At 71.7% G+C, this 210,460-nt stretch carries 181 protein-coding genes, 1 tRNA gene, 1 other RNA gene and 3 pseudogenes (1 of these 186 only partly in view); 71 read left to right on the forward strand and 115 right to left on the reverse strand.

Features of this window, described 5'->3' with window-relative positions; all coding sequences use genetic code 11:
- On the reverse strand, window positions 1–3,110 hold the 5' portion of the coding sequence (locus ABD785_RS20125) for an alpha-amylase family glycosyl hydrolase (protein WP_344830451.1). It extends 232 nt beyond the left edge of the window; the window shows 3,110 of its 3,342 coding nt (coding positions 1–3,110); it begins with the start codon at window positions 3,108–3,110; the stop codon falls past the left edge of the window.
- Between the two features lie 310 nt (window positions 3,111–3,420).
- Here ABD785_RS20125 and ABD785_RS20130 point away from each other — a divergent pair, with 310 nt between their 5' ends.
- The 5 genes and pseudogenes from ABD785_RS20130 to ABD785_RS20150 form a co-directional block, all read left to right on the forward strand.
- Window positions 3,421–4,722 carry an ABC transporter substrate-binding protein gene (locus tag ABD785_RS20130; protein ID WP_344830453.1) on the forward strand — a complete coding sequence of 434 codons (1,302 nt, stop codon included), beginning with the start codon at window positions 3,421–3,423 and terminating at the stop codon, window positions 4,720–4,722.
- A gap of 85 nt (window positions 4,723–4,807) precedes the next feature.
- Window positions 4,808–5,773: a carbohydrate ABC transporter permease gene (locus ABD785_RS20135; RefSeq protein WP_344830454.1), complete on the forward strand. Its 966-nt coding sequence runs from the start codon at window positions 4,808–4,810 to the stop codon at window positions 5,771–5,773.
- Window positions 5,770–6,627, forward strand: a complete 858-nt coding sequence (locus ABD785_RS20140; protein ID WP_344830457.1) for a carbohydrate ABC transporter permease — start codon at window positions 5,770–5,772, stop codon at window positions 6,625–6,627. The genes ABD785_RS20135 and ABD785_RS20140 overlap by 4 nt, the downstream gene beginning before the upstream one ends.
- A gap of 31 nt (window positions 6,628–6,658) precedes the next feature.
- The gene (locus ABD785_RS20145) at window positions 6,659–8,272 is read left to right on the forward strand and encodes a glycoside hydrolase family 13 protein (protein ID WP_344830460.1); all 1,614 of its coding nucleotides are present in this window, start codon (window positions 6,659–6,661) and stop codon (window positions 8,270–8,272) included.
- A gap of 10 nt (window positions 8,273–8,282) precedes the next feature.
- Window positions 8,283–9,280, forward strand: a pseudogene (locus ABD785_RS20150) (LacI family DNA-binding transcriptional regulator); the annotation flags it as partial.
- 8 nt (window positions 9,281–9,288) lie between these two features.
- Here ABD785_RS20150 and ABD785_RS20155 read toward each other — a convergent pair.
- Genes ABD785_RS20155 through ABD785_RS20165 form a run of 3 tightly spaced genes read right to left on the reverse strand, consistent with a single transcriptional unit; the run spans window position 9,289 to window position 11,552 of the window.
- Window positions 9,289–10,053: a dioxygenase family protein gene (locus ABD785_RS20155; RefSeq protein ID WP_344830464.1), complete on the reverse strand. Its 765-nt coding sequence runs from the start codon at window positions 10,051–10,053 to the stop codon at window positions 9,289–9,291.
- 57 nt (window positions 10,054–10,110) lie between these two features.
- Window positions 10,111–10,914 (reverse strand): nucleotidyltransferase domain-containing protein, encoded by an 804-nt coding sequence (locus tag ABD785_RS20160; RefSeq protein WP_344830466.1) that lies wholly within the window; start codon window positions 10,912–10,914, stop codon window positions 10,111–10,113.
- The gene (locus tag ABD785_RS20165; RefSeq protein ID WP_344830469.1) at window positions 10,911–11,552 is read right to left on the reverse strand and encodes a nucleotidyltransferase domain-containing protein; all 642 of its coding nucleotides are present in this window, start codon (window positions 11,550–11,552) and stop codon (window positions 10,911–10,913) included. The genes ABD785_RS20160 and ABD785_RS20165 overlap by 4 nt, the downstream gene beginning before the upstream one ends.
- A gap of 140 nt (window positions 11,553–11,692) precedes the next feature.
- On the opposite strand from ABD785_RS20165, the gene ABD785_RS20170 reads away from it, so the two are divergent.
- Window positions 11,693–12,280 carry a phosphatase PAP2 family protein gene (locus ABD785_RS20170; protein ID WP_344830472.1) on the forward strand — a complete coding sequence of 196 codons (588 nt, stop codon included), beginning with the start codon at window positions 11,693–11,695 and terminating at the stop codon, window positions 12,278–12,280.
- Between the two features lie 208 nt (window positions 12,281–12,488).
- On the opposite strand, the pseudogene ABD785_RS20175 reads toward ABD785_RS20170, so the two are convergent.
- Window positions 12,489–13,019 (reverse strand): annotated as a pseudogene (locus ABD785_RS20175) (CDP-alcohol phosphatidyltransferase family protein); the annotation flags it as partial.
- A complete protein-coding gene (locus ABD785_RS20180; RefSeq protein WP_344830474.1) occupies window positions 12,994–13,635 on the reverse strand; it encodes a phosphatidylserine decarboxylase in 642 nt (213 codons plus the stop codon). The pseudogene ABD785_RS20175 and the gene ABD785_RS20180, both read right to left, overlap by 26 nt.
- 216 nt (window positions 13,636–13,851) lie before the next feature.
- Between ABD785_RS20180 and ABD785_RS20185 the strand changes: the two genes are divergently transcribed.
- Together ABD785_RS20185 and ABD785_RS20190 are read left to right on the forward strand one after the other, a co-directional pair.
- Complete coding sequence (locus ABD785_RS20185) at window positions 13,852–14,700, forward strand: phosphotransferase family protein (protein ID WP_344830477.1); 849 nt, start codon at window positions 13,852–13,854, stop codon at window positions 14,698–14,700.
- Between the two features lie 67 nt (window positions 14,701–14,767).
- Window positions 14,768–15,040 (forward strand): TFIIB-type zinc ribbon-containing protein, encoded by a 273-nt coding sequence (locus tag ABD785_RS20190; protein WP_344830927.1) that lies wholly within the window; start codon window positions 14,768–14,770, stop codon window positions 15,038–15,040.
- Window positions 15,041–15,105: 65 nt separating this feature from the next.
- On the opposite strand, the gene ABD785_RS20195 is transcribed toward ABD785_RS20190, so the two are convergent.
- On the reverse strand, window positions 15,106–17,634 hold the full coding sequence (locus tag ABD785_RS20195) for a polynucleotide kinase-phosphatase (RefSeq protein ID WP_344830481.1): 2,529 nt from the start codon (window positions 17,632–17,634) through the stop codon (window positions 15,106–15,108).
- On the reverse strand, window positions 17,631–19,025 hold the full coding sequence (locus ABD785_RS20200) for a 3' terminal RNA ribose 2'-O-methyltransferase Hen1 (protein ID WP_344830929.1): 1,395 nt from the start codon (window positions 19,023–19,025) through the stop codon (window positions 17,631–17,633). The genes ABD785_RS20195 and ABD785_RS20200 overlap by 4 nt, the downstream gene beginning before the upstream one ends.
- 78 nt (window positions 19,026–19,103) lie before the next feature.
- On the opposite strand from ABD785_RS20200, the gene ABD785_RS20205 reads away from it, so the two are divergent.
- Together ABD785_RS20205 and ABD785_RS20210 are read left to right on the forward strand one after the other, a co-directional pair.
- On the forward strand, window positions 19,104–19,919 hold the full coding sequence (locus ABD785_RS20205) for a TIGR02452 family protein (RefSeq protein ID WP_344830483.1): 816 nt from the start codon (window positions 19,104–19,106) through the stop codon (window positions 19,917–19,919).
- Window positions 19,920–19,951: 32 nt separating this feature from the next.
- Window positions 19,952–20,422, forward strand: a complete 471-nt coding sequence (locus ABD785_RS20210) for a lamin tail domain-containing protein (protein WP_344830485.1) — start codon at window positions 19,952–19,954, stop codon at window positions 20,420–20,422.
- Between the two features lie 4 nt (window positions 20,423–20,426).
- On the opposite strand, the gene ABD785_RS20215 is transcribed toward ABD785_RS20210, so the two are convergent.
- The gene (locus ABD785_RS20215) at window positions 20,427–21,146 is read right to left on the reverse strand and encodes a TetR/AcrR family transcriptional regulator (RefSeq protein ID WP_344830488.1); all 720 of its coding nucleotides are present in this window, start codon (window positions 21,144–21,146) and stop codon (window positions 20,427–20,429) included.
- Between the two features lie 201 nt (window positions 21,147–21,347).
- Between ABD785_RS20215 and ABD785_RS20220 the strand changes: the two genes are divergently transcribed.
- Complete coding sequence (locus tag ABD785_RS20220; RefSeq protein WP_344830491.1) at window positions 21,348–22,793, forward strand: MFS transporter; 1,446 nt, start codon at window positions 21,348–21,350, stop codon at window positions 22,791–22,793.
- Window positions 22,794–22,871: 78 nt separating this feature from the next.
- Here the strand turns inward: ABD785_RS20220 and ABD785_RS20225 are convergent, their stop codons facing one another.
- From ABD785_RS20225 to ABD785_RS20270, 10 genes are all read right to left on the reverse strand, one after another.
- Window positions 22,872–23,912, reverse strand: a complete 1,041-nt coding sequence (locus ABD785_RS20225) for an aldose epimerase family protein (RefSeq protein WP_344830494.1) — start codon at window positions 23,910–23,912, stop codon at window positions 22,872–22,874.
- Between the two features lie 64 nt (window positions 23,913–23,976).
- Window positions 23,977–26,217, reverse strand: a complete 2,241-nt coding sequence (locus ABD785_RS20230; RefSeq protein ID WP_344830497.1) for a pectinesterase family protein — start codon at window positions 26,215–26,217, stop codon at window positions 23,977–23,979.
- A gap of 37 nt (window positions 26,218–26,254) precedes the next feature.
- The gene (locus ABD785_RS20235) at window positions 26,255–27,562 is read right to left on the reverse strand and encodes an ABC transporter substrate-binding protein (protein WP_344830500.1); all 1,308 of its coding nucleotides are present in this window, start codon (window positions 27,560–27,562) and stop codon (window positions 26,255–26,257) included.
- A gap of 6 nt (window positions 27,563–27,568) precedes the next feature.
- Window positions 27,569–28,351, reverse strand: a complete 783-nt coding sequence (locus ABD785_RS20240) for a DUF6807 domain-containing protein (RefSeq protein WP_344830504.1) — start codon at window positions 28,349–28,351, stop codon at window positions 27,569–27,571.
- Window positions 28,348–29,418: a Gfo/Idh/MocA family protein gene (locus tag ABD785_RS20245; protein WP_344830507.1), complete on the reverse strand. Its 1,071-nt coding sequence runs from the start codon at window positions 29,416–29,418 to the stop codon at window positions 28,348–28,350. The genes ABD785_RS20240 and ABD785_RS20245 overlap by 4 nt, the downstream gene beginning before the upstream one ends.
- Window positions 29,415–30,440, reverse strand: coding sequence for a mandelate racemase/muconate lactonizing enzyme family protein (locus ABD785_RS20250; protein ID WP_344830510.1), 1,026 nt, complete (start codon window positions 30,438–30,440; stop codon window positions 29,415–29,417). The genes ABD785_RS20245 and ABD785_RS20250 overlap by 4 nt, the downstream gene beginning before the upstream one ends.
- Entirely contained in the window at window positions 30,437–31,336 is a 900-nt protein-coding gene (locus ABD785_RS20255; RefSeq protein ID WP_344830514.1) for a 5-dehydro-4-deoxyglucarate dehydratase, read from the reverse strand. The genes ABD785_RS20250 and ABD785_RS20255 overlap by 4 nt, the downstream gene beginning before the upstream one ends.
- 1 nt (window position 31,337) lies before the next feature.
- Window positions 31,338–32,204 (reverse strand): NAD-dependent epimerase/dehydratase family protein, encoded by an 867-nt coding sequence (locus ABD785_RS20260; RefSeq protein WP_344830517.1) that lies wholly within the window; start codon window positions 32,202–32,204, stop codon window positions 31,338–31,340.
- Window positions 32,201–33,070 (reverse strand): carbohydrate ABC transporter permease, encoded by an 870-nt coding sequence (locus ABD785_RS20265; RefSeq protein WP_344830521.1) that lies wholly within the window; start codon window positions 33,068–33,070, stop codon window positions 32,201–32,203. The genes ABD785_RS20260 and ABD785_RS20265 overlap by 4 nt, the downstream gene beginning before the upstream one ends.
- A complete protein-coding gene (locus tag ABD785_RS20270; RefSeq protein ID WP_344830524.1) occupies window positions 33,067–33,951 on the reverse strand; it encodes a carbohydrate ABC transporter permease in 885 nt (294 codons plus the stop codon). The genes ABD785_RS20265 and ABD785_RS20270 overlap by 4 nt, the downstream gene beginning before the upstream one ends.
- A 200-nt stretch (window positions 33,952–34,151) precedes the next feature.
- Here ABD785_RS20270 and ABD785_RS20275 point away from each other — a divergent pair, with 200 nt between their 5' ends.
- Window positions 34,152–35,156 carry a LacI family DNA-binding transcriptional regulator gene (locus ABD785_RS20275; RefSeq protein WP_344830528.1) on the forward strand — a complete coding sequence of 335 codons (1,005 nt, stop codon included), beginning with the start codon at window positions 34,152–34,154 and terminating at the stop codon, window positions 35,154–35,156.
- A 10-nt stretch (window positions 35,157–35,166) separates the two neighbouring features.
- Here the strand turns inward: ABD785_RS20275 and ABD785_RS20280 are convergent, their stop codons facing one another.
- The 13 genes from ABD785_RS20280 to ABD785_RS20340 all read right to left on the reverse strand — a co-directional run bounded on the left by ABD785_RS20280 (window position 35,167) and on the right by ABD785_RS20340 (window position 51,445).
- On the reverse strand, window positions 35,167–35,967 hold the full coding sequence (locus tag ABD785_RS20280; protein ID WP_344830530.1) for a maleylpyruvate isomerase family mycothiol-dependent enzyme: 801 nt from the start codon (window positions 35,965–35,967) through the stop codon (window positions 35,167–35,169).
- Window positions 35,968–36,079: 112 nt separating this feature from the next.
- Window positions 36,080–39,055: a glycoside hydrolase family 3 protein gene (locus tag ABD785_RS20285; protein ID WP_344830532.1), complete on the reverse strand. Its 2,976-nt coding sequence runs from the start codon at window positions 39,053–39,055 to the stop codon at window positions 36,080–36,082.
- 120 nt (window positions 39,056–39,175) lie between these two features.
- Window positions 39,176–40,168 (reverse strand): LacI family DNA-binding transcriptional regulator, encoded by a 993-nt coding sequence (locus ABD785_RS20290; RefSeq protein WP_344830535.1) that lies wholly within the window; start codon window positions 40,166–40,168, stop codon window positions 39,176–39,178.
- A 46-nt stretch (window positions 40,169–40,214) separates the two neighbouring features.
- On the reverse strand, window positions 40,215–41,456 hold the full coding sequence (locus ABD785_RS20295; RefSeq protein WP_344830539.1) for a GH1 family beta-glucosidase: 1,242 nt from the start codon (window positions 41,454–41,456) through the stop codon (window positions 40,215–40,217).
- A complete protein-coding gene (gene yicI, locus ABD785_RS20300; protein WP_344830541.1) occupies window positions 41,453–43,459 on the reverse strand; it encodes an alpha-xylosidase in 2,007 nt (668 codons plus the stop codon). The genes ABD785_RS20295 and yicI overlap by 4 nt, the downstream gene beginning before the upstream one ends.
- Window positions 43,456–44,277, reverse strand: a complete 822-nt coding sequence (locus ABD785_RS20305) for a carbohydrate ABC transporter permease (protein ID WP_344830544.1) — start codon at window positions 44,275–44,277, stop codon at window positions 43,456–43,458. The genes yicI and ABD785_RS20305 overlap by 4 nt, the downstream gene beginning before the upstream one ends.
- Complete coding sequence (locus ABD785_RS20310; protein WP_344830547.1) at window positions 44,274–45,215, reverse strand: carbohydrate ABC transporter permease; 942 nt, start codon at window positions 45,213–45,215, stop codon at window positions 44,274–44,276. Before ABD785_RS20310 ends, ABD785_RS20305 begins: the two co-directional genes overlap by 4 nt.
- A complete protein-coding gene (locus ABD785_RS20315) occupies window positions 45,205–46,524 on the reverse strand; it encodes an ABC transporter substrate-binding protein (RefSeq protein WP_344830551.1) in 1,320 nt (439 codons plus the stop codon). Before ABD785_RS20315 ends, ABD785_RS20310 begins: the two co-directional genes overlap by 11 nt.
- A 214-nt stretch (window positions 46,525–46,738) precedes the next feature.
- Window positions 46,739–47,833 carry an LPXTG cell wall anchor domain-containing protein gene (locus ABD785_RS20320; protein WP_344830554.1) on the reverse strand — a complete coding sequence of 365 codons (1,095 nt, stop codon included), beginning with the start codon at window positions 47,831–47,833 and terminating at the stop codon, window positions 46,739–46,741.
- 106 nt (window positions 47,834–47,939) lie between these two features.
- Window positions 47,940–48,509 (reverse strand): GTP-binding protein, encoded by a 570-nt coding sequence (locus ABD785_RS20325; RefSeq protein ID WP_344830558.1) that lies wholly within the window; start codon window positions 48,507–48,509, stop codon window positions 47,940–47,942.
- Window positions 48,490–48,819, reverse strand: a complete 330-nt coding sequence (locus ABD785_RS20330; protein WP_344830561.1) for a DUF742 domain-containing protein — start codon at window positions 48,817–48,819, stop codon at window positions 48,490–48,492. Before ABD785_RS20330 ends, ABD785_RS20325 begins: the two co-directional genes overlap by 20 nt.
- A 35-nt stretch (window positions 48,820–48,854) precedes the next feature.
- Window positions 48,855–49,253: a roadblock/LC7 domain-containing protein gene (locus ABD785_RS20335; RefSeq protein ID WP_344830563.1), complete on the reverse strand. Its 399-nt coding sequence runs from the start codon at window positions 49,251–49,253 to the stop codon at window positions 48,855–48,857.
- Entirely contained in the window at window positions 49,250–51,445 is a 2,196-nt protein-coding gene (locus ABD785_RS20340) for a sensor histidine kinase (protein ID WP_344830566.1), read from the reverse strand. Before ABD785_RS20340 ends, ABD785_RS20335 begins: the two co-directional genes overlap by 4 nt.
- 89 nt (window positions 51,446–51,534) lie before the next feature.
- On the opposite strand from ABD785_RS20340, the gene ABD785_RS20345 reads away from it, so the two are divergent.
- Window positions 51,535–52,326, forward strand: coding sequence for a sirohydrochlorin chelatase (locus ABD785_RS20345; protein ID WP_344830568.1), 792 nt, complete (start codon window positions 51,535–51,537; stop codon window positions 52,324–52,326).
- 79 nt (window positions 52,327–52,405) lie between these two features.
- On the opposite strand, the gene ABD785_RS20350 is transcribed toward ABD785_RS20345, so the two are convergent.
- Together ABD785_RS20350 and ABD785_RS20355 are read right to left on the reverse strand one after the other, a co-directional pair.
- Window positions 52,406–53,062: a potassium channel family protein gene (locus ABD785_RS20350; RefSeq protein WP_344830570.1), complete on the reverse strand. Its 657-nt coding sequence runs from the start codon at window positions 53,060–53,062 to the stop codon at window positions 52,406–52,408.
- Between the two features lies 1 nt (window position 53,063).
- Window positions 53,064–53,729, reverse strand: a complete 666-nt coding sequence (locus ABD785_RS20355; protein ID WP_344830573.1) for a potassium channel family protein — start codon at window positions 53,727–53,729, stop codon at window positions 53,064–53,066.
- A 166-nt stretch (window positions 53,730–53,895) separates the two neighbouring features.
- On the opposite strand from ABD785_RS20355, the gene ABD785_RS20360 reads away from it, so the two are divergent.
- Both ABD785_RS20360 and ABD785_RS20365 read left to right on the forward strand, forming a co-directional pair.
- A complete protein-coding gene (locus ABD785_RS20360) occupies window positions 53,896–55,926 on the forward strand; it encodes an APC family permease (RefSeq protein WP_344830576.1) in 2,031 nt (676 codons plus the stop codon).
- On the forward strand, window positions 55,919–57,361 hold the full coding sequence (locus ABD785_RS20365; protein WP_344830577.1) for a class I SAM-dependent RNA methyltransferase: 1,443 nt from the start codon (window positions 55,919–55,921) through the stop codon (window positions 57,359–57,361). The genes ABD785_RS20360 and ABD785_RS20365 overlap by 8 nt, the downstream gene beginning before the upstream one ends.
- Window positions 57,362–57,401: 40 nt before the next feature.
- On the opposite strand, the gene ABD785_RS20370 is transcribed toward ABD785_RS20365, so the two are convergent.
- From ABD785_RS20370 to ABD785_RS20380, 3 genes are read right to left on the reverse strand one after another with little or no spacing between them, the layout of a single operon-like run.
- Window positions 57,402–58,094: a DUF3159 domain-containing protein gene (locus tag ABD785_RS20370; protein WP_344830579.1), complete on the reverse strand. Its 693-nt coding sequence runs from the start codon at window positions 58,092–58,094 to the stop codon at window positions 57,402–57,404.
- Window positions 58,091–58,474, reverse strand: a complete 384-nt coding sequence (locus tag ABD785_RS20375) for an OB-fold nucleic acid binding domain-containing protein (RefSeq protein ID WP_344830581.1) — start codon at window positions 58,472–58,474, stop codon at window positions 58,091–58,093. The genes ABD785_RS20370 and ABD785_RS20375 overlap by 4 nt, the downstream gene beginning before the upstream one ends.
- A 34-nt stretch (window positions 58,475–58,508) precedes the next feature.
- Window positions 58,509–59,696 carry an MFS transporter gene (locus ABD785_RS20380; protein ID WP_344830583.1) on the reverse strand — a complete coding sequence of 396 codons (1,188 nt, stop codon included), beginning with the start codon at window positions 59,694–59,696 and terminating at the stop codon, window positions 58,509–58,511.
- Window positions 59,697–59,798: 102 nt separating this feature from the next.
- Here ABD785_RS20380 and ABD785_RS20385 point away from each other — a divergent pair, with 102 nt between their 5' ends.
- Complete coding sequence (locus ABD785_RS20385; protein ID WP_344830586.1) at window positions 59,799–60,779, forward strand: LacI family DNA-binding transcriptional regulator; 981 nt, start codon at window positions 59,799–59,801, stop codon at window positions 60,777–60,779.
- Here the strand turns inward: ABD785_RS20385 and ABD785_RS20390 are convergent.
- The 8 genes from ABD785_RS20390 to dut all read right to left on the reverse strand — a co-directional run bounded on the left by ABD785_RS20390 (window position 60,776) and on the right by dut (window position 70,031).
- A complete protein-coding gene (locus ABD785_RS20390; protein WP_344830587.1) occupies window positions 60,776–61,450 on the reverse strand; it encodes a response regulator in 675 nt (224 codons plus the stop codon). The two genes, ABD785_RS20385 and ABD785_RS20390, sit on opposite strands and share 4 nt — an antisense overlap.
- Window positions 61,447–63,981, reverse strand: coding sequence for a sensor histidine kinase (locus tag ABD785_RS20395; protein ID WP_344830589.1), 2,535 nt, complete (start codon window positions 63,979–63,981; stop codon window positions 61,447–61,449). The genes ABD785_RS20390 and ABD785_RS20395 overlap by 4 nt, the downstream gene beginning before the upstream one ends.
- 4 nt (window positions 63,982–63,985) lie before the next feature.
- Complete coding sequence (locus ABD785_RS20400) at window positions 63,986–64,807, reverse strand: potassium-transporting ATPase subunit C (RefSeq protein ID WP_344830592.1); 822 nt, start codon at window positions 64,805–64,807, stop codon at window positions 63,986–63,988.
- On the reverse strand, window positions 64,807–66,891 hold the full coding sequence (kdpB, locus tag ABD785_RS20405) for a potassium-transporting ATPase subunit KdpB (protein ID WP_344830593.1): 2,085 nt from the start codon (window positions 66,889–66,891) through the stop codon (window positions 64,807–64,809). Before kdpB ends, ABD785_RS20400 begins: the two co-directional genes overlap by 1 nt.
- The gene (kdpA, locus tag ABD785_RS20410) at window positions 66,891–68,525 is read right to left on the reverse strand and encodes a potassium-transporting ATPase subunit KdpA (RefSeq protein WP_344830596.1); all 1,635 of its coding nucleotides are present in this window, start codon (window positions 68,523–68,525) and stop codon (window positions 66,891–66,893) included. The genes kdpB and kdpA overlap by 1 nt, the downstream gene beginning before the upstream one ends.
- Window positions 68,526–68,615, reverse strand: a complete 90-nt coding sequence (kdpF, locus tag ABD785_RS20415; protein ID WP_344830597.1) for a K(+)-transporting ATPase subunit F — start codon at window positions 68,613–68,615, stop codon at window positions 68,526–68,528.
- Between the two features lie 144 nt (window positions 68,616–68,759).
- Complete coding sequence (locus ABD785_RS20420; protein WP_344830600.1) at window positions 68,760–69,551, reverse strand: DUF3710 domain-containing protein; 792 nt, start codon at window positions 69,549–69,551, stop codon at window positions 68,760–68,762.
- A 15-nt stretch (window positions 69,552–69,566) separates the two neighbouring features.
- A complete protein-coding gene (dut, locus tag ABD785_RS20425) occupies window positions 69,567–70,031 on the reverse strand; it encodes a dUTP diphosphatase (protein ID WP_344830602.1) in 465 nt (154 codons plus the stop codon).
- A gap of 89 nt (window positions 70,032–70,120) precedes the next feature.
- On the opposite strand from dut, the gene ABD785_RS20430 reads away from it, so the two are divergent.
- The 3 genes from ABD785_RS20430 to ABD785_RS20440 are packed head-to-tail and all read left to right on the forward strand — an operon-like array spanning window position 70,121 to window position 71,540.
- Window positions 70,121–70,465, forward strand: a complete 345-nt coding sequence (locus ABD785_RS20430; RefSeq protein WP_344830604.1) for a DUF6412 domain-containing protein — start codon at window positions 70,121–70,123, stop codon at window positions 70,463–70,465.
- Window positions 70,411–71,070 (forward strand): YidC/Oxa1 family membrane protein insertase, encoded by a 660-nt coding sequence (locus ABD785_RS20435; RefSeq protein WP_344830606.1) that lies wholly within the window; start codon window positions 70,411–70,413, stop codon window positions 71,068–71,070. The genes ABD785_RS20430 and ABD785_RS20435 overlap by 55 nt, the downstream gene beginning before the upstream one ends.
- A complete protein-coding gene (locus ABD785_RS20440; RefSeq protein WP_344830609.1) occupies window positions 71,067–71,540 on the forward strand; it encodes a nucleoside 2-deoxyribosyltransferase domain-containing protein in 474 nt (157 codons plus the stop codon). Before ABD785_RS20435 ends, ABD785_RS20440 begins: the two co-directional genes overlap by 4 nt.
- Here ABD785_RS20440 and ABD785_RS20445 read toward each other — a convergent pair.
- Window positions 71,509–72,204 carry a PIG-L deacetylase family protein gene (locus ABD785_RS20445; RefSeq protein ID WP_344830611.1) on the reverse strand — a complete coding sequence of 232 codons (696 nt, stop codon included), beginning with the start codon at window positions 72,202–72,204 and terminating at the stop codon, window positions 71,509–71,511. The genes ABD785_RS20440 and ABD785_RS20445 overlap by 32 nt on opposite strands.
- Window positions 72,205–72,234: 30 nt before the next feature.
- Between ABD785_RS20445 and ABD785_RS20450 the strand changes: the two genes are divergently transcribed.
- A complete protein-coding gene (locus ABD785_RS20450; RefSeq protein WP_425547798.1) occupies window positions 72,235–73,173 on the forward strand; it encodes a hypothetical protein in 939 nt (312 codons plus the stop codon).
- A 3-nt stretch (window positions 73,174–73,176) separates the two neighbouring features.
- Here ABD785_RS20450 and ABD785_RS20455 read toward each other — a convergent pair whose 3' ends face one another.
- The 3 genes from ABD785_RS20455 to ABD785_RS20465 form a co-directional block, all read right to left on the reverse strand.
- The gene (locus tag ABD785_RS20455) at window positions 73,177–74,031 is read right to left on the reverse strand and encodes an aldo/keto reductase (RefSeq protein WP_344830615.1); all 855 of its coding nucleotides are present in this window, start codon (window positions 74,029–74,031) and stop codon (window positions 73,177–73,179) included.
- A 90-nt stretch (window positions 74,032–74,121) separates the two neighbouring features.
- Window positions 74,122–76,407: an FtsX-like permease family protein gene (locus tag ABD785_RS20460; protein ID WP_344830618.1), complete on the reverse strand. Its 2,286-nt coding sequence runs from the start codon at window positions 76,405–76,407 to the stop codon at window positions 74,122–74,124.
- Window positions 76,404–77,078, reverse strand: a complete 675-nt coding sequence (locus ABD785_RS20465; protein WP_344830620.1) for an ABC transporter ATP-binding protein — start codon at window positions 77,076–77,078, stop codon at window positions 76,404–76,406. Before ABD785_RS20465 ends, ABD785_RS20460 begins: the two co-directional genes overlap by 4 nt.
- 137 nt (window positions 77,079–77,215) lie before the next feature.
- Here ABD785_RS20465 and ABD785_RS20470 point away from each other — a divergent pair, with 137 nt between their 5' ends.
- From ABD785_RS20470 to ABD785_RS20490, 5 genes are all read left to right on the forward strand, one after another.
- Window positions 77,216–77,989: a sensor histidine kinase gene (locus ABD785_RS20470; RefSeq protein WP_344830623.1), complete on the forward strand. Its 774-nt coding sequence runs from the start codon at window positions 77,216–77,218 to the stop codon at window positions 77,987–77,989.
- Window positions 77,986–78,630 (forward strand): response regulator, encoded by a 645-nt coding sequence (locus ABD785_RS20475; protein WP_344830626.1) that lies wholly within the window; start codon window positions 77,986–77,988, stop codon window positions 78,628–78,630. The genes ABD785_RS20470 and ABD785_RS20475 overlap by 4 nt, the downstream gene beginning before the upstream one ends.
- Window positions 78,631–78,699: 69 nt before the next feature.
- Window positions 78,700–79,974, forward strand: a complete 1,275-nt coding sequence (locus ABD785_RS20480; protein ID WP_344830631.1) for a cytochrome P450 — start codon at window positions 78,700–78,702, stop codon at window positions 79,972–79,974.
- A gap of 19 nt (window positions 79,975–79,993) precedes the next feature.
- Window positions 79,994–80,350 (forward strand): tetratricopeptide repeat protein, encoded by a 357-nt coding sequence (locus tag ABD785_RS20485; protein ID WP_344830634.1) that lies wholly within the window; start codon window positions 79,994–79,996, stop codon window positions 80,348–80,350.
- Window positions 80,351–80,370: 20 nt separating this feature from the next.
- Entirely contained in the window at window positions 80,371–80,811 is a 441-nt protein-coding gene (locus ABD785_RS20490) for a DUF3224 domain-containing protein (RefSeq protein ID WP_344830639.1), read from the forward strand.
- On the opposite strand, the gene ABD785_RS20495 is transcribed toward ABD785_RS20490, so the two are convergent.
- Complete coding sequence (locus ABD785_RS20495; protein WP_344830642.1) at window positions 80,775–81,098, reverse strand: DUF2087 domain-containing protein; 324 nt, start codon at window positions 81,096–81,098, stop codon at window positions 80,775–80,777. The genes ABD785_RS20490 and ABD785_RS20495 overlap by 37 nt on opposite strands.
- Window positions 81,099–81,174: 76 nt before the next feature.
- Entirely contained in the window at window positions 81,175–83,694 is a 2,520-nt protein-coding gene (gene valS, locus ABD785_RS20500; RefSeq protein WP_344830644.1) for a valine--tRNA ligase, read from the reverse strand.
- A gap of 113 nt (window positions 83,695–83,807) precedes the next feature.
- Between valS and ABD785_RS20505 the strand changes: the two genes are divergently transcribed.
- Window positions 83,808–84,101, forward strand: a complete 294-nt coding sequence (locus tag ABD785_RS20505; protein WP_344830647.1) for a DUF4235 domain-containing protein — start codon at window positions 83,808–83,810, stop codon at window positions 84,099–84,101.
- A 126-nt stretch (window positions 84,102–84,227) separates the two neighbouring features.
- Here ABD785_RS20505 and ABD785_RS20510 read toward each other — a convergent pair whose 3' ends face one another.
- Together ABD785_RS20510 and ABD785_RS20515 are read right to left on the reverse strand one after the other, a co-directional pair.
- Complete coding sequence (locus ABD785_RS20510) at window positions 84,228–85,073, reverse strand: hypothetical protein (RefSeq protein WP_344830650.1); 846 nt, start codon at window positions 85,071–85,073, stop codon at window positions 84,228–84,230.
- Window positions 85,074–85,076: 3 nt separating this feature from the next.
- Complete coding sequence (locus ABD785_RS20515; RefSeq protein ID WP_344830652.1) at window positions 85,077–85,373, reverse strand: DUF4193 domain-containing protein; 297 nt, start codon at window positions 85,371–85,373, stop codon at window positions 85,077–85,079.
- A gap of 635 nt (window positions 85,374–86,008) precedes the next feature.
- Here ABD785_RS20515 and ABD785_RS20520 point away from each other — a divergent pair.
- Together ABD785_RS20520 and ABD785_RS20525 are read left to right on the forward strand one after the other, a co-directional pair.
- Window positions 86,009–87,883: a serine/threonine protein kinase gene (locus tag ABD785_RS20520; RefSeq protein WP_344830656.1), complete on the forward strand. Its 1,875-nt coding sequence runs from the start codon at window positions 86,009–86,011 to the stop codon at window positions 87,881–87,883.
- Between the two features lie 15 nt (window positions 87,884–87,898).
- A complete protein-coding gene (locus ABD785_RS20525) occupies window positions 87,899–88,531 on the forward strand; it encodes a hypothetical protein (RefSeq protein ID WP_344830659.1) in 633 nt (210 codons plus the stop codon).
- Window positions 88,532–88,543: 12 nt separating this feature from the next.
- Here ABD785_RS20525 and ABD785_RS20530 read toward each other — a convergent pair whose 3' ends face one another.
- On the reverse strand, window positions 88,544–89,644 hold the full coding sequence (locus tag ABD785_RS20530; protein ID WP_344830662.1) for a sensor histidine kinase: 1,101 nt from the start codon (window positions 89,642–89,644) through the stop codon (window positions 88,544–88,546).
- Between the two features lie 59 nt (window positions 89,645–89,703).
- Complete coding sequence (locus tag ABD785_RS20535) at window positions 89,704–90,357, reverse strand: response regulator transcription factor (protein WP_344830665.1); 654 nt, start codon at window positions 90,355–90,357, stop codon at window positions 89,704–89,706.
- Between the two features lie 144 nt (window positions 90,358–90,501).
- On the opposite strand from ABD785_RS20535, the gene ABD785_RS20540 reads away from it, so the two are divergent.
- The gene (locus ABD785_RS20540; RefSeq protein ID WP_344830668.1) at window positions 90,502–90,681 is read left to right on the forward strand and encodes a hypothetical protein; all 180 of its coding nucleotides are present in this window, start codon (window positions 90,502–90,504) and stop codon (window positions 90,679–90,681) included.
- Between the two features lie 56 nt (window positions 90,682–90,737).
- Here ABD785_RS20540 and ABD785_RS20545 read toward each other — a convergent pair whose 3' ends face one another.
- The 3 genes from ABD785_RS20545 to ABD785_RS20555 are packed head-to-tail and all read right to left on the reverse strand — an operon-like array spanning window position 90,738 to window position 93,577.
- Window positions 90,738–91,547 carry an inositol monophosphatase family protein gene (locus ABD785_RS20545; RefSeq protein ID WP_344830671.1) on the reverse strand — a complete coding sequence of 270 codons (810 nt, stop codon included), beginning with the start codon at window positions 91,545–91,547 and terminating at the stop codon, window positions 90,738–90,740.
- Window positions 91,547–92,434: a ferrochelatase gene (hemH, locus tag ABD785_RS20550; RefSeq protein ID WP_425547799.1), complete on the reverse strand. Its 888-nt coding sequence runs from the start codon at window positions 92,432–92,434 to the stop codon at window positions 91,547–91,549. The genes ABD785_RS20545 and hemH overlap by 1 nt, the downstream gene beginning before the upstream one ends.
- 45 nt (window positions 92,435–92,479) lie before the next feature.
- Window positions 92,480–93,577, reverse strand: coding sequence for a lytic transglycosylase domain-containing protein (locus ABD785_RS20555; protein WP_344830678.1), 1,098 nt, complete (start codon window positions 93,575–93,577; stop codon window positions 92,480–92,482).
- Between the two features lie 64 nt (window positions 93,578–93,641).
- On the opposite strand from ABD785_RS20555, the gene ABD785_RS20560 reads away from it, so the two are divergent.
- Both ABD785_RS20560 and ABD785_RS20565 read left to right on the forward strand, forming a co-directional pair.
- Window positions 93,642–94,847: an MFS transporter gene (locus tag ABD785_RS20560; protein ID WP_344830680.1), complete on the forward strand. Its 1,206-nt coding sequence runs from the start codon at window positions 93,642–93,644 to the stop codon at window positions 94,845–94,847.
- Between the two features lie 23 nt (window positions 94,848–94,870).
- Window positions 94,871–96,172, forward strand: coding sequence for a D-arabinono-1,4-lactone oxidase (locus ABD785_RS20565; protein WP_344830684.1), 1,302 nt, complete (start codon window positions 94,871–94,873; stop codon window positions 96,170–96,172).
- 14 nt (window positions 96,173–96,186) lie between these two features.
- On the opposite strand, the gene ABD785_RS20570 is transcribed toward ABD785_RS20565, so the two are convergent.
- The gene (locus ABD785_RS20570; RefSeq protein WP_344830687.1) at window positions 96,187–96,972 is read right to left on the reverse strand and encodes a hypothetical protein; all 786 of its coding nucleotides are present in this window, start codon (window positions 96,970–96,972) and stop codon (window positions 96,187–96,189) included.
- Window positions 96,973–97,404: 432 nt separating this feature from the next.
- Here ABD785_RS20570 and sepH point away from each other — a divergent pair, with 432 nt between their 5' ends.
- The gene (gene sepH / locus ABD785_RS20575; RefSeq protein ID WP_344830690.1) at window positions 97,405–98,976 is read left to right on the forward strand and encodes a septation protein SepH; all 1,572 of its coding nucleotides are present in this window, start codon (window positions 97,405–97,407) and stop codon (window positions 98,974–98,976) included.
- Window positions 98,977–99,105: 129 nt separating this feature from the next.
- Here sepH and ABD785_RS20580 read toward each other — a convergent pair whose 3' ends face one another.
- The 3 genes from ABD785_RS20580 to ABD785_RS20590 form a co-directional block, all read right to left on the reverse strand.
- Window positions 99,106–99,441 (reverse strand): DUF1330 domain-containing protein, encoded by a 336-nt coding sequence (locus ABD785_RS20580; RefSeq protein WP_344830693.1) that lies wholly within the window; start codon window positions 99,439–99,441, stop codon window positions 99,106–99,108.
- Between the two features lie 105 nt (window positions 99,442–99,546).
- The gene (locus tag ABD785_RS20585) at window positions 99,547–100,362 is read right to left on the reverse strand and encodes an ABC transporter permease (RefSeq protein ID WP_344830696.1); all 816 of its coding nucleotides are present in this window, start codon (window positions 100,360–100,362) and stop codon (window positions 99,547–99,549) included.
- Window positions 100,359–101,333: an ATP-binding cassette domain-containing protein gene (locus ABD785_RS20590; protein ID WP_344830699.1), complete on the reverse strand. Its 975-nt coding sequence runs from the start codon at window positions 101,331–101,333 to the stop codon at window positions 100,359–100,361. Before ABD785_RS20590 ends, ABD785_RS20585 begins: the two co-directional genes overlap by 4 nt.
- Window positions 101,334–101,506: 173 nt before the next feature.
- Here ABD785_RS20590 and ABD785_RS20595 point away from each other — a divergent pair, with 173 nt between their 5' ends.
- Both ABD785_RS20595 and ABD785_RS20600 read left to right on the forward strand, forming a co-directional pair.
- Entirely contained in the window at window positions 101,507–101,992 is a 486-nt protein-coding gene (locus tag ABD785_RS20595) for a PH domain-containing protein (RefSeq protein ID WP_344830931.1), read from the forward strand.
- Entirely contained in the window at window positions 101,992–103,434 is a 1,443-nt protein-coding gene (locus ABD785_RS20600) for a PH domain-containing protein (RefSeq protein WP_344830702.1), read from the forward strand. The genes ABD785_RS20595 and ABD785_RS20600 overlap by 1 nt, the downstream gene beginning before the upstream one ends.
- On the opposite strand, the gene ABD785_RS20605 is transcribed toward ABD785_RS20600, so the two are convergent.
- The 4 genes from ABD785_RS20605 to ABD785_RS20620 all read right to left on the reverse strand — a co-directional run bounded on the left by ABD785_RS20605 (window position 103,397) and on the right by ABD785_RS20620 (window position 111,358).
- The gene (locus ABD785_RS20605) at window positions 103,397–106,564 is read right to left on the reverse strand and encodes an ATP-binding protein (RefSeq protein WP_344830705.1); all 3,168 of its coding nucleotides are present in this window, start codon (window positions 106,562–106,564) and stop codon (window positions 103,397–103,399) included. The genes ABD785_RS20600 and ABD785_RS20605 overlap by 38 nt on opposite strands.
- 16 nt (window positions 106,565–106,580) lie before the next feature.
- On the reverse strand, window positions 106,581–108,842 hold the full coding sequence (locus ABD785_RS20610) for a SulP family inorganic anion transporter (RefSeq protein ID WP_344830707.1): 2,262 nt from the start codon (window positions 108,840–108,842) through the stop codon (window positions 106,581–106,583).
- Between the two features lie 42 nt (window positions 108,843–108,884).
- On the reverse strand, window positions 108,885–110,663 hold the full coding sequence (locus ABD785_RS20615; RefSeq protein WP_344830708.1) for a hypothetical protein: 1,779 nt from the start codon (window positions 110,661–110,663) through the stop codon (window positions 108,885–108,887).
- A 116-nt stretch (window positions 110,664–110,779) separates the two neighbouring features.
- A complete protein-coding gene (locus ABD785_RS20620; protein ID WP_344830711.1) occupies window positions 110,780–111,358 on the reverse strand; it encodes a YbhB/YbcL family Raf kinase inhibitor-like protein in 579 nt (192 codons plus the stop codon).
- A gap of 251 nt (window positions 111,359–111,609) precedes the next feature.
- Between ABD785_RS20620 and ABD785_RS20625 the strand changes: the two genes are divergently transcribed.
- Window positions 111,610–112,989: an NAD(P)/FAD-dependent oxidoreductase gene (locus ABD785_RS20625; RefSeq protein ID WP_344830713.1), complete on the forward strand. Its 1,380-nt coding sequence runs from the start codon at window positions 111,610–111,612 to the stop codon at window positions 112,987–112,989.
- Window positions 112,990–113,080: 91 nt separating this feature from the next.
- Window positions 113,081–113,460: RNase P RNA component class A (gene rnpB, locus ABD785_RS20630), an RNA gene on the forward strand.
- Window positions 113,461–113,524: 64 nt separating this feature from the next.
- Here the strand turns inward: rnpB and ABD785_RS20635 are convergent.
- The 3 genes from ABD785_RS20635 to ABD785_RS20645 are packed head-to-tail and all read right to left on the reverse strand — an operon-like array spanning window position 113,525 to window position 116,174.
- The gene (locus tag ABD785_RS20635) at window positions 113,525–114,634 is read right to left on the reverse strand and encodes a bifunctional RNase H/acid phosphatase (RefSeq protein WP_344830715.1); all 1,110 of its coding nucleotides are present in this window, start codon (window positions 114,632–114,634) and stop codon (window positions 113,525–113,527) included.
- The gene (locus ABD785_RS20640; RefSeq protein ID WP_344830717.1) at window positions 114,631–115,374 is read right to left on the reverse strand and encodes a zinc ribbon domain-containing protein; all 744 of its coding nucleotides are present in this window, start codon (window positions 115,372–115,374) and stop codon (window positions 114,631–114,633) included. Before ABD785_RS20640 ends, ABD785_RS20635 begins: the two co-directional genes overlap by 4 nt.
- Window positions 115,371–116,174, reverse strand: a complete 804-nt coding sequence (locus ABD785_RS20645) for a Nif3-like dinuclear metal center hexameric protein (protein ID WP_344830720.1) — start codon at window positions 116,172–116,174, stop codon at window positions 115,371–115,373. Before ABD785_RS20645 ends, ABD785_RS20640 begins: the two co-directional genes overlap by 4 nt.
- Before the next feature lie 122 nt (window positions 116,175–116,296).
- Here ABD785_RS20645 and ABD785_RS20650 point away from each other — a divergent pair, with 122 nt between their 5' ends.
- Both ABD785_RS20650 and ABD785_RS20655 read left to right on the forward strand, forming a co-directional pair.
- Complete coding sequence (locus ABD785_RS20650) at window positions 116,297–116,704, forward strand: DUF6191 domain-containing protein (protein WP_344830723.1); 408 nt, start codon at window positions 116,297–116,299, stop codon at window positions 116,702–116,704.
- 66 nt (window positions 116,705–116,770) lie between these two features.
- Entirely contained in the window at window positions 116,771–118,822 is a 2,052-nt protein-coding gene (locus ABD785_RS20655; RefSeq protein ID WP_344830725.1) for a hypothetical protein, read from the forward strand.
- A 13-nt stretch (window positions 118,823–118,835) separates the two neighbouring features.
- On the opposite strand, the gene ABD785_RS20660 is transcribed toward ABD785_RS20655, so the two are convergent.
- On the reverse strand, window positions 118,836–119,876 hold the full coding sequence (locus ABD785_RS20660) for an alpha/beta fold hydrolase (RefSeq protein ID WP_344830726.1): 1,041 nt from the start codon (window positions 119,874–119,876) through the stop codon (window positions 118,836–118,838).
- A gap of 224 nt (window positions 119,877–120,100) precedes the next feature.
- Here ABD785_RS20660 and ABD785_RS20665 point away from each other — a divergent pair, with 224 nt between their 5' ends.
- Window positions 120,101–121,873 carry a RelA/SpoT family protein gene (locus ABD785_RS20665; RefSeq protein WP_344830728.1) on the forward strand — a complete coding sequence of 591 codons (1,773 nt, stop codon included), beginning with the start codon at window positions 120,101–120,103 and terminating at the stop codon, window positions 121,871–121,873.
- Between the two features lie 36 nt (window positions 121,874–121,909).
- Here ABD785_RS20665 and ABD785_RS20670 read toward each other — a convergent pair whose 3' ends face one another.
- The 6 genes from ABD785_RS20670 to hrpA all read right to left on the reverse strand — a co-directional run bounded on the left by ABD785_RS20670 (window position 121,910) and on the right by hrpA (window position 136,123).
- On the reverse strand, window positions 121,910–124,030 hold the full coding sequence (locus tag ABD785_RS20670) for an MMPL family transporter (RefSeq protein WP_344830732.1): 2,121 nt from the start codon (window positions 124,028–124,030) through the stop codon (window positions 121,910–121,912).
- Window positions 124,031–124,138: 108 nt separating this feature from the next.
- Window positions 124,139–126,535 (reverse strand): GMC oxidoreductase, encoded by a 2,397-nt coding sequence (locus tag ABD785_RS20675; protein WP_344830735.1) that lies wholly within the window; start codon window positions 126,533–126,535, stop codon window positions 124,139–124,141.
- Window positions 126,535–127,614 (reverse strand): alpha/beta fold hydrolase, encoded by a 1,080-nt coding sequence (locus tag ABD785_RS20680; RefSeq protein ID WP_344830737.1) that lies wholly within the window; start codon window positions 127,612–127,614, stop codon window positions 126,535–126,537. The genes ABD785_RS20675 and ABD785_RS20680 overlap by 1 nt, the downstream gene beginning before the upstream one ends.
- A 139-nt stretch (window positions 127,615–127,753) precedes the next feature.
- Window positions 127,754–130,561, reverse strand: coding sequence for a helix-turn-helix transcriptional regulator (locus ABD785_RS20685; RefSeq protein WP_344830739.1), 2,808 nt, complete (start codon window positions 130,559–130,561; stop codon window positions 127,754–127,756).
- 110 nt (window positions 130,562–130,671) lie between these two features.
- Window positions 130,672–132,255, reverse strand: a complete 1,584-nt coding sequence (locus tag ABD785_RS20690; protein WP_344830741.1) for an ankyrin repeat domain-containing protein — start codon at window positions 132,253–132,255, stop codon at window positions 130,672–130,674.
- A 7-nt stretch (window positions 132,256–132,262) separates the two neighbouring features.
- Window positions 132,263–136,123, reverse strand: coding sequence for an ATP-dependent RNA helicase HrpA (gene hrpA, locus ABD785_RS20695; RefSeq protein WP_344830742.1), 3,861 nt, complete (start codon window positions 136,121–136,123; stop codon window positions 132,263–132,265).
- Window positions 136,124–136,209: 86 nt separating this feature from the next.
- Here hrpA and ABD785_RS20700 point away from each other — a divergent pair, with 86 nt between their 5' ends.
- The 3 genes from ABD785_RS20700 to ABD785_RS20710 are packed head-to-tail and all read left to right on the forward strand — an operon-like array spanning window position 136,210 to window position 139,059.
- Window positions 136,210–136,914 (forward strand): CAP domain-containing protein, encoded by a 705-nt coding sequence (locus tag ABD785_RS20700; protein WP_344830745.1) that lies wholly within the window; start codon window positions 136,210–136,212, stop codon window positions 136,912–136,914.
- Between the two features lie 10 nt (window positions 136,915–136,924).
- Window positions 136,925–138,412: a sensor histidine kinase gene (locus ABD785_RS20705; protein WP_344830748.1), complete on the forward strand. Its 1,488-nt coding sequence runs from the start codon at window positions 136,925–136,927 to the stop codon at window positions 138,410–138,412.
- Window positions 138,412–139,059, forward strand: coding sequence for a response regulator (locus ABD785_RS20710; RefSeq protein WP_344830751.1), 648 nt, complete (start codon window positions 138,412–138,414; stop codon window positions 139,057–139,059). Before ABD785_RS20705 ends, ABD785_RS20710 begins: the two co-directional genes overlap by 1 nt.
- 641 nt (window positions 139,060–139,700) lie before the next feature.
- Here ABD785_RS20710 and ABD785_RS20715 read toward each other — a convergent pair.
- Both ABD785_RS20715 and ABD785_RS20720 read right to left on the reverse strand, forming a co-directional pair.
- The gene (locus ABD785_RS20715; protein WP_344830755.1) at window positions 139,701–140,381 is read right to left on the reverse strand and encodes a DedA family protein; all 681 of its coding nucleotides are present in this window, start codon (window positions 140,379–140,381) and stop codon (window positions 139,701–139,703) included.
- On the reverse strand, window positions 140,381–141,271 hold the full coding sequence (locus tag ABD785_RS20720) for an ATP-binding cassette domain-containing protein (RefSeq protein WP_344830758.1): 891 nt from the start codon (window positions 141,269–141,271) through the stop codon (window positions 140,381–140,383). The genes ABD785_RS20715 and ABD785_RS20720 overlap by 1 nt, the downstream gene beginning before the upstream one ends.
- 150 nt (window positions 141,272–141,421) lie before the next feature.
- On the opposite strand from ABD785_RS20720, the gene ABD785_RS20725 reads away from it, so the two are divergent.
- Complete coding sequence (locus ABD785_RS20725; protein ID WP_344830761.1) at window positions 141,422–143,746, forward strand: helix-turn-helix transcriptional regulator; 2,325 nt, start codon at window positions 141,422–141,424, stop codon at window positions 143,744–143,746.
- A 167-nt stretch (window positions 143,747–143,913) separates the two neighbouring features.
- Complete coding sequence (locus ABD785_RS20730) at window positions 143,914–144,306, forward strand: VOC family protein (RefSeq protein WP_344830764.1); 393 nt, start codon at window positions 143,914–143,916, stop codon at window positions 144,304–144,306.
- 5 nt (window positions 144,307–144,311) lie between these two features.
- Here the strand turns inward: ABD785_RS20730 and ABD785_RS20735 are convergent, their stop codons facing one another.
- The 10 genes from ABD785_RS20735 to glgA form a co-directional block, all read right to left on the reverse strand.
- Window positions 144,312–146,483 (reverse strand): glycoside hydrolase family 9 protein, encoded by a 2,172-nt coding sequence (locus tag ABD785_RS20735; RefSeq protein WP_344830767.1) that lies wholly within the window; start codon window positions 146,481–146,483, stop codon window positions 144,312–144,314.
- Between the two features lie 121 nt (window positions 146,484–146,604).
- Window positions 146,605–146,820: a hypothetical protein gene (locus tag ABD785_RS20740; RefSeq protein WP_344830770.1), complete on the reverse strand. Its 216-nt coding sequence runs from the start codon at window positions 146,818–146,820 to the stop codon at window positions 146,605–146,607.
- Between the two features lie 123 nt (window positions 146,821–146,943).
- Complete coding sequence (locus ABD785_RS20745; RefSeq protein ID WP_344830773.1) at window positions 146,944–150,180, reverse strand: error-prone DNA polymerase; 3,237 nt, start codon at window positions 150,178–150,180, stop codon at window positions 146,944–146,946.
- A 15-nt stretch (window positions 150,181–150,195) separates the two neighbouring features.
- Entirely contained in the window at window positions 150,196–151,776 is a 1,581-nt protein-coding gene (locus ABD785_RS20750) for a Y-family DNA polymerase (protein WP_344830776.1), read from the reverse strand.
- Window positions 151,773–152,423, reverse strand: a complete 651-nt coding sequence (locus ABD785_RS20755; protein WP_344830779.1) for a hypothetical protein — start codon at window positions 152,421–152,423, stop codon at window positions 151,773–151,775. Before ABD785_RS20755 ends, ABD785_RS20750 begins: the two co-directional genes overlap by 4 nt.
- A gap of 40 nt (window positions 152,424–152,463) precedes the next feature.
- On the reverse strand, window positions 152,464–153,207 hold the full coding sequence (locus tag ABD785_RS20760) for a rhomboid-like protein (RefSeq protein ID WP_344830781.1): 744 nt from the start codon (window positions 153,205–153,207) through the stop codon (window positions 152,464–152,466).
- 19 nt (window positions 153,208–153,226) lie between these two features.
- Window positions 153,227–154,183, reverse strand: coding sequence for a DUF2637 domain-containing protein (locus ABD785_RS20765; protein ID WP_344830784.1), 957 nt, complete (start codon window positions 154,181–154,183; stop codon window positions 153,227–153,229).
- 242 nt (window positions 154,184–154,425) lie between these two features.
- Entirely contained in the window at window positions 154,426–154,899 is a 474-nt protein-coding gene (locus ABD785_RS20770; RefSeq protein WP_344830787.1) for a hypothetical protein, read from the reverse strand.
- A 112-nt stretch (window positions 154,900–155,011) separates the two neighbouring features.
- Window positions 155,012–155,083 (reverse strand) — tRNA-Val (locus tag ABD785_RS20775).
- Window positions 155,084–155,140: 57 nt separating this feature from the next.
- Complete coding sequence (gene glgA, locus ABD785_RS20780) at window positions 155,141–156,337, reverse strand: glycogen synthase (protein ID WP_344830790.1); 1,197 nt, start codon at window positions 156,335–156,337, stop codon at window positions 155,141–155,143.
- Window positions 156,338–156,408: 71 nt separating this feature from the next.
- Between glgA and glgC the strand changes: the two genes are divergently transcribed.
- Window positions 156,409–157,638: a glucose-1-phosphate adenylyltransferase gene (gene glgC / locus ABD785_RS20785; protein WP_344830793.1), complete on the forward strand. Its 1,230-nt coding sequence runs from the start codon at window positions 156,409–156,411 to the stop codon at window positions 157,636–157,638.
- An 18-nt stretch (window positions 157,639–157,656) separates the two neighbouring features.
- Here the strand turns inward: glgC and ABD785_RS20790 are convergent, their stop codons facing one another.
- The 7 genes from ABD785_RS20790 to ABD785_RS20820 all read right to left on the reverse strand — a co-directional run bounded on the left by ABD785_RS20790 (window position 157,657) and on the right by ABD785_RS20820 (window position 164,332).
- Window positions 157,657–158,460: an SHOCT domain-containing protein gene (locus tag ABD785_RS20790; RefSeq protein ID WP_344830796.1), complete on the reverse strand. Its 804-nt coding sequence runs from the start codon at window positions 158,458–158,460 to the stop codon at window positions 157,657–157,659.
- Between the two features lie 81 nt (window positions 158,461–158,541).
- Window positions 158,542–160,140: a SpoIIE family protein phosphatase gene (locus ABD785_RS20795; RefSeq protein WP_344830799.1), complete on the reverse strand. Its 1,599-nt coding sequence runs from the start codon at window positions 160,138–160,140 to the stop codon at window positions 158,542–158,544.
- Entirely contained in the window at window positions 160,137–161,756 is a 1,620-nt protein-coding gene (locus ABD785_RS20800) for an ATP-binding protein (RefSeq protein ID WP_344830801.1), read from the reverse strand. Before ABD785_RS20800 ends, ABD785_RS20795 begins: the two co-directional genes overlap by 4 nt.
- Window positions 161,756–162,772: an ATP-binding protein gene (locus tag ABD785_RS20805; protein WP_344830803.1), complete on the reverse strand. Its 1,017-nt coding sequence runs from the start codon at window positions 162,770–162,772 to the stop codon at window positions 161,756–161,758. Before ABD785_RS20805 ends, ABD785_RS20800 begins: the two co-directional genes overlap by 1 nt.
- Window positions 162,760–163,155 (reverse strand): ATP-binding protein, encoded by a 396-nt coding sequence (locus ABD785_RS20810; protein ID WP_344830806.1) that lies wholly within the window; start codon window positions 163,153–163,155, stop codon window positions 162,760–162,762. The genes ABD785_RS20805 and ABD785_RS20810 overlap by 13 nt, the downstream gene beginning before the upstream one ends.
- Complete coding sequence (locus ABD785_RS20815) at window positions 163,152–163,523, reverse strand: STAS domain-containing protein (RefSeq protein ID WP_344830810.1); 372 nt, start codon at window positions 163,521–163,523, stop codon at window positions 163,152–163,154. The genes ABD785_RS20810 and ABD785_RS20815 overlap by 4 nt, the downstream gene beginning before the upstream one ends.
- The gene (locus ABD785_RS20820; RefSeq protein WP_344830813.1) at window positions 163,523–164,332 is read right to left on the reverse strand and encodes an STAS domain-containing protein; all 810 of its coding nucleotides are present in this window, start codon (window positions 164,330–164,332) and stop codon (window positions 163,523–163,525) included. The genes ABD785_RS20815 and ABD785_RS20820 overlap by 1 nt, the downstream gene beginning before the upstream one ends.
- A 54-nt stretch (window positions 164,333–164,386) precedes the next feature.
- Here ABD785_RS20820 and ABD785_RS20825 point away from each other — a divergent pair, with 54 nt between their 5' ends.
- The 4 genes from ABD785_RS20825 to ABD785_RS20840 are packed head-to-tail and all read left to right on the forward strand — an operon-like array spanning window position 164,387 to window position 167,300.
- Window positions 164,387–164,779, forward strand: coding sequence for an STAS domain-containing protein (locus ABD785_RS20825; RefSeq protein WP_344830816.1), 393 nt, complete (start codon window positions 164,387–164,389; stop codon window positions 164,777–164,779).
- Window positions 164,780–164,783: 4 nt separating this feature from the next.
- Entirely contained in the window at window positions 164,784–165,635 is an 852-nt protein-coding gene (locus ABD785_RS20830) for an MEDS domain-containing protein (RefSeq protein WP_344830819.1), read from the forward strand.
- The gene (locus ABD785_RS20835) at window positions 165,625–166,398 is read left to right on the forward strand and encodes an anti-sigma factor antagonist (protein WP_344830822.1); all 774 of its coding nucleotides are present in this window, start codon (window positions 165,625–165,627) and stop codon (window positions 166,396–166,398) included. Before ABD785_RS20830 ends, ABD785_RS20835 begins: the two co-directional genes overlap by 11 nt.
- A complete protein-coding gene (locus ABD785_RS20840; RefSeq protein ID WP_344830825.1) occupies window positions 166,395–167,300 on the forward strand; it encodes an anti-sigma factor RsbA family regulatory protein in 906 nt (301 codons plus the stop codon). The genes ABD785_RS20835 and ABD785_RS20840 overlap by 4 nt, the downstream gene beginning before the upstream one ends.
- Window positions 167,301–167,322: 22 nt before the next feature.
- Here the strand turns inward: ABD785_RS20840 and ABD785_RS20845 are convergent, their stop codons facing one another.
- The 3 genes from ABD785_RS20845 to ABD785_RS20855 all read right to left on the reverse strand — a co-directional run bounded on the left by ABD785_RS20845 (window position 167,323) and on the right by ABD785_RS20855 (window position 169,716).
- Complete coding sequence (locus tag ABD785_RS20845; protein ID WP_344830827.1) at window positions 167,323–167,667, reverse strand: STAS domain-containing protein; 345 nt, start codon at window positions 167,665–167,667, stop codon at window positions 167,323–167,325.
- 96 nt (window positions 167,668–167,763) lie between these two features.
- Window positions 167,764–168,663: a proteasome assembly chaperone family protein gene (locus tag ABD785_RS20850; protein ID WP_344830830.1), complete on the reverse strand. Its 900-nt coding sequence runs from the start codon at window positions 168,661–168,663 to the stop codon at window positions 167,764–167,766.
- A 105-nt stretch (window positions 168,664–168,768) separates the two neighbouring features.
- Window positions 168,769–169,716: a phosphoribulokinase gene (locus tag ABD785_RS20855; protein ID WP_344830832.1), complete on the reverse strand. Its 948-nt coding sequence runs from the start codon at window positions 169,714–169,716 to the stop codon at window positions 168,769–168,771.
- Between the two features lie 156 nt (window positions 169,717–169,872).
- On the opposite strand from ABD785_RS20855, the gene ABD785_RS20860 reads away from it, so the two are divergent.
- Both ABD785_RS20860 and ABD785_RS20865 read left to right on the forward strand, forming a co-directional pair.
- Window positions 169,873–170,529, forward strand: coding sequence for a response regulator (locus ABD785_RS20860; RefSeq protein ID WP_344830835.1), 657 nt, complete (start codon window positions 169,873–169,875; stop codon window positions 170,527–170,529).
- A gap of 7 nt (window positions 170,530–170,536) precedes the next feature.
- Window positions 170,537–171,649 carry a GAF domain-containing sensor histidine kinase gene (locus tag ABD785_RS20865; protein ID WP_344830837.1) on the forward strand — a complete coding sequence of 371 codons (1,113 nt, stop codon included), beginning with the start codon at window positions 170,537–170,539 and terminating at the stop codon, window positions 171,647–171,649.
- A 46-nt stretch (window positions 171,650–171,695) separates the two neighbouring features.
- Here the strand turns inward: ABD785_RS20865 and ABD785_RS20870 are convergent, their stop codons facing one another.
- A complete protein-coding gene (locus ABD785_RS20870) occupies window positions 171,696–172,550 on the reverse strand; it encodes a LysR family transcriptional regulator (RefSeq protein ID WP_344830839.1) in 855 nt (284 codons plus the stop codon).
- A gap of 103 nt (window positions 172,551–172,653) precedes the next feature.
- Here ABD785_RS20870 and ABD785_RS20875 point away from each other — a divergent pair, with 103 nt between their 5' ends.
- The 5 genes from ABD785_RS20875 to ABD785_RS20895 all read left to right on the forward strand — a co-directional run bounded on the left by ABD785_RS20875 (window position 172,654) and on the right by ABD785_RS20895 (window position 177,052).
- Window positions 172,654–174,081 (forward strand): form I ribulose bisphosphate carboxylase large subunit, encoded by a 1,428-nt coding sequence (locus ABD785_RS20875; protein WP_344830842.1) that lies wholly within the window; start codon window positions 172,654–172,656, stop codon window positions 174,079–174,081.
- A gap of 8 nt (window positions 174,082–174,089) precedes the next feature.
- The gene (locus ABD785_RS20880) at window positions 174,090–174,476 is read left to right on the forward strand and encodes a ribulose bisphosphate carboxylase small subunit (RefSeq protein ID WP_344830843.1); all 387 of its coding nucleotides are present in this window, start codon (window positions 174,090–174,092) and stop codon (window positions 174,474–174,476) included.
- 86 nt (window positions 174,477–174,562) lie between these two features.
- Entirely contained in the window at window positions 174,563–175,501 is a 939-nt protein-coding gene (locus ABD785_RS20885; RefSeq protein ID WP_344830846.1) for an AAA family ATPase, read from the forward strand.
- A gap of 135 nt (window positions 175,502–175,636) precedes the next feature.
- A complete protein-coding gene (locus ABD785_RS20890; protein ID WP_344830848.1) occupies window positions 175,637–176,299 on the forward strand; it encodes an HAD family acid phosphatase in 663 nt (220 codons plus the stop codon).
- 123 nt (window positions 176,300–176,422) lie between these two features.
- Window positions 176,423–177,052: a Uma2 family endonuclease gene (locus ABD785_RS20895; RefSeq protein WP_344830850.1), complete on the forward strand. Its 630-nt coding sequence runs from the start codon at window positions 176,423–176,425 to the stop codon at window positions 177,050–177,052.
- A 26-nt stretch (window positions 177,053–177,078) separates the two neighbouring features.
- Here ABD785_RS20895 and ABD785_RS20900 read toward each other — a convergent pair whose 3' ends face one another.
- Genes ABD785_RS20900 through ABD785_RS20915 form a run of 4 tightly spaced genes read right to left on the reverse strand, consistent with a single transcriptional unit; the run spans window position 177,079 to window position 183,555 of the window.
- Window positions 177,079–178,698, reverse strand: coding sequence for an allophanate hydrolase (locus tag ABD785_RS20900; RefSeq protein WP_344830853.1), 1,620 nt, complete (start codon window positions 178,696–178,698; stop codon window positions 177,079–177,081).
- A complete protein-coding gene (locus tag ABD785_RS20905) occupies window positions 178,695–182,174 on the reverse strand; it encodes a 5-oxoprolinase/urea amidolyase family protein (protein ID WP_344830855.1) in 3,480 nt (1,159 codons plus the stop codon). The genes ABD785_RS20900 and ABD785_RS20905 overlap by 4 nt, the downstream gene beginning before the upstream one ends.
- Window positions 182,171–182,761 carry an urea amidolyase associated protein UAAP2 gene (locus tag ABD785_RS20910; protein WP_344830857.1) on the reverse strand — a complete coding sequence of 197 codons (591 nt, stop codon included), beginning with the start codon at window positions 182,759–182,761 and terminating at the stop codon, window positions 182,171–182,173. Before ABD785_RS20910 ends, ABD785_RS20905 begins: the two co-directional genes overlap by 4 nt.
- Complete coding sequence (locus tag ABD785_RS20915; protein ID WP_344830858.1) at window positions 182,758–183,555, reverse strand: urea amidolyase associated protein UAAP1; 798 nt, start codon at window positions 183,553–183,555, stop codon at window positions 182,758–182,760. Before ABD785_RS20915 ends, ABD785_RS20910 begins: the two co-directional genes overlap by 4 nt.
- 128 nt (window positions 183,556–183,683) lie before the next feature.
- Here ABD785_RS20915 and ABD785_RS20920 point away from each other — a divergent pair, with 128 nt between their 5' ends.
- Window positions 183,684–184,349: a TetR/AcrR family transcriptional regulator gene (locus ABD785_RS20920; protein WP_344830860.1), complete on the forward strand. Its 666-nt coding sequence runs from the start codon at window positions 183,684–183,686 to the stop codon at window positions 184,347–184,349.
- On the opposite strand, the gene ABD785_RS20925 is transcribed toward ABD785_RS20920, so the two are convergent.
- The 7 genes from ABD785_RS20925 to ABD785_RS20955 all read right to left on the reverse strand — a co-directional run bounded on the left by ABD785_RS20925 (window position 184,272) and on the right by ABD785_RS20955 (window position 191,883).
- The gene (locus ABD785_RS20925; RefSeq protein ID WP_344830862.1) at window positions 184,272–185,846 is read right to left on the reverse strand and encodes an APC family permease; all 1,575 of its coding nucleotides are present in this window, start codon (window positions 185,844–185,846) and stop codon (window positions 184,272–184,274) included. The genes ABD785_RS20920 and ABD785_RS20925 overlap by 78 nt on opposite strands.
- A gap of 177 nt (window positions 185,847–186,023) precedes the next feature.
- Complete coding sequence (locus tag ABD785_RS20930; protein ID WP_344830865.1) at window positions 186,024–186,941, reverse strand: D-alanyl-D-alanine carboxypeptidase family protein; 918 nt, start codon at window positions 186,939–186,941, stop codon at window positions 186,024–186,026.
- Window positions 186,942–187,067: 126 nt separating this feature from the next.
- Window positions 187,068–188,333: a beta-ketoacyl-[acyl-carrier-protein] synthase family protein gene (locus tag ABD785_RS20935; protein WP_344830868.1), complete on the reverse strand. Its 1,266-nt coding sequence runs from the start codon at window positions 188,331–188,333 to the stop codon at window positions 187,068–187,070.
- A 75-nt stretch (window positions 188,334–188,408) separates the two neighbouring features.
- Complete coding sequence (locus tag ABD785_RS20940) at window positions 188,409–188,666, reverse strand: acyl carrier protein (protein WP_344830871.1); 258 nt, start codon at window positions 188,664–188,666, stop codon at window positions 188,409–188,411.
- Between the two features lie 50 nt (window positions 188,667–188,716).
- Window positions 188,717–189,682 carry a beta-ketoacyl-ACP synthase III gene (locus tag ABD785_RS20945; RefSeq protein ID WP_344830874.1) on the reverse strand — a complete coding sequence of 322 codons (966 nt, stop codon included), beginning with the start codon at window positions 189,680–189,682 and terminating at the stop codon, window positions 188,717–188,719.
- Entirely contained in the window at window positions 189,679–190,584 is a 906-nt protein-coding gene (locus ABD785_RS20950; RefSeq protein WP_344830877.1) for an ACP S-malonyltransferase, read from the reverse strand. Before ABD785_RS20950 ends, ABD785_RS20945 begins: the two co-directional genes overlap by 4 nt.
- Before the next feature lie 111 nt (window positions 190,585–190,695).
- The gene (locus ABD785_RS20955; RefSeq protein WP_344830879.1) at window positions 190,696–191,883 is read right to left on the reverse strand and encodes a PucR family transcriptional regulator; all 1,188 of its coding nucleotides are present in this window, start codon (window positions 191,881–191,883) and stop codon (window positions 190,696–190,698) included.
- Window positions 191,884–192,022: 139 nt separating this feature from the next.
- On the opposite strand from ABD785_RS20955, the gene ABD785_RS20960 reads away from it, so the two are divergent.
- On the forward strand, window positions 192,023–193,018 hold the full coding sequence (locus ABD785_RS20960) for a sulfotransferase family protein (protein WP_344830881.1): 996 nt from the start codon (window positions 192,023–192,025) through the stop codon (window positions 193,016–193,018).
- 67 nt (window positions 193,019–193,085) lie between these two features.
- Here the strand turns inward: ABD785_RS20960 and aceE are convergent, their stop codons facing one another.
- Complete coding sequence (gene aceE / locus ABD785_RS20965) at window positions 193,086–195,857, reverse strand: pyruvate dehydrogenase (acetyl-transferring), homodimeric type (protein WP_344830884.1); 2,772 nt, start codon at window positions 195,855–195,857, stop codon at window positions 193,086–193,088.
- Between the two features lie 260 nt (window positions 195,858–196,117).
- Here aceE and ABD785_RS20970 point away from each other — a divergent pair, with 260 nt between their 5' ends.
- The 7 genes from ABD785_RS20970 to ABD785_RS21000 all read left to right on the forward strand — a co-directional run bounded on the left by ABD785_RS20970 (window position 196,118) and on the right by ABD785_RS21000 (window position 201,499).
- Window positions 196,118–196,525 (forward strand): secondary thiamine-phosphate synthase enzyme YjbQ, encoded by a 408-nt coding sequence (locus tag ABD785_RS20970; protein WP_344830886.1) that lies wholly within the window; start codon window positions 196,118–196,120, stop codon window positions 196,523–196,525.
- Window positions 196,526–196,667: 142 nt separating this feature from the next.
- On the forward strand, window positions 196,668–197,096 hold the full coding sequence (locus ABD785_RS20975) for a DUF3052 domain-containing protein (protein WP_344830889.1): 429 nt from the start codon (window positions 196,668–196,670) through the stop codon (window positions 197,094–197,096).
- A gap of 60 nt (window positions 197,097–197,156) precedes the next feature.
- On the forward strand, window positions 197,157–197,615 hold the full coding sequence (locus tag ABD785_RS20980) for a peroxiredoxin (RefSeq protein WP_344830891.1): 459 nt from the start codon (window positions 197,157–197,159) through the stop codon (window positions 197,613–197,615).
- A 136-nt stretch (window positions 197,616–197,751) separates the two neighbouring features.
- Window positions 197,752–197,988: a hypothetical protein gene (locus ABD785_RS20985; protein WP_344830894.1), complete on the forward strand. Its 237-nt coding sequence runs from the start codon at window positions 197,752–197,754 to the stop codon at window positions 197,986–197,988.
- Window positions 197,989–198,050: 62 nt separating this feature from the next.
- Window positions 198,051–199,601 carry a substrate-binding domain-containing protein gene (locus ABD785_RS20990; RefSeq protein WP_344830897.1) on the forward strand — a complete coding sequence of 517 codons (1,551 nt, stop codon included), beginning with the start codon at window positions 198,051–198,053 and terminating at the stop codon, window positions 199,599–199,601.
- A 9-nt stretch (window positions 199,602–199,610) separates the two neighbouring features.
- Window positions 199,611–200,666 (forward strand): potassium channel family protein, encoded by a 1,056-nt coding sequence (locus tag ABD785_RS20995; protein ID WP_344830900.1) that lies wholly within the window; start codon window positions 199,611–199,613, stop codon window positions 200,664–200,666.
- Between the two features lie 44 nt (window positions 200,667–200,710).
- Window positions 200,711–201,499, forward strand: coding sequence for a glycosyltransferase 87 family protein (locus ABD785_RS21000; RefSeq protein ID WP_344830903.1), 789 nt, complete (start codon window positions 200,711–200,713; stop codon window positions 201,497–201,499).
- Between the two features lie 37 nt (window positions 201,500–201,536).
- Here the strand turns inward: ABD785_RS21000 and asnB are convergent, their stop codons facing one another.
- Window positions 201,537–203,381: an asparagine synthase (glutamine-hydrolyzing) gene (gene asnB / locus ABD785_RS21005; RefSeq protein ID WP_344830906.1), complete on the reverse strand. Its 1,845-nt coding sequence runs from the start codon at window positions 203,379–203,381 to the stop codon at window positions 201,537–201,539.
- Between the two features lie 125 nt (window positions 203,382–203,506).
- Between asnB and ABD785_RS21010 the strand changes: the two genes are divergently transcribed.
- The gene (locus tag ABD785_RS21010) at window positions 203,507–204,439 is read left to right on the forward strand and encodes an NAD-dependent epimerase/dehydratase family protein (protein ID WP_344830909.1); all 933 of its coding nucleotides are present in this window, start codon (window positions 203,507–203,509) and stop codon (window positions 204,437–204,439) included.
- 28 nt (window positions 204,440–204,467) lie between these two features.
- Here the strand turns inward: ABD785_RS21010 and ABD785_RS21015 are convergent, their stop codons facing one another.
- The 3 genes from ABD785_RS21015 to ABD785_RS21025 form a co-directional block, all read right to left on the reverse strand.
- Entirely contained in the window at window positions 204,468–204,962 is a 495-nt protein-coding gene (locus tag ABD785_RS21015) for a DUF3145 domain-containing protein (RefSeq protein WP_344830911.1), read from the reverse strand.
- Between the two features lie 287 nt (window positions 204,963–205,249).
- The gene (locus ABD785_RS21020) at window positions 205,250–206,260 is read right to left on the reverse strand and encodes an adenosine deaminase (RefSeq protein WP_344830913.1); all 1,011 of its coding nucleotides are present in this window, start codon (window positions 206,258–206,260) and stop codon (window positions 205,250–205,252) included.
- A 31-nt stretch (window positions 206,261–206,291) separates the two neighbouring features.
- The gene (locus ABD785_RS21025; protein ID WP_344830915.1) at window positions 206,292–206,828 is read right to left on the reverse strand and encodes a TetR/AcrR family transcriptional regulator; all 537 of its coding nucleotides are present in this window, start codon (window positions 206,826–206,828) and stop codon (window positions 206,292–206,294) included.
- Window positions 206,829–206,902: 74 nt separating this feature from the next.
- On the opposite strand from ABD785_RS21025, the gene ABD785_RS21030 reads away from it, so the two are divergent.
- The 5 genes and pseudogenes from ABD785_RS21030 to ABD785_RS21050 form a co-directional block, all read left to right on the forward strand.
- Window positions 206,903–207,319: an organic hydroperoxide resistance protein gene (locus tag ABD785_RS21030; protein WP_344830917.1), complete on the forward strand. Its 417-nt coding sequence runs from the start codon at window positions 206,903–206,905 to the stop codon at window positions 207,317–207,319.
- A gap of 36 nt (window positions 207,320–207,355) precedes the next feature.
- The gene (locus tag ABD785_RS21035) at window positions 207,356–208,441 is read left to right on the forward strand and encodes a S8 family peptidase (RefSeq protein ID WP_344830919.1); all 1,086 of its coding nucleotides are present in this window, start codon (window positions 207,356–207,358) and stop codon (window positions 208,439–208,441) included.
- A gap of 106 nt (window positions 208,442–208,547) precedes the next feature.
- On the forward strand, window positions 208,548–209,075 hold the full coding sequence (locus ABD785_RS21040) for an RNA polymerase sigma factor (RefSeq protein WP_344830922.1): 528 nt from the start codon (window positions 208,548–208,550) through the stop codon (window positions 209,073–209,075).
- A complete protein-coding gene (locus ABD785_RS21045; RefSeq protein ID WP_344830925.1) occupies window positions 209,068–209,499 on the forward strand; it encodes a hypothetical protein in 432 nt (143 codons plus the stop codon). Before ABD785_RS21040 ends, ABD785_RS21045 begins: the two co-directional genes overlap by 8 nt.
- A pseudogene (locus ABD785_RS21050) lies at window positions 209,496–210,460 on the forward strand (hypothetical protein); the annotation flags it as partial. The gene ABD785_RS21045 and the pseudogene ABD785_RS21050, both read left to right, overlap by 4 nt.

The raw sequence follows: 210,460 nt of genomic DNA on the forward strand, positions 1-210,460 counted from the left end.
CCCGCCGTCGGGCCGGTCTTCCAGGCGACCGTGGAGCCGGTCAGGACGGCCTCGGCCTTCGACAGGTCGGCGTCGAGCCCGGCGCCGCCGAGCTGCGGCAGCAGGTAGCCGGGGGCCGCGGCCAGGGACCAGACCTCGTTGCCGTAGGTCGCCAGGTCGAGGGACTGGTCGTCGGGGAGGTCCTTCTCGCCGTCCTTGTGCAGGATGTAGCTGAGCGTGGTCGCGCCCGGGGCGAGCGGGACCTCGTAGATCGCCCCGTAGGCGTCGGTTCCGGAGGGCCGGATCCCCTTGTCCCACTCGGTGGGGGCCGCCGCCCCGGTCCAGGTGTGCAGCGTCCAGCCGTCGTAGTCGCCCGCGGGCCGCCGGTAGTGCAGGACCGCGACGCCACGGGCCGCCGCCGACGTCCGGTACTGGGCGGCGTCGCCGGAGACCACGAACGCCCGCGGCTGGGCGGCCGGGGTCAGGCTCAGGTCCCCGGTGTCCTTCTGGTCGCCCTTGTGGACGATGTAGTTCAGCGGGGAGTCCCCGGACTTCAGCGGGATCCTCCAGTAGGCGCCGAAGGAGTCGGTGCCGTCGGGCGGCCGGGGGGCGGACCAGTCGGTCGGGACGCCGTCCGCGAGGGCGTCGCCCCACAGGTGCAGGCCCCAGCCGGTGTAGTCCCCGTCGGCCCGCCGGTAGTGGACCGTCGCGTAGGGGACCGAGGTGGAGACCGTGCCGGAGCCCTCTTTCAGCCAGATCTCGCCGCTGCGCAGCACGTTGACGGTGTGCTCGGTGCCGTCGGCGTCCTCGCCGTCGTGGACGAGGACCTTGACCTCCTTCGCGCCGGGCTTGAGCTTCACCCAGGCGAACCGGCCGTAGTCGTCCTCGCCGGCGAACGGGGCCTCCACGGCCTCCTCGACGTCGCCGGAGAAGCGGGCCGTCCAGCCGTCGTAGCCGCCCTGACGCTGGTAGTGGACCAGCAGCCGGTCGCGGGAGAGCGCTCCGGTGCCGGGTTCCGCCGGGACCTCCCCCACCGTGCCGGACGCCTCGGCGGAGCTCGTCCGGCCCACGCTGTCGATCACGGTCGCCCGGTAGGTGATCCGCGTTCCCGGGGCGGTGCCCGCCGCGGAGTGGAAGACCCGGAAGGAGCGGTTGTCGTCGGCGCCCAGCGGCTGCCACGCCCCGTCGCCGATCTTCGCCTGGAAGGCGACCCGGTCGAAGCCGTCGCCGGGCACGGACGCGGTGATCTCGGCGCGTCCCAGGAGGGTCGCGGGGACCGCCAGGGTCACCGAGGGGGCGGCGGCCGGAACGGCCAGCGGCGCCTGCGCCCGGTAGACGACCGCCTGCTGCGGCGGCACGGGCACGGTGATCGTCTTGTCGGCGGCGCTCGTGACGGCCGGCCCGGAGGCCCCGTAGAGCGGCGCGAACGCCGTCCCGGCCGAGAAGGTAGGGATCTTCACCTCGCGGGCGGCGGTGCCGCTGTTGACCGCGACCACGTACTCGGTGTTCTGCGGCGCGGAGATCCGGGAGAAGGCGTAGACGCCGCCGTCGGCGAGGCGCTCGATCTGGGCGCCGTCGCGCAGCGCCGGATGGGCGGTGGTCAGCTCGGCGAGGGCCTTGATGCCCTGGTAGAGCGGGTGGGCGGGGACGTAGTTGTCCTGCGCGGCCGTGGCCGTGGTGCCGATCTGGTCGTCGTCCAGGTAGGAGGGGACCTTCGAGGCGAACAGCGAGGTGCGGGCGTCGGTGTCGCCGCCGTCGCCGGTGTAGCCCTGCTCGTCGCCGTAGTAGATCACCGGCTGGCCGCGCGTCAGGTACATGAGCTGGTGGGCGAACTGGTCGCGCCTGAGCAGCTCGGCGTCGGAGGCGCCGGGGTTGTCCCTGGCGATGAAACCGCCGATGCGGCCCATGTCGTGGTTGCCGAGGAAGGTCGGCAGTGAGTAGGCCGAGGAGTCGGCGTCGGTGTACAGGTCGTCCTGGGCGTAGAGGGCCCGCAGCCGGTCGGCGGGCGCCCCGGACGCGAACGCGCGGGCGGCCTCCTGGAAGGGAAAGTCCAGCACCGAAGGGAGCTTTCCTTCGGTGACATACCGAGAAGTGATCTTCGGGTCGCCGCTGTAGACCTCACCGAACTGGAAGAAGTCCGGGTTCCCCCGGCCGGCGGCGTAGGCCTGGATCGCGGGGGCGAACCGCTGCCAGAACTCGATGTTGACGTGCTTGGCGGTGTCGATGCGGAAGCCGTCGACCTCGGCGTCCTTGATCCAGTGCTCGTAGATGTCGGTCATGCCCTTGACGACCCTGGGGTTCTCGGTCATCAGGTCGTCGAGGCCGTAGAAGTCGCCGTACTCGGCGTTCTCCCCGGCGAAGGTCGAGTCGCCCCGGTTGTGGTAGAGCGTCGTGTCGTTCAGCCAGGCCGGGACCTTGGCGGGCAGGCCCTGCGGCACGACCGGGGTGTAGGGGAAGGAGTTCTCGTCGATCCTGGGGAAGGGCTTCGTGCCGTCGGCGTACTCCGCCTCGTCGAACGGGTGCCCCTTGGTGTCGAGCAGCGGGTAGGACGCCTTCGAGCGGTAGGAGTACCGGTTCTCGGCTGTGGAGATCACATCGGCGGTGTGGTTGGTGATGATGTCGAAGAAGACCTTCATCCCCCGCTTGTGCGCCTCCTTCACGAGCTGCTTCATCTGGGCGTTCGTGCCGAGGTGGGGGTCGATCCGCGTGAAGTCGGTGATCCAGTAGCCGTGGTAGCCCGCGCCCGCGTTCGCTCCGGTCCCCTGGACGGGACGGTTCTGGAACGAGGGGGTCAGCCAGATCGCGGTCGTGCCCATCCCCTGGATGTAGTCCAGCTTCTGGAGGATCCCGGCGAGATCGCCTCCCTGGTAGAAGCCCTTGGAGGCGGGGTCGAGCCCGGTGGTGAGCCGGTCGCCGGTCAGCCCGCCGCTGTCGTTGGCCGTCTCGCCGTTGGCGAACCGGTCGGCCATCGCGAAGTAGAAGCGCTCCTTGCTCAGGGTCGGCCGGAACAGGCCGCCGGGATCGTCGGGGGCCGCCGCGGCGGCCGCGGGGACGACCGGGACCAGGGCCGCGCCCAGGACGAGGGCGGCGACGGCCCTCAGCGAGCGTGATCGGGGAGTGTTCGGGGCCAAGACGGGCCTCCAGGCTCAGGGGGGGTGGCCGGTTCGGGGGTGTGCCCGGCAGCCGGAAGCTACTCAATTCCTTGCAAGTTTTGCAAGACTTCCGCAAGAACTTTCCGCACCGCTGCGCCGCCGCGAACGCCCAGAGCACGCCACGGGCGTACGTAAACTCGGGCAACTCCCCGAGGCGGCGACGTGTTACAAGCCGGTAACAAAGCTTGCGTCCTCTTGCTGCAAACCATTTACAGATTTGCAACGCGTTGCTAGCGTCCCCGGCACATCCCCTCGAATCCCCTGAAACCTCATCAAGGAGGAACGCACAATGCGGCTCACCCCTCTGGTCGGCGCTGTCGCCGGCCTGGCGCTTGTGCTCACCGCGTGCGGCGGCGGCAGCGACGACGAGAAGAAGCCCGCCGAGACGAAGGCCGTCGCCCTCGAAGGACGCGGCCCGATCACCTTCGTCACCGGCAAGGACACCTCCGGCAACCTGCAGAAGCAGATCGACGCCTGGAACGCCGGCCACCCGAACGAGACCGCCAAGGTCATCGAGCTCTCGGACAAGGCCGACGAGCAGCGCAACTCCATGATCCAGAACGCCCAGGCCAAGTCGGACGCCTACACCGTCCTCAACCTGGACGTCGTCTGGACGGCCGAGTTCGCCGCCAACCGCTGGATCGCCGAGCTCCCCGAGGCCGACCTGGGCGTCGACAAGCTGCTCAAGCCGACCGTCGAGACCGGCAAGTACTTCAACAAGCTCTACGCCCTCCCGGCCGACTCCGACGCGGGCCTGCTCTACTACCGCAAGGACCTCCTCACCAAGGCCGGCATCACCGAGGCCCCCAAGACGTGGAAGGACCTGTTCGCGGCCTGCGACACCATCAAGGCCAAGGTCGCCGAGGCCAAGGACGCCGGCTGCTACGGCGGCCAGTTCGACAAGTACGAGGGCCTCACCGTGAACGCCTCCGAGGCGATCAACGCGGGCGGCGGCCAGGTCGTCGACGGCGCCACCGGCAAGCCGAACGTCAACACCCCCGAGGCCAAGGCCGGCCTGGACGTCCTGGTCAACGCCTTCAAGGACGGCCACATCACCAAGAAGGCCATCACCTACACCGAGGAGCTCGGCCGCGCCGACTTCCAGGCCGGGAACCTGCTCTTCCACCGCCAGTGGCCGTACCAGTACGCGCTGGCCCAGGACAAGAAGTCCTCCAAGGTCGTCGGCAAGTTCGACGTCGCCCCGCTGCCCGGCGTGAACGGCCTCGGCGTCTCCACCCTCGGCGGCCACAACTTCGCGATCTCCGAGTTCGCCAAGAACAAGGCCACCGCGGTCGACTTCCTCAAGTACATGACCAGCCCCGAGGTCGAGAAGGCCAACGCCCTCGTCATCGGCAAGGCCCCGTCCGTCGCGGCCCTGTACGACGACCCCGAGGTCGTCGCCAAGTTCCCGTACATGCCGGCGCTGAAGACCGCCATCGAGAACGCCCAGGGCCGTCCGAAGGCCGTCAAGTACGGCGACGTCACCACGGCGATCCAGGAGGCCGCCTACGGTGCCCTCACCGGCAAGACGACCACCGACCAGGCCCTCAGCGACCTGCAGAACAAGCTCGTCACCCTCACCGCGCAGTAGACCCTGAGTGAGCCGAGGCGGCGGGGCCTCTCCTACCGGCCCCGCCGCCTCGGTCCTCCCATCTCCGTCGCTCAGGAGAGGACCCATGGCGACCACCCTCCGGAAACCACCGGCCGCCGTCCGCGCCGGGTCGGGGAAACCCGCCGCGGACGGCTCGCGCCGGTTCGCGCTCCTTCTGCTCTCCCCCACCTTCCTGGTGCTGGCGCTCGTCGTCGGCTACCCGGTGCTGGCGGGGTTCCGCGAGTCCCTCTACGCCAAGGCCGAGGGGCTCACCCCCGACGGCTTCGTCAAGGAGGGCTCGGAGTTCGTCGGGCTGGAGAACTACACGGCGCTGTTCAGCGGCGACCGCGGCGACGCGTTCCTGAACGCGTTCTGGAACACGACCTTCTTCACGATCGCGACCGTGGTGCTGGAAACCGTGATCGGCATCGGCCTCGCGCTGATCATGCACCAGGCGCTGCGCGGCCGGGCCGTCATCCGGGCCGGCGTGCTGGTGCCGTGGGCCGTGCCGACCGCGATGTCCGGACTGCTGTGGCGCTGGATCTTCCAGCCCGACGGCATCGCCAACGCGATCCTCGGCCGGCAGATCCTGTGGACCGCCGACGGCTTCCAGTCGAAGGTCGCGGTGATCATCGCCGAGGTGTGGAAGACGTCCCCGTTCATCGGGCTGCTCGTCCTCGCCGGGCTCCAGGTGATCCCCCGCGAGGTCTACGAGGCCGCCTCCGTGGACGGCGCCTCGGCCCTGCAGAAGTTCTGGCGGATCACGCTGCCGCTGGTGAAGCCCGCACTGATCGTCGCGGTGCTGTTCCGGCTGATGGACTCCCTGCGCATGTTCGACCTGCCCTACGTCCTCATCGGCGGGCACAAGGAGTCGGTCGAGACCCTCTCGATGCTGGCCTGGAACGAGGCCGGGAACCTGCGCTACGGGGTCGGCACCGCCTACGCCACCGTCCTCTTCCTTTACATCGCCGTCATCGCCTATGTCTTCGTGAAGGTGCTCGGCGCTGATGTGATCGGTACCGCCCGCGAGAACAGGAAGGCAGGGAAATGACGACAGCGCACGGCGCCGCCCTGGCGCGCACTCCGCTGCACCGGCGGGTCCTGCCCTACGTGGGCGTGGTCTTCGTCCTGGTCTTCTGCCTCGCGCCGTTCTACTGGATGGTCGTGTCGGCGTTCCGCCGGCCCTCCGACCAGTTCGACTCCAGCCTGCTGCCCGCGCCCTGGTCCACCGAGAACATCCGGGCCGTGTTCGACCCGGACAACTCCTTCGGCCGGTCGCTGCTCAACAGCCTGGTCGTGGCCGGGACGACCACGGTGCTCACGCTCGTCATCGGCATCTTCACCGCCTACACCCTGGCCAGGCTCGACTTCCGCGGCAAGAACGCCGTCCTCGGGATCATCATCGCGACGTCGATGTTCCCCGGGATCTCCCAGGTCCTGCCGCTGCTCAAGCTGTTCACCGACTGGGGCTGGATCAACACCTACCAGTCGATGGTCGTGCCCAGCCTCGGTTTCGCGCTGCCGCTGGCGGTGTGGAACCTGACGGTCTTCTTCAAGCAGCTCCCGTTCGAGCTCGAACAGGCCGCCATGATCGACGGCTGCTCGCGCGGCCAGGCGTTCCGCAAGGTCATCATCCCGCTGGCCGCGCCGGGCGTCTTCACCACCGCGATCCTCGTCTTCATGATGGCCTGGAACGAGTTCATCATCGCGCTGTCCATGGTCAACAAGAAGGAGATGCAGACGGCGACCGTCACGATCTCCAAGTTCACCGGGATGCGCGGATTCGACCAGCCGTTCGGCACCCAGATGGCCGCCGCGGTCGTCGTCACGGTGCCGCTGGTCGTGATGGTCCTGATCTTCCAGCGCCGGATCGTCGCGGGCCTCACGGCCGGCGGCGTCAAGTAAGCCACCACATCTCTCGGGGGATCCGTTTTCCATGACCGCACTCGTGAACACCACCGCCACCCGCTGGTGGCGTGACGCGGTGATCTACCAGGTCTACGTGCGCAGCTTCGCCGACGGCGACGGCGACGGCGTCGGCGACCTGCCCGGCATCCGCGCCAAGCTGCCCTACCTGGCGGACCTCGGCGTGGACGCCCTCTGGCTGACCCCGTTCTACGCCTCCCCCATGGCCGACTTCGGGTACGACGTCGCCGACTACCGCCGGGTCGACCCGCTGTTCGGCACCCTCGACGACGCCAAGGCGCTGATCGACGACGCGCACGCCCACGGCCTGCGGCTGATCGTCGACATCGTCCCGAACCACACCTCCGACCGGCACGCCTGGTTCCAGCAGGCCCTGACCGGCGACCCGGCGGCGCGGGCGCGCTACATCTTCCGCGACGGCCGCGGCGAGCAGGGCGAGCTGCCGCCCAACGACTGGGAGTCGGTGTTCGGCGGCCCCGCCTGGACCCGTCTCCCCGACGGCCAGTGGTACCTGCACCTGTTCGCCAAGGAGCAGCCCGACCTGGACTGGGAGAACCCCGAGGTCGCGGCCGAGTTCGACGACATCCTGCGGTTCTGGCTCGACCTCGGCGTCGACGGCTTCCGCATCGACGTCGCCCACGGCATGGTCAAGGCCGCGGGCCTGCCCGACGTGGGCTACGCCGACCAGATCAAGATGCTCGGCACGAACGTCCTGCCCTACTTCGACCAGGACGGCGTCCACGAGATCCACCGCGCCTGGCGCCGGCTCCTGGACTCCTACGGCGGCGAGCGCGCGGCCGTCGCGGAGGCCTGGGCGCCCACCGCCGAGGGCCTGGCCAGGTACGTCCGCCCGGACGAGCTCCACCAGGCGTTCAACTTCGCCTACCTGGCCGCCGCCTGGGAGGCCCCGGTGCTGCGCGCCGTCATCGACGAGTCGCTGGCCGCCTCGGACGCCGTCGGCGCCCCCTCCACCTGGGTGCTGTCCAACCACGACGTCCGCCGGCACGTCACCCGCTACGGCGACGGCGAGGTCGGCCTGCGCCGGGCCCGCGCCGCGGCGCTGCTGATGCTGGCCCTGCCCGGCTCCGCCTACGTCTACCAGGGCGAGGAGCTCGGCCTGCCCGAGGTCCTCGACCTGCCGGCGGAGTACCTCACCGACCCGCAGCGCGGGCGCGGCGAGGAGGCCGGCCGCGACGGCTGCCGGGTGCCGCTCCCCTGGGACGGCGAGGTTCCGCCGTTCGGCTTCTCCACCGAGACGAGCTGGCTGCCCATCCCCTCCCGCTGGCGCGGGCTGACCGTCGCCGCCCAGAGCGCCGACATCACCTCGACCCTCTCGCTGTACCGGGAGGCGCTGCGGCTGCGCCGCGACCTCCCGGCGCTGGGCGACGGCCGCCTCACCTGGGAGGACGGCCCCGAGGGGACCCTCGTGTTCGTCCGCGACGGCGGCGACGGCACCCGCTTCCACTGCGCCATCAACCTCGGCGGGCACGCGTCCGCGATCCCCCTCGACGGTGAGATCGTCATCGCCAGCGCTCCGGTCCAGCGGATCGGTCGCCGGCTCCATCTCCCCACCGACACCGCCGTGTGGTGGATCTCTGCGGACGGCACCCCCGATGCCCGGTAAATTGAGGGCCATGACGACACGTCTGGCCGACATCGCGGCCCAAGCCGGGGTCAGCGAGGCGACCGTGAGCCGGGTGCTCAACGGGAAGCCCGGCGTGTCCGCGTCGACCCGGCAGGCCGTCCTGACGGCGCTCGACGTCCTGGGATACGAGCGACCCGCCCGGCTCAAGCAGCAGCGGGCCGGGCTCATCGGCCTGATCGTCCCCGAGCTGACCAACCCGATCTTCCCGGTGTTCGCGCAGATCATCGAGACGGCGCTGGCGATGTCGGGGTACACGGCCGTGCTGTGCACCCAGACCGCCGGCGGCATCCGCGAGGACGACTACACCGAGCTGCTCCTGGAACGCGGCGTTTCGGGGATCATCGTGGTCAGCGGGATGCACGCCGACTCGACCTCCGACCGCGCCCGCTACACCCGCCTGATCGACCGCGGCCTCCCGCTGGTCCTCATCAACGGCTACCGCGCCGACATCGAGGCGCCGTTCATCTCCAACGACCACGTGGCGTCGATGGAGATGGCCGTGGAGCACCTGACCTCGCTCGGCCACTCCCGGATCGGCCTCGCGGTCGGCCAGGAGCGGTTCGTCCCGGCCATAAGGATGACCCAGGGCTTCCGGCGCAGCATGGCTGCGCGCACCAAGGAGAAGGACCTCGACGACCTGGTCGTCACGTCGCTGTTTTCACGGTCGAGGGCGGCCAGTCGGCGGCCGTCCAGCTTCTCGACCGCGGCTGCACCGCGATCTGCTGCGGCAGCGACATCATGGCGATCGGCGCGATCCGCGCCGCCCGCCAGCGCGGGCTGCGCGTGCCCGAGGACGTTTCGGTGGTCGGGTTCGACGACTCCCCGCTGGTCCCCTACCTCGACCCGCCGCTGACGACGATCCGCCAGCCCGTCCGCGAGATGAGCCTGGCCGCGGTCAACAACCTGCTGGAGGAGATCGGCGGCAACCGGGTCCCGCGCACCGAGCTGCTCTACCACCCCGAGCTGGTGGTGCGGCGCTCGACGGGACCGCTGCGTCAGCCGATCTGAAGGGACCGCTTGGACAGCCCCATCCAGAAGCCGTCGACGGTCGTGCGCTGGGTGGCGAGGTCGTCCTCGCCCGCGCCGAGCGTCACGAACAGGGGCGCGAAGTGCTCCGTGCGCGGGTGGGCCATCCGCCCCGACGGGGCCTTGTGCAGGAAGTCGAGGAGGCCGTCCACGTCGTGGGCGTCCAGGGCCTCCTTGCCCCAGGCGTCGAACTCCCGCGACCAGCCGGGCGCGTCGTCCGGACCCGCGGACGGGTTCAGCCCGCGCAGGTTGTGGGTGAAGAACCCGCTGCCGGCGATCAGCACGCCCTCGTCGCGGAGCGGCGCGAGCTTACGGCCGATCTCGTAGAGGGCGGCGGGGTCGAGCGTGGGCAGCGAGATCTGCAGCACCGGCACGTCGGCGCCGGGGTACATCTCGACCATCGGCACATAGGCGCCGTGGTCGAGCCCCCGGTCGGGGACGTCCTGCGCCCCCGGGATCAGCGCCCGCACCCGGGCGGCCAGCCCGGGAGCCCCCGGAGCGGCGTACTTCACCTGGTAGTAGTGCTCGGGGAAGCCCCAGAAGTCATAGACCAGCGGGACGGTCTCGGTCGCGCCGATGGCCAGCGGGGCGTCCTCCCAGTGCGCCGAGACCATCAGCACGGCCTCCGGCCTCGGCAGCCCGGCGCTCCACTCCTTCAGCTCCCCCGGCCAGATCGGGTCGTCCGCGAGGGGCGGAGCCCCGTGGCTCAGGTAGATCGCCGGCATCCTGCCCATGGTCGTTCCTCACTTCTCGGAGCACTGTCACCCATAGAAACTTGATTGCTCAAGTTTCTATTTCCCCGCGAGACGGGTTTCCACGACCAGGGCGTGGAGATCGTCGAGTCCCGGCGGCGTCTCCGGCAGGTGGGAGCGGTCGCGCTCGCGCTCCAGCAGGGCGGTCAGCGCCAGCATGTCGGCCTCGAACTCCACCGGCGGCGCCGGGGCGTGCTCGGCCTCCCGCTTGAGCGCGATCAGCTCCGGGACGTAGGCGGGCGCCTCCGCCAGGACGTTCAGGTCGCAGACGACCTCACCGGTCCGCAGGAGATGGACGCCCGTCAGCAGCACCCGGAAGGTGTACAGCAGGGGCTTCAGCTCGCCCGTCTTCTCATACAGCCGCCACTGGTTGCGGGCGAACCCCAGGTAGTGGTGGGCGTGGTGCCGGGTGAGCAGCGAAGGGGCCAGCCCGGTCAGCGCCGCGTGCAGCTCCGTCGTCTCCACGACCAGGGGCGACAGGAGCTGCTCGAGGACGTAGCCGTTCCGGGAGCCCAGCAGCCGGGCGAACTTCAGCAGATCATGGGTGACCAGATCGACCTCGGCGTCCTCGGACATCCAGGTGATCGTCTCCTCGCCGGTCGTCAGGCCCACGACCTCCGCCAGCGGAAGCAGATGGACGCCGCGCAGGTCGAGATCGGAGTCCGCCGAGGCGAAGCCGTACAGGTGGGCGCCGCTGACCGTCACGAAGGCCCGCGGATAGGGGCAGGCCTCCTCGGCCGTCCGCAGCACCTCGGGCTCGATGACCACGGCGCCGAGGTCGAGCCGGTGAAGGTCGCGCCGGTGAAGGTCGCGCCCATGAGGGTCAAGGGGATCAGAGTTCACAGTGCGTTCCTCCTCGTGGCGACCAGGAACCGCTCGACGGTCGCGTGGTCGGGGTGTTCTGGGAGCGGGCTGGCGGCCAGGGCGTCGTCGAGGCCGCCGGAGAGCTCGGCACGCCAGGCGGCGACCTCCGCCCAGGCGACCTCCCCGCGCCGGACGGACAGGAGACGCTCGCGATGGGCGCTGACATCGACCAGGGGCACACCGGTCTCGACCAGGTGGCGGCCGCTGATCAGCAGCCGGAGCAGGTGCATGACGTGCTTCCACTTGATCTCGCCACCGGGCCTGGCCCGCTGGAACTGCCGGTCGGCGTAGCGCAGGAACGTGCGGTGGGCCTGCCGGGACAGGAAGGCCGGGGCCAGGGCCCGCAGTTCCTCCCCGGTGGCGTCGATCCACTCGACCAGCGGGGACCACAGGCACTCCAGGACGGTCGGATTGGCGTCCAGGGCGAGCCCGCAGAAGCGTTCCAGCTCCCAGGAGAACTCCTCCTCGCGGGGACCGTCGAGGTGGGCGGGCGGCTTGGTGAACCGCCAGAAGGCCTCGGTGGGTGCGACGAAGACACCGCGCCGGTCGACGTCGCTGGCGTCGGTCGCGAGGCCGTAGGCCGTGGAACCCACGACGACGGTCAGAATCCGGGTCATCTCCTGCACGGACAGCAAGGGTGCCCTACCGGCGGCGCGGTGGCCAAACGAGATTCGAGCCGGGAACGAGATTCGAACCGGGGAGGAATGGACGCCCGTGACCCAGGGTGTTCAACTGGTGACCGGAACAGGAGGTGTCCATGGTGACGACGGTGCTGGTGACCGCGGTGGCGCTGCTCTGGACGGCCTACGGAAGGCTCAACCGGGGCCCGCACCGATGGCATCTGGCCACGGACTGGGACGCCCGGATCCCCCTGGTCAAGGTCTTCGTGATCCCCTACGTCTCGGCGGCCGTCCTCGCCCCCGTGACGGTGGCGGTGCTGCTGTGGTGGGATCCGGCCCTCGCGGCGAGCACGCTGCTGTCGGCGGCGATCACGCTCTGGGTCTCGTGCCTGTTCTACCGCTTCGCACAGACGCATGTGCCCCGGCCAGAGGTACCGGGGCACGATGTGTTCTCACGGATGCTGCGGAAGGTCTACCAGGCCGATCAGCCCTACAACTGCTTCCCGAGCCTGCACAACGCGTTCGCTGTGATCATCTCGGTGTCGTGGCTGAAGTTCCTGCCCTGGATGGGCGTGGTGATGACCGGCTGGTGCGGCCTGATCATCGCCTCGACGCTACTCGTTCGGCAGCACTACGTCGCCGACCTGCTCGGCGGGGTCGGGGTAGCGTGCGCCGCCTGCTTTGCGGCACAGCACATGCTGCCCGCATCTCTCGGCGGAGCTTGATCATGATCGCCGGGATGAAGGCCGCGGCGAACAGCTCGGAACCGGCGACCAGCCGCATCCAGCCCTCGCCGCCGGGGACCTTCGCGGCCCAGGCCACGATGATCACCGAGGACAGCACGGCCCACAGGACCATGATGCCCGCCAGCTTGCGGCTGCTCGGCTTGGGGAAGGGCAGCCGGCTCACGGCCAGCACCGCCACGCAGACGACCCCGCCGAGGGCCACCGGGAGCGGCGGCGACAGCACGATGATCGACACGACCGTGAAGGCGCAGAGCGGGGCGGGCATGCCCCGGAAGATGCCGGGCTCACTGGGGGCCGTGACGTACCGGGCGAGCCGGACCACGATCGCCAGGAAGAAGGCCGCCGCCGCGACGAGCGCGGGCAGGGCCCGCTGCTGGTCGTCGAAGCCGGCCCAGGCCAGCACCATCGCCGCCGGGACGAGCCCGAAGGTGATGACGTCGGCGAGGTTGTCGAGGTGCGGACCGTAGGGGGTGCTGCGCCAGCGCCGAGCCATCCGCCCGTCGAACAGGTCGCAGACCGCGCCGATCAGCATCAGCAGCACCGAACCGGCGAAGAACCGGCTGTCGGTGCCCCGGAAGTCGCCCTGGACCATGATGCTGCGCAGGGCGGCGATGCCGCACAGCGCGTTGCCCAGGGTCAGGAAGTCCGCCGGGGAGAGGCGCTCGGTGCCGGGCGCCTGGGTTTCGACGGTGTCAAGAGAGGACAATGTGCGTCTCACCGGCCCTGGTCTTCTGCCCGACGGTCACCGCGGGGCGGATTCCGGCGGGAAGGTAGACATCGAAGCGGGAGCCGAAGCGGATCAGCCCGAGCCGTTCGCCCTGGGCCACCGTCGCCCCTTCCGCCAGGTAGGGAACGATGCGACGGGCCACGGTGCCGGCGATCTGCACGCACTCGAGCTCACCGATCGCGGTGTCGAAGCGCCAGACGACGCGCTCGTTGCGCTCGCTCTCCTTGTTGAAGGCGGGCACGTGGCCGCCCTTGATGTGCTCGACGGAGAGGACCTTGCCGGCGATCGGGGCCCGGTTGACGTGGACGTCGAGCGGGCTCATGAACACCGCGACCCTGGTACGGCCGTCCGGCCACGGGTCGATGCTCTGGACCACTCCGTCCGCACCGGAGATCAGGAGTCCCTCGCCCTGGCGGGGCGGGTCACGGAAGAACCAGGCCATACCTCCGGCGACACCGGCGGCGGCGAGGCCGACCGGGATGCGGAAGCGAGACCGTCTGGCCAGGAACGCGGCTGCCGCACTTCCCACCAGGCCGGGGACCAGCCAAGGGGCGGCACCGCGGGCGAAAGTCCTACTCTCGCCATCCGGCTCGGAACGACCGGGCACTGTGTCTCCAACTCCTCAAGATCGACGACGGGGCACTGCGTTCGGGTGAGCTTACCCACAGTCGCGGGCATCCGCCCAAAGCGATCTACGCACTGTAGTGAGCCCATTTCCGCAGGTAACGGTATGGCACGATCGGCCCCAGTGTGTCATGAGAAGTTGGCCTGCCTTCTACTTTCAACAGGTTTCTCACAGACCGATCGTGGTTGACTGGTTGGGATGAAGGAGCTGCTCACCGTAGTCGCCAGGGCGGCAGGCGGTCTAGGCGAACCCGCCGTGGTTTACGAGCACCGGGACGTTCTGGTGATCAAGGTGGGCGAGGTGATCGTCAAATCCCACCATCCCGCCACCCGGGATCTGGAGGCACGGCTGGCCGTGGCCGCCGCCCATCCCGGGATCCTGCTGAGGCCGCTCGGCCCCCTTCAGACGATAAACGGTCATCGGGTGAGTTCGTGGCCTCTGGGCGAACCAGTTGATCCGGGCGATCCCGCGCGGGCCCCGTGGGAGGAGGGCGGCCGGCTGCTCGCCGCCCTGCACTCCGTCCCCCCGCCGCCCGGACTCCCCCGCCAGGGCGCCCCGGACAAGGTCCGCGAGATCGTGCTGACCCGGCTGGAGACCGGTCATCCGGCGGCGAAGACCGTCCGCAGGGCCTTCGACGCGCTGCCCGCGGTCCTCGAGGTCCCGGGGAGGAACCGGGTGGTGCACGGCGACTGGCATCTCGGGCAGCTCGTCCGGCACGCCGGCGGCTGGCGGCTGATCGACCTGGACGATCTCGGCGTCGGCGATCCCGTCTGGGACCTGGCCAGGCCCGCCGCGCTGTTCGCCGCGGGGATCCTGCCACCGGAGGTCTGGTCCCGGTTCCTGCACTCCTACCAGGAGGCCGGAGGCGTCGCGCTGCCTCCCGGAACCGACCCCTGGGAACTGCTCGATCTTCCGGCGAAGGCTCTCGCGATCCAAACGGCCGCGCGGTGCGTCTCACATGCTGTAGAGGAAGACCGGAGCCTCGACGCCTACGAAACGGCACTTATCGATACGTGTGACCGAATCGGCGGGCTTCCAGCAGCTTGATGGCGTAAGGTGCCATCAAAAAACGTCTGTCGTGACCCCCCGGGTCATGATGGAAAGGGTGGCGGAAATGCTTCAGTGCCCGAAGTGCCGGGGCACGATGCGGACCTTCGACCGTAACGGGGTCCACATCGAGCAGTGCGAGATGTGTCGGGGGATCTTCCTCGACTATGGCGAGCTGGAGACGCTCGCCCGCGTCGAGAGCCAGTGGCGGCAGGCTCCCCCGCCGCCGCCGGTGGCCCAGCCGGGCTGGGGTGCGGGGCACCATGCGCCCGTCGTGCACCACCACCACGGCCGTCACGGTCACCACGGCTCCCTCTTCGGGATGCTGTTCAGCACGTGATCACCTGATCCCGGGTGACGTGAGCCGGTCGGAGGCCGCGAGGTCTCCGGCCGGCTCTCGTGTTCTCAGAGGCGGGGGTCGACGGGCTCGGACTCCAGGGCGAGGACCGCGAAGACCGCCTGGTGGACGCGCCAGAGGGGCTCACCGGCCGCGAGGCGGTCCAGGGCCTCGACGCCCAGGGAGTACTCGCGCATCGCCAGGGAGCGCTTGCGGCCGAGGAAGCGGTCGCGCAGCCGCTCCAGGTTGTGCGGCTCGGTGTAGTCGGGACCGTAGATGATCCGCAGGTACTCCCGGCCCCTGACCTTGAGGCCGGGCTGGACCGGGTCGCGGCGCTCGCCGGTGCCGGGCTCGGCGTCCAGCGGCTTCACGACCATCCCCTCGCCGCCCGCGTCCGTCATCTCCAGCCACCAGCGCGTCGCGGCCTCCTCGCTCGCCGGGTCGGCGAGGTCGACGACCCGGGCGCGGGTCTCCCTCAGGGTTCCGGTCGGGTCGGCCGCCGCCAGGCGGCGGGCGACGTCCAGGTGCCAGAGGTGGTCGCGGGCCGCGTGGCAGGCGCCCCGCGAGGCCAGGAGCTGGAACGGCGCCAGCCTGACCCCGGCCAGCCCCTCGACCGGCCAGCAGTAGCGGGCGTAGGCGTCGCGGAACAGGGCGGCGTTCTCGTCCCTGCGCACGGCCTTGCCGAGGAGGTCGCCGACGGGCAGCCCGCGGGCGGCGGCCTTCTCCAGCAGCTCCCTGGCCAGCGGCAGCGAGGTGCGCGCCGCGGCGCCGGTCGCCGCGTACTGGCCGCGGACCAGCTCACGGGCCTTGGCCGACCAGGGCAGCAGCTCGCAGTCCAGCATGATCCAGTCGCTTTCGAGCTCCTCCCACAGGCCCGCCTCGGTGGCGGCGTTCGTGATCCGGCCGAGCAGCTCGGCCGTGAGGGCGGGGTCGCCGAAGAACGGCCGCCCGGTCCTGGTGTGGATCTCGCCGGGGCCGTCGATGCCGAACGGGCCGAGCCCGCCGTCGCGGCAGACCACCGCGACGGCCCGCGAACCCATGTGCTTCTCCTCGCACACGACCCGGCCCGCGCCCTGCGCCCGGTAGGCGGCGAACGCCTCCGCCGGGTGCTCCAGGAAGCCGTCCAGCCGCGACGTGGCCACGGGCGCCATGGTCGGCGGCAGATAGCGCAGCCAGCGCGGGTCGGCGGAGAAGCGGCTCATCACCTCCAGAGCGGCGAGGGAGTTCTCCTCGCGGACGGAGACGCGGCCCATCAGCCGGGTCTCGACCCCGCCCACCTCCAGGACGTCCCGGATGGTGAGGGTGTCGGGCGCCCGGCCGGGACCGGTCTCGGCCTCGAGCGGCTTGACCGGCTCGTACCAGACCTTCTCCGCCGGGACGGAGACGAGCTCCCGCTCGGGGTAGCGCAGCGCGGTCAGCCGCCCGCCGAACACCACGCCGGTGTCGACGCAGAGCGTGTTGTTGACCCACTCGGCCGCGGGGACGGGCGTGTGACCGTAGACGACCATGGCCCGGCCCCGGTAGTCCTCGGCCCACGGGTAGCGGACGGGCAGCCCGTACGCGTCGGTCTCCCCCGTCGTCTCGCCGTACAGGGCGAAGGACCTGACCCGGCCGGAGGCCCTGCCGTGGAAGTCCTCCTTGAGCCCGGCGTGCGCGGCGACCAGCCGTCCCTCGTCGAGGACGAGATGGCTGACGAGGCCGTCCATGAACCGTTTCGCCGCGTCCACGAACTCCGGCGGCTCGGCGGCGAGCTGCTCCAGGGACTCGGCGAGACCGTGCGAGACGGTCACCTTGCGGCCGTTGAGGGCGCGCAGGAGCTTGTTCTCGTGGTTGCCGGGGACGCAGAGGGCGTCGCCCGCGGCGACCATGCCCATGGCCAGGCGGAGCACGCCCGGTGTGTCGGGGCCGCGGTCGACGAGGTCGCCGAGGAACACCGCCCGCCGCGACGGGTGGCGGGCGCCCACGGCCCGGCCGAGGTCGTCGCGCTCCAGTGTGTAGCCGAGCTCGGTGAGCAGCGCCTCCAGCTCGGCCCGGCAGCCGTGGACGTCGCCGATGAGGTCGAAGGGGCCCCGCTCTTCGCGCTTGTCGGTCCACGACCGCTCGTAGGTGATCGTCACCTCGTCCTCCGGCTTGAGGAGGTAGACGCGCTTGAGCTCGCGGTGCAGCCCGCGCATCCCCCGCTTGAGCTCGCGGAGCTGGCGCGGGATGACATGGTCGGGGAGCTGCCGCTCGGGGCGTCCGGCGTTGCGCTCCCTGGCCAGGGACTCGGGGACGTCCAGGACGACCCCGACGGCCAGGACGTCGTGGTCCCTGGCGACCCGCAGGAGCGCCTGGCGGGCCTTCGGCTGGACGTTCGTGGCGTCCACGACGGTCAGCAGGCCGCGGCGCAGCCGCTTGGCGACGATGTAGTGGAGCAGGTCGAAGGCGTCGCCGGTCGCCGACTGGTCGTTCTCGTCGTCGGAGACGACGGCCCGGCAGTGGTCGGAGGAGACGACCTGCGAAGCCTTGAAGTGGTGGCGCGCGAAGTGCGACTTGCCCGAGCCGGACACGCCGATCAGCAGCACGAGGCCCATCGCGGGCAGCTTGAGCTCGGTCATCGGGTGAAGACCCCCATCTGGGTGGGCGGGCCGACCTCGGGGTCGTCCTCGCCCACGGGAACGTGACGGACCGCGTAGCCGAAGGACCGCTCGATCTCCTCCGCCCAGGCGCGGAACTGCGCGCGGGTCCACTCGAAGCGGTGGTCGGGGTGGCGCAGGCCGGTCAGGCCCTCGTAGCGGACGTTGTGCTCGGAGTTCGGCGTCGTGACGATCACGGTCTTCGGCCTGGCACGGCCGAAGACGACCTCGGCGACGCTGCCCAGCCGGGACGGGTCGACGTGCTCGATGACCTCCATCAGGACCGCGGCGTCGTATCCGGCGAACCGGTCGTCGGCGTAGGTCAGCGCGCCCTGGAAGAGGGTGATCCGCTCGGCCCGGGCGCGTGGCAGCCGGTCGATCCCGAGCCTGCGGTGGGCCGTGCGGACCGCGCCGAACGCGACGTCCGTCCCGGCGATCCGGGTGAACGAGGGCTCCTCGGCCAGCCGGGCGAGCAGAGCGCCGGGGCCGCAGCCCAGGTCGATGACGCTCCGGGCGTCCTCCTGCCGCAGCGCGGCCAGCACGGCCTCGGCCCTGAGCTCGTTCAGCGGGACCTTCTTCTCGTGCTCCTGTTCGGCCGGCTCGGTGAACGGGGTCGCGAGGGCGTCCTCGGGAGCGTCGTCGACCTCGGCGAGCCTGGCCAGGGCGCTCTGCACGAGGGTGCGGCGGTTGCCGAGGTAGCGGCGGGTGATCCGGCCGCGTTCGGGGTGGGCGGCGAGCCAGCCGTCACCGGAGCGGATCAGCTTGTCGACCTCGTCGGGGGCGACCCAGTAGTGCTTGGCGTCGTCCAGGACGGGCAGCAGCACGTAGAGCTGGTTCAGCGCGTCGGCGAGGCGGACGGTGCCGCGCAGGGTGAGGGTCACGTAGCGGGAGTCGCCCCATTCGGGGAACCGCTCGTCCAGCGGGACGGGGACGGCCTCGACCGCCCAGCCGAGCGGCTCGAACAGCCGGCGGGCGAAGTCGGGGCCGCCGCGGCAGGGCAGGGCGGGCAGCGACAGCTCCAGCGGGATCGCCGAGGCCGCCAGCTCCTCCCGCGACGCGCAGCGGCCGCGCATGGCGGTGCGGAAGACCGCGTTCATCGCCGAGGTCAGCAGTGACGAGGCCGCGTAGGGCCGGTCGTTGACGTACTGGCCCAGGGAGAAGTCGGGACTGTTCCTGGCACGGGTGCGGGAGAGGGTGATCGGATCGACCTCGAGCATGAGGGCGGCGGTGCAGCGCTCCGCACCGGCCTCGGGGTAGAAGACGTGGGCCGTTCCGTAGGACTGGGAGAACTCCTGGACCCGGCCTGGGTGCTTGTGCAGAAGGAATCCCAGCTCCGTCGCGGGCGTCATGGTCGTCGAGATCGTCAGAAGCACGGGCACCAGTCAATCGCACGGGCACAACCGGATTTCCGGTTGCGCGGGGCGGTGCCGTGGAGGAAAGTTGTTCTCATCATGAGTAGAAACCCACGCAAGTCCATCGCCAAGGAGACCGTCGCGATCATGGAGGCCGGCCACTACACGGCCGGCGGGCGGACGGTCGAGATCGCCGCGGCCCTCGCCGAGTGCGTCAAGGGCACCCGGCTCTACCGGCCGGGCGACTTCCCCGAGCCCTCCTCCGCCGACCGCCACGCCACGGTGATCACGGTGACCGACGAGACCACGACCCAGGCGACCGAGCGGCTGCGCGGGGACGTCCTCGCCCTGAACTTCGCCTCGGCGAAGAACCCCGGCGGCGGCTTCCTGCGCGGCGCCCACGCCCAGGAGGAGAGCCTGGCCCGCTCGTCCGGCCTGTACGCCAGCCTGCGCTCGGTGCCCGAGTTCTACGCCTTCCACCGCGAGCAGGGCGACCTGCTCTACAGCGACCACATGATCTACTCCCCCGGCGTCCCGGTCTTCCGGGACGACTCCGGAGCGCTGCTGCCGGAGGCCTATCCGGTGTCCTTCGTGACCTCGGCCGCCCCCAACCGGGGCGCGCTGCGCGACACCCGCACGACGATCAGGGACGGCTCACCGGTCGCCGCCGCCCTCGAACAGCGGGCGGAGAAGGTCCTGGCGCTCGCCCTGGCCGAGGGGCATCGCCGGCTGGTGCTCGGCGCCTGGGGCTGCGGGGTGTTCATGAACGACCCGCGTGAGGTCGCGCTGATCTTCGCCGACCTGCTCGGCGGCGCCTACCGGGGCCGGTTCGCCGACGTCGTGTTCGCCGTCCCCGACTCCCCGGGGCGATTCGACTGGCACGCGGCCTTCCGCGATGTTCTGGCAGGTCGGTAGTCTGCTGGCTCCCCCGAAGATCGGAGAGTTCCTTGCGCAGGTTCCGAGCCCTCCCCCTGGCGGCCGCCGCCGCGGCGGCGACCTTCGCCGTTCCGCTGGCCGCCGTGCCCGCCGAGGCCGCTGCGTCCACGATCCGGTTCAGCTACGTCCGGTACGACGCGAAGGGCAAGGACACCCGCAAGAACGTCAACGGCGAGTTCCTGGTCGTCAAGAACTACGGGAAGAAGAAGGTCAACCTCTCGGGGTGGACCATCGGCTACCGGGCGGCCCTGAAGAACTCGCCGCTCACGCTGTACTTCTACCGGAAGAACGTGATCGTCCTGCCGGGCCGGCAGTTCGTGGTCAGGATGGGACGCGGCAAGAACACCAAGACCACGCTCTACCAGCAGTTCGCCAAGCACACCTGGCCGAACGTCAAGGGCGGCGCCCATCTGTTCACCCCGGCCGACAAACTCGCCGACTCCTGCACCTGGAACAGCCGCAGGGGCTACAAGAAGTGCTGATCGCTCAGGGCGTCTCGCGGTAGGTCGACAGCCCCCGGAGCAGCAGGTCGAGGCCGAACTCGAAGCGCTCGTCGTCGGCTCCGGAGAACATGTCCTCCAGCCGGTCGAGCAGGTGCGGGAAGCGCTGCGGCGGGAGGGAGCCGAAGTAGGACTTGATCCCGCCGAAGTAGTCCGCGACGAACCGCTCGGCGTCCTGGCCCTCGGGGATCATCGAGTGCCACTGCGAGCCCTCGTAGGCGTCGCCGTTGATGTAGAGGAAGACCCGGTCGACGAACCATGAGGCCTGCTGCCCCGGGATCCCGCCCGCCTTCATGATCGCCAGCATGCCCTCGGTGATCGAGACGGCGGTCTCGGTCGTGGGGACGCCCGCCATCGCCGCCTTGGCCAGGTCGGCGTGGGCGACGAGGTTGGCCCTGATCTGACGGGCGATCTCCTTCATCTGGTCCATCCAGCGGTCCGGGTCGGGCTCGGGGACGACCACCCCGCCCGCGGCCCGCTCGACCAGGAGCTCCAGGAGCTCGCCCTTGTTCTCGACATGGGCGTAGAGCGAGGCGGGGCCGGTGTCCAGCTCCTGGGCGACCCGCCGCATGCTCACGGCGTCCAGGCCCTCGGCGTCGAGGATCCGCATGGCCACGTCCACGATCATCTCCTGGGTCAGCGGCTGCCGTGCCTTGGCGGGCTTGCGCTGCTTCTTCCACGGCGGTACCGGCATCTCCAGGTCCATGCGGACTCCCAACGATACTTACCGATATATCTTGACATCTCTTCGACGCGATATATCGTTTCCTCAGCGGCCAGTTGCGAACATCGTACTTGCGGCGAACGCCGTTCGGTTCAACGAACACCGTTTGACACGATCATCGTTCGAGGCGTAGAACAGTGTTCGCCGAACAAACAGCGTTCCTTAATCTCCCCGGAGCACCCCATGACAGAGACCGCCCCCTACAAATGGCGCTGGATCGCCCTGTTCGTGATCCTCGCGGCGGAGGTCATGGACCTCCTCGACTCCCTCGTCACCAACATCGCCGCCCCCGCGATCCAGGCCGATCTGGGCGGCGGCGAGACCACGATCCAGTGGCTCGGCGCCGCCTACACCCTGGCCATGGCGATCGGCCTGATCACCGGCGGACGCCTCGGCGACATCTTCGGCCGCAAGAACATCTACCTGATCGGCGCCGTCGGCTTCACCCTCTCCTCGATCGCCTGCGGCATCGCCCAGTCCCCCGGGCAGCTCGTCGCCGCACGGGTCGCCCAGGGCCTGCTCGGCGCGATCATGCTGCCGCAGGGCCTCGGGATGCTGAAGGAGATGTTCGACGAGAAGGAGCAGGGCCAGGCGTTCGGCCTGTTCGGTCCCGTCATGGGCCTGAGCAGCGTCGGCGGCCCGATCCTCGCCGGTTTCCTCATCGACGCCGACCTGTGGGGCACCGGCTGGCGGATGATCTTCCTGATCAACATCCCGCTGGGCCTGTTCGCGATCATCGGCGGCCTCGTCTACCTCCCGGCCTGGCGCACCGCCAAGACCGTCCGGCTCGACCTGGTCGGCGCGGTGCTCGCCGCCGCCGGTTCGGCTCTGATCATCTTCCCGCTGGTCCAGGGCCGCGAGCACGGCTGGCCGGCCTGGGCGTTCGCCCTCATGGCGCTGGCCGTCGCGGTGTTCGGCTTCTTCGGCTGGTTCGAGGCGCGCAAGGCCCGCACCGGCGGCGACCCGCTGGTCGAGCCGAGCCTGTTCCGCAAGCGCGGCTTCTCCGGCGGCATGATCCTCGGCCTGGTCTTCTTCTCCGCCATGACCGGCTTCTGGCTGACGTTCAGCCTGTACACCCAGATCGGCCTGCACTACTCGCCCTTCAAGGCGGGCATGGCCGGCATCCCGTCCTCGATCGGCATGGTCGCCGCGTTCATCATCGCCCAGGCGCTCATCGGCAGGTTCGGCCGCAAGGTCATGCACGCCGGGCTGATCGTGATGGCGCTGGGCGTCACCGGGGTCATCCTCACCCTCCAGTGGAAGGGCGTCGAGGTCACCCCGTGGCAGCTCGCCCCCGCCCTCGCGGTGACCGGCCTCGGCATGGGCTTCGTGATGGCCCCGTTCTTCGACAGCGTCCTGGCCTCGGTGGAGCCGCACGAGACGGGCTCCGCCTCCGGCACGCTCACCTCGGTCCAGCAGCTCGGCGCGGCCCTCGGCACCGCCGTCCTCGGAACGGTCTTCTTCGAGCGCATCAAGCACTCCGGCTTCGTGGAGGCCGAGCAGTTCACCCTCTACGTGGAGCTGGGAATGCTCGTCCTCGTCTTCGCCGCCGTCTTCCTCCTCCCCAAGCACGCCCGCCCCCAGGAGGAGGCCACCGATCCGGCCCCCGGAGAACTCGCCAAGGTCTGATCCTCCACACCGCACCGCACCGTCCGGCCCCGGCTTCCCGCCGGGGCCTTCGCCGTGCGGCTCGGCTTCCGCAGACGCCTACGCGTCCGTCCGGGCCGCGGCCGTGGTGAAGCGGTAGACGGTCGTCGAGCGGTGTTCGGCGCCGGGGCGCAGGACCGTGGAGGGGAAGTCGGGGCGGTTGGGCGAGTCGGGGAAGTGCTGGGTCTCCAGGCAGAGGCCGGCGCCCTGGCGGTAGGTGCGGCCGGAGGTGCCGGGGATGCGGCCGTCGAGGAAGTTGGCGGTGTAGAGCTGGACGCCCGGCTCGGTCGTGGTGACCTCCATGATCCGTCCCGAGGCGGGGTGTTCCACCCGGATCGGGGCGCCGTCGAGGACGTAGCAGTGGTCGTAGCCGCAGCAGCGCAGGATCTGCGGATGGGGTTCGCGGATGCGGGAGCCGAGGGTCCTCGGGGTGCGGAAGTCGAAGGGGGTCCCCTCGACGGGCGCCGGTCCCCCCTCGGGGATCAGGGCGGCGTCGACCGGGAGATAGGACGCCGCGGGCAGGTGGAGGACATGGTCGTAGACGTCAGGGGCGTCCTCGCCCGCCAGGTTGAAGTAGGAGTGATTGGTCAGGTTGACGACCGTGGGGGCGTCGGTGGTGGCGTGGTAGTCGACTTGCAGGGCGTCGTCCTCGGTGACCGTGTAGGTGACCCGTGTTTGGAGCGTTCCCGGATACCCCTCCTCGCCGTCCGGGCTGGTGTACTCCAGCGTGATCGAGGAGGAGGTGGCGGCGGTGACCTCCCAGACCTTCTTGTCGAAGCCGGCCAGCCCGCCGTGCAGGCTCACCGTCCCCTGGTTCGCCGGCAGTTCGTGGACGGTGCCGTCCAGGGTGAAGCGGGCGCCGCCGATCCGGTTGCCGTAGCGGCCGACGACCGCGCCGAAGAAGCGGCTCCTCTCCCGGTAGCCGTCCAGGGTGGCGCAGCCCAGGACGATGTTGGCGGGCTCCCCGTCGCGGCCGGGGACCTCCAGGGTCTGGACGACGCAGCCGTAGGTGAGGACGCGGGCGCGCAGGCCCTTCCCGTTCTTCAGGGTGTGGCGCAGGACGCGCTCTCCCGACGGCAGGACCCCGAACTCCTCGATCATCAGTGTTCCTCTCAGGGTGGGGAGGAGCGCCCCGCGGCGCCCCTCCCCCGGGTGGTGAGACGGCCTAGACGGGCGGGGTCCAGTCGCCGAGGTAGTCGGCGATCTCGTGGCCGGCGGCCTGGGCGTCGGTGAGCTGCGGGCGGCCGGGGTTCAGGGCGAAGCCGGGGCCGTGGTTCCGGTACTCGGCGAAACGGGCGTCCCGCCAGGAGAACCCGGACATGTCGGTCCACGGCTGGTCCCTGCTGATCGCGGACGGCAGCCGGGTCTCACGGACCACGACGGACGGCACGGTCGGGACGCCGTCGGCGTCGAGCCCGGGATGCCAGGGGCGGCCCAGATGGTAGGAGCCCGCGGGCGCGGTGCTCCTGATCGCGCTGTCGATGATCAGGAATCCGTACGGCTGAGTGCCCACGGTGCTGGCGGCCGTCACATACCCGGCCGGGGTGCCGTTCCTGGCCAGGGCCATGATCTCCACCCGGTCGAGCACGGCCGCGGCCCGTCCGAAGATGAAGTCGACATCGCCCTCGACGTAGGAGCGGCGCACGTACACCCGGGCGGTCACGCCCTTGGCGGCCGAGTCGAGGTAGAGGGTGTCCTGGTTGCCGAGGAAGCGGACGCCGTCGAAGGCGACGCGGTCTCCGGTCGTCTTCACCGCGACGGCCTGCCGGGCCGTGATCTCCGGATGGGCGGCCTCGTCGAAGGCGTTCTCGAAGGTCAGCCCGGTCGCGGTGAAGTCGGAGGCGGCGATCGTGACGGTCGCGCTCCCGGTCGTCCCGTAGGTGCCGCCGCCCGGTCTCGGGGTGCCGCTGGCGTTGTCGTAGGTGATGACGGTGTCCTCCGGGCGGCGGGTGCCGCCCTCGAGCCGCAGGTTCGGCTTGTCCGCGGGAACGGTGACGACCTCCCGGTACCTCCCCTTCGGCACGACGATCGTCACAGGACGGGCGGAGGCGGCCGGGGCGGCGTCCACCGCGGCCTGGACGGTCGGCGCGTCCGTCCCCACCGTGATCCTCTCGTCGATCCCGGCCCTGCCCGCTCCCGCGCCGGCCGCGACGACCCGCCGGACGTCGCGGGCGCGGTGCACGGTCCTGCGCAGGACGGGCGTCCAGCCCACGTCGGCGGTCAGGTCGGGATCGTAGGCGGCGTTGTAGGCCGCCAGGAGATCGGCGGGCTCACCGTTGACGAGGTTGCCGCCCTCCCTGATCGCGGTGCCCTTCCAGTAGTGGATGATCTTCCCGAGCGGCACCCCGGCCGGGACGGCGAAGGAGTTCAGCTCGGCGACGATCCCGGAGTTCTTGCCGACGCCCCAGGAGTACTCGTAGGGCCCCGACGGGATCACGTAGGAGTTGTTGTAGACGTCGACCCGGCCGAACCTGACGCGCGGCGCCCGCTGGATCGAGCCGTCCCACAGGTTGTGGTGGAAGGTGATGCGGAGCCTGCCCGCGTCGGTGGCGTCGGCGCTGTCGCTGCTGCCGATGAGGTCGGTCTTGTCGTGTTCGGTGAAGACGTTCCAGGAGGCGGTCACCTGGTCCGTCCCCTTGATCATGTCGAGTTCGCCGTCGTGCACCTGGTAGGGGCGGCCGAACAGCAGCGGCTGCGCGCTGTCGGGGTTGGCGCCGTCGGTGAAGGTGTTGTGGTCCACCCAGACGTGGGTGGCGCCGGTCAGGGTCAGGTTGTCGTACTCGGAGTTCCAGTTGCCGGTCGCCCCGTCCGTGGGGTCCCAGGCGGGGAAGCAGTCGGCGGCGTCCTCGAAGGTCAGATTGCGGATGATCACGTTGTCGACGTTCCTGACCATGAGGTTCAGGTGCCGGAGCGCCGCCCGGGAGCCGAGGCCGACGATGGTCGTGTTCGCCGGGACCTCCAGGACGACCCGTTCGGCCTGCTTCTTCTGCGAGGCGGCGCGGGCGTCCTCCATCGGCCCCGAGGGATCGGCGGTTCCCCAGGTCTCGGGGGCGTAGGCGGCGAGGTAGCCGTCGAGGGTGTAGCCGCCGGTGGCGTAGTCGGCGCAGGTCAGGCGCGCTCCGCCGGGGGCGGTGTTCCCCTCGATCGCGCCGTCCACATAGATGATCTTCGGGGTGTCGCCGGTGGCGAGGGCGGCGGCGAGCTGGGCCCGGTCGCGGACGGTGAAACGCCGGCCGGCGGCTGCGGAGGCGCCTCCGGTGACTCCGGTGGTGTCCGACCCCCAGCCGTCGCCGGCGGCGAGGACCTGACGGCCGAGGTCGGGATGGGGGACGGCGGCGGCGGGCGCGGCGGGCACCGCGAGCGCCGCCGCGGCGAGCGCGGGCAGCACGAAGAGAGCTCTTCGCATGAGAAGTCTCCTGAAAGGGGGGTGGGCCGGGGGCGGGTCAGCCGCCGTTGCGCTGCTTGTACTTGGCCTGGGCGTCGTTGAGCTTCGTGGCGATCTGGTCGAGGAAGTCCTTGGCGGGCAGCGAGCCGAGCAGGACCTTCTGGAACAGCGGCTCGGCCTCGGTCTTGGTGACCGCGGAGAACTCGGGCAGGTAGTACGGAAGCTGGACGACCTTGGTCGACGGGTCGGCCATGACCTTGACCGCGTTGGCGAGGGTCGGGTTCTCACTCACCCAGGGCGCGGCGGCGGAGTCGGTGTTGGCCGGGATCTGGCCGGTGCTGGAGTTGAAGTGGGAGGAGTTGTCCGCGCCGGAGGCGAACTCGGCGAACTTCCAGGCGGCGTCCTGGTGCTTGCCGGACTTGAAGACCCCGACGCCCGTCACCGGGTTGGAGACGATCACGTGCCCGCCGCCGGGCGCCGCGGGAACGGTGGTGCCGAGGACCTTGTCGGGGCCGCCGAGCGCCTTCTTGTGGTCGCCGGACGAGCCGAGGTTGTGCTGCATCACGCCGATGGTGCCGCCGTCGAACTGGGCGACCATCTTGGTGTAGTCGTTGTTGACGTCGGCGGCGGGCGTGGCCTTCTTGTAGAGGGACACGAGCCGCTCCAGCGCCGCGACGTTCCGCGGGTCGTTGACGGTCGTCTTCCCCGAGGCGTCGAAGAACTCCGCGACGCCCGACTGGCCGTAGACCATCTCGAGCATCTGGGCGATGGAGCCCGCGCCGCCGCGGATGGTGAAACCGAACCTGTTGTTCTTGGCGTCGGTGAGCTTGCCCGCGGCGGAGTAGAAGTCGTCCCAGGTGTCGAGCTTGAGGTTCTTGTCCTTGAACCAGTCGGTCCGGTACCACAGCGTGCCGACGTTGCCGCTGAGCGGGAGCTCGTACAGCTTGCCGTCGGCGGTGGCGCCCTTGACGAGCGTGAGGAACGGCGCGGACAGCTTGCCGTTGAGCGGGCTTCCGGCCAGCCGCTCGTCGAGGGGGGCCAGGGCCTTCTGGGCGGTCAGGTTGCCCAGGAACGCGGTCGTGACGGCGCCGACGTCGGGCAGGGCGTTGGAGGCGATGGCGGTGTCGTACTTCTGGGAGACCTGGGCGGTGGGGATGCCGACGTAGTCGACCTTGATGTCGGGGTTGGCGGCCTCGAAGTCGGTGATGGTCTTCTGCCAGATCGGGGTGACGGTCGGGCTGGCGTTGTTGTCCCAGAACGTCAGATGGGTCTTGCCGTCGCCCTTGTCGTCGCCGCCGCAGGCGGTGAGGGCGAGCGCCGCCGCGAGCACGACGGCGGAGAGGCGACCGGGGTGGGGTCCTGACATGGGGGGTCACTGCCTTTCGGTGAGGTGCGCCGCGATCGCCTCCGGGGAGAGGCGGCCGTCGGCGACGAGGGTGGTGATGGTGCGTCGAAGCGTTCCGCCGGGTCGCAGGACGACCGGGCGGGACCAGGCGAGTGCGGAGCCGACGCCGGGGAACTCCGCGGCGCGGACGAACCAGGGATCGCCCTGGCCGCCGGCGAACGCGAGCGTCCAGGCGTCGGTCTGGAGGGCCACCCAGGGGGCGTGCGAACCGTGCGCGCGCTCCTCGGGAACGGGCAGGACGTCGGGGCGGGAGCCGGGCGCCCGCCAGAAGAAGCCGCCGTAGCCCGCGCCGGGACGGCCGTTGGTGGCGGAACTGCCGAGCTCGACGGGCCCGCCGGTGATGTTGGTGAGGGCGAAGGAGAGGTCGATCAGGTAGTCCTCGCCCGCCGGGCGGACGGCCAGGGTGCGGCGTTCGTGCAGGAGGTCGGTGCCGTCGCGGCCCGTCCAGGCCAGCCGCTCGGTGAAGCCGTCCGCGTCGCGGGAGGTCCAGCCGAGGTGCCGCTGGCGGCCGTGGTTGTCCAGCAGACGCGGCCCCTCGCCGCGCACATAGGTCGAGCCGCCCCAGAAGTTGTGCTTGGCCTCCGGGGTCGCCACATGCGCGATCGCGATGCCGGCGCCCAGGTGGTGGGGGTGGTCGGCGGGGCGGAGCGCGGTGACCTCGACGCCGCGGCGGGTGTGGACCGGATGCAGGTAGGGCCGGGGCGCGAGATGGCCGGGAAGGTTCGGTTCGGTGACGTAGAGGTAGGTCATGCCGCCCACTCCTCGCCGAGCTCGGAGAACAGGGCGAGCCCCATCGCGCTGCGGGCGACGAGCTCCTCGACGCCGGGCACCGTGCGGCCCGCGGCGTCGGCGGCGACGAACGCCTCGGGGATCGGGCGGGGGTCCGGCGCGGTCCGCACGGCTTCCAGCACGCGCATGAACGCGGCCGTCCGCTCCGGCGGGACGATCAGCGCGGCCTCCCCCCGCACATGGGCGACCAGGTTCTCCAGCAGATCGGTGCGCGGATGGACGGTCGTGACGCCGTTCACGGTGATCTCGTCGCGGGTGTAGACGAGCTTCAGCACCCCCTCCGTGCCGTGGACCAGCAGATAGGGCTCGCTCCTGGCGGTGGCGCAGAGCGTCACGGCCACGGTGATCACGGTGCCCTTCGCGGTGCGCAGCCGCAGCGCCGAGGTGTCGTCGCTCTCGATCGGGTAGGCGTGGAACAGCTCCAGCTCCACGGCGCCGACGTCGTCCGGCCCCTCGGAGCCGTCGACGGCCAGTGCGGTGGCGACCGCGTGGGCGAAGGGGTTGGTGAGCGCCCCGTCGACCACGTCGACGCCGTCGAGGCGGCGGCGGCCCGACCAGCGCGCGCGGGTGAAATAGGACCATTCGCGCCGCCACGATCCCGCGACCCCGATCCCCCGCACCTCGCCGATGGCGCCCCGGGCGATCTCGGCGCGGGCCGCCGCGATCGCCGCGGAGCCGAGGCTCTGGAAGCCGACCTGGCAGGCGGGGGCCGCCGCGGCCGTCCCGGCGAGCAGCCGCTCGTACTCCGCCCAGGTCGCCGTGGTCGGCTTCTCCAGCAGGACGTGCGCGCCCTCGGCCAGCGCGGTGAGCGTCAGGGCCGGGTGGGTGGGGATCGGGGTGGCGATGATCGCGATGTCGGCGGCGGTCGCCCGGATCAGCCCGGCCAGGTCGGGCGACTGCGGGACCTCCGCCCCGGGGACGGGCGCCAGATCGCAGATCCCGGCCAGCTCGACCAGGCCCTCCAGCCTGCGCAGGTTCTCCAGATGCCACCGGCCGTGGCCGTGGCCCCCTGCGAGCACGACCCTCATGCGATCCTCGTCTCCGCCAGCGCGGCCGGGTCGAACCGCAGCCCGAGCCCGCCGGTCGCGCCCTCGGCGAGGAGGCCGAGCGCGGCGAAGGAGGCGTCCTCCACGTCCTCGGCCATCGCCGGGAGCGGAAGGGTGCGGGCGAGCGGGGCCGACAGGTCCGGCAGCAGATGCGGCGCGGTGGGCACCGAGAACGCCGCCGCGAGGTCGGCGACGCGGCGCAGCGGGGTGATCCCGCCGATCCGCACGACGTTCGGCTGGACGACGTCCACCGCTCCGGCGACCAGGAAGTCGCGGAACTCGTGGACGGTCCTCAGGTTCTCCCCGAGCGCGAACGGGATCGCGGTCGAGGCCCTCAGCCGGACATGGGCGGCCAGGTCGCCCGCGCGGAGCGGCTCCTCGATCCAGTACGGGTCGAAGCGGGCGAAGGCGGTCAGGGCCCGGCGGGCCCGCGGCAGGTCCCAGCGCTGGTTGGCGTCCAGCATGAGCGGCAGGTCCGGGCCGATCACCTCACGGACGGCCGCGATCCGCTCGACGTCCGCGCCGACGTCCGGGCGGCCGACCTTGATCTTCACTCCGGGGACGCCCGCCGCCCGCCAGCGCTCCGCCTGGGCGACGAGCTCGGCCAGGGAGTAGTGGAAGTTGACGCCGCTGCCGTAGAGCGGGACCCCGGGCCGCCGCGGGGTCAGCGCGTCGGGCCGCAGGTCCCACAGCGCGAGGTCGACGGCCGCCAGCGCCATCGTGGTGAGCCCGCCGCCGCCCGCCTCGTGCAGATGCTCCCAGAGGCGGTCCCAGACGGCCTCGGGATGGGCGGGCAGCCCGGGGACGGCGTCCCTCAGGTCGTGTTCGAGCAGGGCGTGGACGGCGTGGGCTCCGATCGAGGGGGTCCAGGAGAAGCCGGTGCCGGTCCTGCCGTCGTCGAGGGTCAGCTCGGTGACGATCAGATGGACCGCCGGGACGTCCGGGCCCCAGGGGCGGGGCAGCGGCACCCGGTGCAGGGTGCTGCGGAGCTCCTTGACGGTCACGGCAGCAGCTCCAGGCCGGTCTTGATGACGCGCTCCAGCTCCGCGAGATGGGCGGCGGCCGGTTCGACCAGCGGCGCCCGCACCGGCCCCACGTCGAGGCCGCGGAGCCGGACGGCCGCCTTGACCAGGGAGACCGCATAGCCGGGGACGGTGCAGCGCAGCTCCGACAGCGGGCTGTAGAAGCCGTCCAGGAGCCGTCCGGCGAGGGGGTCGCCGTCCGCCAGGGCGCGGGCGAAGGCGGCGGCCAGCTCGGGCACGAAGCAGAACGCGGCCGAGGAGTAGAGCTCCACTCCGAGCCCCCGGTAGGCGGGCTGGGTGAGCTCGGCGGTCGGCAGGCCGTTGAAGAAGGTGAAGTCCGTGCCTGCCTCCCGCCGGACCGCGTGGACGATCCGCGCCATCCGGTCGATGTCCCCCGATCCGTCCTTGATGCCCGTGACCCCGGGGATCCGGGCCAGCGCCACGGCCTGCGCCGGGTCGAGCACGACCCCGCCGCGCTGGTAGACGATCATGGGCAGGCCGGAGGCGGAGCCGAGCGCGGCCACGTAGTCCAGCAGGCCCCGGGGCGGGCCCTCGGCCAGGTAGGGCGGCATGACGAGCAGCCCGTCGGCGCCGAGCTCCGCGGCCGCCGCGGCCTGGCGGAGCGCGGTGCCGAACGGCCCGCCCGCCCCCGCGACCACCGGGACGGCTCCGTCCGCGGCCTCGACGGCCACCTCGACGACGGCCGCGTGCTCCGCCTCGGTGAGGGCGGCGAACTCGCCCGTCCCGCAGGCGGCGAACACCCCGCCGGGACCGTGGGCGAGGCCCCGGCGCAGATGCTCGGCCAGGACCGCGGTGTCGATCGAGCCGCGGGCGTCGAAGGGGGTGACGGGGAAGAACAGGACTCCGGAAAGGTGCACGTCAGATCTCCAGTTCGGTGCGCCAGCCGCGCTTGGCGCGCCAGCCGAGCAGGCGTTCCGCCTTGGCGGCGGAGAAGGCGGGGGCGGTGCCGGTCAGCGCCGCGGCGAACGGCTCGGTCTCCGGGAGCAGGGTGGGCAGCAGCTCGGCGAGGGGCTCACGGGCGAGCGCGTCGGCGGCCGAGGCGAAGAAGACCTCGCCGTTCGGCAGGCCGGGCAGCGCCTCGACCAGGACGCGGACCAGCTCCCCGGCGTCGCGGGCGTCGAGGTAGTTGAACAGGCTGACGGCGCCGAGCTCCGGCCGCTCCAGGCGTTCGCGGATCGTGTGCCCGCTCTGCGTGGGCGCGCCCGCCCACTCCTCGGGGGCGACCACGAAGCAGGGCCGGAACGCCGCGAACGCGACCCGGTCCCCCGCCTGCCGGACGAACGCCTGCATGGTCTGCTCGGCGGCCAGCTTCGACAGGCTGTAGGCGTTCCACGGCCTGGCCGGATGATCCTCGTCGAGCGGCAGGTAGGAGGGGGTCCAGCCGAGCGGAGCCCCGTACCCGACGACCGTCGGGCTGGAGGCCACCACCACGCGCTCGACCCCGGTGTGCACCGCGGCCTCGCAGACGTTGAAGGCGAGCTGGGTGTTGGTCCGGTAGGTGAGGCCGTCGGTCCGGCTGAACGGGGTGGCGATGGCCGCGAGGTGCACGACCGCCGCGGGCCTGAACCGCGCCATGACCTCGTAGGCCTCGCCGAGATCGGTCAGGTCGGCGGGGACGGTGCCGCCCCGCGCGTCGATCCCGATCACGTCGTGGCCCGACGCCTCCAGCTCGGCGACCACGCTGCGGCCCAGGCGTCCCTCGCTCCCGGTGACCAGGGTCCTCATCCCTTCACCGCCCCGGCCGACATGCCCTGGACCAGGTACTTCTGGATGACCGCGAACACCGCGACGACCGGCAGCGCCGCGATGACGCCGCCCGCGGCCAGGGCGCCGAAGTCCGCGCTGTACTCCCCGATCGTGTAGCTGAGGCCCACCGGGACCGTGTACTTGTCCTGCGAGCTCAGGAACATCAGCGCGAACAGGAAGTTGTTCCAGCTGTGGATGAAGGCGAAGGAGCCGACGGCGACCAGGCCCGGCCGCAGCAGCGGCAGCACCACCAGCAGGAAGCCGCGCAGCCGGGAGCAGCCGTCGATCCAGGCGGCCTCCTCCAGCTCCACAGGGACGTTCCTGATGAACCCGCTGAGCAGGATCAGCGACAGCGGAAGCTGGAAGACCGTCTCGGCGAGGATCAGGCTCCACAGGCTGTCGACCAGCTCCAGGGTGCGGAAGACCTGGAACAGCGGGATCAGCATCATCGCGCCGGGGATGAACTGGGTGCAGAGCATCGCGACCATGAACAGCCGCCGGCCGCGGAAGTCGTAGCGGGCCAGGGCGTATCCCCCGGTCAGCGCCACCACCGTGGTGAAGACCAGTGAGGCGGCGCCGACCTTCAGGCTGTTGACGAAGAAGGTCTGGAAGCCCAGGTCCGTCCAGACCTTGGTGACGTGCTCGGTGGTCAGCGGCCACGGCACGATCCCGGTCTCGCCGGCGGGCCGGAAGGCGTACAGGAGCATCCAGTAGAACGGGACCAGGGTGAAGGCCAGGTAGAGGCCGAGCGGCGCCCAGATCTCCCAGCGGGGCCGTCGCCTGGTCCGCTTCGGCGTCCTGGGCGCCTGGGTGCGGACCCCCGGGCGGGTGGTCGTGAGCGTCATGCGCGGTCACCGCCGAACTTGCTGAGCCGCAGATAGGCCAGGGAGAAGAACAGGAGGATCAGGAACCCGACGGTGGTCAGCGCCGAGCCGTAGCCGAACTCGTGCGCGACGGCCGCCTTGTGCGCCACGTAGAGCGGCAGCGTCGTGGTCTGGTCGGCGGGGCCGCCGCCCGTCAGGGTGTAGAGCAGGTCGACGTTGTTGAACTCCCACACCGCGCGCAGCAGCGTCGACAGCACGATCGCGTCGCGCAGGTGCGGGAGGGTGATGTGCCGGAAGCGCTGCCAGCGGGTCGCCCCGTCGACGTTCGCCGCCTCGTACAGCTCCTTGGAGCAGGACTGGAGATCGGCCAGCAGCATGATCGCGAAGAAGGGGACGCCGCGCCACAGCTCGGTCAGCACGACCGCGCCGAAGACCGTCCCGGGGTCGGCGATCGGCGAGGTGCCGTGCGCGCCGATCCCGAACTCGGCCAGGTAGCGCGTCACCCCGGTGGTGGGGCTGTAGAGCAGGATCCAGATTCCGGTGGTCAGCACGCCGGACACCGCCCAGGGCGAGAAGACCGCGGCCCTGGCCATCGCGCGTCCGGCGAAGGTCTCGTTGACGATCAGCGCGAGGCCGAGCCCCAGCAGGAGCTGGAGGGAGACGGTCGCCGCGACCCACTTCGCGCTGAAGCCCAGCGACTGCCAGAAGAGGTGGTCGTGCAGGAGGCGCTCGAAGTTGCCCAGCCCGGCGAAGCCGTTGTCCCAGGGCTGCGTCACGTTGTAGTTCTGCAGGCTGTAGTACAGGACGCTGCACATCGGGTACACGAGGAACCCGAGCATCAGCAGGACAGCGGGGGCGATCAGGAGGTAGGGGGTGCGCGGTCGGCGCACGGCCGTCGTCATGGGGTTCTCAACTCCTCTCGGGGGGAGGGGCTCGTGTGGCGGTCGTCACTGCAACCGGTTGCACTGAAACATGGACGAAACCCCACCGGGCCGTCAAGGGGGTGGCTACAGTTATCTGCGTTTGCCCAGGAAATTGGCATTGACGCGACAGCAACCGTTTGCAAGATTGTCTCCAGCAAGCTTCGAGAAAGGACGGCAGGGTGGCCGTAACGATCCGCGACGTGGCCCGGACGGCGGGCGTCCACGTCTCGACGGTGTCGCGCACGTTCTCCGCGCCGCACCTGGTCAACCCCGAGACCCGCGTCCGGGTCCTCGCGGTGGCCGAGGAGCTCGGCTACCGGCCCAACCGGGCGGCGCGGGCGCTGACGACCGGCCGGACCGGCAACCTCGGGCTGATCGTCGCCGACATCGCCAACCCGTTCTTCCCGCCGCTGATCAAGTCGGCCCAGGCCCACGCCCGCGAGCGCGACTACCACGTGTTCGTCGCCGACACCGACGAGGACCCGCGGGTGGAGGAGGAGCTGATCCGCACCTTCGCCAAGCAGGTCGACGGGCTGCTCCTGTGCAGCCCGCGGCTGTCCGGTCGGGCGATCGACCGGCTGAACGTCGAGATCCCGTTCGTCGTGGTGAACCGCCAGGTCAAGGGGTTGTCGACGGTCCTCATGGACGTCGCGCAGGGGGCGCGGTCGGCCGTCGAGCATCTGCTGCGGCTCGGCCACCGGAGAATCGCCCTGCTCGCGGGCCCCTCCTCGTCGTGGAACAGCTCGGCCATAGAGGAGGCCGCCGCCTCCGCCGCCCTGGCCGGGGGCGCCGAGCTCGCCGTGCTCGGCCCGAACCCGCCGACCGAGCAGGGCGGGGAGCTCGCCGCCGCCGAGGTGCTGCGATCCGGTGCCACGGGCGTCCTCGCCTACAACGACCTGATCGCCATCGGCCTCATCGAGGCCCTCGACGAGCTGGGCGTCGCGGTCCCCGGGCAGCTCAGCGTGGTCGGCTTCGACGACATCATGCCCGCCCGGGTGATCAGCCCGAAGCTCACGACCGTGGCCATGCCGACGGTCGCCGCGGGACGGGCCGCCGTGGACGCGCTGCTCCGCCTGGTCGAGTCCCCCGCCACCGGCACGACCAGGACCACCCTGGACACCTCGCTGGTCGTGCGGGCCTCGACCGCGGCCGCCCCCTCACCCGCGGTCGCGCGCCCGCGCTGACCCCGCCGGCTCAGTAGCCGGGGAAGACCCGGCGCAGGACGTCCAGGTCGGCGGTGCCCGTCGCGGTGGCCTCCGCCGGGGTGTGCTCCGGGGAGAGCCGGCCCGCGACCAGGCGCAGCCAGGCCTCGGCGGGCAGGGCGAGGGCGCCCTGGGACTTCTCCGGGGCCTCGAACTCGACGCCGACCGGCTCCTCCAGGCGCAGCGTGAACACCTCGGCCGGGGCGGTCGTGGTGACCTCGACGGTCGAGTGCGCGCCGTCCAGGGCCTCCGGCTTGCTGATCCAGCCGAGCAGGGCGGTGTCGTGCAGGAGCGGCGGGACGGCCTCCGGAGCCAGCGTCGCGGCGGGGTCGAGGGCGGCGCGGACGTCCCAGGCGTGCAGGGCGAACTCGCTCAGCCGCATCCGGCCCGCCGTGGCGACGTCGACCGGCGCGGGCAGGAAGCCCAGGTCGACCCGGAGCTCCTCGCGCCGCCCGGCGTCCAGGGACTCCAGAAGCTCGACCAGGATCCGGTTCGACTCCACGAAGGAGTCCGCGCGCTCGCGCGGCGACCTGGCGTTCCACCGGTCCCAGATGGCCTCGTTGGACTCGCGGTCCGGGTCCGGGCCCCCCAGAGCCTCCCTGAACGTGCCCCGCATGATCTCGGCGCCACTGCCGAGATGGCTGAGCACCTGGGAGATGTCCCATTCCGACGCGGCCGAGGGCCGGGTCAGATCGGCGTCGCCGAACCCGGCGACCAGCGTTACCAGGCCGTCGTGGCCGGTGCGAAGTGCGGCGATGATCGTGTCGGCGCTGGTGGTGTCGGCGCTGCTCATGGGCGTCTCCCCTGCTCGGCTGAAGGATGGTGCGGGGCCCTGCCCGGTCCATTCTGGTCCTTCCCGCGAGGGCCCGCCCCCTCGCCGGGCGAGGGGGCGGGCGAGGAGACCGCTACTTGATCGAGAACGTGCTGATCTTGAAGTCGCCGGTGAACGTCAGGTAGACGTCATGGCGGCCGGTGGCACCGGTGACGGGCGCCGTGACGTCCTGGTAGGCGTAGACGCCGCCGGTGTCCGGGACCGCGACGGTGGCGACGACCGGGCCGTCCGGGGCGTCGAGGCGGACCTTGATCTCACCGGTGCCGGTCGAGGCGACCTTCGCGGTGAAGACCGTCCCGGCCAGGGCGGCGTCGGCGTACTTCAGCAGGCTCGTGCCGCCCACGCCCACCGCGTCGCCCTCGAGGAGGGTCTCGGGGAGCAGCCTGACGGCCTCGTAGTCGTCGAAGTCGATCGCCCGGGTGGCGGTGGCGAGGTTCCGGGCCGGGATCGTCTCGCCCTGGACCGCGACGGTCCCGGTGGCGCGGATGTCGCCGGAGGAGGACCCGGCCATCAGGTCCTGAACCGACCTCTCGACGACCCAGCGGCCCCTGGTGACGTCCCAGTGGGCGAAGTCGGAGGCCTTCACCCGCAGGTTCACCACCCGGGTCCGGCCCGGCTTGAGACTGATCTTCTCGAAGTCCCGCAGCTCCTTGACGGGCCGCGCGTCGCGCGAGGTCCGCTGGTGGCTGTAGAGCTGGACGACCTCGGAGCCCTCACGCGTCCCGGTGTTGGTGACCGGGACGCTGACGTGGACGGTCCCCTTCGTGCCGATCTCCGAGGCGTCGACGGTCATCCGGCCGTAGGAGAAGGAGGTGTAGGACAGCCCGTACCCGAACGGGAAGAGCGGCTCGCCCCGGTAGTACAGGTAGGTCCGGCCGGACTTGATGATGTCGTAGTCCATGATGTCCGGCAGATCGGCGGCGTCGCGGTACCAGGTCTGCGCCAGCCGCCCGGACGGGTCGACGGAGCCGAACAGCACGTCGGCGAGGGCGTTGCCGGTCTCGGCGCCGCCGTGCGTGGTCCACAGCAGCGCGGGCACCTCGTCGCGCAGCGACCCGGCCGCGGTCGGGTAGCTGTTCTCCAGGACGACGACCGTGTGCGGGTTCGCCGCCTTCACGGCCTTCACCAGCGCCACCTGCGACGCCGGCAGCTCCAGGTCCTTGCGGTCGTGGTCCTCGCGCCCGTTGATGAACGGGTTCGACCCGATGACGACCACGGCGGTCCCGGCGGACTTGGCGGCGGCGACGGCCTCGTCCACCCCGCTGCGCACCAGGTCCCTGCCGAACCTCGACGCGGCGTCCTTCGTCGTCAGCGAGAGCGACCCGTCGGCGGCGGTCCGCACGTAGACGTTGGGTCCCCACCAGGACTCCTCGGTCTCGTACCCGGAGTACCGCAGCAGGTAGGAGCCGTCGTCCTGCCGCTCCAGCCCGAACTGCTCCTGGACGTACCAGCCGTTCGGCTGCTCCGCGGTGTTCTGGATCGGCTGCCAGGACGTGTTCCCCGTCAGGTACCTGCCGTTGGAGACCGCCTTGAGGGTGAGCACACCCCCGCCCCAGTCGACGGTGTCGAACTGCTGCTCGGTTCCCGCGGTGAGCCCGTCGGCCTTGACCGCTCCGCCCACGGCGGGGGCGGTCAGGTAGCGGCCGGTGGCGAGGTCCTTCAGCGCGATCCGGTCGGCGCCGTCGGCTCCCGCGACCGAGCCGGCCCGCGCCTTGATCCCGGCCAGCGGGGTGACGCCGTAGGGCAGGTTCCCGCCGTACCAGTCGGTGTAGAGGGTGTCGGCGAGCGGGCCGACGACCGCGACCTTCGAGGTGGGCGAGGCCTTCAGGGGAAGGGCGCCGCCGGAGTTCTTCAGCAGGACCATCGCGTCGGCGGTGACCTCGCGGTTGAGCTTCCGGTTCGCCGCGGAGTCGATCACCGCGGGGGTGATCTTCGCGTACGGGCCGCCGTCGGGGTCGAAGTCGCCGAGCCGGGTGCGCACGGACAGGATGTGCCCGGCCGCGGTGTCGACGTCACCCTCGGCGAGCAGCCCCCGGGTCAGCGCCTCCTTGATCCAGCCGACGACGTTGGCGTTCTTGTTGTCGTCCACGGTGAAGCTGTCGACGCCCGCCTTGATCATCGCAGCGGCGGCCGCGGCGTAGTCGCCCGCGAAGTAGTTGTTCGACCAGCTCTCGGCCAGCCCCTTCACGACCCCGGCGTCGCTGACGTTGAACAGTTCCCGCCCGCTCCACGGGCGCACGACCGTGTCGAGGTCGGAGTCGACGTGCGTGGGCCGCCCGTTGACCAGGTTGTAGGAGGCCATCACGCCGGTCGCGGCGTCGGCCGACAGCGCGGGCGAGAAGGCCCGCTGGTCGTACTCCCGCTCGACCCTGGGCCGCAGGTCGGAGGAGGTCGTGTCGCGCCGTCCGGTGCCGCCGGGCGAGTCGTCCTCGTTGTTGTTGGCCAGGTAGTGCTTGAGCACCGGCGCGGTCTTCAGGTGGTCGGGATCGTCGCCCTGCATGCCCTGGCCGACCGCGGTCGACAGCCGCCCGGTCAGGTAGGGGTCCTCGGAGTAGCCCTCCTCGTTGCGGCCCCACCGGGGGTCGCGCAGCAGGTTGACGACCGGGGCCCAGAGCTGGAGGCCCCAGACGCCGGGACGGGTCGCGTTGTAGCCGCGCGCCTCGTCGCCGATGACCGAGCCGACCCGCTTGAGCAGGCCGACGTCCCAGGTGGAGGCGAGGCCGGGGGCCTGCGGGAAGACCGTCCCCGCGGCCTTGACGACCTGCCCGGACTTCGCCGGGTCGTCCTCGGTCGTCCAGGCGACGCCGTGCACGGCCTCCGTGCCGGTCTTGAACGCCTTGATCCCCAGCCTCGGGATCGCGGGCTCGTACTGGTGCAGCAGGGTGATCTTCTCGTCCAGGGTGAGCCGGGACAGCAGGTCGGCGACGCGCGTCGCGACCGGGAGCCCCGGGTTCTGGAACGCAGGAGGCGGTGCCGCGTGCGCGGCGGGGGCCAGTGCCACCGCCAGGGCGAGGGCAACGGCGGCGGTGACGGTTCTCGAACGGGACACTCAACGACCTCCAGTCGTCGAAGCGCTTCGACCAGCGAAGCGCCGGGGGGGTGGTGTTCACCGTGAGGCGGGAGGAGATCCTCGCGGACCGGCCGGCCGCGGGTCAGGGGCGTTCCGGGGTCAGGCGGGACGCCTGACGGCGGAGCTGGACCTGACGGTCAGCCGGGGTGGGAGCAGGGTGGCGTCGGGCACGGGGCGCCCGTCGAGCTTGGCCATGAGGAGCTGGACGGCGCGGCTGCCCAGTTCCTCGGCCGGGATGGCGACCGAGGTGAGCGGCATCGGTGCCCGCTCGGCGATCTCGTCGGGGCACAGCGCGACGACCGACAGGTCCTCGGGCACCCGCAGCCCGAGGTCGCGGAAGGCCGCGACGAGCGGGGCGACGATCGGCTCGTTGTGGACCACGATCGCGGTCAGCTCGGGATGGAGGGCGAGCAGCCGCTCGGCCGTCCGCCGGGCCGCCTCGGGGGTCGCCTCGCAGGGATGGATCACCGAGGTGACGCCGTGCGCGGCGCCCGCCTCGCGGAACCCCTCGGCGACCCGCTGGGCGAAGCCCGTCTCGCGCTCGTAGACCTCCGGCGGGGAGCCGACGAGGTCCACGCAGCGGTGGCCCAGCGCCGCCAGGTGCTCGACGCAGAGCGCCCCGGCCGCCCGGAAGTCGAGGTCCACGCAGGTCAGGCCGTCGGGTTCGGCCGGGAAGCCGATCAGCACCGACGGCCGGTCCAGGGTGCGCAGCTGCGGGATCCGGTCGTCGTGCAGCTGGACGTCCATGACGATCAGCGCGTCGGCGAGCGCGCTCCCGGCGACCCTGCGCAGGCCGTCCGCGCCCTCCTCCTGGGTGAGGAGCAGCACGTCGTGCTCGTGGGCGCGGGCGGTGGTGACCACCGAGGCGGCGAACTGCATGACGACGGGCACGTGGATGCCCGGCCGCAGCGGCAGCATCAGCGCCAGGACGTTGGAGCGGTTGCTGGCCAGCGCCCTGGCCCCTGCGTGCGGGGTGTAGCCGAGCGCGTCGATGCTCTCCTGCACCCGCCGCCGGGTGTCCTCGGAGATGGTGCGCTTTCCGCTGAGCACGTACGACACCGTGCTCGGCGAGACCCCCGCGTGACGCGCCACATCGCTGATCTTGACCAACGCCCGTCCCCGTTCCGTCACCGGCACTTTAGGCCGTCCCGGGGTTTCCGGAGGAGATGATCCCGCGATACCAGTGGGCGCTCTCCTTCCACGTGCGCCGCTGCGTCGCGTAGTCGACGTGGATGATCCCGAACCTCCGGGAGTAGCCGTGGGACCACTCGAAGTTGTCGAGCAGCGACCAGACGAAATAGCCGCGCACATCGGCTCCCGCCTCTCTTGCGTCGAGGACCGCCTGGAGATGGCCGCGCAGGTAGCCGATCCTGCGGGCGTCGTGAACGGGCTCGGGGAAGGCGGCGCCGTTCTCAGTGATGATCAGGGGCAGGCCGGGGTGCTCGCGGGCCAGCCGGGTGAGCAGCTCGGTCAGCCCGGAAGGCTCGATCGGCCAGCCCATGTCGGTGACGGGCACCGCGGGGTCCCCGCCGTCGAGGTGGTGGGGGGCGTAGTAGTTGACGCCGAGGAAGTCCAGCGGCGCCCGGGCGGTGCGCTCGTCGCCGTCGCGGACGAACGCCCAGTCGGTGACGGAGGCGGTGTCGTCGAGCAGGTCCCGCGGGTAGGCGCCCTCGAGCTGCGGCCCGGTGAAGATCCGGTTGCCGATCGCGTCGGCCCGCCGGACGGCCTCGGGCTCGCCCCGGAACACGTGCAGGTTGTGGGTGACGCCGACCCGGCCCGGCAGCAGCCGGGCCGCGAGCCCGTGCGCCAGGTTCAGATGGTGGGCCGCCGTCAGCGCCTCCTCCCGCGAGGTGCGCCCGGGAGCGTGCTCGCCGGTCTCGTGGCCGAGGAACGCCGAGCACCACGGCTCGTTCAGGGTGATCCAGTGCCCGATCCGGTCACCGAGCGCCGCGCCGGCGGCCGCGGCGTACTCGGCGAACCGGTGGGCGGTGTCGCGGTCGCGCCAGCCGCCCTCGTCCTCCAGCCGCTGCGGGAGGTCCCAGTGGTAGAGGGTCGCGTACGGGGTGATGCCGCGCTCCAGCAGGGCGTCGGCCAGCCTCGAGTAGAAGTCGAGGCCGCGCCGCTCGATCCGCCCGCCCGGCATGATCCGGGGCCAGGACAGGGAGAAGCGGTAGGCGTTCACCCCCAGCTCCGCGAGGTGCCCGACGTCCTCGGCGGAGCGGTGGTAGTGGTCGCAGGCCTCCGCCCCGGTCTCGCCCGTGGTGATGCCGTCGAAGGCGTCCCAGATGGACGGCTCGCGGCCGTCCTCGGTGAGGGCGCCCTCGATCTGGAAGGCGGCCGTCGCGGCGCCCCACACGAAGTCCGGCGGGAAGGCGCTCACGGGAGCACGCTGCCGGAACGGGCGAGCAGGGGAAGGCTCATCACGTCGTGGACCTCGGTGATCCAGCGCGGCCCGGTGACGGTGCCGCCGCCCAGCACGGACGTCCACTCGCCCTCGGGCACGTAGTAGGTCACCTCGCCCGAGGGGTCGAAGACCGGGGCGACCAGGAGGTCGGAGCCGAGCATGTACTGGCGTTCCAGATGGGTGCAGGCGGGGTCGCCGGGGAACTCCAGCATCATGGGGCGCATCATCGGCAGGCCGTCCTCGTGGGCCTCCCGGGCGACCTCCCGCAGGTAGGGCATCAGCCGCTCCTTCAGCTTCGTGAAGTGCCGCAGGACGTCGACGGCCTCCTCGTCGAACGCCCACGGAACGCGGTAGGAGTGGCTGCCGTGCAGCCGGCTGTGCGACGACAGCAGCCCGAACGCCACCCACCGCTTGAACAGCTCGGGATCGGGGGTGCCCTCGAACCCGCCGATGTCGTGGCTCCAGTAGCCGAAGCCCGACAGGCCGAGCGACAGCCCGCCGCGCAGGTCCTCGGCCATCGCGGCGAAGGTCGACTCGCAGTCGCCGCCCCAGTGGACGGGGAACTTCTGGCCGCCCGCCGTCGCCGACCGGGCGAACACGATCGCCTCGCCCTCGCCGTGCCGCTCCTTCAGCAGGTCGAAGACGGTCTCGTTGTAGAGCTGGGCGTAGTAGTTGTGCATCCGCTCGGGATCGGAGCCGTCATGCCAGGCGACGTCCAGGGGGATGCGCTCGCCGAAGTCGGTCTTGAAGCAGTCGACGCCCATCTCCAGCAGGGCGTCGAGCTTGCCCGCGTACCAGGCCCTGGCCCCGGGGTTCGTGAAGTCGACCACGGCCAGGCCCGGCTGCCAGTGGTCCCACTGCCAGACCGAGCCGTCGGGGCGCTTCAGCAGGTGACCGAGGGCAGCGCCCTCGGCGAACAGCGGCGAGGCCTGGGCGATGTAGGGGTTGATCCACAGGCAGATCCTCAGGCCCCGGTCCTTGAGCCGCTTCAGCATCCCGGCCGGGTCGGGGAACGTGCGGCTGTCCCAGGTGAAGTCGCACCACTGGAACTCCTTCATCCAGAAGCAGTCGAAGTGGAAGACCGACAGCGGGATGTCGCGCTCGGCCATCCCGTCGATGAAGGAGGTGACGGTCTCCTCATCGTAGGAGGTGGTGAAGGAGGTCGACAGCCACAGCCCGAACGACCAGTCGGGCAGCAGCGGCGGCCGTCCGGTCAGCGCGGTGTACTTGCGCAGGATCTCCTTGGGCGTCGGCCCGTAGATGACGAAGTACTCCAGCGACTCCCCCGCCACCGAGAACTGGAGCCGCGAGACGTTCTCCGAGCCGATCTCGAACGAGACGTGCCCCGGATGGTTGACGAAGATCCCGTAGCCGGCGTCGGTGAGGACGAAGGGGACGTTCTTGTAGGCCTGCTCGCTGGCGGTGCCGCCGTCGGCGTTCCAGACGTCGACGGTCTGCCCGTTCTTCACCAGGGGGCCGAACCGCTCCCCGAGCCCGTAGACGTGCGTCCCGACGCCCAGGTCGAGCTGCTCGCGCACGTGCGGCCCCTCCGGCGTCGTCAGATAGGCGGTGGACCTGGCCGAGGTGCCGGTCAGCACCCGCCCGTCCGCGACGGCCTCCATCCGCCAGGCCTCCGCGCCCTGCCGGAACCGGACGGTCAGCGCCCCCGAGGTCAGCGAGGCGTGCTCCGTGCCGACGATCCCGGCCGTCTCCGGCGGGTCGGCCGCGAGGGGGAACCACGGTCCCCGGTCGGTGGCCCCCGCGAAGTGCGTGATCTTCACCCCGACCACGTCGGGCATCGGGGCGGTGCACTCGAAGGTGAGCGCGGGGCCCTTGAGCAGGTCACCGCGGTGCCGGACGTGGACGACCGGTGCCCGCAGCGCCAGTGTGCCGGGCCCGCCGGAGGCGTCCAGGATCTCGGCCGGGTAGACGGCCGAGACGCCCTCGCGCATGAGCCAGTAGCCGTCGGTGAACTTCATTTGATGGCCCCCACAGTGATGCCGCGGGTCAGCGTCCGCTGGAACAGCAGGAAGAAGACGATCGCGGGGAGGACGCCGAGCAGCGACGCGGCGCTCTGCATCGTGGCGTCCATGTACTTGTCGCCCGCCGTGGTCGCCAGCGCGACCGGGACGGTCTGGTTGTCGTTGGAGATGAGGAAGACCAGGGGGAGGAAGAACTCGTTCCAGGTCCAGATGAAGAAGAAGATCATCAGCACGGTCAGGGTCGGCCGGCTGATCGGCACGACGACCCGCCACAGGATCCGCCAGCGGCTCGCCCCGTCGAGCTGCGCCGCCTCGATGAGCGAGCGCGGGAACGTTCCGAACACGGCCGACAGCAGGTAGGTGCCGAACGCCGCCTGGATGACCGTCAGGATGATGATCACGCTGAGCCGGGTGTCGTACAGGCCCAGCCACTTGGCCCCGTAGTACAGCGGGTAGACGAGCTGCTCGTGCGGAAGGGTGTTGGCCAGCAGGAACACCGCGAGGATCCAGGTGCGGCCCTTGATCCGGCCGATCCCGAACGCGTAGGCGTTCAGCACCGACAGCACGACCGCGAAGAACGCGACGGACCCGGCGATGAGCGCGCTGTTCCACAGCTTGCGGCCGAAGTCGACCCGCTCCCAGAAGGTCCTCAGGGCGTCCAGGTGGATCGTGTGCGGCAGGTCCAGCGGCCCGCCCGCCGAGTACTCCGCCGGGCTCTTCACCGCGTTCATCAGGACGATCGCGAAGGGCACGAGCATCACGACGGCCAGCAGGACCAGCGCGGTCAGGACCGCGTGCCTCCGGAGGGTGATCACGAGGGCTCCTCCCCTCTGTTCTGGGCGCGGAGGAACAGGAAGGTCACCCCGACGATGACGAGCGTCAGCACGGTGGCGATCGCCGAGCCGTAGCCGACCTGGGTCTTCTGGAAGAAGTTCTGGTAGGAGAAGTACGACGGCACGTTGGTCGCGCCGCCGGGCCCGCCGCGGGTCAGCACGTAGATCGGGCCGAACACCTTGAGCGCCGCGATGGTGCAGGTCAGCAGCACCACGAAGATCTCAGGACGGATCTGCGGCAGGGTGACGTGGCGGAACTTGCGCCACCAGCCCGCGCCGTCGATCTCGGCCGCCTCGTACAGCGAGGGGTCGACCCGCTGGAGCCCGGCCATGAAGATGACGACCGGGTAGCCGATCTGCAGCCACACCAGGATCCCGCCGACGCTCGGCAGGGCCAGGCTCTCGTCGCCGAGCCAGTCCTGACCCGGCAGCCCGACCGACTCGAGGATCGCGTTGAGCGCCCCCGCGGTCGGGTTGAGGATCCAGGTCCACACGACACCGGCGACGGCGACGGGCAGCACCTGCGGCAGGTAGAACGCCGCCCGCAGGCCGCTCGCGGTGCGCGGCCCGTAGAAGCGGCCGACGAAGTCGAACAGGACCGACGCCAGCACCAGCCCGAGCAGCGTCGGGATGACGGCCATCGCGAGGATCAGCACCAGGTTGTGCTCGAACGACTGCCAGAACCGCTCGTCCTGGAAGAGCCTGCGGTAGTTCTCCAGGCCGATCCAGGTGGGGCTGCCGATCCCCTGCCAGCGGGTGAAGCTCAGCAGGACGCTCGCGGCGAACGGGGCGCCGATCACGACGGTGAACAGCAGCCCGCTGGGGATCAGATAGAGCGCGTAGGTGCGGTGCCGCACGGGCGGCGGCGTCCCTTGCGGTCCGCCCGCCGCCCGGACGCGCTTGCCGGTCTCAGTCGCCAAGACCGTTGTCCTGGAGGTTCTCGTCATAGGGCTTGGCGATCGACTCCAGGAACTTGCCCGGGGTCGCGCTGCCGTTGATGAGCTTCTGGGTGTTCTGGACCAGCACGTCGTAGTAGCCGGGCGCGGGCCAGTCGGGGTAGAAGGCCAGGCCGTCGGAGGTGTTCAGCTTGGTGAACAGCTCGATGAGCTCCTTGGACTTCGGGTCGGTGATCGCCGCGGGGTCGGCCGCCACCGGGACGCCGCCGGAGTTGCCCAGCAGGTTCTGGATCTCCTTGCTCATCGTGATGTCGATGAAGTCGTAGGCCAGGTCCTTGGCCTTGGAGTTCTTCGGCACAACCCAGAGGTTGCCGCTGGAGCCCGCGCTGAGGGTGTTGCCGGGGAACAGGAACGAACCCCACTGGAACTTCTTGATGTCGCTCTGGAAGCGCCCCCACCACCAGCTGCCCGAGACGAGGATCGGGTAGTCGCCCTTCATGAACGCGACGCCCATGTCCTCGGCCTTGGTGCCGGCGGAGTTCTTGGCGACGTAGCCCTTGCCGACCCAGTCGGAGAAGGTCTGCGCGGCGTAGGTCCAGGCCGGGTCGTTGAAGTCGTTCTTGCCCTTGTAGAGCTGGTACTTGTCGACCCAGGACCGGTCGGCCTTGCTGAGGGCGAGCTGGTAGAGGTACTGCTGGGCGGGGTACTCGGCGCCCGCGTTGGCCAGCGGAGTGATCTTCTTCGCGACGAACGCGTCCATCACCTTGGTGAACTCGTCGAGCGTCGTGGGGACCGCCAGGTCGTACTTCTCGAAGAGGTCGCGGTTGTAGTAGACCGTGACGAACTCGCCGTAGTTCGGGACGCCGTACCACTGGCCCGCGCCCATGATGCCGCGGTCGTCGTACTTGGCGGTGGTCTGCAGCGACGGGCTGAGCAGCTTGTCCCAGCCGCGCTTGACCGCCACGTCGGACAGGTCCGTCAGCAGGCCCTGCTTGGCCAGGAGGCCCGCGGTGGCGTTGCCCTTGTTGTACTCCAGGATGTCGGGGGCCTCGGCGGAGTTGAGGGCCATGGCGCCGCTCTGGTTGATCTGCTCGAAGGACTTCTCCTCGAACTTCACCGTCACGCCGGGGTGGGTCTCCTCGAACTTCTTGATGGCGGCCGTCCAGGCCTTGCCCATCGCGCCGTCGGCGCTCTCGTAGTGCCACAGGCGCAGTTCCTTCGCGCCGGACGGCTTGTCGGCGCCGTCCTTGCCGTCGCCGCCACCGCCGCCGCACGCGGCCAGCGCCAGCAGCCCCGCCGTGAAGACGGCCAGGAGCCTGCTCTTGTTCTGCATCGGGTCCTCCAGGGGTGGTCGCCCCCGACGTTTCACATCGACGTCTCACCAGCGTCGAAGCGCTTCGATTCGAAGCGCTTCGACAGAAGGTAGACCAGAGTGAGCCAGGACACAAGAGCGATTTGGGAGCGCTCCCATATGGGAAACGAAAGTACCGCCCCCGGCAATGGAGGAGCCGGGGGCGGTGGCGGCGGGGCCTGGCGGCCGCGCGGGGTCAGCCGCGGCGGCGGCGTACGACGCCCAGGCGCAGCAGGATCAGGCCCATCCCGAGCAGGCCCAGGGCCATGTCGAGCATGGTCTGGGTGTCGCTGCCGGTGGCCGGGAGCTGGTGCAGGCCCGAGGCGGCGGCCGTCACGGGCGCCTTCACCCTCGTGCGGGAGTCCGCGTCGTTGTTGGACAGGTCCACGTCGAAGGTCGGCGTCTTGGCCAGGGCGGGACCGGCGATGACCGTGCCCGGCTTCACCGCGGGGCCGAGCTTCACCCGGACGCCGATGGTCTGGCGCGCCCCGGTCACCATCGTGCCGAGGTCGCAGGTCAGCCCGGTCTCCGCCGAGTTCACCGCGCAGGCGGAGTCCGCCCTGGTGATCTGCACCGGGCCCGCCTTGCGGGTGAGCGGCACGATCGCGTCGTTGAGCACCACGTTCTCCGCGGCGGCCGGCCCGCGGTTCACGACGTTGAGCTCGTACTCGTAGGCGTCCCCCGGCAAGACCGTGCCCGGCGCGCTCTTGGTGACGACGACGTCGGCGGTCGGCGCGATGGTGGACGAGGGGAACGAGGTGCTGGTCGCGCCCTTGCTCCAGTCGACCGTCGCGATGCCGTTGACGGCCGAGCCGGGCTGGGCGCCCTGGGAGACCTTGGCGCTGAGCAGCCCGTTGACGACCTGGCCCTTCTCGAGCGAGCCGAGGGCGCACACCGCCTGCCCGCCCGCCCACGAGCAGTCGCCCTGGGCGGAGACGAACTCCAGGCCCGACGGCATCGGCGTGCGGAAGGTGACCGCCTCGGCGCGGGCCGGGCTGGAGTTGGTGATGGAGTAGGGCCAGGTGTAGGTCCTGCCCGGAAGGAGCGGCGTGGTGGGACCGCCGGTCTTCAGGGACAGGCGGGCGGGGGCCTGGACAGCCGCCTTCTTCGCCCTGTTCTTCTGCTTCTGCTTCTGCTTCTGCTTCTTGTGCTGGGCCTTGCGCTTGACGTGCGTATACACCGGTCCGTCGGCGTGGGCCGGTACCCCGGCGATGATGGGCGTGAACCCCGTGACCGCGATCGCCGTGACCACGGCGATCGCGCGCCCACTGGGCCTGAGCGAATGGATCATGACGGCCCCCTGGTCTGCTCTTCTTGATCAGGTAACCGTTCTAATCCGCCGCCGGATCATCTCCTAACTCCGCTACGCCTGTGCCGGGTAAGCTTCCCTAAAAGATCTACCGCCGGGCCATGGCCGTCATGACGTGGCCCATCAGGGAGATCAGCACCTGCTTGCTGGATTCGCGGCTGCGGGCGTCGCAGGCGACGACCGGAACCTCGGGGTCGAGGTCCAGCGCGATGCGGATGTCGTCGGGGGTGTAGGTCCTGGCCCCCTCGAAGTTGTTCACCGCGATGATGAACGGGAGCCCGCGCCGCTCGAAGTAGTCGATCGAGGCGAAGCAGTCGGCCAGCCGCCGGACGTCGACGAGGACGACGGCGCCGAGCGCGCCCTCGGCCAGCTCGTCCCACATGAACCAGAAGCGGTCCTGGCCCGGCGTGCCGAACAGGTAGAGCACGAGCCCGGTCCGCAGCGTGATCCGGCCGAAGTCCATCGCGACCGTCGTGGTGGATTTGCGTTCCACCCCGGTCAGTTCGTCGACGCCGACACTGCGTTCGGTGAGCTGTTCTTCGGTCCGAAGCGGTCGCATCTCGCTGACCGAGCCGACGAGCGTGGTCTTTCCCGCGCCGAACCCGCCGGCGACGAGGATCTTGACCGCCAGCTCGGCCTCAGAGGGCCTGGAGTCCATGGATAACCTCTTCGATGATCCTGCTGTTGGGGAACTGCGCGACCGGCGCGGGACGGCGGATGGAGATGCGCCGTTCCGCGAGGAGATCGCCGAGAAGAACCCGGACGACGCCCACCGCGAGATCCAGCGACGCGGCCACCTCGGCCACCGTCAGCGGGCTGCGGGCGCATTCCAGAATCGCCTCGTGTTCGGGGGACAGAAGCAGCGAACCGTACACCGGTTCCGCCGCGCACACCACGAGTGTCATGAGATCGAGATCTGATCCGGCCGGGCGGGTCCGCCCTCCGGTGACAGCGAAGGGCCGCACCACGGGCCCCGCCTCGGCGTCGAGCCACTCGTGCCCGTTCACCGCACCGCCTGCTCTCGGGGCCGGGCCGACAGATGCCGCCCGACCCTGGTCACGAGCATGGCCATCTCGTAGGCGATGACGCCGACGTCGGCGTCCGCGTCGGTGAGGACCGACAGGCAGGCACCGGATCCCGCCGCGGTGACGAACAGGAACCTGTCGTCCATCTCGACGATGCTCTGCCGCACCGCACCGCCCCTGAAGTGGTCGGCGGTGGTGCGGGCCAGGCTCTGGAAGCCGGAGGACAGCGCCGCGAGATGTTCGGCGTCCTCCCGGGCGAGGCCGCGCGAGGACCCGATGACCAGGCCGTCGGCGGACAGGACGATGGCGTGTCTGACCTGTGCGATCTGGTTCACCAGGCTGTCGAGCAGCCAGTTGAGATCGCCGGGCTCCGTCACGGGTTCTCCTCGGATTCGGATGCGGATTCGATACGGCCCCGCTGCCAGCCCTTCTGCATCGCCGACATGCGGAGCCTGAGGTCCTCGGGCGACCGGTCGGGCGAGTCCCCGACGATCGGCGTGGGCTGGGTGGTGCCGGTCGGCGGGGCGGGCTTGCGGCGCCTCTTGGGCAGGTCCAGGTGGGTCTCGCCGGTCGGCGCGGCCTCGGCGGGCCTGAGGGCCGGCTGCGGGCCTCCCGCTGTGCGCCCCGAGGCGACCTCGACGAGCGCGGGGGCGGGCGCGACGGCGGGCTCCGGCGCGGGCGCGGACTCGGGCAGGTCCGCGGCGACCAGGCCCTGCGGCAGGAACACCACGGCCGTGGTGCCGCCGTAGGGCGAGGGCCGCAACTGCACCTTGATGCCGTGCCGCCGGGCGAGCCTGGCGACGACGAACAGGCCGAGCCTGGCGCTGTCGTTGAGGTTGAACTCCGGCGGCGCCGCCAGCCGGGCGTTGAGCTCCTCGAACGACTCGGGAGGCAGGCCCAGGCCGCGGTCCTCGATCTCCAGGACGTACCCGGACGCCACGCCCTGGCCCGACACCTCGATCGGGGTGTCCGGCGGCGAGTACTGGACGGCGTTCTCGATGAGGTCGGCCAGCAGGTGGATGACGTCGGCGACGGCCGGTCCCATCAGGGCCTTGCGCGGCATCGGCGCCACCCGCACCCGCGCGTAGTCCTCGACCTCGGACGCCGCGCCGCGGACCACGTCCATGAGCGGGACGGGCTGCCGCCAGCCGCGTCCGGGGCTCTTGCCCGACAGGATGACCAGGCCCTCCGCGTGCCGCCGCATGCGGGTCGCGAGGTGGTCGAGCTGGAACAGGCGCTCCAGCTCCTCGGGATCGTCGGCGTCGCGTTCCATCTGGTCGAGCAGGGTGAGCTGGCGGTGCAGGAGGGCCTGCTGGCGCGAGGACAGGTTGACGAAGACCTCGCTGACGCCCTTCATGGTCTGCGCCTCGTGGTGGGCGGCCTCCAGCACCGCGCTGCGGGCCGACACGAACGACCGGAAGATCCGCTCGATCTCGGTGACGCTGAAGTGGACGCCCGGATCGCCGGGGTCCTCGACCTTCTCGCCCTTGCGGACCAGCGCTGCGAGGACCGGGAGCTGGTCGCGGGTGAACCCGCCGACGGTGTCGGCGAGGGCCCGGGACTCACGGATGAGGCGGCGCGCGACCCGCCACGCCACGACGATCGACACGATGACCGCGATCAGCCCGAACAGGGTGCCGAGGGCCAGCTTGAGCAGCACGCCGCCGGCATCGCTCTGGGCCCGCTCGGCGATCCCGTCGACGGCCTGGCTCTCCAGGTCGAGCTGGTGGTTGTTGACGCTCAGCGCGACGGTGTCCCAGGCGCCCTGGTCGACCACGCCGCCGGAGATGATCCGGTTCTCCAGCTCGACGAGCGTCCTGAAGTCGTCGCTCTTGCGCAGCAGGGTGTACCGCTCGTGGTCGCCCCGCGTGAGCTGCTCCAGCGAGTCGTCGTAGAGGAAGTCGCGGGTACCGGCCGAACGGGCGATCTGCTCGCGGTCCCAGGGGGCGAGGCGCATCGGCCTGCCCTCGAAGGCCAGCTTGCCCGCGACGATCGCGTCGATCCGCGAGGTGGACTCGCGCGCCTGGCCGAGGGAGACCAGGACGTCGATGTCGGCCTTCATGCCCGCCGTCGGGGAGGAGACCGTCCGGAAGATCGTGTAGCCGTCGGCGATGAGGCGGTTGTAGGCCTCGAAGACGTCCTGGCGCTTGCGGGCCCCGGCCAGCGTCCGGACCGGGCCGAGGCCGCCCAGGTCGGTGGAGAACCGGGCCGCCTTCTCCTTCAGAGCCGGCGACAGCGTGCTCAGCAGGTCCTTGTCGGCGGTGTCGCGGATGTAGACGTCGCGGGCGCCGTCGGTGCGCTCACGGGCGTCGGCGAGCCGGGTCGCCTCGACGTTCCCCGGACCGGCGATCGAGGCCAGGGAGAGCCTGCGCTCGTACTGGAGGGCCTTGATGAGCGCCTGCGTCGGCCTGACCAGGTGCGTGTTCGTCTTCTGGGCGTGCGCCAGCTCGATCCCGTTGTCATAGGTGCCGAAAGCCGTCAGGCTCCAGAGCAGCACCAGGGCGACGATCGGGACGGTGACCAGAGAGACGATCGCCGACCGGATCGGCTGACTGCGGGAACGGCGCATGCCCGGCAGGCCTCCGGTGTTCAATGATCGGTGTGACGAATGGGAATGTATCGCACAAGCCGGGAACCAAGGGGACTACCCTTTAAGGCGTGACAGAACTCCCCGATGTGTCGCCGGACCTCAACCCCGGCTCGGCGATGCTGCCCACCCGGCGCCGCGCCGGACGCCGCGGCGGCCGGCACCGCGGCGGCTCCTTCACTCTCCCCGCCGACTCCCCCACCGTCGTCCTGGCCGGCGCCTCCGACGAGGTCATGGCCGAGCTCGCCCGTAACATCGAGGCCGCCCATCCGGGCGTCCCCGTGACGACGGGCGCGGATTCCCGCCTCGGCGCGCTGACCGGCAGCCCTGCCGCCGTCGTCGTGCCGCTGCTGCTCAACCCGGACCCCGCCTTCGAGACCCCGCTGCGCGAGGGCCTCTCGGAGCTGCCGGTCCTGGTGGCCGACCCGCTCGGGCCGCACCCGATCCTCGCCGAGGCGCTGCATCTGCGGCTGGCCGAGGCCGGGCTGGCCCGTGCCGACCGGATCCGGATGATGAGCATGGTGACGGCCGCCGACGGTGTCGTGCTGGCCGCGCGGATCGTGAGCGAGGGCACCGAAGTGACCGCCGTCCTGCTGGCCTCCCGTCTCGCCGTCCCCGTCGTGACCGCACCGCTCGGTGATCCCGAAGCGCTCGCCGCGGCCACCAATGAGCTGAAGGGCATGGGCGCGGTGCGTCCCGCCCTGTCCCCGTTCGTGTTCGACGCCGAACCCGGCGAGATCGCCGCGGCGGCCGCAGCCGCGGGCGCCGAGGCGGCCGCACCGCTCGGCGGCCATCCCTCGGTCGCCAACCTCGCGGTCCTCCGCTACGTGGAGGCCCTGGAGGCCGACTACACCGGCGACTGACCGCCCGGTGTCCGACCCAGGCTTCGCCCGAGAGATGAGGGCGGCCCCCGTGCCAGGGGCCGCCCTCATCCTGTTTCCGCTAGCGGGAGAGCAGGTCTCCGAGTTCGTCCTCGACGTCCTGGGAGGCGACGAACATCAGCTCGTCGCCGGCCTCCAGGGTGTCGTCGCCGGAGGGGACCAGCACCCGGCCCTCGCGCAGGATCGCGACGAGGGCGGTGTCGCGGGGCCACCGCACCGAGCCGACGCGCTGGCCGTTGAGCGGGGCGTCGTCGGGCAGGGTCAGCTCGACCAGGTTGGCGTCGCCCTGGCGGAAGGTCATCAGCCGGACGAGGTCGCCGACGCTGACGGCCTCCTCGACGAGCGCCGACAGCAGGCGCGGGGTGGAGACGGCGACGTCCACGCCCCACGACTCGTTGAACAGCCACTCGTTCTTCGGGTGGTTGATCCGCGCCACGACGCGCGGCACCCCGTACTCGGTCTTGGCCAGCAGCGACACGACCAGGTTGACCTTGTCGTCACCGGAGGAGGCCACGACGACCTGGCAGCGCTCCAGCGCGGCGTCGTCGAGCGAGGAGATCTCGCAGGCGTCGGCCAGGAGCCACTCGGCGCGCGGCACCATCTCGACCTTGATGGCCTTGGGGTCCTTGTCGATGAGCAGGACCTCGTGCCCGTTCTCCAGCAGCTCCTGGGCGATGGAACGGCCGACGGCCCCCGCTCCCGCGATCGCTACCCGCATGTCACTCGCCCCCCTGGACGCGCTTGGCCAGCGCCTCGGTGATCCGCTCGATGTCGTTCGACTTGGCCATGACGTGCACGACGTCGCCGTCCTGGATGACGGTCTCGCCCGTGGGGACGAAGGCCTCGCCGAGCCGGTTCAGGAACGCCACCCGCGTCTGGGCGGCGCTCTCGAGCTGGGAGACCTTCGCGCCGATCCACGCCGTGTCGGTCTGCACCTCGGCCAGCTTCACCTCGCCGGTCGGGTCCCGCCACAGCGGGAGGGCGCCGTCCGGCAGCAGCCGGCGGAGCATCTGCTCGGCCGTCCAGCGGACGGTCGCCACGGTCGGGATGCCCAGCCGCTGGTAGACCTCGGCGCGGCGGGAGTCGTAGATACGGGCGACCACGTTCTCGACGCCGAAGGTCTCGCGGGCGACCCGGGCGGAGATGATGTTGGAGTTGTCACCGCTGGAGACCGCGACGAAGGCCGACGCCTTCTCGATCTGGGCCTCGACGAGCACGTCCCGGTCGAAACCGAAGCCGATCACCCGGCGGCCCTTGAAACCTCCGCGCAGCCTGCGGAAGGCCTCGGGGCTCTGGTCGATGATGGCGACCGAATGGCCCTTGTCCTCCAGGATATGAGCCAGGGTCGAGCCGACCCGGCCGCAACCCATGATGACGATATGCACGACCCGTCCCGTTTCTGATTCAGGTTTCGACACTGGCTGTTCCGGACAGTATGGCCCCGATCGAGTCAAGATCTGGTCTGGCCGGGGCGCGGAATCCGGACGACCGCGAATCCGGCGAGTGGGGCGCGACCCGCCTGATCACACCCGGGGATTAGAGTGGCCCATCGTGTCGAAGGTTCCCGACGTCGTGAAGCGCGTCCTGCTCGGCCGTGCGCTGCGCAGCTCCCAGGCGAGCGAACAGCTCCTCCCCAAGCGGATCGCCCTGCCGGTGTTCGCCAGCGACGCCCTGTCGTCGGTCGCGTACGCCCCGCAGGAGATCCTGATCACCCTCGGCATCGCCGGGCTGGCCGGATACGCCTACACGCCGTGGATCGCCGCGGCCGTCATCGTCATCCTGCTCGTCGTGGTCGCCTCCTACCGGCAGAACGTCAGGGCCTACCAGAGCGGCGGCGGCGACTTCGAGGTCGCCACCACCAACCTGGGCGGCAACTGGGGCCTGGTCGTCGCGAGCGCCCTGCTGGTCGACTACGTGCTGACGGTCGCGGTGTCGATCTCCTCGGCCGTCGACAACCTCAGCGCGTTCTCCTCGCTCATCGACGACCACAAGGTCCTTTTCGCCATCGCGCTGGTGACCCTGCTGACCGTGCTGAACCTGCGCGGGCTCAAGGAGTCGGGCGTCGCCTTCGCGATCCCCACCTACCTGTTCATGTTCGGCGTCCTGTCGATGATGCTGTGGGGCTTCACCCGGCTCGCGTTCGGCGCCGACCTCAAGGCCGAGACCGCCGGCCTGGAGGTGCACGGCGAGTCCGTCGGCATCGCCGGGTTCGGCCTGGTCTTCCTGCTGATGCGGGCCTTCGCCTCGGGCTGCGCGGCCCTGACGGGCGTCGAGGCGATCAGCAACGGCGTCCCGGCGTTCAAGAAGCCGAAGGGCCAGAACGCCGCCACCACCCTGCTCATGCTGGGCCTGGTCGCCATGACCATGTTCGGCGGGATCACCGCGCTGGCCTACATCACCGACGCCAAGTTCGCCGACGAGGCCCTCGGCAGCACGCTGATCGACCCGGCGACCGGCGAGGACGTCACCGAGGTCCAGAACACCGTGATCGCCCAGGTGGCCAAGACGGTGTTCAGCAACTTCACCCCGATGTACGCCTTCGTCACCACGATGACCGCGCTCATCCTCATCCTGGCCGCCAACACCGCCTACAACGGCTTCCCGGTGCTCGGCTCGGTGCTCGCCCAGAACCGCTACCTGCCGCGCCAGCTCCACACCCGGGGCGACCGGCTGGCCTTCAGCAACGGCATCATCATGCTGGCCGGTGCGGCGATCCTGCTGATCTTCGCCTTCAAGGCGGACGTCACCAAGCTGATCCAGCTCTACATCGTCGGTGTGTTCGTGTCGTTCACGATCAGCCAGACCGGCATGGTCCGGCACTGGAACCGGCTGCTGAGGACCGAGACCGACCCGGCCGTCCGGCGCCAGATGGTGACCTCGCGGACCATCAACACCATCGGCCTGATCATCACCGGCGTGGTGCTGGTCATCGTGCTGATCACCAAGTTCACGCACGGGGCCTACATCGTCTGCATCGCGATGCCGGTGCTGTTCCTGATCATGCGGGGCATCCGGACCCACTACGACCGGGTCTCCCTGGAGCTGGAGCCCGGCGACCCCGACGAGGAGCACGCCCTCCCGGCCCGCAACCACGCGATCGTCCTCGTCTCGAAGATCCACAAGCCGACGCTGCGGGCCCTGGCCTACGCGCGGGCCACCCGGCCGTCCACCCTGGAGGCGATCACCGTCTCGGTCGACTCCGAGGAGGCCGCCCGGCTCCAGGACGAATGGGACGCCCGAAACCTGCCCGTCCCGCTGAAGATCCTGGACTCCCCGTACCGGGAGATCACCCGTCCGGTGCTGGAGTACGTCAAGAACGTCCGGCGCCGCAGCCCCCGCGACGTGGTGACCGTCTTCATCCCCGAATACGTCGTGGGCCACTGGTGGGAGCACATCCTGCACAACCAGTCGGCCCTGCGGCTGAAGGGGCGGCTGCTGTTCCAGCCGGGGGTCATGGTGACCAGCGTCCCGTGGCAGCTCGACTCCTCCGAAAGGCTCAAGGGACGGCCGGAACCCGTCGCTCCGGGGTCGGTGCGTCGGGCCTACGACAGCGGACCCACTAAAATTGCGGAACGTGACTGAATCCGCTCTCCTTGAACTCGAAGTCGGCCCCGTGGGGCACGGTGGCTTCTGCGTGGCCCGGCACGAGGGGCAGGTCGTCTTCGTACGGCACGCCCTGCCCGGTGAGACCGTCCGGGCCCGGGTGACCGAGGAGACGAAGAACTTCCTGCGCGCCGACGCGGTGGAGATCCTCAAGGCCTCCCCCGACCGGCGCGAGGCCCCCTGCGAGTTCTCGGGGCCAGGCCGCTGCGGCGGCTGCGACTGGCAGCACGCCACCCCCGAGGCGCAGCGGCGCCTCAAGAGCGACGTGGTCAAGGAGCAGCTCCAGCGCCTCGCCGGGATCTCCCGCGAGGTCCACGTCGAGGAGGTGGCCGTACCGGTCCTCTACACCGAGGACGGCGAGCCCATCGCCTCCCCGCCCGGCCTCGGCTGGCGCACCCGCGTGCAGTTCGCGGTCGGCGAGGACGGCGGCGTGGGGCTGCGCAAGAGCCGCTCCCACGACATCGAGTACATCGACCGCTGCCTGATCGCCCATCCCGGCACCGAGCAGATCGGTGTCGAGCGCCAGCTGTGGAAGAACGCCGCGGGCGTCGAGGCCATCGTCTCGGCCGGGACCGGTGACCGGCTGGTCGTGATCACCGAGCCGAAGGGGCGCAACCGCCGCCCCACGAAGATCCCGACGCTGGACGTCCCGGTGCGGATCGTCAAGCCCGACCGCCCCGAGCGGTTCACCCCCCAGCAGCCCGGCAAGGCCCAGGGCGGCAAGCCCCAGCCCGGACGGCCGCAGCCGCGCAAGGCCGTGACCCCGTTCGTCCGTGAGGAGGCCGCAGGACGCCTGTGGCAGGTCACGGGCTCGGGATTCTGGCAGGTGCACCCCGCGGCCGCCGAGACGCTCGTCAAGGCCGTCATGGACGCGCTGGAGCCCCGCTCGGGCGAGATCGCGCTCGACCTCTACTGCGGGGTGGGCCTGTTCGCCGGCGTCCTGGCCGAGCGGGTCGGCCGCGACGGCCTCGTGATCGGCGTCGAGACCGGCAACCAGGCCGTCCGGGACGCCAAGTTCAACCTGAAGGACCTGGCGAACGTCAGCATCGAGCAGGGCAAGGTCGAGGACGTGATCGCGGCGCTGGAGTTCGGCCAGGCCCGTCCCGAGCGCCCCCAGCGCGGCGCCCAGCCCAAGCGCGGCGCGGCCCAGGGCCACCGCGGCGGCTCCCGCGTCCGCGGCGCCGACATCACCGTCCTGGACCCGCCCCGCACGGGCGCGGGCGAGAAGGTCGTCGACGAGATCGCCCGCCGCACCAACCGCAAGATCGCCTATGTGTCCTGCGACCCGGCGACCCTGGCACGCGACCTGAAGTACTTCTCCACCCGCGGCTGGGTCCTGGAGACCCTGCGCGCCTTCGACCTGTTCCCCAACACCAGCCACGTCGAGTGCGTGGCCTCCCTGATCAGGGGCTAGCTGGTCAGGGGCTAGCTGGTCAGGGCTAGCCGCTCAGGGGCTAGTCCTCGCCGGTCAGTTTCTCGGCGGTCTCGGCCGGGCTCTCCGCGAGGGGGGTCCGGCCGCGGGTCAGCACCCAGATCATGGCCGCGAACGAGGCGACCTGGAGCGGCCAGCCCAGGACGATCTTGGATGTGCCCAGCCAGCCGACGTGGTCGGCGAGGTAGAGGGGGTACTGGACGGCGACCCGGACGGCGCAGGGGATGATCATCAGCCAGGTGAGCTTGGAGCAGAGCCGGACGATCGCCGGGTCCTTGCGCCAGGCCGTGGGATCACCGGTGACCGAGCCGATGATGAAGCCGACGACGGGCCAGCGGACCAGGATCGAGATCGTCATGCCGACGGCGTAGGCGGCGTTGTAGTAGATCCCGGGCAGGAAGGCGTCGCCCGCCTTGCCCGAGCGGAGCGCGAAAACCGCGGCGATGCCGATGCCGACGAGGCTGTTCAGGACGAACTGCGGCGTCGACTTCTGGGAGATCCGGACGGCCAGCAGGATCAGGGCCGTGCCCACCCCGGCGACGATCGACAGCCTGAGGTTGTGGGTGATCATCCACCCGAGGGTGAAGGCGATCGTGGGCACCGCGCCCTCGATCGTGCCGCGCACACCGCCGAGAGCCTTGCTCAGCTGTTCGCGGACGACGGCTTCCACCGTCTGTCGCGCTTTCTCGTCGGCGTTGATGGCGGCCTCGGTCACGTAGTCCCTCTGAGCTCATATCGGGGATTGAAGATGACCTTGCGCCCGTCCTGGACGGAGACGAGGCCCTCGGCCCGCAGTCTACGGCCCGGCTCGATCCCGGCGATGCGCCTGCGGCCGAGCCAGACGAGGTTGACCACGTCCGTGCCGTCGTACAGTTCGGCTTCGAGGGCGGGGGCTCCGCCGCGGGGCCGCAAGGTCACCGTACGTAGCGTACCCGCCACCTGGGCCCGGCTGCGTCCACCGCAGTTCTTGATCGGGGTGGCGCCCTCGGCTCCGGTGTCCTTCTGCAGCTCCTCGGCCTCGAGCTCCTCCTTGGTGGAGGCCAGGCGCTTGAGGAAGCGTCGCAACCCGCCTGATTCCGTGGCCGTGTCGTCCATGATTCACACGGTACGCCATGGACATCCCGCCCGCCTATGCGCCGGGAGTCTGTTCCACCACACGCAGGAGCCTGATCCGACCGGCCAGCGAGACGGCCAGCGCCACGGCCCCGCCGATGCCCGCACCGGCCAGCGAGGCCCTGGTCCCGGCGTGGTCCTGGACGATCCCCGCGAGCGCCGAACCGGCCGACACCCCCACCGTCATCGCGGCGATGATCCAGGCGAACGCCTCGGTCACGGTGCCGCGCGGGGCCAGCGGCTCGACCATCCCGAAGCTGCACGCCAGGGTCGGGGCGAGGAAGACGCCCGACCCGAACGCCAGCAGCAGCATGACCGGGAGACCGGGGGTCAGCATCAGCAGGGAGTAACCGGCGGTGAGACCGGCGAAGAGGTAGGGCAGCCGGTCCTCGGGCGCTCCGCTCCAGTTCCGCGAGCCGTAGAACAGGCCCCCTGCGAGCGCCCCCGAGGCGTTGGTGGCCATCAGCCAGCCCGCGGCGGAGGCGTGGCCGATCTCCTCGGCGTAGGCGACCATCGCGACGTTGAAGACGCCCAGGCTGAGGCCGATGAAGCCGAGCGCCGCCAGCAGCACCCGCAGCCCCCGGGAGCGCAGCGCGCCCGCCCAGTCGCCCGAGTGCGGGGCGCCCTTCCAGGCCCGCGACGGTCCCGACGTGGCGACGACCAGGCTGCCCGCGATCCCCAGCAGTGCGGTGAGGTAGAGCGGCGCGGTGTCGGAGACCAGGGCGGAGGCGATCACCAGCAGCGGCCCGAGGGTGAACAGGAGCTCCTGAGCGGCGGCGTCCATCGCGTAGGCGGCCTGCACCTGCGCCGGTTCCTTGAGGACGGCCGGCCACAGCGCCCGCAGCCCCGGCTCCAGCGGCGGGGTGAAGAACCCCGCGACGATCACCGCCAGCGCTGCCGGGACGGGAGCGTTGACGCCGAGCAGGGCGAAGGAGACGAAGCCCGCCGCGGCCAGCACCGAGCTGACCAGGAGGACCGGCGGCTGGCCGTAGCGGTCCATGAGCCGCCCGAGGACGGGCTGGCCCGCGACGGCGAGCCCGTTCAGCGCCGCCAGCGTGCCGGCGAGGGCGTAGCTGCCGCCGTGGCCGCGGGTGAACAGGACGATCGCGAGCACGCCCATCCCGTTGGGCAGACGGCCCAGAAGGGTGCCGCCCAGCAGTCTGGCGGCATAGGGTGCCCGCAGCAGTTCCCGGTAGACCCGCATCTTCAATGTCCTCGTCCATCAGGGTAATACGTATGACTAGACTGGGTGATACGCATAACTTCATCCTGTTCGGGATCTACTCTAAAGGGCGGAAGGAGACCGATGACGCCCGCTGGACCCGCCCCCGCTTCTCCGCCCACGAGCAAGGACGTGGCGGCCGAGGCCGGAGTCTCCCAGTCCACGGTGTCGATGGTCCTTTCGGGCAAATGGCCCGGACGGGTGTCGGCGAGCACCGCGCAGACCGTCCGGGAGGCCGCCGAGCGCCTCGGTTACCGGCCGAATCCGGCCGCGCGGAATCTGCGGCTCGGCCGCACCCGCACGATCCTCCTGGTGATCCCGACCCTGACCGCGCCGTTCTTCGCCGCCGTCTACACGGGGGCCGCGCGGGTCGCCAACGAGGCCGGTTTCAGCCTGGTGATCTTCCCCTGGCCGATCATCCCCGACGGCCCGTTCCGGGTCCCGCACGAGGCGATCGACGGGATGCTGGCCTCCTCCATGGCCGAGGACTCCCTCGCCGGGCCCAGGCCCGTCCCGCTGGTCATGCTCGACTCCGACCCCGAGGGCACCGCGCCGGCCGTCAACTTCGACATCGAGGGCGCGGTCCGCGATCTGACCGCCCATCTGTTCGCCCTCGGCCACCGCCGGATCGGCCATCTCGCCGCCGCCATCGACGCCTGGACCTTCCAGCGCCGCGCCTCCGCCCTCGACGCGGCCGTGGAGGACCTCGTCCGGGTCTTCGCGCCCATCGCGATCTCGACGGGCTACGAGGCCGCCTACGAGCTCCTGTCGCGTCCCGACCGGCCCACCGCGCTGGTCTGCGACGACGACACCCTCGCGGTCGGCGCGCACAAGGCCGCCTCCGCCCTGGGCCTGAACGTGCCGGGCGACCTGTCGATCACCGGCTTCGACGACCTGGTCCTGGCCGAGGCCCTCGACCTCACGACCGTCCACCTGCCGGCCGAGGAGCTGGGCGCCCAGGCGATGACGGCCCTGCTCGACCTGCTCCAGGGCCGCAGCCCGGCCCGTCCCGTCCTGCCCGCCGAGCTCGTCGTCCGCCGCTCCACCGGCCGCGTGGAACTCTAGGGCTCGAACCGGTAGCCCATGCCCGCCTCGGTGATCAGGTAGCGGGGGCGGGAGGGGTCGGGTTCGAGCTTGCGGCGGAGCTGGGCCAGGTAGACGCGCAGGTAGTTGGTCTCGGTCTCATAGGACGGGCCCCAGACCTCGCGCAGGAGCTGCCGCTGGCCGACCAGGCGTCCGGCGTTGCGGACCAGCAGTTCCAGGACGTGCCACTCGGTCGGGGTGAGCCGGACGTCCGCGCCGTCGCGGGTGATCCGCCGGGCGGCGAGGTCGACGGTGAAGGCCTCAGTGACGATCTTCGGGGCCTCCTCGACGGGCACCGACCGCCGGACCGCGGCCCGCAGCCTGGCCAGGAGCTCGTCCATCCCGAACGGCTTGGTCACGTAGTCGTCGGCCCCGGCGTCCAGGGCCGCGACCTTCTCCCCCGAGGCGTGCCTGGCCGACAGCACGATGATCGGGACGCTCAGCCAGCCGCGCAGCCCCTCGATCACCTCCACGCCGTCCAGGTCGGGCAGGCCGAGGTCGAGGATCACCACGTCGGGATGGTGGCGGGAGGCCAGCTCCAGCGCGCTCCTGCCGTCGGGGGCGGTGTCCACCTCGTAGCCGCGGGCCTTCAGGTTGATCCGGAGCGCCCGAACGATCTGCGGTTCGTCGTCGACGACCAGCACCCGGGTCATTCCGTGCTCACCTCTGGGCTCGGTTCCGGGCTCATTTCCGGCTCGCTTCGCTCACCCGGTGACGCTATCGGCACCGTGAACACCATGGTCAGCCCCCCTCCCGGGGTGTCCTGCGCGGTGAGGGAGCCGCCCACGGCCTCGGTCAGGCCGCGGGCGACGGCCAGCCCCAGCCCGACACCGGCCCCGCCGGGCGCGTCGCCGAGCCGCTGGAACGGGGCGAAGATCCGCTCCTTGTCGGCGTCGGCGACGCCGGGACCCCGGTCGGCGATCCTCAGCTCCAGATGGCCCGCGCCCTCGCTGCCGCTGACCAGGACGGGGCCCTCGCTGTGCCGCAGCGCGTTCGCGACCACGTTCGCGACGGCCCGTTCCAGCAGCCCGGGATCGGTGCTCACCTGCGGGAGCGTCTCCGGAACCTCGATCCGCAGCCGGCCGGGGGGCAACGGCAGGACGGCCTTGAGCACCACCTCGTCGAGCGGGACCGCCCGGGTGAGCGGCGCGACCACGCCGGTCCGCAGGCGGGTCATGTCGAGGAGATCGGCGACGAGGCCGTTGAGCTGGTCGGCCGACTCCTCGATGGTGGCCAGGAGATCGGCCTCGTCCGCGGCGTCCCAGACGACGTCCTGCTGGCGCAGGCTGCCCACCGAGGCCTTGATCGAGGCCAGCGGGGTCCGCAGGTCGTGCGAGACGGCCGCCAGCAGCGCGGTGCGGACCCGGTCGGCCTCGGCGAGGCTCCGCGCCCTGCCCGCCTCGGCGCGCAGCCGCCGCCGGTCGAGGGCGGCCTCGGCCTGGAACGCGAACGCCGACAGCACCCGCCGGTCGGAGGCGGGCAGGGTGCGGCCGCGCAGCGCCAGCAGGAGGTCGTCCGAGGCGGAGACCCTGACGTCGGCCTCCTCCGGGACCGCGCACGGCGTCCCGCCCGCGCGGGCGACGACGGTCCAGCCGTCCTCGCCCCGCTCCAGCATGGTCACCGACTCCAGGGAGAACGTCTCACGGACCTGCTCCAGCAGCGCCTCGACCGACCGGTCGGAGCGCAGCGCCTCGGTCGACAGGTGGCTGAGCGTCGCGGCCTCGGCGCTCGCCCGGGCGGCCCTGCGCCGGTACCGGGCGGACAGGTCGACGACCAGCGAGACGGCGACGGCGACCAGCAGCGACAGCAGCAGCGCGAGGAGGTTCTCGCCCGTGTCGATGTCGAGGGTGTGCAGCGGCGGGGTGAAGTACCAGTTGGCCAGGACGCCGCCCGCCAGCGCCGCGATCACCGCGGGCCACAGCCCGCCGACCAGCGCGACGCCGACCGCGACCGTCAGGTAGAGCAGCACGTCCGTGGTGAGGGCGAGCCGGTCGCTCAGCGGCACCAGCGCGAGGGTGAGCAGCGCGGGGCCGAGCACCGACAGCACGAAGCCCGCCGTGATCCTGCCCCTGCTCAGCGCCGACCGCGGCCGGGGGACGCGGCCCTTGCCCGCCTGGGCGTGGTTGACCATGTGGACGTCGATGTCGCCCGAGCCGTCGATGACCTGGCGGCCGACGCCCGCGCCGAACACGTACTGCCAGAGCGGCCTGCGGCTGGTGCCGACCACGATCTGGGTGGCGTTGACGCCGCGCGCGAACTCCAGCAGCGCGGTCGCCACGTCCTCCCCCGCGACCTGGTGGTAGGCGCCGCCGACGCTCTCGACCAGGGCCTGCTGTTCGGCGAGCCGGACGGGCGAGCCGCCGGTCAGCCCGTCGCCGCGGGCGACGTGGACGGCCACGAGGTCGCCCCGGCCCGACCTGGCGGCGATCCGCGCGGCCCGGCGGATCAGGGTGTCGCCCTCCGGCCCCCCGGTCAGCGCCACCACGATCCGCTCGCGCGCCTCCCAGGTGCGGGTGATGCCCTCCTGCTCCCGGTAGCGGGCCAGGCCCTCGTCGACCCGGTCGGCGACCCACAGCAGCGCCAGCTCGCGCAGCGCGGTCAGGTTGCCGACCCGGAAGTAGTTCGACAGCGCCGCGTCGACCTTCTCCGCGGCGTAGACGTTCCCGTGCGCCATGCGGCGGCGCAGCGACTCGGGTGACATGTCGACGAGCTCGAGCTGGCCGGCGGAGCGGACCACCCCGTCGGGGACGGTCTCGCGCTGCGGGATCCCGGTGATCTGCTCGACGACGTCGTTGAGGGACTCCAGGTGCTGCACGTTGACCGTGGAGATGACGTCGATGCCGGCCTTGAGCAGCTCCTCGACGTCCTGCCAGCGCTTGGCGTTGCGGCTTCCCGGCACGTTGGTGTGGGCGAGCTCGTCGACCAGCACGACGTCGGGGCGGCGGGCGAGGATCGCGTCGAGGTCCATCTCGGTGAAGCGCGACCCGCGGTGGAGCAGCTCGTGCCGGGGAACCTGCTCGAGCCCGGCAACGAGCTCCTCGGTCCTCGGCCGGCCGTGGTGCTCGACGAACCCGATGACGACGTCACCGCCCCGGTCCCGCCGGCGGTGGCCCTCCCCCAGCATCGCGAAGGTCTTGCCGACGCCGGGAGCCGCGCCCAGGTAGATCCGGAGTGTGCCACGCATGGGTCTATTTCATCGTGTCGAGCGCGAGGTTGAGTTCCAGGACGTTCACCCGGGGCGAGCCGAGGAAGCCCAGGCCGCGCCCCGAGGTGTGGTCCTGCACGGCGTCCATGACCCGGGCGGGGGTCAGCCCGCGTGCCCTGGCGACGCGGGCGACCTGGATGCGGGCGTACTCGGGCGAGATGTGCGGGTCGAGCCCGGAGCCGCTCGCCGTCACCGCGTCGGCGGGCACCGCGGGCGTCCGGTCGGTGATCTTCACGGGGACGAGCCTCCCCGCGGCGGGCGAGGAGCCCTGCGGGGCGCAGATTACCTTGACGCCCTTGTACCGGACGATCGACGGCTGGTAGGGGCAGGGCTCGTTGACGCTGACCACCCTGGACGGGTGCGGGATCCGGCCGTCGGCGGTCCTCGGCCCGAACAGGGCGAGCGCCGCGCCGACCCCGCTGGGCAGGCAGTAGGGCCTGCTCCCGTCCACGCCCTCGCGACCGCCGATGACCTTGCTGCGGGCGCACACGAGGGTCAGCAGGCTGGGCTGGTCCGGCCGGTCGACGATGCTCTCGGGACCGAGGTTGGACGCCCCCGACGCGGCCCCGTCGTAGTCGCCGGGACGCCCCTGGAAGTACCCGGCCTGCCCGGCGAAGTCCTGCCCGATCAGGCTGCTGCCGACCGTTTTTCCGTTCCTGGTCAGCTTCTGGCCGTCGGCCCGGTCGTTCAGGCCGGGGAGGCGGCCGACCACGAACACCGCGCACGGGTAGAGCACCCCGACCAGGACGGTCAGGGCGAGCAGCGCGCGGAGCGCGGCGAGATGCTGCCGGATCCAGACGGGCATCAGGACATCCCCGGAAGGAACTGGACGAACAGGTCTATGATCTTGATTCCGAGGAACGGCGCGACGACCCCGCCGAGCCCGTAGACCGTCAGGTTGCGGCCCAGCAGTTCCGAGGCCCCTCCCGGCCGGTACGCGACGCCCTTCAGCGCCAGCGGGATCAGCGCGATGATGATCAGGGCGTTGAAGATGATCGCCGACAGGATCGCGCTCTGCGGCGAGTGCAGGCGCATGACGTTGAGCGCGCCGAGGCCCGGGTAGAGGGCCACGAACAGGGCGGGGATGATCGCGAAGTACTTGGCGACGTCGTTGGCGATCGAGAAGGTCGTCAGGGCGCCGCGGGTGATCAGGAGCTGCTTGCCGATCTCGACGATCTCGATGAGCTTGGTGGGGTCGGAGTCCAGGTCGACCATGTTCCCGGCCTCCTTGGCCGCGCTCGTGCCCGTGTTCATGGCCACGCCCACGTCCGCCTGGGCCAGCGCGGGGGCGTCGTTGGTGCCGTCGCCCGTCATCGCGACGAGACGGCCGCCCTCCTGCTCGGCCTTGATGTAAGCCATCTTGTCCTCGGGCCGGGCCTCGGCGATGAAGTCGTCCACGCCCGCCTCCTCGGCGATGGCCCTCGCCGTCAGCGGGTTGTCCCCGGTCACCATGACCGTGCGGATGCCCATGGCGCGCATCTCCTCGAAGCGCTCGCGCATCCCCGGCTTGACGACGTCCTTGAGATGGACGACGCCCAGCACCCTGGCCTCCCCGCGCACGACCTCTCCGACGACCAGCGGGGTGCCGCCCGAGGCCGAGATCTCCTCGACCACCTCGTCGAGCTCGCCGGGGACGGTGCCGCCCTCGGCGCGGATCCACGCGGCGACCGATGCGGCCGCTCCCTTGCGGAGCCTGCGGGCGCCGCTCCCCCCGGTCGCGAGGTCCACGCCCGACATGCGGGTCTGGGCGGTGAAGGGGATCCACTCGGCGTGCTCCAGCCCGCCGACCGGGCGTCCGGCCAGCCCGTGGGCGGTCTCGGCGTGCTCGACCACGGAGCGGCCCTCGGGCGTCTCGTCCGCGAGCGAGGAGAGCCGGGCGGCGTCGGCGAGGTCCTCGGCGGAGACCCGTCCGACCGGGACGAAGGCGCCCGCCCTCCGGTCGCCGAGCGTGATGGTGCCGGTCTTGTCGAGCAGCAGCGTGCCGACGTCGCCCGCCGCCTCCACCGCCCGTCCCGACATGGCCAGGACGTTCCGCTGGACCAGCCGGTCCATGCCCGCGATGCCGATCGCCGACAGCAGCGCGCCGATCGTGGTCGGGATCAGGCAGACCACCAGCGCGACCATGACGATGCCGGTGACGCCGTGCTCGTCGAGGGCCACGGAGTCCGGGACGCCCGGCTGCCCCGCCCTGGCGAAGATCGCCATCGGCTGGAGCGTGGCGACGGCCAGCAGGAAGATGATCGTCAGTGCGGAGAGCAGGATGCCGAGGGCGATCTCGTTGGGCGTCTTCTGCCGGTCGGCCCCCTCGACCAGGGCGATCATCCGGTCGATGAACGACTCGCCGGGCCGCTGGGTGACCCGCACGACGATCCGGTCGGACAGGACCCTGGTGCCGCCCGTCACCGCGCTGCGGTCCCCGCCCGACTCCCGGATGACCGGGGCCGACTCGCCGGTGATCGCCGACTCGTCGACGCTCGCGACCCCCTCGACCACGTCGCCGTCGGCCGGCACGAGCCCGCCCGCCTCGACGACCACGAGATCGTCGCGACGGAGTTCCGGCGCGGGCACCTCCTCCTCGGCGTCCGGGGCGGGCCGGCCGGTCAGCCTGCGGGCCGTCATGTCCTTCTTGGCGTTCTTCAGCGTGGCGGCCTGCGCCTTGCCGCGCCCCTCGGCGATCGACTCGGCCAGGGTGGCGAACAGGACCGTCAGCCAGAGCCAGACCACGATCGCCCAGGCGAACCAGGACGGCCGCACCAGCGCCAGGAGCGTCGACCAGGCCGCGCCGATCTCCACGATCAGCATCACGGGGTTGCGCCACAGGGTCCGAGGGTCGAGCTTGCGCAGCGCCCCCGGCAGGGCCTCCTCCAGCTGGGCACGGCTCAGCGTCATCAGTGGAGTCCCTCCGCGAGCGGCCCGAGCGCCAGCGCGGGCAGGAAGGTGAGCGCGACCAGGACGACCGTCACGCCGACCACCAGCCCGACGAACTGGGGCCGGTGCGTGGGCAGCGTGCCCGCGCCCGCCGGGACGGCCGGCTGCCGGGCCAGCGACCCCGCGAGCCCCAGCACGAAGATCATGGGCAGGAACCGGCCGCAGACCATCACCAGGCCCAGGGCGGTGTTGTAGAACCCGGTGTCGGCGTTCAGCCCCGCGAACGCCGAGCCGTTGTTCGCCCCGGCCGAGGTGAAGGCGTACAGGACCTCGGAGAAGCCGTGCGGGCCGGTGTTGAGCATCGAGGAGCGGGGCCCGGCGAAGGCCATCGCGACCGCCGTCCCGGTCAGGACCAGCACCGGGGTGATCAGGAAGTACATCGAGGCGAACTTGATCTCCCGGCCGCCGATCTTCTTGCCGAGGTACTCGGGGGTCCGCCCGACCATCAGTCCCGCGACGAACACCGTGATGATCGACAGGATCAGGATCCCGTACAGGCCCGAGCCGACCCCGCCGGGCGCGACCTCGCCGAGCATCATGTTCAGCATCGTGATCATGCCGCCGAGGCTGGTGTAGGAGTCGTGGAAGGAGTTGACCGCGCCGGTCGAGGTGAGGGTGGTCGCGGCGGCGAACGTCGCGGACTGGGCGACCCCGAACCGGGTCTCCACGCCCTCCAGCGCCGCCCCCGCGGCGCTCGGCACCGTCCCGTGGTGCAGGGTCTGGACCCAGTCCAGGCCGACGGCGCTGACGGTCGCGATGACCGCCATGGCCGCGGTGATCGCACGGCCCTGCCGCGGGTCGCCCACCATCCGCCCGAACGTGCGCGGCAGCGAGAACGGGATGACCAGCAGGAGGAAGACCTGGAGCCAGTTCGTCCAGACGGCCGGGTTCTCGTAGGGATGGGCGGAGTTGGCGTTGAAGAAGCCGCCGCCGTTGGTGCCGAGTTCCTTGATCGCCTCCTGGGAGGCGACCGGTCCGCCGGGAAGACTCTGGTTCCGGCCGATCAGGGTCTTGTAGGTCTCGAAGTGGTCGAAGTTCTGGACCGTCCCGCCGATGATCAGCACGATCGCGATCACCGCGCAGGCGGGCAGCAGGATCCGGACGACCCCGCGCACCAGGTCGGTCCAGAAGTTGCCCAGGTGCTCGGTCCGCTCCCGGGACAACCCGCGCACCAGCGCGATCGCCACCGAGAGCCCGACGGCGGCACTGACGAAGTTCTGGACGGCGAGCCCGGCCATCTGCACCAGATGGCCCATGGCGGTCTCACCCGGGTAGGCCTGCCAGTTGGTGTTGGTCACGAAACTGACCGAGGTGTTCCAGGCGAGGCCGGGCGCCACCCGGGGCGCGCCGAGGTTCAGCAGCCGCTGGAAGCCGTACAGGAAGACGACCGAGACGCCGGAGAAGGCCAGAACGCTCCGGGCGTAGGTCGTCCAGGTCTGCTCGGTCTCCGGCCGTACGCCGATGATCCGGTAGAGGACCGTCTCGGTCTTCCTGTGCCCGGTGCCGGTGTACACCCCGGCCATGTAGTCGCCGAGCGGGCGGTGGGCGGCGGCGAGCGCGGCCGCCAGCACCACCAGGAAGACCAGCGCGGCCATCTAGAACCGCTCCGGGAACAGCAGCGCGGCGACCAGGAGGGCGGCGAGACCGATCACCAGGACCAGGCCGATGGCGTTGGCGGCGTTCACAGCCGGTCCACCGCCCTCACCAGCAGGGCGAAGAGCGCGAACACGGCGGCCGTCAGCGCGAGAAAGCCAAGATCAGCCATGTGGGCTGACCTACCCGCCGTGATCAGCCGGCAGTTCAGCCCACAGGGTCAAGATCGGGGAAAGCTAGCGGACCTCGGAGATCTCCGGGCCGCGGGTGAAGGGGTCGATGCCCTCGTCGTCGTCCCCGTCGGCCTCGGCCATGGCCTGCTGGGCCTCGGTCGGAAGGGTGAACTCCAGGAGCTCACGCGGCGGCATCGGGTGCTCGCCCCGGTTGACGACGATCTGGCTGAAGACGTCCTCGAGGACCTGCCACTGCTCCTCGTCCTCGACGGCCGCACCGGTCACGACGGCGCGCAGGAACCAGCGGGAGCCGTCGACGCCGATGAACTTGGCGGGCTGCCACGCGTATCCCTGGTCGATGACCTCCTGCGGGATCGAGGCGCGCATCTCCTCCGGCATCTGCTCGAGGATCTCCTCGGTCAGCGGGGCCGGGATCAGGGCGTGGAGCTCGGTGCCGAAGGGGCCTTCGGCCTCCTGGGTCTGGCCCTGGGCGTTCTCGGCGATCTCCTGGGCGGTCTCCTTGCGGATCTCGTCCCAGATCCCGGCGCGCTTGGGAGCGGCGAACGCCTGGAGCTGCATCGCGCTCTCACCCGTGACGACGGTGACGGCGACGATCCGGCCACCGACCGGGTTGCCCTCCTCGTCGACCTCGGCGGCCTCGAGGTTGACCTGCACCTCGATGCCCTGGCCGATCGGGACCTGGATGGAGCCGAAGTCGATGCGCTCCAGCTCGGGGATCTCGTCGGTAGCGGCGTCCCAGGGACCGGTACCGCTCACTTCGGCGGTCTCGACCTCGGCGACCTCAGCGGTCTCCGCCGCCGGCTCCTCTTCCTGACGACGACGTCCGAAAGCCACGTGATTACTCCTTCGTTATGAGTGCGCAGGCTGAGCGTATCCCCCCGTAGAACCGAATCCGCCCGTTCCACGCGCCGAGCCGGGCAACTCCGCGACTTCGCTGAAAAGCGCCCGCTCGACCTTCTGGATCACGAGCTGAGCGATCCGGTCGCCCCGCCGCAGCGTGACGGTGTCCCTGAGGTCCGTGTTGAGGAGGGTCACCTTGATCTCACCCCGGTACCCGGCGTCGACGGTGCCGGGCGCGTTGACGAGTGTTACCCCCAACTTAGCCGCCAATCCCGACCTCGGGTGGACGAAGGCGGCGTAGCCGTCCGGAAGCGCGATCGCGAGCCCGGTGGGGACCACGGCCCGCTCCCCCGGCATCAGCTCGACGTCCTCGGCGGCGTACAGGTCGGCGCCCGCGTCCCCCGGATGGGCGTAGGACGGGGCGGGCAGCCCCTCGTCCAGGCGCTGGATCAGAATCTCGACCGTGCTCCGCATCGCTCCCCCTCTGGGGCCCTCGCTCCGGTGACCCCGCGGCTCCTGAAGACCCGCCGGAACCTTATCGCGGGCCTCCGCGTCTGACCGGCATGATCGCGATCGTGGCGTGGGTGCGGCCGGGGCCGACCGCCCCGTCCGCCGCGCTGCTGTCGCTGACCCTCGCCGCGCTCCTGGTCGCCGGGCTGGCCGCCGTGATCGTGGCCCGGCTCGGCCTCGCGGAGCCTCTGACGGCCATCGTCCGGCTCCGGACCAGGGCCTCCCTGGCGGTGTTCGTCCCGGTGAGCCATCCCGGCGCACCCGGCCGGGCCAGGCCTCGTGCTCCGACGGCACTGATCGGTTCCCTCATCCGATCATTCCCGTCGTTCACCGGAGGTTCGCCGTGTCCCTGTTCTCCGCGCCCGTCGAGGGCGCCTACCACCTGCTCGGCGCGCTGACGGCGGTTCTGCCGCCCGTCGTCGCGATCATCGTTCTCACCGTCGGCACGCGGCTGGCCCTGGTGCCGCTCTCGATCCGGGCCGCGCGGGCGGAGAAGGCCAGGGCGGCGCTGGCGCCGCGGGTCGAGAAGCTCCGCAGGCGCTGGAAGGCCGATCCCCAGCGGCTGCTCCAGGAGACCTCGGCGCTCTACCGGCGGGAGGGGGTGAGCATGACCGGCGGGCTGCTGCCGATGCTGGCGCAGGCGCCGTTCGCGTGGGTCGTCTACCGGGTGTTCACCGCGACGGTGATCGCCGGGCAGGCCAACGCGCTGCTCGTCCACACCTTCCTGACCGTCCCGCTGGGCCAGTCGTGGATCGCCGTGCTCGGGACGGCCGGGGTCTTCTCCCCCGCCTCGGCGCTGTTCCTGGTGCTGTTCGGGCTGCTGGCCGTGATCGCGTGGGTGAACGCGCGGTCCGTCCCGCACCCGCTGATGCGCCTGCTGCCGTTCGGGACGGTCGTCTTCGCCGCCTTCGTCCCCCTGGCCGCGGCCGTCTACCTGGTCGTCTCGGGAGCCTGGACGACCGCCGAACGCGCCGTGACCCGCCGGGTTATTCTCACCACATGAACAACATAACGGTGTTCCGCCCGCCCGGTCCCGTCACGGTCCCGGACGGGCGGCCGCTGCTGTTCCTCGCCGGCTCGATCGACATGGGCGGCGCGCCTCCCTGGCAGGAGGAGGTGATCAAGGGCCTCGCCGATCTCGAGCTGGCGGTGCTGAACCCCCGCCGCGACCACTGGGACTCCTCCTGGCCGCAGACCATCGAGGACCCGCGCTTCCGTGAGCAGGTCGAGTGGGAGCTCGACGGCCTGGAGCGGGCCGACCTCGTCGCCTTCTATTTCTCCCCGACCGGACCGGCCCCGATCACCCTGCTGGAGCTGGGCCTGACCGCCCGGTCCGGACGGCTGATCGTGTGCTGCCCGGACGGCTACTGGCGCAAGGGGAACGTCGAGATCGTGTGCGCGCGGTTCGGAGTCCCCCTGGTCGGAGACCTCGGCGAGCTGGTCAGAGAAGTTCGAAGCCGATGGCGTGGGTGACGCCGACCGCCTCGCCGACCGCGGCGGCCATGCCGCGCACCATGTTCTCGGTCCCGTCGTGGCCGTCGAGGTTGTCGAAGTAGACCTTGTGGGCGCCCAGCGCCGACAGGCCGCGCTCCAGATGACCGGTGACGTCCACGTAGTGGGTGGCCTGCGGTGAGCCGGCGAACAGGCTGAACCGGACGCCGTGCCAGGCCGGTTCCTCCAGGTCGCGGAAGACCCACGGGTTGGAGGCGTCGCGGACGGCGTCGGCGACGGCCAGGCCGAGGACCCGGTGGTCGGCCATGTTGAAGAAGCCGCCGGGGAAGTGATCGCGGAAGTTCCCCGAGATCACCACGTCGGGGCGGTGGCGGCGGATGGCACGGGCCAGGTCGCGGCGGAGCGGCAGACCGTACTCCAGCATCCCGTCGGGATGGTCGAGGAACTCGACGGTCTCGACGCCGACCCGGCGGGCCGCCTCGATCTGCTCGGCCGACCTGATCGGCCCGACCTCCTCCGGCGGCATCGACTGGATGCCCGCCTCCCCCCTCGTGGCCAGGACCTCGATGACGGTCTTGCCCTGGGCGGTCCACTTCGCGATGGCGCAGGCCGCCCCGTACTCGAGATCGTCGGGGTGGGCGACGATCGCCAGGGCCGTACGCCAGTCTTCCGCAACCGGTTCCATGCCCTTCACACTAATCTGTCGGTCGTGACCATGAAGCTGGTTCCCCCGCTGGCCGCCGTCCTGGCCTGCGCCGTGGCCTGTGGCGGGGCCGACGGCCCCGCCCGCGCGGCGTCCCCGCCGACGCCCTCCGCGGCCGGGAAGAGCACGGCCGCCGTGCCGCGCGCGACCGCCGCGCCCACGGCCGTCCCGCCCGCGCGGGTGGTCCCGCCCAAGGTCGCGCCGGGGGTCTCGGCCCGCTGGGTCGTCTACGACCGGCGGACGAAGAAGATCCTCTCGCAGCGGTCGCCCAAGGCCACGATCCGGTCGGCGTCCGTGGTGAAACTGCTGATCGCCGTCGACTACCTGGAGCGGCACGGCGGCCGGGTCGCCGCGGCCGACGCCCGGGCCTTCGGGCTCATGCTGCGCTCCAGCGACGACAAGGCCGCCACCCGGTTCTGGAACCTGGGCGGAAAGGGGAAGATCATCACCCGGATGCGCAAGCGGATCCCGCTGGCGCAGTCCGCTCCCCCGCCCGCCGCCCAGCCCGGGTTCTGGGGCTACACGGCGATCAGCGCCCTCGACATCGCCAAGGCCTACCGCTATCTGGAGGAGAAGGCCACGCCCGCGACCCGGAAGGTCGTCCTGGGGCATCTGCGCACATCCACACCCTGCGGCACCGACGGGTTCGACCAGTCCTTCGGCATCCCCAGCGCGGTCAAGCGCCCCTGGGCGGTCAAGCAGGGCTGGTCGGGGTTCGGGAACACCCCGCCCTACGCGTGCCGGGCCACGGCCCAGGGAGCCTCGTTCACCCCGGTGGCGGGCCCCGACCTCGGCCTCGGCCGTCCGGTCCTGCACACCACCGGGGTGATCGGTGCGGGTGACCGGTACATCGTGGTCGTCCTCACCCTCAACCCCGCGGGGGCGTCCTACCGTACGTCGGTCCAGCGGATCACCAAGCTCGCCAAGGGGCTCACCAAGGGCCTGGCGTAGACCTCACGCCAGCGCGGTGAGCGCCGCGACCTCCTCGTCGGTGAGCGTGATGTCCCCTGCGGCGAGGTTGTCCTCCAGGTGGGCGACCCGGGACGTCCCGGGGATCGGCAGGACGGCCGGCGACCGGTGCAGCAGCCAGGCCAGGGCGAGCCGGGCCGGGCTGGCACCGTGCCGCTCCGCCGCCTCCGCCAGCACCGAACCCGGCCCGGCCAGCTCTCCGGTGGCGAGCGGGAACCACGGGATGAAGCCGATGCCCTCGGCCGTCGCGTACTCCAGGACGTCCTCGGACTGCCGGTTCGTCAGGTTGTAGAGATTCTGCACTGAGACGATCTCCGCGAGCCCGCGGGCGTGCCTGAGCTCGGCCACGCTGACCTCCGACAGGCCGAGATGGCGGATCTTGCCCTCCTTCTGGAGCGCGGCGAGCTCACCGAGCTGGTCCTCCACCGGTACCTGCGGGTCGATCCGGTGGAGCTGGTAGAGGTCGATGCGCTCCAGGCCGAGGCGCCGCAGGCTCATCTCGACGGCCTGCCGCAGGTACTCGGGGCGTCCGACGGGGGCCCAGATGCCCGGGCCGTGCCTGGTCAGGCCGCCCTTGGTGGCGATGACGAGGTCGTCGGCGTAAGGGTGGAGGGCCTCGCGGATCAGGTCCTCGCTGACGAACGGCCCGTAGGAGTCGGCGGTGTCGATCAGGGTCACGCCCGCCTCGACGGCCCGGCGCAGCACCCGGATCGCCTCGTCGCGGTCCGCGGGCTCGCCCCAGATCCCCTCGCCGGTGATCCGCATCGCGCCGAAACCGAGCCTGCGCACCCGCAGGTCACCGCCCAGGTCGAAGAACTCGGAAGTCGGGGAAGCAGACATGGTTCACATCCTTCAGATGGTGGGCTGTTCCTCCATGCGAACCGCCGCGGCCGCCGCACCATTCCGCGCGGCGGCCTCCGGGTACGCCGTTCACTCCGAGCGGAGCGCCGACGCCGTCTTGATCCGGGCCGCCCAGCCCGCCGGGACCAGCGAGCCGAGCACCGCGATGGCCGGGCCCGCCAGCGCGAACCCCGCCGGCCAGGGCCAGGGGTAGATCTCGGTGAAGGTGTAGGGCAGCAGGACCCCGCCGGGCTCGGCCATCTTCGGCAGCACCACCGCCCGGGCGAGGGTCCCGAGCGGCAGCCCGATCAGCCCGCCGGCCAGCCCGAGCGCCGCCATCGAGACCACGACGATCGACAGGACCTGCCGGGGCGTCGCGCCCAGCGACTTGAGTATTCCGAAGTCGCGGGCCCGGTCGTGGGTGTTGAGCACCACCGTGTTGAACACCCCGAGTCCCGCGACGGCCGCGATGCCGAGGGTCAGGGCCGCGATGAGCGCGAGCAGCACGACCTCGCCACCCTCCTGGCCGCCGTGGTCGCCCGTGGCCTCGGTGTGGTAGCCGTCCGCCTTCAGGGCCGCGTCGTAGGCGGAGACCGAGGTCCCCGGCTTCAGCGTGATCTCCATGATCGTCACCCTGAGGCTCGGGAAGATCTGCGTGGCCGAGGCCCAGGACGTGAGGAGGGCGTTGTCGCTCTCCAGGATCGCCAGCCCGACGATCTTCAGGGGAACGCTTCTGCCGCCGGCCTCGACTCCGATGACGTCGCCGACCCGCGTCCCGGAGGCCCGGAGGAGCGGCGCCCCGACCACGGCCTCGCCCGGGCCGGTCAGCCACCGGCCCTTGATCAGGCGGTGGCCGTGCCGGTCGGTGACGTCGCCCTCGTAGGCCTTCATCTGCACCGGGCCCTCCACGCCCGTCACCCCGACCGTCTGCCGGCTGCCCGAACCGACCTTCGCCGTGCCCGGACGGTCCGCGATCGGGACCGTGCCCGGCCCGGCGCCCCGGCGGTCGATGACGTCGAGCTGGTAGGAGGAGGCACGGGTGCCGTCGTCGTTGTAGGCGAAGATCGTCCTGTTGAGCCCGACGGCGAAGGTCACCGCCGCGACGCCCAGGGCGACCGCGCTGATCGTCAGGAGCGTCCTGCCCGGCCGGGCGAACGGCAGGCCGAGGCCGAGGCTCACCGTGCGCGGCAGCCGGGTCATGGCCAGCGCCCGCTGGACCCGCAGGCCCCGGCCGCGGCGGGGCGCGCTGCCCGCGCTCACGGCGACCGCCGCCGGAATCCGGCCCGCCCGGACCGCCGGGACCAGGGCGGTGACCACGATGACCGTGAGGACGCCCAGCAGCGCGCCGAGGTCCACCCAGACCGAGACGCCGCTGGCCGCGGGAAGATCGAGGGAGTCGCCGAGCGTCGAGGTGATCGCCCCCGCCAGGAGGTTGCCGATCACGATCCCGACCAGGCTGCCGAGCATGCCCGGCACCGCGATCATCACCAGGTAGACGCCGGTGACCTGGGCCGGGGTGAATCCGAGCGCCTTCAGCACCCCGATGTGCCGGAACCCCGAGACCACCGCGCCGCTCACGACGTTCCCGATGATGAGGACCGCCACGAGGAGCCCGGCCGCGCCGAAGGCGACCAGGAACGGGATCGCGGTCTTGGCCCGCTCGGTGGCGGCGAGCCTGGCCACCGTGTAGTTCTGGCTGCCGGCGACGGGCAGGTCCCCCGCGACGGAGGAGACGGGGGCGTCCGGGTCGGTGAGCCGGTAGAGCATCTGGTAGCCGGTCGGCGCCGTGATGTCGGCGGGCAGGACCCAGCCCTGGGCCGAGGCGGTGACCGACCTGACGACCCCGACGACCTTCAGGGAGCGGCCCTCGGTGAAGCGCACCGTCTTCCCCAGGGTGTCGAAGCCGTGGAATCTGCTCAGGAAGGTACTGCTCAGGGCGACCTCTCCCGGCGCCGACGGCCACCGTCCGCGGGTGAGCGTCAGCCGGTCGACGCGGGCGGCGTCGTCCGCGGTGCGCCCGACGACCGTCAGCGGGCCCGGCAGGAACGCGATGGACTGGTCGTCGGGGACAGGTTCCTCCGCACCGTCCGGGACGTTCACGGTCATGACGGGATAGGGGCCTCCCGCCGCGATGACGCCGGGGCTCGTGCCCGTCCCGGCGAGCCGGTCCGGGGCCGTGTCAGCGTCGTAGATGACGGTCAGATGGGCGCCGGCGACCTGTTTGAACGCCCGGTCGAAGGGCCCGTCGACGGTGACGAGGAGACCGACCGCGAGCACCGCCGTCGCGGTCGAGATCATCAGGACGGCGCCGAGGATCGACGTCTGGAGCCGCCGCCGCCTGATCGCGAAGCGGGCGGTCCGCCACACCGCCCTCATCGGGCCGCCTCCGTGGCGATGCGGCCGTCCTCGACCTCGACGACGCGGTCGGCGCAGCGCGCGGCCAGCCGCTGGTCGTGGGTGACGATGAGGAGCGTCTGACCGATCTGGTTGAGGTCCAGCAGCAGGTCGATGACCTGGTCGCCGGAGCGGGTGTCGAGGGCGCCGGTCGGCTCGTCGGCCAGCAGCAGCGCGGGCCGGTTCATCAGGGCCCGCGCGACGCCCACGCGCTGGCGCTCGCCGCCCGAGAGGGTCACGGGGTAGGCGTTGCGGCGGTCGGCGATGCCGAGCTCCTCCAGCAGCTCCATCGCCCGGGTCAGCGCCTGCCTGCGCGGGGTGCCGAGAAGCTGGGCGGCGAGGGTGACGTTCTCCAGCACGGGCAGGTCGTCCAGCAGGTTGAAGAACTGGAAGACCATGCCGATCCGGCGGCGCCGGTAGCGGGCCAGGGCCGCCTCGCCCATCGCCGTGATCTCCTCCCCGCCGACCACGACCTCGCCCGAGGTCGGCCGGTCCAGGCCCGCGACCATGTTGAGGAGCGTGGACTTCCCCGAGCCTGAGGGGCCCATCACCGCGACGGCCTCACCGGGCCTGATGTCGAGCGTGACGCCCGCGAGCGCCGCGGTCTCCCCGTACTCCTTGCGCACGTTCCTGAGCCGAACCATCGTTTCCATGGGGCGAAGGTAGGGCGATCCGGACGGCCTGCGCGTCGGGCCCTGGATGTAGGTGCGGGCGTCCGTCATCCGTGCGATGTACGGCCGTCGGCCCGCCGGAGGATGCGTGATCGGCACGGGGCGGCCAGGATGTGAACATGCTCCCGCTCTGGGTCGTCCCGCTGCTGATGGCGCCGCCCTGCCTGTGGGCCTGGCGGGAGCGGCGGCTGCGCCTGGCCGAGCTCGGCTCCCGGACCTGGCTGATGGAGCGGGAGCGGGAGAGCGGGGCGCGGCAGGCCGTCGAGGAGGAGCGGGCACGGGTGGCCAGGGACCTGCACGACATCGTGAGCCACAGCGTCAGCGTGATGGTCGTCCAGGCGGGGGCGGCCAGGCACGGGCTCGGCGGCGGCGAGGCGGAAGAGGCGCTGATGGCGGTCGAGCGGACCGGCCGGGAGGCGATGACGGAGCTGCGGCATCTGCTCGGGGTGCTCGCGCCCGTCCCCGACGGCGACGAGCTGACGCCGCAGCCGTCACTGGCCCGGCTCGGCACCCTGGTGGACCGGATCGCCTTCGCGGGCCTCCCGGTGGACGTGGTGGTGAACGGGGAGCCGAGGCCGCTGCCCGCCGGGGTCGACGCCACCGGCTACCGGATCGTCCAGGAGGCGCTGACCAACGCGCTCAAGCACGGCACGCCCGGGACCCGCGCCGAGGTCATCGTGGGCTACGGGCGCAGCAGCCTGCGGATCGAGGTGCTGAACACCGGCCCCAGCGTGCTGACCGGCTCCGCGGCCGCGCCGTCCGGCGGCCGGGGCGGCCGGGGCCTGGCCGGGCTGCGCGAGCGCGTCGCGGTCTACGGCGGCGACCTGGACGCCCGCCGCAGGCTCGGCGGCGGCTACCGGGTGCGCGCCCGCCTCCCTCTGGAGCGGCCGTGAGCAGGGTGCTGATCGCCGACGACCAGAACCTGGTGCGCTCGGGCTTCCGGATGATCCTCACCAGGGGCGGGCTCGAGGTGGTGGGCGAGGCCGCCGACGGTCTGGAGGCGGTCGAGCAGGCGCGGCGGCTCCGCCCCGACGTGGTCCTGATGGACATCCGGATGCCGGGCCTCGACGGGCTGGAGGCGGCCCGCCGGGTCCTGGCCGACGCCCCCTCCTGCCGGGTCCTGATGCTGACGACCTTCGACCTCGACCGGTACGTGTACGCGGCGCTCGCCGCGGGCGCCAGCGGCTTCCTGCTCAAGGACGTCACGCCCGAGCACCTGGTCAACTCGGTGAAGCTGGTGGCGACCGGCGACGCGCTGCTGGCCCCGTCGATCACCCGCAGGCTGGTCGAGCGGTTCGCCCGGCCCCAGGTCGCGCCGCAGGGCCTGGACGACCTGACGCCGCGCGAGAAGGAGGTCCTCCGGCTGCTCGGCACGGGACTGTCCAACGCCGAGCTGGCGGCGCGGCTCCAGCTCAGCGAGGCCACGGTGAAGACCCACATCGCGAGGATCTTCGCCAAGCTCGGGCTGCGCGACCGGGCGCAGGCCGTCGTGGTGGCCTACGAGTCGGGCCTGGTCGTGCCGGGCGGCTCCTGACCGGTGGCACTTGACCGGCCCGGCCCGGAGGGGATTCGATGGAAACCGAATCGTGTTCTAGGAGGACGCATGGCCGTGGCCGCCGCTGAGCTCGCCGGCATCGAACTGACGGCCCCGGAGTTCTGGGGGCGTCCGCTGCGGGAGCGGGACGAGGCGTTCGCCCGGCTGCGCGCCCAGCCCGCCCCGGTCCACTTCCGCGAGCTGAAGATCCCCTTCATCCCGCACGGTGACGGCTTCCACGCCCTGGTCAGGCATGCCGACGTGGTCGAGGCCAGCCGCCGGGCCGACGTCTTCTCCTCCGAGCCGGCCTCCAACAGCATCTCCGACCTGCCCGGCTACCTGGCCCGTTTCTTCGGCTCGATGATCAACATGGACGATCCCCGGCACGCCAAGATCCGCCGCATCGTCTCCCGGGCCTTCACACCCCGGATGCTCGCCCGGCTCGACGACGACATCGACACCGCCGCCCGCGAGATCGTCGACGACGTGCTGGCCGGGCGCGGCACCGGGGACTTCGTCCTGGACGTCGCCGCCCGGCTCCCGGTCCGGATCATCTGCGACATGATGGGCATCCCGGCGTCCGAACGCGACCGGGTCTTCCGCCACACCAACACCATCCTCGGTATCGGCGACCCCGAGTACGGGGTCGGGTCCGCGATCAGCCGGACGTCCGTCGCGCTCGGGCTGATCCAGGTCCTCGACGCGGCGACCGATCTGCAGCTCATGGTCCGGCGGCTGGGCCGCCAGCGCAGGCGCAGGCCGTCAGACGATCTGATCACGGCCCTGACGACCGGGAACATCGACGGCGAGCAGCTCACCGACCAGGAGCTCGGCTCGTTCTTCATCCTCCTGGTCGCGGCGGGCAACGAGACCACCCGCAACGCCATCTCGCACGCGCTGAAATTGCTGACCCTCAACGAGGACCAGCGCGCCCTGCTCGTCTCCGACCTCGACCGGTACCTGCCCACGGCCGTCGAGGAGATCGTCCGGTACTCCACGCCGGTCATCCAGTTCCGCCGGACCCTCACCCGCGACCACGTCCTCAACGGCCACCCGTTCCTCGAGGGCCAGAAGGTCCTGCTCTACTACAACTCCGCCAACCGCGACGAGGCCGTCTTCACCGACCCCGACCGCTTCGACATCACCCGCCACCCCAATCCGCACGTCGGGTTCGGCGGCCCGGGGCCGCACTTCTGCCTGGGTGCCAATCTCGCCCGCCGGGAGATCTCGGTGATGCTCCGCGAGCTCTACACGCGCGTCCCCGCCCTCCGCTCCACCGGCGCCCCCGACCGTCTCCTGTCGGGGTTCATCAACGGCATCAAACACCTGGAATACACCGTCTGACCGCCCTGTTACGCCCGGCATGATGTACGAGGAGTACCGCCGCGCCCTGATGTTCTTCGAGGCCAGGCAGTACACCGAGGCGGCACGGCTGCTCGCTCCGCTGCTGGAGGCCGAGCCCGGCAACCGCTCCCTGGTGGAACTGCAGGCCCGCGCCTACTTCCACAGCGCCCAGCTCGGCCGCGCCGAGGGCGCCCTGAACCGGCTGCTGGAGCTCGCCCCCGACGACGGATGGGCCCGCGAGGCCCTGGCCCGGACGCTGGAGCGGGCCGGACGCCCCGGTGAGGCACGCGTCCACCGGCGGCTGGCTGGCGCGCTCGGCGTCGCCCCGGCCGAGGGCACCGAGGCCGTGGTCACGGCCGCGAACCTGGTGTCGTAGCCCTTCGATAGCGTGGCGGGATGAGAGCAGAGGGAACCTTCAAGGTCCAGGACTTCACGCCGGCGGCCGTGGCCCCGACCCTCACGGTCAAGACCGGCGTCGACGTGGGGGTCGCCACGATGGAGAAGAGCTTCGACGGCGGTTTCGCCGGCCGTTCCGCCACCCTCTTCACCGCCGCGTTCGACCAGGCCACCGGCACGGGCACCTATGTCGCGATGGAGTCCTTCGAGGGCTCGCTGAACGGCGTCGAGGGCACGTTCAACTTCGCGCACACCGCGTCGACGACGGGCAGCGACCGCACCGACGCCCACTTCCTGGTCGTCCCCGGCAGCGGCACCGCCGGCCTCACCGGCATCTCCGGCACCGGCGAGCTGACCGTCGACGCCGACGGCACCCACCGCGTCTGGATCGAGTACGTCCTCCCTCAGGAGGCCTCCCCCGGCGGGTCCAGGACCCAGTAGGTGCCGGTGCTGTCGTCGCGGGCGAGCAGCCGCAGGTCGACCAGGTAGCGGCGGAGCGTCACATGGTCGGTGACGCCGCCGTCCGTCCAGGACTTCAGCTTCGCGTTGACGGTCTTCTCGTCGTAGCGCTCCCCCCGGGTGAAGGCGGCCGCGGCGAGGGTCTCCAGCACGATCTTCTTCCGCGTCCACTTCGCGGGGAGGCGGATGAGGCGGCCGTCGCGGAGGAACGCGTCGGGCTTCCAGCCGCCGGGCTGCCGGGCGTCGGGGTCTGCTGTCTCGGTGGCCATCTCCCCACGCTACGACCGGCCCGGCGGGCGGCGCAAAGGCTTATCCCGCCGCCGGGAACCGGCCGTCCGCCCTCGGTCAGGCCAGGGTGACCTCGACGGAGAGCTCTCCTTCGGACTCCTCGAAGACCAGGTCGCCGATGTTGCCCGCCGCCCTGAGGTCGGCCGCGGCGGCCCCGGCCCGCTCCGCGCCGGTCCCGGTGATCCGGACCAGGGCGACCGGTGCCTTCATCGACAGCTGCGCCTTCGACTTGGCCTTGCGGATCTGCCGCAGCGCCTCGGCCGTCGGCGCGAGGGTCCCGCTCCCCGCACCGGTGACCGGGAGCTCCGCCGCCTCCGGCCACGGCGCCCGGTGCACCGACCCCTCGCCGTGCCAGGACCAGACCTCCTCGGTCGCGTACGGCAGGAACGGCGCGAACAGCCGCAGCAGCACCGACAGCGCGGTGCGCAGGGTCCCCCGGGCGGACTCCGCGAGCTCGCCCTCGGCGTAGGCGCGCTGCTTGACCAGCTCCAGGTAGTCGTCGCAGAACTGCCAGAAGAACCGCTCGGTGCGGTCGAGGGCCCGCGTGTAGTCGTAGGACTCGAACGCCTCGGTCGCCTCGCCGACGACCTCCGCGAGGTTCTCCAGCAGGCTCCGGTCCAGCTCGGTCAGCGGCGTCGCACCGGCGGGGCCCTCCAGCGCCAGGACGAACCTCGACGCGTTGAGGATCTTCAGCGCGAGACGGCGGCCGACCTTGATCTGGCCGGTGTCGAACGCCGTGTCGGTGCCGGGACGCCCGCTGGCCGCCCAGTAGCGGACGGCGTCCGAGCCGTACTCGTGCAGCAGCCCGATCGGCGTGACGACGTTGCCGACCGACTTCGACATCTTCTTGCGGTCGGGATCGAGGATCCAGCCCGACAGCGCGACGTCGGTCCACGGCAGCGTCCCGTGCTCCAGATCCGCCCGGACGACGGTCGAGAACAGCCAGGTCCTGATGATGTCGTGCCCTTGGGGCCGCAGGTCGTAGGGGAAGACCCGGCCGAACAGGTCGGGATCGGTCTCCCAGCCGCCGGCGATCTGCGGGGTCAGCGACGACGTCGCCCAGGTGTCGAAGATGTCGGGATCGCCGGCGAACCCCTCGGGCTTGCCGCGCTGCTCCTCGGAGTAGCCGGGCGGGACGTCACTGGACGGATCGACCGGCAGGAGCTCCTCTCCCGGGACGATCGGCCGCTCGTGGTCGGGCTCCCCCGCGGCGTCCAGCGGGTACCAGACCGGGATCGGGACGCCGAAGAACCGCTGCCGGGAGACCAGCCAGTCCCCCGCGAGCCCCTCGACCCAGTTCTCGTACCGCGAGCGCATGAACCCCGGATGCCACGCCAGCTCCCGGCCGCGCTCCAGGAAACGCTCGCGCAGGGCGGCATCGCGGCCGCCGTTGCGCAGGTACCACTGCCGGGTCGTGACGATCTCGAGCGGCTTGCTGCCCTTCTCGTAGAAGGAGACGGGCCGGACGACCGGGCGCGGCTCGCCGTCCAGCTCGCCCGAGGCCCGCAGCAGCTCGACGACGCGTTCCTTCGCCGAGTGGACCGTCTTGCCCGCCAGCTCGTCGTACGGCGAGGCGGGGACGCCCGGCGGCGGGGTGGCGACGAGGCGGCCGTCCCAGCCGATGACGGGCCGGATCGGCAGGTCGAGCTCGCGCCACCAGAGGACGTCGGTCGTGTCACCGAAGGTGCAGACCATGACGAGCCCGCTCCCCTTCTCCGGATCGGCGAGGCGGTGGGCGCGGATCGGGATCTCGACCCCGAACAGCGGGCTCGTGGCGGTCGTGCCGAACAGCGGCTTGAAGCGTTCGTCGTCGGGGTGGGCGACCAGGGCGACGCAGGCGGGCAGCAGCTCGGGCCGGGTCGTCTCGACGAACAGGTCGCCCGAGGCGTGGTGGAAGGCGATCCGGTGGAAGGCGCCGGGATGGTCGCGGTTCTCCAGCTCGGCCTGGGCGACGGCGGTCCGGAAGGTGACGTCCCACAGGGTCGGCGCCTCGGACAGGTAGGCCTCGCCGCGCGCCAGGTTCCGCAGGAACGCCCGCTGGGAGGCGGCCCTGGACCGGTCGCTGATGGTCGAGTACAGATGGGTCCAGTCGACCGACAGGCCGACCCTGCGCCACATCTCCTCGAACGCCTTCTCGTCGACGGCCGTCAGCCGCTCGCACAGCTCGATGAAGTTCCGCCTCGAGACGGAGACCTGCGTCTTGCCCGGCTTGTCCGGCGGCTCGAACGCGGGGTCGTAGGCGACGGACGGATCGCACCGGACACCGAAGAAGTTCTGGACCCGGCGCTCGGTCGGCAGACCGTTGTCGTCCCAGCCGATCGGGTAGAAGACCGCCTTGCCGCGCATCCGCTGGTAGCGGGCGATGGTGTCGGTGTGGGTGTAGGAGAAGACGTGCCCGACGTGCAGCGATCCCGAGACGGTCGGCGGCGGTGTGTCGATCGCGTAGACCTCGGCGCGCGGCCTGGTCCGGTCGAAGGCGTAGGTGCCGGCGGACTCCCATACGGCGGCCCACTTCTCCTCGAGACCGTCGAGCGTGACCTTCTCGGGAACGGCGGGCCGTGTGGTTTCAGGAGTCATGCGCACCAGGATATTGACAACGCCGGAGATCGCATGCTTATTAACCGCGCTCAGGGGGATGTAGGCGAGATCGCGATAGCGTCGGAACCGACGGACGCAACGGAAGGACGACGATGCCTCAGAAGCCGGACATCGGCTGGAAGATCTTCGCGGGGATCGCCGGGATGGCGAGCGCCTACGCGGTGCGCAAGACCATCGAGTTCAGCTGGAAGAAGGGCACCGGCAAGGAGCCCCCGATGAACCCCGAGGACCCCAACGTGCGCCTCACCGAGGCACTCGGCTGGGCGGTCATCATGGGCGTCGGCCTCGAGGTGACCCGGGTCCTGGTCAGCCGTGCCGCGGTCAAGCAGTGGGAGACCAGCACCGGAGCGCTCCCCGCCCACCTGCTGAAGGACCTGAAGGACTGAAAAGGCGTGTACGGGGCGGTGGCCGCGGCGTTCTCCGCCGGCCGCCGCCCCCGCGGCGTCCCGGCGCTCCGCCTCCCCCGGCCTTCTTCCCCTGGCCGTCAGGCCCGGGGCGTCAGGTTCCGGCCCTCAGGCCTTGGGCGGGGGGCCCGGCGGCGGAAGAAGCGGCGGCGGTGACTGCGGGGGTGGTGCCTGCGGGGGTGGTGCCTGCGGTGGGCGGGGGGCCTCGGCGATGCCCTTGTTGCCCAGGGTGCCGTACCTGACCAGGTCCGCCCTGATCTTCTCGGCGAGTTTCCTGGTCGCCGCCCGGTTGAGCGTGCCGCCCGCCACCGCGCCCGTGAGGAACGGGCCGAGCGTGGTGAGGCTGCGGCCGAAGGTCTTCATCATCCGCTTGCGCAGCGCCGTCTTCGCGGCACCGCCCAGCGACACGCTCAGCGATCCGGATTCGAGCGGGTTGACGCCGCGCTGCCTGGCCCAGGCCGCCACGTAGACGCTCGCGCGCTGGGCGCGGCTGCCCTGGACCTGGACCCCGTGGACCTCGTGCAGCTCGGCGATCAGCTTGGTCTCGATCGCGGCGATCACCAGCGTCTCCGCCACGACCTGGGCGGGCGCCGTCAGAAGCATGGGCGGCGCGACGAAGTCGACCGCCGCCAGCGCCCCGGCCGCCGCTCCAACGGCGGTCGTGGCGTTCACGGCGTTTCGGGTGAGCTCGTCGGCGAGCGCCTCCCGGGACAGCCCCGGATGGTGACTTCTCAGTGTCTCCAGGTCCCGGAACGTGATCCTCGGAGCCAGGTCCGCGAACACCTCGGAAAGCCAGCGACCGCCCGCCAGGCCCCGTACCCCCGCCTTTTTAGCGCTCGACGAGAGCACACGGGTGAGCCTGGCGAGCAGCCTGCCGCGGGTCTCCTTGTCCAGGTCGTCCCCGGACAGGCGGCCCACAAGCTCGCCGATCTCCTCGTGCTCGTTCTCGGCCATGGTTCAGGCCGCACACTCGGTGCAGACCGGTTCGCCGTTCTTCTCCTTGGCGAGCTGGCTGCGGTGGTGCACGAGGAAGCAGGAACTGCAGGTGAACTCGTCGGCCTGGCGCGGAATGACCTTGAAGGTCAGCTCCTCGTTGGACAGGTCGGCGCCCGGCAGCTCGGCGACCTCGCCGGCGTCCAGATCCTCGTCGATGATGCCCGCGGACTTGTCGGTGCGGCGCGCCTGCAGCTCCTGCAGGCTGTCCTCACCGAGGTCGTCGTCGGTCTTGCGTGGGCTGTCGTAGTCGGTGGCCATCTCTCTCCATCCCCCTCTGTTGCCTGCTGGGGCGCCGCCCAGGAGGCTCCGTTCCTCTTTATGCGCCCCGTCGCGCGGATGTAACGCTCGAGAGGCCAATCTTGTGCCCGGTTGGGGCGGGAAATTCTGTCACGGTTTGTGACCCGCGACACACGTGCCGCTACAGATCACTCCGGTGACTCTCATCACGCCACTTGGTCTCCCGGACCGTAGCGGCGCGTCTACAGCGCCAAAACCACGGGCCCAGAAAGCGATATGCGCCCCCCGGGAAGACCCGTTCGGGAGCGCTGCCGCGGCCGGGATCATACCTGCGAACGGCCGTGCTGCGGGTCATGACGGGGCCATGCTCGCCAAAAAACGCCGGTAGGTCGAGGATTCTGTGGTGAACAACACGCCCGACCCGGTCATCAGAGCAAAAGAAGGCCGTTCCGGACCGTAGGAGCCGGGACACAGGTCCCTGGGTTACGGAAGGGTCAAAGGCCTACAAAAGTACAGAACCCGATATGGCGCTCGTGGGCGACAGGTATCGCGATATCGTCGCCGCCTTGGATGAAAGACCTCGGGAGGGTCTCGCAATGCCGAAGTACGCTCCGCTGGAGCCAAGTGACCCGACTTCGTTGGGCTCGTACGAAGTCGTGGGCAGGCTGGGCGCCGGTGGGCAGGGCGCCGTCTATCTCGGCCGGAAGGCCGGAGGCGACTGGGTCGCCATCAAGTTCCTCCACGCCCAGATGAACACCGATCCGCAGGCGCGCGCCCGGTTCGTCCGCGAGGTCGCGGCGGCCAAGAAGGTCAAGCCCTTCTGCACCGCCAGCATCATCGAGGCCGACGTCGACAGCGACCGGCCGTACGTGGTCAGCGAGTTCATCGACGGCCCGTCGCTGCACGACCTCGTCGCCCAGCAGGGCCCGCGGCCCGAACAGGAGCTGCGGCATCTGGCGATCGGGATGCTGACCGCGCTCGCGGCCATCCACGAGGTCGGCATCGTCCACCGCGACTTCAAGCCGAACAACGTGCTGCTCGACCCGGACGGCGGCCCGCGGGTCGTCGACTTCGGCATCGCGCGCACCGTCAACTCCCAGGAGAGCGCGGTCACCGCGACGGGCATGGTCGTCGGCACCCCCGGCTACCTCGCGCCCGAGCAGCTGACCGGCGCTCCGCTCCAGCCCGGCGTCGACATCTTCGCCTTCGCCGCGACGATGGTGTTCGCCGCCACCGGCCAGTCGCCGTTCGAGGCCGACACGCTGCCCGTCATCATCAACCGGATCCTCAACGACGAGCCGGACCTGTCGGGCATCCCCGCGTCGCTGCGCCCGGTGATCTCGCGCTGCCTCAACAAGGACGCCGCCCAGCGGCCGGCCGCGCTCGAGGCCCTCATGGACCTCGTGCCCGAGCTGCGCGGGGCGGGCGGCCAGCAGGCCTCCACCGACGAGGTCCTGAACCAGGGCACCCGGATCGCCTCCCAGCTGCCGACCCCGCCCCCGCCGCGCACGCCCACCCCCCAGCCCTTCGCACCGCCCGCGCAGCCTTACGCTGCCTCTCAGGGCGCGCAGCCCTACGCCTCACAGCAGGCGAGCCCCCAGTTCGCGCCGCCGCAGCAGCAGCCGCCGATGACGCCGCCGCCCCAGCAGCAGCCGAACTTCCAGCAGCCGCAGAACCCGCCCGCCTACCACCCGCAGGGCACCCCGCCGCCGTTCCAGCCGGGCCAGCAGGGCACGCCCCCGCCGTTCCAGCAGTCGGGGTTCCAGCAGCCGGGCATCCAGCCGCCGCAGTACCCGCAGACCCCGCCGCCCTTCCAGCAGGGCACCCCGCCGCCCTTCCAGCAGACCCCGCCGCCCTTCCAGGGCACCCCCGGCCCGTTCCAGCAGGGCGGGGTCCCCTTCCAGGGCGGTCCCGGCGGGATCCCGCCGCACCAGCCGCCGCGCAGCGGCAACAACGCCGTCTACGCCATCGGCTGCTCGGTCCTGGCGATCCTCGCGGTCGTCCTGGTCATCGTGATCGTCGCGGCCCAGGGGGACGGCAAGAAGGACCCGACCTACAGCCCGCCGCCCGTCGCCTCGGCCTCGACCGACCCCCAGCCGACCGAGACCCCGTCCCCCGAGACCTCGACGGTTCCGTCCGGGAGCTCCTTCCCCGACAACTACGGCGGCACCTGGAAGGGCACCGTCTACCAGAAGAAGCCGAAGATCGACAGCTATGTCGTGACGGTCAACATCGTCGCGGGCGCCTCGACCGGCACCATCCGCTACGAGAACGCCCCGGGCAAGTCCGCCTGGTCGTGCTCCGGCACGCTCACCTTCGTGGAGATCCACCCGTCCGCGTCGTTCATGGCGATCGTGCAGGACCAGATCACCAGCAAGAACGGTGCGAACTGCAGCGGAATCAACTACGACGTGCTGTTCCCCAAGTCCGACGGAACGGGTATGTACTTCTACATCTTCGGCTCGAAGGCCGGCGCCGAGGTGAAGGACGTCAACAAGGACTACACCGCCATCGGTGAGCTCAAGAAGTAGCCGTAAAGGACCCCCGTGTACCAGCCCCCCGGCTCCCAGCCGCCGCCCTGGCAGGGCGGCGGCACCCCGCCTCCGTACGGCCCCGGCGGGGGCGCTCCCCCGCCGTACTACCCACAGGGGCAGCCGCCCCGGCGGCCCGGCGGCCAGCTGCCCGTGGTCATGCTCGTGATCGGCGTGGTGCTCGTGGCCGTTCTCGCGGTGGTGGCCTTCGTGGTCCTGCGCGAGGACGACAAGGGCACCCCTGTCGTCAAGCCCACCAACGCCGACGTCTTCACCTCCGCCTACGCCGGGAAGTGGAGCTCGACGGTCTACCAGAAGAAGCCGACGACGGGCTCCTTCGTCGCGACCGTCGAGATCACCGCGGGCTCGGCGACCGGCACCATCACCTACGTGAACGCCCCCGGCGAGGCCGCGTGGTCGTGCAGCGGCACGCTGACCTTCCTCAAGAGGCTCGGCGGCAGCGGCTACAAGACGGTCGTGCGCGAGCACCTCACGACCAAGTCCTCCGACAAGTGCAACACCTTCGGCTACGACGTCCTGTTCCCCAAGGACGACGGCACCGGCATGTTCCTGACGACCTACGTCACCCAGGCGGGCGCCGAGGTCGACAAGGACTACTACGCCATCGGGACGCTGGAGAAGCAGTGACGTCCCGCGGCCTCAGGCGAGCGGGAGCCGGGCGGTGATGATGAGGCCGCCGCCCGGCCTCGGCGCGGCGTGCACCGTCCCGCGGTGGGCGGTGACGACCGACTGGACGATGGACAGGCCGAGACCCGCGCCCTTCGAGGACTCGATGCGGTCGTTGTTGAGCCGCCGGAACGGTTCGAAGAGCCGGTCGATCTCGTAGGCCGGGATGACCGGGCCGGTGTTCTCGACCTGGACGGCCGCGAAGCCGTCGAGGTCGCCGGTGCGCACGTACACCTCGCCCCGCTCGTCGTCGGTCCACTCGGCGAGGTTGTGCTTGAAGGCGTTGTCGACCAGGTTCGCCACCAGATGCTCCAGCAGGACCGGGTCGCCGTTGGTCTGCGCCGAGGTCAGCTCGGTGTGCAGCACGATCCCCTCCGTCCTGTCGGGGTGCTTGCGGACCGTCTCCAGCACCGTCTCTGCGACGTCCCTGAGGTCGACGGCGGTGCGGGTGGTCAGCTCGCGTTCGCTGCGCGCCAGCAGCAGCAGTCCCTCGATGAGCCGCTCGTGCCTGGCGTTGGTGGCCAGCAGGGTCCTGCCGACGGTCATGAGGTCGGGCGAGACCTCGTCGTCGGTGAGCGCGACCTCCAGCAGGGTGCGGTTGATGGCCAGCGGGGTGCGCAGCTCGTGGGAGGCGTTGGCGACGAACCGGCGCTGGGAGTCGAAGGCGTCACTGAGCCGCTCCAGCATCGCGTCGAACGTGTCGGCCAGTTCCTTGATCTCGTCCTCGGGACCCTCGAGCGCTATCCGCTCGTGCAGGGTCGACTCCGAGAGCCTGCGCGCCGCGGCGGTGACCCGCTGCAGGGGCGACAGCGCCCGGTCGGCCACGATGTAGCCGAACATCAGCGCCAGCACGCCGACGCCGAGCAGCGCGAACACCATGCGCTTGACCAGGCCCTGGAGCATCGCGCTGCGGGCGACGTCGGTGTCGAACTTCTCGTGCGTGATGAAGTTCGTCACCTCGGAACTGCGCGGCAGCACCGAGTCGAAGGCCTGCCCCACCAGCACGTAGGTGACCATCATCAGCAGCAGGCCGGCGAAGAAGAACATCGAGCCGTAGAGCAGGGTGAGCCTCATCCGGACACTGAGCCCCGGGGGGCGGGACCTCAGCTCGGCGATGATCTCTTTCGGGGGTCTCACAGCCGGTAGCCCACTCCCGGGACCGTCTCGATGACGGGCGGGTCCCCGAGCTTCTTGCGGAGGGTCATCATCGTGACCCGCACCACGTTGGTGAAGGGGTCGATGTGCTCGTCCCAGGCCTTCTCCAGGAGCTGCTCGGAGCTGACGACGATGCCCTCGGCGCGCATCAGCACCTCGAGCACGGCGAACTCCTTGCGGGTCAGCTCGACCGGGCGGCCGTCGCGCTGCACGGTGAAGCGGTTCGGGTCGAGCTCGATCCCGGCGCGCTCCAGGGTCGGCGGCAGCGGGGTCGCGGTGCGGCGGCCGAGCGCCCTGACCCGGGCGATCAGCTCCTTGAACGCGAACGGCTTGGCCAGGTAGTCGTCGGCGCCGAGGTTCAGCCCGGCGACCTTGTCGTCGAGCTCGCCCGCCGCCGTCAGCATGAGGATCCGCGCGCCGTAGCGGTCGGCGACCAGCCGGCGGCAGACCTCGTCGCCGTGGATGCGCGGCAGGTCGCGGTCGAGCACCACCACGTCGTAGGCGTTGACGCCGGTGCGCTCGAGCGCGCCACCTCCGTCGTAGGCGACGTCCACCGCCATCGCCTCGCGGCGCAGGCCGGTGGCGATGGCGTCCGCCAGGACCCTCTCGTCCTCGACGACCAGAACTCGCACGTTCCCCCCTCGTTTCAGTGACTCCGTTATGCCATACCGCGGGTAAGCGACCGGTAAGAGAAGAGCACCGGAAGTTCACCATCGGCACGGGTTTAGCGCGAGCGACCCCGTGGGTAAAGGTGGTTCGACCCGGGAGGACCATTCATGCGCGAGCTTTCCGAGACCATCCAGCAGCGCCTCGACGAGGCCTACGCCTCACTCCGCGCGGCCACGCTGGACGGCGACGTGTATCTCGTCGATCTCCGTCAGGCGGAGATCGACGAACTCCGGCGCATAGCCGCCAACCACGACCTCCTGCCCCACGCGGGCGCCACCCCCGACTGATCCGGCCACCGGCTGGATCCGCCGGATCTCGCGCGCGCCGGGGTGTGGAACAGGCCCTAGTCGCGTGCGGGATCCAGTGGGGCCAGAAGGTCGTGGAGCGGTCCGAACAGGCCGGGGCCCGCGGCGATGGTCAGTTCCGATCCGGGGGGCGCTCCGTGCAGCCCGCCGATGATCCCGCCGGCCTCGGTGACGAGCAGGCGGCCCGCGGCGATGTCCCAGGCCTGCACTCCGCGCTCGTAGTAGCCGTCGACCTGTCCGGAGGCGACCGAGCACAGGTCGACCGAGCAGGCGCCGGCCCTGCGGATGTCGCGGACGTTCGGGATGACCCCGGTCAGCACGCGCGCCTGGGAGATCCGGCGCTCGACCGCGTAGCCGAAGCCCGTCGCGATGAGCGCCTTCGCCAGGTCGGTCTCGGCGCCGGCGCGCAGCGGCTCGCCGTCGCGGTACGCCCCGCGGCCCTTGACGGCCGTGTAGGTCGCGCCGCGGCGGGGAACCTCGATGACGCCGACGACCGTCTCGCCGTCGATCTCGGCGGCGATGCTGACCGACCAGTCCGGCAGGTCGTAGAGGTAGTTGACGGTGCCGTCGATCGGGTCGATGACCCAGCGGACCCCGCTGGTGCCCGCGGTGGATCCGCCCTCCTCGCCGAGGAAGGAGTCGTGCGGGCGGGACGCGGAGATCCGCTCCCGGATCAGCCGCTCCGCCGCCTGGTCCATCTGGGTGACGATGTCGGTCGAGCTGGACTTGGTGGCGACGACGTCGGGACCGTCCGCCGGACGCTTGTCGATCAGCATCCGGCCGGTCTCGCGCGCGGTCGCCACGGCGAGGTCGAGCAGCTCGGTCAGGAGGGCGGCGGAGAGATCCATCAGTTCCTCAGGTAGAGATCGCGGGCCAGGGCCACGAAGGCGGGATGGGTGCCGGGGGTGGCCGCCCGGACGAGCGTCATCCCCTTCTCGGCGGCCAGGTCACGGGCCTCGACGTCGAGGTCGTACTTGACCTCCATGTGGTCGGAGGTGAAGCCGATGGGCACCAGGACGACCGTGGTCTCCCCCTCGGCGTGCAGCTTCTCCAGGTGGTCGCAGACGTCCGGCTCCAGCCAGGGCGTGCGCGGCGAGCCGCTGCGGCTCTGGTAGACGAGGTCCCACTCCAGTGCGGGGTCGACACCGGCGTGGACGCGGCGGGCGACCTCGGCCAGCTCCGCCGCGTACTGCTCCCGGCCGTCCTGGGCGAGCGGCACGCTGTGGGCGGTGAAGACCAGCCGGGCGCCGGGCGCGTGCTCCAGCGCGGTCCTGGTGGCCTCGATGAACGGCAGCAGGAAGCCGTCCTCCAGGCAGTAGACCGGCAGCTTGGTGATCTCGGGCGCGCCCGGGACGGCCGCCCGGGCGCGGTCGATGTCCTCCTGGTACTGGCCCTCGCAGGAGTAGCCGCTGTAGGCGGAGGTCACGAAGGCCTTCGCCCGGGTCACCCCGTCGGCCTTCATCCGGGCGACGGTGTCCTCGACGAACGGCGGCCAGTTGCGGTTCCCCCAGTACACCGGGACGTCGACGACCGCCTCGATGGCGGCCTTCAGCTCCCGGCACTGCTGGTTGATCGGGCTGACCCCGCCGAACAGCTGGTAGTGCTCGGCGACCTTCTCCAGCCGGTCGCGCGGTACCCCGCGCCCGCGGGTGACGTTCTCCAGGAACGGCATGACGTCCTCGGGCCCTTCCGGCCCGCCGAACGACATGAGCAGCAGCGCATCCATGCCTCCCAGCCTATGGTCCGGTCCGTCCAAAGGACTCCCCCGGGCGGGGTGGGCTCAGGTGAACTGCCGCGCGTAGGCGGCGGCGAGGCCGAGCACCTTGTCGACGTACCACTGGGCGTGGTTGTAGGCGAAGACCGCCTTCTGCAGGTCACCGGGGGCTCCGGCCGCGCACAGGTACTTGGCGGCCGACGGGATCGCGTCGTAGGGGTTCATGATGTCGGCCTTGCCGTCGCCGTCCCCGTCGATCCCGTAGGACTTCCAGGTGGCGGGCATGAACTGCATGGGGCCCATGGCGCCCGCCGAGGAGACGCCGGGATTGCGGTTGTGGTCGCTCTCGACCTGGCCGATCGCGGCGAGGACCGTCCAGGACAGGCCGGGGCAGCGGGTCGCGCCCTGCTTGTACAGGTCGAGGTAGTTGCCGCTGGTCCGCTGGGCGCCCCCGGCGTGCAGGTTGATCACCTTGGCGCGGCTGCCGAGGCCGTCCCTGAGCTTCTCGGTGAGCGCGGCGGCCTTGAGCCCGGGGGCGTTGACCATGACGGCCACCCGGGGGATCAGGCCGAGGCGCTCGCCGGTGACCTTGCTGACCAGGACGTCCACCGCGGGCACCCCGAGCGCGGCCGTCCCGCCGAGGGTCACGGCCGGGCTGGACCGGGCGACGATCGGGTACTGCGCTCCGGCCTGGAGCCCGAGGCTCTGGGCGATAGCGGGCGAGGTGACGAACCGGTCGGCGGCCAGCGCGGTCCACAGCTCCTGGTTCCTGGCGGTGAGCGGCGGGGTCCAGGAGCGGAACTCCGACGGGTCGACGGCGAACACGTTCACCTGGCGGCCCTGGAGGCGGACGGCCCCGCCGTCGACGACGATCACGTCGCGGACCTTCTTGATCCGCTTGATCTGGGCGATCTGGTCGGGCCTGACCCCGGCGGCGACCACCGCGAGGACGTCCGGGGGGACCACCCGCCGCAGCGGCGCGACGGTCTGCTGAACCGGTGCCGCGGACGGCGGTCCCTCGCCGAACCCGTCGTCGGCGGGCGGCTCCTGGGCGGCCGTGCCGGTCTCCACGGCGCCGAGGCGGACGGCGACCCAGCCCGCGCCGCCGGTCAGCAGCAGGACCGCGACGACGGCGAGGGCGGTGAACAGGTGGCTGCGGGTCACGACGGCAGGCTACCGGGCCCCGCCGGAGGGCGACCCTGTACCGTGATCTTGAGGGGGCTTTTTCATGGCAAATCCGTACCGTGCTCTGTTCGCCGTGCCCGGTGCGCGGGCGTTCATCCCTGCCAGCTTCGTCGGCCGCATGTCGATGTCCATGCTCGGCATCGGCATCGTCCTCATGGTCACCGGGACCGGAAGGTCCTACGGGCTGGCCGGTGCGGTCTCGGCGACCTGCGCCCTGAGCTGGGCCGCGTTCTCACCGTTCACCTCGCGGCTGGTCGACCGGCACGGGCAGGGCCGGGTGCTGGTCCCGATGGTCACGGCCAACGCGTTCATGATCGTCGCGCTGATCATGTGCGCCGAGCTCGGCGCCCCCGACTGGACCCTCTTCCCCGCCGCGGCGCTGGCCGGGATCACCTCCCCCAACCTCAGCGCCATGATCAGGGCTCGCTGGAGCCATCTGCTGGCCGGTGGCGGACCGCCGCTGCACAGCGCCTACTCGCTGGAGTCGGTGCTGGACGAGGTCGTCTTCGTGTGCGGGCCGATGCTGGTCAGCGTGCTGGCGACGGTGATCTATCCGGCGGCGGGCGTCCTGGCGGCGGGGCTGTTCACCCTCGTCGGCTGCCTGGCCCTGGCCGGCCAGCGGGCCAGCGAGCCGCCCGCGCGCCCCCGCGAGCAGGGCGGCGGCCGGAGCGTGCTGCGGCTGCGCGGCATGCCGGTCGTGATCACCGTCTTCCTGATGCTCGGGATGGTCTTCGGCTCCGCCGACGTCGGGGCGATCGCCTTCGCCGACGAGCAGGGGCGCAAGGCGCTGTCGGGGGCCGTCCTGGCCTGCTTCGCGCTCGGCAGCGGGACGGCCGGGCTCTGGTACGGCACCCGCCACTGGAAGCGGTCGCTGAGCGCGCGTTTCCGGATCGGGCTCGGCCTGCTGACCGCCGGGCTGCTGCCGCTGGGCCTGATCGGCAGCCTGCCGCTCCTGATGGTCATGATCTTCTTCGCCGGGCTGGCGATCTCGCCGACGATCATCCCGGCGTACGGCCTGGTCGAGGCGATGACGCCCGAACGGCAGCTCACCGAGGGGCTCGGCTGGTCGGGCGCGGCCATCGGGGTGGGGGTGGCGCTCGGGTCGTCGATCGGCGGCCAGCTGATCGACCTCAGCGGGGCCTCGGCATCCTTTACCTTCGCCTTCGCCGCCGGGCTGGCGGCCGTACTGGCCGGGCTTCTCGGCGGGTCACGGTTCGACAACAAGATTAAACATGAATTTTCTTCATGAATACCGGCGGCTAAAGTCCTTCCATGTCCCAGCAAACGTGGCGCAACTGGGCGGGTAACCACCAGGTCACCCCCGCGCGAGTGCTCAGTCCCCGCTCGACCGACGAGGTCTCCGCCGCCGTGCGGCGGGCCGCCGAGGACGGCCTCACCGTGCGCATGCCCGGCACCGGCCACTCCTTCACCGGTGCCGCGGTGGCCGAGGGCGTCATGCTGAGGCCCGGCGGGCTGTCGGCCGTCCGGTCGATCGACACCGCCTCCGGGCTCGTCACCGCCGAGGCCGGGCTCCCGCTGTGGAGGCTCAACCAGCTGCTGGACGAGCACGGCCTGGCCCTGGCCAACATGGGCGACATCCAGGAGCAGACCCTCGCCGGCGCCTCCCAGACCGGCACCCACGGCACCGGGCGCGACGCCGCCGGCCTCGCCTCCCAGATCGTCGGCCTGGAGCTCGTGCTGGCCGACGGGAGCGTGGTGACCTGCTCGCGGACCGAGCGTCCCGAGCTGTTCCACGCCGCCACGGTCGGCCTCGGCGCCCTCGGGATCGTCACGGCGATCACCTGGCAGACCGTCCCCGCGTTCCTGCTGAAGGCGCACGAGGCGCCGATGACCTGGGACGAGGTGCTGAACCGGCTCGACGAGCTCGACCACGACAACGAGCACTTCGAGTTCTTCTGGTTCCCGCACAGCGAGGGCTGCCTGACCAAGCGCAACAACCGGGTCGAGGGGCCGCGGGCGCCGCTGGGGGCCGTCAAGGCGTGGCTGGACGATGAATTCCTGTCCAACACCGTCTTCGGCGCCGCCCAGCGCCTCACCAAGGCGTTCCCCAAGACGATCAGAACGGTCAACGGGATCTCGGCGAAGCTCCTCGGCGAGCGGACCTACACCGACACCTCCTACAAGGTCTTCACCGCCTCCCGGACGGTGAAGTTCAGGGAGCAGGAGTACGCGATCCCGCGCGAGAACCTCGACGCCGCCCTCCGCGAGCTGCGCAGGGCCTTCGACCGCCGCGGCTGGCAGGTCAGCTTCCCCGTCGAGGTCAGGCTGCTGCCCGCCGAGGACGCCTGGCTGTCGATGGCGCACGGGCGGCGCAGCGCGTTCATCGCGATCCACATGTACCGGCCCCTCGACCACACCGCCTACTTCGAGGGCGTCGAGGAGATCATGACGTCGCTGGGCGGCCGTCCCCACTGGGGCAAGATGCACACCCGCGACGCCGCCTACCTCGAGCAGGTCTACCCGCGGTTCGGCGACTTCGCCAAGACGCGCGACGAGCTCGACCCCGACCGCCGCTTCCTCAACCCCTACACCCGCCGGGTCCTCGGCGCCTGACCGGCCACGGCCCGTCAGGGCGCCGGGGTGACCGTGACCGGTGCGTCCTGGAGCGCCGGGGACTTCTGCGGCGACGGCGTGGTGCCCGGCGCGGGGTCCTGCCCGTCCGGGGTGCTCGGCTCCGGGGCGGGGGTGGCGGGCGGGGTCGTGGGCGGGGCTGTGGTGGCCGGGGCGGTGGGCTCCGGCGTGACCGTGGGGTCCGTGGTCGGCTCACCGGTCGTCGGCGCGGGCGAGGGGTCCTTCTTCTCCGGTTCCCCCTTGTCGAAGCCGCCGCCCCAGGTCCCGCTCTTGGCCTGCTCGTTGTTGACGACGCCCGACAGCGAGTTGCCCATCACCCGCTCCGCGACCGTGATGCCGCCCATGACCAGGACGAACACGGCGGCGGCCAGGCCGAGGTAGAGGGCCCAGCGGCCGCGCCACCAGGACGCCGCGGTCCGCCGGGCAGGGGGTCGGGCGGGAGGCAGGTCGAGGCGGGTCGCGTCCAGGTGGGCGGGGTCCAGGCGGGAGGGGTCGAGGACCAGGTCGAGACGGGTCTCCTCGGGCGGCGACGCCGGGATGATCGAGGTCGCCTCGGCGGACCGGCCCGGGGACGTGCCGATCACCGAGACGACCCTCTCCTTGCTCTGGTCGAGGTAGTGCTTGTAGACCGCGCCGCCCGCGGTCGAGACGACGCTCGTGATCGCGGCGCCCAGGAGGGTGCCCGCGGTGCCGAGTTTCGAGGCGGCGATCGCCGCCGTCGTGGTCGCCAGGACTCCGGCGACCACCTGCGTCCCGCTGAGATCCAGCTTGGGACGAGACATGAAAGTCCCCCATTTCGGTCTAGACGCTGCCAACCACCCGGTTACCCAACTAATCACAACTCAGCGACGTTCCCGCACGTCAGGAGACCGGCGATCAGCCGACGGTCGGGGAAAAGGATGCACAAGAAAACGGCAGGGCGGCCCCGTGAGAGGTGCGGTCAAGGCATGCTGACTCCGGGAGGAGAACAACTGCATTCCCGCGTCCGCCCGCCGAAACCGGTGACCACACTCACACCGCGTGGAACGGCGGCGGATTCGGGACGACGATGTTCGGACATGCCGGGTACGGTGCTGGCAGCAGGCGTGTCCTTAGCGAGAGACTGCTGAGGTCGGCCCGGTATCGCCGGGGAGACCTCGGGGGAGAAGGGCACGCATGCGCCCGCTGTCGCAAGGACGGTGCAAGGGCCGGGGACAAGGCTGGGAAGGACACGCATGCAGGAGCTGCGCCTCGTGGCGGTGAGCGAGGACGGTTCGTACCTCGTTCTGGCCACCGCCGGACGAGGCACTCGGTTCACCCTGCCCGTGGACGACCGGCTGCGTGCCGCGGTCCGTGGGCACTTCTCCCGTCTCGGTCAGTTCGAGATCGAAGTGGAGAGTCCTTTGCGCCCCAAGGAGATTCAGGCCCGGATCCGGGCCGGTGAGACCGCCGAGGAGATCGCCGAATCGGCCGGCATCCCCGTCGAACGGGTCCGCTGGTTCGAGGGCCCTGTTCTCCAGGAGCGGGAGTACATGGCCCAGCAGGCGCAGCGGTGCGTCGTCCGCACGCCGGGCGAGCCGACGGCGGGCCCTCCGCTCGGCGAGATCGTCGAGGAGCGCCTCGGCCGCCGCGGCGCCGATCTCGAAGAGGTCCAGTGGGACGCCTGGAAGTGCGAGGACAACTCCTGGCAGGTCCGGCTGTCGTTCTACGACGCCGGCCGCCCGCACGCCGCCGAGTGGAAGTTCGACCCGCGCCGCCGGATCATCACCGCCCTGGACGACGAGGCGGCCCGGCTCGTCGCGCTCGTCGAGGAGGTTCCGCCGCCGCCCGCCGAGGTCACCCCGCTGCGCCGTCCCGCGATGAAGATCGTCTCCGATCAGCGCCGCGACTTCGCTCCCGGACGCCCCTTCGCCCCCCGCCCCTCCGACGAGTCCCTCAGCCCCGAGCTGTACACCCCCGAGCGCTTCCAGCGCGAGTCCCGTACCGAGCTGCCCGAGCTCAGCGAGCTGGCCGAGCTCGACTCCTACCTGCTCCCCGACCCCGCCTCCTCCCCACCGCCGGCGGCGGGCCCGCTGGAGTCCGAGACCGTCACCCCGCCTGCCGTGCACCGCTCGGCCGTCTCCAGCACGCCGCCCCGCGCCCCTGAGCCGGTCCTCCCCGACCCCGACCTCGTCGAGGCGCTCCTGGAGTCGCTGGCCGAGCAGGAGGCGTCCGCCCCCGAGCCCGCGCCGGTGGCCCGGATCGTCGAGCCCGAGCCCGCCGCCCCGGTTCCCGAGCCGGTCCCGGAGCCGGAACCCGAGCCCGAGCCCGTCCCGGTGGCCCGGATCCCCGAGCCCGAGCCGGTCCCCGCGCCGCCGGAGCCCGAGCCCGTTCCGGAACCCGAGCCCGTCGCGGAGCGGGTCCCCGAACCCGATCCGGTCCCGGAGCCCGAGCCCGAACCGGTCGCCGAACGGACCCCTGAACCCGCCCCCGAGCCGGAGCCCGCGCCCGTCGCGGAGGTCCCCGAAAGCCCAGCCCCGGTCACCCCCTCCCCCCTCCCCCCGGCCCAGCCCAAGGAGCCCGAGGTCGAGGAGCCGGTCACCGTGCACGAGGACATCCCAGAACCGGCCCCGGTTCCCGAGCCCGCACCGGCTCCCGAACCATCGGCCGAGCAGCCCAAGGTCCCGGCCGCCGCCGCCCCGGCGCCCGCTCCTCAACCGCCGCCGGCCAAGCCGGAGCCCCGGCCCCGCAAGCGCCCGGCGCGCAACCGCCGCGCCAGCGTCCCCTCGTGGGACGAGATCATGTTCGGCGCCCGCAGGCCCGACTGATCGTGAGACGCCGGAAGGCCCCGCTCCTCGAAGGAGCGGGGCCTTCCGGCGTTCTCGCGGCCCCGTGGTGCCCCGGGCCCGGGGACGGCGCTTTGGGGCCGTGCGGGCCGCGGAGGAGCCGCCTGAGGGTCAGAAACCGAGCTTGTCCGCGGTCTCGGCGGCGCTGTAGGGCTCGGGGACGCCCTCGGCGAGGATGACGTCCATCTGGATGTGGCGGGTCCTGAAGGGCAGGATCGCCTGGTAGGCGTCCGAGGCGTACCAGGCGCGGGCGGCCTCGGAATCGGGGAACTCGATGATGATCACGCCGCCGGCGGGCCAGTCTCCCTCGACGACCTGGAACGGGGAGGCGTGGACCAGGAACCTGCCTTCGAAGGGGGCGAGGGTCTCGTCGATACGGCGCAGGTACTCGCCGATCTCCGGGTGGGGGGCGATCTCTCCGACGCGGGCGATGCCGTAAGCCTTCATGCGGTCCTCCTCGGGGCCGATCTCGTGATCCGAATCTAACGAGATCGTCCCGAGGGGGAATCCGCACCGCTTAGGTACTTCCGGGCCGGTCTCCCCCGCCGCGGATCAGACGCGCCGCTTGAAGGCGCGCAGGCACAGCGGAATGAACACGGCCGCGATGCCGACGCCCCAGGCCAGGGCGATCACCGACGGGCGCAGGATCGGCCCGGTGCCGTTCAGCAGGCCGCGGATCGCCGTGACCAGATGGGTCATCGGGTTGATGTGGTCCACGAAGTACTTCAGCCAGCTCGGCATGCCCTCGCCGCTGGGGATGAAGGCGTTGCTGAGGAAGGTCAGCGGGAAGATCGCGGTGAAGCCGAACACCTGGACCTTCTCCGGGGCGTCGACCGACAGTCCGACCAGGACGGAGACCCAGGCGAACATCAGCGCGAACGCCAGCAGCAGCCCGAAGGCGCCCAGGACGCCCCAGAACCCGCCGTGCACCCGGTAGCCGATGATCACACCGACGATCAGCAGGATGGCCATCGACCAGGCCTGCTTGACGGTGTCGGCGAGGATGCGGCCCGCGAGCGGCGCGGTCCGGCTGATCGGCAGGCTCCTGAACCGGTCGAACACGCCCTTGGTGACGTCGATGTTCAGCCCGAACCCGGTGCTCATCGACGCGAACAGCGCGTTCTGCGCGATGATCCCGGGGATCAGGACCGGCAGGTAGGCCTCGACGCTGCCGCCGATCGAGGGCCCGAAGACGTAGGCGAACAGCAGCACGAACATGATCGGCTGAATGCTCAGGTCGACCAGTTCCATGGGGTTGTGCTTGATCTGCACCAGCCCGCGCCAGGCGAGGGTGAAGATGTTGCGCATGGTCTCGCCGAGCGACACGCGCTTGCTGAGCTGGGGCGCCGGGAGCGTCACCGCGGTCATACGCCCGCTCCTTCCTTGATGTCGTCGTCGGTCGTCTCGTCGGTGGCCGTGTGGCCGGTCAGGGCGAAGAACACCTCGTCGAGGCTGGACTTGCGCAGCGCCAGCTCCTCGACCGCGACCCCGGCCTCCTCGAGCTTCCTGACCGCGACCGGCATGATCGCCGTGTCCTTGATCGGGACGCTCACCAGGCCGCCGTGGATCTCGGGGATGGCCCCGGTCAGATCGGCGAGGACCAGCTTGGTCGTCTCGGTGTCGGAGTCCTTGCCCGGCCGCACCTCCAGGCGCTGCCCGCCCGCCTGCATCTTGAGCTGGTCGGGAGTGCCCTCGGCGATGACGGTGCCGCGGTCGATGACCACGATGTCGTCGGCGAGCTGGTCGGCCTCCTCCAGGTACTGGGTGGTGAGCAGGACCGTCACCCCCTCGCCGGTGAGGTCGCGGACGATGTCCCACAGGCCGTTGCGGCTGCGCGGGTCGAGCCCTGTGGTGGGCTCGTCGAGGTAGAGCACGGCCGGGCGGCCCACCAGCGAGGCGGCCAGGTCGAGGCGGCGGCGCATGCCGCCGGAGTAGGTCTTGGCCGCGCGGTCGCGGGCGTCCCACAGGTCGAAGCGCTCCAGCAGCTCCTCGGCGCGGCCCCTGGCCTCCGCCTTGGGCATCCCCAGGAGCCTGCCGATCAGCAGCAGGTTCTCGACGCCGGTCAGCATCTCGTCGACGCCCGCGTACTGGCCGGTGAGGCCGATGAGCTGGCGGACCTGGTGGGCGTCCTTGACGACGTCGTAGCCGCCGACGGTCGCATGACCGCCCTCCGGCTGGATCAGGGTCGCCAGGACGCGGACGGCGGTGGTCTTCCCCGCACCGTTGGGGCCCAGGACGCCCAGCACCGATCCGGCGCGGGCGGAGAGACTCACCCCGTTGAGTGCCCGGGTCTCCCCGAAGCTCTTCACCAGACCTTCTGCCTGGATGGCGTATGTCATGGGTGTCTCCTCTGGATCTCGGTTACGGCTCTAGTCTTCCGGGCTCCGCTGTCACGGCGCTGACAGCGCGCTGAGAGTGGCCGCGGGTACGGAGAGCCACATCACCACAGTACGAAGAGGGTCTGACATTCCGCGGCGGCGGCCCTCCGTCCGCATAAGGTGGGCCCGTGACCATGCTGAGAAACCCTGCGCACAGGGTCTCCCCGCGCGCCATGGTCAAGTGGACGATCGAACACGTGATCGGCGGCGTGGTCCTGACGGCCTGTTCCTTCGGCCTCGCCCAGTGGGCGGACCAGGCCCGCTGGTCCTGGCGGTTCGGCTGGCTGCCCTGGACCGTCGCCGGGGTCTCGCTGGTGCTGGCGGCGGTCGTCCCGTACTGGCGGTACCGGGTGCACCGCTGGGAGGTCAGCTCCGACGTGGTCTACACCCAGGCGGGCTGGCTGAACCGCGAGTGGCTGCTGGTGCCCGTCAGCCGGATCCAGACCGTCGACGCCGAGCAGAGCTGGCTCGAACGCCTGCTCGATCTGGCCACGCTGCGGATCAGCACCGCCTCGCACGAGGGCTCCTCCGAGCTGTCGGGGCTGCCGCTGACCGCCGCGACGTCCCTGGCGTCCGAGCTCGCCGCCCGGGCCCACGCCCTGCGCGACGACGCCACCTGATGCGCTCGGAGACGGCCCCGCCGGCCATCGACGACGTCCGCCGGCTCGATCCCCGCGCCTGGATCGTCGGCGCCTTCCGGGAGTTCGCCGCACTGATCGCCGTCGCGGTGACGGCCCTGGCCATCGGCGGGTTCGGCACGGGGGTCTACTTCGCGCTCGTCGCCCTCGGCTTCGGCGTCGTCCACCAGGCCGTCCGCTGGCTGACCTTCACCTACACCGTCCGTACCGACCGGATCGAGCTGCGCCGGGCCCTGGTGGGCCGGTCGGTCAAGACCATCCCGATCGAGCGGATCAGGGGCGTCGACATCACCGCCGGCCTCGCGCACCGGCTGCTCGGGCTGGCCGTGGTCCGCATCGACGCCGCGGCGGGCGGCGACGAGGGCGTCCTGGACGCGGTGTCGCGGCGCGAGGCGATGCGGCTGCGGACCCTGCTGCTGCCGTCCGGGGCCGACCCCGAGGACCACGTCCTGGCCAGGGCCGAGTCCGCCTGGCTGCGGTACGCCCCGCTCAGCGGCGCCTACCTGCTGACCCCGTTCGCGCTGGCCGGCAGCGCGCTGGGCACCCTGTACAACCTCGGCGACGAGTTCGGCCTGATCAGCACCGGCACGATGACCCATCTCGGCGACCGGGTCGTCGGCCTGCCGCGCGGGCTGGTCCTGGCCGTCTTCGCGGTGCTGGTGCTGGCGATGCCGCTGGCGTCGGTCGTGGTCTTCGCCCTGTTCAACTGGGACTTCACGCTGCGCGCCGACGGCCCCGGCTCGGTCGTCGCCGAGCGCGGGCTGCTCACCCGGCGGACGGTCACGCTGGAGCGCCGCCGCATCCGGGGCGTCGAGCTGCGCGACAATCCCCTCGAACGCGTGGCCGGGGTCGTCCGGCTGACGGCCCTGGTGACGGGTCTGGGCGACGCCGAGCACCGCGGCACCCTGTTCCCCACCGCGCCGCGCTCCGCGGCCCTGGCGGTCGCCGCCGAGGTCACCGGGCCGCGGCCGGGGCCGCTGGTGCCCCATCCGCCCGCCGCCAGGACCCGCCGGCTGACCCGCGCGGTCGGCCCTCCGCTGGCCCTCGCGGCCGTCGCGCTGTTCACCGGACCCTCGTGGCTGGCCGTCGCGGCCCTGCTGGCCTCGGTCGCGGCGGTCCCCCTGGGCCTGGACCGGCACCGCCAGCTCGGCCACGCCACCGACGGCTTCCGCCTGACGTTCAGGTCGGGCTCCCTCACCCGGCGCCAGCAGATCATCGAGCATCCCGCCGTCGTGGGCTGGAAGCTGCGCCAGAGCCTGTTCCAGCGCCGGGCGGGCCTGGCCACCCTGACGGTCGCCGTCGGCGCGGGCGGCGGCGCCTACGACGCGCTCGACCTCGCCGCCGAGGACGCCCTCCGGCTGGCGGGGACGGTGACCCCCGGCTGGGTCACGCCGTTCCTGGCCGACCGGCGACCAGAAGCCTGAAGCCGTCCAGGTCGACGCCGCTCCCCCGGCCGTAGGCCTCCGCGTAGTCCGGCCCGAGCGCGGCGCGCACCTCGGCCTCCAGCGCGACGGTCTCCGCGGACGACAGGTCCCGGGTGCCCCGGATGCTGTCGGCGGCGCCGATGAGCGTCGCGGTCCTGGCGGCGTCGCCGTCGCGCAGCCAGACCAGGAAGGCCTCGCCGATCGCCGCGGAGGCGATGACGGGATAGTCCTCCGCCTCGAACGCCCTCACGAACGCCTCGTCCAGGCAGGCCTCCGCGGCGGCGAAGTCGCCGAGCCGGGCGTACGCGATCGCCCGGCAGCTGATGATCAGGGCGGTGAACTGGGGCGGCCCGGCCAGCGGCAGGCACAGCTCCAGGGCGCGGTCGAGCCGCATCAGGGCGGTCCGCGGATCGTCCCTGAGCCGGTCGAACTCGGCCAGCAGGTAGTGCAGGTAGGCCATGCTCTCGGGGTCGCCGAGCCGGTCGGCGACGCGCATCGCCTCGTCGATCAGGGTCGTGGCCTCGTCCCGCCGGCCGACCAGCCACAGCTGCTTGGCCAGCCGGACGTTGATCATCGGATCGTGGTCCTGGGTGCCGAACTCCTCGGCGATCCGCATGGCCTCCTCGCACAGCCGGACGGCCTTGGCGTGCTCGCCCCGCCAGGAGACGAGCTCGGCCAGGGAGGTCAGCGCGAAGGAGGTGCCCCAGCGCTCGCCCGTCGCCCGGAACTCCGCCAGGCCCAGCCTGTAGTGCTCCTCGGCCCCCTCGATCCGGCCCAGGTTGATCCGCACCTGCCCGAACATGATCCGGGCCATGCCGCGCAGCCACGGGTCGTCGGCGGTGAACAGCTCGGCGATCTGGTCGAGCACCATCGCGCCGGGGCTCTGGGACATCAGCTTGACCAGCGGGGTCATCATGCGCAGCAGCGGATGCTCCACGGGCCGCCCGGCGATCGCCATGATCCGGTCGGCCTCGTCGATCCATCCCCTGACCTCGTCGAAATCGCGGGCGCTGCCGAAGGAGGCCATCCCGCCGACCGCGTAGGCCAGGGCGGTCGTCAGATCCTCGGGCAGGCCCGGCATCGCGGACATGGCCGAGACGGCCTCGGCGCACTCGCGCCGGTGCGAGCGCATCCACCAGTACCAGCCGAGCGAGGCGCACAGCCGGGCGACGGTGGGCGCGTCGCCCGCCTGGGTGGCGCAGCGCAGCGCCGCGTGCAGGTTGTCGTGCTCGGCCGCCAGCCGCTGGAGCCAGCGGACCTGGTCGGGGCGGCGCATCTCCGGTTCGGCCCGTTCGGCGAAGGCCGTGAAGTGCTCGGCGTACCGGCGGCGCATCACGCCGACCTCACCCGCCTCGGCCAGGCGCTCCATGCCGTACTCGCGGATGGTCTCCAGCATCCGGTACCGGCCGGCGTCGGTGACCAGCAGCAGGGACTTGTCGACGAGCCCGGTGAGGGCCCCGAGGGTGTCGGGCAGGTCGCAGACGTCCTCGGCGGACTCCAGGGTGGCGCCTCCGGCGAACAGGGCGAGCCTGCGCCACAGCGTCCGCTCGTCCTCGGTGATCAGTTCCCAGCTCCACTCGACGACCGCGCGCAGGGTCTGGTGGCGCGGCATCGCGGTGCGGCTGCCGCTGGTGAGCAGCCGGAAACGGTCGGAGAGCCGGTCGGCGATCTGGTCGGGGCGCAGCACCCGGATCCGGGCGGCGGCCAGTTCGAGGGCGAGCGGCATCCCGTCGAGCTCGCGGCAGATCCGTACGACGTCGCGGACGTTGCCGCCGGCCAGCGCGAACCCCGGGCGGACCGCCGCGCCGCGCTCCACGAACAGCCGGACCGCGGGCGAGCCCTCCGCCTCCGCGACGCCGGCCAGCGGTGAGGGCAGCTCCAGCGGCTCGACCGGCCACAGCGCCTCACCGGTGATGGCCAGGGGCTCCCTGCTGGTGGCCAGGATCCGCACCCCGGGGCATTCGGCGAGGACCCGGTCGGCGATCTTCGCGGCGGTGTCGACGAGGTGCTCGCAGTTGTCGAGCACCAGGAGCAGCCGCTTGCCGCGCAGGGCCATGCACAGCCGGCCGAGGGCGTCGACGGACTCGCCGGTCGGCACCGACCGGGCGCCGACCGCCGCCATCAGGCCGACCTCGCGCAGCCCGAGCCCGGTCAGGACGGCCTGCGGCACCTCGGCGGGGTCGGTCACCGGGGCCAGCTCGACCACCCAGGCTCCGTCCGGCATCCGATCCAGGATCCGCCGCGCCGACTCCTGCGACAGGCTGGTCTTGCCCGCGCCGCCGGGACCCGTCAGGGTGACCAGCCGGTGGCCGCCGACGAGTTCGCCGATCCGGGCGAGGTCGTCGTCGCGGCCGATGAAGCTGGTCAGCCGGGTCTTCAGGTTCGTGGGCGCCGCCCGGGCGGACGGCCCGGGCAGCTCGTGCCTGAGGACCGCCAGATGGGCGTCGGCCAGCTCCTGTGAGGGTTCGACGCCCAGCGTCTCGGCCAGGGCGTCCCTGGCGGTTCCGTAGGCCTCCAGGGCGTCGGCCTGGCGGCCCGCCCCGTACAGCGCCTTCATCAGCAGCACGGCGACCCCCTCGTCCAGGGGGTCGGCGGCCGACAGCGCCCCGAGCTCGGGGACCAGCTCGGCGTGGCGGCCCAGTTCGAGCTCCGCCTCGATGCGGCCCCTGACGGCCGCGCGGCGCAGCGACTCGAGCCTGGCGGCGGGCGCCTCGGCGAAAGGCAGGCCGCCCGCGTCCGGGAGAGGCGAGCCGCGCCACAGCTCCAGGGCCTCGCGCAGGGCGTCGGCGCGGCGTCCGGCGGGCAGGGGCGCGCCGTGCAGGGCCTCGCCGACCCTGGCCTCGAACTCGGCGGCGTCGACCTCGGCGTTGAGCCGGTAGCCGTTGGGGTGGGACTCCACGGCGTCGCGGCCGATCGCCGAACGCAGCCTCGAGACCAGGGACTGGAGCGCGTTGGTGGCTCCGGCGGGCGGATCGTCCTCCCAGAGGTCGTCGATCAGCCGTTCGGCACTGACCACGCGCCCGCCCGCGAGGGCGAGCACGGTCAGCAGGACGCGCAGCCGCGCGCCCCCGAGTTCCGTCCGACGTCCCCCGGAGGTGATCTCCAGGGGACCGAGAATCCCCACCCGCACGAGTGGATTGTCCCACTCAGACCCGACTGGTCGCCCCCGCGTCGTCGTCCGCGACGGGCGGAACCCGGTCGGGGACCGACAGGAACTTGCGGGACTCGGCGTCCAGGATCTCGACCTTGGCGGTCTCCAGGTCCAGGTACATGCCGACGAGCTCCAGCTCGCCCGCGTCGACCTTGTGCTTGAGCCACGGGTAGCTCAGCAGGTTGTCGAGCTGCTGCATGACGTTGACATGGCAGAGCCCGGCCAGCGGCGTCGGGCCGTCGGCGAGATCGGAGTCGAGGTCGGCGCCCTCGAGGAAGCGGCTCAGGCTGTGGTTGGCGTGGCGCAGCCAGTTCGACAGGTGCGGCAAGTGCTCGACCTCGCCGCCCCCGGCCAGGACACCGGCCATCGCGCCGCACTGCGAGTGCCCGCAGACGGTGATCGTCTTGACGTCCAGGACCGAGGTGGCGTACTCGACGGCCGCCATGACGGAGTCGTCGTGCACCCGGGTCCCGTGCCGGGGCACGATGTTGCCGACGTTGCGGACGATGAACAGGTCGCCGGGGCCGCTCGCGGTGATCAGGTTCGGCACCACACGCGAATCGACGCAGGTGATGAACAGATGATCGGGCGTCTGGGCCTGGGCGAGCTCGACCATGATCGGCCTGACCAGCCGAGCGGTCCGCCCGTGATATTCACGGACCCCCGCCAGGAGTACCTCGCGGGGCGAGGCGACATCGAGTGCCGGATCCTTGTCGCGGTCACGCCGCGACCAGGGCGCCCACCACCGGACGCCCGCACCGGACTTGCGCGACGGGGACGCTTCGCCCGTCACGGCGTTCTCGTACCACGACTCATGTACCTCATCGATGTCGACTTTACCGCCCAGACGCTCATGAGAAAGACGCCAGGTATGAATAGTGTCGAACGCCGCATTGTCCATGAAATCGACATCAAGGTCGAGGTCGACGGGTACACCAGCCGGAATGTCCTGAAGCTCCTGGACGAGCTTCGGCACCCCGAGGAACGTCAGCGATCCGGACACCACGACGTGCCACCGGCCGTCCCGCTGCTCGGTCTTGACCGACACCCTGGTCAGCCGCCGCAGCGCCAGGCAGGCCGCCAGGCCCATCCCCAGCAGGACGCCCTCGCCGAGCCCCAGGACGACCACCCCGGCCAGGGTGAGCCAGTAGATCCAGGTCTCCCGGTGCGGCCGAAGGCCGCGCAGGTGACTCCGGTCGATCATCCGCAGGCCCAGGGCGACCAGCAGCGCCGCCAGCGCGGACAGCGGGATCATCTCGATCACTCCCCCGCACGACAGCGCGAGGACCAGCACCCACGTCCCGTGCAGGACCGTCGAGGCCCGGGTCAGCGCGCCCGCCCGGACGTTGGCCGTGCTGCGGACGACCACGCCCGCGATCGGCAGCCCGCCGAGGAACCCCGACACGAGGTTGCCCGCGCCCTGCCCCATCAGCTCCCGGTCCAGGTCGCTGCGCGCCACTCCGGCCGGCCGCATCCTGTCCACCGCGACGCTGCACAGCAGCGACTCGACCCCGGCGACGAGCGCCACGGACACGATCGCGCCGAGAACATCGGCGAGCGGGGCGTCCGGCGGGGCCGGGAAGACCCAGCCGTCGAACAGCCCGCCGGGCATGTCGACACGCGGCATGTCGAACGCGAACAACCAGGAGACCGCCGTCGCGAACGCCACCGCCACCAGGGGCGCGGGCACCGCACGGAACGGCAGCCGTTCCCAGGCCAGCAGCACCCCGATCGTCAGGAGCCCGATCAGGACCGCGGCCGAGTGGTGGGCGACGAGCTGCCCCGGCAGTTCGCTCAGGTTCTCCAGCGCCGAGTGCTGCGGGGTGCCGCCCAGCACGATGTGGATCTGCGCGAGCACCAGCACCACGCCGATCCCGGCGAGCATCCCGTGGACCACGGCCGGTGAGACCGCCAGGGCCGTGCGGGCGACCCGGCAGGCGCCGAGCGCGATCTGGAGCGCCCCCGCGCACAGGGTGATCGCGCAGGTGGCCTGCCACCCGTAGGTCTGGATCATTGAGGCCACGATGACCGTCAGGCCCGCCGCGGGACCGCTCACCTGGAGCGGCGAACCGCCCAGGAGCCCCACGACGATGCCGCCGACCACCGCGGCGATGAGCCCGGCCGCCACGGGGGCGCCGGACGCCACCGCGATGCCGAGCGACAGTGGAATGGCCACCAGGAACACCACGAACGAAGCGGGCACGTCCTGGCGGGGCGCGATCAGCCGCGCCACTACTTTCTGTGTCTCGATCGTCACCTGACGTATCGAACCACAGAAGATCAGCTCACCGTGGGCCGATCAGGGACGATGCTGACGGTAGGTGTCCCATTCATCCGAAGGACGCGGATTCTGCTCGCCGTAGGGGGCGGCGGGATACCCGGGAGTGTCGCCCGTCGGCGCGCCGTAGAAGCCCTGCTCGCCCGCGTAGTAGCCGGACGACTGCTGCTCCTGCTGCGGGTCGCCCGCCGCGCCGTTGAAGCTGCTGCCGGTGAAGTCGGTGTACCGGCCGGCCTCCTGGCCGCCCGTCGCGGACGCCGACGATCCGTAACCGGATCCGGCGCCCTGCCCCGGCAGGGGGTCGTCGTAGCGGGCGGGCTCGGCGCCGTAGGCGGGGGCGCTGGGGTAGCTCTCGCCGCCGTAGGACGAGGAGGAGCCCGAGGAGTAGGAGGAGCCGCCGGACGTCCCGGAGGACGACCAGGACGAGCCGTACGCCGAGGCGTCGCGGTCGCCGGACAGCAGCGGGTCGTTCAGCGGGTCGGTGAGCGAGCCGGAGGAGTAGGACGGGGTGGCGGGCGAGGGGCCGTCCTTGCGCCGGTCGGCCTGGATCCGCTGGAGCAGCTCGTCCACGGTGGGCAGGCGGTGGCCGTCGGTGTCGAAGCCGGGCTCCGCCGACGCCGCGGGGGCCGGGCTGTAGGCGGGGGTCGGGCCGGTGCTCAGCGGGCCGCTCAGCGCCGGGGGCGACAGCGGGCCGGTCGTCGACAGCGGGGCCCCGCCCAGCGGCGCGCTCGGCACGGCCGGATAGGCCTGGGTGGCCTCGGGGTCGCGGCTCTCGGCCGCGGGGCGCGCGAACGGGTCGGGCAGGCCCAGCGGGTCGGCCGGACGCGGCGCGGTGTAGCTCGGCTGCTCATACGAAGGAGTCTCGTACGAGGGGGTCTCGTAGGAGGGCTTCTTGTCGTAGGCCGGGGTTTCATAGGACGGGGTGTCGTAGGAGGCCGCGGCGGGCTCGTAGGACGGGGTGGCCGGCTTGTCGTAGGACGGCGGCTCGTAGGCGGCCGGGGCCGCGGGCTCGAACGGGCGCACCGGCGGCTGGTCGAACCGGGTCAGCGGCTCGCTGTTCTGCCAGTCGAGCGCGGACGGCTCCAGCGGGTCGGGCCGCAGCGGCGTGACGGGCAGCGGGTCGGGGTCGTAGCCGCCGGCCACGGGGACGTCGTGCGGCTCGTGCTCGTTGGCGTAGGGGTCGGCGGCGTACTCGTCGGAGTAGCCGTCTCCGTAGCCGGTGTCGGCGTACTGGTCGTTCCCGTACTGGTCGCCGTCGGCGTACTGCCCGTCGCCGTACTGCCCGTCGCCGTACTGGCCGTCACCGTACTGGTCGCCGTAACCGTCGTCGGCCTGGGCGTGCTGGCCCGCGGGCAGGTGCATCGCCTGGGTCGAGGCGGCGGGGGCCACGGGGGCGGCGTGGACCGGCTCGGGGCGCTGGGCGGCCGCGGCGAGCGGGTCGGGGCCCTCGGCGGAGGGGTCCTGGCCGTTGTCGTGCTGCCAGGGGAACTTGGGCTTGTCGAAGGTGATCGTCGCCCAGTAGTCGTCGTCCTCCATCTGCTCGTTCGCGCGGCCGCTGCGGCGGGGCTTGGGGGCCTCGCCGGTCGGGGCGGGCATCGGAGTGCCGGCGACACGGAGGTCGAAGCCGGTGCCGGGCTGCTCGGCGGCCTGCTCGGCCAGCCGGGCGCGCTGCGCCTGCGGCTCGTCGCTCATCCAGTCGTCGTCATCCTCGGCCCGGCGTCCGGCGCGCATACCGAGGACGACGAGCACCACGACCAGGACGACGAGCAGCAGCAAGCCGCCCACTACGAGAAAAATCATCGCTCCACCCAATGCCCATGGTCCAGCGCGAAGGTCCGGTCGGTGACAGGCCCCGTGTTCGTCCGCCTACCACCTTCACACGATCTCCGCAGTTTTCGCCACCGGTCGACGGGACTTCAGGACCCCTTCGACTGCCCGAGATATCCGGTGATCCGACCGCGAGCGATACTGCGGCTCGCGATGGCGGGCAGGGACTTCTTCAGTTTCACGGCGTCACCCGCCGGGATCGGCTCCTTCAGCGCGTACACGGTGTAGCGGTACCTGTGACGCTGCCCCTGTGGGGGGCAGGGCGCCTCGTAGGCCCGCTTCTCGTCCGAGTTCTCGCCGACGATCGCCTTGGGCGGGGTCTGCTGCCCCTCGACCATGTCGAGGGTCGTGCCTTCCAGGTTGGACAGCACCCAGTGAATATAGGTGCCCCCGCGAGCGTCCGGGTCGTCCATGACGATGACGAAGGCCTTCGCGTCGGGGACACCGGACCAGTGGAGCGGCGGAGTCTTGCCCTGACCACGATAAGCGGAACAGGCGTACCTTGGCGGAATGTCTTTCAGGTCGCTGAAAGCCTGCGAGCTGACGGTGAACTCCGCGGTCTCTCCGCCGCCGGATCCGCTGCCGATGATGCCGCAGCCGGAAACCAGACCCGTTGACAGGGCAAGGGCAGCCGCGCATGCGGTGGCCCGAACCGGGGTGATCTGCATCCGACAACCATACGGCCAACGGGCGCGGCGCTCCGCCTTGTGACGTTAGTCATGCGGACGGCCCCACCATCTTGATGCCGAGAGAATTTGTGGCCTAGTTCACGCGTGTAGACCGCTCCATGTTTGCGGTTACGGGAAGATTTGATGTTCTTTCGTGGTTGGACCTTGGTACAGACCCACTCAACTGGGCTAGATTGTGAATGTCTTCACAAGGTGACGCCTTGGTTAACGAACTTCTCTAGGAGCCCGAGATGGCCAGCAGGCCGGAACAGAACCCCGAAGCCCCGCACATCCTCATCGTCGGTGGCGGCTACGTGGGGCTCTACACCGCGCTCCGCCTCCAGAAGAAGCTGAAGAGCGAACTGAAGCGCGGAGACGTCAAGGTCACGATCGTCGATCCCGTTTCCTACATGACCTACCAGCCGTTCCTCCCCGAGGCGGCCGCCGGCAACATCTCGCCGCGCCACGTCGTCGTGCCGCTGCGCAAGGTGCTGCCGCAGGTCAACATCGTCACCGCCCGGGTGACGGAGCTCTCCCAGGCCGAGCGCTGGGCGATCATCCAGCCGGTCGACGGGCCGCCGAAGCGCATCTCCTACGACTACCTCGTGATGGCCGCGGGCGCGGTGTCGCGCACCCTCCCGATCCCCGGACTGGCCGAGAACGGCGTCGGTTTCAAGACCATCGGTGAGGCCATCCACCTGCGCAACCACGTGCTCGCGCAGCTGGACATCGCCGCCACGACCGACGACGCCGAACTCCGCAAGAAGGCGCTGACCTTCGTCGTGGTCGGCGGCGGGTTCGCCGGTGTCGAGGCCCTGGCCGAGATGGAGGACATGGCCAAGGACGCGATCAGGGACTTCCCGAACCTGCGCGCCGCAGACATGCGCTGGGTCATGGTCGAGGCCGCCGACAAGATCCTGCCCGAGGTCGGCCCCGAGCTCGGCAAGTGGACCGCCGAGCAGCTGCGCGGCCGGGGCATCGAGGTCAAGCTGAAGACCTTCCTCAACTCCGCGGTCGACAAGCACATCGTGCTCTCGGACGGCACCGAGTTCGACACCAACACCCTGGTGTGGACGGCCGGCATGAAGGCCAGCCCGATGCTCAAGTCCACCGACCTGCCGCTCGACGAGCGCGGCCGGGTCAAGGGCAACGAGTTCCTCCAGATCGAGGGAACGGTCCGTGCCTTCACCGCCGGTGACAACGCCGCCATCCCCGACCTGACCAAGGACGAGGGCGAGACCTGCGCGCCCAACGCCCAGCACGCCGTCCGCCAGGCCACGGTCCTGGGCGACAACCTCGTCGCGGCCGTCCGCGGCAAGGCCCTGAAGCCCTACCGCCACGCCTACGTCGGCTCGGTGGCCGGTCTCGGCCTCCACAAGGGCGTCGCCCACGTCTACGGGGTCAAGGTGCGCGGCTTCGCGGCCTGGTTCATGCACCGCACCTACCACCTGAGCTGCGTCCCGACCTTCAACCGCAAGGTCCGCGTCGTCGCCGACTGGACCCTCTCGCTGTTCTTCAAGCGCGAGACCGTCTCGCTCGGCATGATCGAGCAGCCGAGGGCCGAGTTCGTCCTGGCCGCCGGGTCGGACCGCCCCAAGGAGCAGTCGGTGATCGAGAGCGCCGCCAAGTAGGCCGCACGTAGAACGCTCCAGGGGAGGGGCACGGCCGGACGGCCGTGCCCCTCCCTCGTTCCCCAGGCCCTAGGATGGAGGGCACGGCGAACGAGTCGGCCGGGCGGTCGCGTCGGGGGTTTCGCCCCCGCCGAGGAAAGTCCGGGCTCCACAGGGCAGGGTGGTCGGTAACACCGACCCGGGGCGACCCGCGGGACAGTGCCACAGAGAACAGACCGCCGCGGCCTCGGCCGCGGTAAGGGTGAAACGGTGAGGTAAGAGCTCACCAGCGCCCAAGGCGACTTGGGCGGCTCGGTAAACCCCACCCGGAGCAAGACCAGACAGTGCGTGCGGGTCCTCGGACCTCGAAGGGCTGCCCGCCCGAGCGCACGGGTAGGTCGCTAGAGGCCGCCGGCAACGACGGCCGTAGATGGATGACCGCCACCGGGCTCACGCCCGGGACAGAACCCGGCTTACACGCCGGCTCGTCCGCCGCATCACCGGAGGCCGCGTCTCAGGACGCGGCCTTCGGCGTCTGCGGTCGCCGCCGCTGCGGCTACAGGGCCGGGAGGTAGTGGGTGTCGTTGAGGGAGCGGACGACCGCCGGGCCGTCGGCGTACCAGTCGACGGTGCACAGGGACGCCGTGTCGAGGTGGAGGCGGTAGAGGATCGTGTTGGGGGCGTCCAGGGCGAACTGGACCATGATCTTGATGGGGGTCACGTGGGAGACCACCAGGACCGTCTGGCGGGGGTGGCGGGCCAGGAGCTCCTCCCTGGCCGTGGTGACGCGGCGGGAGACCTCGGCGAAGGACTCGCCGCCGGGCGGGGCGAAGTCGGGGTCGGCGAACCACGCGTCGAGCTCGTCGCCCCAGCGGGACTGGACCTCGGCGAAGCTGTGGCCCTCCCAGAGGCCGAAGTCCGTCTCACGGAAGCCCGGCTCGGTGTGGATCTCGGCGCCGGTCAGCTCGGCGACGGCCGCGGCGGTGTCCTGGGCGCGGCGCAGCGGTGAGGCGACGATGACGTCGATCTTGACGCTGCTGAGATGGGCGGCGGCGGCCTTGGCCTGGGCCACGCCGAAGTCCGTCAGGGGGATGTCGCCGATGCCGGCGAAGCGGCGCTCGACCGACAGCGGGGTCTGGCCGTGGCGGAGCAGGAGGGTGCGCGTCGGCTCGGTGGTCGGCGGGGCCCAGCCGGCCTTCTGGGGCGGGGCGGGGGCCGGGTCGGGCTCGCGCGGCGACCACTGGCCGCCCCTGGCCGCGGCGTCCATGGCCTCGTTGGCCAGCCGGTCGGCGTGGGCGTTGTCGGCCCGCGGGATCCACTCGTAGGTGATCGCGGGGAAGCCCGAGGCGAGGCCGCGGGCCTGGGCGGCCAGCGGCTTCATGTCGGCGTGCTTGATCTGCCAGCGGCCCGACATCTGCTCGACGACCAGCTTGGAGTCCATGCGGACCAGGACCGCGGCGGCCGGGTCGATGGCCGCGGCCGCCGCCAGGCCGGCGATCAGGCCGCGGTACTCGGCGACGTTGTTGGTGGCCCTGCCGATGGACTCGGCGGCCTCGGCCAGCACCTCGCCCGTCGCCGCGTCCATGACGACGGCGCCGTAGCCGGCGGGGCCCGGGTTGCCCCGTGATCCCCCGTCGGCCTCGACGATCAGCCTGCGTCCGGTCAAAGGCCGGACTCCGCCGTGCGGACGAGGATGCGGCGGCACTCCTCGCAGCGGACGATGTCGTCGGGCGCGGCGGCGCGGATGCGGTTGAGGTCGGAGGTGTTGAGGGCGAGGCGGCAGCCCTGGCACTGGCCGCGCAGCAGGGCGGCGGCGCCGACGCCGTCGAACTGGTCGCGCAGCTTGTCGTACAGGCCCAGAAGATCGGCAGGGATGTCGGTGGCGACGCCCGCGCGGGCGCTGACCGTCAGGCCGGACTCGCCGTCGATCTCCTGCTCGGCCTTGGTCCTGGCGGTGTCCAGCTCGCCGAGCGTGGCGTCGAGGTCGGCCTTCTCGGCCTGGACCTCGGTGACCTTGGCCTCGGCGATCTCCCGGCGCTCCATGATCTCCAGGACGACCTCCTCCAGCTCGTCCTGGCGGCGCTGGAGCGAGGTCAGCTCGGACTGCAGGCCCGACAGGTCCTTGGCGGAGGTGACCAGGCCCGAGTCCAGGCGCTTCTGGTCGCGGTCGGCGCGGGCGCGGACCTGCTCGACGTCCTGCTCGGCCTTGGCCTGCTCGCGGTCGAGGTCGAGGAGGTCGGTCTGCGCGTTCACGAGCCGGGTGCGCAGCTCGTCCGCCTTGCCCTGCAGCGCGGCGATCTCGGCGATCTCGGGCAGGGTGCGCTTGCGGTGCGCCAGCCTGGCCAGGCTCGAGTCCAGTTCCTGCAGGTCGAGTAGACGCTGCTGGTCTTGGGGTGCGGCTTTCACTGAACTCCTTCAACTGCATGGGACCACGCGTCGGTGACCAGCGTGGAGATTCGAGTCTTCACTACGGGATCGAGGAATGCGGACAGATCGACCAGCCAAGGCCACTCGGTGGCCCAGTGGGCGGCGTCGACCAGTGCCATGGGGCCCGTCGCGAGGGACTCCGACACGGGGTGGTGCCGCAGGTCGGAGGTGAGGTAGACGTCCGCTCCCGCGGCCCTGGCCGTCTCGATCAGCGAGTCGCCCGCCCCGCCGCACACCGCGACGGTGCGCACCGGCCGTTCGGGATCACCGGCGGCCCGCACCCCCCAGGAGGTCTTCGGCAGGCCGGCGGCGGCCCGCGCGGTGAACTCCCGCAGGGGCACGGCACGGTCGAGCTCGCCGATCCGGCCCAGACCGCGCCGCGGGTCGTCCTGCGACGGCCTGAGGGGCCGCAGCGGCCCCGTGAGGCCCACGGCCCTGGCCAGCGCGTCCGACACTCCCGGTGCGGCGACGTCGGCGTTGGTGTGGGCGGTGTAGAGGGCGGCGCCCGCTCTGATCATCCGATGGACGGTGCGGCCCTTCGGGGTGGTGGCCGCGACGCTGTTCACTCCGCGCAGAAAAAGCGGGTGATGGGTGATCACGAGTTCGGCGCCTCCGGTGAGCGCCTCGTCGATCACCTCGGCGACGGGGTCGACGGCCAGCAGGACCGACGAGATCTCGGCGTCCGGGTCGCCGCAGACCAGGCCCACGGCGTCCCAGGACTCCGCCCAGACGGGCTCGAATCGGCCCTCGATCATCTGGATGAGTTCGGAGAGACGCACGTCTCGCAGGTTATCGTGGTTTCGCACCGGTCTTCCGGGATCCCGGCACCGAGTCATACAGTCGGGGGTGTCAGGTCACGCACCCGGGGATCAAACCGGAGCGTCGATACGTTGGAGAGTGCGTGAAGTCACCGTTCCGCCGCCGCAAGCGGCCCTCAGGCAAGATCGTCCAGCAGGGCGAGGCTAAGGCCAAGAAGGCCGAGCAGCAGGCCAAGCTCGAGGCCAAGATGGCCGTGCCCGAATGGGCCCAGGAGGCCACGGGCACCGAGGAGACCAAGAACGGCAGCTTCATGCAGTCCCTGCGCGGCGACGGCGAGGCCGGTGCCGGGTTCGGCGCGGGGATCTTCGAGGACCTGCACGCGGCCTTCAGCGGTGCCAAGAAGATCCAGCTCCAGGAGCAGGAGGCCGAGAAGCTCCGCCGCCACGACGACCTCCAGCAGGCCGGCACCGGCGGCAACCGTCCCGACCTCGACTCGGGCCGTATCCGCATCCGCACCACCCGCCCCAAGGACCAGGGCGAGGACAGCTGATCAACCCGAGCTGAACACGGGGTTGATTCCGACATATCCGTTACGCCAGGCGCTACGCTCCGCCTCGTGCGCGTACGGACCTCCGTCCTCCTGCTCCTCCTCCTTCCCCTGCTGCTCTGCGCCTCCGGCGGCCGGGCCTCCGCGACCACGGCGCCGTCCGGCACCGCGGTGCTCGTCGGCATCCCCGCGCTCCGCTGGGACCAGGTCAACGCCCGTGACACGCCCCACCTGTGGAAGGTCATGGCGAACGGGGACACCGCGGCGCTGTCGGTCCGCACCCTCGGAACCGTCGCCTGCCCGATCGACGCCTGGCTGACGGTCTCGGCCGGGGCCCGGGCGGCCCGCGACGGGGGCGCCTGCGCCACGCTGCCCGAGACGGTCCCCGGCATCGGCGGCACGGCCCTGCCCGGCTACGCCGAGACCCGCAGGCGCAACCTCGAGGGCCGCTTCCAGGCACCGGTCGGGCTGCTCGGCGAGACCGTCCACGCCGCGGGCGGCTGCACCAGCGCCGTCGGGCCCGGCGCGGCGCTCGCCGTCGCCGACGCCCGGGGCGCGCTCGACCACTACTCCCCCGCCGTCACCGGGATGAGGACCGGCTGCGCGATCACCGTCGTCGATCTCGACGAGGTGCTGCGCTCCCCCGAGGACCCCGCGGCGGTCCGGGCGGCCGACGTCCGGCTCGGGGAGGTCCTGGCCCTGGTCCCCCCGTCCGCGACGGTCCTGGTGGCGGGCCTGTCCGACGGCACGGGCGATCTCGCCCACCCGGTCACCGCGACGCCCCGGCTGCGGGCGCTGGCCGTGACCGGCGCGGGCTTCCCCGCGGGACGCTCCCTCACCTCCGACTCCACCCGCCGCGACGGGACGGTCATCACCCCCGACCTGACCGCGACGCTCCTGACGGCCGCCGGGATCACCGTCCCCGACGAGGCGATCGGCCGGGCCCTGCGGCCGGGCGCCCCGCGCGACCGTGACCAGGCGGCGGCCGTCCGGGACCTCGCCGGGCAGGACGTCGGCGCGCAGACCTACCGGACCGTCCTGCCCCGCTTCTTCACCGGGCTCGTCATCGCCCAGGTCGCCTTCTTCGTCCTGGCCGCGCTGCTCCTGCGCAGGGACGGGCTGCGCGGGCGGCGCCGCGTCCTGGCCGTCGCGCTGGCCAGCGCCGCCGTCCCCGCCTCGACCTATCTGGTCAACCTGCTCCCGTGGATGACCAGCGGCTCCCCCAAGGCCGCGCTGCTCGGCGGGATCGCCCTGTGCGACGCGGCGATCGTCACCGTGGCGCTCGCCGGGCCCTGGCGGCGCTCGCTGCTCGGCCCCGGGACGGTCGTCGCCGGGATCACGGCGCTGACGATCGCGGTCGACCTCCTCGCAGGCACCCCGCTGCAGACCTACAGCCTCATGGGCTACTCCCCGCTGGTCGGCGGGCGCTACTACGGCCTCGGCAACATCGCGTTCGCGGTGTTCGCGACCTCGACCTTCCTCGCCGCCGCGGGCATCGCGCACGGCCTGACCCGGCGCGGCCACGGCCGGGGGACGGCCGTCACCGTCATGGCCGTCCTGTGCCTGGCGGCGATGGCCCTGGACGGGGCACCGATGTGGGGCGCCGACTTCGGCGGCGTGATCGCGATCGTCCCCGGGCTCGCGATCGTCACGCTGATGGCGGCGGGCAAGAGCGTCTCCCCCGCCAGGCTGGCCCTGTTCTGCGCGGTCGGCGGGGTCATCGTGCTCGGCGTCGCCTTCCTCGACCATCTGCGCCCCGCCGTCGAGCAGACCCATCTGGGCCGGTTCTTCGGCGATCTGTCGCACGGGCACGCGGGCCCGGTCGTGGAGCGCAAGTTCCTCGCGATGGCCAGGACGTTCCGCAACCCGACGCTGGTGCCGATCGTGCTGGCCGGGATCGGCTTCCTGGTGGTGGCGCTGCGCAGGCCCGGCCGGGTCGGCGGCGGAGCGCTGCACCGGACGTTCGAGCGGGCGCCGCTGCTGCGGGCCGGTCTCGCGGGCGCGCTGGCCACCGCGGTCATCGGGCTGCTCGTCAACGACTCGGGCGTCGCGGTCCTCGCCCTCGCCCTCGTCGTCGCCATCCCCCTCGCCCTGACGGCCACCGTCAACGAGCGCCTCTGACCCCGAGGCGGCTCTAGCGCGCCGCGGCCTCGCGCCGCGGCCGTGAGGCACGCAGCCCGTGCTCGAGCGCTCCCTCGTCGAGCCACTTCCCGAGCCTGGCCCAGGTCGTGGTGCGGGCGGCCCGGCCGGTCAGGACGCCCAGGTGCCCGCCGGGCGCGGTGTCGAAGCGGACCCTGGGCGAGCCGGTGAGCGTCCGGGTCAGCGGATGGACCGACTGCCAGGGGGCGACGGCGTCGCTCCGGCCCGCGATGGCCAGGACCGGCACGTTCACGTCCGCGAGACGGACCTCCCGGCCGGCGATCACGATCCTTCCGCCGGCGAGGTCGTTGTCGCGGAAGAAGGAGCGGTATCGCTCGCCGGCGGACCGGCCGGGGCCGGCGGCCGTCCGGTCGGAGAAGGCGTCGACCGCCTCGATCTGGGCCAGGAGGTCGGCATTGTCGAGGTTCGTCAGAACGGTCAGCGGACGCAGCAGATACCTGTCGATTCCGAGCATCTTCCGGCCGTTCTCGACCAGCGGCCGCAGGGCTCCGGCGGGCGCCACCCGGCCGAGGTCGGCCACCGCGCCCACGGAGGCGATGGCGGCGATGGGCAGCCCCGGGCGGGCGGCGGCGGCCAGCACCGAGAAGATGCCGCCGAGACACCAGCCGACGAGCTGGACGGGCTGACCGCCCGCGTCCTCGCTCACCCTGCGGACGGCGGCGGGCAGGAGTTCGTCGACCCAGTGCTCCAGGCCGAGGTCACGGTCGGCATAGCTGATCTGGCCGTAGTCCACGAGGTAGGTGCGGCGGCCCGTGGCGACCAGGTGCTCGGCCAGGCTGCACCCGCGACGCAGGTCGAACGCGGCGCCCGCGCCGGCGGCCGGCGGCGGTACCAGCAGCACCGGCGGACCGGTCGGGACGACGTCCCGCGCGGGCCGGTAGCGGCGGACGGTCCCCTCGCGCACGCCGTCGAGGAGGTCGGCGGGCGAACTGCGAAGATCGGCGAGACGTCCATAGAGGATTTTGCGGGAGGTATTACTCGCAGCGGCGCGGATCTTCCGGGGTGAGGGAATCATGAGCATATCATCCACGACCAATCACAACTGGATTGCATGGCCCTGAAATCGGACATCACCTGACCTGCAATAACACGAAGGTACAACTCGGACGCATGGCGGAAATCACCATCGCATGACCACTGCGTTAAATCCGCTTCCCCGCACGAAGAGTGACGCGCGGCCGGGAGGTGCCGCATAATGGCCGCTACACCCCGTTCGCAGCGGACATCAGGCGGTCACGAGTGACGACGATCCGTCCCGGCTTCACCGAACCCCAGCCGCACGCCCAGCCGCACCCCCCGGCGCCCGCGCCCCGGCGGCGCCTGCCCACCGGGCTGCTGCTGTCGCGGTCTCCGGGCGAGCCCGTGCAGCCCGCGGCCGAGCCGCTGATCGCCGCCTACAAGGCCACCCATCCCGCCGCCGACCCCGCCGAGCTGCGGCGGGCCTACGCGGTGGCCGAGCGGATGCACCGCGGCCAGATGCGCAAGTCCGGCAACCCCTACATCACCCATCCGCTCGCGGTCGCCACGATCCTCGCCGAGCTCGGCATGGACCGCACGACCCTGGTCGCGGCGCTCCTGCACGACACGGTCGAGGACACCGCGTACACGCTCGGCGAGTGCAGGGCCGACTTCGGCGACGACGTGGCCGCCCTCGTCGACGGCGTCACCAAACTCGACGGCGACCGCTGGGGCAAGGACCGCGCCGAGGCCGAGACCTTCCGCAAGATCGTGCTGGCGGGCGCGGCCGACCTGCGGGTGCTCATCATCAAGCTGACCGACCGGCTGCACAACCTGCGCACCCTGGGCTTCCAGCCGCCCCACAAGCGCGAGAAGATCGCCCACCGCACGCTCGACCTGCTCATCCCGTTCGCCGACCGGCTGGGCATCTACGTGCTGAAGCGCGAGATGGACGACCTCGCCTTCGCCACCCTCGACCCCGACGCGCACGCCGCGACCGAAACGGCCGTCCGCGAGGCGCTGACCCGCGCCCCCCTCGCGCTCGGCCCCTGCGCCGCGCTGCTGCGCGCCTGCCTCGCCGCCCAGCGGGTGCGGGCCGAGGTGAAGATCAGGCCACGGCACCTGTGGTCGGTCCACAAGAGCCTCGACGGCGACCTCGACGGGATCCGCCCCAGCGAGGTCACCCGGCTGCTCGTCCTCGTCGACGGCACCGACCAGGACTGCTACATCGCGCTCGGCGCCGTCCACGCCGCGCTGCACCCGTTCTCCGGCCGGGTGAAGGACTACATCGCCCTCCCCCGCTTCAATCTGTACCGGTCGCTGCACACCGTCGTGATCGGCCCGGACGGCGACCTGCTCGACGTCATCATCCGCACCCGCGCCATGCACGAGGTCGCCGAGTACGGGGTGATCGCCCACATCCGGCAGGCCGACTCCGGCAAGGCCAAGGTCGACGCCGTCGCGAGCCGCAGCGACCTGCCCTGGCTGGCCCGCCTGCTGGCGTGGGAGGCCGACGTGCCGTCGGCGGGATTCCTCGACTCGCTGCGCACCGACCTCGCCGAGGGCACCATCGCGGTCTTCACCCCCGAAGGCGTGATCATGCCGCTGCCGCAGCGCTCGACCGCCCTGGACTTCGCCTACGCCCTGGACCCGGAGACCGGCGAGCACAGCATCGGCGCCCTGGTGAACGGCAGGCTCGCCCCGCTGTCGTCGGAGGTGAAGGTCGGCAACGTGGTCGAGATCCTCACGGCCCCCGACGCCGCCCCCACCGCCGACTGGCTCGGCTTCGCCCGCACCGCCAAGGCCCGCGCCCACATCCAGCGTTACCTCGACGGCACCCGCGACGACGAGGACGCCCGCGACGGCCGCGCCGCGGTCTCCGCCGCCCTCGCCGAACACGATCTCGACCTCCTCGCGGCCGAGGCGGGCGGCGAGTGCCTCTCGATCGCCCGCGACCTCGGCTACCCCGACGTCGAAAGCCTCTACGGCGCCGTGACGACGGGAGCCGTCCCCCTGACCGAGCTCATCACCCGGTTCAGGAGAACGGCTCCCTAGGGTCCGTAGCCACCCTGATGACACCGATGCGGCGTGTCAGGAGGACTTGACGAGTTCGTCCTGCTCGCCTGACAGGTCGTCGGGGGCCGTGAACCCCTCGTCGTCCTTCTTGGTGAACAGGGCGCTCGGCCACCAGAAGTAGCGGCCGACGTCCAGGGTCAGCGCGGTGACCAGCACCGAGCGAACGATGATCGTGTCAAGCAGCACGCCGAAGGCGACCACGAAACCGAGCTCCGCGGCGAACACCATCGGCATCGCGCCGAGCGCGGCGAAGGTACCGGCCAGGACCAGACCCGCGGAGGTGATGACCCCGCCGGTCGCCGACAGGCCGATCAGCGCGCCCTTGCGGGTGCCGTGCTGCTGGCTCTCCTCCCTGATCCGGGTGACCAGGAAGATGTTGTAGTCGATGCCGAGGGCCACCAGGAAGGTGAACGCCATCAGCGGGAACGAGGCGTCCATTCCCTCGAAGTGGAACACGTGCAGGAATACCAGGTTGCTGACGCCGAGCGCCGCCGCGAAGGACAGCACCACGGTGATCATCAGCAGCAGCGGGGCGACGAGGGCCCGGAGGAGCAGCGCCAGAATCAGGAACACCACCACGAGGATCACCGGAATGATCACCTTGGAGTCACGTGAGGCGGCGTCCTCCATCGCGACGGTGATGGCCGTGCCGCCGCTCAGCTTGGCATCGGCGCCCTTCACCGCGTGGACGGCGTCGCCCGCCCGCCGGACCGAGTCCATGGCGGGCTTGCTGTTCGGCGCGTCCCTCAACGTGGCCAGGGTGAAGACCCGGCCGTCCTTGACGGGCTGCTGCGGCGAGACCTCGCTGACACCGGGGGTACCGGCCAGCGCGGCCTTGATCTCGGCGGCCTTGTCCGCGTTGGCGATCACATAGATCGGGTCACCGGAACCGGACGGGAAGTGCTTGGATTGGATCTCCTCACCGGTGACCGCCTGGGTGGTCTTGGTGAACTGGTTCTTCTGGGAAATGCCGTCGGCCTTGAGACCCACCAGGCCGAAGGAGAGACCGGCGAGCGCGACGGCGGTGATGATCCACACGATGCGCGGACGGACGGCGACCTTCTGCCCGACGCGGCCCCACACGCTCTCGTGGGAGACGTCGGCGGTGCCCTCGTGGGGGATGCGCGGCCAGAAGATCCAGCGTCCGAAGATGACCAGGAGAGCGGGCATAAGGGTCATCATCGCGGCGAGCCCGACGACGACGCCGATGGCGCAGACCGGGCCGAGACCCTTGGTCGAGTTGAGCGTGGCGAGCATGAGGATCATGAGGCTGATCGCGACGGTCGCGGCGGAAGCGATGATCGCCTCGCCGGCCTTGTGCAGCGCCTCGGCCATCGCCACGTGGACGTCCCGGTGCTTGCGGAGTTCCTCGCGGTAGCGGGCGATCAGCAGTAGGGCGTAGTCCGTCGCCGCACCGACCACCAGCACGGTGAGGATGAAACTGCTCTGCGCGTTGACCGTGAGCCCCGCGTACTTGGCCAGAAGATAGATGACCCACTCGGCGACCGCCACCGCGACACCCGCGGTGATGAGCGGCACGAACAACAGGGTCGGGCTGCGGTAGGTGAACAGCAGGATGACGAGCACCACCAGGAAGGTGATGGCGCCGAGCAGGCCCATGCTGCTGAAGATCTTGCCGGAGTCGGCCGCGTAGCCGGACGGGCCCGTGACATGGGTGCCCAACCCGTTCGCGCCCTTCTCCGCGATGGCGATCATGCCGTCGACCGTCTTGGCGATGCCGTTCCAGCCCTCGGAGCCGAGTTTGACCTGGATGACGGTCTGCAGCGCCTTGCCGTCCTTCGACGGGATCGGGCCCTCGATCTGGCCGACCACGCCCTCGACGCCCTTGAACGCCTCGGCGTCGGCCTTGGCCTTGGTCTGGTCGGCCGGGGTCAGCCCGGACTCCCGGTCATAGATGACGATGGCGGGCATCGTGTCGGCGGGCTGGAACTTGGCCGCCTCCTCGATCGCCTTGGTGGCCTCGGCGTTCTTCGGCAGCCACGCCGACATGTCGTTCTTTTCAACATCACCGAGCTTGCCGAACATGGCACCGAGCACGAACAGAACGATCCAGACCGCTAGAACGATCCATTTCGCGTTCCGCCCGGCGGGCCAGGCTGCGATCTTTCGAGCCATGGGGGGTTTGCCTCCGTTAGCGAGAAATCTCTTACTGATCGAAGGCTACGGGCGGCCACTGACAGAACGCTGCCGGGGTGCTGTTAAGCGCCCGTGAGCCTCGTCACTTCAGTCGCCGGCGGGCCCGTAGACATCCCAGAGCTCGCCCAGGAAGAACCTGCCGAAGCGATTGAGCGCGCCGAGGCCGTCGGGGCCCTCGGTACGGAAGGTGGTGAGCTGCTCGACGAAGTCCACGAGCCTGATGTGCAGGGTGCCCGCGCCGACGACGGATTCTTCGGCATCCTCGGCGAGGTGTCCATCGAATATCCGGTAGTACAGCGTCGTGGTGTCCGGCCAGATGTGGGTGGCCGGGCCGTGATGGATGTCCTTCCATCCCGACAGGGTCAGCGGGCGGCCCTGGACGTCGGAGAAGAACAGCCGGTAGCGCATCTCGCGCCGGTCGGGTTCGAGCACGCCCTCCCTGCTGACGGGCACGAACAGGTTGAACCAGCCGCGCTCGACCCGGCGGCGGCCACCGAAGTCGGGAGCCTCGATCCAGCCCTCGGCTCCGGCCAGGTGGCCCGGTTCGGCCAGGAAGCGGGTGACGTCGTCGGCGGTGATGGTGAGCCGGAAGGCGAGCTTCGCCCCCCGGTCCTCGTCGTGCGGGTCGCACGCCCCCGGGACGTGGTGGCCCTTCATCTCCTCGGTGAACGACAGCGACGTGCCCCCCTTACCCCGTTCCTTCGGAGCACGTGCGCTGCCGCTCCCCTCCCCTCCTGTCGGGCCGGCCGTCCCCACGGCCGGCCCGGCCCCCGTTCCCGTGGCCTGTTCCGGGTCGGCGTCCCCCGCCGGCCCGGTGGGATGCGCCGCCTTGGTGCCGGTCAGGATGGAGGTGCACATCCGGTCGGCGAGGGCGGCGATGGTCAGTGACGGGTTGGCGCCCACGGGTCCCGGGAGGGCCGCCCCGTCGGCGATGTACAGCCCCGGCAGGCCGAAGACCTCGCCGTAGGCGTCGCAGACGCCCTCGCCCGGGTGGCGGCCCATCGGGGCGCCGCCGAGCGGGTGGACGCTGATGACCCTCTTGCGGAACCACAGCGGATTGTCGTGGTACCGCGCGCCGAGCACGTCGGCCATCTTCTGCATGGTGCCGCGGATGCGGTCGAAGTAGTCCTTGCTGGTGGCGACGGTCCAGTCGGCGCACAGGTTGCCGTCGCGATCGAGGCTCAGGACGCCGTCGGGGACGTCGCGGCCCATCGCCAGCAGCGGCAGCGAGCTCACCGAGAGGGCCCCGCTGCCGATGAGGTCGGCCACCTCCTCCGACAGGTTGGTGTCGGGGGCGGCGGAGAAGAAGTCGGCGAACCGCTCCCACAGGAACTCCGCGGTGCGGGCGAGCTGGCCGGGCACGTCGAGGCCGAACAGCATCCAGTCGACGAACCCCGGATAGCCGCCGTCCTGGATGTAGGCACCGCGCCCGGTGGAGCTGCCGTCCAGTTCGTCCGGGAGCCGGATCGCGCTGGTGATCACCGGCCCCTTGGACGCGTCCAGCGGCCTGATCCGGTCCCGGTCCTTGGCCTTCAGCAGAAAGGTCAGGAGGTCGCCGTTGCCGCAGAACCTGCTGCCCAGCGCGGGGCTCATGCCCGGGAGCCCCGACGCCAGCAGCAGCCGGACCGTTCCGTAGGTCCCCGCACCCATGACCAGCTTGTCGCAGCCGATGGTGCCGGACTCACGGTGCCCGGTGTCAGGGTCGTACCTGACGTAGTCGACCAGGTAGCCGCCCCCCTCGCGGACGCGCACCCGCTTCGCCTCGTGCAGCGTCCGGAGATCGGCTCCCCGGTGCTTCGCGGCCGAGAGATAGGTGTGGTCGAGACTGTTCTTGGCTCCGTCGTTGCAGCCGATGTCACACTCGCCGCAGAGCCTGCACGTGGTGCGCGCCGCTCCGTGAAGGTTCGGATAGGCGAGGGGGGCGAGCTGCTCGCGCAGCCCCGGCACGGCCCCTGTCTGCGTGCCGAAGCTGACCGCGAGCGGCGGACGGAACCAGTCGAGCCCCAGCTCGGCTGCCGCGTCCTGCATGGCGTGGGTCTTCGCCGTTCCCCCGAACGGCTCGAACTCCACGGGGTAGGGGGAGACGCCGATGAAGCGTTCGACGTCGTCGTAGTGCGGATCGAGGTCGGCCCGCTTGACCGGCCAGTGCTCGTACCCGCCCCCGGGCAGCGCCTGCTCGTGGACGAACCACTTCTCGTCCTTGCGCAGGAGCACGTTGGCGTAGATCAGCGAGCCGCCGCCGAGCCCGGAGGAGACGACGGAGTCGTAGCCGTCGAACCGCCAGACGTCGTACATCCCGTACAGCGACTTGCGCGGGTCCCAGAACGCCCGGCCCATCTCGGCCGGGGTGCGCGGGAACTGGCCGGGCGCGTAGGCCTGGCCGCGTTCGAGCAGGACGGTCGAGAGCCCCGCGTCGGCGAGCCGGAAGGCCGCCACCGACCCGCCGAACCCGGAGCCGATGACCACCGCCTGGACGTGCTCCATCAGACGGCCTTCTTCCGGAGATACTCGACGATGCGGGGAAAGACCTCGAGGTGGGCGTTCTTGCCGATGAACGGATCGACGTGGCCGTAGCCGGGGAGGATCTCCAGCTCGTGCCTGCCGGGGGCGGCCTCTTCGAGCGCCGCGTGGGTGAAGGCGTTGGAGTCGGTGAACACGTGGTTCTCCGACCCGGTCAGGAACAGGATGGGCGTCTCGACCGAGGCGAGGTCGTCCACGAAGCCGGACGGCAGCCGGTCGTCGCCGGCGTCCCACTTCACGGCGTGCCCGGCCTCGACCATCCGGTGGACGTGCCGGTAGTAGTGGACCCCGCTCGGCCCGCACAGGTCGGCCATCCGGTGGTGGGTGACGTCCTCGACCTGCTCGTGGGAGAACATGGCGGGCTTGCCGCTGCCCCACATGAAGCTGAGCATGTGGCAGGCGGTGTCGGAGCACTCCCGGTGGAACAGGGAGACGCCGCGCTGGAAGAGCTTGCGGCGGGTGAACCAGGGGGCGTCGCCGAAGCGCGGGTCCAGGACCGGCATCGACAGGCCGTACTCGGCGAGGGCCGGCCCGAACCGCAGCTTCCACCGGGCCCACCCGGGGACGCGCGGATGCAGCGAGACGCTGTTGGACACGACGCTGGTGATCTGGTCGACCTTGCCGCCGAACAGGCTCATCATGAACGTCACGGAGCCGAGGCAGTGCGCGATCACGTGGACCCTGCGGTCGCCGACGGCCTCACGGAGCGCCCGCAGCGCCGACGGGTGGTCGAAGGCGGCCACGTCGTCGAGCGTGTAGCGGTGGGTCTCCATGTCGTAGGGGAACCGGTTGCTCATCCGGAAGTCCAGCGCCCACACGTCGGTGAAGCCGTTGTCGAGCAGGTGCGACACCAGATTGGTGTGCTCGGGCATGATGAACATGTCCCGCGACAGGGTGAGCCCGTGGATCAGCAGGACCACGTCGTCGCAGTCGGCGCGGTGGAAGCGGGTGAGGCTCAGGCCCAGGCCGTCTTCCGTCGCGAAGAGGCGCTCCGACACCTCGGCGTCGGTCACCCCGTCGAGAGTGAACCTCGGAATCTTCAACCTGTCCTCCAGCGGCGCGTGTGAGAACACGATCCCGGATTACGTGGTTTTCCGGCATCGTGGGAAACCCTGAGCTTTGTCCGTACGCGGAGGTACGGGTACGCCACCTAGGATTCGCCCGGGGCCTCGCAGGTTCCCTCTATTCGCGAGGAAGGTCCCGTATCGCACCCGCAACGCCCACCCGCGACGTCACGTCCAGCTTGCTGAAGATGTTCGACAGGTGGGTCTCGACGGTCCTGACGCTGATCACCAGCTTGTCGGCGATCTGCTGGTTGGTGTAGTCGTCCGCGACGAGCTGGGCGACCTCCAGCTCGCGCCGGGACAGGCCGAACGGCCCGGTCCCGCGGCCCTTCTCCCGGACCGGGACCCGCAGCCCGTGCCGCCGCTGCTCGCGGACGGCGTGCGCGAGCAGCCCGTCGGCCCCCAGCTCGGCGAAGATCGTGACGGCCTCGCGCAGGTCGGCCAGCGCCGCGTCCTTGGCGGGCTCGGCGGACCCGGCGGCCAGCAGGGCCCGTCCGCGGAGCAGGGGGTAGGGGGCCAGCAGCGCGGCGGCCTCGCGGGCCAGCGGCGCGGAGCCCTCGGCGTGGGCGCGGGCCAGCGCGGCCATCCCCCGGCCGAGGACCCAGGGGCCGTGCTGCCCGGCCACCCGTTCGGCGTGCTCCGCCCAGCGGACGGCCTCCTCGCGCCGGTCGCGGTGGGCCTCCGCCCCGGCGAGCTGCTCCGCGCAGGCCATCATGGTGCCGGGGTCCAGGACGGGATCGACGAAGTCGGCGCACGCCCGGCGCAGCGCCTGGACGCCCTCCTCGGCGTCGCCGGAGGCCAGCAGGGCGACGCCGTGGGCGTAGTGGGCCGTCGACCCCCACACCTCCCCGGTGCCCGTCCCGGTGGCGAGGGCCTCACCGATCCTGACCAGCCCGAGCTCGGCGTCGCCGGACCAGACCGCCGCGAGGCAGGCCTGGGTGAGGGCGAAGACGAGCTGCTGCCCCGAGCCGAGCAGCCGGGCGATGTCGGCGCCCTCCTCGGCGGACGCGGCGGCGTCGGCGAGCCTGCCGACGGCGATCAGCGCGACCGCCTGCCCGGCCAGCATGTTGGTGATGACGTAGGACTGCTCCCCCGCCCTGGCGATCGCCAGCAGCCGGTCGAAGTGGCGCAGCGCCCGCTCGGGACGGCCGATGAGCGCCTCGGTCCAGCCCAGCCAGGTGAGGATGTCCATCCAGTCGGGGAGCTGCTCGTCGGGGGCGAGGTTGAGCTGGGTCCCGGCGGCGTCGAGGAACTTGAAGGCCTCGGCGGTGCGGCCCGCGGCGTGGGCGGGCAGGGCGCGCAGCGCGGCGACGGCGACCTCGAGCCCGCCGGGCCAGTCACGGCCGATGTCGGGCATCAGGTCGAGGACGGCCTGGGCGGCGCGGAAGTCGGCGCGCAGCAGGCTCTCGGCGACCAGCCGCAGCCGCAGCGGGACGGCGACGGCCGACTGGCGGCCCGGCAGCCGGCGCAGCTCGGCCAGGAGCACCGCGCGGGCCTGCTGCGGCCGGTCGAGCTGGCGTTCGGCCAGCGCCAGCGACCGGACGGCCAGCGCCCGCATCGCGTAGTCGTCGTCGGACAGCATGCCCAGCGCCTCGAGCGCCGCGTCACGGGCCTCGGCGAGCCTGCCGCCGAGCAGCTGGGCGCGGACCAGCTCGACCAGCAGGCCCAGGCGCTGCGGGTCGTCGGGCGGCATCAGCCGCAGCGCGGCCAGCAGCCGGTGCCCGGCGGTCGCGGGGGCGGGCCCGGCGGCGCTGCGCGCGGCCGAGACGAGCGTGTCGATCGCGGACTGGTCGCCGAACCGCGCGGACCGCTCCACATGCCGGGCCCTGACACTCGCGGGCGCGCCGAGCACGGTCAGATGGGCGGCGACCCTGCCGTGGGCGGCCAGCCGCCAGCCCGCCGCGGCGGCGGTGTAGACGGCCTGCCTGACCAGGGGGTGCCGGAACCGGAACCGGCCGGGCGCCGAGGGGCGGGCCACGTCGCGGGCGACCAGCTCGTCGATCGCGGCCAGGGCGAAGCTCTCCGACACGTCGGCGGCGACCGCGACGAGGACCGGATCGAACTCCTCGGCGGCCACGGCCGCCCCCTGCGCGGCGACCTGGGCACCCGCCGTCAACCGGCTGATCTCCAGATGGAGCGCCGCCCGGACGGCCCGCGGCAGCTCGTCGGACTCGTTGGCCTCGGTCTCTGCCTGCTCGGACCGGGCGAGGGCGTCGAGGTAGAAGGGGTTGCCGCCGCTGGCCTCGTACAGCCGGGCGCACCGCTCCCTGCCGATCTCGGGACCGAGCAGCTCGGCGACCTCCTCCAGGCTGAGCGGCCCGACCGTGATCTGCTCGCCGTACTCGGCGAGCGCCCCCAGCCTGGGCATCGCCTGGACAGGACGGTAGGCCAGGGCGACCAGGACCCGTCCGCGCGGCGGATGACGGACGAGATGGTCGAGCAGCTCGACGGTCGCCTGGTCGGCCCAGTGCAGGTCGTCGAGGATGAGCACGAGGCCGTCGTCGCGGGCCAGCTCGTCCAGGAGCTGGCGCGCGGCCTTGTGCAGCCGGTAGCGGCTGCCCGCGCCGGTGACCTCGGCGGCGGCCTCCTCCAGGGCGGGGAAGACCGTCCCGAGCAGCCGGACCGCGCTGGGGCCGAGCCTGCGCGACACCTCCGGGGCGTTCTCGAGATGGTCGTCGAGCGCGTCGACGACGGCCCCGAACGGCATCTCCTCGTCGAACTCGGCCGCCCGGCCCCACAGGGTGAGGCGGCCCCGCGCGAGCGCGGCGGAGGCGAGCTCGGCCAGCAGCCGGCTCTTGCCGCAGCCGGGATCGCCGACGAGACTCAGGAAGGAGAACCCGGGACGGTCCAGGACCTCGCCGAATCCGTCCAGCACGTCCCGTCTGCCGACGAGGGGCTCTTGGGCGGGCTGCGGGGCTTCTGGCACGATCAAACTTTACCGACGTCGCGTCGGTTATGGGATATACCCGGCGGCAATAGGCGGGACACAGGTTGATAGAGATCCTGGAGCAGTGATCTGGAGCAGTCCGGCGCGCGTCAGCCCAGGCCCTGCATCGCCTCGGTCCACTCGGCCGTGAGCCCGTGCAGCTCGGCCAGCTCCCTGACCGCCTCCAGCGGGCCGCGCAGCGAGGGGTCGTGCAGCAGGGCCGCCGACTCCAGCGCCAGGTCGAGCGGGTAGTTGTCGACGGCCGGGTCGGTGAGCAGCCGGTGGATCCCGGCGACGGCGCGGCGGTCGCCGCGCTCGGCCAGGCCGCGGACCGCCTCCGCCGCGACGACCAGCGACTCGTCCTCGACCCGCGCGGCCAGGGCCGTGCGGATCTGCGGCGTGTCGGACTCCAGGAGCGACAGCGAGGTCGTCGCCCAGTCGCGGACGTCCTCGTGCTCGTCGCCCGTCATCCGGATGAGCTCGCCGGTGCCGAGGGCGTCGTCGGGCGGGAGCACGGACATGAGCGCGAACGCGACGGCGTCGCGGACGGCCGGGTCGTCGTGCCGGGAGTGCTTCAGGACCTCGGGGAGCGCCGCCGCGTCGCCGTGATGGCTCAGCGCGAGGATCAGCGAGCGCAGCAGGGCCGGATCGGTCTCGTCGCGCGTCATCCGGCGCAGAATCGGCAGCGACTTCGTCGCGAAGGGGCGGTCCCCTCCCCTGCCGAGCTGGGCGAGGACGTCCACGCCGAGCCTGCGGCGCAGCGGGTCGGGATCGGCGGCGAGCTTCGCGGCGTCCTCGAAGGTCCCGGTGTCGGCGCGCTCCTGGAGGGTTCTGACGCTCTCCCACCAGGCGGGCCGCTCGGTGACGTCGCGGCGCCCCTCGGTCGCGGTCGGGCGGGCGGCGCGGAACTCCAGCGCCCGGCCGACCAGGGTCTCGAACGGCGTCCGCGTCCCGAGCTCGCGCTCCAGGACGGTCGCGATCGCGCCGTGACCGGTCTGCTTCTCGCTGAGGCCGCCGCCGCCCTGTCCCGGCCTGCGCGCCTCGACGGTGATCAGCTCGGTCTCGTCGTCCTGCTCCTCGCGGATGACCGTGATCTCCCACTCCGGCTCGGAGTAGACCTCGCTCTTCTGCTGGCGCAGTTCGGCCTCGACGTCGACGTCCGCCCAGCGCAGGGCGGCGTCCAGGGCGGTCTCCCCCGACTCGTTCACCGCCCGGGGGTCGGCGCCCGCGTTGAGCAGCATCCGGACGACGTCGACCGCGCCCCGGTCGGCCGCGAGCCACAGGGAGGTCTGGCGGCCCTCCTGGAGCGGGCGGGCGCCGAAGGCCAGCAGCCGGGTGAGGACGCCGATGTGGCCGCCGACGACGGCCCACTTGACGGGCGTCCAGTCGCCGGACTCCTTCCGGTTCGGGTTCGCGCCCGCCAGGAGCAGTGCCTCGACCACCTCTTCATGCCCCCAGCAGGCGGCACCGCACAGCGGCAGGCCGTCGCTGTCACCGAGGCTCAGAAGGTCGGGGGCCGCGCCCGCCGACAGCAGGAGCCCGACGATCTCGAGGTCGCCGCCCACGGACGCGACGTACAGGGCCGTGGAGCCCCCGGAGTCCGGCGCGTCCGGGCGCACGCCCATGGCCAGCACCTCGCGCACCCGGTCGGCCTTGCCATCGCGGACGGCCTCGACCAGTGATTCCCCCGACATGCCTTCCCTATTTCCGGTGGTGACCCTCGGTAATCGCCTTCCTGATCCGCTTGTCGGAGATCGGGTAGCGCGTGCCCAGGGACTGCGCGAACAGGCTGACCCGGAACTCCTCGATCATCCAGCGGACCTCGGTCGGACGGCCGGCGGCCTCCCAGTCGTTCTTGATCCCCTGAACCTGGGCCATGAGCAGGCGATCCCGGTGGGGATTCTCCGGCAGACGGTCCAGGCGGTGATCCAGTGCCCGCAAGTAGCGAAGCAGATCCGGTAGGCGGTTGAGGCCTGTTTCGGTGATAAATCCCGGATGAATGAGTTCATCCAGCTGTGCCCGGATGTCGGCCAGAGACGGCACCAGCACGAGACTGCTCGTGCTCTTCAGCTTACGTTGCACTCCGTGAGCGGCGGCGAGGATCCGCTCGACCCAGGCGAGGATCTCGGCGGAGACGTCGGCGAGGTCGGCCCGCACCTTGTCGTACAGGACGCGGTAGGCGTCCTCGGTCCAGGCGGGGCCCCCGTTGTCGGCGATCAGCTTGTCCGCCGCGGCGTCGACGATGTCGGCGAACAGCTTCGGGACCGAGCCGTGCGGATTGGTCGCCAGTGCGAGCTTGCCCTGGTTGGTCAGCCGGCCCTGGAGGTGACGGGCGGGGTCGGGGGCGTTGAGGAGGATCATCTTGCGGACGCCCAGCCACATGGCCCCGCGCTGCTCCTCCTCGGTGCCGAAGGTCTTGATCGCGACCGTCGCGCCCTGGTCGACGAGGGCGGGGTAGGCCTTGAGGCGGCCCTGCTCGTGCAGCCGAGGGAGCGCGCCGAAGTCCCAGCCCGTCAGCCCCTGCCGCTCGATCCCGCTGGCCTTCGCCAGGGTCTCCTGCTGCTTGGGCGCCAGCTTCCGCTTGAGCTCCGCCAGGTCCTTGCCCTCGGCGATCTTCTTGCGGCGCTTGTCGATCACCCGGAAGGTGATGCGGAGGTGGTCGGGGAGCTGGTCGACGCCCCAGGCCTCGCGCGCCACCTCGACCCCCCGGTTGTTGTGCACCGCGGTGAGGGACTTCAGCTCGACCTCCAGCGCGCCGAGCAGCGTGCCCTGACGGGGGACGATCCGCTCCAGCGCCCTGCGGGCGTAGTCCGGGGCCGGCACGAAGTTGACGCGCAGCTGCTTGGGCAGGCTGCGGATCAGGGCCGTGGCCAGCTCGTGGCGCATCCCGGGGACCAGCCAGTCGAAGCCCGCCGGATCGACCTGGTTGAGCAGGTGAAGCGGGATGTGGACGGTGACGCCGTCGGCGTCGGCTCCGGGCTCGAACTGGTAGGTGAGCTTGAAGACCAGGTCGCCCTGGCGCCAGGCGTCGGGGTAGTCGGCCTCGGTGACCTCGTCGGCGGTGTCGTTGATGAGCATCGACTTCTCGAAGCTCAGCAGGTCGGGGTTCTCCCGCGCCGTCCGCTTCCACCAGGCGTCGAAGTGGGCGCCGGAGACGATGTCGTCGGGCAGCCGCTCGTCGTAGAAGTCGACGAGGGTCTCGTCGTCCACGACGATGTCGCGGCGGCGGGCCCGCTCCTCCAGCTCGCCGACCTCCTCCAGGAGCCTGCGGTTGGCGTGGAAGAACCGGTGGTGGGTCTCCCAGTCGCCCTCGACCAGGGCGTTGCGGATGAACAGGTCGCGGGAGAGCTCCGGGTCGATCCGGCCGTAGTTGACCTTCCGGGCCGTGACGATCGGGACGCCGTACAGCGTGACCTTCTCCAGCGCCATGACCGCGGCCTGGTTCTTCTCCCAGTGCGGCTCGGAGTAGGTGCGCTTCACGAGATGACCGGCCAGCGGCTCGACCCAGTCCGGCTCGATCTTCGCGTTGACCCGGGCCCACAGGCGGGAGGTCTCGACCAGCTCGGCCGACATGATCCAGCGCGGCGGCTTCTTGAACAGGCCGGAACCGGGGAAGACCGCGAACCGGGCGTTCCTGGCGCCCACATAGTCGCGCTTCTCGGCGTCGTACAGGCCGATGTGCGACAGCAGGCCGCTCAGCAGCGACACATGGATCTTGTAGGGGTCGCCGTCGGAGGTGTTCGGGGTGATGCCGAGGTCACGGCAGACCTGCTTGAGCTGGCCGACCAGGTCCTGCCACTCGCGGATGCGCAGGTAGTGCAGGAAGTCGTTCTTCAGGGTCCGCCGGAACTGGGAGCCCGACAGCTCGCGCTGCTGTTCGCGCACGTGGTTCCACAGCTTCAGGTAGGACGCGAAGTCCGAGGCCGGGTCCTTGAAGCGGGCGTGCTTCTCGTCGGCGGCCTGCTGCTTGTCCGACGGCCGCTCGCGCGGGTCCTGGATCGACAGGGCCGCGGCGATGACCATGACCTCGGTGACGCAGCCGTTCTTGTCGGCCTCCAGGATCATGCGGCCCATGCGCGGGTCGACCGGGAGGCGGGCGAGCTTGCGGCCGACCTCGGTGAGCTTCTGCTCGGCGTCGAGGGCGTTGAGCTCGTGCAGGAGGTCGACGCCGTCCTTGATGTTGCGGCGGTCCGGCGGGTCGATGAAGGGGAACTTCGCGACGTCGCCGAGCCCGAGGCTGGTCATCTGGAGGATGACCGAGGCGAGGTTGGTGCGCAGGATCTCGGGGTCGGTGAACTCAGGGCGGCCCTCGAAGTCCTCCTCCTCGTACAGCCGGACGCAGATGCCGTCGGAGGTGCGTCCGCAGCGGCCCTTGCGCTGGTTCGCGCTGGCCTGGGAGACCGCCTCGATGGGCAGGCGCTGGACCTTGAGCCGGCTGGAGTAGCGGGAGATCCGGGCCGTGCCGGGATCGATCACGTACTTGATGCCGGGGACCGTCAGGGAGGTCTCGGCCACGTTGGTCGCCAGGACGATCCGGCGGCCGCGGTGCGGCTGGAAGACCCGGTGCTGCTCGGCGTTGGACAGGCGGGCGTACAGCGGCAGCACCTCGGGGATCGACGCCCCGCGCCGCCCCTTGAAGCGCTTCTCCAGGGCGTCGGCGGCGTCGCGGATCTCGCGCTCCCCGGACAGGAAGACCAGGATGTCGCCGGGGGGCTCCAGCGAGAGCTCGTCGACGGCGTCGCAGATGGCCTCGGCCTGGTCGGTGTCGTCGTCCTCGGCCGGGCGGTAGCGGACCTCGACGGGGTAGGTGCGGCCGGAGACCTCGATGATCGGGGCGTCGCCGAAGTGGCGGGAGAACCGCTCGGGGTCGATGGTCGCCGAGGTGATGATGACCTTGAGGTCGGGGCGGCGCGGCAGGAGCTGCTTGAGGTAGCCCAGGATGAAGTCGATGTTGAGGCTGCGCTCGTGCGCCTCGTCGATGATCAGTGTGTCGTAGGTCTCCAGCGTCCGGTCGTGCTGGAGCTCGGCCAGCAGGATGCCGTCGGTCATCAGCCGGACCAGGGTCTGGTCGGAGGTCTGGTCGGTGAAGCGGACCTTGTAGCCGACGGCCTGGCCGAAGGGGGTGTCGAGCTCCTCGGCGATGCGCTCGCCCACGGTGCGGGCGGCGAGGCGGCGCGGCTGGGTGTGGCCGATCAGGCCCTTCACGCCCCGGCCCAGCTCCAGGCAGATCTTGGGGATCTGGGTGGTCTTGCCCGAGCCGGTCTCCCCCGCGACGATCACGACCTGGTGGTCGCGGATGGCCGCAAGGATCTCGTCCTTCTTCTGGCTGACCGGGAGCTGCTCCGGATAAGTGATCTTCGGAACGGCTCCGGCGCGGTGGGCGACGCGCAGCTCGGCGGCGTCGGCCTGGCGCAGGATGTCGGCCCTGACCTTGGCTTTCTTCTCCGCGTCACGGATCTTGTGGGAACCGTCCCAGCGGCGGCGCAGGCGGTTGCGGTCGCGCAGCATCAGCCCGTCCAGGCGTTGGCGCAGGTCGGCAGGCTGATCAGCGGAAGAACTCACAACCGCCAAGCTTAAACAACCCTGCCCATCGTCCCGCCACCGATTTTTTCGCTAGGGTTCTTCCGATCTATGGCATTGGAGACGATATGGCCCCCCGATCGACTCTGCCGGCCGCCATGGCCTGTGCCGTCGCCTTGCTCTCCGGCTGCGGCTCCGGCCCGTCCACGCCGCCGGTGGCGGGCCCTCCCGCCTCGGAACCGGCCCCCGCCGAGCCGGACCGGCCCGCCGACGCGAAGAGCGCCGAGCCCGGCCCCTCGGGGGATCCCGTCGACGATCTCGCCGTGCCGCGGGCGCAGCCCAAGAAGGGCAAGCCGCTGGCGGCCTCCCCCACCGCCTCTCCCTCCTCCTCCGCCAGGCCCGACGCCGGCAAGCCGACCACCCGTCCCGTGACGCCCGCCCGCGGGATGACCGCGCTGGAGCTGAAGGTCCTGGAGCTGACCAACGCCGAGCGGGCCAAGGGCGGCTGCCCGGCCCTGCGGGGCGACGCCAGGCTGGCCACCGCCGCCCGGCTGCACTCCCAGGACATGGCCGCCCAGAACTACTTCTCCCACGACTCCAAGGACGGCTCCTCGCCCTGGGACCGGATCAAGCGCCAGGGCTACACCGACCCGGGTGCCGAGAACATCGCCGCGGGCTATCCGACGCCCGCGGCCGTCATGAAGGGCTGGATGAACAGCCCCGGCCACCGCGCCAACATCATGAACTGCAAGCTCAAGGCGCTCGGGGTCGGGGTCCAGACGGCCAGGGGCGGCAAGGGGCCCTGGTGGACCCAGGATTTCGGCTGGTCGTAGCTTTGACCGTGTGAAGCCCCCCGCCTTCCTCCGGGACCTGCTGCTGGTCCTCGTCCTGGCCGTGCCGCCGCTCGTCAGCGTCGGCACCGGCCCGTACGGGGATCTCGCGTTCTGGGGCGAGCTGACCGGGATCGTGATCATGGCCGTCGCGGTGCCGCTGCGGCGCCGGTGGCCGCTGGGCGCGCTGCTGACGGTGCTGGCGCTGACGGCCGTCCACGGGAACTTCGTGTTCGCCGTCCCGGTGGTCGCGTATCTGACCGGGGTCCGGATGGAACGGGCGAAGCCGGTCATCTGGCTGTTCGCCGGGGTCTTCTTCGGCGGGCTCGTCTTCAACTTCATCCGCGGGCTGGAGGGGCCCAGCGCCCTGTTCCTGCTGATGGTCTACTTCGCGGTGCTGGCCGTCCTGCCCTGGCTGGTGGGCCGGTACCGGCGGCAGTACGGCGAGCTGGTCGCCGCCGGATGGGAGCGGGCCGAGCAGCTCGAACGCGAGCACCGGATCGTCTCCGAGCGGGAGCGGGCCAGGGAGCGGGCCAGGATCGCCGAGGACATGCACGACTCCCTCGGCCACGAGCTGAGCCTGATCGCGCTGCGGGCGGCCGCGCTCGAGGTCGCCGCCGACCTGCCCGAGAGGCACCGGGAGGCCGCCGGGCGGCTGCGCGGGAACGCCGCCGACGCCACCGAGCGGCTACGCGAGATCATCGGGGTGCTGCGAGAGGACGACGCCCCGCTGCGGCCCGCGGGAGAGAGCGTCGCCGATCTGGTCGAGCGGGCCCGCGTCTCCGGGGTCGAGGTGGGGCTGGAGCAGGAGGGGCCGGAGCCGCCGCTGCTCGTGGACCGTGCCGTGCACCGGGTCGTCCAGGAGGCGCTGACCAACGCGACCAAGCACGCGCCGGGGGCCGCGGTGAGCGTCCGGATCGAGGGCGGGGACGAGGAGACGCTGGTGCGGGTGGTCAACGAGCGGCCGCCCGCGGGGCCGCTGCCCGGCCGGATCCGCGGCCTGACAGGGCTGACCGCCCTGCGCGAGCGCGTCACGCTGACGGGCGGGGCGTTCGAGGCCGGGCCGACGGACGAGGGCGGGTTCGCGGTGACCGCCAGGCTCCCGCACGGCGCCCACCCCGTCCCCTCGGAGATCTCGGAGTCGGCGACCCGGCTGGCCGGTGAGCGCGCCCGGATGCGGCGGGAGATGTGGACCGCGCTGTGGGTGCCGCTCGGGCTGATCGCGGTGTTCTCCTCGATCCTCGCGATCGACTACGCGATCGAGGTCCGCTCGTCGGTGCTGAGACCCGCCGACTACGCGAAGATCTCCGTCGGGCAGAGCCAGGGCGAGGCCGAGGCGCTGCTCCCGCACGAGGAGATGCCGAATCCGCCCAGGGGGAGCACCCGGGCGGGCTGCGGGGTCTACCGCTCGGACGGCAACCTGCTCGGCTTCGGGACGGTCTACCGGGTGTGCTTCGAGGGCGGCAGGGTCTCGGAGAAGACGACGATCGGGGAGAAGTGATGATCCGGGTACTGCTGGCCGACGACGAGCCGCTGATCAGGGCGGGCGTCAGGGCCGTCCTCGCCGCCGATCCGGAGATCGAGGTCGTCGCCGAGGCGGGGGACGGGCACGAGGCGGTGGCGCAGGCCCTCGCCCACCGGCCTCACGTGGTGCTGCTCGACATCCGGATGCCCCGGATGGACGGGCTCGACGCCGCGGCCGAGCTGCGCAGGACCGTCCCGGACAGCGCCGTGCTGATGCTGACGACCTTCTCCGAGGACGCCCACATCACCCGTGCGCTCGGCGACGGCGCCGCCGGGTTCCTGCTGAAGACCGGTGACCCGCGCGAGCTGCTGGCGGCCGTCCGGGCCGTCGCGGACGGCGCCGCCTACCTGTCGCCGAAGGTCGCCCACCGGGTCATCGCCGAGCTCGGCGGCGGGCGGCTGGCACGGGGCGCGGCCGCCCGCCGGAAGGTCGCGGAACTGACGCCCCGCGAACGCGACGTGCTGGCCCTGCTCGGCGCCGGGCTGTCCAACGCCGAGATCGGCCGGCGCCTCCACCTGGTCGAGGCGACCGTGAAGGCCCACGTCAGCTCGATCCTCACCCGCCTCGAGGCGAGGAACCGCGTCCAGGCCGCGGTCCTCGCCCACGAGGCCGACCTCCTGTGACGCTCTGGCTGTGACGCTCTGGCTGTGATGCCTAGGCGTCGCGGCGTCGCATGACCTCGCGTCCGGCCAGGAAGAGGGCGGCGGTCCAGGCGGCCAGGATCAGCAGGGCCGCGGCGGGGCCGTAGGGCTCGGTGTCGTCCTGCATGAAGTGCAGGCCCGCCATGCTCGGCAGGGCCGACCCGAGCGTGCTGTTCCCGATGACCACCGGCAGCACCGTCAGCAGCAGGAACGCGGCGGTGAGCGCGCCCGCGGTGCTGCGCAGGGCGGCGGCGAGGCCGACCACGAGGACTGCCGCGGCGGCCAGGTAGATCCCGGCCTGGAGAATGTCGAGCGGGAATCCCTCCGTGCTCCCCCACTCCCCCAGCAGGGGTTCGGCGGTCAGGCCGCCGAGCAGGGCGAGCGCCGTTCCCGCGACGAACATGACCGGGGCGAGGACCGCGGCCTTGGCCAGCAGGAGCCGGCCGCGCACCGGCACCGCCTGGAGGCTGCCGCGGATGGAGCCCGTCCCGTACTCGCCGGTGACGGCGAGGATCGCGGTGGCCAGGACAACGAACTGGACCAGGGCCGAGCTTTCGAAGACGATGTCGCCGACGGTCGTGATCCCGGCGTCGTCGGAGGTGATCTCGTTGGTGTTGTTGCTCTCATGCGCCACCGCGAGCTGGGCGCTGATCAGCGTCATCGTCACCGCGGACAGGGCCAGCGACCACCAGGTGCCCCGGACCGTCCACAGCTTCGTCCACTCGGCCGCGATCGCCGCGCGCAGTTCCATTTCTCACCTTTCGCGTGATTTCCACCCCGGCGGTGACCGTCAGGGCGAGGCCGAGCCCGAGCAGCAGGCCGCGGACCGGATCGTTCTCGAAGGCCGCGCCGCCGATGTGGCCGACGAGCACGGAGTAGACCGCCCAGCTCAGTCCCGCGAGGACGTCGAACCGGGCGAAGCGGCGCGCCGGATAGCCGGTCGCGCCCATCACGAGGGTCGTCGCGGTGCGCCCGCCGGGGACGTAGCGGGCGACGACGAGGATCGTCCCGCCGCGCTCCGCGACCGCCCGCGCCGCCCGGTCGTACCCGCGGCGCCCCGACAGCCGCGGGCCCGCCCGGCGGCCGATCAGATAGGAGACGTGGTCGCCCGCGATCGCGCCGAGCGCGGCGGCGGCCACCAGCGGCAGCGGGGCGGGCCCGCCGTCGGAGGCGGCGAACACCCCCGCCGTGATGACCAGGCTCTCGCTCGGCACCACGGGGAAGAAGCCGTCGAGCGCGGCGACCGCGAAGACCAGGAGGTAGATCCAGGGAGAGCCCATGAGGTCATGGGCGAACTCCAGCATCAGGCCGTCCCGTACTCGACGCTGTCCTCGGTGAGCCGCAGGTAGGCCTCCTCCAGCGAGGACTCGGTGACGCGCAGCCCGTGCAGCCGCAGGCCCATCTCGTGGGCGAGGTCGCCGACCTTCCCCGCCTCCGCCCCCTGGACGAGCAGCCGCCCCGGTGCGGCCGTCCGCGCCCCCGGCAGCCGGGCGGCCAGCAGCTCCAGGGCCGCGTGGTCGGGGGAGAGCACCTCGACGGCCGCGCCGGAGACCAGCTCGCCGACCGGGGCGTCGGCGAGCAGCCGCCCCTTCCCGATGACGACCAGGTGGTCGGCGGTCTGCTGCATCTCGCTCATCAGATGGCTGGACAGGAAGACGGTCCTGCCCTCGGCCGCCAGCGACCGCATGAGCCCCCTGACCCAGCGCACGCCGTCGGGGTCGAGGCCGTTGACCGGCTCGTCGAAGAGCAGCACCGGCGGGTCGCCGAGCAGGGCCCCGGCGATGCCCAGCCGCTGGGACATCCCCAGGGAGTAGCCGCCCGCCCTGCGCCCGGCCGCCTTGCCGAGACCGACCGCGTCCAGGACCTCCTCGACCCGGCCGAGCGGGATGCGGTTGCTGCGGGCCAGCGCGACCAGGTGCGCCCGGCCGCTGCGGCCGGGATGGACGGCCTTGGCGTCCAGGAGGGCGCCGACATGGCGCAGCGGCCACCTCAGGTCCGCGTACCGGGCGCCGCCGATCAGGGCCTCCCCCGACGTCGGCCGGTCCAGGCCGACGATCATCCGCATGGTCGTCGACTTCCCCGCGCCGTTGGGGCCGAGGAAACCCGTCACCCGGCCGGACGCGACGGTCAGATCCAGCCCGGACACCGCGGTGAGCTCGCCGTATCTCTTGGTCAACGCCCTCAGTGTGATCATGTGTCCACGGTAGGAATCGCGGCCCGCCCGGCACATGACCCGTTCGTCGGGCGCCACCCCCTTCTTTCGTCGGGGGTCCTTTCGGGCGAAGTGGTGTTACCAGCCGTGATCGCTCTAATACGATTCAGTGGAGACGGCGAGAGGGATGCCATGGCGGTCGGGACGTTCCGCGGCGGGCTGCCCGTCGAGGTCACGGGATTCGTCGGCAGGTCCGAGGAGCTGGCCGAGGTCGGGAGGCTGCTGGAGCGGGCCCGGCTCGTCACCGTGGTCGGCGCGGGCGGGGTCGGCAAGACCCGGGTCGCGCTGCGGGTCGCCCGGTCGGTCGCGGCCCGCTATCCGGGCGGGGTCTGCCTGGTGGAGCTGTCGGGGCTGCACGATCCCGAGCTGCTGCCCGGAACCGTCGGCCTGGCGCTCGGGCTGCCGGAGCAGTCCGTCAGGTCCCAGCTCGAGACCGTGCTGGACTACCTGCGCGGCCGGGAGCTGCTGCTGGTGCTCGACACCTGCGAGCACCTCGTCGACGCCTGCGCGATGTTCGCCGACACCGTCCTGCGCGAGGCTCCGGGCGTCACGGTGCTGGCGACCAGCCGCCAGCCGCTGGACGTCCCCGGCGAGCACACCTACCCCGTCCCGCCGCTGCCCGTCCCGGAGCCCTACGGGGCCTCGGGCGGCGGCTCGGTCGAGGGCAGCGCGGTGGAGCTGTTCGCGCAGCGCGCCGCCGCCGTCTGCCCGGGCTTCCAGATCACCGCCGCCAATCACGACCAGGTCCTGGCGCTCTGCCGGCGGCTCGACGGCATCCCCCTGGCGATCGAGCTGGCCACCGTCCGGCTGCGGGCGCTCTCCCTCGACCAGCTCCTCGACCGGCTCGAGGACCGGTTCCGGCTGCTCGCGGGCGGCCGTCGCACCGCCCTGCCCCGGCACCAGACCCTGCGCACGGCGATCGACTGGAGCCACGAGCTGTGCACCCCCGCCGAGCGGCTGCTGTGGGCGCGGCTGTCGGTGTTCGCCGGGCCGTTCGACCTGGCGACGGCCGAGCACGTGTGCGCCGACGACGTGCTGCCCCGCGCGGAGGTGATGGAGCCGCTGATCGGGCTGGTCGACAAGTCCCTCGTCCTGCGCGACGGCGACGGCGGCCAGTACCGGATGCTCGACACGATCCGCGAGTACGGGGCCGAGAACCTCGCCGGCTTCGACGACGCCGACGCCCTGCGCGGCAGGCACGTGGACCGGCATCTGGCCGAGGTCCGGTTCTTCGACGAGAACTTCACCGACGACGCCCAGGCCGACCGGTACCACGCGCTGCGCGGCAAGCACGACGGCCTCCGTGCCTCGCTGCAGTACGCGCTCGCCCTGCCGGGACGCCAGCGCGACGCCGCAGCCCTGGCCGCGCGGCTGTGGGGCTACTGGCAGATCTCGGGGCTGCTCACCGAGGGCAGGTACTGGCTGACCAAGGCCCTCGACCGGTTCCCCGAGCCCTGCTCCGAACGGGCGGAGCTGCTGACCGTCCGGGCCTATCTGACGACCTTCGGCAGCGATCCCGTCGCGGCCGCCGCCGACCTGAACGAGGCCATCCCCATGGCCGACGCCCTCGGCGACCTGCGGGTGGGCGCCCGGGCCCGGGTGTACCTGCACCTCGTGGCCGTCTTCGGCGGCGACCCCGACCGGGCCGTCGCGCTGAGCGCCGAGGCCCGCGAGAAGCTGGCCGCGACCGGCGACGTCGTCGGGCTGTCCCAGCTCGACACGCAGGACGGCCACCTCTACCACATGACCGGTGACCATTTCCGTGCCCTCGACTTCTGCGAGCGGGGGCTGCGGCGGCTCGGCGCGGGCAGCAGGGAGCGCTGGATTCGCGGCTACCTGCTGTACGTGTCCAGCGTCGCCCACTACCGCAAGGGCGACCACGCGGCCGCCGCCGAGCGGGCCCGTGCCGCGCTGCACTGCAAGTTCGCGCTGGGCGACCGGATCGGCATCGCCTACTGCCTGGAGACCTTCGTGCTGCTGGCCGTCTCGACGGACAGGCACGCCCGCGCCGCCTGGCTGCTCGGGGCGGCCGACCCGCTGTGGGAACGCGCGGGCAGCCGGTTCAGCGGGACCGCGGCCATGAACGAGCTGCACCGGTCCGCCGAGACCAAGGTCCGCGCCTCCCTGCCGCCCGGCCGCTACGAGGAACTGCACTCCCTCGGCGCACGGACCGCCATCGAACAGGTCGTGGAGGCCGCGATCAACGACGCCGACCCGCCGGCCCTCGTCCCGTCCGCACGTGCCCAGGAGACCCCCACGGCCCTGGACGCGCTGACCCGGCGGGAACGCGAGGTCGCCGCCCTCGTCGCCGAGGGCCTGTCCAACCGCGAGATCGCCGGACGCCTGTTCATCTCGAAACGCACCGCCGACGCCCACGTCGAGCACATCCTGTCCAAACTGGGCATCTCCTCGCGCGTGCTGATCGCCGGTCTGCTTGAAGCGGCCAGGCACCGCTGATCCGCGTTCGATCCCGCCCGGATGAAGGGGCGTCCTCCCCACGGCCCTGGCCGACCGGTCTCACCCTGCCCCGGCGGCGAGAACGGGGCATCGGTACCCCCTACCGATTCCGATACCTAGTAACCGGGCGGGGGAATACCGATGCCGGGGACCTGCTTGTCGTCAGCATGAGCGTCACGGAACTCCGCCTGGTCGTCACCGCCGCCGACTACGACAAGGCCGTCGCCTTCTACCGCGACACCCTCGGCCTGCCCGAGCGGGCCGCCTTCGCCAGCCCGGGCGGCCATGTCACGATCCTCGAGGCGGGCCGCGCCACCCTCGAGATCACCGATCCCTCGCACGCCGCCTACATCGACGAGGTCGAGGTCGGCGCGCGGGTGGCCGGGCACATCCGGGTGGCTTTCGAGGTGCCCGACTCGGCCGCCGCCACCGGCGTCCTGGTCGAGGCGGGGGCCCGGCTGGTGGCGCCGCCGGCCGAGACCCCCTGGAAGTCGCTGAACTCCCGTCTGGAGGGCCCGGCCGGGCTCCAGCTGACGCTCTTCTCCGCGCTGCCGGAGTAGGTCCTTCAGCCGCAGGGCGTCCCGTTGAGGGTGAAGGACTCGGGGGGCGGGTCGGCGCCGGTGTGGGTGGCGTTGAACCCCAGGGCGAGGGTGGCGCCCGGCGGGTTGGCCGCGTTCCAGCCGAGGTTCGTGACGGTGACGTCGTGGCCGGTCTGGGTGAACTGGGCCGACCAGCCGTTGGTGATCTTCTGGTCGGCGGGGAAGGCGAACTTCAGGGTCCAGCCGTTCCAGGGGGCCGTCCCGGTGTTGGTCAGGGCGATGGTGCCGGTGAGGCCGGTGTTCCAGGAGTTCGCCGAGTAGACGACCTTGCAGGTACCGGACGGCGTCGGGGTGGGGGTCGGCGTGGGCGTCGGGGTCGGCGTGGGCGTCGGAGTGACGGGGCCGGGGGCCTTCTCGGCGGCCCAGCCGGCGAGCCAGGCGAACGCGGAGTTCCAGTTGACCGTGACCTCGTTGACCGAGTAGGCGCCGATGTCGTCGACGAAGCACTTCATCGGGGCGCAGCCGGCGAGCCGGGCGGCGGCGACGGGGTCCTGGAGGCCGGGGTTGGGGCCGCCGGACAGGGCTCCGGGCGGGGCCGAGGGGTAGGCGGGGTCGGCCTGGTGCGCCCAGAAGCGGTGGTGGACGTTGGCGACCGGCTTCTCGCCGTAGCCCGACACGTAGGACTGGTTCATCGGGTTGCGGCCGAGCAGGTAGTCGTAGGCCTGGTAGAGGCCGGTGCGGTACCTGTCCTGGCCGGTGAAGTCGTGGGCGAGGCCGAGGATGACGGCGTTGTTGGCGATCTGGCCGTTGGAGCCCCAGGCGTAGGGCGACCCCGGGGTGTTCGGGGCCGGATAGCCCTGGGTCGCGACCTGGGCGAGGAGCCGGTCGGCGAAGCCCGTGATCGCCGTCTTGATCGCCGCGGTGTCGGCGGCGGGCAGGCCGGTGGGGACGAGCGCGAGGGTCGTGTCGCCGAGACCGGCCGTCCAGGACCAGTCGTAGCCGCGGGAGGCGAAGCTCGCGCCCTTGTACAGGGTGGACCCGGTGACGTCGCCGCGGTAGGAGGCCTCCCCCGTCGTCGCGTACAGCTCGGCGGCGGCCCAGTAGAACTCGTCGCCGACGGCGTTGTCGTCGTAGGGGCCGCTGCCGGTGCCGTCGGCGGGGTCGGCGTACAGGCCGGGGTTCGCCCTGGCGGCGGTGTAGGCGGTGCGGGCGGCGGTCAGCGCCCTGGCGGAGAAGGCCGGGTCGAGGTCCTTCCACAGCCGGGCCGACTGGGCGGCGACGGCCGCGAGGTTGAGCGTGGCCGCGGTGCTGACGGGCGAGAGCAGGCGCGGCTGCGGATCGGCGTCGGGGCGCAGCGGCAGGCCGGTCCACGCCCTGTCGTTGACCTTGTGATGGACCAGCCCGGACGGCGCCTGCATCTTGAGCAGGAACTCGACCTCCCAGCGGGCCTCGTCCAGGAGATCGGGTCTGCCGTTGGCGTTCTCCGGGATGGCCAGGGTGCCGTCCGCGTAGGCGGCGGCGTCCGCGCCCGGCACCCGCAGGGCCCGCTCGTAGAGGTTCTGGAGCTGCCAGGCGGAGATGCCGCCGTTGACCACGTACTTGCCGTGGTCGCCCGCGTCGTACCAGCCGCCGCGCACGTCGCGGGTGTAGCCGCAGGAGATCCGGCAGGGCACCCGGTCGTCGCCCTGGTTGGGCGCCGCGTTCAGATGCCCCGCGGGACGGGCGTGGGCGGCACCGGCGTAGCGGCTCTCGATCGCGATGCCGCTGCGCTGCTGGTAGAAGAAGGACAGCGCGTCCTGGCGGAGTTTCCGCACCGGGGCGGAGGAGATGTCGAACGGCAGGCTGTCGATGCCTCCCGCCGTCAGCACGAACCCGGTTCCCGGGGTGTCGTAGGCGGAGAAGTCGATGAGGTGGACCGAGTCTCCGGACAGGGCGTCGGCGCCCTTGACGGTGCTCCGGCCGGAGGCCACGCCGTCGCCGCCGGCGGTCCTGAGCGTCCAGGAGACCGGCGACGTGGCCGTGCTGACCAGGGTCGCGGCCTTGGGCACGCCGGGCACGTAGGCGACCTGGTTCACCTTGAGAGCGGTGTTCGGGTCGGGCGCCGCGGCGGCGCCCTTCCCGACGCTGGTGGCCAGGCCGCCGGCCACCAGCGCCACCGACAGCAGGAGGTTCCGTGCCGCCGTCATCCGAGCCGCCATAGGGGTTCCTTCCCATCTCCAGGGGGACATCGATGCATGGGAGCGCTCCCATGCATCGTGGGTCCCGCCCGGATCGGGGGTCAAGGAACGGCCCTTCCGGCGGCTTTCTTTCACGCAGCGGTCATTTGCCGTGCAGCGCGGCGTAGGCCGCCGCGGCGGCCACGACGAGCAGGACGAGCGTGTCCTTGCCGCTGGCGAGCATGGATCTCCGGAGATAGGGGACGGCATTGCTGGTCCGGCGCAGATCGTAACGGGTGCGCTTGAAACGCTGCACTCCCGCTCCGAGGACCGCGCCGAAGAACAGGGCACCGAGGAGGACTACGCCGTCGGCTCCCATGGGCCTCACCTCACCTGGGTCGCATGTTCCTTCGACAGTAGCCCCGAGGCGGTGCCGAAAATGTGCCTTTTGGCATAGCGGGACTGTACGAAAGGGAAGCGGCGGGCCGGTCGGAGTTCTCGATCAGTGGAAGTTCCTGGCCTGGACGCGGCCGGGCACGGGCAGCCGGCTGAGCCTGGTGGCGTGGACGTGCAGGACGTTGTCGCGGGACTCGAGGCGTCCGTGGACGAGGAGTCCCTGGGAGTCGAGACCCACGGCGCGGTGGCGGGACCAGACGACGGGCGGGCAGATGATGTTGCTGGTGCCGGTCTCGTCCTCCAGCGACATGAACACGATGCCGCCCGCCGTCGGGGGGCGCTGGCGGTGTGTGACGAGCCCCGCGACGATCACGTTGGTCTCCGGCCTGAGGTGTCTCAGCGCCTCCGCGGGGACGGCCCCGTGCTCGTCGAGGAGCGGCCGGACATGGGTGATGGGATGGACGGCCGACATCCCGGTGGACCACAGGTCGGCCAGGGTCTCCTCGACGACCGTCAGCTCGGGGAGGCGGGGGGAGACCGCGCCCGGGGCCGTTCCGGGAAGCTGTCCCGGATGGGTGCCGGCGAGGGCTCCGGCCGTCCAGACGGCCTCGCGCCTGGGCACGCCGAGGCCGTCGAAGGCGCCCGCGGTGGCGAGGGCCTCGAATGCCGCCGCCGACAGCGGGACCTTCAGGGCGAGGTCCTCCATCGAGGCGTAGGGGCGGTGGGCGACGATCTCCTCAAGGGCCGTCTCGCCGATGTCGCGGACGGCGTCGAGGCCCAGCCGGATGCCGGGCTGCGCCGTGCCGGGCGCGTGCTCGTGCCCGCGGACCGGGTCGAAGCTCCCCTCCAGCTCCGCCCGGACGCCCGAGACGTTGACGTCGATCGGCAGGACCGTGACGCCGTGCCGCCGGGCGTCGCCGAGCAGGGACTGAGGGCTGTAGAAGCCCATGGGCTGGTTGCGCAGGAGGGCGGCGGTGAAGGCCGCCGGATGGTGGCGCTTCAGCCAGGCGCTGGCGTAGACGAGATGGGCGAAGGACTGGGCGTGCGACTCGGGGAAGCCGAAGCTGGAGAAGCCGAGGATCTTGTCGTAGGTCTCGACGGCGACGTCCAGGGGGATGCCCCGCTCGGCCATGCCGTCCAGGAGCCGGGCGCGCAGCCGCTCGATCCGCTCGGGGGCCCGCTTGGAGGACATCGCCTGGCGCAGGGCGTCGGACTCCTCGGGGGTGAAGCCCGCGCAGTCGACCGCGAGCTGCATCATCTGCTCCTGGAACAGCGGCACGCCCAGGGTCCTGGACAGGGCGCGTTTCATCGTGGGGTGGGGGATCTCCGGCGGCTCCTTGCCCTGGCGGCGGCGGATGTAGGGGTGGACGGAGCCGCCCTGGATCGGGCCCGGCCTGATCAGCGCGACCTCGACGACCAGGTCGTAGAAGTTGCGGGGCCGCAGCCGGGGCAGGGTGGCCATCTGGGCGCGCGACTCGACCTGGAAGACCCCGACGGTGTCGGCGGCGCAGAGCATGTCGTAGACGTCGGGGTCGTCCTTCGGCACGCTCGCCAGGTCGTGGGCCTCGGCGTAGGTCGCGACCAGACGGAAGCAGTCGGCCAGCGCCGACAGCATGCCGAGGCCGAGCAGGTCGAACTTGACCAGGCCCGCCGAGGCGCAGTCGTCCTTGTCCCACTGCAGGACGCTTCTGTTCTCCTTGCGGGCCCACTCGATCGGGCAGACCTCCCCCACCGGGCGCTCGCAGATGACCATGCCGCCGGAGTGGATGCCCAGATGGCGCGGCAGCCGCGACATCTGGGTGGCCAGGCCCGTCACCGCCGCGGGGACCTCGTCCATGTTCACGGGGTCGCGCCAGTCCACCTGCTTCGACCAGGCGTCCTGCTGGCCCGGTGAGTAGCCGAGGGCGCGGGCGGCGTCCCTGGTCGCCATCTTCGGCCGGTAGGAGATGACGTTCGCGACCTGGGCGGTGCACTGCCGCCCGTACTTGCGGTAGACGTGCTGGATGACCTCCTCCCTGCGCTTGTGCTCGATGTCGAGGTCGATGTCGGGAGGGCCGTCGCGGCCGGGCGACAGGAACCGTTCGAACAGCAGCTTGTGGTGGACGGCGTCGACGCCGGTGATGCCCAGGGCGTAGCAGGCGGCGGAGTTGGCGGCCGAGCCGCGGCCCTGGCACAGGATGCCCTCCTGGCGGCAGAAGCGGACGATGTCGTAGACGATCAGGAAGTAGCCGGGGAAGTTCAGGTTCTCGATGATCTCCAGCTCGCGGTCGATCTGGGCGTACGCGCCGGGGGTCCGCTCGGCCTCGCGCGGGCCGTACCGTTCCAGCGCCCCCTCGTAGGTGAGCTCGCGCAGGTGCGTGGCCTCGGTGCGGCCCTCGGGGACCTCGCAGGCCGGCAGGCCCGGCGGGTCGGCCTTGAAGTCGAACGCGCAGGCCCGGGCGAGCGCGACCGTCGCCTCGCGGACGCCGGGGAAGCGGGCCAGGCGGGCCTCCATCTCCGCGCCCGACCGGACGTGCGCGGTGCCGGCGGCGGGCAGCCAGCCCTCCATCGCGTCGAGGGAGCGGCGGGCGCGGATCGCGGCCAGGGCGTGGGCCAGCCGGGCGTCGTCGCCGGGCGCGGCGTAGTGGACGTTGTTGGAGGCGACCACGGTGAAGCCCTTCCGCACGGCCTCCTCGTACAGGGCGTCGTTGCGCGGGTCGTCGCCCGGATGGTCGTGGTCGACGAGCTCGGCGTAGACGTTCTCCCGCCCGAACAGCGCGGCCAGGCGCTCCAGCGGGACCCCGGCGGTGAGCGGGCCCTTGCGGCAGCCGGTCAGGACCGCCCAGTGGCCGTCGTGCGCGCGGCCCAGCTCGTCGAGGTCGTAGACGGGCCTGCCCTTCTCCATCCCGCGCAGCTGGGCGTCGGTGATCGCCTTGCACAGGCGCCGGTAGCCCTCGGCGCCACGGGCCAGGACCAGCAGGTGCCAGCCCGCCGGGTCGGGCTCTCCGGTCTGCGGGCCCGGCAGGTCCATGCTCAGCTCGGCCCCGTAGACGCCCTGGATGCCGGGGTGGGCGCGGACGGCGTCGGCGAACTGGACCGCGCCGTACATGCCGTCGTGGTCGGTGATCGCGATGTATCCGACGCCCTGGGCCGCCGCCTCCGCGACGAGCCTCGCCGGTTCGCTCGCACCGTCCAGGAAGCTGAAGGAGGAGTGGCAGTGCAGCTCCGCCCACGGTACCGGGCCCGGCCTGAACGGCTCGTCGCGCTCGGCGGGCTCCGCCACGGGCGCGGACGCGGGGGGCGCGCCCCAGGTGGAACGGCGCGCGAACTCCTCCCACGGCACCGGCGGGTTGCTCCAGCCCATCGTCAGGTCCTCCCCTCAGTCATAGATCGCCTCGACCGTCCAGACGCCGCCCTCGACCGTCAGCAGGTAGGCGCCCTGTTCGGTGACGAGCTGGAAGCGGGCCCTGCGGCGGGCCTCGTCCGGGTCCCACCAGCGCTCCACGCACGGCCAGGGCCCCGTCCACGCCGTGACGGGCTGGGGCCGGGACCGCGACCGCTCCACGAACGCGGGCGGCGCCGACACCACCGAGCGCGCCGACACGACCACCGGGGCTCCGTCGGCGTCCGTGACCTCGGCCCGCAGCGGGGCGGGCGGCACGACCGAGGGGGACACCTCCGGGAGCCGTCCGGGCCAGGGGCCCTCGGGGCGTCCGCCGAGCGGCAGGTCGCCGACCGGGACCCGCAGCACCCGCTCCCCCGGCGACCGTCCGCCGGTCAGGTGCGGACGGGTGATCGCCTGATGGCCGAGCAGCGCCTGGACCCGGTCGGCGGCCCTGGCCACGGCCTCGGGCAGCGTCCCTCGCTCGCCGCGTCCGTCGGGGCCCCACAGGGACTGCTGGCTGCCGGTGTCCGGGACGACCTGGTCGGGGGTGAGGATCAGCGCGGTGACGCCGCCCCAGACGGCGTCGTCCAGGCCGGGCGGGGGCGGCGGGGGCGTCCAGCCCGACAGTTGCCACCGCACCCGCTCGGCGACGGCGTTCGAGGACAGCAGCCCGTCGTGCCGCCACAGCCGCTCGGCCACCTCCCCGTCGGCGAACTCCACCTCCACGCCCAGGCGCACACAGGTCAGGCCCTCGGCGGCGAGGCCGTCGTGCAGCCGGTCGGCGAGCGCCTTCGCCGCGAACACGACCTCGTCGGAGCGGCCGGCGGGCGGGTCGAACTCCTTCACCACCGCCAGCTCCCCGACGGCCTCGCGCGGTGCGACGTCCCGTGCCTCCTCGCCGCGGGCCAGCCGGTGCGCCGCCGCCCCCGCCGCGCCGAACCGGCCGAGCACGTCGCCGGGGGCCAGTCCCGCGAACCCGCCCAGGTTCTTGATCCCGAGCCGGACGAGGATCCCGGCGATCCGCTCCCAGTCCCCGACGGCGCCGTTCAGGGTGCCCAGCGTGAACTCGCTCAGGAAGCCCGCCGATCCCCCCTCCGGCACGATGAGGCCGCCGCCTCCGTTACGGGCGGCGACCTCCGCCGCGAACAGGCCGTCCGCGATGCCGACGCCGCAGTCGAACCCGGCCTCGACGACCGCGTCCTGCACCAGCATCCGCAGCGCCTCCTCGCCGCCGTAGAAGCGGGCGGCGCCGGTCGCGGGCACCGCGCACACGCCCGCCCGCACGATCTCGACCCGCGGCGCGAGCGCGGCGACGGCCGCGGCCACCGCCTCGAACCCCCGGCCCTCGGCCTCCTCGTCCCTGTCGCGCACGAGCAGATCGGGGCAGACGCGCTGGGCGTCCCGGCGGCGCTGCCCGCGGCGCACCCCCGCGCCCCTGGCCGCGGCGCTGCACGCCGCCACCCGTTCCGAGCCGCCCGTCCGCTCCATCACGGCCCCCGCGACGGCGGCCTCGATCCCCACCGCGGTCAGCGGCCAGTCGGGGCACCACACGACCAGCACCCGGCGTCCCCTCATGCGACGACCTCGAGATGACGGGCGGGGGACGGCGCCTCGGCGAGCCTGCCGCGGGCGTCCGGGCAGAGCAGCCAGGCCGAGCGGCCCGCGCCCAGGGAGCGTCCGGTGGAGGTGACCTGGAGGCGGCGGGAGACGAGCTGGCCGTGACCGTTCGACAGGCCCTGCCAGGAGGCGGAGCCGGTGGTGAGGCGGGCGGTCGCGCCCGGCCAGTCGCCCGCGACGGCCAGCACGCAGCCGTGCTTGCGGGTGAGCGCGGTCAGCCTGCGCACCAGGGTCGGGGACGGCTGCGCGGGCGGCCTCAGCAGGATCAGCCGGACGGCCTCGGCGAGCGCCGCGACGACCTCCGCCCAGCGCGGTCCCGGCTCGTCGACGAGCAGCAGCCGTTCCAGATCGGCGCCCATCGCCTGCGCGGCGACCACCCCGAACTCCGGCACCCCGACCACGGCCGTCCAGTCCTTCGCCCCCGCCACCAGGGCGAGCCCCAGCGAGGCCGACCCCGCCAGGCTGAGGGCGGCCCCCGGGCGCAGCGGCGGCAGGAGCGGGCGCAGCGGCGCCAGCACCGGCAGGAGGCCCCCGGTGGCCTCGTCCGGTGCGACCAGCGGTCCCAGCGTCAGGTCGCCCGACGCGTGGTCGTTCAGCGCACCCACGCGCCTACTATCGAACAGAATTTCGACTAAATCAAGTCGATCATATGAGCGGGTCCGCCGACGGGACCGCAGGACGCGGCCGGGCGAAAGCCAAGGTCAGGGCGGCCGTCGACAGTCCGCTGAGGGTAGCGAACAGATGGCCGAGGTTCCAGATCGAGTGCTCACCGACCATCGGCAGCACCACGCCGACGAGCAGGCCGGCCGCGATCAGCAGGCGGAACCGGCCCGTCGCGACGAGCAGCGCCGCCGCGCATCCCGCGACCATCATGTAGCTCACGCCGACGTCGATCACCAGGGCCAGGGCCGCCGGGGCGCGTCCCGTGCGGATCGCCCAGAGCTCCACCCGGGCGGTCAGGATCGACCCCAGGACGTGCCCGGTCACACAGATCAGGATGATCCTGGGGGTTCCGTAGCGGCGCTCGGCATAAGCGACCACCGTGGCGAAGACCACCACGTAGAGGATCAGCCCCCAGCCGCCGTCGGCCACCCACAGGGCGCTCTGGGCCAGCGCCCGCACCGGCGCCCGGTGCAGCTCGAACAGGTTGGTGCTCGACAGCCGGGTCAGCAGGCCGACCAGCTCGGACGGGGCGCTGCGCTGGACCAAGGTGAAGGCCGTGAAGACCGCGACGTAGCCGAAGGTCGCGGGCGCCGACAGGACCCAGGCGTGCAGCCGCCGCGTATACGGCGAGAGCCGCTCCACCAGGCGGCGGGCGGCTCTCCAGCGCGTCGCGAGCAGGCGCAGCAGGTACCAGGCGATGACAAGGACCAGTCCCCCGATGATCACACCGGGGTATCTGCCCCGGTCAGGCGCGCCAGGAACGCACGAGGTCGCGCAGGGCGACCTTGTCGAACTCGACGCCGAGGGTGGTCAGCTCCTGCGCGACGAGCTTGCCGTCCGGGCCGTGCTTGGCGAGCAGCCGGTAGGCGAAGTAGGGGAACCAGTGGTTCTCACGGATCTTGCCGACCTCGTGCTCGTCGATGGCGTAGCCGTTGGTGGCGAGCTCGGCGCAGGTCGCCGCGACGTCGCCGTTGTGCCGGCCGAGGGCGTCGATGACGATCCCGCGCATGCTCTCGGGGTCGGGCTGCGGCTTGAGGTCGCCGTCCACCTCGACGGCGGGGAGCAGGTCGACGAACGTCTGCTCGGCGGGGGTCTCCGGCGCGGCCTTGGCGACCTTCTCGCCGGTGGCGGCGGTGGCCACCGGGTCGGCGAGCTGCTCGGCCGGGGCGGCGAGCTCGGCGACCCGCACCGCGGTGATCTGGCGGGGCTCGGCGGCGGCGGACAGCGCGACGGCGCCCTCCTCGTCCTCCGGCTTGACGTTGTTCACCACGTAGCGGTGCAGCGTGCGCAGGAGCACGAACAGGCCCAGCATCGACACGATCGGCGGGACGGCCGCGGTCGCCTGGTAGGAGAAGTCCTTCTGCAGGACGTGACCGACGTTGAACACCAGCGACGCCGTCCAGCCCGCGAGGGCGATGAACAGCGGGAGCATGAAGTCCATCCAGCTGAGCAGGCTCTTGCGGATGGCGTAGGCGTCGAGGGCGAGCAGGAACAGGCCCAGCTCGCCGACGATGATGAAGAGGTCGACCAGCAGCGGGAAGGAGGCGGCCTTCCAGCCGTCCAGCCCGTGCTCGATCGCCCACGAGTGCAGACCGGAGTACGACTGCGCGAAGCCACCGCCGGTGGCGGTCAGGACCGCGGTGGCCATGAGACCCACGGCGATCCAGCGCGTTATGATCTTGGCTCTGCTGGCGGCGTTCATCGGCATGCTCCACGGGTTCTTGAGATGACCTTGGAGGAGAATATCCCTCCCCGTGCCCCTCAGGAGCTACTTTGTCCGACTCGTTGCCGAACTCACTTACGCACCACCTGCCCCGGCTCGCCCGCAAAGGGCGAACCGGCAGGTGACAGCCCTGAAGCCGACCGGAAACAGTGTGGACCGCACGTAGACGGTCACCGCACGTAGACGGTCACCGCATGTTGATGGTCACCGCATGTTGATGGTCACTGCTTGGTGAGCCCCAGCGCGCCGGCGGCCTGCGGCATGAGGACCCCGAGCACGATGATGGCCCCGCCGCCGAACTTCGTCGCCTCGTCGGTGAACTGCTCGAACGGGTTGTTCGGCATCGCGGCGGCCCACGCCACGAAAGCCAGCAGCGCGAAGACGAGCAGCAGCAGCGTCACCCGCAGGCTCGGCTCGGGCGCTCCCCCGTCCGCTCCCACGGCCCGCCGCCGGTTCATGTAGGCCAGGAAGTAGAAGACCGGCACCAGCACCACGCCGATCCCGAACACCACCCACCGCATCACGTCCCCGTCGGGGTTGAAGAACGCGACCAGCGCCAGGTACACGGCGACGGCCTCGGTGGGAATGAAGGCGGCCACCTTCGACAGCGCCGTCGACCTGTCGTAGTCGGTGGGCGCGGACCTCACGGTCTGGGGGTCATTGACGGCCTCGGTGGAAACAGCGGCCTGTGCCATGCTCGCAACGCTCATACCCCCTACATCGCCCCAACCCCCCTCAACGTTAGAAAAACCCCCAATCCGTATAACGAAGAAGGCCCGGTCCACAAAGGACCGGGCCCGACGACGGTGGGCGTAATTGGTTTCGAACCAATGACCCCTCGCTTGTAAGGCGAGTGCTCTACCCCTGAGCTATACGCCCGCTCGCCTGGGGTGGCGACCGGGCAAGTTTACCCGTTTCGGGGAGCGGTCCGTCACGTCAGCGGTGGCGGGAGAGGGTCTGGCCGTAGAGGTCGTGGGTGCGGTGGGCGATCTCGGACCAGGAGAAGCGGGTGGTGGCGCGGGTGCGGCCCGCTTCGCCCATGGCGCGGGCCTTGGAAGGGTCGGACAGGAGGGCGTTGATGCGGGAGGCCAGGTCGCCGGCGAAGCGGGCCGGGTCGTAGGGGGTGCCGTCGGGGGCCTGCTCCAGGGGGACCAGGAGGCCGGTCTCGCCGTCGGCGACGACCTCGGGGATGCCGCCGGTGGCGGTCGCGACGACGGGGGCGCCGCAGGCCATGGCCTCGAGGTTGACGATGCCCATCGGCTCGTAGATCGACGGGCAGACGAAGACCGAGGCGTGGGTGAGGATCTGGATGAGGGCGTCGCGGGAGAGCATGCCGGGGATCCACAGGACGTGCTCGCGGCGGTCCTTCAGATCCGCGACGGTCGCCGCGACCTCGGCCTCCAGCGCGGGGGTGTCGGCCGCCCCAGCGCACAGGACGAGCTGCGCCTCCGGGTCGATCTGGGAGGCCGCGCGCAGGAGATGGGGCAGGCCCTTCTGCCGGGTGACCCGCCCGACGAACACCACCGACGGACGTCCCGGATCGATGCCCAGCGCGTCGAGGTGGCCGGTGCCGTGGTCGGGGGCGTAGATCTTCGTGTCGATGCCGTTGTGGATCACCGAGACGCGGTCGGGATCCAGCTCGGGATAGGCGCTGAGCACGTCACGGCGCATCCCGGCGGAGACGGCGATGACGGCGTCGGCGGCGAGGATCGCGGTCCGCTCCGCCCACGACGACAGCGCGTACCCGCCGCCGAGCTGCTCGGCCTTCCACGGCCGCAGCGGTTCGAGGCTGTGCGTGGTGAGGACGTGCGGGATCCCGTAGAGCAGCTTGGCCATGTGCCCGGCGAGGTTGGCGTACCAGGTGTGACTGTGCACCACGTCGGCGCCGGAGCAGCCCTCGGCCATCGCGACGTCGACGCCGAGCGTCTGCAGCGCGGGATTGGCCCCCGCCAGCGCGCCGGGCACCCCGTAGGCCGTGGCCCCCGGACGCTCGTCGCCGAAGCAGTGGACGCGTATCTCGTCGTCCAGCGCACGGGCCGCCTCGCGCAGCTCCCGCACGAGGTAGTCGACATGCACCCCCGCTCCCCCGTAGACGTCCGGCGGGTACTCGCGGCTCAGCAGGTCGACACGCATGATCGGAACTTAACCGGAACAGAAAAAATCATGCCCGTTTCGTTAAGAAATCTGGGGATATGTTCACAGCCATGGCGACGCCCCGAATTCTTGCGATGGTGCTGGCGGGCGGCGAAGGCAAGCGGCTCATGCCGCTGACCGCGGACAGGGCGAAGCCCGCGGTCCCCTTCGGCGGAATCTACCGACTGATCGACTTCGTGCTGTCCAACCTCGCCAACGGCGGCTATCTGAAGATCGTCGTCCTGACGCAGTACAAGAACCACAGCCTCGACCGGCACGTGTCGATGACCTGGCGGATGTCGACGCTGCTCGGCAACTACGTCACGCCGGTCCCGGCCCAGCAGCGGCTCGGCCCCCGCTGGTTCACCGGCTCGGCCGACGCGGTCCTGCAGAACCTCAACCTCATCGACGACGAGCGTCCCGACCACGTCATCGTGTTCGGCGCCGACCACATCTACCGGATGGACCCGCGCCAGATGGTCGAGCAGCACATCGGCTCGGGCGCCGGCGTGACCGTCGCCGCCATCCGGCAGCCGCTGGCCCTGGCCGACCAGTTCGGGGTCATCGAGGCCGAGCCCCGTCCCGGCGGGTCCCGCATCGCCGCCTTCCGCGAGAAGCCGAAGGACGCGACCGGCCTGGCCGACGCCCCCGACCAGGTCTACGCCTCGATGGGCAACTACGTCTTCTCCGTCGAGGCCCTCCTGGACGCCGTCCACACCGACGCGAAGAACCCCGAGAGCCGCCACGATCTCGGCGGCGACATCATCCCCGCCCTGGTCAAGGCCGACGACGCCCAGGTTTACGACTTCGCCGAGAACATCGTGCCGGGCGAGACCGGACGCGACCACGGCTACTGGCGCGACGTCGGCACCCTGGACGCCTTCTACGAGGCCCACCTCGACCTCATCTCGGTCCATCCGGTCTTCAACCTCTACAACCACCGCTGGCCGATCTACACCGGCCACCAGCCGCTGCCCCCGGCCAAGCTGGTGTTCTCCGAGGGCCGCGCGCAGGACTCCCTGCTGTCGCCGGGCGTCATCGTCTCGGGCGGCTCGGTCTGCCGCTCGGTCCTGTCGCAGCGCACGGTGGTGCGGAACGGCGCGGACGTCACCGAGTCGGTCCTGATGGACAACGTGACGATCGGCGAGGGCGCCGTCGTCCACCGCGCGATCATCGACAAGAACGTCGTGATCCCGCCCGGTGCGCGCATCGGCGTCGACCCGGAGCGGGATCGGGAGCGTTTCACCGTCACCGAGAGCGGAGTGACGGTGATCGGCAAGAACGTGGTGGTGGAACCCTAGTGGTGGAGCCCTAGAAGGTCAGGCGTTGCCGAGGAGCCTGGCCTTGGCGTCGTGGAACTCCTGGACGGTCAGGGCGCCCTCGCGGTGGAGGGCGTCGAGCTTGGCGATCTCGTCCGAGAGGCTCTGCCGCGGCGCGGGCGGACCCGACGCCTCGGCGCGCAGCCGCTGGACGACGGGCCGCAGCCCCGCCGGGACGGCCGAGATGTCGGTGATGTCGGTGATCAGGCCGAACTCGCCCTGCTGCTTGGGCAGGAACAGCACCGGGTAACGGCTGCCGACGAGGATCGGCTGGACCAGCGGCATCGTGACGGTCTTCTCCGCCTCGAAGGAGGGGTAGCCGTTGCCCTCCGGCTCGATGAGGACGCGCAGGTGGACCCGCGGATTGTCGTTGATCCGCACCCCGGTGTCGCGGACCGACAGGACCGTGCCGACCGCGGGCGACCCCTCGGCGACCAGGTTGTTCGTGCGCGCCACGGCCTGCGCCGAGGCGCCCTTCATGGCCGCGGCCCCCACGAGGGCCAGCACGCCGAACAGCAGGAACCCGCCGCCGAACAGCGTCGGGAAGGAGCCCGCCCCGGTGACGGTCACCGCCCCCGCGCCGATCGCGAGGAACACCCCGGCGAACACCAGCCGGGCGCCGAAGAAGATCGAGATGACCGAGACGATGATGCCGACGGGGAGGAACGGCACGTAGGAGGCGGTGTCCTCGGCGCACGAGAGGCCCGTGCAGGCGGCGCTGCTGAGCAGGCCGTGCAGCGCGTAGGCGATGGAGGCGCAGCCGAGGAGACCGGCCGCGTAGGCGGCCGGAACGCGAAGACTCACTGGGTTTCCCTTGCTCGAAGCATCATTTCCCCGATACCGAAGAGATCAGATGCCGGAAAGGGACCCGGAGTTCAAGATCGGTCAGATCGGGTCACGGCGCAGCACGACGAGCGCCACGTCGTCCTCGCGGTGGCCGAACTCGGCGATGATCTGGTCGGTGTACCGCTCGAGGTCGGAGTTCAGCGGCATGCCGATCGCCGCCAGCCGGTCGAGGTTGTGGTCGAGCGGGACGTGCCGGTCCTCGACCAGCCCGTCGGTGTAGAGCACGATCGTCTCGCCGGGCGCGACGGTCAGCCGGTCGGTGGCGACCCGGCCCGGCTCGGGGAAGCCGAGCAGCAGCCCGCCGCCCGGACGCCAGTCCGGGACGCCGCCCGCCAGCCGCAGCGCGGGCAGGTGCCCGGCCGAGACGATCTCCAGCTCGCCCGTCGCGGGATCGAGGGTCAGCAGGCAGACCGTCGCGGTCTGGCCCGGATGGTAGCGGCGCATGACGCTGCCGAGCCGCTGGACGATCGTCACGGCGTCGTGGCCCTCGTCGGCGAAGGCCCGCAGGGCGTGCCGCAGCTCCCCCATGACGGTCGCCGCCTCCAGCGAGTGCCCCTGGACGTCGCCGATCGCGACGAGGATCCGGCCGTCGAGGTCGAGCACCTCGTAGAAGTCGCCGCCGATCTCGGCGGTGTCGCTGGCCGGCTCGTACCGGACGGCCAGCCCCCAGCCGGGCACCGCGGGCGGCCCCGACGGCAGCAGGCTGCGCTGGAGGGTCAGCGCGATCAGGTGCTCCTCGGCGTGGGTGCGCATGGCCTCCATGGCCAGGGCGAGGGTCTGGGCGAGCTGGCGCAGCAGCGAGAAGGAGTCCTCGTCGGGGACGCGGTGGGCGCTGATCGTGATGACGATCGGCGGCCGTCCCTCCTTGATCCGGGACATGATGACGCACACGTCGTCCCTGGTGATCTTGTCGGGGAACAGCTCGCGCATCTCGTCGTCGGTGAGGGAGCCGAGGACCGTCGCGGTGCCCTCGCCGATCCCCACCGCCTCACCGAGCCGGTCCAGGGCGTCGGCGGCCCGGTCGACCGTGAAGATGTTCGCGCCGGGCGACACGCAGACCGTCTGGCGGGGCTGGCGCTCGGGCGGCTGCACGATGACCGTCGCGGGCCCGGCGAACACCTCCGCGGCGTACATGGCCGCCACGGCCGTGAGCTGCTCGAAGCCCGTCGCCGCGTTGATCGCGTTGCTGGCGCGGTTGAGGGTGGCCAGCCGGTCGGCCAGCCGTTCCGCCCGCCACCTGGCCCGGTAGTACCGCAGGACCGCCTCGACGGTCGCGATGAACTCGCCGGGGTCGATCGGGTCGGTGAGGTAGGCGTCCGCGCCCTGCCGGAGCCCGTAGGTGCGGTCGGTGACGGCCACCGCGGAGGCCGAGATGTGGATGACCGGCAGCGACGCCGTGCTCGGGTTCGCCTTGATCTGCTCGCACACCTCGATGCCGCTGAGGTCGGGCAGCCGGACGTCGAGGATGACCAGGTCGACCTCGTGCTCGGCCAGCCGCTCCCAGGTCTCGGCCGCCGAGGCCGCCTCGACCACGGTGAAACCGGCCCGCCGCAGCCAGCTTCCGATGATGTACCTCTTGGTGGCGGTGTCGTCCACGACCAGCGCGATGCCGCTGGTCTCCACGGTCAGGGAGTTCACAGCTCACGCGCCCGGTGGACGGCCGCCGCCAGCAGCGGCCAGGTCAGCCTGCCCTTGCCGACCACGCCGACCCGTGCCAGCAGCCGGTCGTCCAGGACGGAGGTGTCCAAGACGGTCACCAGCACGACCGGGACCTCGTCGGGCAGCACCGCGAGCAGGTCGAGGCCGTCGCCGTCGGGCAGCCTGACGTCCAGCAGCACCAGATCGGGCTTCCTGGCCCCGGCCTTGGCCAGGGCGGAGGCCAGGGTCCCGGCCTCCTCGAACGCGGCGGCGCCGTCGCCGAGCCAGGTCATCAGGGTGCGGCGCGCACCGTCCTCGTCGTCCACGATCAGCACGTGCCCCAGCGCGCCCGGTTCGAACGGCCGCGGCAGCGACAGCACGACCGAGGTCCCCTCGCCCGGCGCGCCGGACAGCGTCAGGGTGCCACCGAGCGCCTCGGCGAGCCGCCGGGCATAGGGCAGGCCGAGGCCGGTGCCCGCGGGGATCGTGCCCGGGACCCGGTAGAACTCCTCGAACACCAGCTCCTGGAGCTCCTGCGGGATGCCGATGCCGGTGTCGGAGACGGTGAACAGCAGCCGGCCGCCCGAGAGCTCGACGGTCAGGCGGACCTCGCCGGACTCGGTGTAGCGCAGCCCGTTCGCGAGCAGGTTGCGCAGGATCCGGGTGAGCATCAGCTCGTCGGTGAACAGCATCGGCGGGGCGTCGCCGGCGTCGAGGACCAGCTCGATCCCGGACTGGTCGGCGGTCGGCCGCAGCAGCTCGGCCAGCCGGGACAGCAGCGCGGGCACGTCGGCCCGCTGGAGGGCGGGGTCGAGCCTGCCCTGCTCGGCCTTGGCCATGTCGAGGAGCTCGTCGACCAGGGCCAGCAGGGTGCGGCCCGAGTCGTCGATGAGGGAGATCTGGTGGCGCTGCTCGTCGGTGAGGGGGTCGGCCCCCTGGCCCAGCAGCAGCCCGGCCAGGCCTATCACCGAGTTGACCGGGGTGCGCAGCTCGTGGCTGACCGTCGCCCAGAACCGGTTCTTGGCCTCGCCCGCCGCCACGAGCTGGTCGGACTTCTCCTCCAGCTCGACGTTCAGGGCGACCACGCCCCTGTTGGTCTCCTCGAGCTCGCTGGAGAGCTGCGTGTACAGGGCGACGACGCCGGAGTTGGTCTCCTCCAGCTCGGTGTTGAGCGCGCGCACCTCCTCCAGCGCGGACAGCAGCTCCGCGTTCTGGACGCGCAGCTCGTCGAGGACGGAGACCGGCGCGAGATGGGCGATCCGGTCGCGGATCGAGGAGATCCGCCCGCCGGGCCGCCGCAGGTGCTTGCGCAGCCGGACCAGGCCGGCCTCGACGCGTTCCACCTCGTCCATCAGCCGGGCGGCCGCGGCCAGGCCCTCTCCCGCCTCGTCCGCCCTCAGCTCGACGACGAGCGCGCCGGGTTCGATCAGGAAGCGCAGGGTGAGCCTGCCGTGCCGGACGAAGGACTCCCGGCACACCTCGCTGAGGGCCGTCGCGACCCGCACCTGGTCCTGGGTCTCGAGACCGACCGCGGCGGCGACCTCGCGTCCCGCCCGCCGGACGGCGAAGATGCCGTCCTCGTCGAGGAGTTCGAAGGTCAGTACCTCCTCGCCCATCAGTCCTCCCGCCCCAGCACCAAGACCGCCCGATCATCGTGCCGGATCCCCGCGTCCCGCATCAACGCTCCGGCGATCACCAGCGGGTCGCGCCGGAACAGCCCCGGCTGGTCCTGCGGGCGCCAGCGGTCGGTGAGACCGTCGGAGTGCAGGACGACGACCCCGCCGGGCGGCAGCTCGTAGCGGTACTCGCGCAGGGTCCTCGCCTGGTGGCCGGCGATCCCGGGGGTGGAGACCATGCCCTGCCTGCGCTCGTCGCCGACGATCCACCCCGCGACGTTGCCGAGGCCCGCGAAGGTGACCTTCGTGCCCTCGATCGAGACGACCGCGACGGCTCCGCCGCGCGTCCCGGAGAGCCGGGCGTGCAGGGCCCTGACCAGCGTGGACGGGTCGGCGGGACGGCCCGCCTCGTGGAAGGCGCGGACGGCCTCCGCCGACGCCCGGGCGGCCAGCGGCCCGTGCCCGAGCCCGTCGCAGAGCATGGCCTGGAGCACCCCGTCGACACGGCCGACGATGAAGGCGTCCCCGCACTCCTCCTCGCCGGAGATCGCCCTGGTCAGTCCCGCGCTGCGCCAGAGGGCGGGAGCGCCCGTGGTGAACCGCAGCGCCAGGACCGTTCCCCCCGAGGGGACGGAGTGCAGGTCGGCGGAGTCGGCGAGCCGGAAGATGGTGCCGAGCCCGACCCCGAGGGTGCCGCCGGTGGAGTGGCCGTCGCGCAGGGACCTTCCGACGTCGGCGATGCCGGGTCCGCGATCGAGGCAGACGACCTCGAGGGCGAGGCTCTCGCCGTCCCTGACGGTCCGCAGCGCCATCTCGCCGCCTTGGGCGTGCCGGTGCAGGTTGGTGGCGGCCTCGGTGACCGCGAGCTGGATCTCGGCGACCCGTTCCTGCCGGAATCCGAGCCGCTCCGCCAGCGTGGCGACCCGGCGGCGGATGCCGGCGGCGGCGCTGGCCTCTTCGACGGCCACCCACGTCGAGTCGCCCTGAGTGGTCCAGCCGGCGCTCAGCGCGCCCATTTCGTCACCGTCACCGTCGTGCCCTCGCCCACTTCCGTCGCGAGATCGAACTCATCGACGAGACGGCGAGTACCCGAAAGACCGAGTCCCAGTCCGCTGCCGCTCGTCCAGCCTTCGGTGAGGGCCAGCGGAATGTCGGGGATGCCGGGTCCGGTGTCGCTGAAGACGAGCCGGACCCCGGCCCGGCCCACCGCGTTGGAGACGAGCTCGACGGTGGCCGTGCCACCGCCGCCGTGCACGAAGGCGTTCCTGGCGAGCTCGCTCGCCGCGGTCACGATCTTCGTCTGGTCGACGATCGACATCCGGGCCTCGATCGCCGCCTTCCGGACCAGCTGCCTGATCCGGACCACGTCGTCGTTGGAGGTCACCGGCGCGGACGTCATGAGCCGTCCGTACTCTGAGCCGTACGGGACAGCAGCTGCATGCCCTTCTCGAGGTCGAGAGCGGTGCGCACCCCTCCCAGGGACAGGCCCAGCTCCACCAGGGTGATCGCGACCGCGGGACGCATCCCGACCACGACGGTCTCGGCGTCGAGCAGCCGCGACATCGAGGCGATCGTCGAGAACATCCGCCCGATGAAGGAGTCGACGATCTCCACGGCCGTGATGTCGATGATCACGCCGCGGGCCCCGGTCTTCACGATCCGGTCGGCCAGGTCCTCCTGGAGCACCATGACCGTCTGGTCCTGGAGATCGATCTGGATCGACACCAGCAGCAGGTCGCCGATCTTCAGAATCGGTACCCGGTCCATCAGGACTCCGTACGGGTGATCACGACACCGCTGCGCCGCAGCAGGTAGGCGAGGGCGTCGGCGAGGGTCGCCTTGGTGGCGATGTCGCCGAACTCGATGCCGAGCGCGACGATCGTGGCCGCGATCTGCGGCCGGATTCCGGAGATGACGCACTCGGCGCCCATCAGCCGGGCCGCCACGACCGTCTTCAGCAGGTGCTGGGCCACCTCGGTGTCGACCGCCGCCACGCCGGTGATGTCGATCACCGCGAACTCGGAGCCGGTCTCGACCAGCGTCTCCAGCAGGGCCTCCATCACCACCTGGGTGCGGGCGGAGTCCAGGGTGCCCACCAGCGGGACCGCGACGATCCCCTCCCACAGCTTCACGACCGGGGTGGACAGCTCCAGCAGCTGCTCGGCCTGGTCGACGATCACCTGCTCGCGGGCGGCGGCGTAGGTCTCGAAGGTCATCAGGCCGAGATCGTCGATCTCGCGGGAGAACTCGACGAACTCCCGCAGGACCGCCGGGTCGTCGCTCTGGATCCCCGCGAGGACGGCCTCCTTGAGCGCGAAGACGCTCACGGCCGTCTCGGACGGGCTGAAGCCCTGACGGGCCCGGCTCCTCGAGATCTCCTGGAGCGCGGCGCGCAGCTCGCCCGCCGCGGTCGCGTCCTTGCCGAGGACGCCCAGGACCAGCCCGGCGAGCTCGGAGAGCTCCACGCGCAGTTCCCGCTCCGAGATCCGGCCGCGGACGGTGGGCAGCACTCTGGCCGTCCACTCGTCGAGGACGGCATCTCGCCTGTCCGTGAACAGTTCGGTGATGTGAGACATGATCCCGAGGATATCCAGCCTCGCGGCTTTCACGACTGACAGTAAGGTGTTCGGGTGAGCGAGCTACGTGTTTCCACCGGCGCCGACGGGCCGTTCACGGTGCTCGCCCTCCACGGTGATCTCGACGACACGACCGCGGGCTCCGCGGAGGCGCACGTCCTGAAGGCCGTCGTCGGCGGGCCCGCCCATCTCGTCCTCGATCTGTCCGGGGTGGGGTTCCTGACCTCCGCCGGGATCAACCTGGTCGCCAAGACCCATTTCGCGGTGCGGACCTCGCGCGGCTCCCTCCGGCTGGTCGTCCCCGAGGGCGGCGGCCCCGAGCGGGTGCTGAGGTTCACCGGGATCACCGAGGCGGTCGACACCTACCCCACCCTCGAGCAGGCCCTGCTGCCCCCCGTCCCGGAGTGGCGCGGGCTGCCGGAGGCCGAACCAGAAAGCTGGGAGTAATACAGTGACCGGCGGCGCCCAGATCACCGAGATCGGCGACGATCACGTCTGCCTGACGTTCTGTGAGCACGAGGAGCTGCTGGACCTCACCGCCGCCTTCGTCAGGGACGGGCTGGCCGCAGGGGCCAAGGTCGTCTGGCTGAGCGGGCTCGAACCGGCCGCCGCGCTGGCGGAGATGGCCGGGCGGGGGCTGACCCTCATCGAGGCGGCCGCCGAGGGCCGCATGGTCGTCGGGGGCCACGAGGAGGGCCTGCTGCTGGATCGCTCCTTCGACCTCGAGCACGCCACCACCTGGCTGAAGCGCCAGGTCGGCGGGATCAACGGGTTCCCGCGGCTGCGGATCGCGCTCGACATGAGCTGGGCGCTGCGGCCCGTCAGCGGAGTCGAGCAGCTTCCCGGCTTCGAGGAGCGGGTGGGCGAGCTGCTCGAAGGCGCGCCCGTCTCGGTGCTGTGCCAGTACGACCGCGACCGGTTCGACCCGGTCACGCTCGCCTCCGTGGCCGCCAGCCATCCGGTGTCGGTCGCGGCCGCCACCTACCACCACGACGCCGTGCTGAGAATCTGCCGCCAGTACGCCCCGCCCGGCATCAGGATCGCCGGTGAGATCGACCATCTCGCGGCCGACCCGCTGGCGATGGCGCTCCAGGAGGCGCTGCGCCTGGACGGCGACATCACCGTCAATATGGCCGACCTGCACTTCGCCGACGCCTCCAGCATCCGCATGATCATCGAGGCGGCGCGGGCCCATCCGGGGACCACGACGCTGCGCTGCGGGCCGGCGGTGCTGCCCCGCTTCATCCTGCTGGGCGCCTTCGACGTGCCCGGCCTCCGGCTGGCCGCGGCCCATGAGCGCTGAACGGCCCGCCTCGAAGGCGGCTCCCCTGCTGGACCTCGAGTTCGACGGCGGCGGCCTGTACGCGCTCCGCTCGACCGTCGCCGCGCACGCCCTGGAGGCGGGGCTGGGTGACGGCTGGGTCAACGATCTCGTCGGGGCCGCCCACGAACTGGCCGCCAACGCCGTCGTGCACGGCGGCGGCCGGGGCAGGCTCCGGCTGTGGAAGGAGCACGAGGCGCTGCACCTCCAGGTGAGCGACTCCGGCGAGGGCAACCCGGGTGAGCCGGCCCGCTGGGGCGACTCCGAGGGCAGCGGCCTGTGGATGGTCCGCCGGATGGTCGACCAGATGGACCTGCGGACCGGCCCCTACGGGACCATCGTCACGATCAGCCTGGCGATCACCGACGCCTCCCGGCTGCGGATCACGATCTCCGAGGTCCAGGGCTGGCGGGTCCTGGCCCTGTCCGGCGATCTCGACCTGCGGACGGTGCCAGACCTGACGGCGGCCGTCAGCGAGGCGGCCGGGGCCTCGTCCCGGCTGGTCCTCGATCTGGCCGAGGTCGCCTTCATCGACTCCTCCGGCTTCGCGGCGCTGATCGGGGTACGGCAGACCTTCGAGGCCCTGCCCTCGGGGGCCCTGGTCCTCGCGGCGCCGTCCGAGCGGCTCACCCGGCGGCTGCGGACCCTGGGCCTCTACGACAGGTTCCGGATCCACCTGACCGTCGCCGAAGCCGTTTCAGTACGGTTAGGGGGGTATCCCGATACCGGGGGTAGTTCCTGGTGACTGAGACGAAGAAGGACCGGCGGCCCGATGCCGGCTTCCAGCATCCTCTGATGCTCGGGAGCGGCGACGGGACCTTCGCCGACCTCGCCCTCGCCTTCCTGGCCGAAGGGCTGGCCCGCGGCGAGCGGGTGGCGGCGGCCGTCCCGGAGACCCGGCTGGGCACGCTGGCCGAGGCGTTCGGGCCGCGGCTGCGGCTGTTCGACCTGACGGAGATCGGCCGCAATCCCGGCCGGATCCTCCCTCTGGTGCTCTTCGCCTTCGCCGACGCCGCAGAAGGCGATGATGTCCGGATTCTCCAGGAACCGGTGTGGGAGGGCCGCACCGAGCTGGAGTATCCGGCCTGTGTCCAGCACGAGGCGCTCACCAACCTGGCCTTCGCCGGACGCCGGATGACCGTCGGCTGCTTCTACGACGCCTCCGCGCTCGGCCCCGCGGTGGTGGCCGACGCCCATGCCACCCATCAGGGTCCCGGATACTCCCCCGAGGCCGTCATGGACCGGTACGACCTGCCGCTCCCCGAGCCCGAGCGGGTCCACGCCGTGCTCCGGTTCGACGCGGCCGGCCAGGAGGGCACCCGCGCCGTCGCGGCCCAGTGCGCCGCGGCCCACGACCTCGGCGCCGACCAGTCGATCGACGTGGAACTGGTGGTGAACGAGCTGACGGCCAACAGCGTGGCCCACGGCGGCGGCTCGGGCCTGCTGCGCATCTGGGGCGAGAAGGACGCCCTGGTCTGCGAGGTCACCGACGCGGGCCGGTTCGCCGACCCGCTGGCCGGACGCCGCCCGGCGGGCCTGTCGGTGACGGGCGGCCGGGGCCTGCTCCTGGTCCACTGCCTGTCCGACCTCGTGCGGACCCACACGACCGAGAACTCCCTGACGATCCGCGCCTACTTCAGGCGCTAGGCCTGCCCAGATCTGCCCGAGTCTAGGAGACGGCTTCGGAGACGGTCTGGTAGACCTTCATGAACTGGTTGAAACCGGTCACGGTGAGGACGCGGTCCGGACGGCTTCCCGCCGGGGCGACACAGGACAGCGTGCCGTTCCCCGCCCGGACGGCCCTGCTGGTCTTGGCCAGCAGATTGACCCCGCCCGAGTCCAGGAAGGTCACGCCGGTCAGGTTGAGGACGAGCCGGACCGGCCCGCCCGCGGCGCCCATCGTGTCGAGGATCTGGGCCTCGGCCCCCGGGCTCGTCGCGTGCTGCAGCTCCCCGGCCAGCTCCACGACGGTGAACGGGGCGTGCGTGTAGAACGACACCGTCAACGAAGCCATCGCGGCCTCCCGCACCTACCGCCCGTCACCATCGGCACAAACGGTACCCTCCGGGCGCCCGGCCCGTCACTAGCCGGAGCGTGAGGGGTGCGGGGCTCAGGAATCGCCGTCCTGCTCGGCCAGGAACTGCTCGAACTGGGCGGCCAGCTCGTCGGCGGAGGGCATGTCGGCCTCCTGGGCGAGCAGGGACTCGCGCTCGTCCGCTCCGGCGAAGGCGTCGTACTGCTGCTCCAGCGCCCGGACGACCTTCTCGACCTCGTCGGAGCCCTCGACCTGAGAGGCGATCTCGGTGTCGGTCTCGGCCGCGGCCTCGCGCAGGGTCTCGCCGGGGATGGCCAGGCCGGTGGCGTTGATCAGGGTCTCCAGGGCCGCCACCGCGGCCGCCGGGTAGGTGGACTGGGCCAGGTAGTGCGGCACGTGGATGGCGAAGCCGATCGCGTCGTGGCCGAGCTCGCCCAGGCGGTACTCCAGCAGCGCGGAGGCGCTGCCGGGCACCTGGACCCGCCCGAACGGCGACTTCGGCCAGCTCAGCAGCTCGGACTTGGTGCCGTGGGCGGTCAGCCCGATCGGCCGGGTGTGCGGGACGCCCATCGGGATGCCGTGGAAGCCGACCGAGAGGCCGACGTCGAGCTTCTCGATCAGCGAGACGACCGCGGCGATGAACCGCTCCCAGGCCCGGTCGGGCTCGGGGCCCTCCAGGAGCAGGAACGGCTGGCCGACGGTGTCGTGGACGACGTGCAGATCGAGGGAGGGCTTCTCGTAGTCCTCCCAGTGGTCGCCGTCGTAGGTCATCATCGGCCTGCGGGCCCGGTAGTCGATCAGCTCGTCGAGATCGAAGCTGGCGATCACCTCGTGGTCGAGGGTCTCCAGGATGTGGTCGCGCACGAGCCGCCCGGCGGAACCGGCGTCCATGAACCCGTCCAGGCTGTGCAGGAGCACCGGGCGGTCGAGCACGGGCAGCTCGGCCTCCAGCCGGTACAGATCCTCGGGACGCAAGCGATCCCACCTCCTCAAGACGACAAGGGATACAACCCCTCCAACATAGTGCAGAGGGGATTTCATCCCGGACCAGATCATCCCGAGGAGGCGGATTCCGGACGGTCAGGAGGCCATCCGGAGCCTGTCCGCGTTGATCAGGTGGTAGAGCAGGAGCAGCTGGGTGATCGCGACGGGGTCGCTGGTGGCCCCGTCGGCCAGGGTGCCGAGGCTGGCGGGGAAGGGCGTCTCGACGTCCAGGCGCTCCCAGATGGCCTTCTTGACGATCTCCGCCTCCTCGCCGGAGACGCCTCCGTGGACGTGCAGGGCGTCCACCGGGCGGCCGTCGGTGTCGCGCAGCAGCTTCAGGTGCAGGGCGTCCGCGCCGTGGACGACCTCCGCCAGGTCGGGGTGGTCGACGGTCGGGCGGAGCAGCAGCTCGGCCGAGAGGGGTTCCTGCGGCGGGTCGGCCCTTCCCGAGACCGAGCCGAAGCGGACCACGATGTCGGCGTGCCTGCGCTGCGGCCGGATGAAGGCGGCGCTCTCGATCTCGCGCCGTCGCATCTCCTCCATCACCTGGTCGGCGGTGTAGCCGCGCTTGGTGGTGTCGCGGCTGACCTTCCAGGCGGTCCGCTGGGCCTCCGGCGGGTCGAGGTAGACCGTGATGTCGAAGCAGGCGCGGGCCATCTTGCTGTAGAGCGGAAGCAGCCCCTCGACGATCACGAAGTCGCGCGGCTCGATGAGCTCGGGCCGCACCAGCTCGCCCGTGCCGTGGTCGTAGACCGGCTTGAGGATCGGCTCGCCCATCGCCAGGAGCTGGAGGTGCTGCTCCATGATCTCGATGTAGTTGCAGTCGGGGTGCAGCGCGGTGAACGGCTTCCCCTGCCGTTCCCGCCGGTCGAACCGGTGGTAGTCGTCCACGCAGACGGCCGTCATCCTGTCCTCGCCGAGACACTCCACCAGCCCCCGGGTGAGTGTCGTCTTGCCGGCGGCACTGTCTCCCGCGATGGCCAGCATCACCGGGCGCCGTCCGGTTCCGCGGGCCCGCAGCATGTGCACGATCCGGTGGGGCACGAGATCCTCCATGGGGTCTGACCCGGGGGTGCGGGCATGTCACCGTGAACGTAAGGCGAGGTGAGCGGGCGATCCTCACCCGGCCGTGGGAACTCACGGGTGAAGGCGCGCGGGGGTGAGCTACTCGCCGGTAGCACGACAGGTTATGTTGCAGGGATGCCCGCACCCGTCAGGGTCGTGCTCGTCGACGACCACGAAATGATCCTCGCCGGACTCCAGGCGATGCTGGCCGGGTTCACCGGCCGCGTCCGGGTCGTCGGCCAGGCCGCCGACCCCGTGGAGGCCTCCCGGCTCGTCTCCGCGCTCAAACCCGACATCGTCCTGCTCGACGTCCGCCTCGGCAGCCACAGCGGCCTCGACCTGTGCCGCAAGCTGACCGAGGCCGCCGCCCAGTCCCGGGTGGTCTTCCTGTCCGTCTACGACGACGAGCAGTACGTCTTCGAGGCCCTGCGCGCCGGGGCCGCCGGCTACCTCCTGAAACGGGTGGACGGGCTGGAGCTCGTCCGCCGGCTGGAGGAGGTCGCCGAGGGCGAGACCGTCGTCGATCCCACCCTCGCGGGGCGGATGGCCGCCAGCGTCGCCCGGCTCAACCGCGGCGAGTTCTGGCCGGGCGCCAACCGGGGCCTCACCCAGCGCGAGAGCGAGGTGCTGTCGCTGCTGGTCGGCGGCCTGTCCAACCGGGCCATCGCCTCCCGCCTGCACCTTTCGGAGGAGACCGTGAAATCCCATCTGCGCACCCTGTACCGCAAGCTCGAGGTGACCGACCGCAGCGCGGCCATCGCGATCGCCCTGCGCGAGGGCCTGTTCCGGTGAGCGGCCGGTGAAGGCCAGGGCCCTGGCGCTGCTGGCCCGGCGGGAGGGCGAGCTGCTGACCCGGGTGGCAGGGGCCGCGTGCTCCGACCGGGAGCTGCCCGAGCTCGCCGCCGACATCGCCGTGCTGGTGCGGGCGGGCACCCGGTTCGCCTCCTGCGAGGTCTACGTCCTCGACGAGGACGGCCGGACGCTGGAGTGGACCGGCGGCGACCCGCGCGACGGCGAGCCGCCCGACCCCGTGCCGTTCGGCGAGGGGGTGATCGGCTGGTGCGCCGGGCACTCGACGCCGCGCGCCCACGGGCACGGGATGTGCTTCCCCGTCGCCACCGGCTCGGGGACCATCGCCGTCATCGACGTGCGGACCCGCGGCAAGGAGGTCTGCCGCGACGAGGACCTGGAGCTGATCCGCGCCATCACCACGCTTTTCGCACCGGTGCTCTGCTCGGCGCGGCGGCTGCGCTCGGCGCGCGAACGCGAGCACTCGGCGGAGGAGTTCGCCGAACGGGCCGTCGAGGCGCAGGAGGCCGAGCGCGGACGGCTGGCCAGGGAGATCCACGACGGGATCGCCCAGCGGCTGGCCAGCCTCGGCTTCCATCTGTCGGCGGCACTGCGGGCGCTGCCGGAGGGCGAGGCGTTCCGGCAGATCACGGTGGCGAGGGAGCTGTGCGAGCTGGCCTCGGCCGAGACCAGGGCCGCGATCGGGGGGCTGCGGCCGCCCGTCCTGGACGATCTCGGCCTGTCGGCGGCTCTGGCGGGCCTGGCCAGGGAGGCCGGATCCCGGCAGCCGTCGCTGGACGTCACGGTGACGGTCTCCGGCGAGCTCGACGCCCCGCTGCCCGACCATCTCCAGACCGCGCTGTACCGGATCGCCCAGGAGGCCGTCGGGAACGTGCTGCGGCACGCCGGGGCCGCCATGGTCGACCTGCTGCTGGAGTACGGGCCCGACCGGGTGTCGCTGGCCGTCGAGGACGACGGGCGCGGCTTCCTGCCCCACCTGCCCAGGCCCGGCTCCTACGGGCTGCGCGGCATGGCCGAGCGGGCCGAGCTGCTCGGCGGCAGGGTCGTGCTCCACTCCGAGCCGGGCGAGGGCACCTCGGTGCGGGCGGTCCTGCCCATCTGACCCGCCGTCCCACTCGCTCATCTCACTCGCCCGTCTCCATCGCGGCTCAGCCCAGGGACCAGCCGTGCGCGGCGAGCTCGGCGCCGAACAGGCGGGTCGTGGCGGTCGGGGCCGCGCCGGTGACGGCGTGCCAGGGCCGGGGCATCGGCGTGCCGGGAGCGGGGACCTCGCGCAGCCGCCCCGCGGCCAGGTCGCCCCGGACGGCGTCGCGCGAGACGAGGGCGGCGGCGAGCCCGGCCGCGGCACCGGCCACGACCGCGCCGTTGGAGCCGAGGACGAGCTCCGGCGGGGCGGCGGCGTGCTCGGCGAGGTAGGCGGCGGTGAGCACACGGGTGCCGGAGCCGGGTTCGCGCAGTACCCACGGCGTGGTGCGCAGGTCGAAGTCCAGATGCGGGGCGAGCACGACGATCAGCTCGTTGGGCCGCCGGGCCAGGACCGTCGCGCCCGGGTCGGGGGGCCGTCCGCCGAGGACCAGATCGGCCTCGTGGTCGGCCAGCCGCGCCCACAGCCTGCTGCTGGGCCCGACCTCCAGGGTCAGCTCGACCTCCGGCCAGTGGCCGCGGAAGGCGGCCAGCACCTCGGGCAGGACCTGCTCGGCGGCGGTCGTCACGGCGGCGATCCGCAGCCGGCCCCGGCCCGGGTCGTGCTCGCCGCGGGCCGCCGCCCGCGCCTCGCCGTGCAGCCCCAGGATCCTGCGGGCGTAGCCGGAGTAGACCTGGCCCGCGGGGGTCAGGATGATCCCCCTCCCCCGCCGCCGGACCAGCGGGACGCCCAGCTCGGCGGCCAGCGCGGTCATCGCGGCCGACACCGCCGACTCCGTGACGTACAGCCGTTCCGCCGCCGCCCGGACCGAACCGGTGTCCGCGAGCGCCACCAGCGTGCGGAGCCTGGATTCAGTCATCGCTTCAGATTCACCCCGAAACACTTGATGGACGGCACAAGTGTCGGGGCCACATGCTTGCGGCGTCAACGAAGGTCGAAGGAAAAGAGAGGAGCGTCCCGAGATGGGTCGATGGTCCGCAGGTGTCATCCCGTACGCGGAAATGGGCTACTGGCGCCCCGACTACGTGCCGAAGGACAGCGACATCCTCGCCGCGTTCCGCATCACGCCCCAGCAGGGCGTGCCCCCCGAGGAGGCGGGCGCGGCGGTGGCGGGCGAGTCCTCGACGGCCACCTGGACCGTCGTGTGGACCGACCGGCTCACGTCGTACGAGAACTACCAGGCCAAGTGCTACAAGGTGGAGCCGGTCCCGGGAGCCGAGGACCAGTTCATCGCCTACATCGCCTACGACCTGGACCTGTTCGAGGAGGGGTCGATCGCCAACCTGACCTCCTCGATCATCGGCAACGTCTTCGGGTTCAAGGCGCTCAAGGCCCTCCGGCTGGAGGACATGCGCATCCCGACCCACTACGTGAAGACCTTCCAGGGTCCCGCGCACGGCATCGTCATGGAGCGGGAGTACCTCGGCAAGCACGGGCGCCCGCTGCTCGGTGCGACCGTCAAGCCGAAGCTCGGGCTGAGCGCCAAGAACTACGGCCGGGTCGTCTACGAGGCCCTGCGCGGCGGCCTCGACTTCACCAAGGACGACGAGAACATCAACTCCCAGCCGTTCATGCGCTGGCGGGACCGCTTCCTCCACTCGATGGAGGGCGTGATGAAGGCCCAGGCCGAGACCGGCGAGGTCAAGGGCCACTACCTGAACGTCACCGCCGGCGACATGGAGCTCATGTACGAGCGCGCGGAGTTCGCCAAGGAGCTCGGCAGCGTCATCGTCATGATCGACCTGACGATCGGCTACACCGCGATCCAGTCGATGGCCAAGTGGGCCCGCGCCAACGGCCTCATCCTGCACCTGCACCGGGCGGGCCACTCGACCTACACGCGGCAGAAGAACCACGGCGTCAGCTTCCGGGTGATCTCCAAGTGGATGCGGCTGGCCGGGGTCGACCACATCCACGCCGGGACGGTCGTCGGCAAGCTCGAGGGCGACCCGAACACCGTCGCGGGCTTCTACGACACCCTCCGCAAGGACAAGATCCAGGCCGACCCGGTCAAGGGGCTGTACTTCGACCAGGACTGGGCGTCGATGCCGGGCGTCATGCCGGTGGCGTCCGGCGGGATCCACGCCGGCCAGATGCACCAGCTCCTGCACTACCTCGACGAGGACGTCGTCCTCCAGTTCGGCGGCGGCACCATCGGCCACCCGATGGGCATCGCGGCGGGCGCGGCCGCCAACCGCGTCGCCCTCGAGGCGATGGTCAAGGCCCGCAACGAGGGCCGCGACTTCTTCAAGGAGGGCCCGGACATCCTCCGCGCCGCCGCGAAGCACAACAAGGAGCTCGACGTCGCCCTGACCCTGTGGGGCGACATCTCCTTCGACTACGAGTCGACCGACACCCCCGACGTCCTCAACGAAGTCCTGAGCAGCTAGGAGCACCGATGCGCGTCACCCAGGGCAGCTTCAGCTTCCTGCCCGACCTCACCGACGAGGAGATCTCCCTCCAGATCGCCTACGCCCTCGACCGGGGCTGGCCCTGCTCGGTCGAGTACACCGACGACCCGCACCCGCGCAACTTCCTGTGGGACATGTGGGGCCTGCCGATGTTCGACCTGAAGGACCCGGCGGGCGTCCTGCTCGAGATCAACGAGTGCCGCCGCGCCCACCCGGACTCCTACGTCCGGCTGAACGCCTACGACGCCTCCTACGGCCGCCAGACCACCGCGATGCAGTTCATCGTGCAGCGTCCCGCCGAGGAACGGTCGTTCCGCCTGGTCCGCCAGGAGGCCGCCGACCGCCGCATCAGCTACACCCTCGAACAGCGCTGACCCGCAGACCGTGACGGGCGGCCACGCCGTCCCTTCCGCCCTTAGCGGGCGGCGGGCCGCCCGTCACCCCTTCCGAAGGAGCCCGCATGGAGTTCGGCACGCCGAAGGCCGTGGAGGATCTTCCTCCCCTCACGCCCGACGCCGTGGTGGACCTGTCGCAGGAGCGCAAGGACGCCCGGACCGACGAGATCCTCAACGCCCTCGACGACGACCTGATCGGGCTCGTCCCGGTGAAGACCCGCATCCGGGAGATCGCGTCCCTGCTGCTGGTCGACCGGCTCCGCGCGCGCTTCGGCCTGACCTCGGCGCCGCCGAACCTGCACATGTGCTTCACCGGCAGCCCCGGCACCGGCAAGACGACGGTGGCCGTCCGGATGGCGGAGCTGCTGCACGGGCTCGGCCACATCCGCAAGAACCACCTCGTGACGGCCTCCCGCGACGACCTGGTCGGCCAGCACGTCGGCCACACCGCGCCCAAGACGCGCGACGTCCTCAGGCGGGCGATGGGCGGCGTCCTGTTCATCGACGAGGCCTACGCCCTGCACCGCGACAGCGACCGCGACTACGGCCAGGAGGCCATCGAGATCCTGCTGCAGTTCATGGAGAACCACCGCGAGGACCTGGTGGTCATCCTGGCGGGCTACCGCGACCGCATGGACGAGTTCTTCGCCGTCAACCCCGGGATGAGCTCCCGCGTCGCCCACCACATCGACTTCCCCGACTTCGACCTCGCGGAGCTGGAGTCCATCGGCCGTCTCATGCTCGCCGAGAACGGCTACGCGCTCGCGACCGACGCCGAGCCGGTCTTCCGCGACTACCTGGCGCTGCGCAGCACCCAGCCGCGCTTCGCCAACGCCCGGTCGGTCCGCAACGCCATCGAGCGCGCCCGCCTGCGCCACGCCAACCGGCTGACCGCCACGACCGACCGGGTCGGCCGCGCCGACCTGATGACCCTGCGGCCCGAGGACTTCCTCGCCTCCCGCGTCTTCGCCACGGAACGGCCGGAGCCCGGCACGCCTACGTGATCTTGGTTCGGGCCGCGCGTACGGTGCCCCGGTGACGACACCACGCACCCTGCCGCGCGGCGCGGCCCCGATCACCACCGCAACCCCCGCCGTGCCCGCCCACGCCGTGCCCGGGCCCGGCGCCCACGCCGACGCGTGCGAGCCGCCCAACCTCACCGGCGTCCAGAACGCGATCAAGACTACCGGACGTCCGGGCGGTGGGCCGCGGCGATCGCGCTGGCCGTGGCCGGGGCGCGCGCCCGGCTCGGCGAGGCCCTGGACGCCGGTGCCGTCTCCCCCGCGATCGTGCTCGACATCGACGACACCTGCCTGTCGACCTACGACCAGGAGACCGGGACGTCGGCGATCCCCGGCGCGGGCTTCGGCTACTTCTCCCCGCTGTGGAACCACTGGGCCTACACGATCAAGCAGTTCCCTGCGATCGCCCCGGCCCTGGCCCTGGCCACCGAGGCCGCGGCGCGCGGCGTCGCGGTCTTCTACGTCACCGGCCGCCGCGACGCCGCCACGACGGCCGTCGACCCCGTCACCTTCGCGACGACCGTCCACGACGTCCGCGCCGAGACCCTCGCCGACCTGAGGGCCAAGGGCTTCCCCGCCGCCGACCCGGCCCGCCTGCATCTGCGCCCGCCGGCCGACCACGCCCCGAGCGTGGTCCCCTACAAGGCGGGAACCCGGGCGGCGATCGAGGCCCTCGGCCACACCATCGTCACCAACCTCGGCGACCAGCACTCCGACCTGGAGGGCGGCCACGCCCGCCATCCCTTCAAGCTCCCCAACCCGATGTACGCCATCCCCTAGAACACCAGCTCAGCCCCCAAGTCGCCGCTTTCGGCGTACCCTTGGGGGCACGTTTCCCTACGATGACCGGAGCTGATCGTGAGCGAAAGGTCGCATGACGTGGTCGTCACTTCCGTAACGCAGATGGGCGTCGAGATCCCTGACACCCCGTACGCCCTGTTCGTAAGGGGCGGCCTGGACGATGCCCTCCATCGCCCGGACGACGGCTCCCGTGTCGAGGTCATCGGAGGAGAAGTCATAGTGTCCCCGGCTCCGAAGAACAGCCATCGGTGGATCGTCCAGCAGATCTCCAATCTGTTCGCCCAGGCCCAGGTCCTGAAGCCCGGTTTCATCTGGGGCGTCGACCAGGGTCCCAATCTGGACCTCGTGGGCATCGAGGAGGGGTACATCCCCGACTTGATCGTTGCGGAGCAGGAGCTGCTCGACGGCGAAGGGCAGACGGGCAACCTGTGCCTGGTCACCGACCAGGTCGAGATGGCCGTCGAAGTCACCTCTCGTTCCACCGGAGGCAACGACCGTCCGCCCAGTGACGGCCGCGCCACCAAGTGGACGGGCTTCGCCCGCACGGAGATCCCCTACTACCTGCTGGTCGACTGCGACCCGAAGGTGGCGAAGGTGTTCCTCTACTCGATTCCCGACGGCAAGGCGGGGGTCTACCTCGACAAGCAGGAATGGAAGTTCGGAGAGGACGTCGTGCTCCCCGAGCCGTTCGACCTGGTGCTGTCCACCGAGCGCTGGACCACCTGGGGCTGAACGGCCCGGAGACGCGAACGGGCGGTTCAGGACCTGGTGGCCAGGTAGGCGCGCCAGCCGCCGTGAGAGGTGATCTCGGTGGCCTCGGTGAGGCCCTCGGGCGCGCAGACGAAGCCGGTGACGGCGCTGCCGTCGGCGAGCTCGATCCGGCCCAGGCCCAGGGGGCGGGGGATGCCGGTCAGGAAGGTGCCGAGGCCCTCGGCCGAGAGTTCCCAGACCTCCACCTGGACGGCGGTTCCGCCCTCCGCGGCGCGGACGAGGCCCGGTTTGGGCGGGAGCGTCGGCAGGGCGTAGAGCCGGTAGGACGGGGCCGTGGTGGTGGTCGTCACGAGGCGGGCGCCCCGGGAGGTCAGCTCGTGGTTGAGGGGCTGGCCGGTCAGATGGGCGCCCACGACCGCGACCCGGACGGCCGGGGTCAGCATGGACGCCACGGCCGCCAGCCGGTCGTCGGAGCGGCCGGGGCCGATCAGCATGACGCCGAACGGGCGGTCCGCCACGGTGCCCGCGGGGACGGCCAGCGCCGCCATCCCGAACAGGTTCGTCGAGTTGGTGAAACGGCCGAGCCTGGCGTTGGCGGCCAGCGGCTCGGCGGCGACCTCCGCCAGGGTCGGATGGCCCGGGGCGGTGGGCAGCAGGAGGACGTCGGCGTCGCCGAGCGCCTCCATCGCCCGTCCGCGGAGCGCCTCGAGGGTCTCGCGGTCGGCGAACAGCCGGTGGGCCGGGATGTCCGCGGCGGCGTTGATGATCCCGGCGACCGTCGGGTCGAGGTCGGGGGCGTCCTTGGCGACGAACTCCCCGACGGCCGTGTACCGCTCGGCGACGAACGCGCCCTGGTAGAGCAGCTCGGCCGCCTCGAGGAAGGGCGCCGGATCGACCGGCAGGAGTACCGCGCCCGCCCGTTCCAGCCCGCGCGCCGCCCCCTCGAACGCCTCCGCCCAGCCGGGATCGAGCTCGCCGAGGGACTCGGCGGACGGCACGGCGACCCGCCACGGCCCCGGACGGCGGGCCGGGGCCGCCAGCGCGTCCGGCGCCATGACCGCGAACGCGCGCCGCGCCTCGGGCAGGGTGCGGGCGAAGACGGTCACGCAGTCGATGCTGCGGCACGCTGGGACGACGCCCTCCGTAGGCACCAGCCCGTAGGTGGGCTTCAGCCCGACGATCCCGTTGAACGCCGCCGGGACCCGCCCCGACCCGGCCGTGTCGGTGCCGAGCGCGAAGTCGGCGATGCCGAGGGCCACCGCGACCGCCGACCCCGAACTGGAACCGCCCGAGACGTAGGCGGGATCGATCGCGTTGCGGACCGCGCCGTAGGGGCTGCGCGTCCCGACGAGCCCGGTCGCGAACTGGTCGAGGTTGGTGGTGCCGAGCACGATCGAGCCCGCCGCGCGCAGCCGGGCGACGACCTCGGCGTCCCGGCCCGGCTCGTAGGCGTAGGACGGGCATCCGGCCGTCGTCGGCAGCCCCGCCACGTCGATGTTGCCCTTGACCGCGAAGACCGTCCCGTACAGCGGGAGGCCGGGATCGAGGGCCGCGGCCTCCGCCTCCGCCTCCCCCTGCGGACGCAGGCCGATCCAGAGTTCGGGCCGGTCCGCCTCCGCGATCCGCGCGTAGGCGCTCCGCACCCGTTCCACCGCTGTGCCGCTCACGTGTCTTCTCCCTTCAGCACGACGAGTGCCGTGCCCGCCTCGACCTGGTCTCCCGGCTTCACCAGCACCCGCTCCACCACTCCGGCCGCAGGTGACGGCACGGCCGACTCCATCTTCATCGCCTCCAGGACGACGAGCTGCTGTCCCGCCTCGACCCGGTCCCCCGGCTCGACGCCCACCTGCCAGACGCTCGCACCGAACTCCGCCTCGACGAGCGTCCCGCCGGGGCCGGCCTCGATCCCGGCGGCGACGGCCGTCTCCGGCACGGCGGCACGGGCGAACTCTCCCGCGGCCTCCCAGGCGTCGCGCTCGGCCGCGAAGGCGATCCCCTGACGCTCGCGGAACGCCTCGATCGAGGACGCCTCCGCCGCCAGGAACCGCCGGTGCTCCGCGAGGGAGAACTCCCCCTCCTCGATCTTGAGGTCCAGCCGTCCCGCGGCCATGTCGGCGCGCAGCTCCAGCAGTTCCTCCGCGCCGACGGGGTACCAGCGGATCCGGTCGAAGAACCGCAGCAGCCAGGGCTTGCCCTCACCGAAGGGCCCGCGCTGCTGCCAGCCCGACCAGACCTGGGTGGTGCGGCCGACGAACTGGTAGCCGCCGGGCCCCTCCATCCCGTAGACGCACAGGTAGGCGCCGCCGATGCCGACGGAGTTCTCGGCCGTCCAGGTGCGCGCCGGGTTGTACTTGGTGGTGACGAGCCGGTGCCGGGGGTCGAGGGGCGTCGCGACGGGCGCGCCCAGGTAGACGTCGCCGAGGCCGAGGACCAGGTACTCGGCGTCGAACACGGTCCGGTAGACGTCCTCGACGGAGTCCAGGCCGTTGATCCGGCGGATGAACTCGATGTTCCACGGGCACCAGGGGGCGTCGTCGCGCACCCCGGCCATGTACCGCTCGATCGCCTCCCGGGTCGCGGGGTCGTCCCAGGACAGCGGCAGGTGGACGGTGCGGCTCGGCACCACCAGCTCCTCGGTGGGCGGGAGCGTCTCCTCGATCTCCAGCAGGGCGTCCAGGAGGGCGGCCTGGGACAGCGCCGCGGGGTCGATGTGCACCTGGAGGGAGCGGATGCCGGGCGTCACGTCGACGATCCCGGGCAGCCCGGCGGCGGTCAGGGCCTCGCCGAGGGCGTGGACGCGCATCCGCAGGCCCAGGTCGAGTTCCATCGCGCCGTACTCGACCAGCAGGTTGTCGTCGCCGCTGCGCCGGATCGTGACGTCGCCGCGCCGCACCAGCACTCCCCCGTCGCCGGGCGTCCCCACGGGTGAGGGCGCGGGCACGAACCGGACGGTGTCGCCCGGCCGGAGCTGCCCGAGCTTCCACCGCTCGGAGGTGACCACGGTCGCCGGGCAGACGAACCCGCCGAGCGAGGGGCCGTCCGGGCCGAGGACGACGGGCATGTCGCCGGTGAAGTCGACCGCGCCGACCGAGTAGGGCGTGTCGTGGATGTTGGACGGGTGCAGCCCCGCCTCGCCGCCGTCGGGCCGCGCCCACCGGGGCTTGGGCCCGACCAGCCGCACCCCGGTCCGCGCCGAGTTGTGGTGGACCTTCCAGGAGGCGCCGTAGAAGTCGACGATATCCTGCTCGGTGAAGAACTCGGGCGCCGCGTGCGGCCCCTCCACCACGCCGATCTCCCAGTCGCCGAGCGCCGGGCGGCCGGTGACGGGGCGTCCCTCCCGGACGGTCCCGCCACGCAGGACGTCACCGGCGCGCAGCGCCCGCCCGCCGTGCCCGCCGAACCCGCCGAGGGTGAAGGTGGAGGCGCTGCCGAGGAAGGACGGCACGTCGAGCCCGCCCGCGACGAGCAGATAGGTGCGCAGCCCCGTGGCGGGGGCGCCGAGGTCGAGGACGCCCCCGGCCGGGACGGTCACCGGCTCCCACAGCGGCACCGCCGCGCCGTCGAGGGTCACCGGCGCCGGCGCCCCGGTGACGCAGACGGTCGTGGCGTGGGTGAACCTCAGCTCGGGCCCCTGGAGGGTGCACTCCAGCCCGGCCGCTCCGGGATCGTTGCCGAGGGCCTCGTTGCCGAGCCGGAACGACCGGTCGTCCATCGGGCCCGAGGGCGGCACGCCGATCTGCCAGTAGCCGGTCCTGCCGGGCCAGTCCTGGACGGTCGTCATCACCCCCGGTCGCAGGACCTCGATCCGGCGGGAGCCGTCGCCGATCCCGGCGAGCGTCGCGGTGCTGTGTTCGGCGGCGGCGACGGCGGGGTCGGCGGCGATCGCCCGCAGCAGCCCGAGGTTGGTCTCGATGCCGTCCACGCGGCTGCCCGCCAGCGCCTCGCCGAGCGCCGCGAGCGCGGCCGCCCGGTCGGGGCCGTGCACGATGACCTTGGCCAGCATCGGGTCGTAGGAGGTGGTGACGACGGTGCCGGTCTCGACCCAGCCGTCGACGCGGATCCCGGCGGGGAAGACGACGTTGGTGAGCAGGCCCGCGCTCGGCCGGTGGTCCCGGCTCGGATTCTCGGCGTAGACGCGGGCCTCGAAGGCGTGGCCGCTCCGCTCCGGCACCTCCAGCGGCGGCAGGTCGTCCTGGGCGAGGCGGAGCATCCACTCGACGAGGTCGACGCCGTAGATCGCCTCGGTGACGGGGTGCTCGACCTGGAGGCGGGTGTTGACCTCGAGGAAGTACGGTTCGCGGCGGACCGGGTCGTAGATGAACTCGACCGTCCCGGCCGACCGGTAGCGCACCGACGCGCACAGCGAGACCGCGCTGTCGGCCAGCAGCCGCCTGACGTCGCCGGGGAGGCCGGGGGCGGGAGCCTCCTCGACCACCTTCTGGTTGCGGCGCTGGAGCGAGCAGTCGCGGTCACCGAGGGCCACGACCTCACCGCGGCCGTCGCCGAACACCTGGACCTCGACATGGCGGGCGCCCTCGACCAGGCGTTCCAGGAAGACCCCCGCGCTGGTGAAGCTCGCGGCCGCGGTCCTGCGGACGGACTCCCACGCCTCGGCCAGCTCGGCGTCGTCGCGGCAGGCGCGCATCCCGATGCCGCCGCCTCCGCCGGTCGCCTTGAGCATGACCGGGTAGCCGATCCCGGCGGCGGCGGTGCGGGCGGCGCCGAGATCGTCCAGGAGGCCGGTGCCGGGCAGCAGCGGGACCCCGGCGGCCTCGGCGGCGGCACGGGCGGTGTGCTTGGCGCCGAACAGGTCGAGCTGGGCGGGGGACGGCCCGACGAAGGCGATCCCGGCGGCCTCGACGGCGCGGGCGAACGCGGCGTCCTCGGACAGGAAACCGTAGCCGGGGTGGATGGCGTCCGCGCCGCTCTCGCGGGCCGCGGCGAGGACCTTGGCGGCATCGAGGTAGCTGTCCTTGGCGGGCGCGGGGCCGAGCCGGACGGCGTGGTCGGCGAGCCGGACGTGCGGAGCGCCGCGGTCGGGGTCGGAGTAGACGGCGACCGTCCGCATGCCCAGGGAGCGGGCCGTGCGGATGATCCGGGCGGCGATCTCGCCGCGGTTGGCGACCAGCAGAGTCGTGATCACTGGACGGTCATCCGGACGGGCGTCGGGTCGAAGCCGTTGCAGGGATTGTTGATCTGCGGGCAGTTCGAGACGAGCACGAGCACGTCGGTCTCGGCGCGCAGGGACAGGGTCAGTCCCGGAGCGGAGATCCCGTCGACGATGCCGAGGGTCCCGTCGGCCTCGACCGGCACGTTCATGAACCAGTTGATGTTGCTGACCAGGTCCCGCTTGCCGAGCCCGTGCCGGGCGCCCTCGGCGAGGAAGTTCTCGACGCAGGCGTGCTGCGACCAGGTGTGGTGGCCGTACCGCAGCGTGTTGGACTCCTTCGAGCAGGCCCCGCCGACGGTGTCGTGCCGCCCGCAGGTGTCCTCCGTGACGGTCATCAGCGGCGTGTGCTCGTTGGACAGCAGGACGCTGCCGGTCGTGAGGAAGATCCCGCCCTGGCCGTGGATCGTGTCCTGGGCGCTGTAGCGGACCGCGGTGTCGTGGGCGTCGTAGACCAGGCAGTCGACGGCCTGGTTGCCGCCGAGATCGGTGATCGTCAGGGTCCGCCCGGCCGGGATCACGGCGGACCAGGGGGCGCGGGCGGGAACGGTCTGGTCGATCACTGGATCCCCCTGGCGGCGAGGTCGTCGGCGGTGTTGAGGAAGGCGCGCTCGCCTTCGGGAGTGGCGGTCCACAGCGGGTCGCCGGGCGCGGTCGGGGCGCCGGGAGCGGCCTCGACCTCGAGCGCGGTGCACACGTAGTCCTCGCGCGGGTCGATCGGGTGGGCGGTGTTGGCGACCAGGACGGTCAGCGGCATCTCGGCGCGGAGCGTGACGCTCGCCCCGGGCCCCGCCGAGCCGGTGAACTCCAGCCGCCCGGTCCCGGGATCGACCCTGACCCCCTGGAAGAAGGAGATCGACGGTCCCAGGTCGCGGGGTTCGAGGCCGTGCTTGGCGGCGGCGAGCTTGAACAGCTCCCGTCCGGCCGGGGCGTGGCCCTGCGGGGAGCCGTCGCCGTAGCGGGCGGTGTTGCGCAGGAGGGTGGAGGTCCCGCACATGGTGTCGGCCGGTGCCGCCGAGGCGGTGATCGAGGCCAGCACCCGGCCCTGGTCGGACAGGAGCAGATGGCCGGTGCCGGGGTAGGCGTTCCAGAGGACCTTGACGGTGTCGGCGACGTTGAGCCGCTCCCACGGCCGGCCCGTCGCGAACAGGAGCAGGTGCGCGCAGGCGTCGCCGGCCGGATCGGTGAGGGTGAGCCCGGTGCCGCGGGCCAGGGCCCGGTGCGTGTAGTTCCCGCCCGCGACGGTCTCCGACCAGGTCAGCCCGGCGGGGGCCGGGACGCGGGGCATGGTCTCGACGGTCGTTCCCGCCTGGGCGCGCGCGTGGTCGCGCGCGCCGTGGGTCGTCGCTGTCGCCATGGTCTCTCCAGGGATCGATTTCTATCGCTCGACAGAAATTATGGGACAGATATTTCGGGCAGACCACCCCCGAGTTTCGCGCCTGTTACCGGACCGGCACGCGGGGTGGGCTGTGCGAGGATTTCCGGGTGAGCGACACGAGGAGAGGGGTGGGCAGGCCGCGCGCCGTCGCCCGTCCCGCGAGCGGGCTTTCCCCCCGCGAGGAGGTGCTCGCGGCCGCCGCCGAGCTGTTCACCGCCCAGGGCTACTCCGCCACCTCGACCCGCGAGATCGCGGAGCGCGCGGGGATCCGGCAGGCCTCGATCTACCACTACTTCAAGGGCAAGGAGGACATCCTCGCCGAGCTTCTGGAGAGCACCGTCCGGCCGTCGCTGGAGGCCGCGCGGGCGCTGCTGGGCTCCCCCGCCCCCGCGGCGTCCCGGCTGTGGGCGCTGTGCCACCGCGACGCCCGGCTGCTCTGCTCGGGCCCGCACAACCTCGGCGCCCTCTACCTGCTGCCCGAGGCCGACCGCTTCGGCGTCTTCCAGGAGCTGCGCTCGGCCCTCAGGGACTGCTACGCCGACCTGCTGACGGCCGTCGCACCCGGGCTTCCGCAGGCCGAGCGCGCCGTCCGCGCCCAGCTCGTGTTCTCGGTCGTCGAGAGCGTCATCCTCATCCGCAGGGACGCCTCCGCGCCCGTGCCGGGCACGCTGGCGGAGGCGACCGCGGACGCCGCGCTACGGGTGGGCGGCGTCGCCGACGGGGAGCTGCCCGCGGTCCGCGACCTCGGCCGCACGCTGGCGGCGGACGGCTGACCACCGGTACAGCGCGCCCGCCCCGGCCGCCGCCGCCAGGAACAGCACGGTGAACCACTGGAAGTACCACTGGCCGCTGACCGGCGCGTAGACCTCGGCGCGCGGCCAGGCCAGGTTGACGGCCATCGTCAGCCCGTAGGCCAGCGCCAGCGCGTTCACCGGCAGGCCCCACCGGCCGAGGGAGAACAGCGGCCGGCCGTGCTCGTCGGTCCCGGCGGGCGCCCCTCCCCGCCACGACCCGCGCAGCCGCTGGTACAGCAGCGGTCCCGTCACCATCGCGTAGGCGAGGTAGAGGAACACGATGCAGGTCGTCCCGATCGCCAGGAAGGCGTCGGGCGAGAGAAAGCCGATGGCCACGATGAGCGCGGCGAGCACCCCGGTGACCAAAGCGGGCCCGGTGGGCATCCCGGTCCGTGGCGAGATGCGGGCCAGCGCGGCGGAACGGGGCAGCACCCCGTCGCGCGCCATCGAGAACACCATCCGGGTCGCGGCCGTCTGGATCGCGAGGGTCGCCACGCAGATCGCCACGACCACGTCGGCGAGCAGCAGCCTGCCCACGCCGTCGCCGAGGGTGCTGGTCAGCACGTACGACAGGCCCTCGGCGGCGAGCCGGCCGTCGGTCAGGCTCGGCGCGGCGAGCAGCCCCGCCAGGATGATGAGCCCGCCCAGCACGCCCGCCGCGCCGAGCGCGGTGAGGATCGTGCGGGGGGCGACCGCGCGGGGGCTGCGCGTCTCCTCGCTCAGCTCCCCCGCGCTGTCGAACCCGATCAGCACGTAGGCGGCGGCGAAGGCCGCCACCAGCAGCGCGCCGAACGCCCCGCCGCCCGTACCGGCGTGCAGCGTGACGCCCGGAGCCCGGTCGGAGTGGGTGAGCAGCAGCACCACGATCAGGACCGCGCCGATGATCTCGGCGGTCACCCCGATCACGTTGATCCGCGCCATCACCCGGTTGTCGAGCAGGTTGACGGCCGTGGTCGCGGTCAGCAGCACGACCGCCAGCACGGCGGCGTTGGCCGCCCCCGTCGCCGAGGTGGGCGCGGGGTCGCCGCCGACGATCTGGAAGCCGGTCCAGATGGCGGGCAGGACGACCTGGAGCGCCATCGCCGCCGCGGCGATCACCACGATCTGGCCCAGCACCATGATCCAGCCCGCGAACCAGCCGAACGCGGCCGTGCTCATGCGGGTCGACCACTGGAAGATCGCGCCCGAGATCGGGTACCGCGCCGCGAGCTCGGCGAAGCAGAGCGCCACCAGCGCCTGGCCGCCGAGCACCACCGGCCACGTCCAGAAGAACGCGGGCCCGCCGAAGGCGAAGCCCATCCCGAAGAACTGGAACACGGTCGTCAGCACCGAGATGAAGGAGAAGCCGGCCGCGAACGAGGCGTACCGGCCCATGCTGCGGTGCAGCTCCTGCCGGTAGCCGAACCCGCGCAGCGTCCCCTCGTCGCCGGTGTCCGGCGGCGGGGCGGAACCGGACGGTGCGACGGTCGTGGTCATCTGCGTCTCCCGGGGTGCGGAATTCCTGTCGGTCGACAGATAGATATGAGTCGCAGGTTTCCGCCGCGTGACGCACCCGTTCCCCGCCCGTAAAGAGAACCTCACCCCGCCGAAACGGAGACGGGCGGACGCCACGGGGGCGTCCGCCCGTCTCCGGGGCGCTGTCGTGCGGGAGGGTCAGCCGTTGGCCTCGCGGGGCGGGGGCGGGGTGAGGGTCACCGCGTTCCGGGTGCCGTAGGCCCAGTTGAGCATCTTCGCGGCGTCCTGGAAGCGGGTGATGGTGCTGCTGCTCCTGAGGACGACGCCGTAGACGGTGTGCTTCTTGCGGCGGGCGACGAACATGAAGCAGCCGCCGGCGTTGCCGGTGGAACCGGTCTTGATGCCGTAGACGCCGGGGTAGCCGGAGTTGTCCTCGGTGGAGCCGCTGTTCTTCAGCAGGAGGTTGCTGGTGCGCAGCTTGTAGACGCGGCCGTTCAGGGAGCGGAAGTCCTTCTTCACGATCTTGACGATCGACCGGAAGGTGGCGGACTTCATCGCGTAGCGGGCCAGCTTGAGCTGGTCGGCGGCCGTCGTGTAGTCGTTCTTGGCCGGGGTGCCGTCGAAGGAGGCGTAGTGGGTGTTCCTCATGCCGAGCTTCCTGGCCAGGGCGTTCATCTTGGCCAGCGACCCGAGGTAGCCGGCGCTGCCGCCGTAGGCGTCGGCCAGGGCGTAGGCGGCGTCGCAGCCCGACTCGACGAGCGTCGCCTGGAGCAGCTGGTAGGCGCTGAGCCGGTCGCCGGGGACCAGGTGGCTCTGGCTGGCGCCCCAGCCGTCCACCCAGTCCTTGTACTTCTGGCGGATCGTGATCGGCGTCTTCAGGTGGCCCGCCTTGATCACGACCAGGGCCAGGGCGACCTTGTTCATGCTTCCGACCGGCATGCGCTTGTTGACGTTCCGCTTCCACAGGGTCTTCTTCGCCGTGGAGTCGTAGAGGATCGCGGAGGTCGCCGAGACGCCCGCCGGGGCCTTGGGCCTGGCCTTCGCCTCCGCGGCCGCCGGTGCCCCCGTGGCGAGGAGGGCCGCTGCCAGGACGGACGCGGTGAGCTTTCTCAGCACAGAAATTCCCCTTAAGTCCCGTTTGCCGAACCCCAGGACCCTACCGCGATCATGGTCGCGCCGGGGCGTGCCCCCCATGACGAAGGGACGGCCCCGGGGCCGTCCCTCGTCCGCCGGCTACCGCCCTTACAGGGCGCGCTCGAAGGCGACCGTCACGTTGTGGCCGCCGAAACCGAAGGAGTTGTTGAGGGCCGCGGCCGGTCCGTCGGGGAGCTTGCGGGGCTCGCCGTGGACGATGTCGAGGTCGACGGCGTCGTCGAGGTTCTCGAGGTTCACCACGGCGGGCACGAGGCCCTCGCGCAGCGACAGGATCGTGATCAGCGACTCGAGGGCGCCCGCGCCGCCGAGCAGGTGGCCGGTCATCGACTTGGTCGCGGTGATGCTGACCTTGTGGGCCTGCTCGCCGAGCGCCAGCTTGATGCCGTTGAGCTCGGCGACGTCGCCCGCCGGGGTCGACGTGCCGTGCGCGTTGACGTGCACGATCTGCGACGGCTCCAGGCCCGCGTCCTTGAGGCAGCGCTGCATGGCCTTGGCCTGGCCGGAGCCGTCCTCGGGCGGCTGGACCATGTCGTAGCCGTCGGCGGAGTAGCCCACGCCGGAGGCGATCGCGTTGATCTTCGCTCCGCGGGCCCGGGCGAACTCCTCGGACTCCAGGATCAGGATGGCCGAGCCCTCGCCGAGCACGAAGCCGTCCCGCGCCTTGTCGTAGGGGCGGGAGGCCAGCTCGGGGGCGTCGTTGCGGGTCGACATGGCGCGCATCGCGCCGAAGGAGGCCATCTGGAGCGGGTGGATGCACGCCTCGGTGCCGCCCGCGATGACCACGTCGGCGCGGCCGCTGCGGATCATGTCGATGCCGTAGCCGATGGCCTCCGCGCTGGACGCGCACGCGGACACGAGCGCGTGGATCCCGGCGGTGGCGTTGAACTCGAGGCCGACGTGCGCGGCCGAGCCGTTGGGCATCAGCATCGGGACGGTGAACGGGGAGACCCGCCGCCAGCCCTTCTCGCGGTACACGTCGTAGTTGTCGAGGGCGCTGTGCAGGCCGCCGATGCCGGAGGACACGACCACGCCCAGCCGGTCGGGGTCGACCGTCAGGCCGCCCTCCTCGCCGTAGCCGTAGCCGGCGTCCTTCATGGCCTCGATCGCGGCGATCAGCGCGAACTGCTGGCTGCGGTCCATCCGGCGCAGCCGGGGCTTGGCGAGCACGCCGGAGTCGGCGGGCTCGACGGCCGCCTGGGCGGCGAACTTCACCGGCAGGGTGTCGAGGTTGTCCCAGGGAAGAGTCGACACACCGGATTCACCGGCGAGTAGCGCGGACCATGTGGAAGCCACGTCTCCCCCCAGAGGGGTGGACGCTCCCAAACCCGTGACGACAACCTTGGTCCTGCTCATGGACGAACTCCTCTTACCTGGGGGGTTTTAACGGTGTGCGGGCCTCTGCAGTGGCCCGCACACCGAGGTACTGCCTTAGGCCTTGGCGGCCAGGCCCTGGACGTAGTCGATGACGTCCTGGACGGTGCGCAGGTTCTTCAGCTCGTCGTCCGGGATCTCGACCTCGAACTTGTCCTGAGCGGCGACGGCGATCTCGACCATCGACAGCGAGTCGATGTCCAGGTCGTCGATGAAGTTCTTCTCCGGGGTGACGTCCGCCGCCGGAACACCGACGATCTCTTCGACGATCTCGCCCAGACCGGCCAGGATGGTCTGCTCGCTGACTTCAGCCATGCTCGTACTGCTCCTTTGTAGAAAGATCCCCGATCCCCGGGGACGGGTCCCTAGGGGATCTGGATGACTTGGGCGGCGTAGGTCAGGCCCGCGCCGAACCCGATGATGAGGGCCATTCCGCCCGACGGCACGTCGCCGCGCTCGATCATGCGCGACAGTGCCAACGGGATGCTAGCGGCCGAGGTGTTGCCCGCGTTGACGATGTCCTCCGCGATCACCGCGTTCGGCGCGTTGAGCTTCTTCGCGATCCCGCGGATGATCCTGAGGTTCGCCTGGTGCGGCACGAACGCCGCGAGTTCCGACGGGTCGATGCCCGCGCGGCGGCAGGCCTCCAGCGCCACGGGATGCAGCGCGGTGGTGGCCCACCGGAAGACGGCCTGGCCGTCCTGGTGCAGGAACGAGTTGCGGTCCTGCACCATGATCTTGTCGGCGTTCTCGCCGTCGCTCCCCCACACGACCGGGCCGATGGCCGGGACGTCGGAGCCGGTCACGACCGCGGCGCCGGCACCATCGGCGAAGATGATGCAGGTCGTGCGGTCGGTCCAGTCGATCCAGGGGGAGAACTTCTCACTGCCGATGACCAGGACGTTCTTGGCGGAACCCGCCCTGATCGCGTCCGAGGCGGCCGACAGCGCGTAGGCGAACCCGGCGCACGCCGCGTTCACGTCATAGGCGCCCGGGGCCTTGATCCCGAGCCGGAAGGCGACGGTGGCGGAGGCGTTCGGGACCTGGGACTCGGCCGTGCAGGTCGCGACGATCACCAGGTCGATGTCGCCGGCGGTCAGGCCCGAGGCGGCGAGCGCCTTGTCCCCCGCGCTGACGGCCAGGTCGACCATCGACTCGTTGTCCAGCGCGATCCGCCGCTCGGCGATCCCCACCCGGGAGCGGATCCACTCGTCGTTGGTGTCGACCCCGCGCGCGGCGAGGTCGTCGTTGGTGACAATGTTCTCCGGCTGGTAGTGGCCGAAAGCCAGGATCCGGGCGCCGGGGGCGCCCTGTGCCAGCTGGATGTTCATGAAAGTCCCTCGATCAGCTTCCGGGCGGCGTCGAGCTCGTCCGGGGTCTTCAGGCCGAGCAGCTGCACGCCCTTCAGATCACGGCGGGCGAGCCCGACCAGCGTGCCGGAAGGCGGAAGTTCGATGATCGCGGTGACTCCGAGATCGGCGAAGGTGGCCGTGCAGGAGTCCCAGCGCACCGGCGCGCTCACCTGTCCAACAAGCCGGGACAGGAACTCTGTTCCTGAGGTGACGACGGCGCCGTCCCGGTTGGAGACGAGCTTGACCTGCGGGTCCTTCGGAGTGATCCCGGCGGCGGCCTCCTCCAGCGCGGCCACGGCGGGGGCCATGTGCTCGGTGTGGAAGGCACCGGCGACGGCGAGAGGGCGCAGGCGGGCCTTGGCGGGCGGCTCCTCGGCGAAGGCCGCGAGCTGCTCCAGGGTGCCCGCCGCGACGATCTGGCCGTTGCCGTTGATGTTCGCGGGGGTGAGCCCGTGCTTCCCGATCGAGGCGAGGACCTCCTCGCGGTCGCCGCCCAGGACGGCGGTCATGCCCGTCCGGGTGATCGCCGCGGCGCTCGCCATGCCCCGGCCGCGCACGGCGACGAGGGCGAGGGCCTCCTCTGCGGACAGGACCCCGGCCATGACCGCGGCACCCAGCTCGCCGACGCTGTGCCCCGCGACGACGTCCGGGGTGACCCCGAGGACCTCGAAGGCGGCGATCGCGGCGGCCACCAGCAGCGGCTGCGCGACGGCGGTGTCCTTGATCTCGTCCGCGTCGGCGGTCGTGCCGTAGCGGACGAGGTCGAGGCCCACGACGTCCGACCAACCGGCGATGCGGTCGGCCACGCCGGGCACCTCGAGCCACGGGCTCAGGAATCCGGGGGTCTGCGCACCCTGGCCGGGCGCTGTGATGAGAAGCACGGACCCCACCTTGCCGTGTGGGGGCATGCGGGGGCATGTCGAGGAGGACGAAGTTTGATCGTGCAGCTTTGTAGGAGTCGAACAACAGTGACGCGCGTCACGTCCTCGACTTCACACTCCGTGCGGACGATCTGTGAACCTTCCCAGTACCAGAGCGATCCGCAGCGTGAAGGCGCCCCGGCCGTCGGTGGGGACCAGCCCGGTGAGCTCCGCGACCCGCCGGAGCCGGTAGCGGACGGTGTTGGGGTGGACGTACAGCAGCCGGGCCGTGGCCTCCAGCGAGGAGCCCTGCTCCAGATAGGTCGTCAGGGTGTCCAGCAGGGGCGCCCCCGCCGCCCTGATCGGCGTGTAGACGCTCTCCACCAGGTAGTGGCGGGCCACGTCGTCACCGTCGAGGGCGCGCTCGGGGAGCAGTTCGGCCGCCAGGACGGGCCGCGGGGCGTCCGGCCAGCCGACCGCCGACCTGAGCCCGGCCAGGGCCGCCCGGGCCGAGGCGGTCGCGCCGTAGAGGTCGGGCGCCTCGGGCCCGACGACGACCGGGCCCGAACCGAACTTGCCCGCCAGGAGCTGGGAGGCCGCCAGCGGGTCCTCCGCCCCGCCGACGATCACGATCAGCCGGTGCCCCTGGACCCCGCTGAGCACGTCGACCCGCAGCCGCCGGGCGGACAGGCGGATCTGGTCGGCGATCGACTCGGGATCCTCCTCCGGCGCCTGGCCGGCGAGGACGAACACGGGCTTGGTGGTCCAGCCGAGCGCCGCGGCCCAGGAGTGCAGGCCGTCGTCGCCGTCGCCGCGCAGGAGGGAGTCGACGACCAGGGCCTCGAGCCGGGCGTCCCAGGCTCCGCGCGTCTCGGCGGCGCGGGCGTAGACCTGGGCCGCACTGAAGGCGACCTCCCTGGTGTAGCGCAGGATCGCCTCGCGGAGCTGGGTCTCGCCCCCGGGGGCGGCCAGGTCGTGCAGGCGGGTCTCGACGACCTCGCTGATCACCCGGACCATGTCGACGGTGTGCTGGAGCCTGATCGTCCGCATCATCTCGCGGGGGGCGGTCGCGAAGACCTCGCCGCCGAGCGCCACCCGGGACTTCTCACCGTTGCGGAACCACTCGACGAACGCGGCGATGGAGGTCTGCGCCACCAGGCCGATCCAGGAACGCTGCTCGGCCGGCATCCGCCGGAACCAGGGCAGCCGCTCCTCCATGCGGGCGAGCGCGGCGTTGCCGAACGTGCTCAGCGCCGTCTCGAGACGGCGCGTGGTCTGTTCGCGCAGATCTTTCGCTGAGGCACTCGCGTCCTTGGTCACGGTGCAAGCGTAGGCGGTCCGCCAGGTCAACCGATGGTCAAGGCCTCACCTCCGCCGACTACTCAACGTGCATTGATGCTCGACTTTCCGTAATCTCTCGGGTGCGCCGAGGCGCTCGATCAGAGAACGGAAGACGCACATGGAACGGCCGATCTTCATCGTCGGGTGCCCCCGGTCGGGCACCACGCTCCTGCAGCTCATGCTGCACGCCCATCCCCGCATCGCCATCCCGCCCGAGACCCGGTTCCTGCTGCCGGCCTACTACCGGCGGGCGGAGTGGGGCGACCTCGACGAACCGGCCCACCGGCAGCGCCTGGCCGAGTGGATCGTGACCACGCGCGGCCACAAGTTCGACGATCTGGGTCTCGATCCCGCGGCGACGATCGCCGAGATGGCCGCGGCCCCGCCGACTCTCGGCTCGATGCTCGGGACCGTCCTGCGCGCCTACGCGGCGTCCCACGGCAAGCCGCGCTGGGGCGACAAGCGGCCCACCTACATCCGCTACCTGCCGGACCTGATCAGGATGTTCCCCGACGCCCAGTTCGTCCACCTCATCAGGGACGGCCGGGACTGCGTGGGCTCGCTCAAGCAGATGAGCTGGTGGAAGTACGACACCGCCTACGCGATCAACACCTGGGCCCGCGCGATCGACAACGGGCACGAGGCCGGCCGCAGGATGCCGCCCGGCTCCTACTACGAGCTCCAGTACGAGCACCTGGTCGCCGACCCCGCGGCCGAGCTCCAGGCCCTGTGCGCCTTCCTGGACGAGGCCTACGACCCCTCGATGCTCCGCCCGCACGAGCTCGCCTCGGTCACCCCCCGCCGCAAGACCCATCACGCCCGCACCCAGGGCGAGATCGACGCCGCCGCCGTCCGGTCCTGGGAGTCGCGGCTCACCGGCGCGGAGATCCGGCTGGCCGAGCACGTGCTGGGCGACCGGCTGGAGACCTACGGCTACGACCTGACCGGCCCGGGCCGTCCCCCGGCCAAGGACCTCGCGCACTACTACCGCACCGCCGCCGAGGCCAAGCAGGACGACTTCCGCCGCAGGGCCCGCGACGGCTGGCGGCGCATCGTCACCGAGGAGGACGTGGCCTGCCGCCTGTCCACCGACCCGACCCTCATGCCGAGCTGAGAGAGCGCCGCAGGGGGCGGCCGTGGCCGCCCCCCTGCGCTGTTCTGCTCCGTGCCCTGATCGCGGATCAGGCCGCGCCGCCGGACTCCTCCGGTGCGTTGGTGCCGGAGACCGCGGCCACACCCTGGTCCAGGCCGTAGCGCTGGATCGCCTGGGTGAGGACCTCGGGCTTGAGCTCGCCGCGCTTCACCAGGCGGGTCAGGACCGCCAGGACGATGGACTGGGTGTCCACGTGGAAGAAGCGGCGGGCCGCGGCCCGCGTGTCGGAGAAGCCGAAGCCGTCGGTGCCCAGGGTGGTGTAGTCGCCCGGTACCCACGGGGCGATCTGGTCCTGGACGGCCCGCATGAAGTCGCTGACGCCCACGATCGGCCCCTGCACGCCGTCGAGGCGCCGGGTGACGAACGGGATCAGCTGGTCCTTCTCGGGGTTGAGCAGGTTGTAGGTGTCACAGTTGATCGCCTCGCGGCGCAGCTCGGTCCAGGACGGAGCCGACCACACGTCGGCCGACACGCCCCACTCGCGTTCCAGGATCTCCTGCGCCTCGACGGCCCAGCGGCCGGCGACGCCGGAGGCGAGGATCTGCGCCCGGGGGGCGTCCGCGCCGAGGTCCGTGCCGTCCTTGAACTTGTACAGGCCCTTGAGCAGGTCCGCGACGTTCAGGTCGGCCGGCTGCGCCGGCTGCGGCATCGGCTCGTTGTAGATCGTCAGGTAGTAGTGGATGTCCTCGCCGTTCGGGTGCTCCGGCGTGGAGCCGTACATCCGGGTGAGGGCGTCCTTGACGATGTGCGACAGCTCGAACGCCCAGGACGCGTCGTAGGCGACGGTCGCGGGGTTGGTCGAGGCCAGCAGGATCGAGTGGCCGTCGGCGTGCTGGAGGCCCTCACCGGTGAGCGTGGTGCGCCCGGCGGTGGCTCCCAGCATGAACCCGCGGCCCATCTGGTCGGCCATGGCCCACATCTGGTCGCCGGTCCGCTGGTACCCGAACATCGAGTAGAAGATGTAGATCGGGATCATGTGCTCGCCGTGCGTGGCGTAGGAGGTCGACGAGGCGATCAGCGAGGCCATGGAGCCGGCCTCGGAGATGCCCTCGTGCAGGATCTGGCCCTGCTCGGACTCCTTGTACGACAGCATCAGCTTGCGGTCGGCGGCCTCGTAGGTCTGCCCGTGCGGCGAGTAGATCTTCGCCGTCGGGAACATCGCGTCCATGCCGAAGGTGCGGGCCTCGTCGGGGATGATCGGCACGAAACGGTGGCCGATCTCCTTGTCCTTCATGAGGTCCTTGAGCAGCCGGACGAACGCCATCGTCGTGGCGACGGCCTGCTTGCCCGAGCCCTTCTGGAGCTCCTTGTAGGCGTCGTCGCCGGGCAGCTTCAGGGCCTTGGCGCGGTTCTGCCGCTTGGGCAGGAACCCGCCGAGGGCCGCGCGCCGCTCCTTCATGTACTGGATCTCTTCGGAGTCCGCGCCCGGGTGGTAGTAGGGCGGCAGGTCGGCCTCGAGGGCCGAGTCCGGGATCTCCAGGAAGAGGCGGTCGCGGAACTCCTTGAGCTCGTTCTTCGACAGCTTCTTCATCTGGTGGCTGGACATGCGGGCCTCGAAGTCCGGTCCGAGCGTCCAGCCCTTGATGGTGTGGGCGAGGATGACGGTCGGCTGGCCGACGTGCTCGCGCGCGGCCTTGAAGGCGGCGAAGAGCTTGCGGTAGTCGTGGCCGCCGCGCGAGAGGTTGGAGATCTCGTCGTCGGAGAGGTGCTCGACGATCTTGCGCAGGCGGGGGTCGTCGCCGAAGAACTGCTCCCGCGTGTAGGAACCGGACTCGACCGAGAAGGTCTGCATCTGGCCGTCGGGGGTGGTGTTCATCTTGTTGACCAGGACGCCGTCGACGTCCTTGGCCAGCAGCGGGTCCCAGTCTCGGCCCCAGATGACCTTGATGACGTTCCAGCCGGCGCCCCGGAAGTAGGACTCCAGCTCCTGGATGATCTTGCCGTTGCCGCGCACCGGGCCGTCGAGCCGCTGCAGGTTGCAGTTGATGACGAAGGTGAGGTTGTCGAGCTCCTCACGGGCGGCGAGGCCGATCGCGCCGAGCGACTCGGGCTCGTCCATCTCGCCGTCGCCCAGGAAGGCCCACACGTGCGAGCGGGAGGTGTCCTTCATCTCGCGCGAGAGCAGGTACCGGTTGAAGCGGGCCTGGTAGATCGAGTCGATGGCGGTGAGGCCCATCGAGACGGTCGGGAACTCCCAGAAGTCCGGCATGAGGCGCGGGTGCGGGTAGGACGACAGCCCGCCGCCGGCGTGCGAGACCTCCTGGCGGAAGCCGTCGAGGCGCTGCTCGCTCAGGCGGCCCTCGAGGAACGCGCGCGCGTAGATGCCGGGGGCGGCGTGGCCCTGGATGAAGACCTGGTCGCCGGACTCGCCGTGGTCCTTGCCCCGGAAGAAGTGGTTGAAGCCCACCTCGTAGAGCGAGGCGGCCGAGGCGTAGGTGGCGATGTGGCCGCCGACCGACAGCTCGGGCCGGTTGGCGCGGGACACCATGATCGCCGCGTTCCACCGGATGTAGGCCCGGATGCGCCGCTCGATGTGCTCGTCCCCGGGGAACCAGGGCTCGCTCTCCGGCGGGATGGTGTTGATGTAGTCCGTGCTGCGCAGGCCGGGCACACCCACCTGCTGCTCACGGGCTCGCTCTAGCAGTTTCAGCATCACATAGCGGGCCCTGGTGCGGCCCTCGGTCTTGATGACCGTGTCCAGTGATTCGAGCCATTCCCGGGTCTCATCGGGGTTGATGTCCGGGAGCTGGCTCGGCAGGCCGTCGCTAATGATCGAGAAGCGTTGGCGTCCGGAAGGCACTGGGGTCCCCTTAACACGCGCGGATTCCATCGGCTGTTTGTCGATGTTCGTTTTGACCTGTGACGGTCTCCCCCCATCCTGCTGCCTGTCAGACGCACTCGCATCTCTACTGAGCGGTAACTAGACGCAGGTCAGGACCGGATTCCAGGTCGGCGACGGCGCACCCGCCCGCAGGTAAATACCTGGCAATAAGGGAAGAGTGACTCCCGGAAGGACACCCCGATCCACCAGGAGAGGTCTATACCTGTGATGATCGTCTCATGAAGAGCACAGTCCTCACCGTGAGCACCGGACGGCGTGAGGCGATCCACGACCTCACCGCCGAGTGCGCGGGTTTCGTCCAGGGCGAAGGCGACGGCCTCCTGAATGTGTTCGTGCCGCACGCGACCGCCGGAATCGCGATCATCGAACTGGGGGCGGGAAGCGATGAAGATCTTCTCGCCGCGCTGCGTGATCTTCTTCCGGCGGACGACCGCTGGGTCCACGCGCACGGATCGCCTGGTCACGGGCGGTCTCACGTGATGCCCGGGATCGTCGCGCCCTACGCGACCGTGCCCGTCCTGGGCGGCCGGATCGCCCTCGGGACGTGGCAGAGCATCGCTCTGGTCGACCTGAACCTGGACAATCCGGATCGGCAGGTGAGGCTGTCCTTCCTCCGGGGAATGTGAATTCCCGAGGATTGGATCATGCTGATGAGGTATGGGCACTTGCGCAGAGGGTGGTCCCTTGTGTGAACTAGCCCGCAATACCTTGGGGAGTCACCGTCGAACAGTACGGTGAACCCGTGAAGACGACACAGGGAGGACGTTCGTGAGCGCGACCGCGGGTCAGGCGCAGACGGAGCGCAGCCTGGCCGAACGGCTCGGATTCAAGCCGGGCCAGGTGGTGCAGGAGCTCGGTTGGGACGAGGACGCGGCTGAAGAGCTGCGCGAGTCCATCGAGACGGTCACCGGCAACGAGCTGGTCGACGAGGACTACGACGAGGTCGTGGACGTCGTACTGCTGTGGTGGCGCGATGAGGACGGTGACCTGGTCGACGGCCTGGTCGACGCCCTCACCTCGCTGGCGGGCGGCGGTCACATCTGGCTGCTCACGCCCAAGCAGGGCCGTGAAGGCCACGTCGAGCCCAGCGACATCGGAGAGTCGGCCCCCACGGCGGGCCTGTCCCAGACCAGCAGCGTCAGCGCCGCTCCGGAATGGTCCGGCACCCGTCTGGTGGCCCCGAAGGGCCGCAATTGACGATGCCGATGGCAGACTGGCGCCGTCAGGATTCAGTCTTGCCCTCGAAGGGAAAAGAACATGGCCGTTGAAGTCGGCGACACCGCCCCGGACTTCGAGCTGAAGGACCAGCACGGGACCCCGGTCAAACTGTCGGACTTCCGCGGAAGCAAGGACGTCGTCCTGGTCTTCTACCCCCTGGCCTTCAGCGGGGTGTGCACCGGCGAGCTCTGCGCGATCCGCGACGAGCTGCCGACCCTGGGCGGCGACGACGTCCAGGTTCTGGCGGTCTCCGTCGACTCCGTCTTCGCGCTCCGCGCGTGGTCCGAGCAGGAGAAGTACCAGTTCCCGCTGCTTTCGGACTTCTGGCCGCACGGCGGCGTGGCGCAGGCGTACGGTGTCTTCAACGACGAGAAGGGCCTCGCCCGTCGCGGGACCTTCATCATCAACAAGGAGGGCGTGGTGTCGTGGAAGGTAGACAACGACATCCCCAACGCCCGTGACCTCGACGAGTACCGCAAGGCGCTCGCCGAGCTCTAATTAGGCAGCCTGGCCGGGGATCCGCCGTGCGGTGGATCCCCCGCCCGCCCACCAAAGGCGGTGGCCCATGCCCTGCTTCAACTGCGGAGCACGGCAGTCCGATCCTGCGCGCGGTGTTTCCACCTGGAAACGCGGTGTGCAGGCGGACCGGCAGGTACTGATCTGCCCCAACTGTCAGACCCACGAACTCACCCTCGACCGCTGTTCGGCGTGCGGCTCGCTCGAGCTGGTCTGCCGCCTCGGCGAGGTCGAGTGCCGCTCCTGCGGCGCCACCCGCGAGGCCGCCCCCGGCGACCTCGTGGCCTCGGGCGCGCCCGGCCTCTCCGACGAGGTGCAGGCGGCGCTCGACCGGGTGCTCAAACGGCGTTCCTGATCGTTCATCCAACGCTCACCCGGCGTTCTCCTCCCTTCGCGGCGCCCCGCCGTCTCATGGGCATGAAGAAAGTCTTGGCGGCGGTCCTGACGACCGCCCTCCTCGCGGGATGCTCCTCCGGAACCACGTCCGGCGGACCCCGGGAAGGCACGCTGCGCGTGCTGGCGGGCAGCGAGCTCGCCGATCTCCGCCCGATCCTCGAGCAGGCGAAGGAGGCCACCGGGGTCTCGGTCCAGCTCGACTTCGCCGGCACCCTCGACGGCGTCCAGCAGGTCGCCTCCGGCCGGGCCTCGGCCACCTACGAGGCCGTCTGGTTCTCCTCCAACCGCTACCTCGGGCTGCACCCGGGAGCCCAGGTGGGCACCGCGACCCCGATCATGAAGTCGCCGGTCGTGCTCGGCGTCAGGCCCGAGGTCGCCCAGCGGCTCGGCTGGACCACCGAGCGGCCCACCTGGGCGAAGATCGCCGAGGCCGCCGCCCGCCGGGACTTCACCTACGGGATGACCAGCCCGGCGGCGTCCAACTCGGGGTTCTCCGCCCTGGTCGGCATCGCGACCGCGCTCAACCCCGGAAGCGACCTCGACCCGGCCGGGATCGAGCGGGTGGCGCCGAAGCTCAAGGAGTTCTTCGGCGCGCAGACCCTCACCGCGGGCTCGTCCGGCTGGCTGACCGACGCCTTCGTCCGGCACGGCGCCGAGGTCGACGGCCTGGTCAACTACGAGTCGGTGCTGCTGTCCCTGAACGCCTCCGGCAAGCTCCAGCAGCCGCTGACGCTCGTCTACCCCGCCGACGGGGTCGTCACCGCCGACTACCCGCTGACCCTGCTCGGCTCCGCCCCCTCCCACGCCCGCGACTCCTACGCCAAGCTGACCGCGTACCTGCTGAAGCCCGAGGTGCAGCAGCGGATCGCGGACACCGTCCACCGGCGGCCGGTCACCGCGGGCGTGGCCTTCGCCGGCGAGCAGGGGCTGAAGGAGCTCCCGTTCCCCGGCGCGCTCCAGACCGTCGACAAGCTGATCGCCGCGTTCTTCGACCGGCTCCGCAGGCCCGCCCGGACCCTCTACGTCGTCGACGTCTCCGGCTCGATGACCGGCCAGCGGATCAAGGATCTCAAGGCGGCGCTCGTCTCCCTCACCGGCGCGGACGACAAGGGCTTCGAGCGCTTCCACAACCGCGAGCAGGTCACCCTGATCCCGTTCAGCAGCAAGACCGCGCCGCCGCAGGTCTTCACCATCCCCGAGACGGGCCCCGAGCCCGAGCTGCTGAAGATCCGGAGCTTCGCCCAGGGCCTCAACGCCTCCGGCGGGACCGCGATCTACGACAGCCTCACCACCGCCTTCGGGATCGCCCGGCAGCAGACCGCCAAGGACCCCGACCGGTTCACCTCGATCGTGCTGATGACCGACGGCGAGAACGCCAACGGCATGAGGTTCCCCGAGTTCGAGAGCCGCTATCCGTCACTGGCGAAGGGCGTCCCGGTCTTCCCGATCCTGTTCGGCGAGGCGAAGGAGGACGAGATGAACGAGCTGGCGCGGCTGACCGGCGGAACCGCCTTCGACGCCCGCAAGCAGCCGCTCGAAACGGTCTTCAAGGAGATCCGCGGTTACCAGTAGGGTGCATTCGTGCCGATTGCCCTACTTCGTGTTCTGCACGGAATCACCGCCAAGGCATGGCGAGCCCCCGCGCTCGCCATGCTCTCGGCGTTCGTCGTCGGCTTCCTGCTGATCCACTTCTGCGAACCCGCCGACGCGAAGATCCGCGAGCCGTGGAACTACCTCTGGTACTTCTTCGTCAGCGGGACCACCGTCGGCTACGGCGATCTGTTCCCCGTCTCCGCCGGCGGCCGCGTCGGCGCGGTCCTGATCGTGAGCTGCGGACTGTCCGCGGGGCTCGTCCTCTTCGCGGAACTCACCCTCTGGCTCGCGAAGGGGCAGACCTTGAAGGCGACCGGCCACGCACGGCTGCACCACGAGAACCACGTCATCGTGATCGGCTACCGCCGCTCACGCGTGCTGGAGATCGTCAAGCAGCTCCGGAACGATCCCAAGCACACCAGGACCCCGGTGGTCGTGGTCTTCTGGGAGGACCAGCTCAGCGGCGAGAACCCCGATCCCGGGGTGCTGGAGGTCATCGCCTTCGACGGCACCGCGTTCGAGCGGGCCTGCCTCGACCGGGCGGCGACGGTCTTCGTCCAGGGCCGCGACCACGACGAGACCGTCCGGGTCATGCTCGACGTCAACGCGCACGCCGCCGCCTCCTGCCATCTGGTCGCGGCCGTCCCCGACGGCGTCCGGCGGGCGGAGTTCCAGCGGGCCCTCAGCCTGATCAACCCCGAGATCGAGCCCGTCGGCACCGACGACCCTGCCGTCGTCGCGGACGTCATCCGCAATCCCGGCGTGGCCACGATCTACTCCAACCTGGCCAGCACCCTGGACGCCGACAGTTCCCTGTTCCGGGTCGACGTGCCCGAGGGCGAGGGTCCGTGGACCCGGCTGGCCCTGGCCGTCCATCTGCTGGAACGGGGCTGCACGCTGCTGGCGGTCGGCGAGTCCAGCCGCCCGAACGCCCGCTTCCGGCTCGATCCCGATCCCGCGGCGCTCGTCGGCGGCGGGCAGTCGCTGGCGATCGTCGCCCACGACCGTCCCGAGATCGTGTGGTCGGGCATTCCCACCTCCTGACCCGGAAGCCGTCACCTTCCGCTCAACGGCTGTAACTTTGGGCCATGCTGGGTTTGGGCGGGGTGCTCGTCTCGCTGGCCGTGACGGTCGCCGTCGTCTCCGGGATCCGTGAACCGCGCAGGATCGCGGCGCTGACCGCGGCGATGTGCTGCCTGGCTCCCGTGCTCGACCTCGTCCGCCTCGGGCCGATCGGGATGCTGCCGGTGGCCCTGTGCGCCGTCGGCTGCCTGGTGCCGTGGCGGTTCCGGGGGGCCCTGATCGGGGCGGCCGCGGCGCTTCAGCCGCTGACGGCGCTGTTCGTGCTCCATCTGTGGGTGACCGGACGGCGAATGGCCGCCGCCACCGCCGCCGGGGTGCTCGCGGGGAGCCTGCTGGTGCTGCCCGGCGCGGCCTGGCGCTTCTGGAGCTTCTGGACCGGGCGGGCCTTCGATGCCCCTGAGCGGCCACCGCTCGCGGAGTCGAACCTCTCCCTGCTCGGAATGTTCCACCATCTGCCCGTTCCCGCCCTGGCCTGCTGGGCGGTGGCGGCGGCCGGGCTGCTGGCCGTCTGGGCGCGGATGGTGCGGCGGCTGCCACCGGCCTGCGCGGTGGCCGTGACGGGGCTCGTGGCGGTCCTGGTCTCGCCGGTGGCGTGGCCGCACTGCCTGGTCTGGGTGGTGGTGGCGGTCGCGGCCCTCGTCGCGGACGGCAGGACGGCCGCCGCGGCCGGGGTGTGGGTGCTGTTCCTGCCGTGGAACCTGCCCCCGGTCATGCTGGGCGCGCTGGCCGTCCTGGTGCTGCTGGCGGTGGGGCTCCCCGTCCGGCCGGCCGCTCAGGCTCGCGTGGTCATGTGATCGCGGACCGGGAGGCCGATGCGGCCGCGCCGCCCGGTCAGGCCGGGCACGGGTTCCTGGCCCTGGTCCACAGCTCGAACTGGAGCAGCGCCCACAGGCGGCGGCTGTGGTCGTCGCCGCCGTCGTGCGCGTCGAGCAGGCCCGCGACGCGCTCGGGGCGGAAGAGCCCGCGCGAGGTCGCGGTCGTGTCGGTGAGGACGTCGCGGGCGAGCTCGCGCAGGCCGGTGCGCAGCCACTCGGCCAGCGGCACCCCGAAGCCCTGCTCGGGCCGGTCGACGAGGTCGTCGGGGAGCCACGCGCGCAGGGCGTCCTCGAACAGGGTCCCGGTCGTGGCGCCCGCGGTCTTGAGCTCGGTGGGCAGTCCCGCGGCGAACCGCATCAGCTCCTGGTCGAGCAGCGGCGAACGGGCCAGGAGCGAATGCGCCATCGTGGTCGTGTCGGCCTTCACCAGCAGGCCGCCCGGCAGGTAGGTCTGCACGTCGACGTCGAGGAGCCTGGCGGCCCCGCGCGCCGCCGACCGTTCGTGGACGCCGGTGAGCAGATCGCAGGTCTCGACGCCCGCGAGCGTCTCGGCGAAGGCGGGGGTGTAGAGGCCGGCCTTCTCCTCGGGGCCGAAGCAGGACATCATCCGCGCGTACCGCAGCGCGGGATCGTGCCCGAGGACCTCGACGATCCGCGCGGCCCGGCGCGGCACGGTGCGGGCCCGGGTGCGGCGGACCATCGCGGTGCCCGCGCGGGCCAGCGCCGGGCGCATCTGCGGCGGGACGTTCACCCGGGCGGCCCGGCCGGGCGGCGCGTACCGCTCGTGGCCGCCGAACGATTCACCGCCGCCGTCCCCGGTCAGGGCGACGGTGACCTCCCCGGCGGCGAAGCGGGCCAGGAGGTGGGCGGGGACGGCGGAGGCGTCGGCGAACGGCTCGTCGAAGGCGCGGGCCAGCTCGGGCAGCACCTCGAGGCCCGACGGCTCGACGACGTACTCGTGGTGGTCGGTGCCGAACAGCTCGGCGACCCTGCGGGCGTGGGCCCGCTCGCCGGGGCGTTCGTCGGCGAATCCGATGCTGAAGGTCCGCACCGTCCCGGCGAGCCGCGCCATCGCCGCGACGACCGCCGAGGAGCCGAGCCCGCCGGACAGGAACGCCCCGATCGGCCGCTCCCCCGCCAGCCGGAGCGAGGTGGCCTCCAGCAGCAGCTCGCGCAGCCGCTCCGCCGGATCCTCCGGGACGGGCCGCGGCGTGGCGTCCGGCCGCCAGTAGCAGGCGGTGCGGACCGCGCCGTGCTGGAACGTCAGCAGATGGCCGGGCGGCAGCTTCTCGACCCCGCGCCGGATCGACCAGGGCGCCGGCACGTACTGGAGGGTCAGATAGTGGTGCAGGGCGACGGGATCGATCTCGATGGACCCCTCGATCGCCTTCAGCTCGGAGGCGAACTCCAGCGCCCCGTCCTCCAGCCGCCAGTACAGCGGCTTCTGGCCGACGCGGTCGCGGGCCAGCAGCAGCCGCTCCTCGCGGCGGTCCCAGACGGCGAAGGCGAACATGCCGCGCAGATGGTGCACGAGGGCGTCGCCGTACTCCTCGTACAGGTGGACCAGGCACTCGCCGTCGGCGGACCCGGCCAGAACGTGGCCCTTGGCGCGCAGGGAGTCGCGCAGTTCGGCGTGGTTGTAGAGCTCGCCGTCGAAGACCGCGACGATCCTGCCGTTCTCGGAGCGGGCGGGCCGGACGCCGCCCGCGCCGTCCGCGATCGCCAGCCGGCGCGTCCCGAGCGCGGCGTGGTCGTCGGTGTAGAGGCCCTCGCCGTCCGGGCCGCGGTGGGCGACGGCCGCGCACATCCTCCGGACGAGATCGGCGTCGGGGCGTCCGGAGACACCCGCTATTCCGCACACACGTACCTCCGGTAGCTGCCGGCGCGGGCCGCTTCGATCACGCTGATCCGCATGCCCGGCTCCCATATTCGACAGAAAGTGTGTGCAACACTACTAAGAGTGCCGCCTGGACGTCGGGAGAGACTGTGAACATCGTCGTGACCGGCGGAGCGGGATTCATCGGCGCCAACCTGTGCCGGGCCCTGGCCGCGAGGGGCGACCGGGTGACCGCGCTCGACGACCTGTCGACCGGGTACGCCGTGAATCTCTCCGGCTCCGGCGCGGAGCTGGTCTGCGGCTCGATCCTCGACCGCGACCTGCTCGGCGACACCGTCGCCCTGGCCGACGCCGTCGTCCACCTCGCCGCGCTCCTGTCGGTGCCGCGCTCGCTGGAGAACCCGCTGGCCTTCCACGACGTCAACGCCACCGGCACCCTGAACGTGCTGGAGGCGGCCCGGCCGAGCGGCGCGCACGTCATCCTGGCCTCGTCCTCGGCGGTCTACGGCGGCACCGAGGCCCCGCTCAGGCACGAGGACCTGCCGCCCCGGCCGCTGAGCCCGTACGGGGCGAGCAAGCTGGCCGCCGAGTCCTACGCCCTCGCCTACGCCCACAGCTTCGACGTCCCGGTGCTGCCGTTCCGGCTCTTCAACGTCTACGGGCCGCTGCAGTCGGCGGGCCACGCCCACGCCGCCGTCGTTCCGGCCCTCATCGACGCCGCGCTGCGCGGGGAGGCCCTCCAAATACACGGCGACGGCCGTCAGACCCGCGACTTCACCAACGTCGCGACGGTCGTCACCGCCGTCATCGACGCCCTCGACCGGGGCACCACCTCCGCGACCCCGGTGAACCTGGCCTTCGGGACCCGCACGTCACTACTCGACCTCGTCGTGCATCTCGAGACGCTGCTGGACCGGCCGCTGGAGATCGTCCACACCCGTCCCAAGTCCGAGGACCTCCGGGCCTCGCGCGCGGGCGGCGACCGGCTCCGTTCCCTGTTCCCCCACCTCACCCCGGTGCCGCTGCACGAAGGCCTGCGCCAGACCCTCGCCTGGTTCCGGTCGGCGTCGCTCCCGGCCTGACGCAGCCCGCCGGGCGGAGTCCTCCGCCTCAGACCGCCGCGTGCAGCCAGCGGACGGGGGCGCCGTCGCCCGCCCGGCGGAACGGCTCCAGCTCGTGGTCCCAGGGCGTGCCGAGCAGCCGCTCGAGCTCGGTCTCCAGCGAACCGCCGCGGGCGGCGGCCCCCGCCATCACATGGCGGAGCCGGTCTTCGGGGACCATGATGTCGCCGCTCGCGCCCAGCGCGGCGGTGAAGACGCCCAGGGAGGGCGTGAAGCTGTACCGGACGCCGTCGGCGCCCGGTGCGGCGTCCTCGGTCACTTCGAACCTGGCCAGTTTCCAGGCACGCAGAGAAGAGGCGATGGCGGCCGCGGTGCCGGGCCTCGCTTCCCAGCACAACTCGGCCCGCTGGCTGCCTGGGGCAGCGGGCTGATCCGTCCACGGCAGCTTGACAGGAACGCCAAGCACACCCGCGACCGCCCACTCGATGTGCGGGCAGAGTGCAGGTGGCGCGGAGTGGACGTAGAAAACACCGCGTACGGTCACTCGGTCCTCCTGGTAGAGCGGGTCTGAGGCGCGTCTTCCCCTACGGCCTCTCACAGCCCACCAGATGGCCCGTGCGTCCTCATTGTGCCCGATCGACGTGGTTGAAACCAGCGTGATTGACGAACAGAAACGTCGCGGCAACAATCCGCGACACTCCGATGGCGATCGTTTACGCGGTCCCGTGTGGGGTGATACCGGCAGAAAGCAGGAAACAGGGAGTCAATCTTTCACCCCTCAGGGGTGAGCGCCGCCGGCATGCTCCGGCGGGCTCCTGCCCCGACGAGCGGTCAGCCGCGGTAGGCGTCGATCTCGGCGAGCAGCCCCGCCTTGCCCGCGTCGTCGAGGAACGAGGCACGGACGGCGTTCTTGGCCAGTTCGGCGACGCCGCGCCGGTCCAGGCCGAGCAGCCGGGCCGCGACCGCGTACTCGGTGTTGAGGTCGGTGCCGAACATCGGCGGGTCGTCGGAGTTGACCGTGACCACCAGGCCCGCGTCGACCATCCGCTTGATCGGGTGGTCCTCGATCCGTTCGACGGCCCGGGTGGCGATGTTCGAGGTCGGGCAGACCTCCAGCGGGATCCCGTGCTCGCCGAGATGGTCCATGAGCCTCGGATCGGCGACGGCCTGGGTCCCGTGGCCGATCCGCTCCGCCCCGAGGTCGTTCAGGGCGTCCCAGATGGTCTGGGGCCCCGTGGTCTCGCCCGCGTGCGGGACGCTGTGCAGGCCGGCGGCGCGGGCCTCGTCGAAGTAGGGCTTGAACTGCGGGCGGCCCACCCCGGCCTCGGGACCGCCCAGGCCGAAGCTGACCAGGCCCTCGGGCCTGCGGTCCACCGCGACGCGCACCGTGTGCTCGGCCGCGGGCAGGCCCTCCTCGCCGGGGATGTCGAAGCACCACCGCAGGACGGTGCCGAGGTCGCGTCCGGCGGCGACCCTGGCGTCCTCGATCGCCTCGAGGAAGGCCTCGACCGGCATGCCCGCCATGAGCGTCAGGTAGGGCGTGACGGTCAGCTCGGCGTAGCGGATGTTCTGGCGGGCCATGTCCTCGGCCACGCCGTAGGTGAGCGAGCGGACGTCCTCGGGCGTGCGGACGAGGTCCACGACCGAGACGTAGACGTCGATGAAGTGGGCGAAGTCGCGGAAGGTGAAGTACTCGGCGAGCTTCACCGGGTCGGCGGGGACCTTCGTGGTCCCCTCGTGCCGGGCTGCGAGCTCGGCGACGACCCGCGGCGAGGCCGATCCCACGTGATGGACGTGCAGCTCGGCCTTGGGCAGCCCGGCGATGAAAGTTTCCAGTGACACTGCGCTTCCCCCGTTCGCGAAGAATCCGATCTTATGCGGCGAGCACCAGGGCGGCCCGCACCCCCGCCGCCACCGCGGTCTCGTCACCGAGACCGCCGCTGACGGCCAGCCCGTCGCGGATCAGCAGCAGGAGATCGGCCTTGGCCGCGGCGTCGTCGCGGCCGGACCGCTCCAGCAGGTCGCGCATGAGGCCGCGGAACCACTCGCGGTAGTCGGCGACGACCAGCCGGACGGGGTGCTCCGGGTCGGGGAACTCGGCGGCGGCGTTGAGGAACGGGCAGCCGCGGAAGCCGGGGCCGCAGCTCAGGTCGCCGAGCAGGGTGAAAATCCGCTCCACCCGCTCCGTGCCGGTGCCCGGCAGTGCCTCGAGGGCCTCGCGCTGGCGGGCGTACTCCTTGGCCAGATAGGCGATGACCAGGGTGTCCTTGGCCGGGAAGTGCTTGTAGAAGGTGGCCTTGGCCACCCCCGCCTCGGCGATGATCCTGTCGATGCCCACGGTGTGGACGCCTTCGGCATAGAAGAGCCGGGTGGCGGTGTCGAGCAGCCGGGCGCGGGCAGGGGACGTCATGGAATTGACAATAGCAGACAGGTCTGTCTAGAGTCGGAAATGTCCGAACAGACAGGTCTGTCTAAGGAGTCCAGATGAGCAGCGTCCTCTACACCGCGATCGCCACGTCCGCCGGCCGCGACGGCCGTTCGGCCTCCAGCGACGGCAGGCTCGACGTCACCCTCGCCCGGCCGAAGGAGCTGGGCGGCGACGGCGCGGGCACCAACCCCGAGCAGCTCTTCGCCGCCGGCTACTCCGCCTGCTTCGCCAGCGCGATGCAGCTCGTCGGCCAGCGCATGAAGCTGGACGTCTCCGACGCCGCCGTGACGGCCGAGGTCGGCCTGAAGCCGAACGGGCAGGGCGGGTTCGAGCTCGAGGTGGCGCTCCGGGCCGAGCTGCCGGACGCCATCTCCGCCGCCGAGGGCGAGGCGCTGCTGGAGGCGACCCACCAGGTCTGCCCGTACTCCAACGCCACCCGCGGCAACATCCAGGTCTCGGTCACCCGCGAATAGGTTCACTCAATGTAAAGATTCAGGCACACTGAGTTCATGACCTTCGACGGCGACGCCCGGATCGAGCGGCTGCTGGCGCGCCATCCGGACGTCCGGATGGTGGCGTCCGGCGCACTGGTCAGGGCCGACCAGCTCCTGGTCGCCGACGGGGATCTGGAGCGGGCCGGCGGGCTGCTGCGGGCGTGGAGCACCGGCGCCGAACCCGGCCCGGGGGTCACCAGGGTCAGGCTCGATCCCGCCCGGCGGGTGGACGTCTGCGAGCTGGCCGCCCTCGCCAGGGCCCGCGGTCTCACCGCGGGCCCCAACCATCTGGTCCACACGCAGCCGATGTGGTGGACGGGCCCGGCCGAACGGCCTCGCCCGGCCCGCCCGAGCCGGCTGCCGCCGCCGGGACCGACCCGCAGGGACGTGACCGTCGCCGTGCTCGACACCGGGCTCGACCCGCATCCCTGGTACGAGAAGAGCGACTGGTTCGCCGCCCAGCGCGACACGGTCGGCGAAGTCCTCGACGCCGACCTCGACCACGATCTCGACGGCCAGGCCGGGCACGGCACGTTCGTGGCGGGGGTCGTGCTGCGGCACGCGCCCTCCGCCCGGATCACCGCCCGGCGGGTGGCCGGCGGCGACGGCGTGGGCGACGAGCTGGCGGTGGTGCGGGCCCTCGACGGCCTCACCGCCGACATCGTGAACCTCTCCCTGGGCTGCCACACCTATGACGACCGGCCCTCCCCCGTGCTCCAGCGGGCGATCGCCGGGCTCGGCCGGGGCACGGTCGTGACGGCCTGCGCCGGGAACACCGCCACCGACCGGCCGTTCTGGCCCGCCGCGCTGAAGCAGGTCCTCGCGGTCGGGGCGCTGGACGGCATGGAGCGCGCCTACTTCAGCAACTACGGCTGGTGGGTCGACGCGTGCGCCCAAGGTGTCGCGGTGGAGAGCAGTTTCGTGCGCTTCGCCGGATTCGAGGGGTACGCGGCGTGGTCGGGGACCTCGTTCGCGGCTCCGGCCGTCGCCGGGATGATCGCGGCGCATGTCGCGTCCGGGACTTCTCCGGCGGATGCCGCGGACCTGGTCATGGCGTCCGGCCCTACCCGTCCGGACCTCGGCACAATCATCAGGACCTGAACACGGTCCGGCCGCGATCCGGTAACCACACGCCCGTCGCCGCCGTTTCCGGCGCGGCGGCCCCTAGCGTCTCCTCCCGGAGCGAGGGACCTCGTGGAAGGACACGATGGTCCGTGAAACCCGCGTCACGGCTGGGGAGCTGGTGGCGCACGCCTGCCGGGGCGACCAGCCGGCCTGGGACGCGCTCGTCGACCGCTTCCAGCCTCTGCTGTGGACGATCGCCAGGACCCACGGCCTCGACCGGGCCTCGGCCGAGGACGCCGTCCAGGCGACCTGGCTGCGGCTCGTGCAGAAGATCGGCACGCTGTGGGATCCGGAATCGGTGGGGAGCTGGCTGGCGACCGTGTGCCGCAACGAGGCCAGGGCCCTGGTCAGGGTCCCTCTTCCACGCCATCCCCCGGACGCCCCCGCCGCCGGGCCCACTCCGGAGGAGCAGGCGCTGGCGCGCGACCACCTCACCCGCACCGCGACGGCGCTGAGCACCCTTTCCGACCGCTGCCAGGGCCTCCTGCGCCTGCTCGCGGCGGCCGCCACCTACACCGAGGTCTCCGCGGCCCTCAATGTCCCCATGGGCAGCATCGGGCCGACCCGCTCCCGCTGCCTGCACCACCTCCAGGAGGCCCTAGGTGAATGAAGACCTGCTCCGCACCCTCCACCGGGACTTCCAGTCCCTCGATCCGGTCCCGGCGGGGCTGACCGAGGCGGCCAAGGCGGCCTTCGCCTTCCGTGATCCGGACGCCCGGCTCGCCACCCTGGTCAGCGCCACCGCTCTGACCTCGGCCGGGCTGCGCTCGGCGACCCGGCTCGTCACCTTCACGACGGGCGAGACCACGATCACCGTCGAGGTGACGCCCACCGGCCCCACCCGCTCGCTGACCGGCACGCTGGCCCCCGCCGCGGCGGCGCTCCTGACGGTCCACTCCCCGACGGCGGCCGTCCGGGCCCCGCTGGACCCCGGCGGCCGCTTCATCGCCGACGACATCCCCTCCGGCCTGGTCATGCTCCATCTCTCCCTCCCCGACGGCACCAGCATCGTCACGAACTGGACCCGCCTGTGACCCTGGCCTCCCCCTCCCACGCCTCCCCTTCGCACGCCTCTCCCTCACCCGAGGACATACGGACGCTGGCGATCGCGCACAAGGACCGGGGCGACCTCGCCGCCGCCTTCGCCGTCCTCGACGGCGCGCTGAAGCCCCTGGCCCGCGACCCGCGGCGCGCCGCCCGGCTGAGATCGGTCCGGGTCGCGGTGCTCATCGCGGCCGGACGGATCGCCGAGGCCCTGGCCACCGCGGAGGAGGTCATGCCGCTGCTGGACGGCGGCGACCGCGACCGGCTCCGGGTGACCCTGGCCTGCGCCCGCGCCTACCAGGGCGGGGTCGCCGCCGCCCCGGAACGGGCACCGCGCGCCTCCGCCGACCCCGAGGCCAGGGCCGGGCACCTGATCGCCCGGGCGCTGCGCGACGCCTACGCCGGCCGGGCCGAGGCCGCCGAGCGGGCGCTGCGCGCCGCCGAGACCATCGCGCGCAGGGCCGGATCGCGCGGCCTGGAGCTGATGGTCCGCAACAACCTCGGCTTCCTGGCCGCCCGGCGGGGCGATCTTCCGGCGGCGCTGTCGATGTTCGCCGAGATCGAGCCCGAACTGCGGGGCGAGCGGCTGGCCCAGTGCCGCATCGACCGTGCCCAGGCGCTGCTGACCGCGGGACTCTCCGCCGAGGCCCGCGACCTGCTCGGCCAGACCGTCACCGAGTCCGACGCGAGCGGGCTGGCCGCCGAGAAGGCCAACGCGCTGCATCTGCTCGCCGAGGCGGAGCTGACCTCCGGTGATCCCCTGCGGGCGGCCGAAACCGCCTGGCGGGCCCGGCTGCTGTTCGCCGCCCAGGACCGTCCGGGCTGGGTCGACCTGGCGACCGGCGTCCACCTGCGGGCCCGGCTGGCGGGGCGGGGGCCCACCGCCGGGGCGCCGGCGGGGGCGGGGAAGCTGGCGGGGACAGGGCGGGCGACCGCCGGGCGACTCGCCCT

Origin of the sequence: Actinocorallia longicatena, from assembly GCF_039534125.1 — a bacterium.
GTDB lineage: Bacteria > Actinomycetota > Actinomycetes > Streptosporangiales > Streptosporangiaceae > Actinocorallia > Actinocorallia longicatena.

Excerpts from the sequence above, each read along its gene's own strand:
- ABD785_RS20190 (WP_344830927.1), top strand. The coding sequence starts at position 14,768 with ATGCTTCAGTGCCCGAAGTGCCGGGGCACGATGCGGACCTTCGACCGT.
- ABD785_RS21000 (WP_344830903.1), top strand. The coding sequence starts at position 200,711 with ATGCTGGGTTTGGGCGGGGTGCTCGTCTCGCTGGCCGTGACGGTCGCC.
- ABD785_RS20620 (WP_344830711.1), bottom strand. The coding sequence starts at position 111,358 with ATGCAGATCACCCCGGTTCGGGCCACCGCATGCGCGGCTGCCCTTGCC.
- ABD785_RS20185 (WP_344830477.1), top strand. The coding sequence starts at position 13,852 with ATGAAGGAGCTGCTCACCGTAGTCGCCAGGGCGGCAGGCGGTCTAGGC.
- ABD785_RS20720 (WP_344830758.1), bottom strand. The coding sequence starts at position 141,271 with ATGATCACACTGAGGGCGTTGACCAAGAGATACGGCGAGCTCACCGCG.
- ABD785_RS20895 (WP_344830850.1), top strand. The coding sequence starts at position 176,423 with ATGGGCGTCGAGATCCCTGACACCCCGTACGCCCTGTTCGTAAGGGGC.
- ABD785_RS20270 (WP_344830524.1), bottom strand. The coding sequence starts at position 33,951 with ATGACGACGGCCGTGCGCCGACCGCGCACCCCCTACCTCCTGATCGCC.
- ABD785_RS20600 (WP_344830702.1), top strand. The coding sequence starts at position 101,992 with ATGCGCTCGGAGACGGCCCCGCCGGCCATCGACGACGTCCGCCGGCTC.
- ABD785_RS20340 (WP_344830566.1), bottom strand. The coding sequence starts at position 51,445 with ATGCGCCGTTCCCGCAGTCAGCCGATCCGGTCGGCGATCGTCTCTCTG.
- ABD785_RS20380 (WP_344830583.1), bottom strand. The coding sequence starts at position 59,696 with ATGCGGGTCTACCGGGAACTGCTGCGGGCACCCTATGCCGCCAGACTG.
- ABD785_RS20875 (WP_344830842.1), top strand. The coding sequence starts at position 172,654 with ATGGGTCGATGGTCCGCAGGTGTCATCCCGTACGCGGAAATGGGCTAC.
- ABD785_RS20885 (WP_344830846.1), top strand. The coding sequence starts at position 174,563 with ATGGAGTTCGGCACGCCGAAGGCCGTGGAGGATCTTCCTCCCCTCACG.
- dut (WP_344830602.1), bottom strand. The coding sequence starts at position 70,031 with ATGCGGAGCACGGTCGAGATTCTGATCCAGCGCCTGGACGAGGGGCTG.
- ABD785_RS20155 (WP_344830464.1), bottom strand. The coding sequence starts at position 10,053 with ATGGGCAGGATGCCGGCGATCTACCTGAGCCACGGGGCTCCGCCCCTC.
- ABD785_RS20625 (WP_344830713.1), top strand. The coding sequence starts at position 111,610 with ATGGCCAGCAGGCCGGAACAGAACCCCGAAGCCCCGCACATCCTCATC.
- ABD785_RS20385 (WP_344830586.1), top strand. The coding sequence starts at position 59,799 with ATGACGCCCGCTGGACCCGCCCCCGCTTCTCCGCCCACGAGCAAGGAC.
- ABD785_RS20580 (WP_344830693.1), bottom strand. The coding sequence starts at position 99,441 with ATGAAGGCTTACGGCATCGCCCGCGTCGGAGAGATCGCCCCCCACCCG.
- ABD785_RS20710 (WP_344830751.1), top strand. The coding sequence starts at position 138,412 with ATGATCCGGGTACTGCTGGCCGACGACGAGCCGCTGATCAGGGCGGGC.
- ABD785_RS20440 (WP_344830609.1), top strand. The coding sequence starts at position 71,067 with ATGAACAACATAACGGTGTTCCGCCCGCCCGGTCCCGTCACGGTCCCG.
- ABD785_RS20430 (WP_344830604.1), top strand. The coding sequence starts at position 70,121 with ATGATCGCGATCGTGGCGTGGGTGCGGCCGGGGCCGACCGCCCCGTCC.
- ABD785_RS20570 (WP_344830687.1), bottom strand. The coding sequence starts at position 96,972 with ATGTCTCGTCCCAAGCTGGATCTCAGCGGGACGCAGGTGGTCGCCGGA.
- ABD785_RS21040 (WP_344830922.1), top strand. The coding sequence starts at position 208,548 with ATGGTCCGTGAAACCCGCGTCACGGCTGGGGAGCTGGTGGCGCACGCC.
- ABD785_RS20315 (WP_344830551.1), bottom strand. The coding sequence starts at position 46,524 with ATGCAGAACAAGAGCAGGCTCCTGGCCGTCTTCACGGCGGGGCTGCTG.
- ABD785_RS20515 (WP_344830652.1), bottom strand. The coding sequence starts at position 85,373 with ATGGCCACCGACTACGACAGCCCACGCAAGACCGACGACGACCTCGGT.
- glgC (WP_344830793.1), top strand. The coding sequence starts at position 156,409 with ATGGCGACGCCCCGAATTCTTGCGATGGTGCTGGCGGGCGGCGAAGGC.
- ABD785_RS20215 (WP_344830488.1), bottom strand. The coding sequence starts at position 21,146 with ATGGACCTGGAGATGCCGGTACCGCCGTGGAAGAAGCAGCGCAAGCCC.
- ABD785_RS20530 (WP_344830662.1), bottom strand. The coding sequence starts at position 89,644 with ATGAGGCTCACCCTGCTCTACGGCTCGATGTTCTTCTTCGCCGGCCTG.
- glgA (WP_344830790.1), bottom strand. The coding sequence starts at position 156,337 with ATGCGTGTCGACCTGCTGAGCCGCGAGTACCCGCCGGACGTCTACGGG.
- ABD785_RS20260 (WP_344830517.1), bottom strand. The coding sequence starts at position 32,204 with ATGAGGACCCTGGTCACCGGGAGCGAGGGACGCCTGGGCCGCAGCGTG.
- ABD785_RS20800 (WP_344830801.1), bottom strand. The coding sequence starts at position 161,756 with ATGGGCGAGGAGGTACTGACCTTCGAACTCCTCGACGAGGACGGCATC.
- ABD785_RS20585 (WP_344830696.1), bottom strand. The coding sequence starts at position 100,362 with ATGACCGCGGTGACGCTCCCGGCGCCCCAGCTCAGCAAGCGCGTGTCG.
- ABD785_RS20140 (WP_344830457.1), top strand. The coding sequence starts at position 5,770 with ATGACGACAGCGCACGGCGCCGCCCTGGCGCGCACTCCGCTGCACCGG.
- ABD785_RS20860 (WP_344830835.1), top strand. The coding sequence starts at position 169,873 with ATGCCCGCACCCGTCAGGGTCGTGCTCGTCGACGACCACGAAATGATC.
- ABD785_RS20495 (WP_344830642.1), bottom strand. The coding sequence starts at position 81,098 with ATGGCCACCGAGACAGCAGACCCCGACGCCCGGCAGCCCGGCGGCTGG.
- ABD785_RS20690 (WP_344830741.1), bottom strand. The coding sequence starts at position 132,255 with ATGTCGGGGGAATCACTGGTCGAGGCCGTCCGCGATGGCAAGGCCGAC.
- ABD785_RS20810 (WP_344830806.1), bottom strand. The coding sequence starts at position 163,155 with ATGACGTCCGCGCCGGTGACCTCCAACGACGACGTGGTCCGGATCAGG.
- ABD785_RS20505 (WP_344830647.1), top strand. The coding sequence starts at position 83,808 with ATGCCTCAGAAGCCGGACATCGGCTGGAAGATCTTCGCGGGGATCGCC.
- ABD785_RS20280 (WP_344830530.1), bottom strand. The coding sequence starts at position 35,967 with ATGAGCAGCGCCGACACCACCAGCGCCGACACGATCATCGCCGCACTT.
- ABD785_RS20230 (WP_344830497.1), bottom strand. The coding sequence starts at position 26,217 with ATGCGAAGAGCTCTCTTCGTGCTGCCCGCGCTCGCCGCGGCGGCGCTC.
- ABD785_RS20510 (WP_344830650.1), bottom strand. The coding sequence starts at position 85,073 with ATGGCCGAGAACGAGCACGAGGAGATCGGCGAGCTTGTGGGCCGCCTG.
- ABD785_RS20670 (WP_344830732.1), bottom strand. The coding sequence starts at position 124,030 with ATGGCTCGAAAGATCGCAGCCTGGCCCGCCGGGCGGAACGCGAAATGG.
- ABD785_RS20560 (WP_344830680.1), top strand. The coding sequence starts at position 93,642 with ATGGCAAATCCGTACCGTGCTCTGTTCGCCGTGCCCGGTGCGCGGGCG.
- ABD785_RS20545 (WP_344830671.1), bottom strand. The coding sequence starts at position 91,547 with ATGGATCTCTCCGCCGCCCTCCTGACCGAGCTGCTCGACCTCGCCGTG.
- ABD785_RS20195 (WP_344830481.1), bottom strand. The coding sequence starts at position 17,634 with ATGACCGAGCTCAAGCTGCCCGCGATGGGCCTCGTGCTGCTGATCGGC.
- ABD785_RS20945 (WP_344830874.1), bottom strand. The coding sequence starts at position 189,682 with ATGAACATCCAGCTGGCACAGGGCGCCCCCGGCGCCCGGATCCTGGCT.
- ABD785_RS21025 (WP_344830915.1), bottom strand. The coding sequence starts at position 206,828 with ATGACGTCCCCTGCCCGCGCCCGGCTGCTCGACACCGCCACCCGGCTC.
- ABD785_RS20700 (WP_344830745.1), top strand. The coding sequence starts at position 136,210 with ATGGCCCCCCGATCGACTCTGCCGGCCGCCATGGCCTGTGCCGTCGCC.
- ABD785_RS21035 (WP_344830919.1), top strand. The coding sequence starts at position 207,356 with ATGACCTTCGACGGCGACGCCCGGATCGAGCGGCTGCTGGCGCGCCAT.
- ABD785_RS20375 (WP_344830581.1), bottom strand. The coding sequence starts at position 58,474 with ATGGACGACACGGCCACGGAATCAGGCGGGTTGCGACGCTTCCTCAAG.
- ABD785_RS20170 (WP_344830472.1), top strand. The coding sequence starts at position 11,693 with ATGGTGACGACGGTGCTGGTGACCGCGGTGGCGCTGCTCTGGACGGCC.
- ABD785_RS20165 (WP_344830469.1), bottom strand. The coding sequence starts at position 11,552 with ATGACCCGGATTCTGACCGTCGTCGTGGGTTCCACGGCCTACGGCCTC.
- ABD785_RS20245 (WP_344830507.1), bottom strand. The coding sequence starts at position 29,418 with ATGAGGGTCGTGCTCGCAGGGGGCCACGGCCACGGCCGGTGGCATCTG.
- ABD785_RS20480 (WP_344830631.1), top strand. The coding sequence starts at position 78,700 with ATGGCCGTGGCCGCCGCTGAGCTCGCCGGCATCGAACTGACGGCCCCG.
- ABD785_RS20725 (WP_344830761.1), top strand. The coding sequence starts at position 141,422 with ATGGCGGTCGGGACGTTCCGCGGCGGGCTGCCCGTCGAGGTCACGGGA.
- ABD785_RS20835 (WP_344830822.1), top strand. The coding sequence starts at position 165,625 with ATGAGCGCTGAACGGCCCGCCTCGAAGGCGGCTCCCCTGCTGGACCTC.
- kdpB (WP_344830593.1), bottom strand. The coding sequence starts at position 66,891 with ATGACGCTGAGCCGTGCCCAGCTGGAGGAGGCCCTGCCGGGGGCGCTG.
- valS (WP_344830644.1), bottom strand. The coding sequence starts at position 83,694 with ATGACTCCTGAAACCACACGGCCCGCCGTTCCCGAGAAGGTCACGCTC.
- ABD785_RS20135 (WP_344830454.1), top strand. The coding sequence starts at position 4,808 with ATGGCGACCACCCTCCGGAAACCACCGGCCGCCGTCCGCGCCGGGTCG.
- ABD785_RS20145 (WP_344830460.1), top strand. The coding sequence starts at position 6,659 with ATGACCGCACTCGTGAACACCACCGCCACCCGCTGGTGGCGTGACGCG.
- ABD785_RS20660 (WP_344830726.1), bottom strand. The coding sequence starts at position 119,876 with ATGATTCCCTCACCCCGGAAGATCCGCGCCGCTGCGAGTAATACCTCC.
- ABD785_RS20205 (WP_344830483.1), top strand. The coding sequence starts at position 19,104 with ATGAGTAGAAACCCACGCAAGTCCATCGCCAAGGAGACCGTCGCGATC.
- ABD785_RS20935 (WP_344830868.1), bottom strand. The coding sequence starts at position 188,333 with ATGAGCAGGACCAAGGTTGTCGTCACGGGTTTGGGAGCGTCCACCCCT.
- ABD785_RS20740 (WP_344830770.1), bottom strand. The coding sequence starts at position 146,820 with ATGGGAGCCGACGGCGTAGTCCTCCTCGGTGCCCTGTTCTTCGGCGCG.
- ABD785_RS20880 (WP_344830843.1), top strand. The coding sequence starts at position 174,090 with ATGCGCGTCACCCAGGGCAGCTTCAGCTTCCTGCCCGACCTCACCGAC.
- ABD785_RS20765 (WP_344830784.1), bottom strand. The coding sequence starts at position 154,183 with ATGAACGCCGCCAGCAGAGCCAAGATCATAACGCGCTGGATCGCCGTG.
- kdpA (WP_344830596.1), bottom strand. The coding sequence starts at position 68,525 with ATGGCCGCGCTGGTCTTCCTGGTGGTGCTGGCGGCCGCGCTCGCCGCC.
- ABD785_RS20350 (WP_344830570.1), bottom strand. The coding sequence starts at position 53,062 with ATGCGGGTAGCGATCGCGGGAGCGGGGGCCGTCGGCCGTTCCATCGCC.
- ABD785_RS20960 (WP_344830881.1), top strand. The coding sequence starts at position 192,023 with ATGGAACGGCCGATCTTCATCGTCGGGTGCCCCCGGTCGGGCACCACG.
- ABD785_RS20595 (WP_344830931.1), top strand. The coding sequence starts at position 101,507 with ATGCTGAGAAACCCTGCGCACAGGGTCTCCCCGCGCGCCATGGTCAAG.
- ABD785_RS20750 (WP_344830776.1), bottom strand. The coding sequence starts at position 151,776 with ATGAGGGGACGCCGGGTGCTGGTCGTGTGGTGCCCCGACTGGCCGCTG.
- ABD785_RS20130 (WP_344830453.1), top strand. The coding sequence starts at position 3,421 with ATGCGGCTCACCCCTCTGGTCGGCGCTGTCGCCGGCCTGGCGCTTGTG.
- ABD785_RS20470 (WP_344830623.1), top strand. The coding sequence starts at position 77,216 with ATGCTCCCGCTCTGGGTCGTCCCGCTGCTGATGGCGCCGCCCTGCCTG.
- ABD785_RS20820 (WP_344830813.1), bottom strand. The coding sequence starts at position 164,332 with ATGTCTCACATCACCGAACTGTTCACGGACAGGCGAGATGCCGTCCTC.
- ABD785_RS20970 (WP_344830886.1), top strand. The coding sequence starts at position 196,118 with ATGAAGAGCACAGTCCTCACCGTGAGCACCGGACGGCGTGAGGCGATC.
- sepH (WP_344830690.1), top strand. The coding sequence starts at position 97,405 with ATGCAGGAGCTGCGCCTCGTGGCGGTGAGCGAGGACGGTTCGTACCTC.
- ABD785_RS20735 (WP_344830767.1), bottom strand. The coding sequence starts at position 146,483 with ATGGCGGCTCGGATGACGGCGGCACGGAACCTCCTGCTGTCGGTGGCG.
- ABD785_RS20265 (WP_344830521.1), bottom strand. The coding sequence starts at position 33,070 with ATGACGCTCACGACCACCCGCCCGGGGGTCCGCACCCAGGCGCCCAGG.
- ABD785_RS20870 (WP_344830839.1), bottom strand. The coding sequence starts at position 172,550 with ATGACTGAATCCAGGCTCCGCACGCTGGTGGCGCTCGCGGACACCGGT.
- ABD785_RS20845 (WP_344830827.1), bottom strand. The coding sequence starts at position 167,667 with ATGGCTTCGTTGACGGTGTCGTTCTACACGCACGCCCCGTTCACCGTC.
- ABD785_RS20615 (WP_344830708.1), bottom strand. The coding sequence starts at position 110,663 with ATGATTTTTCTCGTAGTGGGCGGCTTGCTGCTGCTCGTCGTCCTGGTC.
- ABD785_RS20450 (WP_425547798.1), top strand. The coding sequence starts at position 72,235 with ATGAAGCTGGTTCCCCCGCTGGCCGCCGTCCTGGCCTGCGCCGTGGCC.
- yicI (WP_344830541.1), bottom strand. The coding sequence starts at position 43,459 with ATGAAGTTCACCGACGGCTACTGGCTCATGCGCGAGGGCGTCTCGGCC.
- ABD785_RS20815 (WP_344830810.1), bottom strand. The coding sequence starts at position 163,523 with ATGGACCGGGTACCGATTCTGAAGATCGGCGACCTGCTGCTGGTGTCG.
- ABD785_RS20460 (WP_344830618.1), bottom strand. The coding sequence starts at position 76,407 with ATGAGGGCGGTGTGGCGGACCGCCCGCTTCGCGATCAGGCGGCGGCGG.
- ABD785_RS20675 (WP_344830735.1), bottom strand. The coding sequence starts at position 126,535 with ATGGAGCACGTCCAGGCGGTGGTCATCGGCTCCGGGTTCGGCGGGTCG.
- ABD785_RS20770 (WP_344830787.1), bottom strand. The coding sequence starts at position 154,899 with ATGGCACAGGCCGCTGTTTCCACCGAGGCCGTCAATGACCCCCAGACC.
- ABD785_RS20805 (WP_344830803.1), bottom strand. The coding sequence starts at position 162,772 with ATGGGCGCGCTGAGCGCCGGCTGGACCACTCAGGGCGACTCGACGTGG.
- ABD785_RS20730 (WP_344830764.1), top strand. The coding sequence starts at position 143,914 with ATGAGCGTCACGGAACTCCGCCTGGTCGTCACCGCCGCCGACTACGAC.
- ABD785_RS20745 (WP_344830773.1), bottom strand. The coding sequence starts at position 150,180 with ATGGGCTGGAGCAACCCGCCGGTGCCGTGGGAGGAGTTCGCGCGCCGT.
- ABD785_RS20225 (WP_344830494.1), bottom strand. The coding sequence starts at position 23,912 with ATGATCGAGGAGTTCGGGGTCCTGCCGTCGGGAGAGCGCGTCCTGCGC.
- ABD785_RS20990 (WP_344830897.1), top strand. The coding sequence starts at position 198,051 with ATGAAGAAAGTCTTGGCGGCGGTCCTGACGACCGCCCTCCTCGCGGGA.
- ABD785_RS20980 (WP_344830891.1), top strand. The coding sequence starts at position 197,157 with ATGGCCGTTGAAGTCGGCGACACCGCCCCGGACTTCGAGCTGAAGGAC.
- ABD785_RS20485 (WP_344830634.1), top strand. The coding sequence starts at position 79,994 with ATGATGTACGAGGAGTACCGCCGCGCCCTGATGTTCTTCGAGGCCAGG.
- ABD785_RS20325 (WP_344830558.1), bottom strand. The coding sequence starts at position 48,509 with ATGGACTCCAGGCCCTCTGAGGCCGAGCTGGCGGTCAAGATCCTCGTC.
- ABD785_RS20220 (WP_344830491.1), top strand. The coding sequence starts at position 21,348 with ATGACAGAGACCGCCCCCTACAAATGGCGCTGGATCGCCCTGTTCGTG.
- ABD785_RS20590 (WP_344830699.1), bottom strand. The coding sequence starts at position 101,333 with ATGACATACGCCATCCAGGCAGAAGGTCTGGTGAAGAGCTTCGGGGAG.
- ABD785_RS20320 (WP_344830554.1), bottom strand. The coding sequence starts at position 47,833 with ATGATCCATTCGCTCAGGCCCAGTGGGCGCGCGATCGCCGTGGTCACG.
- ABD785_RS21030 (WP_344830917.1), top strand. The coding sequence starts at position 206,903 with ATGAGCAGCGTCCTCTACACCGCGATCGCCACGTCCGCCGGCCGCGAC.
- ABD785_RS20240 (WP_344830504.1), bottom strand. The coding sequence starts at position 28,351 with ATGACCTACCTCTACGTCACCGAACCGAACCTTCCCGGCCATCTCGCG.
- ABD785_RS20395 (WP_344830589.1), bottom strand. The coding sequence starts at position 63,981 with ATGCGTGGCACACTCCGGATCTACCTGGGCGCGGCTCCCGGCGTCGGC.
- ABD785_RS20455 (WP_344830615.1), bottom strand. The coding sequence starts at position 74,031 with ATGTCTGCTTCCCCGACTTCCGAGTTCTTCGACCTGGGCGGTGACCTG.
- ABD785_RS20235 (WP_344830500.1), bottom strand. The coding sequence starts at position 27,562 with ATGTCAGGACCCCACCCCGGTCGCCTCTCCGCCGTCGTGCTCGCGGCG.
- ABD785_RS20390 (WP_344830587.1), bottom strand. The coding sequence starts at position 61,450 with ATGACCCGGGTGCTGGTCGTCGACGACGAACCGCAGATCGTTCGGGCG.
- ABD785_RS20940 (WP_344830871.1), bottom strand. The coding sequence starts at position 188,666 with ATGGCTGAAGTCAGCGAGCAGACCATCCTGGCCGGTCTGGGCGAGATC.
- ABD785_RS20400 (WP_344830592.1), bottom strand. The coding sequence starts at position 64,807 with ATGCCCGTCTGGATCCGGCAGCATCTCGCCGCGCTCCGCGCGCTGCTC.
- ABD785_RS20565 (WP_344830684.1), top strand. The coding sequence starts at position 94,871 with ATGTCCCAGCAAACGTGGCGCAACTGGGCGGGTAACCACCAGGTCACC.
- ABD785_RS20490 (WP_344830639.1), top strand. The coding sequence starts at position 80,371 with ATGAGAGCAGAGGGAACCTTCAAGGTCCAGGACTTCACGCCGGCGGCC.
- ABD785_RS20445 (WP_344830611.1), bottom strand. The coding sequence starts at position 72,204 with ATGGAACCGGTTGCGGAAGACTGGCGTACGGCCCTGGCGATCGTCGCC.
- ABD785_RS20465 (WP_344830620.1), bottom strand. The coding sequence starts at position 77,078 with ATGGAAACGATGGTTCGGCTCAGGAACGTGCGCAAGGAGTACGGGGAG.
- ABD785_RS20715 (WP_344830755.1), bottom strand. The coding sequence starts at position 140,381 with ATGCTGGAGTTCGCCCATGACCTCATGGGCTCTCCCTGGATCTACCTC.
- ABD785_RS20925 (WP_344830862.1), bottom strand. The coding sequence starts at position 185,846 with ATGACCACGACCGTCGCACCGTCCGGTTCCGCCCCGCCGCCGGACACC.
- ABD785_RS20915 (WP_344830858.1), bottom strand. The coding sequence starts at position 183,555 with ATGGCGACAGCGACGACCCACGGCGCGCGCGACCACGCGCGCGCCCAG.
- ABD785_RS20540 (WP_344830668.1), top strand. The coding sequence starts at position 90,502 with ATGCGCGAGCTTTCCGAGACCATCCAGCAGCGCCTCGACGAGGCCTAC.